Source organism: Nonomuraea sp. NPDC049655, from assembly GCF_044465465.1.
In the GTDB taxonomy this organism is placed as follows: domain Bacteria; phylum Actinomycetota; class Actinomycetes; order Streptosporangiales; family Streptosporangiaceae; genus Nonomuraea.
This window is the reverse complement of record NZ_JBITLS010000002.1, coordinates 720,649-928,884: the sequence shown is the minus strand read 5'-3', so window position 1 is coordinate 928,884 and position 208,236 is coordinate 720,649. Positions and strand designations below refer to the sequence as shown.

At 71.1% G+C, this 208,236-nt stretch carries 193 protein-coding genes, 2 rRNA genes and 1 pseudogene (1 of these 196 only partly in view); 111 read left to right on the top strand and 85 right to left on the bottom strand.

Features of this window, described 5'->3' with window-relative positions; translation table 11 throughout:
* Together ACIBQ6_RS09720 and rrf are read left to right on the top strand one after the other, a co-directional pair.
* Positions 1 to 97: ribosomal RNA gene (locus tag ACIBQ6_RS09720) — 23S ribosomal RNA — on the top strand; the annotation flags it as partial.
* 76 nt (positions 98 to 173) lie between these two features.
* Positions 174 to 290, top strand: a 5S ribosomal RNA gene (gene rrf / locus ACIBQ6_RS09715).
* Between the two features lie 936 nt (positions 291 to 1,226).
* Here the strand turns inward: rrf and ACIBQ6_RS09710 are convergent.
* Together ACIBQ6_RS09710 and ACIBQ6_RS09705 are read right to left on the bottom strand one after the other, a co-directional pair.
* A complete protein-coding gene (locus ACIBQ6_RS09710) occupies positions 1,227 to 2,501 on the bottom strand; it encodes a PQQ-binding-like beta-propeller repeat protein (RefSeq protein ID WP_358289041.1) in 1,275 nt (424 codons plus the stop codon).
* 514 nt (positions 2,502 to 3,015) lie between these two features.
* Positions 3,016 to 4,368 carry a hypothetical protein gene (locus tag ACIBQ6_RS09705; protein ID WP_397210941.1) on the bottom strand — a complete coding sequence of 451 codons (1,353 nt, stop codon included), beginning with the start codon at positions 4,366 to 4,368 and terminating at the stop codon, positions 3,016 to 3,018.
* Positions 4,369 to 4,685: 317 nt separating this feature from the next.
* Between ACIBQ6_RS09705 and ACIBQ6_RS09700 the strand changes: the two genes are divergently transcribed.
* Positions 4,686 to 5,693 (top strand): serine hydrolase, encoded by a 1,008-nt coding sequence (locus ACIBQ6_RS09700; RefSeq protein WP_397210939.1) that lies wholly within the window; start codon positions 4,686 to 4,688, stop codon positions 5,691 to 5,693.
* On the opposite strand, the gene ACIBQ6_RS09695 is transcribed toward ACIBQ6_RS09700, so the two are convergent.
* From ACIBQ6_RS09695 to pstS, 5 genes are read right to left on the bottom strand one after another with little or no spacing between them, the layout of a single operon-like run.
* On the bottom strand, positions 5,662 to 6,387 hold the full coding sequence (locus tag ACIBQ6_RS09695; protein ID WP_358289033.1) for a response regulator transcription factor: 726 nt from the start codon (positions 6,385 to 6,387) through the stop codon (positions 5,662 to 5,664). The two genes, ACIBQ6_RS09700 and ACIBQ6_RS09695, sit on opposite strands and share 32 nt — an antisense overlap.
* On the bottom strand, positions 6,387 to 7,163 hold the full coding sequence (gene pstB, locus ACIBQ6_RS09690; RefSeq protein WP_352322866.1) for a phosphate ABC transporter ATP-binding protein PstB: 777 nt from the start codon (positions 7,161 to 7,163) through the stop codon (positions 6,387 to 6,389). The genes ACIBQ6_RS09695 and pstB overlap by 1 nt, the downstream gene beginning before the upstream one ends.
* Before the next feature lie 15 nt (positions 7,164 to 7,178).
* Positions 7,179 to 8,051: a phosphate ABC transporter permease PstA gene (pstA, locus tag ACIBQ6_RS09685; protein WP_358289030.1), complete on the bottom strand. Its 873-nt coding sequence runs from the start codon at positions 8,049 to 8,051 to the stop codon at positions 7,179 to 7,181.
* Positions 8,048 to 9,028 carry a phosphate ABC transporter permease subunit PstC gene (pstC, locus tag ACIBQ6_RS09680; RefSeq protein ID WP_352322868.1) on the bottom strand — a complete coding sequence of 327 codons (981 nt, stop codon included), beginning with the start codon at positions 9,026 to 9,028 and terminating at the stop codon, positions 8,048 to 8,050. The genes pstA and pstC overlap by 4 nt, the downstream gene beginning before the upstream one ends.
* Positions 9,029 to 9,034: 6 nt before the next feature.
* Positions 9,035 to 10,150: a phosphate ABC transporter substrate-binding protein PstS gene (gene pstS, locus ACIBQ6_RS09675; protein ID WP_397210937.1), complete on the bottom strand. Its 1,116-nt coding sequence runs from the start codon at positions 10,148 to 10,150 to the stop codon at positions 9,035 to 9,037.
* 137 nt (positions 10,151 to 10,287) lie between these two features.
* Between pstS and ACIBQ6_RS09670 the strand changes: the two genes are divergently transcribed.
* From ACIBQ6_RS09670 to ACIBQ6_RS09660, 3 genes are all read left to right on the top strand, one after another.
* A complete protein-coding gene (locus tag ACIBQ6_RS09670; protein ID WP_358289023.1) occupies positions 10,288 to 10,761 on the top strand; it encodes a low molecular weight protein-tyrosine-phosphatase in 474 nt (157 codons plus the stop codon).
* On the top strand, positions 10,748 to 11,533 hold the full coding sequence (locus ACIBQ6_RS09665) for a fructosamine kinase family protein (RefSeq protein ID WP_397210935.1): 786 nt from the start codon (positions 10,748 to 10,750) through the stop codon (positions 11,531 to 11,533). Before ACIBQ6_RS09670 ends, ACIBQ6_RS09665 begins: the two co-directional genes overlap by 14 nt.
* A gap of 167 nt (positions 11,534 to 11,700) precedes the next feature.
* Positions 11,701 to 12,072: an Rv3235 family protein gene (locus ACIBQ6_RS09660; protein WP_352366048.1), complete on the top strand. Its 372-nt coding sequence runs from the start codon at positions 11,701 to 11,703 to the stop codon at positions 12,070 to 12,072.
* A gap of 9 nt (positions 12,073 to 12,081) precedes the next feature.
* On the opposite strand, the gene hisN is transcribed toward ACIBQ6_RS09660, so the two are convergent.
* Positions 12,082 to 12,915 (bottom strand): histidinol-phosphatase, encoded by an 834-nt coding sequence (hisN, locus tag ACIBQ6_RS09655; RefSeq protein ID WP_397210933.1) that lies wholly within the window; start codon positions 12,913 to 12,915, stop codon positions 12,082 to 12,084.
* Between the two features lie 54 nt (positions 12,916 to 12,969).
* On the opposite strand from hisN, the gene ACIBQ6_RS09650 reads away from it, so the two are divergent.
* The gene (locus tag ACIBQ6_RS09650) at positions 12,970 to 13,425 is read left to right on the top strand and encodes a DUF4442 domain-containing protein (protein ID WP_358289017.1); all 456 of its coding nucleotides are present in this window, start codon (positions 12,970 to 12,972) and stop codon (positions 13,423 to 13,425) included.
* A gap of 11 nt (positions 13,426 to 13,436) precedes the next feature.
* Here ACIBQ6_RS09650 and rsgA read toward each other — a convergent pair whose 3' ends face one another.
* Both rsgA and aroA read right to left on the bottom strand, forming a co-directional pair.
* Positions 13,437 to 14,468: a ribosome small subunit-dependent GTPase A gene (gene rsgA / locus ACIBQ6_RS09645; protein ID WP_358289078.1), complete on the bottom strand. Its 1,032-nt coding sequence runs from the start codon at positions 14,466 to 14,468 to the stop codon at positions 13,437 to 13,439.
* Positions 14,469 to 14,559: 91 nt separating this feature from the next.
* Positions 14,560 to 15,834 carry a 3-phosphoshikimate 1-carboxyvinyltransferase gene (aroA, locus tag ACIBQ6_RS09640; RefSeq protein ID WP_358289015.1) on the bottom strand — a complete coding sequence of 425 codons (1,275 nt, stop codon included), beginning with the start codon at positions 15,832 to 15,834 and terminating at the stop codon, positions 14,560 to 14,562.
* Between the two features lie 186 nt (positions 15,835 to 16,020).
* On the opposite strand from aroA, the gene ACIBQ6_RS09635 reads away from it, so the two are divergent.
* Complete coding sequence (locus ACIBQ6_RS09635; RefSeq protein ID WP_358289013.1) at positions 16,021 to 16,764, top strand: SOS response-associated peptidase; 744 nt, start codon at positions 16,021 to 16,023, stop codon at positions 16,762 to 16,764.
* Positions 16,765 to 16,920: 156 nt separating this feature from the next.
* Positions 16,921 to 17,253 carry a TraR/DksA C4-type zinc finger protein gene (locus ACIBQ6_RS09630; RefSeq protein WP_358289010.1) on the top strand — a complete coding sequence of 111 codons (333 nt, stop codon included), beginning with the start codon at positions 16,921 to 16,923 and terminating at the stop codon, positions 17,251 to 17,253.
* A gap of 134 nt (positions 17,254 to 17,387) precedes the next feature.
* Here the strand turns inward: ACIBQ6_RS09630 and ACIBQ6_RS09625 are convergent, their stop codons facing one another.
* Entirely contained in the window at positions 17,388 to 18,128 is a 741-nt protein-coding gene (locus ACIBQ6_RS09625; protein ID WP_352322877.1) for a methyltransferase domain-containing protein, read from the bottom strand.
* Between the two features lie 123 nt (positions 18,129 to 18,251).
* On the opposite strand from ACIBQ6_RS09625, the gene ACIBQ6_RS09620 reads away from it, so the two are divergent.
* The 8 genes and pseudogenes from ACIBQ6_RS09620 to ACIBQ6_RS09585 all read left to right on the top strand — a co-directional run bounded on the left by ACIBQ6_RS09620 (position 18,252) and on the right by ACIBQ6_RS09585 (position 24,587).
* Entirely contained in the window at positions 18,252 to 18,968 is a 717-nt protein-coding gene (locus ACIBQ6_RS09620; RefSeq protein WP_387654924.1) for a sigma-70 family RNA polymerase sigma factor, read from the top strand.
* On the top strand, positions 18,965 to 19,231 hold the full coding sequence (gene rsrA, locus ACIBQ6_RS09615) for a mycothiol system anti-sigma-R factor (protein ID WP_352322878.1): 267 nt from the start codon (positions 18,965 to 18,967) through the stop codon (positions 19,229 to 19,231). The genes ACIBQ6_RS09620 and rsrA overlap by 4 nt, the downstream gene beginning before the upstream one ends.
* Before the next feature lie 10 nt (positions 19,232 to 19,241).
* Complete coding sequence (locus ACIBQ6_RS09610; RefSeq protein ID WP_358289007.1) at positions 19,242 to 20,180, top strand: NAD-dependent epimerase/dehydratase family protein; 939 nt, start codon at positions 19,242 to 19,244, stop codon at positions 20,178 to 20,180.
* A gap of 225 nt (positions 20,181 to 20,405) precedes the next feature.
* Positions 20,406 to 21,761, top strand: coding sequence for an HD-GYP domain-containing protein (locus ACIBQ6_RS09605; RefSeq protein ID WP_358289004.1), 1,356 nt, complete (start codon positions 20,406 to 20,408; stop codon positions 21,759 to 21,761).
* Positions 21,758 to 23,056: an HD-GYP domain-containing protein gene (locus ACIBQ6_RS09600; protein ID WP_397210930.1), complete on the top strand. Its 1,299-nt coding sequence runs from the start codon at positions 21,758 to 21,760 to the stop codon at positions 23,054 to 23,056. Before ACIBQ6_RS09605 ends, ACIBQ6_RS09600 begins: the two co-directional genes overlap by 4 nt.
* Positions 23,057 to 23,235: 179 nt before the next feature.
* A pseudogene (locus tag ACIBQ6_RS09595) lies at positions 23,236 to 23,436 on the top strand (biotin carboxylase N-terminal domain-containing protein); the annotation flags it as partial.
* 32 nt (positions 23,437 to 23,468) lie between these two features.
* Positions 23,469 to 24,332: a hypothetical protein gene (locus tag ACIBQ6_RS09590; protein WP_397210929.1), complete on the top strand. Its 864-nt coding sequence runs from the start codon at positions 23,469 to 23,471 to the stop codon at positions 24,330 to 24,332.
* Positions 24,333 to 24,374: 42 nt separating this feature from the next.
* Complete coding sequence (locus ACIBQ6_RS09585) at positions 24,375 to 24,587, top strand: biotin/lipoyl-binding carrier protein (protein ID WP_358289001.1); 213 nt, start codon at positions 24,375 to 24,377, stop codon at positions 24,585 to 24,587.
* On the opposite strand, the gene ACIBQ6_RS09580 is transcribed toward ACIBQ6_RS09585, so the two are convergent.
* The gene (locus tag ACIBQ6_RS09580) at positions 24,577 to 24,960 is read right to left on the bottom strand and encodes a thioesterase family protein (protein ID WP_358288998.1); all 384 of its coding nucleotides are present in this window, start codon (positions 24,958 to 24,960) and stop codon (positions 24,577 to 24,579) included. The two genes, ACIBQ6_RS09585 and ACIBQ6_RS09580, sit on opposite strands and share 11 nt — an antisense overlap.
* A gap of 239 nt (positions 24,961 to 25,199) precedes the next feature.
* On the opposite strand from ACIBQ6_RS09580, the gene ACIBQ6_RS09575 reads away from it, so the two are divergent.
* Entirely contained in the window at positions 25,200 to 26,897 is a 1,698-nt protein-coding gene (locus ACIBQ6_RS09575) for a serine/threonine protein kinase (RefSeq protein ID WP_397210927.1), read from the top strand.
* Positions 26,898 to 26,901: 4 nt separating this feature from the next.
* Here ACIBQ6_RS09575 and ACIBQ6_RS09570 read toward each other — a convergent pair whose 3' ends face one another.
* The 4 genes from ACIBQ6_RS09570 to ACIBQ6_RS09555 form a co-directional block, all read right to left on the bottom strand.
* Positions 26,902 to 28,548, bottom strand: coding sequence for an acetolactate synthase (locus ACIBQ6_RS09570; protein WP_397210925.1), 1,647 nt, complete (start codon positions 28,546 to 28,548; stop codon positions 26,902 to 26,904).
* Positions 28,549 to 28,611: 63 nt separating this feature from the next.
* Positions 28,612 to 29,391 (bottom strand): DUF4097 family beta strand repeat-containing protein, encoded by a 780-nt coding sequence (locus ACIBQ6_RS09565; protein WP_397210923.1) that lies wholly within the window; start codon positions 29,389 to 29,391, stop codon positions 28,612 to 28,614.
* The gene (locus ACIBQ6_RS09560) at positions 29,388 to 30,041 is read right to left on the bottom strand and encodes a response regulator transcription factor (protein WP_352366075.1); all 654 of its coding nucleotides are present in this window, start codon (positions 30,039 to 30,041) and stop codon (positions 29,388 to 29,390) included. Before ACIBQ6_RS09560 ends, ACIBQ6_RS09565 begins: the two co-directional genes overlap by 4 nt.
* Entirely contained in the window at positions 30,032 to 31,192 is a 1,161-nt protein-coding gene (locus tag ACIBQ6_RS09555; protein WP_397210921.1) for a histidine kinase, read from the bottom strand. The genes ACIBQ6_RS09560 and ACIBQ6_RS09555 overlap by 10 nt, the downstream gene beginning before the upstream one ends.
* A 135-nt stretch (positions 31,193 to 31,327) precedes the next feature.
* Here ACIBQ6_RS09555 and ACIBQ6_RS09550 point away from each other — a divergent pair, with 135 nt between their 5' ends.
* Complete coding sequence (locus tag ACIBQ6_RS09550; RefSeq protein ID WP_397210919.1) at positions 31,328 to 31,903, top strand: hypothetical protein; 576 nt, start codon at positions 31,328 to 31,330, stop codon at positions 31,901 to 31,903.
* Here the strand turns inward: ACIBQ6_RS09550 and bioD are convergent.
* Complete coding sequence (bioD, locus tag ACIBQ6_RS09545; protein ID WP_397210917.1) at positions 31,900 to 32,607, bottom strand: dethiobiotin synthase; 708 nt, start codon at positions 32,605 to 32,607, stop codon at positions 31,900 to 31,902. The genes ACIBQ6_RS09550 and bioD overlap by 4 nt on opposite strands.
* 35 nt (positions 32,608 to 32,642) lie before the next feature.
* Positions 32,643 to 33,362, bottom strand: a complete 720-nt coding sequence (locus ACIBQ6_RS09540) for a GntR family transcriptional regulator (protein WP_125648113.1) — start codon at positions 33,360 to 33,362, stop codon at positions 32,643 to 32,645.
* Between the two features lie 463 nt (positions 33,363 to 33,825).
* Here ACIBQ6_RS09540 and ACIBQ6_RS09535 point away from each other — a divergent pair, with 463 nt between their 5' ends.
* On the top strand, positions 33,826 to 35,295 hold the full coding sequence (locus tag ACIBQ6_RS09535) for a histidine kinase N-terminal domain-containing protein (RefSeq protein ID WP_357985039.1): 1,470 nt from the start codon (positions 33,826 to 33,828) through the stop codon (positions 35,293 to 35,295).
* A gap of 192 nt (positions 35,296 to 35,487) precedes the next feature.
* Here the strand turns inward: ACIBQ6_RS09535 and ACIBQ6_RS09530 are convergent, their stop codons facing one another.
* Positions 35,488 to 35,742: a WhiB family transcriptional regulator gene (locus ACIBQ6_RS09530; RefSeq protein ID WP_113705541.1), complete on the bottom strand. Its 255-nt coding sequence runs from the start codon at positions 35,740 to 35,742 to the stop codon at positions 35,488 to 35,490.
* 275 nt (positions 35,743 to 36,017) lie between these two features.
* The gene (locus ACIBQ6_RS09525; RefSeq protein WP_397210915.1) at positions 36,018 to 36,983 is read right to left on the bottom strand and encodes a diacylglycerol/lipid kinase family protein; all 966 of its coding nucleotides are present in this window, start codon (positions 36,981 to 36,983) and stop codon (positions 36,018 to 36,020) included.
* A gap of 89 nt (positions 36,984 to 37,072) precedes the next feature.
* On the opposite strand from ACIBQ6_RS09525, the gene ACIBQ6_RS09520 reads away from it, so the two are divergent.
* On the top strand, positions 37,073 to 37,456 hold the full coding sequence (locus ACIBQ6_RS09520; RefSeq protein WP_364330865.1) for a hypothetical protein: 384 nt from the start codon (positions 37,073 to 37,075) through the stop codon (positions 37,454 to 37,456).
* Here ACIBQ6_RS09520 and ACIBQ6_RS09515 read toward each other — a convergent pair.
* From ACIBQ6_RS09515 to sodN, 3 genes are all read right to left on the bottom strand, one after another.
* Positions 37,453 to 38,232 (bottom strand): RNA polymerase sigma factor SigF, encoded by a 780-nt coding sequence (locus ACIBQ6_RS09515; protein ID WP_352352343.1) that lies wholly within the window; start codon positions 38,230 to 38,232, stop codon positions 37,453 to 37,455. The genes ACIBQ6_RS09520 and ACIBQ6_RS09515 overlap by 4 nt on opposite strands.
* 17 nt (positions 38,233 to 38,249) lie before the next feature.
* A complete protein-coding gene (locus tag ACIBQ6_RS09510) occupies positions 38,250 to 38,675 on the bottom strand; it encodes an anti-sigma factor (protein WP_352352342.1) in 426 nt (141 codons plus the stop codon).
* A gap of 126 nt (positions 38,676 to 38,801) precedes the next feature.
* Positions 38,802 to 39,203, bottom strand: coding sequence for a superoxide dismutase, Ni (gene sodN, locus ACIBQ6_RS09505; protein ID WP_352331376.1), 402 nt, complete (start codon positions 39,201 to 39,203; stop codon positions 38,802 to 38,804).
* Between the two features lie 89 nt (positions 39,204 to 39,292).
* Between sodN and ACIBQ6_RS09500 the strand changes: the two genes are divergently transcribed.
* Complete coding sequence (locus tag ACIBQ6_RS09500) at positions 39,293 to 39,586, top strand: S24 family peptidase (RefSeq protein ID WP_397210913.1); 294 nt, start codon at positions 39,293 to 39,295, stop codon at positions 39,584 to 39,586.
* A 16-nt stretch (positions 39,587 to 39,602) separates the two neighbouring features.
* Here the strand turns inward: ACIBQ6_RS09500 and ACIBQ6_RS09495 are convergent, their stop codons facing one another.
* The 4 genes from ACIBQ6_RS09495 to ACIBQ6_RS09480 are packed head-to-tail and all read right to left on the bottom strand — an operon-like array spanning position 39,603 to position 42,515.
* Positions 39,603 to 40,031, bottom strand: coding sequence for a CGNR zinc finger domain-containing protein (locus ACIBQ6_RS09495; protein WP_397164400.1), 429 nt, complete (start codon positions 40,029 to 40,031; stop codon positions 39,603 to 39,605).
* A 55-nt stretch (positions 40,032 to 40,086) separates the two neighbouring features.
* Positions 40,087 to 40,830, bottom strand: coding sequence for an amino acid ABC transporter ATP-binding protein (locus ACIBQ6_RS09490; RefSeq protein ID WP_352352340.1), 744 nt, complete (start codon positions 40,828 to 40,830; stop codon positions 40,087 to 40,089).
* Complete coding sequence (locus ACIBQ6_RS09485) at positions 40,827 to 41,654, bottom strand: amino acid ABC transporter permease (protein ID WP_358288969.1); 828 nt, start codon at positions 41,652 to 41,654, stop codon at positions 40,827 to 40,829. The genes ACIBQ6_RS09490 and ACIBQ6_RS09485 overlap by 4 nt, the downstream gene beginning before the upstream one ends.
* Before the next feature lie 3 nt (positions 41,655 to 41,657).
* On the bottom strand, positions 41,658 to 42,515 hold the full coding sequence (locus ACIBQ6_RS09480) for an ABC transporter substrate-binding protein (protein WP_397164402.1): 858 nt from the start codon (positions 42,513 to 42,515) through the stop codon (positions 41,658 to 41,660).
* Positions 42,516 to 42,778: 263 nt separating this feature from the next.
* Between ACIBQ6_RS09480 and ACIBQ6_RS09475 the strand changes: the two genes are divergently transcribed.
* Together ACIBQ6_RS09475 and ACIBQ6_RS09470 are read left to right on the top strand one after the other, a co-directional pair.
* On the top strand, positions 42,779 to 43,987 hold the full coding sequence (locus ACIBQ6_RS09475) for an NADP-dependent malic enzyme (protein WP_397210911.1): 1,209 nt from the start codon (positions 42,779 to 42,781) through the stop codon (positions 43,985 to 43,987).
* A gap of 277 nt (positions 43,988 to 44,264) precedes the next feature.
* Entirely contained in the window at positions 44,265 to 45,623 is a 1,359-nt protein-coding gene (locus ACIBQ6_RS09470) for a hypothetical protein (RefSeq protein ID WP_358288963.1), read from the top strand.
* Positions 45,624 to 45,717: 94 nt separating this feature from the next.
* Here the strand turns inward: ACIBQ6_RS09470 and ACIBQ6_RS09465 are convergent, their stop codons facing one another.
* The 5 genes from ACIBQ6_RS09465 to ACIBQ6_RS09445 form a co-directional block, all read right to left on the bottom strand.
* A complete protein-coding gene (locus ACIBQ6_RS09465; RefSeq protein WP_397210909.1) occupies positions 45,718 to 47,301 on the bottom strand; it encodes a trypsin-like serine peptidase in 1,584 nt (527 codons plus the stop codon).
* 181 nt (positions 47,302 to 47,482) lie between these two features.
* On the bottom strand, positions 47,483 to 49,078 hold the full coding sequence (locus ACIBQ6_RS09460; RefSeq protein WP_397164406.1) for a hypothetical protein: 1,596 nt from the start codon (positions 49,076 to 49,078) through the stop codon (positions 47,483 to 47,485).
* A gap of 439 nt (positions 49,079 to 49,517) precedes the next feature.
* Positions 49,518 to 51,101 carry a hypothetical protein gene (locus tag ACIBQ6_RS09455; RefSeq protein ID WP_358288955.1) on the bottom strand — a complete coding sequence of 528 codons (1,584 nt, stop codon included), beginning with the start codon at positions 51,099 to 51,101 and terminating at the stop codon, positions 49,518 to 49,520.
* Between the two features lie 496 nt (positions 51,102 to 51,597).
* Entirely contained in the window at positions 51,598 to 52,392 is a 795-nt protein-coding gene (locus ACIBQ6_RS09450) for an inositol monophosphatase family protein (protein ID WP_358288953.1), read from the bottom strand.
* A gap of 184 nt (positions 52,393 to 52,576) precedes the next feature.
* Complete coding sequence (locus ACIBQ6_RS09445; protein ID WP_358288950.1) at positions 52,577 to 52,792, bottom strand: DUF397 domain-containing protein; 216 nt, start codon at positions 52,790 to 52,792, stop codon at positions 52,577 to 52,579.
* Positions 52,793 to 52,932: 140 nt separating this feature from the next.
* Here ACIBQ6_RS09445 and ACIBQ6_RS09440 point away from each other — a divergent pair, with 140 nt between their 5' ends.
* Complete coding sequence (locus tag ACIBQ6_RS09440; protein WP_364330826.1) at positions 52,933 to 53,193, top strand: GntR family transcriptional regulator; 261 nt, start codon at positions 52,933 to 52,935, stop codon at positions 53,191 to 53,193.
* A 194-nt stretch (positions 53,194 to 53,387) separates the two neighbouring features.
* Here ACIBQ6_RS09440 and ACIBQ6_RS09435 read toward each other — a convergent pair whose 3' ends face one another.
* The 3 genes from ACIBQ6_RS09435 to ACIBQ6_RS09425 form a co-directional block, all read right to left on the bottom strand.
* Positions 53,388 to 53,582: a hypothetical protein gene (locus ACIBQ6_RS09435; RefSeq protein WP_397210907.1), complete on the bottom strand. Its 195-nt coding sequence runs from the start codon at positions 53,580 to 53,582 to the stop codon at positions 53,388 to 53,390.
* 313 nt (positions 53,583 to 53,895) lie between these two features.
* Positions 53,896 to 55,056 carry a trypsin-like serine peptidase gene (locus ACIBQ6_RS09430; RefSeq protein WP_397210905.1) on the bottom strand — a complete coding sequence of 387 codons (1,161 nt, stop codon included), beginning with the start codon at positions 55,054 to 55,056 and terminating at the stop codon, positions 53,896 to 53,898.
* 198 nt (positions 55,057 to 55,254) lie between these two features.
* Positions 55,255 to 56,352 (bottom strand): trypsin-like serine peptidase, encoded by a 1,098-nt coding sequence (locus ACIBQ6_RS09425; RefSeq protein WP_397210903.1) that lies wholly within the window; start codon positions 56,350 to 56,352, stop codon positions 55,255 to 55,257.
* Positions 56,353 to 56,698: 346 nt separating this feature from the next.
* Between ACIBQ6_RS09425 and ACIBQ6_RS09420 the strand changes: the two genes are divergently transcribed.
* Complete coding sequence (locus ACIBQ6_RS09420) at positions 56,699 to 56,941, top strand: SSI family serine proteinase inhibitor (protein WP_397210902.1); 243 nt, start codon at positions 56,699 to 56,701, stop codon at positions 56,939 to 56,941.
* Positions 56,942 to 57,036: 95 nt separating this feature from the next.
* On the opposite strand, the gene ACIBQ6_RS09415 is transcribed toward ACIBQ6_RS09420, so the two are convergent.
* Positions 57,037 to 58,167 carry a trypsin-like serine peptidase gene (locus ACIBQ6_RS09415; RefSeq protein WP_397210900.1) on the bottom strand — a complete coding sequence of 377 codons (1,131 nt, stop codon included), beginning with the start codon at positions 58,165 to 58,167 and terminating at the stop codon, positions 57,037 to 57,039.
* A gap of 283 nt (positions 58,168 to 58,450) precedes the next feature.
* On the opposite strand from ACIBQ6_RS09415, the gene ACIBQ6_RS09410 reads away from it, so the two are divergent.
* From ACIBQ6_RS09410 to ACIBQ6_RS09395, 4 genes are all read left to right on the top strand, one after another.
* A complete protein-coding gene (locus ACIBQ6_RS09410) occupies positions 58,451 to 59,890 on the top strand; it encodes an acetyl-CoA synthetase (protein WP_397210898.1) in 1,440 nt (479 codons plus the stop codon).
* Positions 59,891 to 60,020: 130 nt separating this feature from the next.
* Positions 60,021 to 60,899, top strand: coding sequence for a hypothetical protein (locus ACIBQ6_RS09405; RefSeq protein ID WP_358288929.1), 879 nt, complete (start codon positions 60,021 to 60,023; stop codon positions 60,897 to 60,899).
* 71 nt (positions 60,900 to 60,970) lie between these two features.
* The gene (locus ACIBQ6_RS09400) at positions 60,971 to 61,927 is read left to right on the top strand and encodes a zinc-binding dehydrogenase (protein WP_397210896.1); all 957 of its coding nucleotides are present in this window, start codon (positions 60,971 to 60,973) and stop codon (positions 61,925 to 61,927) included.
* Positions 61,928 to 62,003: 76 nt separating this feature from the next.
* Complete coding sequence (locus ACIBQ6_RS09395; protein ID WP_397210894.1) at positions 62,004 to 62,870, top strand: oxygenase MpaB family protein; 867 nt, start codon at positions 62,004 to 62,006, stop codon at positions 62,868 to 62,870.
* Between the two features lie 18 nt (positions 62,871 to 62,888).
* Here the strand turns inward: ACIBQ6_RS09395 and ACIBQ6_RS09390 are convergent, their stop codons facing one another.
* The 5 genes from ACIBQ6_RS09390 to ACIBQ6_RS09370 all read right to left on the bottom strand — a co-directional run bounded on the left by ACIBQ6_RS09390 (position 62,889) and on the right by ACIBQ6_RS09370 (position 69,275).
* The gene (locus ACIBQ6_RS09390; protein WP_358288920.1) at positions 62,889 to 63,617 is read right to left on the bottom strand and encodes a helix-turn-helix transcriptional regulator; all 729 of its coding nucleotides are present in this window, start codon (positions 63,615 to 63,617) and stop codon (positions 62,889 to 62,891) included.
* Positions 63,614 to 64,417 carry a DUF4097 family beta strand repeat-containing protein gene (locus ACIBQ6_RS09385; protein ID WP_364330797.1) on the bottom strand — a complete coding sequence of 268 codons (804 nt, stop codon included), beginning with the start codon at positions 64,415 to 64,417 and terminating at the stop codon, positions 63,614 to 63,616. The genes ACIBQ6_RS09390 and ACIBQ6_RS09385 overlap by 4 nt, the downstream gene beginning before the upstream one ends.
* A gap of 99 nt (positions 64,418 to 64,516) precedes the next feature.
* Positions 64,517 to 64,696: a DUF6104 family protein gene (locus ACIBQ6_RS09380; protein WP_352323532.1), complete on the bottom strand. Its 180-nt coding sequence runs from the start codon at positions 64,694 to 64,696 to the stop codon at positions 64,517 to 64,519.
* A gap of 91 nt (positions 64,697 to 64,787) precedes the next feature.
* Positions 64,788 to 68,426, bottom strand: coding sequence for a multifunctional oxoglutarate decarboxylase/oxoglutarate dehydrogenase thiamine pyrophosphate-binding subunit/dihydrolipoyllysine-residue succinyltransferase subunit (locus tag ACIBQ6_RS09375; protein ID WP_358288914.1), 3,639 nt, complete (start codon positions 68,424 to 68,426; stop codon positions 64,788 to 64,790).
* 204 nt (positions 68,427 to 68,630) lie between these two features.
* Positions 68,631 to 69,275, bottom strand: coding sequence for a phenylalanine--tRNA ligase beta subunit-related protein (locus ACIBQ6_RS09370; RefSeq protein ID WP_352323530.1), 645 nt, complete (start codon positions 69,273 to 69,275; stop codon positions 68,631 to 68,633).
* A 75-nt stretch (positions 69,276 to 69,350) separates the two neighbouring features.
* Here ACIBQ6_RS09370 and ACIBQ6_RS09365 point away from each other — a divergent pair, with 75 nt between their 5' ends.
* On the top strand, positions 69,351 to 70,007 hold the full coding sequence (locus tag ACIBQ6_RS09365) for a winged helix-turn-helix domain-containing protein (RefSeq protein WP_397210891.1): 657 nt from the start codon (positions 69,351 to 69,353) through the stop codon (positions 70,005 to 70,007).
* Positions 70,004 to 71,293 (top strand): MFS transporter, encoded by a 1,290-nt coding sequence (locus tag ACIBQ6_RS09360; RefSeq protein ID WP_397210889.1) that lies wholly within the window; start codon positions 70,004 to 70,006, stop codon positions 71,291 to 71,293. Before ACIBQ6_RS09365 ends, ACIBQ6_RS09360 begins: the two co-directional genes overlap by 4 nt.
* Here the strand turns inward: ACIBQ6_RS09360 and ACIBQ6_RS09355 are convergent.
* Positions 71,241 to 72,086 (bottom strand): glutathione S-transferase C-terminal domain-containing protein, encoded by an 846-nt coding sequence (locus tag ACIBQ6_RS09355; RefSeq protein WP_358288903.1) that lies wholly within the window; start codon positions 72,084 to 72,086, stop codon positions 71,241 to 71,243. The genes ACIBQ6_RS09360 and ACIBQ6_RS09355 overlap by 53 nt on opposite strands.
* Before the next feature lie 46 nt (positions 72,087 to 72,132).
* On the opposite strand from ACIBQ6_RS09355, the gene ACIBQ6_RS09350 reads away from it, so the two are divergent.
* From ACIBQ6_RS09350 to ACIBQ6_RS09315, 8 genes are all read left to right on the top strand, one after another.
* Positions 72,133 to 73,191 carry an MBL fold metallo-hydrolase gene (locus ACIBQ6_RS09350; protein WP_397210887.1) on the top strand — a complete coding sequence of 353 codons (1,059 nt, stop codon included), beginning with the start codon at positions 72,133 to 72,135 and terminating at the stop codon, positions 73,189 to 73,191.
* A 55-nt stretch (positions 73,192 to 73,246) separates the two neighbouring features.
* Entirely contained in the window at positions 73,247 to 74,119 is an 873-nt protein-coding gene (locus ACIBQ6_RS09345; RefSeq protein ID WP_397210885.1) for an SDR family oxidoreductase, read from the top strand.
* A gap of 178 nt (positions 74,120 to 74,297) precedes the next feature.
* The gene (locus tag ACIBQ6_RS09340; protein WP_397210883.1) at positions 74,298 to 75,455 is read left to right on the top strand and encodes an ROK family transcriptional regulator; all 1,158 of its coding nucleotides are present in this window, start codon (positions 74,298 to 74,300) and stop codon (positions 75,453 to 75,455) included.
* Positions 75,456 to 75,466: 11 nt separating this feature from the next.
* Positions 75,467 to 76,951 (top strand): sugar ABC transporter ATP-binding protein, encoded by a 1,485-nt coding sequence (locus tag ACIBQ6_RS09335; RefSeq protein ID WP_358288894.1) that lies wholly within the window; start codon positions 75,467 to 75,469, stop codon positions 76,949 to 76,951.
* Positions 76,951 to 77,958, top strand: a complete 1,008-nt coding sequence (locus ACIBQ6_RS09330) for an ABC transporter permease (RefSeq protein ID WP_358288891.1) — start codon at positions 76,951 to 76,953, stop codon at positions 77,956 to 77,958. The genes ACIBQ6_RS09335 and ACIBQ6_RS09330 overlap by 1 nt, the downstream gene beginning before the upstream one ends.
* Positions 77,955 to 79,001 carry an ABC transporter substrate-binding protein gene (locus ACIBQ6_RS09325; RefSeq protein WP_358288888.1) on the top strand — a complete coding sequence of 349 codons (1,047 nt, stop codon included), beginning with the start codon at positions 77,955 to 77,957 and terminating at the stop codon, positions 78,999 to 79,001. The genes ACIBQ6_RS09330 and ACIBQ6_RS09325 overlap by 4 nt, the downstream gene beginning before the upstream one ends.
* Before the next feature lie 11 nt (positions 79,002 to 79,012).
* Entirely contained in the window at positions 79,013 to 80,164 is a 1,152-nt protein-coding gene (locus ACIBQ6_RS09320) for a Gfo/Idh/MocA family oxidoreductase (RefSeq protein WP_358288885.1), read from the top strand.
* Positions 80,161 to 81,168: a sugar phosphate isomerase/epimerase family protein gene (locus ACIBQ6_RS09315; RefSeq protein ID WP_352323548.1), complete on the top strand. Its 1,008-nt coding sequence runs from the start codon at positions 80,161 to 80,163 to the stop codon at positions 81,166 to 81,168. Before ACIBQ6_RS09320 ends, ACIBQ6_RS09315 begins: the two co-directional genes overlap by 4 nt.
* Before the next feature lie 90 nt (positions 81,169 to 81,258).
* Here ACIBQ6_RS09315 and ACIBQ6_RS09310 read toward each other — a convergent pair whose 3' ends face one another.
* Both ACIBQ6_RS09310 and ACIBQ6_RS09305 read right to left on the bottom strand, forming a co-directional pair.
* Positions 81,259 to 81,747, bottom strand: coding sequence for a hypothetical protein (locus ACIBQ6_RS09310; RefSeq protein ID WP_397210880.1), 489 nt, complete (start codon positions 81,745 to 81,747; stop codon positions 81,259 to 81,261).
* A gap of 98 nt (positions 81,748 to 81,845) precedes the next feature.
* The gene (locus tag ACIBQ6_RS09305) at positions 81,846 to 82,631 is read right to left on the bottom strand and encodes a helix-turn-helix transcriptional regulator (protein WP_397210878.1); all 786 of its coding nucleotides are present in this window, start codon (positions 82,629 to 82,631) and stop codon (positions 81,846 to 81,848) included.
* A 118-nt stretch (positions 82,632 to 82,749) separates the two neighbouring features.
* On the opposite strand from ACIBQ6_RS09305, the gene ACIBQ6_RS09300 reads away from it, so the two are divergent.
* The 3 genes from ACIBQ6_RS09300 (at position 82,750) to ACIBQ6_RS09290 (ending at position 85,063) form a co-directional block, all read left to right on the top strand.
* Positions 82,750 to 83,268, top strand: coding sequence for a DUF2231 domain-containing protein (locus tag ACIBQ6_RS09300; RefSeq protein WP_397210876.1), 519 nt, complete (start codon positions 82,750 to 82,752; stop codon positions 83,266 to 83,268).
* 64 nt (positions 83,269 to 83,332) lie between these two features.
* On the top strand, positions 83,333 to 83,779 hold the full coding sequence (locus tag ACIBQ6_RS09295; protein ID WP_397210874.1) for a hypothetical protein: 447 nt from the start codon (positions 83,333 to 83,335) through the stop codon (positions 83,777 to 83,779).
* Positions 83,780 to 83,839: 60 nt separating this feature from the next.
* Positions 83,840 to 85,063 carry an FAD-dependent oxidoreductase gene (locus ACIBQ6_RS09290; RefSeq protein WP_358288870.1) on the top strand — a complete coding sequence of 408 codons (1,224 nt, stop codon included), beginning with the start codon at positions 83,840 to 83,842 and terminating at the stop codon, positions 85,061 to 85,063.
* 49 nt (positions 85,064 to 85,112) lie between these two features.
* On the opposite strand, the gene ACIBQ6_RS09285 is transcribed toward ACIBQ6_RS09290, so the two are convergent.
* The 4 genes from ACIBQ6_RS09285 to ACIBQ6_RS09270 form a co-directional block, all read right to left on the bottom strand.
* Positions 85,113 to 85,433, bottom strand: coding sequence for a hypothetical protein (locus tag ACIBQ6_RS09285; protein ID WP_358288867.1), 321 nt, complete (start codon positions 85,431 to 85,433; stop codon positions 85,113 to 85,115).
* Positions 85,434 to 85,594: 161 nt separating this feature from the next.
* Positions 85,595 to 86,683, bottom strand: coding sequence for a Zn-dependent alcohol dehydrogenase (locus ACIBQ6_RS09280; protein WP_358288864.1), 1,089 nt, complete (start codon positions 86,681 to 86,683; stop codon positions 85,595 to 85,597).
* A 21-nt stretch (positions 86,684 to 86,704) separates the two neighbouring features.
* A complete protein-coding gene (locus tag ACIBQ6_RS09275; protein ID WP_352324009.1) occupies positions 86,705 to 86,896 on the bottom strand; it encodes a ferredoxin in 192 nt (63 codons plus the stop codon).
* A complete protein-coding gene (locus ACIBQ6_RS09270) occupies positions 86,893 to 87,345 on the bottom strand; it encodes a pyridoxamine 5'-phosphate oxidase family protein (protein WP_352324010.1) in 453 nt (150 codons plus the stop codon). The genes ACIBQ6_RS09275 and ACIBQ6_RS09270 overlap by 4 nt, the downstream gene beginning before the upstream one ends.
* Before the next feature lie 85 nt (positions 87,346 to 87,430).
* On the opposite strand from ACIBQ6_RS09270, the gene ACIBQ6_RS09265 reads away from it, so the two are divergent.
* Positions 87,431 to 88,060, top strand: a complete 630-nt coding sequence (locus ACIBQ6_RS09265; protein ID WP_358289072.1) for a class I SAM-dependent methyltransferase — start codon at positions 87,431 to 87,433, stop codon at positions 88,058 to 88,060.
* Here ACIBQ6_RS09265 and ACIBQ6_RS09260 read toward each other — a convergent pair.
* The 4 genes from ACIBQ6_RS09260 to ACIBQ6_RS09245 all read right to left on the bottom strand — a co-directional run bounded on the left by ACIBQ6_RS09260 (position 88,057) and on the right by ACIBQ6_RS09245 (position 92,261).
* Complete coding sequence (locus ACIBQ6_RS09260; RefSeq protein WP_364330745.1) at positions 88,057 to 89,025, bottom strand: DUF1702 family protein; 969 nt, start codon at positions 89,023 to 89,025, stop codon at positions 88,057 to 88,059. The genes ACIBQ6_RS09265 and ACIBQ6_RS09260 overlap by 4 nt on opposite strands.
* A 155-nt stretch (positions 89,026 to 89,180) precedes the next feature.
* Positions 89,181 to 90,236: a prenyltransferase gene (locus ACIBQ6_RS09255; RefSeq protein ID WP_397210871.1), complete on the bottom strand. Its 1,056-nt coding sequence runs from the start codon at positions 90,234 to 90,236 to the stop codon at positions 89,181 to 89,183.
* The gene (locus tag ACIBQ6_RS09250; RefSeq protein WP_352324013.1) at positions 90,233 to 90,943 is read right to left on the bottom strand and encodes a methyltransferase domain-containing protein; all 711 of its coding nucleotides are present in this window, start codon (positions 90,941 to 90,943) and stop codon (positions 90,233 to 90,235) included. Before ACIBQ6_RS09250 ends, ACIBQ6_RS09255 begins: the two co-directional genes overlap by 4 nt.
* 46 nt (positions 90,944 to 90,989) lie before the next feature.
* Positions 90,990 to 92,261, bottom strand: a complete 1,272-nt coding sequence (locus ACIBQ6_RS09245; protein ID WP_352352296.1) for a glycosyltransferase family 4 protein — start codon at positions 92,259 to 92,261, stop codon at positions 90,990 to 90,992.
* 266 nt (positions 92,262 to 92,527) lie between these two features.
* On the opposite strand from ACIBQ6_RS09245, the gene ACIBQ6_RS09240 reads away from it, so the two are divergent.
* The 3 genes from ACIBQ6_RS09240 to ACIBQ6_RS09230 all read left to right on the top strand — a co-directional run bounded on the left by ACIBQ6_RS09240 (position 92,528) and on the right by ACIBQ6_RS09230 (position 95,060).
* The gene (locus ACIBQ6_RS09240) at positions 92,528 to 93,556 is read left to right on the top strand and encodes a GDP-mannose 4,6-dehydratase (protein ID WP_358288852.1); all 1,029 of its coding nucleotides are present in this window, start codon (positions 92,528 to 92,530) and stop codon (positions 93,554 to 93,556) included.
* A gap of 117 nt (positions 93,557 to 93,673) precedes the next feature.
* On the top strand, positions 93,674 to 94,231 hold the full coding sequence (locus ACIBQ6_RS09235; protein WP_352324016.1) for a helix-turn-helix domain-containing protein: 558 nt from the start codon (positions 93,674 to 93,676) through the stop codon (positions 94,229 to 94,231).
* Entirely contained in the window at positions 94,224 to 95,060 is an 837-nt protein-coding gene (locus tag ACIBQ6_RS09230) for an SRPBCC family protein (protein ID WP_358288849.1), read from the top strand. The genes ACIBQ6_RS09235 and ACIBQ6_RS09230 overlap by 8 nt, the downstream gene beginning before the upstream one ends.
* Before the next feature lie 10 nt (positions 95,061 to 95,070).
* Here ACIBQ6_RS09230 and ACIBQ6_RS09225 read toward each other — a convergent pair whose 3' ends face one another.
* Positions 95,071 to 95,553 carry a MarR family winged helix-turn-helix transcriptional regulator gene (locus ACIBQ6_RS09225; protein ID WP_397210869.1) on the bottom strand — a complete coding sequence of 161 codons (483 nt, stop codon included), beginning with the start codon at positions 95,551 to 95,553 and terminating at the stop codon, positions 95,071 to 95,073.
* 76 nt (positions 95,554 to 95,629) lie between these two features.
* On the opposite strand from ACIBQ6_RS09225, the gene ACIBQ6_RS09220 reads away from it, so the two are divergent.
* The 4 genes from ACIBQ6_RS09220 (at position 95,630) to ACIBQ6_RS09205 (ending at position 98,967) form a co-directional block, all read left to right on the top strand.
* A complete protein-coding gene (locus ACIBQ6_RS09220; protein WP_397210867.1) occupies positions 95,630 to 96,469 on the top strand; it encodes an LLM class flavin-dependent oxidoreductase in 840 nt (279 codons plus the stop codon).
* A gap of 98 nt (positions 96,470 to 96,567) precedes the next feature.
* Positions 96,568 to 97,140: an RNA polymerase sigma factor gene (locus ACIBQ6_RS09215; protein ID WP_397210865.1), complete on the top strand. Its 573-nt coding sequence runs from the start codon at positions 96,568 to 96,570 to the stop codon at positions 97,138 to 97,140.
* Positions 97,133 to 97,981 carry a CU044_5270 family protein gene (locus tag ACIBQ6_RS09210; RefSeq protein WP_397210863.1) on the top strand — a complete coding sequence of 283 codons (849 nt, stop codon included), beginning with the start codon at positions 97,133 to 97,135 and terminating at the stop codon, positions 97,979 to 97,981. The genes ACIBQ6_RS09215 and ACIBQ6_RS09210 overlap by 8 nt, the downstream gene beginning before the upstream one ends.
* A gap of 164 nt (positions 97,982 to 98,145) precedes the next feature.
* Entirely contained in the window at positions 98,146 to 98,967 is an 822-nt protein-coding gene (locus tag ACIBQ6_RS09205) for a DUF559 domain-containing protein (protein WP_397210861.1), read from the top strand.
* 35 nt (positions 98,968 to 99,002) lie between these two features.
* Here the strand turns inward: ACIBQ6_RS09205 and ACIBQ6_RS09200 are convergent, their stop codons facing one another.
* Positions 99,003 to 100,187 (bottom strand): cytochrome P450, encoded by a 1,185-nt coding sequence (locus tag ACIBQ6_RS09200; RefSeq protein ID WP_397210859.1) that lies wholly within the window; start codon positions 100,185 to 100,187, stop codon positions 99,003 to 99,005.
* Positions 100,188 to 100,833: 646 nt separating this feature from the next.
* Here ACIBQ6_RS09200 and ACIBQ6_RS09195 point away from each other — a divergent pair.
* Genes ACIBQ6_RS09195 through ACIBQ6_RS09160 form a run of 8 tightly spaced genes read left to right on the top strand, consistent with a single transcriptional unit; the run spans position 100,834 to position 108,450 of the window.
* Entirely contained in the window at positions 100,834 to 101,679 is an 846-nt protein-coding gene (locus tag ACIBQ6_RS09195; protein ID WP_352324024.1) for a fumarylacetoacetate hydrolase family protein, read from the top strand.
* Positions 101,679 to 102,968, top strand: a complete 1,290-nt coding sequence (locus ACIBQ6_RS09190) for an L-fuconate dehydratase (RefSeq protein ID WP_397210857.1) — start codon at positions 101,679 to 101,681, stop codon at positions 102,966 to 102,968. The genes ACIBQ6_RS09195 and ACIBQ6_RS09190 overlap by 1 nt, the downstream gene beginning before the upstream one ends.
* Entirely contained in the window at positions 102,965 to 103,708 is a 744-nt protein-coding gene (locus ACIBQ6_RS09185) for an SDR family oxidoreductase (RefSeq protein ID WP_358288826.1), read from the top strand. The genes ACIBQ6_RS09190 and ACIBQ6_RS09185 overlap by 4 nt, the downstream gene beginning before the upstream one ends.
* Positions 103,709 to 103,714: 6 nt before the next feature.
* Positions 103,715 to 104,764 carry a sugar ABC transporter substrate-binding protein gene (locus ACIBQ6_RS09180; protein ID WP_387671174.1) on the top strand — a complete coding sequence of 350 codons (1,050 nt, stop codon included), beginning with the start codon at positions 103,715 to 103,717 and terminating at the stop codon, positions 104,762 to 104,764.
* Positions 104,764 to 106,245, top strand: a complete 1,482-nt coding sequence (locus ACIBQ6_RS09175) for a sugar ABC transporter ATP-binding protein (RefSeq protein ID WP_387671172.1) — start codon at positions 104,764 to 104,766, stop codon at positions 106,243 to 106,245. Before ACIBQ6_RS09180 ends, ACIBQ6_RS09175 begins: the two co-directional genes overlap by 1 nt.
* Entirely contained in the window at positions 106,242 to 107,231 is a 990-nt protein-coding gene (locus ACIBQ6_RS09170) for an ABC transporter permease (RefSeq protein WP_352352283.1), read from the top strand. The genes ACIBQ6_RS09175 and ACIBQ6_RS09170 overlap by 4 nt, the downstream gene beginning before the upstream one ends.
* On the top strand, positions 107,231 to 107,536 hold the full coding sequence (locus ACIBQ6_RS09165; protein ID WP_358288817.1) for an L-rhamnose mutarotase: 306 nt from the start codon (positions 107,231 to 107,233) through the stop codon (positions 107,534 to 107,536). The genes ACIBQ6_RS09170 and ACIBQ6_RS09165 overlap by 1 nt, the downstream gene beginning before the upstream one ends.
* Entirely contained in the window at positions 107,533 to 108,450 is a 918-nt protein-coding gene (locus tag ACIBQ6_RS09160; RefSeq protein WP_397210854.1) for an aldo/keto reductase, read from the top strand. Before ACIBQ6_RS09165 ends, ACIBQ6_RS09160 begins: the two co-directional genes overlap by 4 nt.
* Before the next feature lie 35 nt (positions 108,451 to 108,485).
* Here the strand turns inward: ACIBQ6_RS09160 and ACIBQ6_RS09155 are convergent, their stop codons facing one another.
* From ACIBQ6_RS09155 to ACIBQ6_RS09125, 7 genes are all read right to left on the bottom strand, one after another.
* Positions 108,486 to 109,757 (bottom strand): S1 family peptidase, encoded by a 1,272-nt coding sequence (locus ACIBQ6_RS09155; protein WP_397210853.1) that lies wholly within the window; start codon positions 109,755 to 109,757, stop codon positions 108,486 to 108,488.
* A gap of 101 nt (positions 109,758 to 109,858) precedes the next feature.
* The gene (locus ACIBQ6_RS09150; RefSeq protein ID WP_397210852.1) at positions 109,859 to 110,806 is read right to left on the bottom strand and encodes a DNA polymerase ligase N-terminal domain-containing protein; all 948 of its coding nucleotides are present in this window, start codon (positions 110,804 to 110,806) and stop codon (positions 109,859 to 109,861) included.
* Between the two features lie 32 nt (positions 110,807 to 110,838).
* Entirely contained in the window at positions 110,839 to 111,513 is a 675-nt protein-coding gene (locus tag ACIBQ6_RS09145; RefSeq protein WP_352322012.1) for a FadR/GntR family transcriptional regulator, read from the bottom strand.
* A 25-nt stretch (positions 111,514 to 111,538) separates the two neighbouring features.
* Positions 111,539 to 112,564: an MBL fold metallo-hydrolase gene (locus ACIBQ6_RS09140; protein WP_358288807.1), complete on the bottom strand. Its 1,026-nt coding sequence runs from the start codon at positions 112,562 to 112,564 to the stop codon at positions 111,539 to 111,541.
* A gap of 38 nt (positions 112,565 to 112,602) precedes the next feature.
* Positions 112,603 to 113,718 carry a steroid 3-ketoacyl-CoA thiolase gene (locus ACIBQ6_RS09135; RefSeq protein ID WP_358288804.1) on the bottom strand — a complete coding sequence of 372 codons (1,116 nt, stop codon included), beginning with the start codon at positions 113,716 to 113,718 and terminating at the stop codon, positions 112,603 to 112,605.
* A gap of 43 nt (positions 113,719 to 113,761) precedes the next feature.
* Positions 113,762 to 114,766: a sigma-70 family RNA polymerase sigma factor gene (locus tag ACIBQ6_RS09130; RefSeq protein WP_358288801.1), complete on the bottom strand. Its 1,005-nt coding sequence runs from the start codon at positions 114,764 to 114,766 to the stop codon at positions 113,762 to 113,764.
* Between the two features lie 67 nt (positions 114,767 to 114,833).
* Entirely contained in the window at positions 114,834 to 115,484 is a 651-nt protein-coding gene (locus tag ACIBQ6_RS09125) for a TetR family transcriptional regulator (protein WP_358288798.1), read from the bottom strand.
* Positions 115,485 to 115,671: 187 nt separating this feature from the next.
* Here ACIBQ6_RS09125 and ACIBQ6_RS09120 point away from each other — a divergent pair, with 187 nt between their 5' ends.
* The 7 genes from ACIBQ6_RS09120 to ACIBQ6_RS09090 are packed head-to-tail and all read left to right on the top strand — an operon-like array spanning position 115,672 to position 122,738.
* Complete coding sequence (locus tag ACIBQ6_RS09120) at positions 115,672 to 117,276, top strand: AMP-binding protein (RefSeq protein ID WP_397210851.1); 1,605 nt, start codon at positions 115,672 to 115,674, stop codon at positions 117,274 to 117,276.
* Positions 117,276 to 118,289, top strand: a complete 1,014-nt coding sequence (locus ACIBQ6_RS09115) for an acyl-CoA dehydrogenase family protein (RefSeq protein WP_397210850.1) — start codon at positions 117,276 to 117,278, stop codon at positions 118,287 to 118,289. Before ACIBQ6_RS09120 ends, ACIBQ6_RS09115 begins: the two co-directional genes overlap by 1 nt.
* Positions 118,289 to 119,443: an acyl-CoA dehydrogenase family protein gene (locus ACIBQ6_RS09110; protein ID WP_358288789.1), complete on the top strand. Its 1,155-nt coding sequence runs from the start codon at positions 118,289 to 118,291 to the stop codon at positions 119,441 to 119,443. Before ACIBQ6_RS09115 ends, ACIBQ6_RS09110 begins: the two co-directional genes overlap by 1 nt.
* Positions 119,440 to 120,414 (top strand): bifunctional MaoC family dehydratase N-terminal/OB-fold nucleic acid binding domain-containing protein, encoded by a 975-nt coding sequence (locus ACIBQ6_RS09105; protein WP_397210849.1) that lies wholly within the window; start codon positions 119,440 to 119,442, stop codon positions 120,412 to 120,414. Before ACIBQ6_RS09110 ends, ACIBQ6_RS09105 begins: the two co-directional genes overlap by 4 nt.
* On the top strand, positions 120,411 to 120,806 hold the full coding sequence (locus tag ACIBQ6_RS09100; RefSeq protein WP_358288785.1) for a MaoC/PaaZ C-terminal domain-containing protein: 396 nt from the start codon (positions 120,411 to 120,413) through the stop codon (positions 120,804 to 120,806). Before ACIBQ6_RS09105 ends, ACIBQ6_RS09100 begins: the two co-directional genes overlap by 4 nt.
* A complete protein-coding gene (locus tag ACIBQ6_RS09095) occupies positions 120,806 to 121,972 on the top strand; it encodes a lipid-transfer protein (protein WP_357973396.1) in 1,167 nt (388 codons plus the stop codon). The genes ACIBQ6_RS09100 and ACIBQ6_RS09095 overlap by 1 nt, the downstream gene beginning before the upstream one ends.
* A gap of 40 nt (positions 121,973 to 122,012) precedes the next feature.
* A complete protein-coding gene (locus ACIBQ6_RS09090; RefSeq protein ID WP_358288782.1) occupies positions 122,013 to 122,738 on the top strand; it encodes a DUF981 family protein in 726 nt (241 codons plus the stop codon).
* A 4-nt stretch (positions 122,739 to 122,742) separates the two neighbouring features.
* Here the strand turns inward: ACIBQ6_RS09090 and ACIBQ6_RS09085 are convergent, their stop codons facing one another.
* Positions 122,743 to 124,437 carry a sigma factor-like helix-turn-helix DNA-binding protein gene (locus ACIBQ6_RS09085; protein WP_397210848.1) on the bottom strand — a complete coding sequence of 565 codons (1,695 nt, stop codon included), beginning with the start codon at positions 124,435 to 124,437 and terminating at the stop codon, positions 122,743 to 122,745.
* 263 nt (positions 124,438 to 124,700) lie between these two features.
* On the opposite strand from ACIBQ6_RS09085, the gene ACIBQ6_RS09080 reads away from it, so the two are divergent.
* The 6 genes from ACIBQ6_RS09080 to ACIBQ6_RS09055 are packed head-to-tail and all read left to right on the top strand — an operon-like array spanning position 124,701 to position 129,187.
* Entirely contained in the window at positions 124,701 to 125,753 is a 1,053-nt protein-coding gene (locus ACIBQ6_RS09080) for an ABC transporter ATP-binding protein (RefSeq protein ID WP_397210847.1), read from the top strand.
* The gene (locus tag ACIBQ6_RS09075) at positions 125,746 to 126,423 is read left to right on the top strand and encodes an ABC transporter permease subunit (protein ID WP_352322038.1); all 678 of its coding nucleotides are present in this window, start codon (positions 125,746 to 125,748) and stop codon (positions 126,421 to 126,423) included. The genes ACIBQ6_RS09080 and ACIBQ6_RS09075 overlap by 8 nt, the downstream gene beginning before the upstream one ends.
* Positions 126,420 to 127,112: an ABC transporter permease subunit gene (locus tag ACIBQ6_RS09070; RefSeq protein ID WP_352352265.1), complete on the top strand. Its 693-nt coding sequence runs from the start codon at positions 126,420 to 126,422 to the stop codon at positions 127,110 to 127,112. Before ACIBQ6_RS09075 ends, ACIBQ6_RS09070 begins: the two co-directional genes overlap by 4 nt.
* 40 nt (positions 127,113 to 127,152) lie before the next feature.
* Positions 127,153 to 128,079, top strand: coding sequence for an ABC transporter substrate-binding protein (locus tag ACIBQ6_RS09065; RefSeq protein ID WP_357973381.1), 927 nt, complete (start codon positions 127,153 to 127,155; stop codon positions 128,077 to 128,079).
* Between the two features lie 37 nt (positions 128,080 to 128,116).
* Positions 128,117 to 128,599, top strand: coding sequence for a flavin reductase family protein (locus tag ACIBQ6_RS09060; protein ID WP_352352263.1), 483 nt, complete (start codon positions 128,117 to 128,119; stop codon positions 128,597 to 128,599).
* Entirely contained in the window at positions 128,600 to 129,187 is a 588-nt protein-coding gene (locus ACIBQ6_RS09055) for an NAD(P)H-dependent oxidoreductase (protein WP_358288775.1), read from the top strand.
* Here ACIBQ6_RS09055 and ACIBQ6_RS09050 read toward each other — a convergent pair.
* From ACIBQ6_RS09050 to ACIBQ6_RS09020, 7 genes are all read right to left on the bottom strand, one after another.
* Entirely contained in the window at positions 129,135 to 129,410 is a 276-nt protein-coding gene (locus ACIBQ6_RS09050; protein WP_397210846.1) for a hypothetical protein, read from the bottom strand. The two genes, ACIBQ6_RS09055 and ACIBQ6_RS09050, sit on opposite strands and share 53 nt — an antisense overlap.
* A 243-nt stretch (positions 129,411 to 129,653) precedes the next feature.
* Positions 129,654 to 131,351 carry a signal peptide peptidase SppA gene (sppA, locus tag ACIBQ6_RS09045; protein ID WP_397210845.1) on the bottom strand — a complete coding sequence of 566 codons (1,698 nt, stop codon included), beginning with the start codon at positions 131,349 to 131,351 and terminating at the stop codon, positions 129,654 to 129,656.
* A 98-nt stretch (positions 131,352 to 131,449) separates the two neighbouring features.
* A complete protein-coding gene (locus ACIBQ6_RS09040) occupies positions 131,450 to 132,799 on the bottom strand; it encodes a S8 family serine peptidase (protein WP_358289069.1) in 1,350 nt (449 codons plus the stop codon).
* A gap of 162 nt (positions 132,800 to 132,961) precedes the next feature.
* Positions 132,962 to 134,341 (bottom strand): S8 family serine peptidase, encoded by a 1,380-nt coding sequence (locus tag ACIBQ6_RS09035; RefSeq protein WP_358288766.1) that lies wholly within the window; start codon positions 134,339 to 134,341, stop codon positions 132,962 to 132,964.
* Positions 134,342 to 134,504: 163 nt separating this feature from the next.
* Positions 134,505 to 136,394 (bottom strand): S8 family peptidase, encoded by a 1,890-nt coding sequence (locus tag ACIBQ6_RS09030; protein ID WP_397210844.1) that lies wholly within the window; start codon positions 136,392 to 136,394, stop codon positions 134,505 to 134,507.
* Between the two features lie 97 nt (positions 136,395 to 136,491).
* Positions 136,492 to 138,687, bottom strand: a complete 2,196-nt coding sequence (glgB, locus tag ACIBQ6_RS09025; protein WP_397210843.1) for a 1,4-alpha-glucan branching protein GlgB — start codon at positions 138,685 to 138,687, stop codon at positions 136,492 to 136,494.
* A 169-nt stretch (positions 138,688 to 138,856) separates the two neighbouring features.
* Positions 138,857 to 141,964 (bottom strand): BTAD domain-containing putative transcriptional regulator, encoded by a 3,108-nt coding sequence (locus tag ACIBQ6_RS09020; protein ID WP_397210841.1) that lies wholly within the window; start codon positions 141,962 to 141,964, stop codon positions 138,857 to 138,859.
* Between the two features lie 74 nt (positions 141,965 to 142,038).
* Here ACIBQ6_RS09020 and ACIBQ6_RS09015 point away from each other — a divergent pair, with 74 nt between their 5' ends.
* Positions 142,039 to 142,893 carry an NAD(P)-dependent oxidoreductase gene (locus ACIBQ6_RS09015; RefSeq protein ID WP_397210839.1) on the top strand — a complete coding sequence of 285 codons (855 nt, stop codon included), beginning with the start codon at positions 142,039 to 142,041 and terminating at the stop codon, positions 142,891 to 142,893.
* 79 nt (positions 142,894 to 142,972) lie between these two features.
* On the opposite strand, the gene ACIBQ6_RS09010 is transcribed toward ACIBQ6_RS09015, so the two are convergent.
* The 3 genes from ACIBQ6_RS09010 to ACIBQ6_RS09000 form a co-directional block, all read right to left on the bottom strand.
* Positions 142,973 to 144,304 (bottom strand): aminoglycoside phosphotransferase, encoded by a 1,332-nt coding sequence (locus ACIBQ6_RS09010; protein WP_358288751.1) that lies wholly within the window; start codon positions 144,302 to 144,304, stop codon positions 142,973 to 142,975.
* Positions 144,305 to 144,307: 3 nt separating this feature from the next.
* Positions 144,308 to 146,008, bottom strand: coding sequence for a maltose alpha-D-glucosyltransferase (gene treS, locus ACIBQ6_RS09005; RefSeq protein WP_352322061.1), 1,701 nt, complete (start codon positions 146,006 to 146,008; stop codon positions 144,308 to 144,310).
* Between the two features lie 71 nt (positions 146,009 to 146,079).
* Positions 146,080 to 148,182, bottom strand: coding sequence for an alpha-1,4-glucan--maltose-1-phosphate maltosyltransferase (locus ACIBQ6_RS09000; protein WP_397210837.1), 2,103 nt, complete (start codon positions 148,180 to 148,182; stop codon positions 146,080 to 146,082).
* Between the two features lie 293 nt (positions 148,183 to 148,475).
* On the opposite strand from ACIBQ6_RS09000, the gene glgP reads away from it, so the two are divergent.
* Both glgP and ACIBQ6_RS08990 read left to right on the top strand, forming a co-directional pair.
* Complete coding sequence (gene glgP, locus ACIBQ6_RS08995; protein ID WP_358288744.1) at positions 148,476 to 151,055, top strand: alpha-glucan family phosphorylase; 2,580 nt, start codon at positions 148,476 to 148,478, stop codon at positions 151,053 to 151,055.
* Positions 151,056 to 151,105: 50 nt separating this feature from the next.
* Complete coding sequence (locus ACIBQ6_RS08990) at positions 151,106 to 152,002, top strand: MurR/RpiR family transcriptional regulator (RefSeq protein WP_352352251.1); 897 nt, start codon at positions 151,106 to 151,108, stop codon at positions 152,000 to 152,002.
* Here ACIBQ6_RS08990 and ACIBQ6_RS08985 read toward each other — a convergent pair.
* Positions 151,965 to 153,875, bottom strand: coding sequence for an N-acetylmuramoyl-L-alanine amidase (locus ACIBQ6_RS08985; protein WP_397210835.1), 1,911 nt, complete (start codon positions 153,873 to 153,875; stop codon positions 151,965 to 151,967). The genes ACIBQ6_RS08990 and ACIBQ6_RS08985 overlap by 38 nt on opposite strands.
* Positions 153,876 to 154,062: 187 nt before the next feature.
* Here ACIBQ6_RS08985 and ACIBQ6_RS08980 point away from each other — a divergent pair, with 187 nt between their 5' ends.
* The 3 genes from ACIBQ6_RS08980 to ACIBQ6_RS08970 all read left to right on the top strand — a co-directional run bounded on the left by ACIBQ6_RS08980 (position 154,063) and on the right by ACIBQ6_RS08970 (position 156,274).
* A complete protein-coding gene (locus ACIBQ6_RS08980) occupies positions 154,063 to 154,266 on the top strand; it encodes a hypothetical protein (protein ID WP_352322071.1) in 204 nt (67 codons plus the stop codon).
* A 7-nt stretch (positions 154,267 to 154,273) separates the two neighbouring features.
* A complete protein-coding gene (locus ACIBQ6_RS08975) occupies positions 154,274 to 154,966 on the top strand; it encodes a CBS domain-containing protein (RefSeq protein ID WP_358288738.1) in 693 nt (230 codons plus the stop codon).
* 249 nt (positions 154,967 to 155,215) lie between these two features.
* Positions 155,216 to 156,274, top strand: a complete 1,059-nt coding sequence (locus tag ACIBQ6_RS08970) for a 3-deoxy-7-phosphoheptulonate synthase (RefSeq protein ID WP_358288735.1) — start codon at positions 155,216 to 155,218, stop codon at positions 156,272 to 156,274.
* A 57-nt stretch (positions 156,275 to 156,331) separates the two neighbouring features.
* Here ACIBQ6_RS08970 and ACIBQ6_RS08965 read toward each other — a convergent pair whose 3' ends face one another.
* On the bottom strand, positions 156,332 to 156,616 hold the full coding sequence (locus ACIBQ6_RS08965) for a Fe-S cluster assembly protein HesB (protein WP_352328823.1): 285 nt from the start codon (positions 156,614 to 156,616) through the stop codon (positions 156,332 to 156,334).
* A gap of 101 nt (positions 156,617 to 156,717) precedes the next feature.
* On the opposite strand from ACIBQ6_RS08965, the gene ACIBQ6_RS08960 reads away from it, so the two are divergent.
* The 12 genes from ACIBQ6_RS08960 (at position 156,718) to ACIBQ6_RS08905 (ending at position 170,214) form a co-directional block, all read left to right on the top strand.
* Positions 156,718 to 157,398 (top strand): endonuclease, encoded by a 681-nt coding sequence (locus ACIBQ6_RS08960; RefSeq protein ID WP_397210832.1) that lies wholly within the window; start codon positions 156,718 to 156,720, stop codon positions 157,396 to 157,398.
* Between the two features lie 64 nt (positions 157,399 to 157,462).
* A complete protein-coding gene (locus tag ACIBQ6_RS08955) occupies positions 157,463 to 158,236 on the top strand; it encodes an enoyl-CoA hydratase-related protein (protein ID WP_358003064.1) in 774 nt (257 codons plus the stop codon).
* Between the two features lie 80 nt (positions 158,237 to 158,316).
* Positions 158,317 to 158,664, top strand: coding sequence for a hypothetical protein (locus tag ACIBQ6_RS08950; RefSeq protein ID WP_352352245.1), 348 nt, complete (start codon positions 158,317 to 158,319; stop codon positions 158,662 to 158,664).
* Positions 158,655 to 159,860 (top strand): DUF6395 domain-containing protein, encoded by a 1,206-nt coding sequence (locus tag ACIBQ6_RS08945; protein WP_397210830.1) that lies wholly within the window; start codon positions 158,655 to 158,657, stop codon positions 159,858 to 159,860. The genes ACIBQ6_RS08950 and ACIBQ6_RS08945 overlap by 10 nt, the downstream gene beginning before the upstream one ends.
* Before the next feature lie 43 nt (positions 159,861 to 159,903).
* Positions 159,904 to 160,746: a M55 family metallopeptidase gene (locus tag ACIBQ6_RS08940; protein WP_358288724.1), complete on the top strand. Its 843-nt coding sequence runs from the start codon at positions 159,904 to 159,906 to the stop codon at positions 160,744 to 160,746.
* Positions 160,747 to 160,776: 30 nt separating this feature from the next.
* Entirely contained in the window at positions 160,777 to 162,333 is a 1,557-nt protein-coding gene (locus ACIBQ6_RS08935; protein WP_397210828.1) for a flavin monoamine oxidase family protein, read from the top strand.
* A 64-nt stretch (positions 162,334 to 162,397) separates the two neighbouring features.
* On the top strand, positions 162,398 to 162,910 hold the full coding sequence (locus ACIBQ6_RS08930; protein WP_397210826.1) for a YbaK/EbsC family protein: 513 nt from the start codon (positions 162,398 to 162,400) through the stop codon (positions 162,908 to 162,910).
* A 126-nt stretch (positions 162,911 to 163,036) separates the two neighbouring features.
* The gene (locus ACIBQ6_RS08925) at positions 163,037 to 165,172 is read left to right on the top strand and encodes a protein kinase (protein ID WP_397210824.1); all 2,136 of its coding nucleotides are present in this window, start codon (positions 163,037 to 163,039) and stop codon (positions 165,170 to 165,172) included.
* Positions 165,173 to 165,188: 16 nt separating this feature from the next.
* A complete protein-coding gene (locus ACIBQ6_RS08920; protein WP_358288713.1) occupies positions 165,189 to 166,952 on the top strand; it encodes a serine/threonine-protein kinase in 1,764 nt (587 codons plus the stop codon).
* A gap of 35 nt (positions 166,953 to 166,987) precedes the next feature.
* A complete protein-coding gene (locus ACIBQ6_RS08915) occupies positions 166,988 to 168,208 on the top strand; it encodes a serine/threonine-protein kinase (RefSeq protein ID WP_387671109.1) in 1,221 nt (406 codons plus the stop codon).
* 253 nt (positions 168,209 to 168,461) lie between these two features.
* Positions 168,462 to 169,241 (top strand): electron transfer flavoprotein subunit beta/FixA family protein, encoded by a 780-nt coding sequence (locus ACIBQ6_RS08910; RefSeq protein WP_352329623.1) that lies wholly within the window; start codon positions 168,462 to 168,464, stop codon positions 169,239 to 169,241.
* Positions 169,242 to 169,260: 19 nt separating this feature from the next.
* Complete coding sequence (locus ACIBQ6_RS08905; protein ID WP_358288707.1) at positions 169,261 to 170,214, top strand: electron transfer flavoprotein subunit alpha/FixB family protein; 954 nt, start codon at positions 169,261 to 169,263, stop codon at positions 170,212 to 170,214.
* A gap of 74 nt (positions 170,215 to 170,288) precedes the next feature.
* Here the strand turns inward: ACIBQ6_RS08905 and ACIBQ6_RS08900 are convergent, their stop codons facing one another.
* From ACIBQ6_RS08900 to ACIBQ6_RS08890, 3 genes are all read right to left on the bottom strand, one after another.
* Positions 170,289 to 170,957, bottom strand: coding sequence for a rhomboid family intramembrane serine protease (locus ACIBQ6_RS08900; RefSeq protein ID WP_397210821.1), 669 nt, complete (start codon positions 170,955 to 170,957; stop codon positions 170,289 to 170,291).
* Between the two features lie 70 nt (positions 170,958 to 171,027).
* The gene (locus ACIBQ6_RS08895; protein WP_358288701.1) at positions 171,028 to 172,215 is read right to left on the bottom strand and encodes an MFS transporter; all 1,188 of its coding nucleotides are present in this window, start codon (positions 172,213 to 172,215) and stop codon (positions 171,028 to 171,030) included.
* 706 nt (positions 172,216 to 172,921) lie between these two features.
* Positions 172,922 to 173,431, bottom strand: coding sequence for a TetR/AcrR family transcriptional regulator (locus ACIBQ6_RS08890; RefSeq protein WP_352318933.1), 510 nt, complete (start codon positions 173,429 to 173,431; stop codon positions 172,922 to 172,924).
* A 53-nt stretch (positions 173,432 to 173,484) separates the two neighbouring features.
* Here ACIBQ6_RS08890 and ACIBQ6_RS08885 point away from each other — a divergent pair, with 53 nt between their 5' ends.
* Positions 173,485 to 174,648, top strand: a complete 1,164-nt coding sequence (locus ACIBQ6_RS08885; RefSeq protein WP_352318935.1) for a cysteine desulfurase family protein — start codon at positions 173,485 to 173,487, stop codon at positions 174,646 to 174,648.
* On the opposite strand, the gene ACIBQ6_RS08880 is transcribed toward ACIBQ6_RS08885, so the two are convergent.
* Positions 174,641 to 175,693 (bottom strand): DUF695 domain-containing protein, encoded by a 1,053-nt coding sequence (locus ACIBQ6_RS08880; RefSeq protein ID WP_397210818.1) that lies wholly within the window; start codon positions 175,691 to 175,693, stop codon positions 174,641 to 174,643. The two genes, ACIBQ6_RS08885 and ACIBQ6_RS08880, sit on opposite strands and share 8 nt — an antisense overlap.
* Before the next feature lie 67 nt (positions 175,694 to 175,760).
* On the opposite strand from ACIBQ6_RS08880, the gene mnmA reads away from it, so the two are divergent.
* On the top strand, positions 175,761 to 176,822 hold the full coding sequence (mnmA, locus tag ACIBQ6_RS08875) for a tRNA 2-thiouridine(34) synthase MnmA (protein ID WP_352318938.1): 1,062 nt from the start codon (positions 175,761 to 175,763) through the stop codon (positions 176,820 to 176,822).
* On the opposite strand, the gene ACIBQ6_RS08870 is transcribed toward mnmA, so the two are convergent.
* Positions 176,819 to 177,451, bottom strand: a complete 633-nt coding sequence (locus tag ACIBQ6_RS08870) for an MBL fold metallo-hydrolase (RefSeq protein WP_397210816.1) — start codon at positions 177,449 to 177,451, stop codon at positions 176,819 to 176,821. The genes mnmA and ACIBQ6_RS08870 overlap by 4 nt on opposite strands.
* A gap of 24 nt (positions 177,452 to 177,475) precedes the next feature.
* Here ACIBQ6_RS08870 and ACIBQ6_RS08865 point away from each other — a divergent pair, with 24 nt between their 5' ends.
* From ACIBQ6_RS08865 to gatB, 8 genes are all read left to right on the top strand, one after another.
* Positions 177,476 to 178,468, top strand: a complete 993-nt coding sequence (locus tag ACIBQ6_RS08865; RefSeq protein WP_358288690.1) for a methionine synthase — start codon at positions 177,476 to 177,478, stop codon at positions 178,466 to 178,468.
* Positions 178,469 to 178,482: 14 nt separating this feature from the next.
* A complete protein-coding gene (locus tag ACIBQ6_RS08860; protein ID WP_397210814.1) occupies positions 178,483 to 178,902 on the top strand; it encodes a hypothetical protein in 420 nt (139 codons plus the stop codon).
* Between the two features lie 73 nt (positions 178,903 to 178,975).
* Positions 178,976 to 181,168 (top strand): NAD-dependent DNA ligase LigA, encoded by a 2,193-nt coding sequence (gene ligA, locus ACIBQ6_RS08855; RefSeq protein WP_397210812.1) that lies wholly within the window; start codon positions 178,976 to 178,978, stop codon positions 181,166 to 181,168.
* Positions 181,169 to 181,399: 231 nt separating this feature from the next.
* Positions 181,400 to 183,472 (top strand): EAL domain-containing protein, encoded by a 2,073-nt coding sequence (locus tag ACIBQ6_RS08850; protein ID WP_358288681.1) that lies wholly within the window; start codon positions 181,400 to 181,402, stop codon positions 183,470 to 183,472.
* 69 nt (positions 183,473 to 183,541) lie between these two features.
* Positions 183,542 to 184,987, top strand: a complete 1,446-nt coding sequence (locus ACIBQ6_RS08845) for an ATP-binding protein (protein WP_397210810.1) — start codon at positions 183,542 to 183,544, stop codon at positions 184,985 to 184,987.
* Positions 184,988 to 185,084: 97 nt separating this feature from the next.
* Entirely contained in the window at positions 185,085 to 185,384 is a 300-nt protein-coding gene (gene gatC, locus ACIBQ6_RS08840; RefSeq protein WP_101787882.1) for an Asp-tRNA(Asn)/Glu-tRNA(Gln) amidotransferase subunit GatC, read from the top strand.
* The gene (gene gatA / locus ACIBQ6_RS08835; protein WP_352318951.1) at positions 185,381 to 186,871 is read left to right on the top strand and encodes an Asp-tRNA(Asn)/Glu-tRNA(Gln) amidotransferase subunit GatA; all 1,491 of its coding nucleotides are present in this window, start codon (positions 185,381 to 185,383) and stop codon (positions 186,869 to 186,871) included. Before gatC ends, gatA begins: the two co-directional genes overlap by 4 nt.
* Before the next feature lie 2 nt (positions 186,872 to 186,873).
* Positions 186,874 to 188,361, top strand: a complete 1,488-nt coding sequence (gene gatB / locus ACIBQ6_RS08830; RefSeq protein ID WP_364330953.1) for an Asp-tRNA(Asn)/Glu-tRNA(Gln) amidotransferase subunit GatB — start codon at positions 186,874 to 186,876, stop codon at positions 188,359 to 188,361.
* Between the two features lie 197 nt (positions 188,362 to 188,558).
* Here the strand turns inward: gatB and ACIBQ6_RS08825 are convergent, their stop codons facing one another.
* Genes ACIBQ6_RS08825 through ACIBQ6_RS08815 form a run of 3 tightly spaced genes read right to left on the bottom strand, consistent with a single transcriptional unit; the run spans position 188,559 to position 191,540 of the window.
* Positions 188,559 to 190,082, bottom strand: a complete 1,524-nt coding sequence (locus ACIBQ6_RS08825) for a tripartite tricarboxylate transporter permease (protein ID WP_358288675.1) — start codon at positions 190,080 to 190,082, stop codon at positions 188,559 to 188,561.
* 1 nt (position 190,083) lies between these two features.
* Entirely contained in the window at positions 190,084 to 190,569 is a 486-nt protein-coding gene (locus ACIBQ6_RS08820) for a tripartite tricarboxylate transporter TctB family protein (RefSeq protein WP_397210808.1), read from the bottom strand.
* Positions 190,569 to 191,540 (bottom strand): tripartite tricarboxylate transporter substrate binding protein, encoded by a 972-nt coding sequence (locus ACIBQ6_RS08815; RefSeq protein WP_397210806.1) that lies wholly within the window; start codon positions 191,538 to 191,540, stop codon positions 190,569 to 190,571. The genes ACIBQ6_RS08820 and ACIBQ6_RS08815 overlap by 1 nt, the downstream gene beginning before the upstream one ends.
* Before the next feature lie 144 nt (positions 191,541 to 191,684).
* Between ACIBQ6_RS08815 and ACIBQ6_RS08810 the strand changes: the two genes are divergently transcribed.
* The 3 genes from ACIBQ6_RS08810 to ACIBQ6_RS08800 all read left to right on the top strand — a co-directional run bounded on the left by ACIBQ6_RS08810 (position 191,685) and on the right by ACIBQ6_RS08800 (position 195,993).
* Entirely contained in the window at positions 191,685 to 193,250 is a 1,566-nt protein-coding gene (locus ACIBQ6_RS08810; protein ID WP_397210804.1) for an ATP-binding protein, read from the top strand.
* Entirely contained in the window at positions 193,247 to 193,909 is a 663-nt protein-coding gene (locus ACIBQ6_RS08805) for a response regulator (RefSeq protein ID WP_358288670.1), read from the top strand. Before ACIBQ6_RS08810 ends, ACIBQ6_RS08805 begins: the two co-directional genes overlap by 4 nt.
* Positions 193,910 to 194,109: 200 nt before the next feature.
* Positions 194,110 to 195,993, top strand: a complete 1,884-nt coding sequence (locus ACIBQ6_RS08800; RefSeq protein ID WP_397210802.1) for a VanW family protein — start codon at positions 194,110 to 194,112, stop codon at positions 195,991 to 195,993.
* Here ACIBQ6_RS08800 and ACIBQ6_RS08795 read toward each other — a convergent pair.
* A complete protein-coding gene (locus tag ACIBQ6_RS08795; RefSeq protein ID WP_397210800.1) occupies positions 195,990 to 197,117 on the bottom strand; it encodes a PQQ-dependent sugar dehydrogenase in 1,128 nt (375 codons plus the stop codon). The two genes, ACIBQ6_RS08800 and ACIBQ6_RS08795, sit on opposite strands and share 4 nt — an antisense overlap.
* A 116-nt stretch (positions 197,118 to 197,233) precedes the next feature.
* Here ACIBQ6_RS08795 and ACIBQ6_RS08790 point away from each other — a divergent pair, with 116 nt between their 5' ends.
* The 6 genes from ACIBQ6_RS08790 (at position 197,234) to ACIBQ6_RS08765 (ending at position 205,085) form a co-directional block, all read left to right on the top strand.
* On the top strand, positions 197,234 to 198,052 hold the full coding sequence (locus ACIBQ6_RS08790) for a 2-hydroxyacid dehydrogenase (RefSeq protein ID WP_397210798.1): 819 nt from the start codon (positions 197,234 to 197,236) through the stop codon (positions 198,050 to 198,052).
* 235 nt (positions 198,053 to 198,287) lie between these two features.
* A complete protein-coding gene (locus ACIBQ6_RS08785) occupies positions 198,288 to 200,903 on the top strand; it encodes a putative bifunctional diguanylate cyclase/phosphodiesterase (protein WP_397210796.1) in 2,616 nt (871 codons plus the stop codon).
* A 207-nt stretch (positions 200,904 to 201,110) separates the two neighbouring features.
* A complete protein-coding gene (locus ACIBQ6_RS08780) occupies positions 201,111 to 202,850 on the top strand; it encodes an acetolactate synthase large subunit (protein WP_358288656.1) in 1,740 nt (579 codons plus the stop codon).
* The gene (gene ilvN, locus ACIBQ6_RS08775) at positions 202,843 to 203,367 is read left to right on the top strand and encodes an acetolactate synthase small subunit (protein WP_352318972.1); all 525 of its coding nucleotides are present in this window, start codon (positions 202,843 to 202,845) and stop codon (positions 203,365 to 203,367) included. Before ACIBQ6_RS08780 ends, ilvN begins: the two co-directional genes overlap by 8 nt.
* 23 nt (positions 203,368 to 203,390) lie before the next feature.
* Entirely contained in the window at positions 203,391 to 204,374 is a 984-nt protein-coding gene (gene ilvC, locus ACIBQ6_RS08770; RefSeq protein WP_352319077.1) for a ketol-acid reductoisomerase, read from the top strand.
* Positions 204,375 to 204,476: 102 nt separating this feature from the next.
* Positions 204,477 to 205,085 (top strand): class I SAM-dependent methyltransferase, encoded by a 609-nt coding sequence (locus ACIBQ6_RS08765; protein ID WP_358288652.1) that lies wholly within the window; start codon positions 204,477 to 204,479, stop codon positions 205,083 to 205,085.
* Between the two features lie 156 nt (positions 205,086 to 205,241).
* Here the strand turns inward: ACIBQ6_RS08765 and ACIBQ6_RS08760 are convergent, their stop codons facing one another.
* Positions 205,242 to 206,069, bottom strand: coding sequence for a DUF1275 family protein (locus ACIBQ6_RS08760; RefSeq protein ID WP_397210794.1), 828 nt, complete (start codon positions 206,067 to 206,069; stop codon positions 205,242 to 205,244).
* Positions 206,070 to 206,193: 124 nt separating this feature from the next.
* Between ACIBQ6_RS08760 and map the strand changes: the two genes are divergently transcribed.
* Both map and ACIBQ6_RS08750 read left to right on the top strand, forming a co-directional pair.
* A complete protein-coding gene (gene map, locus ACIBQ6_RS08755) occupies positions 206,194 to 206,961 on the top strand; it encodes a type I methionyl aminopeptidase (RefSeq protein WP_364330509.1) in 768 nt (255 codons plus the stop codon).
* Between the two features lie 214 nt (positions 206,962 to 207,175).
* Positions 207,176 to 207,445 carry a hypothetical protein gene (locus ACIBQ6_RS08750; RefSeq protein WP_352318980.1) on the top strand — a complete coding sequence of 90 codons (270 nt, stop codon included), beginning with the start codon at positions 207,176 to 207,178 and terminating at the stop codon, positions 207,443 to 207,445.
* A 557-nt stretch (positions 207,446 to 208,002) separates the two neighbouring features.
* Here ACIBQ6_RS08750 and dacB read toward each other — a convergent pair.
* Positions 208,003 to 208,236, bottom strand: partial view of a D-alanyl-D-alanine carboxypeptidase/D-alanyl-D-alanine-endopeptidase gene (dacB, locus tag ACIBQ6_RS08745; protein ID WP_397210792.1) — the end only. Its footprint extends 1,311 nt past the window's final position; 234 of the gene's 1,545 nt are visible here — the last part of the coding sequence; its start codon lies off the right edge, out of view — the gene reads right to left on this strand; the stop codon is at positions 208,003 to 208,005.

Genomic DNA, 208,236 nt, shown 5'->3' with positions numbered 1-208,236 from the left:
GTAAGGCTCCCGGTAGACGACCGGGTTGATAGGCCGGAGGTGGAAGCACGGTAACGTGTGGAGCTGACCGGTACTAATAGGCCGAGGACTTGACCTCAAAGCTTTTTTGCTCGCGTCCACTAGGCAATTCTGAGACAGCAAACGGCGTTGTTCGTTTGATAGTTTCATAGGGTTACGGCGGTTATGGCGGGAAGGAAACACCCGGTTACATTCCGAACCCGGAAGTTAAGCTTCTCTGCGCCGATGGTACTGCACTCGGGAGGGTGTGGGAGAGTAGGTCACCGCCGGACAATCTTTGGGAAGGGCTCCGACTTCGGTCGGGGCCCTTTCTGCATTTCCGGGGGTATTTCCTTGTGCCGGGTGCTGGGGGCGCCGGCTCAGGGGACAGGCTGGTGGCGGGCCTCGGTGGACCGGTGGGTCGGTAAATCGGCTTGCGGCTGGAGGGTGCGCTGTTCTGAGGAGCGGTACGGCTTTGGGCGGGGCCTAGTGGGTTCTGCTTCTGGTCAGTCCGAGCCCGGCCCACTTCGAAGACTGAGGGCTCGTGTCCCGCCCCGCTTCGAAGGAGGCTGGGGGGCGTATCCGGCGCCGCCTCGCAGGAGACCCGTGGGGCTCGTTTCCGGCTCCTGAGCTGACGTTCCTCAAACGCCGTCCTTGGGGGCGGCCCTACGCCTCCGCTGAGTGCCGGCCGTCAACCGCCTGCGCGCGGTGGCGCCGGTCCCGCGACCATAGACAGACTTCAGGTGTCATCCGCCCGCAGGCCCCGCACATCTCCGCGTTCAGACCGGTCCCCGCCTACGTAGAGCCGATGGGGAATGGGCGGAGGTACTGAGGCGAGTGTGGGGCGTCATGCCCTCCGGCACCTGATGTATCTCCGGCATACGCCAGGCATGCCCCGGACTGTCACCGCGCCCCAGGCTTCCCCGGGCTCTCGGGATCTCTCAGCCTCCTGGTCAGGCGCCCGGCCAGGAGGCTGGCTGGCCTCGATGCGCCGTCGATTCATGGAGCGGCGCTGGGTGGCCCTGCTGGTGGGAGCAGTGGGTTGGGGCGCCCCGGATCGTTCTCCCCAGCAGAGTCACTCACAGGCCCACCAACCGCCTCACACACGCAACCCGCCACCTGACGCGGTGCAGGGCGGGGGGTGTGGTTGTGAAGGTGGGGAGACGGGAGAAGGGCCTCACGCCGGGTGCGTGGGGCCCTTCTGTTGTTGGGGTCAGGATTTTTGGGGGTCAGGATTTGGTGTTGACGTAGGTGACGGCGTATCTGGTGGCTACGGAGGTCCAGGGGACGGTGATCACTACGCCGTTGCGTTCGAAGACGCGGGCCTTTTCGGCCTCGGTGCCGTACTTCTGGGGGAGGGTGGCTAGTTCGGTGGCTTTGCCGGTGGCGGCGTCCAGGCGGATGAGGCGGGGGGCCAGGTCGCGGCGGTCGCCGGTTTCGACGGCCAGCAGGCCCTGGTCGTCGGCGCGGACGTAGGTGAGGATCGTGTCATGGGTGCCGGACGATTCCCACAGCTGCTTGCCGGTCTTCAGGTCGTAGGCGAGGGCCTTGTTGCGGGAGCGCATGCTCTGCGGGACGTTCTCCGGGAACGTGGCCAGGTAGAGGCGGTCGCCGTGGATGGTGTAGCGGTGTTGTTCGAACAGGCCGTTGACCATGGCCACGGTGTTCATGGCGAGCATGTCCACCTCGGGGGTCTTGAACTCGGTCACCTTGGTGGCGGCGTCGGAGTAGACCGTGAAGTTGTTCTGGCCGCCGGACTCGCTGCGGATGATGGCGGGAGAGGCTGACAGAAGGCTGGTCATGAGGCTGAGCTCGCCCAGTGTGGCCTGCTTGGTGATCTTGCCGGTCTTGGGGTCGAGGTACTGGAGGCGGGTGCCGCCTCTGAAGGTGCAGTCGAGGATGACGGCGACCCGGGTGGGGGCGGTGTTGATGTCCTTGATGTGGCAGCCGTCGTCGGGGGACGCGGCGGCGCTCCACAGTTTGTGGCCGTCGGAGAGGCGGTAGGCGACCACCGCGTCGTCCAGCTCGGTGACGGCCACGCCGTCGGCGCTCATGATGCGGGGGACGTTGATGGAGTTCGCGAGGGTGGACTTTTCGGCCGGGATCTTGATCTTCCAGGTGAGCTTGCCCGTGGTGGCGTCGATGCCGGCCAGGTGGTCGCACGAGTTGCTGCTGCCGTACGCGATGGCGGCCTTGCCGCCGGACAGGTCCGGGGTGGCGCCGCAGAGCTGGGCGCCCGGCGAGGGGATGCCCCAGGAACGCTTTCCGGACGCCAGGTCGTAGGCGAGGACGCCGTCCTTCTGGGCGCGGATGACGACCTTGTCGGTCAGCCAGCTGCCGAAGGCCAGGGCGGTGGTGAAGTCCCAGCTTCCGGCGTTGGGGAGGGGGACGTCCCATTCTGCCCCGTCGCCGCCCCCGTCGCCGAATGCGGTGATGCCGCCGCCGGTCGTTCCGGTGGTGGCGACGAACCAGGCGGTGCCCGTGCTGACGGAGAGGAGGACCACGGCCGCGCCGGTGGCCAGCAGGGCGGTCTTCCACTTGGGCCGGGGGCGCTGCTGCGGGGGTGCGGGCTGGCCGCCGTACGGTGTGCCGCTGCCGGGTGCGGGGGGCTGCGGGGGTTGGCCGTAGGGCGAGGGTGCGCCGGGGGAGGGAGGGTTCGGCGGGTAGGTGGGCTGGTTGCCTGCGGGTGGTGGGTATGGGGGCTGGTCGCCCGTGGGGGGTGGGTAGGTGGGCTGGTTGCCTGGTGGCGGTGGGTATGCGGCTGGGTTGCCCGTTGGCGGGGCATACGCGCCGGGAGAAGGAGCGTAAGGATTGGCGGGCGGTTGCGGGTAGCCCGCGGGTGGGTAGGCGGCCGGGGCCGTGCCCTGTGGGGGGTACGCGGCCGGGCTCTGGGGCCATGGCTGCGCGGGCGGAGGGTAGGAGCCGGCGTTGGGAGCCGGCTGGCCGTACGGGTTGGGGGGTGGGGAGCCGTACGGGCCGGGTGGGGTGTTGGAGTGGTCGGTCATGGTTGCTCCCCGTTCAGGCCAGCTGCCCGCGGACGTACGACGCCCACTGCCGTTCGAAGTCCGCCTTGCTCACGCCCAGCACCTTGAACAGTGCCGCCTCGCTGTCGTCGCCCTTGGCCCGGTAGGCCGCGATCACCGCGCTGGTCAGCTTCTGCTCGCCGTACCGCTGGGCGATGTAGCGCATGGCCAGGTGTCCCATCAGGTAGTGCACGTTCGTCATCCCGTTGGCGTCCCACGACGGGTTGTCGGGGAGCTGGCCAGAGAAGCGGGTGCTGAGGCGGCCGGCCAGGTACGCGCGGCCTTCCTGGAAGCGGATGTTCTGGTTGATGGGGTGGCCGCGGTTGGCGGAGTACTCGGCGAAGCCCTCGATGACCCAGTTGGGCTTGCCGAAGAGGGAGAAGTCGGCGCTGTCCAGCCCGGCCAGCAGGGAGTGGGCCAGCTCGTGCGTGCTGATCTCCAGGATGCCCTCGGACGACCGGAAGAAGGACGTGGTGGTGTCCATGACCACCCGGGTGCCGCCGACCTTGACGTCGTCGCCCAGGGAGGCCCAGGCGAGCATGGGGATGGACACGCCCGCTTCGTGCGCCTTCTCCTTGCGGAACAGGTTGCCGAGCTGGTTCTGCCCCTCGACCAGCGCGACCGCGAACCCGGCCGGCACGGGCGCGGTGGCGTCGCCGTTGCGTTTCCAGAAGTCCAGGTTCTTCTTCGCCGCGCTGGCGACCACCGGGGCGACGCGCCTGGCCATGGCCGCGTCCTGGGGACGGGCCAGGACGATGCTGGCGCCCGCGCGGACCACGGTGATGTCGGGCCAGATGTCCCACGGGCCCGGGTAGTAGACGGACTTGCTGCCCTCGCTCACCATGGGTGGCGGCGCGCCGTCCACCTTGGTGACGACCAGTGGCGCGTCCTTGGACGCCTTCTCCAGCGTCCAGCGGTACCACTCCGAGACCGGCCGCAGGTCGATGCCGGCGAACCGGTGGACGAACGCGACGTCCTGGGTGAACTTCAGGGCCCGCCCGAAGCTGTCCTCGGCGCGGCCCTCGCGACGCATCACCTTGTACGACGCCTCACTGAGCGGCACCTTGCGCAGGTTGGTGAACACCTTGCGCTGGTCGCGGACGAGCGCCGCGTTGCCCTTGTCGAAGATCGAGGTGAACGCGTCTGCGTTCCCGCTGCTCAGCGCCTTGCCGTGCTCGTAGACCAGCTTCTCGATCTCCTGGTCGGTGACGATCACGGCGTTCGGGTCGCTCTTGCCCGACGCCTCCTGGCGGCGTAACGGGTCCTGGACGCCGTTGATGCGGCCGCGCAGGACGAGGCCGACGCCGGCGCCCACGGCGATCGCCACCACGAGCGAGACGATGCCCATGGTGACCCAGAAGCCGGTCCGGCGCCTGGGCGGAGAAGGAGGATTGGATGGAGGTGGTGGCGGCGGCGGCTGCATGGCCGGCCACTGTTGCTGTTGCTGTTGCCCCTGATACTGCGGAAAACTCGGCCCCGTTGTCACTTTTGCCCCGAGAGTGCTGACAAACCCCGAAAGAGGGGAATCGTACCAGTGGCCACATCGCGAGTCTTCGGGGTGGTCGGGTTCTTTGTGGAGTGGTGAGTAGGTGAAGATGTTTTCCGGCGACTCGTAGCGCGGTGTTGTCATTTTTCGTGATAATTCACCGCATGATCGCGGGCAGCGTGAGGACGCTTCCACGGCTGGCCATCGCGCTCGCCCTCCTGCCGCCGCTACTCGCCCCAGGCACAGCCGCGGGGACGGCACTGCCGACGCACGCGGCGCCGGGGACGGTGAGCGCACACGTGGCGGCGCCAGGGCAGGGGAGCGCGCACCCGGCCCCGGAGCCGGTGACCGTGCGCGCCGCGCCCGGGCCGGTACGCATGCCGCACCACCTCGGCCCCCCGGCGATCGTCGTAACGGTCCCGGGCAAGAAGGCGACGGCCGTGAAGCCCGTCCCGGCCAAGAAGATCACCGAGCGGCTCGACCGCTTCCTGGCGAGCCGGCCGGGCCCGGTCACGGCCATGGTCAAGGATCTGACGACCGGCCGCGTCTACCGCTACCACCCGGGCGAACGGCTGATCACCGCCAGCACGGCCAAAGTCCAGATCCTGATGGCGCTGCTGCTCGGGAAACCGTGGCGCAGGCTGCCCGAGCCCGTCAGGCGCGACGCCGAGCTCATGATCCGCTACAGCGACAACCACGCGGCCGACCGCCTGTGGTTGCGCATCGGCGGCGCGGCGGGCTTCACCGAGGCCGGCAGGAGGTTCGGGCTCAGGCACACCAGGGGCGTCCCGGGGGACTGCGTCGACCTCTACTGCTGGGGCATCACCGAGACGTCGGTGGACGACCAGGTCCGCCTGATGAAGGCGCTGGTGTCCGGGAAGAGCCCGCTCAAGGCGAAGGAGCGCGCGCAGGTGCTCAAACTGATGGGCGCGGTCGTCCGCGGCCAGGACTGGGGCGTCTCCGCCGCGGCCTGCGCGGGCGAGCGCGTGCGTCTGAAGAACGGCTGGCTGAAGCGCGTCTCCAACGGGCGCTGGGCCACGGTCAGCGTGGGGCTGATCCGGGGCCGCGGCCACGACTACGCGGTCGCCGTCCTCACCGAGGGCAGCGCCGAGGTGGGGGACGGCATCGCGACCGTCGAGGGCGTCGCCGCGCGGATCATGCGGGACTTCCGGAGGTGCCGGGCGTGACCAGCCGGTAGCCGACGCCGCGCACGGTCTGGATGAGCTGGTCGTCGTTGTCGCCGAGGCGCGCGCGCAGCCGTTTGACGTGCACCGCGATCGTGTTCGTGGACGTGGTCGCGGCGGCGTGCCACACGTGCCGCATGATCTGCTCGCGGGTGACCGTGCGGTCGGCGTTGCGCATCAGGTACTGCAGCAGCTCGAACTCGCGCAGCGGGAGGTGCACGGCGCGGCCCTCGACGCGTACCTGGTAGGCCTGGACGTCCAGTTCGACGCCGCCGACGGCCAGGACCTTGCGGGACTCGGGGGAGGACGCCTGGATGAACGGCAGCAGTTCCGGCACCCGGTACGGCCGGGCCACGCAGGCCGCCGCCCCCGCCGCGAGCGCGCGTACGGCCTGCTCGGCGTTCCCCTCGCCGACGCCGAGCAGGACGGGCACGGCTCGCGCGAGCCGTACCGCGCGGACGAAGTCGACCGCGTCGATGACCGGGAGCGTGGCCGACACGAGCACCACGTCCGGCTGCAGCGCTCCCGCCTGGAGCAGCCCTTGGGCGCCGTCCGGCGCGCCGGTGACGGCCACGCCCTCGCGTTCCAGCGCCGTGGCCAGGTCGTCGACCACGGCGTCGTCGGGGTCGGCGATGAGCAGTACGGGCTTGGTCCGCGTGTCCCCGTTCATCGTGGATGCCGCCTGCTGTGGGGTCATCAGCCGAAGCGTCCCGTGATGTAGTCCTCTGTTGCCTTCTCCGAAGGGTTGGTGAACATGCGGGAGGTCTCGTCCATCTCGATGACCTTGCCGGGCTTGCCCTGGGCGGCCAGGTTGAAGAACGCGGTCCGGTCGCTGACCCGGGCGGCCTGCTGCATGTTATGGGTCACGATCACGATCGTGAACTCTTCCTTGAGCTGGGCCATCAGGTCCTCGATGGCCAGCGTCGAGATCGGGTCGAGCGCCGAGCACGGCTCGTCCATGAGCAGGACCTGCGGCTTGACCGCGATCGCGCGGGCGATGCACAGACGCTGCTGCTGACCGCCGGACAGGCCGGCGCCGGGCTTGTTCAGCCGGTCCTTGACCTCGTTCCAGAGGTTGGCGCCCTTCAGCGACTCCTCCACGATGCCGTCGAGGGTGGACTTGCCGACCCGGCCGTTGAGGCGGAGCCCGGCGGCCACGTTCTCGTAGATCGACATCGTGGGGAACGGGTTGGGGCGCTGGAAGACCATGCCCACCATGCGCCGGACCGAGACGGGTTCGACGGTGGGGGCGTACAGGTCTTCGCCGTCGAGCATGACCTTGCCCTCGACGCGGGCGCCGGGGATCACCTCGTGCATGCGGTTGAGCGTGCGCAGGAACGTCGACTTGCCGCATCCGGACGGGCCGATGAACGCGGTGATCGAGCGCGGCTCGATGGTCATCGACACGTCCTCGATCGCCTTGTGCGACCCGTAGTACGCGTCGAGGCCCGAGACCTGGATCTGCTTGGACATTGTGGCGGTTACCCCCTATCGGCCCCTGGCGGGCCTGCGCCACCAGGCGATCAGGCGCGCCACCAGGTTGAGCAGCATGACGATCAGGATCAGCGTGAGGGCTCCGGCCCAGGCGCGGTCGATGGCGGTGTCGTTGGGACGGGCCGCCTGGTCGAAGACGAAGAGCGGAAGGCCCATCTGCGGCCCGCTGAACGGATCGTTGTTGATGGAGTCGGTGAAGAACACCGTGAGCAGCAGCGGCGCGGTCTCGCCGGCCACGCGGGCGACGGCCAGCATGACGCCGGTGACGATGCCGGTGAACGCGGTCGGCAGCACGACCTTCAGGATGGTGCGCCACTTGGCCACGCCCAGCGCGTACGAGGCTTCGCGCAGGTCGTTGGGCACCAGCCGGAGCATTTCCTCGGCCGATCTGACCACGGTCGGCATCATCAGGATCGACAGCGCCAGCGCGCCGGCGAAGCCGGAGAACGGGTTGCCCAGGAAGAGCACCCAGAAGGCGAGGATGAACAGGCCGGAAACGACTGAAGGGACGCCGGTCATGACGTCCACGAAGAAGCTGATGGCCCGGCTCAGGCGGCCGCCTTGGCCGTACTCGACCAGGTAGATGGCGGTGAACAGGCCGATCGGGACCGAGATGAGCGAGGCCAGCAGGACCTGCTCCAAGGTGCCGACGATGGCGTGGTAGGCGCCGCCGCCGACGTCGCGGGCGCCGATGTTCCGCATCGAGTGGGTGAGGAACTCCAGGTCGAAGCGGGCCAGGCCGTTCGAGATCACCAGCCAGAGGACCGAGATGAGCGGCACCACGGCCAGCGCGAACGCCAGGTAGACCAGCCCCTGGACGAACCTGTCCTTGATCCGGCGGCCGGTCGAGATGTGCTGGATGGTCATGCCCCCACCGCCCTGAACTCCTTGCGCCGGTTGATCACCATGCGTGCGCCCATGTTGACCAGCAGCGTGATGACGAACAGCACCAGACCGGAGGCGATCAGCGCGCCCCGGCCGACCTGCGTGGCCTCGCCGAAGCCGTTGGCGATGTTGGCCGCGATGCTGTTGGCGTGCGGGGTGAGGATCTCGAAGCTGATGTCGAAGGTGGCGGGGAAGATCAGCGCGACCGCGATGGTCTCGCCCATCGCGCGGCCGAGGCCGAGCATGGCGGCGCTGATGACGCCAGGCCGGCCGAACGGCAGCACGGCCATTCTGATCATCTCCCAGCGGGTGGCGCCGAGCGCCAGGGCCGCCTCCTCGTTCATCTTCGGGGCCTGGAGGAAGACCTCGCGCGAGATGGCCGCGATGATCGGCAGGATCATGATCGCCAGGACGATGCCGCCGGCGAGCATGGTCTTGCCGCCGATGGCCCCCTCGCCGGAGAACAGCGGGAACCAGCCGAGGTGCTCGTTGAGCCACTGCGACGGCGTGCGCAGCAGCGGCACCAGGAACGTCACGCCCCACAGGCCGTAGACGACGCTGGGCACGGCGGCCAGCAGGTCGACCAGGTAGCCGAGCGGCCCGGCCAGGCGGCGGGGCGCGTAGTGGGAGATGAACAGCGCCACGCCCACCGCGATGGGGGTGGCGATGACCAGCGCGATCGCCGAGCTGAGGACGGTGCCGAAGGCCAGCGCGCCGATGCCGAAGACCTGGCTGCCGTTGGGCTCCCAGATCAGGTCGGTGAAGAAGTTGCCCTTGTTCGCCTGCAGGGCCGGGACTGCCTCGCTGATGAGGAACACGGCGATGGCCGCCATGATCCCCAGCAGCAGGACGCCGGCGCCGGTGGAGACGAACTTGAAGGGGCCTTCACCATGGCTGCGCCGCGAGGCGGACCGGCGCGTGGCCGGCCCGCCCCCACGGGTACGAACGTTGGTCGTCATGCTGTGCTAGGAGATCGCGCCGACGGCGGTGCGGACCTTGGTGAGCAGCTCGCCCGCGAGCGGGGCGTAGCCGAGGTCCTTCAGCGCGGCCTGGCCCTCGTCGCTGGAGGTGTAGGTGAGGAACTCCTTGACGATCTTGGCCTGCTCGGGCGCGAGGCCCTTCTCGCAGGTGATCTCGTACGTCACCAGCACGATCGGGTACGCGCCCGCCGTCTTGGTGGCGTAGTCGATGCTCAGCTTCAGGTCGTTGCCGGTGCCGGTGATCTCGGCGGTCTCGACCGTCTTGGCCGCGCTGTCGGCGGTCAGCTCGACGAACTCGCCGGAGCCGTTGGCCACCTTGGCCTTGCTGAGCTGGGAGTTCTCGGCGAAGGAGAGCTCGACGTAGCCGATGGAGCCCTCGGTGCTCTTGACGCTGGCCGCGACCTGGTCCGAGCCCTTGGCGCCCTGGCCCTTGGCCTCGGCGGGCCACGCCTTGGCGGGCTCGTACGGCCAGCCGGCGGTCGCCTTGAGGAACTTGGTGAAGTTGTCGCTGGTGCCCGACTCGTCCGAGCGGTGGAAGGCCGAGATCGGCGTGGACGGGAGCTTGGCGTCGGGGTTGTCGGCCTTGATGGCCGCGTCGTCCCACTTGGTGATCTTGCTGTCGAAGATGCCGCCGATGGTCTTGGGCGACAGCTGCAGGCCGTCCACGCCGGGGAGGTTGTAGACCACCGCGACCGGGCCGGTCACCATCGGGATGTTGATGGCCTTGCCGGTCTTGCACCGGGCGTCGGCCTGGGCGGGCTCGCCCTTGTCGTCCTTGAGAGCGGAGTCCGAACCCGCGAAGTCGACCGTGCCCGCGATGAACGACTGCACACCGGCACCCGAACCGCTCGGCTGGTAGTTCAGGCTCACGCCCGAGTTCTTGGCCTGGAAGTCCTTCTTCCACTGGTCGATCGCGTTGGCCTGGGCCGACGAGCCGGCGGCGTTGATGGTGCCGCTCAGGCCGTTGTCGTTGCCCGCGGCGGGAGCGGCGGCGGAGCTGGTGCCGGTCGTGCTCCCGGAGCTGTTGTTGTCTGTGCCGCACGCAGCGAGCGAGAGCGCGCCGACGACGGCGACGGCGGCGAGCCGGCCTGCATACTTCACGGTTGGGTTCCCCTCACTTGGTCCTTAGTCGTCCATGAAGCTATGCAGGCAAAGTGACTCAGACCCCCCAACAAGGGTGAACGTTCGGTGAACGCGCCTGGTCGTCTCCATCAATGTGACCAGCGAAGATGGGATACATGAGCTATCGCGTGTGTCTCGTGTGCATGGGCAACATCTGCCGTTCCCCGATGGCGGAGGCGGTGCTCCGCCGGACCCTGGAGGAGCGCGGGCTCGGCGGCCGGGTCGTCGTCGAGAGCGCGGGCACCGGCGGCTGGCACGCCGGCGATCCGATGGACGAGCGGGCGCTGGGCATCCTGGCCGAGCACGGCTACGACGGCGCCGCCCATCGCGCCAGGCAGTTCACGCGGGACTGGTTCGACCGCTACGACCTGGTGCTGGCGATGGACCGCGACAACGCGGCCAACCTGCGCCGCCTGGCGCCCGCCGGCGTCGAGGTGCGCCTGTTCCGCTCGTTCGACCCCGGCGCGCCGGACGGCGCCGAGGTGCCCGACCCCTACTACGGTGGCCGCGAGGGTTTCGAGGAGGTGCTGACCATGCTGGAGACGGCCTCCAAGGGCGTGGCCGCGCACATCGCCGATGAGATCGACTGAGGACCTCGGCTCCTCCCACGGCCGGCGGTTGCAGCGCGGCGTGCTGGAGGACGGGCGGCAGGTGTTCGCCAAGATCGGTCCCGCCTCCGACATGTTCGCCTCCGAGGCCGCCGGGTTGCGCTGGCTGGGCGAGGCGATCACCGTGCCCGAGGTCGTGGAGGCCGGACCCGACCGGCTGGTGTTGTCGTGGGTGCCGCAGGAGGCGCCCACCGCCGAGGCGGCCCTGCGGTTCGGCCGTGACCTGGCCCGTCTGCACCGCGCCGGGGCAGCCGGGTTCGGCGCGCCCTGGCCGGGGTTCATCGCCGAGCTGCCCATGGACAACTCGCCCGACGGCGACTGGCCGTCCTTCTACGCCTCCCGGCGGGTGTTGCCGTTCCTGCGCCGGGCGCGGCTGCCGGCCGCGGACGTGACGCTGGTCGAGCGGGCCGTGGCACGGTTCGCCGAGGTGGCCGGGCCGCCGGAGCCGCCCGCCCGCGTCCATGGTGATCTGTGGAGCGGGAACGTGTTGTGGTCCGGCGGCACCGGGGTGCTCGTCGATCCGGCGGCCCACGGCGGGCACCGGGAGACGGATCTGGCCATGCTGGCCCTGTTCGGGCTGCCGTACCTGGATCGGGTGATGGGGGCGTACCAGGAGGAGTTCCCGCTCGCGCCGGGGTGGCGGGCGCGGGTGCCGCTGCACCAGCTCCATCCGCTGCTGGTGCACGTGGTGCTGTACGGAGCCTCCTACCGCGACTCGTTGATGAATGCGGTCGCCCGGGTGTTGTCGCTCTGAACAACCGATAAAGAAATAGGGGATCCAGCCCCGCGATGCATTTCTCCGCCCAAGGGGAGGAAAGAGGACGGCGGCCGGGTAAAGTTGGCGGATTTCGTATCCGGCGGCCCCGGCCGAAAACTCATTAAGGCGTTTCCTTCTTCCCCCTGAGTCAATTGGAGGAGCGCATGGCGGACGACTCCACGCACGGCGCACTGGCCCTGACCCCGCTGGTCTGGGGCCCGCCCGGAGCCCGGCCCGACGAACGCAGGCTGCGTCAGCTCGGGCAGGCGCTGGCCGAGGTGCTGACGGGCCGCCGCCCGCCGGAGTCGGTGGCCGACCGGCTCACCGGCGGGGCCTACCGCGACCTCGTCAGGGCCGGCCGGATGATCTCCGCCGATCGGCCGCCGTTCGTCGGGAGCCCGCACGTCAAGGAGCCGAGGGACGGGGCCGTCGAGATGTGCGTGCTGGTGCACTGCGGCGAGCGCAGCCACGTCCTGGCCGTACGGCTGGAGCGGCACGGCCACCGATGGTTGTGCACCGACTTCGAGACGGCCTGAAGCGGGCCGTCAGGAGGTGATCGTGGTGCCGTTGAGCCGGTTCAGGACCTCGTCGTGGAGGGCGCCGTTCGTGCAGACCAGGCTGCCGCCCTCCAGGCCGCGCACGCCGGCGAGGTCGGTCCAGACGCCGCCGGCCTCCTCGACGATCACGGTCAGGGCAGCCATGTCCCAGGGCGACAGCTCCGGCTCGGCGGAGACGTCGGCCGAGCCCTCGGCGACCATCATGTGCGACCAGAAGTCGCCGTACGCGCGGGTGCGCCAGCAGGCGCGGCCGAGGTCGAGGAAGTTGTCCAGCTTGCCGAGCTCCTCCCAGCCGCCGAAGCTGGAGTAGGAGAAGGAGGCGTCCTCCAGCGCGGTGACCGAGGAGACGCTCATCCTGGTGGCCTTCGCCAGGCTCTTGCCGGTCCAGGCGCCGCCGCCGGTGGCCGCCCACCAGCGACGGCCGAGCGCGGGGGCCGACACCAGGCCGACGACGACCTTGCCGTACTCCATGAGCGCGATCAGCGTGGCCCAGACGGGCACGCCGCGCACGTAGTTCTTGGTGCCGTCGATGGGGTCGATGATCCACGACCGGGCTCCCCACCCGGTCTTGCCGAACTCCTCGCCCACCACTGCGTCGCGCGGCCGGGCCCGGCGCAGCGTGCCGCGGATGGCCTCCTCGACGGCGCGGTCGGCGTCGCTGACCGGCGTCAGGTCGGGCTTGGTCTCGACCTTGAGGTCGACCGCCTTGAAGCGCCGCATGGTCAGGTCGTCGGCGGCGTCCGCCATGACGTGAGCGAGGCGTAGATCGTCGTTGTAACCCTGCACGGTCAGCCACGCTATCGCGTCGGTCGTGCCGGACATCAGTCACCGGCGACCCTTTTCTGGTAACTCCCTTTTCACCTACTGACCAGTAACATGTCTCCTATGTCCACTGATGTAGGTGCCTTCCTTCTCGAAACCGTTCCCTTCGCCCGGACGTTGGGGATCGTGTTCGACTCGGTCGAGGACGGCCGGGCGGAATGCCGGCTGCCCGACCGGCCCGAACTGCACAACCACGTGGCCGGGCCGCACGCGGGCACGCTGTTCACCCTGGCCGAGTCGGCGTCGGGCGCGGCGGTGCTGTCCAGGTTCGGCGACCAGCTCAGCCGCAGCGTGCCGCTGCCCACGACGGCGACCATCGAGTTCCGGAAGGTGGCCCTGGGGGAGGTGCGGGCCGAGGCGCGCGTGGCCGCATCGAGGGAGGAGGTCGTCGGCAAGCTGGACGCCGGCGAGCGGCCCGTCTTCGACGTGCTGGTCGACGTGCGCGACGCGGCCGGCACCCTGGTCTCCAGCCTCACCGTCACCTGGACACTGCGCCCCAACCGCCGCTGAACCGCCGGTGATCAGGCGGCGGGCTCGTCGGGGGCGCCCTCGCGGCTGGACAGCAGGCGGCGCAGCGACTCCAGGCGGGCCGGGTCGGCGTTGCCCGCGGCCGCCCAGGCGTCGAGCGCGCAGCCGTCGCCGAGGTGGGTGCAGCCCTTCGGGCAGGTGACCGTGCCCTCCACCAGGTCGGGGAAGGCGGCCAGCACGGTCTCGACCGACACGTGGGCCAGGCCGAAGCTGCGCACCCCCGGCGTGTCGATGATCCAGCCGCCCTCGGGCAGCTCCAGCGCGACGGCCGAGGTGGAGGTGTGCCGGCCGCGGCCGGTGACCGCGTTGACGTGCGAGACCGCGCGGTTGGCATCGGGCACCAGGGCGTTGACCAGGGTGGACTTGCCCACGCCCGAATGGCCCACCAGCACGCTGATGCGGCCGGCCAGGTGGTCGCGCAGCTCGTCGAGGGAGCCGCCCTTGTGGACCACGATGTGCGGCACGCCCAGCGGCTCGTAGAGGGCGACCAGCTCGTCGGGTGGGGCGAGGTCGGACTTGGTCAGGCAGAGCAGGGCGTCGATCTCGGCGTCGAACGCCGCCACCAGGATCCGGTCGATCATCCGGGGCCGGGGCGGCGGGTCGGCCAGCGCCGTGACGATCACGAGCTGGTCGGCGTTGGCCACGACCGGGCGCTCGATGCCGTCGGTGTCGTCGGTGTCGTCGGCCGAGCGGCGCAACATCGAGGTGCGCGGCTCCACCCGGACCACCCTGGCCAGCGTGTCGGGGAGGCCCGACACGTCGCCGACCAGGGCCACCCGGTCGCCGACCACGATGCCCTTGCGGCCCAGCTCGCGGGCCTTCATGGCGACCACGAGCCGGCGCTGCTGCTGCTTGCGCTTGTGGCCGCGGTCGGGCTCGACCAGGGTGGTGTAGCGGCCCCGGTCGACGGCGACCACGAAGCCCTCCACGGCGTCCTCGTGCGCGGGACGGATACGGGTGCGCGGGCGCGAGCCCTTGCCCGGCCTGACCCGTACGTCGTCCTCGTCGTATTCCCGCTTTCTCAGCGGTCCGCTCCCATGCGCTCGCTTCCTCTCACGCCGGACCCTCCTGCGAAGTGCCCCCGCCGCCTGCCGCGAAACGCGCGATCATCGCCGCTCATCGGGCCTCCAGCATCGCCGCCCACATCTGGACGAACTCGGGCAACGTCTTGGCGGTCGTCGCGATGTTCTCCACCTCCACACCCGGCACGGCGAGGCCGATCACGGCCCCGGCCGTGGCCATGCGGTGGTCGTCGTAGCTGTGGAACACGCCGCCGTGCAGCGGGCGCGGACGGATGAGCAGGCCGTCGGCCGTCTCCTCCGCGTCGCCGCCGAGGGCGTTGATCTCGGTGGCCAGCGCGGCCAGCCGGTCGGTCTCGTGGCCGCGCAGGTGGCCGACCCCGCGGATGCGGCTCGGCGTGGTGGCCAGGGCGGCCAGCGCGGCGATCGTGGGGGTCAGCTCGCCCACCTCATGGAGGTCGGCGTCGAGGCCCTTGACCTCGCCCGTGCCGGTGACGACCAGGTCGTCGCCGTCGCGGGTCACCGTGGCGCCCATGGTGGTGAGCAGGCCGCGCAGCGCGTCGCCCGGCTGGGTGGTCTCCGCCGGCCAGCCGGGGACCGTGACCGTGCCGCCCGTGACCAGCGCGGCGGCCAGGAACGGCGCCGCGTTGGACAGGTCGGGCTCGACCGTCATGTCCCTGGCCGCGATCGGGCCAGGCTCGACCCGCCACACGTCGCGCTCGGTGTCGTCGACCTTGACCCCGGCCTCCCGCAGCATGTGGACGGTCATCTCGATGTGCGGCTGGGAGGGCACCGGCGGGCCGACGTGCCGGATCGTCACGCCCTTCGCGAACCGCGCCGCCGTCAGCATCAGCCCCGAGACGAACTGCGAGGAGCCGGAGGCGTCGATCGTGACCTCGCCGCCGGTCAGCGGCCCGGTGATGGTGAACGGGAGCGCGTCGTTGTCGATGCGCGCCCCGAGCGCGCGCAGGGCGTCGAGGATCGGGCCCATCGGACGCCTGCGGGCGTAGGGGTCGCCGTCGAAGAAGACCGGGCCGTCGGCCAGCGCCGCCATCGGCGGGACGAACCGCATGACCGTGCCCGCCAGCCCCGCGTCGATGCGCGCGCCGCCGCGCACCGGGCCCGGCGTCACCTCCCAGTCGACCGCGTCGGTGGTCTCGCGCACGGCCGTCAGCGTGGCGCCGAGCGCGCGCAGGGCCGACACCATGAGGTCGGCGTCGCGGCTGCGCAGCGCCTGGCGGACGACGCCCGGACCGTCGGCCAGCGCGGCGAGCAGCAGCGCCCGGTTGGTGACGGACTTGGAGCCGGGCAGGCGGACGGAGGCGTTGACGGGCGTGTCGGCCGTCGGCGCGGGCCAGTGCTGAGCGGGCATGTCCAAAGCCTACTGGCCCTGGTACGGCCCGTTCACGGCCTGTGGACGACGCGTCGCCCTTCTACCGGGCCGAGACGCCCCAGCCGGACGCGTCGCCCTTCCGCCGAGCCGAGCCGGGCCGAGCCGAGCCGTCCTGGCCGGAGGCGAAGCCGCGAGCGACACCCCGGCGTATGGCAATGTGGGGACATGTGCGGTAGATACGCCTCGGCGCGCAAGAAGCACGAGCTGCTGGAGGAGTTCCAGGTCGAGCTCGACGGCGAGCCCGACAAGGAGCTGGGAGCCGACTTCAACGTCGCCCCCACCAAGAACGTCTACGCGGTCATGAGCCGGTCCTCCAAGGAGGACGAGCACGCGGTCCGGCAGCTCAGGATCGTCAGGTGGGGTCTCGTGCCCGTCTGGGCCAAGGATCCGTCGATCGGCTCCCGGCTGATCAACGCCAGGGCCGAGACGCTGGCCGAGAAGCCGTCGTTCCGGCAGGCGTTCGCCAAGCGCAGATGCCTGATCCCGGCCGACGGCTACTTCGAGTGGATGGCCGTCGAGGGCGAGAAGAAGAAGCAGCCGTACTTCATCCACCCGGCCGACGGCGGCGTGCTGGCCATGGCGGGCCTGTACGAGTTCTGGAAGGACCGCACCCGCGACGACGACGACCCGCTCAAGTGGCTGGTGACCTGCACGGTCATCACCACGGACGCCGAGGACCAGCTCGGCCGCATCCACGACAGGATGCCCATGATGATCGAGCGCGACCGCTGGGCCGACTGGCTCGACCCGGCCCTCACCGACACCGAGCGCGCCTCACGACTCCTGGTGCCCGCGGAGGCCGGGAGGCTGGCGGCATATCCCGTTTCTACTGATGTCAATAATGTCCGGAACAATGGGCCGGATCTCATCAAACCGCTCCCCGACGAGGAGGAAGCCGGCCTTTTCTAAAGGTGTAAGAAGCATGGTAAGTGGGCATTCGGTGAGGAAAGCGATGCGACCGTTCACTCGGTGTCACCGCCACGACATGCCCCTGATTGCGCCGGGCGGGACAACCGGGGAGTCCTAGCCGCGGGCTTCCCCCTTTTCACCCGGAGGTGCGGATTCGTGGACGTCACGACCGCTCGTCAGCGGCTCGAAGACATGCTCGCGGAGCTGGACCGCTCGATCGGGGTCCTCCAGGGCGACCCCGTCGCGATCCGTGAGCACTCGGCGGCCGACGCGGGCTCCGACCTCACCGACGCCGACCGCGCGCAGGCCATGCTCACCGTGGCGACCGCGCAACGCCGCGCGGTGACCGAGGCGATCAGACGCCTGGACGAAGGCGCGTACGGCAGGTGCGTCGACTGCGACCAGCCGGTGCCCGAGGGCCGGCTGGAGGCTCGCCCGGAGGCCGCCCGCTGCGTGCCGTGCCAGGGAAGACGCGAACGCCGCCGCTGACCGCGGAAGAACCGGAGGCCGCCGGACGAGGAGAACGGCGGCCCTGGGAACGGCCGGCGGCCCCCGGAAACCGACCCGCGGCCCGCGCCCCCGGACACCGACCCGCGGCCCCCGGACACCGGCCGGCGGGTCAGTCAGCTCTTGCGGGCGCTGGCCACCAGGTGGATGCCCACCGTGTCGTCGTCGTCGGGATGGGCGTCGAGCTCGGTGCGCACGAGCCAGGTCAGGGCCCGCCCGTCGGACCCGAGCACGTGGTCCACCGTGGACGGCGACAACACCGTGCGCGGCCGCATCCACTCCACCTCCAGCCCGGCCCCCATCAGCAGCTCGCGGAGCTGGCCGCTGCTGAAGCAGCGCGTGATGCTGCCGTCGGGCCAGGGCACCAGCATGACCTCGCCGGTCTGCCGCAGGTGCTGCCACTGCTCCTGCTCGGCCAGGATCGCCATGCCGAGCACCAGCGAGTCGACGCACACCAGCGCCCGCCCGCCCGGACGCAGCACCCTGGCCACGTCGCTCATCGCCGACTCGGCCATGAGCTCGATCGACATCGCGCGTTCCTCGGCGACCACCGCGTCGACGCTCTCATCGGGAAGGAACGCCAGATCATCGGCGCGCACGTGCCGAACCCGGTCGGCGTCCCGCAAACGGGACTGCGCGTCCACGGTCCGGCGGAAGTCGAGCACCTCGATCACCCGGTGTCCCGCCCTCGCGGCCTGGCCGGACCAGCGTCCGCGGCCGCCGGACAGATCGAGGATCACCGACGGTTCGCCGGGGAGCCAGCGGTTCAGTTGCTCGGCGGCGACGGCGCGGTAGAAGGTCCAGTACGGCCCGAGCGTCCCAGAGCCGTTCAGTTCCTCGGCCGGAATGGGCAGCACACGCGACTCCTGAGTTCCGGAAAAAGGGCTACCAGCCGGTACGTATGGACGTTCCCCGCACCGGGTCCTCTGTACCTTCTATCTTGCGGGAACAGACAAGGGCGCGGGCGTGTTGCGACGAGCATGCTCACATTGGAAAGACCGCGCCCCGATGACCAGGAGGTCATCGGCCAGCGGGTATTCTCCCCTGAGTACGGTGTACCGCCACAGCCGGCCACCGGTGATCTTAGGGGGGTGGGTCCGGTGCCCGCGACAGGCGCGGAGACTCTGGAGCAGCGCAGCGAGCGGTTCGAGCGCGACGTCATGCCGTATCTCGAACAGCTCTACTCCGCCGCGCTCCGGATGACCCGGAATCCAGCGGACGCGGAGGACCTGCTTCAGGAGACCTTCGCCAAGGCGTTCGCGTCGTTCCACCAGTTCCAGGAGGGCACGAACCTCAAGGCGTGGCTCTACCGGATCCTGACGAACACGTTCATCAACAGCTACCGCAAGAAGCAGCGTGAGCCCAAGCAGTCCGGCACCGAGGAGATCGAGGACTGGCAGCTCGCGCGCGCCGAGTCCCACACCTCGAGCGGGCTGAAGTCGGCCGAGGTCGAGGCGCTGGAGCACCTCCCCGACGGCGACATCAAGCAGGCGCTCGCGGCGCTGCCGGAAGAGTTCAGGATCGCCGTCTACCTCGCCGACGTCGAAGGCTTCCCCTACAAGGAGATCGCCGACATCATGGGCACTCCCATCGGCACCGTGATGTCCAGGCTGCATCGGGGACGCAGGCAGCTCCGGGGCCTCCTTGAGGACTACGCCCGCGAGCGCGGCCTGGTCCCCTCGGAGGGATCGAAATGAGCTGTGGCAACCCGCACGACACCGACTGTCGCGAGGTGCTGGACAAGGTCTACGCCTATCTCGACGGCGAGCTGACCGACGGTGACGTCTCCGACATCCGCGTGCATCTCGACGAGTGCAGCCCGTGCCTGAAGGAGTACGACCTCGACAAGGCGGTCAAGGCGCTCGTGGCCAAGCACTGCGGCTGCGACCCCGTCCCCGCCGATCTGCGTTCCAAGGTGCTGGCGCGGATCGAGCAGGTGAGGTCGGAGCTGGCCGACTAGGATTCACGCCATGCGCGTCCTAGTCACCGGTGGTGCCGGTTTCATCGGGTCGAATCTCGTCGACCGCCTGCTCGCGGACGGACACGAGGTCGTCGCCGTAGACGACCTGTCCTCCGGCAGCAGGGACAACCTGGTCAACGCCGCCGAGAGCGACCGTTTCAGCCTGCACGTCCTCGACGTGCGCGACCCGGCGATCATCGGGCTGGCGGCCGAGCTGCGGCCCGAGGTCATCTGCCACCTGGCCGCCCAGATCAGCGTACGCAGGAGCGTCGCCGACCCCGTCCACGACGCCCGGCTCAACGTCGAGGGCACCGCGTCGGTGCTGACGGCGGCCAAGGAGGGCACCACGCGCAAGGTGGTGTTCGCCTCGTCGGTCGCGGTCTACGGCCGGCCCGCCACGATCCCCGTGCCCGGCGACGCGCCCACCGACCCACGCTCGCCGTACGCGGCCTCCAAGCTGAGCGCCGAGATCTACCTGGCGACCTTCCGCGCCCTGTACGGCCTGGAGTACACCACGCTGGTGCTCTCCAACGTCTACGGCCCGCGCCAGTCGCCCGACGGCGAGGCCGGCGTCGTGTCGATCTTCACCGACGCCCTGCTCAACGGCACCCCCACCGTCCTCTACGGCGACGGCACCCAGACCCGCGACTACGTCTACGTCGACGACGTGGTCGACGGCTTCGTCCGGGCCTGCGGCAGCGAGGGCAACGGCCGCCGCTTCAACCTCGGCACCGGCATCCAGACCACCGACAGGCGCCTGCACTCGCTGATCGCCGACGCGGCCGGGGCCCAGGACAAGCCGGGCTTCGCGCAGCCGCGCGTCGGCGACCTGCCGGCGATGGCCGTCGATCCGGTGCCCGCCCACGAAGGGTTGCGCTGGGAGCCGCGCACCGACCTGCCGACCGGCGTGAAGAGCACCGTGGCCTGGGCGCGGAGTCGCGCCAGGTAGTTGCTTGATTACACTTTGCTTGCGATTTCCCGCTCGGCCCGTACGGTGACGTCCTGTTCTGTAGCGTGAGCTCCAGAAGTCGACGTGGAGGCATGTGGGATGTTGAAGGACAGGTTCACCCGGTCGCTCGCCGCCGTCATCGTGCTCACCTCGATGGTGGCCCTGGCCGGCATCGGCGCGCTTCCGCCAGGGGTTTCCTGGACCTGACCGCCGTAGGGGGCCGCAATGCGTGACCTGCCCTGGCCCGCGAGGGTCTACCTGGTCGCCGTGATCGCGGCGGCGGCCGCGCTCATCGGGCACAGCGCGATCGTCTCCGGCCCGCTCGTGGCGCCGGAGAAACTCGACATCCTGCTGGTGCTCGGGCTGCTCTTCCTGGTGTGCGAGTCGATGCCGACGCTGCTCAACGTGGAGCAGTTCGCGGTGTCGGTGAGCTTCTCGGCGTCGCTGGCCGCGGTGGTGCTGATCGGGCCGGAGGGCGCGGCGCTGGTGGGGCTCACCGCCGCGGTCAGCGTGCGCCCGGGGCTGCCGCTGATCAAGCGGCTGTTCAACGGCGCGCAGTTCGCCGTCTGCGGCTACGCCTCCGGCTGGGTCTACGAGTGGCTGCACGGCGCGGTCGGGGTGCCGCGGGTCAACGAGTTCGACAGCCTCATCGGCCCCTACGCCGCCGCGACCGCCGTGTTCGTGCCGCTCAACATCGTGCTCACGCTGACCATGATCAGCCTGGCGACCAGCGTGCGGGCCACGGAGGTGCCGCTGCGCGGCATGGTCCAGTTCCTGCTGTCCTATCTCGGTTACGGCACGTTCGGGCTGCTGGTGGCCGGGTTGTGGGCGACCGTGCAGTCGATCTCGGCGGTGCTGGTGCTGATGCCGCTGTTCGTGGCCCGGTGGGCGTTCGGCCAGTACCACGCCCAGCAGCGCTCCTACGACGCCACCATCGCCGCGCTGTGCCAGGCCGTCGAGACCAAGGACTACTACACCCGGGGCCACTGCACGCGCGTCTCGCTCGCCTCCAGCATGATCGCCGAGGAGATCGGCATGCGGCTCGAACGCCTGCGCGCCATCCGCTACGCCGGCATGCTCCACGACGTCGGAAAGCTGGGCGTGCCCACGAAGGTGCTGCAGAAGGACGGCCCGCTCACCGAGGGGGAGCTCGCCGCGATCCAGCTCCATCCGATGCGCGGGCTGGAGATCGTCCGCGGCATCGGCTTCCTCGACGAGGCCTACGCCGGGATCATGCACCACCACGAGCGTCACGACGGCACCGGCTACCCGATGGGCCTGGCCGGCGACGAGATCCCCGAGTTCGCCAAGGTGATCGCGGTGGCCGACGCGTTCGACTCGATGACCTCCGACCGTTCCTACCGGGGGGCGCGCCCGGTCGAGGTGGCCGTGGAGGAGCTGCGCAAGTGCTCCGGCACGCACTTCGACCCGGTCATGGTGGCCGCGTTCATCCGGGCGCTGGAACGCAATCCCTGGCAGCCGCCGCGCCGGGTCGAGGCGCCCCCGCCCGACGCCGCCGAGGCGACGATCAAGGACCACGACGATCCGACGATGCCGATCCAGGTCGTGAGCGGGCCATGACCACCACAGAGCGCGTCCGGCGCGCCGACCGGGCACCGGCCACCGTCCTGCGCCGGCTCGACTCCGGCCAGTTGCTGCTGATCTGCGCGGCCGGGCTGGTCGCCGTCGCGGGCGTGGCGCACACGGCGGCTGTCGGGCTCGACCGTCCCGAGATCGCCATCGGGTTCGGCGCGTTGATCGCGGTCGGCGAGCTGGCCCGGCTGACCATGCCGGGCAACAGGGAGGTCGCGCCCATCGGCGCCGCCGCGGCGCTCGGCTACACCCTGCTGCTCGACCTCAGCCAGAACCAGTTGCGCCACTCCGCGCTGCAGGTCGTCGCCGTGATCGCGGTCGGGATGATCGCGGGCGCGCTGCCCCACCTGGCCGTCGGCCGGCCGCCGCGGCTCGACGCGATGGCCCGCCGCCTGCTCACCGGCGCGCTGCTGGCCTTCGCCTTCCGCCCGCTGGCCGACCCGCTCTACCAGCTCACCAAGCCGCCGCCGGGCGCCCACACCTGGTGGCCGGCGCTCGTGGTGATGGTCTCGCTGATCACGGTGACGCTGCTGGTCGACGTGCTGATCGCGGCGCTGCTGCGGGCCGAGCGGCTGCGCACGGCGTTCCGGGTGGCGGTGCGCGACGAGATCAACATGGCGTTCCCGCTGGGCGCCGCGGTGGCCGCCTCCGGCGTGCTGCTCGCGCTCGCCACGCACAGCATGGATCTGGTGGCGTTGCTGGTGTTCGCCGCGCCGCTGCTGGTCACGCAGGTGGCCTTCCGCAAGTACGCCGGCATCCGCGCCACCTACCTGCAGACCGTCCGCGCCCTGTCGCGGGTCACCGAGGTCGGCGGCTACGTCGAGCCAGGCCACTCGCGCCGGGTGTCCCGGCTGGCCGTGGCGGTCGGCCGGGAGCTGGGCATGGCCGAGCCCGAGCTGCTGGAGCTGGAGTACGCGGCCCTCATGCACGACATCGGCCAGCTCTCGCTGCGCGACCCCATCCCGGGCGGCGCCACCGTGCTGGCCGATCCGGAGCAGGCGCGGCGCATCGCCGAGCTGGGGGCCGAGGTGATCAGGCAGACGGGCGTGCTCGACCGGGTGGCCGAGGTGGTCCGGAGGCAGTGCGACGAGATCGCCGACGACCCGCCGCTGTCCAGCCGCATCATCAGGGTCGCCAACGCCTACGACGACCTGGTGGGTCCGTCCACCGATCGCGACCGGTCGGGGGCGGCGCTGGAGCGCATCGGGCTCACGGCGGGCAGCGCGTACGACGCCGCCGCGCTCGACGCCCTGACCCGGGTGGTCGGCAGAGGCCGCGTGTAGCCGATGCCCGCCTTTGTGGGGTTCCTACAGATCATTCTCCGCTGATCGGTACTTCACGAGAAAAGGGACGAGCCGACGCCGGTCATAGGGTTGTCCGCGTGACTGCTGAGACGCTCGGACCCGTTCTGATCGCCAACCGGGGGGAGATCGCCCGGCGGATCATCCGTACGGTCAGGCGCATGGGCCTGCGTGCCGTCGCCGTGCACTCCGAGGCCGACGCCGGGCTGCCGTTCGTGCGCGAGGCCGACGAGGCGGTGCTGATCGGCCCGGCCGACCCCGCGCAGAGCTATCTCGACCCCGCCAGGGTGCTGGACGCGGCCCGCGCCACGGGAGCGGGAGCGGTTCATCCCGGTTACGGCTTCCTGTCGGAGAACGCCGCCTTCGCGCGGGCGGTGATCGAGGCCGGGCTCGTGTGGATCGGGCCGTCGCCGGAGTCCATCGACCGCATGGGCGACAAGATCAACGCCAGGAACCTCATGGAGCAGGCGGGCGTGCCCGTCGCCGCGGGGGCGACGCGCTGGCCGGGCCCGCGGTCCTGCTGGAGCGCTACGTCGAACGTGCCCGCCACGTCGAGGTGCAGATCCTCGGCCTGCCCGACGGCCGGGTGCTGGCCCTGGGCGAGCGCGACTGCTCGGTGCAGCGCCGCCACCAGAAGGTCGTCGAGGAGTCGCCGTCCCCCGGCATCGGGCCCGAGCTGCGCGAACGCATGCTGGCCGCGGCCGTGCGGGCCGGCGAGGCCGTCGGCTATCTCGGCGCGGGCACGGTCGAGTGCCTGGTCGACGCCGACGCCCAGGACTTCGTGTTCCTGGAGATGAACACCAGGCTGCAGGTCGAGCACCCGGTCACCGAGCTGGTCACCGGCCTCGACCTGGTGGAACTGCAGATCCGCGTGGCCGCCGGGGAGAGCCCGGAGATCACGGTGGCGCCGCAGGGGCACGCGATCGAGTTCTGGGTCTACGCCGAGGACCCCAAGCGTTTCCTGCCCGGTCCCGGCCGGATCACCACCTGGGACGAGCCCACCGGCGCCGGCATCCGCGTCGACTCCGGCTACACGGCGGGCGACACGGTGACCATGTTCTACGACCCGCTGATGGCCAAGCTGTGCGTGCTCGGGACCGGCCGGACCGAGGCGCTGGAGCTGGGCCGCAAGGCGATCGCGGAGTTCACCGTCGAGGGGCCGAGGAGCAATCTGCCCTTCTGCGCCGAGCTGCTGGAGAACCCGGCATTCGTCGCGGGAGACTACGACACGGGTCTGGTCGGGCGAATGCGGGCCTGACCCGGTCGACATTGTCAATGACGTCGGAAGAGGAGAGCGCCGGTGGCCGAGGTACGCGCCGAGATGGTGGCGAACGTGTGGAAAGTGGTCGTCCGGGAGGGCGAGGCGGTCTCCGAGGGGGACACGCTGGTCATCCTTGAGTCGATGAAGATGGAGATCCCCGTGCTCGCCGAGGACGCGGGCGTGGTGTCGCAGCTCAAGGTGGCCGAGGGCGACGTGATCCAGGAGGGCGACCTGATCGCCGTCATCGACTGAGGCGGGCCAGGAACCTGGCGCGGTCGACGACCGTCCGCTCGACCGTGCCGCGGCCCACGAGTGTGCCCTGCCGGTCGCGGGCCTCGAAGGCGAAGACCAGGCGCCGGCCGTCGACGGCGGTGAGCTCGGCGGTGAGCTGGACGTGGTCGCCGACGGCGCTGGCGGCCAGGTGTTCGAGCTCGACCCGGGTGCCGACGGACGTCTCGCCCTCGGCCAGGTGCGGGCGCACGGCCTCGACGGTGGCCCGTTCGGCCAGCGCGAGCAGCCTGGGCGTGGCCAGCACGGGCACGTCGCCGCTGCCGGCTCGCTCGGCTGTGTCGGATCTCTCGACCATGGTGAGCAGTTGCGAGCGGAGGCCAGGTGAGAGCGTCATGGGGGTCAGCCTACCGAGGGCGGTTCTGATCTCCTGGAAACGCGGACAACACCGCCCATAAGGCTCCAGGATAGGGTTTGTACGGCTTGCGGCATATGAGTGGCATATGGGGCTCCTGAGACAGGTACACTCTCGGAGTTTCCGTGACCACTGTGTTACCTCACCGCGACAAAAGTTCGCTTTGTTGGAGAACCGCGGGGTGGGCGAGGTTACCGATGTAGGGGGGTAGCGGGGGAGTCATGGTGGCCCAAGGCACGACGCTGGCGGGGCGGTATCGACTGGATACCCGCATCGGCGCCGGCGGCATGGGCGAGGTGTGGCGAGGCGAGGACATCGTGCTCGCCCGCACCGTCGCCGTCAAGGTGCTGCTCCCAGGCCGCATGGATGATCGGGGGTTCGTCGCCAGGTTCCAGGGGGAAGCCAGGGCGATGGCCACGATCAACCATTCCGGCGTGGTCGACGTCTACGACTACGGGGTGAGCGGCGACACCGTCTACCTCGTGATGAAGTTCGTGGACGGGGAGCCGCTCGACCGGCTGCTGGCCCGGCTCGGCCGGATCCCGCCGCAGGCCGCCATGGAGCTCATCGCGCAGGCCGCCTCGGCCCTGCAGGCGGTGCACGACCAGGGAATCGTGCACCGCGACGTGAAACCGGGCAACCTGCTCGTCCAGCGCGACGGCACGCTGGTGCTCACCGACTTCGGCATCGCCCGTTCCGACCTGGCCAACCGGCTGACCGACGCCGGCATGGTGCTCGGCACGGCCGCCTACTGCGCGCCCGAGCAGGCCGAGGGCGCGCCCGTCACCCCGGCCGTGGACATCTACGCGCTCGGCGTGGTCGCCTACGAATGCCTGGTGGGACAGCGGCCGTTCGACGGTGACAGCGCGGTCACGATCGCGCTCAAGCACATCCGCGAGGCCCCGCCGCCGCTGCCCGCCGACATCCCGCCGCAGATCCGGACGCTGGTGGAGGTGGCGCTGTCGAAGGACCCCGCCCGGCGTTTCCCGACGGCGAAGGCCATGAGCGAGGCGGCCCGCGCGGCCGGTCAGGGCCAGGCGATCACGCCGGTGGCCGAGATCGCGCCGCCGGCCACGGGCGCCACGATGGCCGCGCCGCCCGAGTCGTACCAGACCGGCGCCTACCAGGCGGGCCACTCGCAGCCGACGGGCGCCCACCAGCCGGGCCAGCCGCCCGCCTACCCGGGAGGGCAGCCGCCGGCCGGAGCCGGCGGGTTCCAGACGGGGGCGCACCTGCCCGCGTCGTCGGAGGAGACCACCGCCGCCGTCGGCGAGCGCCGGCCGGGCGGCCGCCGCGCCGCCAAGGCGCCGCGCAGGACCGGCCTGGTCGTCGGCCTCGCGGTCGCGGTGGTGCTCGGCGTGGGGGCGGGGGCGGTCGCGCTGACGGGCATGGTGCCCGGCGCGCCGACGCCGACCGTCACGGCTACCCACGACGGCAACAGCGACGACATCCCCGGCCCGACGAAGACCGGTTCCAAGAAGCCCAAGCCTTCGACGACGCCTCCCACGAAGCCGCCCACGACGCCCACCACCAAGCCGCCCACGCGCGTCGAGACCGAGGAGCCGACGGAGACCGAGGAGCCGACGACCACGCCCACCACCACCCCGACCACCACGAAGGGACCGACCAAGTCGCCGTCGAGCACGCCGACGCCGACGGTCAAGAACATCACGGTGCCCAAGGTCGCCGGGCAGCCCTTCCTCAAGGGGCAGGAGATGGTCGAGGCTGCGGGGCTGCAGGTGCGCGTCCGCGACTCGTCCGTGACCACCGACGACCCCGCCTGCCGCAGGATCACCAAGACGGTGCCGGCCGGCGGCACGGTCGTCCCGGAGACGAAGGTGGTCACGCTCTACGTCATCGACGGCATCTGCACGACGCCGTCGCCGTCGCCGTCCCCCACGGCGACGCCGAAGTCGTAGGGGGTCAGATCCCCGTGGTGTTGCGGGGATAGGCGATCTGCGGGTCGGTGGCGATGTTCACCATGTACGGGATGCCGGAGTCGAACGCCCTGCGCAGCGCCGGCCCGATCTCCGACGGCTTGGTGACCAGCTCGCCGCCGCCGCCCAGCGCGGTCACGACCTGGTCGTAGCGGCACTGCGGCTGGAGGTCGGCGGCCACGTCGTAGCCGTACAGGAACCGCATGGGGTGCTTCTCCAGGCCCCACATGCCGTTGTTGCCGCAGATCATGACGACCGGCAGCCGGTGGCGGACGAGGGTGTCGACGTCCATCAGGGAGAAGCCGGCGGCGCCGTCGCCGAGCAGGAGCACGACCTGCGAGGACGGGCGGGCCAGGCGGGCGGCGATGGAGTAGCCGAGCCCGGTGCCGAGGCACCCGTACGGGCCGGGGTCGAGCCAGTTGCCCGGCTGCTTCGGCTCGACGTACTTGCCGGCGTAGGAGACGAAGTCGCCGCCGTCGCCGATCACCACGGCGTCGTCGGCCAGGACCTTGCCCAGCTCGCCGTAGATGCGCATGGGGTGGATCGGGTCGGTGTCGGCGGCCAGCAGCTCGGCGTCGTCCTCGATCGCCGCGGCGGCGGCCTCGGCCAGCGTGGAGGCCCAGGAGGCGTACGAGCTGGGCTTGACGCCCGCGTCGCCGCAGGCCGTGCCGAGGCTCCACAACACCACCGACAGGTCGCCCGCGGCCTTGGCGGCGGGCTGCATGTGGGTGGCGAGCTGCGAGGGCGCGTCGGCGATGTGCACGACGCGGGCCAGGGGCGCGCCGTCCTTGCCGCCGAACCCGCCGTAGCCGAGCCGGAAGTCGAGCGGGGCGCCGATCACGATGACCAGGTCGGCCTGGGAGAAGGCCACGCCGCGGGCGCGGGTGACGAGCAGCTCGTGCCCGGCGGGCAGGATGCCGCGGCCCTGGCCGTTGGGGATGACCGGCAGCCGCCAGGTCTCGGCGAAGTCGCGCGCGGCCTCCTCGGCCCGGTCCATCCACACGTCGGAGCCGTAGACCAGCACCGGGCGCTCGGCCTCGGACAGCAGCCGGGCGATGGCGGCCAGGTCGGCGGGGTCGGGCTCCAGCGGCGAGGGCGACTGCGTGTGCACCTCGTGGGCGGGCGAGGGGGCGAACAGGTGGTCCATGTAGAAGTCGAGGAAGACCGGGCCGCGCTGGGGCGCGACGGCGGTGCGGAAGGCCGACTCGACGTCCTGGCCGATCGAGTCGGCGCCGGAGGCGGTGAACGACAGCTTGGTGATCGGGCCGAGCAGCGGCGGGTGGTCCATCTCCTGGAGGGCGCCGCTGCCCCAGCGCGACTGCGGCGCGCGGCCGCCCATGACGACCACCGGAGAGCCGTTGAAGTGCGCGGTCGCGATGCCGCTGACGCCGTTGGTGATGCCGGGCCCGGCGGTCAGCACGGCCAGGCCGGGCTTCCTGGTCAGCCGGGCCGTCGCCTCGGCGGCGAAGACCGCGCTCTGTTCGTGGCGCACGTCGAGGATGCGCATGCCCTCGTGGACCGCGCCGTCGTACAGCGGGAAGACGTGGCCTCCCGAGAGGGTGAACATGGTCTCGACGCCGTAGGCCTTGGACACGGCGACGGCGACGTCACCGGCGTGCTTCGCAGACTCCATGCCGGGAACTTACCAACCAGTGATAAGAGTAAACAGATCTCAAGAGTTGTGTCCGGCCGCGTCCTAGCCCTGTCCACAGCAGACGCGGACCGAGCCCAGCGGCGCCCGCGCCTCGATCTTCCGCGGCGCGCCCTTCACCGCGTCGACCTCCACCTCGGTACGGCGGCCCTCGGTCGTCACGTCGTAGGTCTCCGGCGGCAGCCGCAGCTCGACGTCGCCGGTGGCCCGCGCGACGGCCCTGACCGTGAGCGGCGGGTTGGCGAAGTCGAGCCGTACGTCGCCCGAGCCGGTCTCGACGTCGGCCTGGCCGCCGAGCATCGCGTCGCCGGAGACGGACCCGGAACCGGACCTGGCCCAGACCTCGCCGGTGACCCCCGCGGCCCGGACGTTCCCCGACACGGTCGTCAGCCGCACGGCGCCGACCACGCTGTGGACCCCGAGGTCGCCGACGGTCGTCCGGGCCTCGACCCCGGTCTCGAAGGGCACCAGCAGCGTGTAGTCCGCCCGGCACACCGGACCGTCCGGCCGGGGTGCGGTGCCGCACCGGATGTCCAGCCGCAGGGTGTCGCCGTTCCAGTCCTCGGTGATCACCGGCCGGTCGATCGAGGTCCAGTTCACGGACCGGGAGATCGTCAGCTCTCCCGCGGGGCCGGGCACGATCTCGACGTTCACCTCGCCGCTGCCCGTGGTGACCTTCAGCGTGTCCAGCGCGAACGGGACCGTCCTGGCCCGCGTCTCCTGCGGCGCGGTGGCGCGGGCGAACCCGTTCCAGACCAGCAGCACGGACAGCAGCAGGGCGGTCACCGTCGCCACGGTTCCCGCCGTCAGCCAGATGGCCCTCACGGCATGCTCCTGATCTTGAGGAACTGCAGGACGGCGAGGACCCGGCGGTGATCGCCCTCCGCGGGGGACAGGTCGAGCTTGGTGAAGATGTTGCCGATGTGCTTGCCCACGGCCCCCTCGCTGAGCACGAGGGCCTGGCCGATGCCGGCGTTCGAGCGGCCCTCGGCCATGAGCTTGAGCACCTCGTGCTCGCGGGGTGTCAGCCGTTCCAGCGGGTCGCTGTCGCCGCGCAGCAGGAGCTGGGCGACGACCTCGGGGTCGAGGGCGGTGCCGCCGCCGGCGACCCGGCGCAGGGCGTCGATGAACTCGGCCACGTCGGCCACCCGGTCCTTGAGCAGGTAGCCGACGCCGCCGGCCGCCGTGGACAGCAGGCGGGCGGCGTAACGTTCCTCGACGTACTGGGAGAGCACCAGCACGGCCAGGCCGGGATGCTGGCGGCGCAGCACGAGAGCGGCGCGCAGCCCCTCGTCGGTGTGCGTGGGCGGCATCCGGACGTCGGTGATCACCAGCTCCGGCCGGTGCTCCTCGACGGCCCGCAGCAGGCCCTCGGCCTCGTCCACGGCCGCCACCACCCGCATGCCGGACGCGTCGAGCAGCCTGATCAGCCCCTCGCGCAGCAGGACGGAGTCCTCGGCCAGCACTACTCGCACGGCAGCTCCACCTCGATCGTGGTCGGCCCGCCGAACGGGCTGGACAGGCGCAGCGTCCCGTCCACGGAGTCGATGCGCTGGGCCAGGCCGCGCAGGCCGGTGCCGCCGTCCAGCCGGGCGCCGCCGCAGCCGTCGTCGTGGACGAGCACGCGCAGGCGGTCGCGCTCGCGCCGGACGGTCACCTCGGCCCTGGTCGCGGCGGCGTGTTTGGCGATGTTGGTCAGTGCTTCGGACACGATGAAGAAGGCCACCGCCTCGATGGTCGGGGAGGCGCGCCGGTCGATGTCGACGCGCAGGCGTACGGGGAGAGGGGCGCGGGCCGCGACGCCGGACAGCGCCGCGTCGAGCCCCTGGTCGTTGAGCACGGCCGGATGCAGGCCGCGGACGAAGTCGCGCAGCTCCTTGAGCGCCTGCTTGGCCTCCTCGTGGGCCCGCTCGATCGCCTCACGGGCGGGCTCGGGCAGGTCGGTGAGGGTGGCCCTGGCCAGGCCGAGGTTCATGGCGAGCGAGACCAGGCGCTGCTGGGCGCCGTCGTGCAGGTCGCGCTCGATCCTGCGGCGCTCGGCGTCGGCGGCGTCGATCACGCCGGCCCGGCTCTCGGTCAGCGTCTCGATGCGCTGCCCCAGCTCGGTGCGGCTGGGCCCGAGCAGCGTGCGCGCCACCGACAGGTCGAGCGCCGCCATGCCCCTGGCCAGGACCGGAGCGAGCAGCAGCAGCGCCAGGCCGGTCGCCGTGGAGATCCCCACGATGACCGGATCGCGCAGATCGACGAGGAACACCAGCGGCGGCGCCTGCACCCGCGGCGGCACGAACGACAGCAGCCCCACCACGGCCCCGCCCCACGCCAGCGCGACGAGGAAGGCCGCCGCCGCGCCCACGAAGGGCGACAGCAGGTGGTAGGCGATCTGCCGCCAGGTGGCCGCCCTGCGCCAGCCGGCCGGCGCCACCGGCGGCGGGATGCGGACGTCGAGGAAGGCCGCGAACCTGGACCGCTGCACCCGGGTGAACACCGGGACGCCGTGCCGCAGCAGCGGCGGGGCCACGGCCAGCAGCAGCGTGAGCCCACCGAGCACCACGGCGACCGGCAGCCCGGTCATCACGTGGGACGTGTCGAGCCAGGCACGCGCCGACCAGGGACGGGGGACTTTCATGCGTCAAAGGTATTGACCCACCAGACCCCTACGAAATGGGCCTGGTGTGCCGGTGGACGGTAGAGCTAACCCCACCCTCGAACAATTGCCGCGCACCGAACATCTCACTCCCCAACAGACCAAGGGGAGGTTCGGATGTTCGCAGCAGGGGTCGCCGCGCTGGCGGCCGCGTCCACGGTCCTGGGCGGGTTACCGCACGGCATGTTGTTCCTGGAGAAGCACCCGCCCGCCAAGCAGTGGGAGACCTACACCGTCAAGAACTCCGCCACGCTGCCGCTCCAGCTCGACCCGTGCCTGTCGCACCGGCGGCGGGACGGCGGCCGGCTGATGGCGCGGGCCGTCCTGTACTCCAGCGAGGACGAGATGAAGTACGAGCAGCTCGTCGTCTACCGGAGCGTCCGGCACGCCAAGGCCGCCATGCGCGTCCTGCGCGCGGACCTGCGGCGCTGCGCCGACGTGGGTAAGGGCGTCAACCGCCACCGCTACTTCACCAAGCCCCTGGAGGTGGGCGACGACGGCCTGCGCGCCGGCGGCCGGTTCTTCGAGAGCGGCGAGCACGCGGTCGCGGTCAGGCGCGGCGCGGCCCTCTACATCGCCGGCGAGTCGGCCTGGCCCACGAAGAGCCTGCCGCTCAAGGGATTCCGGGGTCTGATCGACCAGGCGCGCCGGATGACCGTCAAGGTCTGCCGCCTGCCCGAGGCCGCCTGCTAGAGCACCCCCACCCGCCGCTTGAAGGCGGACGGGTCGAAGGAACCGCCCAGCGTGGCACCCAGCCCCTCGCGCGCCAATCGGGCGAACGCCTCGCGGCCGAGTCGCCCGGCCCCTTCGGGCAGCACTCCCGCCAGCGGCCGCGCGGCCAGCATCTCCAGGTCGGCGACGTTGCTCCGCTCGATGATCCCGGTCTCCGGCGGCCAGCGCCCGATCACCACGCCCGCCGGGTCGAGCCCCCGGTGTGCCAGCGCCTCCAGGGTCAGCGCCGTGTGGTTGAGCGCCCCGATCCCGGCCCCCGCCACGACCAGCACCTGCGCGCCCACCAGCCGGGCCAGGTCGGCGATCGTCGCGCCGTCCTCGTCGAAGCGCACGAGCAGGCCGCCGGTGCCCTCCACGACGACCAGCCGGTTGCTCTCGGCCAGCTCCTCGACGAACCGGGCGGCGGCCGGCAGCGACACCGGCGGCACCCCGGCCACCCGCGCGGCGGCGGCCGGCGAGAGCGGCTCGCCGAAGCGCGCCAGCTCGAACGTGGTGCTCACCCCGGAGAGCCGGATCACCTCGTCGAGGTCGCGCCCGCCGCCGGTCTGCGCCGGCTTCACCACGGCGACGGACGACCCCCGCTCCCTGGCCAGGGCGGCCACCGCGGCCGTCACGACGGTCTTGCCCACGCCGAAGTCGGTGCCGGACACGACGAGAACGCTCATCGTCCCAGCCTAGAAGCCGCCGCCCGCCATCCCGGTCAGGGACGCCGCAGGCGCGTGACGAACTTGTACCGGTCGCCGCGGTAGAGGGACTGCGCCCACTCCACCGGGTGGCCGTCGGCGTCGAAGGCGTGGCGGGTCAGCAGCAGCATCGGCAGGCCGACGTCCACGCCCAGGGCCTTGGCGTCGTACGGGGTGGCGAGCACGGTCTCGATGATCTCCTCGGCGTCCGTGAGCCGTACGTTGTAGGCGTTGTGCAGCGTCTCGTACAGGGAGGCGTGCACCTCCAGCTCCCGCCGCAGGCGGGGGAAGCGCCGCGCGGACAGGTGGGTGGTGTCGATCGAGACCGGCTCGCCGTTGGCCAGCCGGAGCCGGTGGATGCGCAGCACCCGGCCGCCGGGGTTGATGGCCAGCCGCCGCGCCAGGGCCTCGTCCGCGGTGATGTAGCCGATCTCCAGGATCTTCGTGTCCGGCTCCAGGCCGGCCGTGCGCAGGTCGCCGATGTAGGAGGTGAGCTGGAGCACCTGCGCCACCTTCGGCTGGGCCACGAACGTGCCCTTGCCCTGGATGCGCAGCAGCCTGCCCTCCACGACCAGCTCGGTCAGCGCCTGGCGGACGGTGGTGCGCGAGGTCTCGAACCGCACGGCCAGCGTGCGCTCGGGAGGCAGGGCGGTGCCCGCGGGCAGGCTCTTGGTGAGCTCCAGAAGACTGCGTTTCACGTCGTAGTACTTGGGAACGCGGGGGCCGTCGTCGGTCACGCTCTCACCTTCACTTCTGGCACGGCGGTGAGGGCGTGTCTGATCACCGCGAGATCATCGGAACTCATATCGGCCCGAGCGGTCAACCACCTGGGAGGACGGCATATCCGCACGGAGCGCGCACACCGCCAAGTACGCGCGAATCCGGGCAGCTCAGACTGATTGTGAAGGATATCCACAGCTGCGTGCGCGATCGCAACCGAGGCCGGTGTCAGGCCCGCGTCGTCGAGGAGCCACCCGCCCGTGTCGATCACCTCCGGCAATGCCCGTGAAGCCCCGTCATGGGGATCGGGCGATCCCGCCGTGTGACGGTTCTCACAGTACGAGATTCCCCGAAAGTCGCGCCGGGTGCACGGCGACGCACCCGTGCCGCCCGCCCGTGGCGTCTTCACCGGGCAGGAGCTGCGCATTCGATCAGGGGGTCGGTTTGGCTGTTGGCGGCGAAAGCACGCATGATGCACTCGTGCCGACTCTCAGCGACCTCGTCGCCCGCCACACCGCACTCGACGAGGCGGACCTCGACTGGCTGCACTCGCTGGTCTCCGACTGGCAGCTGCTGGCCGACCTGTCCTTCGCCGACCTCATCCTGTGGGCGCCGCTGCTCGGTGAGAACGGCTGGATCGCCATCGCCCAGATGCGCCCCACCACCGGCCCCACCGTCTACCACGACGACATCGTCGGCAGCGTGGCCGCCAAGGGCGAGCGCCACCTCATCGACACCGCCTGGAACGAGCGCCGCATCTGCCGCGAGGGCGATCCCGACTGGTCCACGGGCGTCCCGGTGCGCGAGGAGACGATCCCGGTGCGCCGGGCGGTCGACAACGGCGAGGGCCGCTTCCTCGGGGTGATCCAGCGCTCCACGAACCTGTCCTCGGCGCGCACCCCGTCCCGGCTGGAGCTGACCTACCTGCAGAGCGCGTCGGACCTGGCGCAGATGGTGGCCGAGGGGCGTTTCCCGTTCTCGGGGGAGGAGCCCATCCTGGTGCGCTCGCCGCGCGTCGGCGACGGCCTGCTGCGGCTCGACCGGGCCGGGCGGGTCACGTACGCCTCGCCCAACGCGTTGTCGGCCTACCGGCGGCTGGGCCTGCACGCCGACCTGGTCGGCGCCGAGCTGGGCCGGGTGACGGCGACGCTGTGCTACTCCGACGAGCCGATCAACGAAGACCTGATGATCGTGGCCAGCGGGCGGGCGGCCAAGGAGACCGAGGTCGAGTCGGGCGGCACGATCGTGCAGCTCAGAGCCATCCCGCTGATCGTCGGCGGCGGTCGCATCGGCGCGCTCGTCCTCATAAGGGACGTCACCGAGCTGCGGCGGCGCGAGCGCGAGCTGATGACCAAGGACGCCACGATCCGCGAGATCCACCACCGCGTGAAGAACAACCTCCAGACGGTCGCCGCGCTGCTGCGGCTCCAGGCGCGGCGCCTGCAGGTGCCCGAGGGCCGCGAGGCGCTGGAGGAGGCCGTGCGCCGCGTCGGCTCGATCGCCATCGTGCACGAGACGCTGTCGCACGCGCCGGAGGAGTTCGTCGACTTCGACGAGATCGCCGACCGGGTGATCGCGATGGCGGGCGAGGTGTCGGCGGCCGAGGCGGCGGTCACGCCGCGCCGGGTGGGCGCGTTCGGCGTGCTGCCCTCGCTCATCGCCACGCCGCTGGCCATGGCGCTGACCGAGCTGCTGCAGAACGCGTTGCAGCACGGGCGTCCCAAGCGGATGGAGGTGCTGGTCGAGCCCGCCCCCGACCGGCTGAACGTCACCGTCTGGGACGACGGGCGCGGCCTTCCCGCGGACTTCGACCTCGACAAGTCCACCAGTCTGGGGCTGCAGATCGTCCGCACGCTGGTGGAGGGGGAGCTGTCGGGCAAGCTGACGATCGAGCCGCGGGAGGGCGGCGGCACGCACGTCGGGTTGTCGATCCCGTTGCCGTCCGCCTGAAGAGCCTGAAGAGTCCGCCGGGCCGGGCGACCGTCGTCGAGGGCGGCGCCCGGTCCGTGCGAGCCTGGCCGCCGCGTGCGCGACGCGACGGGGTCTTGGCGGAAACGTCGATCACGCCAAGCTGGGCGGCTCCTGCGGGGAAAGCAGGGTCGATCGGAGGTGGATCAGACGGGGCAGATCAGGTGAGGCAGATCAGGCCGAGGCGCGGGCGCGGGCGCGGGCGGTGCGGCGCTTGAGGGCGCGGCGCTCGTCCTCGCTCAGACCGCCCCAGACGCCGGCGTCCTGTCCGGACTCCAGCGCCCACTTCAGGCAGGCGTCGACGGCCGGGCAGGACCGGCAGACCTGCTTGGCCTCTTCGATCTGCATCAGGGCAGGGCCGGTGTTGCCGATCGGGAAGAACAGCTCGGGGTCCACGTCACGGCAGGCAGCTCGGTGGCGCCAGTCCATGCGTCCACTCCTTAGTAGATGGAACCTTTGGTCGGCTCCGTGCGGCTACTACTTTGTGAAGAGTTTCACTAACTCGCGCGAACAATTACCCGGATCCAGGTGTTGGACCGGGGTTGTCCGCCTGACGGCCGGAGGGCCTTGGGGTTGTTAAAGGTCCTACGTTCCGACGTCAGTCTTGAGCCTTCCAGCCACGCAGAGTGCACGCAAGGGGGTTGGGGCGAAGTTTTGGCGGTTATGGATGTCGGATGCGTCACACAATGACCGAATGTAACCAGCTAGACCAGAACTTGTAACGCGTTCGGGGTAGACCGGAACGTTACGGATTCGCGTTCGCCCAGGTAGTCCCCGTCCAGCTGGAAGGCCACGGGACGGTCGGCGGCGAGGGTGAACTCGGCCTCGTCGTGCAGCTGGACGAGGTGTTTGCCGGACGGGACGGCGTCACTCTCCGTGAGGATCTGCCGGATCAGCCCGGCGATCTGGACGGGCCCCATCCGCCTCAGCCCGAGCAGGTCGAGCCCGGTCTCGAAGCTCGCCCACGGCGTCGGCGTCACCGGCTTGGCTCCCAGGTACGTCCACGGCGAGGTGTTGGAGATGATCGCCATGAACACGCCGTCGGCCGCGGGGATGCCCGGCCCGGTCAGGTTCATCGGAGCGTGCCGTTTGTCCGTGGCCAGATAGTGCCGCAGAGCGGTGTTCACATACCGGGCGGGAGTGGCCTTCCTCCCGGTGCCGCGCAGGCCCTCCACGGCCCGTACGACCTCGGCGTCGTACCCCATGCCCGCGCAGAACGTGAAGTACCGGCTCTCTCCCTCCCAGAGCGCGTGGCCCAGGCCCACGGTCCGGCGCCGGCCCTCTCTCAGCGCCTCCAGGACCGCGCCGGTGGCCTCGACCGGGTCGTTCGGCAGCCCGAGGGAACGGGCGAACACGTTCGCGCTGCCGCCGGGGATCACGATGAGGCCGGGACGGCCGGAGCTCGGATCGTCGGCCGGCGGGACGTCGTGGCCGTCGACCGGGTTGAGCAGGCCGTTGACGGTTTCGTTGATCGTGCCGTCGCCGCCGAGCACCGCGACCACGTCGAAGCCCTTGGCGCGGGCCGTGGCCGCCAGCGTCGCGGCGTGCCCCCGGTAGCCGGTCTCCTCCACCGACAGCTCCACGGCCGCGCCCAGCGCGCGGATCAACACGTCCCTCGTGCGGGCGTTGGTGGTGGTGGCCTTGGGATTGACCAGCAACATTGCGCGCATATCGCCAGCGTAGTCGCTGATCGCCCACTCGCTCGGGGTGGGGGAACATCCCCGGCGGGACCGGACCCGGGGGCGGATAGGGTTTGGCTGTGTCGAAGCGTCCGTGGAGTTTGCTCGTCGCCGCCGTCGTCGTGGCCCTGGAGGGGCTCATCGCGCTCGGGCTCGGGATCTACGTCGCGGTGGAGACGGTGGTGAGCACCCCTGACAGTCTCACCACGGCCATCGCGGAGTCGGCCTTCGGGCTGCTGATCGGGGCCGGGCTGCTCTGGGTCGCCTGGGGCGGCCTGCTGCGGGCGGAGCGGTGGGGGAGGTCGCCCGGCGTGGTGACGCAGATCTTCCTGCTGCCCGTCGGGGGCACGCTCATCCAGTCAGGTCAGCCGCTGATCGGCGTGCCGCTGATCGTGCTGGCCCTGACCGGGCTGGGAGCGCTGTTCGCGCCCCCCACCACCCATGCGCTCTACGGGGACGGTTAGTCCTCCGCGGTCAGCCCCTCGCGCAACTGGGCGAGGGTACGGGCCAGCAACCGGGACACGTGCATCTGCGAGATGCCGAGCTCGGTCGCGATCTGCGACTGCGTCATGTTCCCGAAGAACCGCAGCAGCAGGATGCGCTTCTCGCGCGGCGGCAGCCGTTCGAGCAGCGGCTTGAGCGACTCGCGATACTCGACGCCCTCCAGCGACTCGTCCACGATGCCCAGCGAGTCGGACACCGCCGGGGCGTCGTCGTCGCCGGAATCGGGCGCGTCGAGGGACACCGTGGAGTAGGCGTTGGCCGACTCCAGGCCCTCCAGCACCTCCTCCTCGGTCATCTTGAGGTAGGCGGCCAGCTCGGCGACCGTGGGCGCGCGGCCCTCGCGCTGCGACAGGTCGCTGATCGCCTTGGTCAGCGAGAGCTTCAGCTCCTGCAGGCGGCGCGGCACCCGGACCGCCCAGCCCTTGTCGCGGAAGTGCCGCTTGATCTCGCCGACGATGGTGGGCGTGGCGTAGGTGGAGAACTCCACCCCGCGCTTGAGATCGAACCGGTCGATCGACTTGATCAGGCCGATCGTGGCGACCTGGGTGAGGTCGTCGAGCCACTCGCCGCGGTTGCGGAAGCGGCGGGCCAGGTATTCGACCAGCGGAAGGTGAAGCTCGACCAGCTCGTCCCTGATGCGCTGGCGTCGCGGTTCCTCGGGACCCAGCTCGGCCAGCTCGGCGAAGAGCAAGCGGGCGCGAACCCTGTCGGGCACGGCGTGTTCGCTGGTGGCCATGGCTCCAGTCCTTTCCGTCACGCCGGCCTCGCTGCGCCTCGGCGCTTACGCAGGACGATCGCCATGCGGTCGGGGGAGTCGGTCACGGCGTCGACGTCGTCGGCCAGGGCGGTCAGCACCATCCAGGCGAAGTCGTCGCGCTTGGGGGCGGAGCTGCCGACGGTGGCCACCTCGACGCTGACCTTCATCACGTCGCCGGTCAGCTCGAACTCGGCGGTCAGGTCGGTGCCCGGAACCGCCTCGCTCAGCAACATGGCGCACGCCTCGTCGACCGCGATGCGCAGATCTTCGATCTCGTCCAGGGTGAAGTCAAGCCGGGCGGCCAGGCCGGCGGTGGCCGTGCGCAGCACCGACAGGTAAGCACTCGCGGCGGGGAGCCTGATGCTCACCACGTCGCGGATGCCCGCTACACCCTCCGCACGCGTCTCGGTTTCCTCGGTCACGTTCCTCCTCGCGTTTCCGACGCCAACTGCAACTTACCGCCCCCGGGAGGTCCTTGGCGGATTCAGACTCGCCATCAACGGAAAAGGCTCTGTGCGGTCTGGACCGCACAGAGCCTTTTATGCCGTTTAGGCGGCCTTGGTCTCCCAGAAGATCTTGGAGATCTCGTCGATCTTGGCCAGGAGCTCGTCGGCCTTGCCGCCGTCGACGGTGCCCTTGGCGGCCGCGGCGCCCGCCAGCTTGGTGGCCTCCCAGAAGAGCTGGTGCAGCTGCGGGTACTGCTCCAGGTGCGGCGGCTTGAAGTAGTCGGTCCAGAGCACCCACAGGTGGTGCTTGACCAGCTCGGCCCGCTGCTCCTTGATGATGAGCGCGCGGGTGCGGAAGACCGGGTCGTCGCTGGCCTCGTACTTCTCCATGATCGCCTTGACCGACTCGGCCTCGATCCGGGCCTGGGCGGGGTCGTAGACCCCACAGGGCAGGTCGCAGTGGGCGGAAGCGACATGCTTGGGTCGTAGCAGTCGTGCGAGCATCAGAAAGTCCTTCCTTGATGCTGAATCAGCTTGGTCCACAACCGACCTTACTCGGGTCCCAACGCCTGTGGAGTAGGGGGTCTCTGCCCATGAGAGTGCGTGTCGAGGGCGATTCGATGCGTCCGGCGCTGGTCCCCGGCGACTGGCTCCTCGTCCGCCGGGGGGCCGCCGTCCATCCGGGCGACCTCGTCGTGGCCCGGCTGCCCGGCGACCCCGATCAGCTCATCGTGAAACGCGCCCAGTGGCACGGCGAGGGCGGCTGGTGGCTGGAGAGCGACAACCAGCGCGCCGGCGGGCGCCGCGACAGCTGGGACTTCGGGCCGGTCGAGGAGATCGTCGGGCGCGTCGTGCTGCGCTACTGGCCGCTGGTGCGCCGCGGATGACCCCTCAGAGGCCCCCTCAGCCCTCCTGGGCGTTCCTGCGGCGCCGGTAGGCCGCCACGTTGGCGCGCGTGGCGCAGCGGGGGGAGCAGTAGCGGCGGGAGCGGTTGGAGGAGGTGTCGAGGAAGGCGCGGGCGCAGCGCGGCTCGTGGCAGCGGCCCAGCCGGTCGGCGCCCACCTCGGCGACGACGGCCGCCAGGCCCATCACCGCGCTGGCGGCGGAGTCCTCGGCCAGGTGGAGGTGCCAGCCCTGGCCGTCGTGGTCCGACAGCCGCGGGTGCACCGGATAGCGCACGAGCAGGGCGTTGAGACGCTCGGCCACCGCGCGCGCGTCGCCCGCGACGTCGAACACGGCGGCCAGCTCGGCGCGCAGGGCGGTCAGCTCCGGGGGAGGGGCGGGATCGTTGATCAGTCGGACCGCCCACTCTGCGTAAGAGGTCAGGTCCATGCGGGAGTATTACACGAGTCGCCGGGCCCCCGGCACCTCCGGGGGCCCGGACGGCTCACTCCTCCGGGTGCAGCACCCGGTGCAGGAACGCGCGGGTGCGCTCGTGCCGCGGGTCGCCGATCACCTGGGCGGGGTCGCCGTCCTCGACGACGACGCCGCCGTCCATGAAGACCACCCGGTCGGCCACCTGGCGGGCGAAGCCCATCTCGTGGGTGACCACGAGCATGGTCATGCCCTCCTCGGCCAGCTTGCGCATGACCGTGAGCACGTCGCCGACCAGCTCGGGGTCGAGCGCCGAGGTGGGCTCGTCGAACAGCATCAGGTCGGGGTTCATGGCCAGCGCCCTGGCGATGGCCACCCGCTGCTGCTGCCCGCCGGACAGCTGGGTCGGGTAGGAGTCGCACTTGGCGCCGACGCCCACCTTCTCCAGGTTCTCCCGGGCCACGACCTCGGCCTCCCGCCTGCCGCGCTTGAGCACGCGCTGCTGGGCGATCATGACGTTCTGCAGCGCGGTCATGTGCGGGAACAGGTTGAACTGCTGGAAGACCATCCCGATGCGGCGTCGTACGGCGTCGATGTCCACGTCGGGGTCGGTCACCTCCACGCCCTGCACGAACACCTTGCCCTTGGTGGGCTCCTCCAGCAGGTTCACGCAGCGCAGCAGCGTGGACTTGCCCGAGCCGGACGGCCCGATGACGCACACCACCTGGCCCGGCTCGACCGTCATGTCGATGCCCTTGAGCACTTCGTTCTGGCCGAAGTACTTGTGCAGCTCTCGTAGCTCGATGGCGTGCGTCATTGGCTCCTCCGCTTACGCCCCTCAAGCCGGGACGCGAGGTAGCCCAGCGGGATCGTGACGATCAGGTACGTCACGCCGGCGACCATGATGGGCGTGGCGTTGGCGTACTGGGAGGCCAGGTCGTTGCCGAACTTGGCCAGCTCGACGTACTCGCCGGAGACGCCCAGGAACAGCACCAGCGAGGAGTCCTTGAGCAGGGACACGAACTGGTTGGTGGTCGGCGGGATCACCATGCGGATGGCCTGCGGGATGACCACCGTCACCTGCGCCCGGGTCGCCGACATGCCGAGCGACCTGGCGGCCTCCGTCTGGCCCTTGGGGACCGCCTGCAGGCCCGCCCGGAAGACCTCCGCCTGGTAGGCGGCGCCGACCAGGCCGAGGCCCAGGATGCCCTGTCCGTACGTGCCGAACGGCACCTCGAACCCGGGCAGCGCGAGCGGCAGGAAGGTGATCATCAGGAAGATGAGCAGCGCCGGCAGGCCGCGGAAGATCTCGATGTAGACGGTCGCGATCCACCGGTACGGCCGCACCTGCGACAACCGCATGAGCGCGAGCAGCAGCCCGAGCACGAACGCGAAGACGAAACCGCCCACCGTGTAGATGATCGTGTTGCGCAGCGCGATCGTGAACAGGTCGGGCAGCGCCTGCTTGGCCACGTCGACCTTGGCGAAGTTCTGGGCGAGGCTGGCCCAGTCGGCGTACAGGACGACAGCGACGAGCACGGCGGCCAGCACGACGTACTGGACGGCCCGCGTGATCCGCTGTTTCTTCCGAGGGCTGAGCCCGGCCCGGCCGGGCTCAGCGGTCTTCGGCTGGTCGGCCATGGATCAGCCCAGCTCGCCGGGCTTCTTGCCGAACCACTTCACGTAGATCTTCTCGTAGTTCCCGTCCTGCTTGGCCTTGGTGATCTCTTCGTTGATCGTCTTGAGCAGGGTCGGGTCGGCGCCCTTCTTCAGGCCGATGCCGTACTGCTCGCCGGTGTCCAGGCTGGCGATCAGCTCGAACTTCTCGGCGATCTCGGGCTTCTTCAGCCAGGTCAGCACCACGGGAAGGTCCTGGACGATCACGTCGGCCTGCCCGGCCTGCAGGGCCAGCAGCTCCTTGGCCGAGTCGGCGTACTCGGTGGGGTTGAGGCCCTGCTTCTTGACGTAGTCGAGGCCGGTCGTGCTGGCCTGCGCGCCCAGCTTGAGGTTCTTGGCCTTGACGTCCTCGAGGGACTTGGCGCCCGACCCCTTCTTGGCCAGCAGCGCCTGGGTGGCGTCGAAGTAGGGCTCGGAGAAGTCGATGTTCTGCTTGCGCTCGTCGGTGATCGTCATGCCGGCGGCGGCCACGTCGCACTTGCCCGCGGCCATGGCGGCGCCACTCTTGATCACCGCGAAGTCGATGTCCACGATGTTCTGGGTCACGCCGAGCTTCTTCGCGGCGAGGTCGACGATGTCCACGTCGAACCCGACGATCTTGCCGCTGTCGTCCTTGAACTGGAACGGCTCGTACGGGATGTTCGTGCAGACCGTGAGCTTGCCGGGCTGGACGAGCTTCACGCCGCCGGCCGCGGAGGCGCTCGCGCCGGTCGTGCTGCCGGAGGAGCCTCCGGTGTCGCTGCCACAGGCGCTGAGGGCGAGAGCGGCGGTCAGGGCGAGCGCGCCGACAGCGTAGCCACGGCGGCCCTTGGGGCTGAGGGCCATGTACGGCCTCCTCGAAAGAGTTATGCCACGTAACTTGCGTTTTGTGCAGTTTAAATGGGGTTTAGCTGCGGTCCGTCATCCCGCGTTTAACGATGCGTCAACGGAACGGCGTCGGCTCCGACACCATCGACCATCTCACCATGTGGCACTATGGGGAGACGGGTGACCCCCGTAACCCCTCAGAGACGACCGACGAGGGGGAGCTTGGCAGCTACCGAAGCCAGCCCACTCGCGCTCGTACGCCGAAGGTCTCTTCCGCTCCGATGAATACAGGGGTCGCTGTGTCTGCCACGCCCGCTTCTGCTTCCGTCGAACCGCTCGACCTCGATCCGGCCTTCGCGCTCCACCGCGGGGGCAAGCTGGAGGTCCGCTCGACCATTCCCGTCCGCGACGCCGACGACCTGTCGCTCGCCTACACGCCCGGCGTCGCGCGGGTCTGCACCGCCATCGCCGAGACGCCTTCGCTGGTCAACGACTACACCTGGGTCTCCAACGTGGTCGCCGTCGTCACCGACGGCACCGCCGTGCTCGGCCTGGGCGACATCGGGCCGTCGGCCGCCATGCCCGTCATGGAGGGCAAGGCGTTGCTGTTCAAGGAGTTCGGAAACGTCGACGCCGTCCCGATCTGCCTCGACTGCACCGACGTCGACGCGCTGGTCGAGACCGTCGTGCGCCTCGCGCCGTCGTTCGGCGGCGTCAACCTGGAGGACATCAGCGCCCCGCGCTGCTTCGAGGTCGAGGACCGGCTGCGCGACCTGCTCGACATCCCGGTCTTCCACGACGACCAGCACGGCACCGCCATCGTCGCCCTGGCCGCCCTGCGCAACGCCGCCCGCCTGACCGGCCGCGCGCTCGGCGACCTGCGCGCCGTCGTGGCCGGCGCGGGCGCGTCCGGCGTCGCCGTCACCCGCATCCTGCTGGGCGCCGGCATCGGCGACATCGCGGTCGCCGACTCCAAGGGCATGATCTACGAGGGCCGCGAAGGGCTCAACCCGGTCAAGGAGGCCCTGGCCCGCGAGACCAACCGGACCGGCCACACCGGCTCCACCGAGGAGGCCCTGGCCGGCGCCGACGTCTTCCTCGGGCTGTCCGGCTCGACCGTCTCCGAGGCGGCCATCGCGTCCATGGCGCCCGACGCCATCGTCTTCGCGCTGTCCAACCCGACCCCGGAGGTCCATCCCGAGGTGGCCGCCAGGCACGCCAGGGTGGTCGCCACCGGGCGCTCCGACTTCCCCAACCAGATCAACAACGTCCTGGCCTTCCCGGGGGTCTTCCGCGGCGCCCTCGACGTGCGGGCCACGACGATCACCGAGAACATGAAGGTGGCCGCCGCCGAGGCGCTGGCCGCCGTCGTCGGCGACGACCTGTCGGCCACGTACGTCATCCCGAGCCCGTTCGACCGGCGGGTGGCCCCCGCGGTGACCGCCGCCGTGGCCGCCCAGGCCCGCGCCGACGGCGTCGCGCGCCTCTGATCCACCGTCACGAGCGGGGGCTGATCGGCCCCCGCTCGCTCGTTCTCCCGCTTCCGCCCAGGTCAGCAGGCATTGCGGTTTCCCGCCCCCGGCATGGGTAGGTGAGTTCCCCGTCCAGGTGAGCCGGATCCAGATCCTGATCCCGAGCAGGACTGGCGAAGGGATTGCGATGGAGTTCGCGTGACCTTTGGGAACTGCCGAAAAGCCTTTACGCAACGTGCTATAAAAATAGCTCTCTGTAAGGATGTGGGCGCCGACTCCTGTGACGAGGAGAGCGATGGAACGCGAGCCTAACCGACTGCTCCAGCAGCTCATCGCCGAGGCGGGTTTCTCCCACAAGGGATTGGCCAGGCGCCTCAACGATCTGGGAGCCGCGCGCGGCACCCCGGGCCTGAAGTACGACCACAGCTCTGTGCTGCGGTGGATCGGGGGTCAGAAGCCACGGGATCCCGTCCCGTGCCTGCTCACGGAGATATTCGCGCTGCGGCTCGGCCGCCCGGTGAGCTCGGAGGACCTGGGCATGCCGACCAACATCACGCCCCTCGATCTCGGTCAGGAGTTCACCCACACGTGGCAGGAGGGGGTCGCGACCGTGACGGCGTTGTGGCGGGCCGACGTGGAGAGACGGAGGTTTCTGATCGACTCCACCTTCGCGATCGGAGCAGGCTCCGTCGGAGCCATACGCTGGCTGACGGCGCCTCCGGAAGGGCGTCCCAGCGGCACCGGGGCGCGCCGGGTGGGCAGGGCCGACATCGCCGCGATCCACGAGGTGACCCGGTCCTTCGGCGAGCTCGACAACCGCTTCGGCAGCGGCCGGGTGCGCTCGTCCGTCGTGAAGTACCTCGACACCGCCGTCTCCCCCCTGCTCAAGGACGGCAGCTACGGTGAGTCCACCGGCAAGCAGCTGGCCGCCGCGGCCGCCGAGCTGACCCGCCTGGCCGGCTGGATGGCCTACGACATGGAGCAGCACGGCCTGGCCCAGCGCTACCTCATCCAGGCCCTCCGCCTGGCCAGGGGCGCCGACGACCACACCCTGGGCGGCGAGATCCTGGCCGGCATGGCCCACCAGGCCATCTACATGGGCCAGCCGGCCCACGCCCTCGACCTGGCCAGGGCGGCCCAGCTCGCCGCCCGGCGGGCCGGCGTCCAGACCCTGCTGTCCTCCGCGCAGGTGCTGGAGGCCCACGCGCACGCGGGTCTCGGCGACCCCAGGTCCTGCGGGGCCTCCCTGCACCAGGCCGAGCTGGCCTTCGACGCCCGCAGGCCCACCGAGGAGCCGCGCTGGCTCAGCTACTTCGACGAGGCCTACCTGTCGGCCAAGTTCGCCCACTGCTTCCGCGACCTGGGGGAGGGCGAGCGCACGGTGCGGCTGGCGCGGCGCTCCCTCGACATGGACACCCGGTACGTGCGGGGGCGCATGTTCAACCTGTCCCTGCTGGCGGCCGGGCTGCTGGAGTGCGGCGAGCTGGAGGAGGCGTGCCAGGCGGCGGGCAACGCGCTGGCGCTGGCGGGCGAGCTGCAGTCGGCGCGGTCGCGGTCGTACGCGGCGGACCTGCGGCGGCGGCTGGAGCCCTACAAGAACGAGCGGGCCGTGATGGCGCTGCGGGAGCGTACGCGCGAGCTCACGTCCGTGTGACGGCTCCGGGACGGCTCCCGGAGCGGCTTCGCGACGCTTCGGGACGGGCGAAGCCCCGGGCCGTCTCTTCGGCGGTCCCGGGGCTTCGGCGTCGCTAGTCGAGCAGTTCGCCGTTCGGGCCGACGATGCTCTTGGTCTCGGCGTAGTTGGCCTTGTTGTAGACGTCGGCCACCTCGCCGTCGAAGTAGGCGGAGCTGATGAAGTCGATCCGGTCGTTGCCGTCCTGGTCGTGGAACATGCTCGTCACGCCGTTGACGTAACCGGTGCGCTTGCCGTTGTCGTACTTCATGAGCCAGGGGCCGCCGTCGGCGCCGGGGGTCATGGAGCACTTGAGCACCTGGTGCTCCTCGACCCGGAAGGTGTTGACCTGGTACGTCTTGGTGCCGGTCGTGCCGGAGCACCACTTGGGGGTCACGCCGGTGTAGGGCTTGTCGCCGTCGGGGTGGGGGGCGGCGGGGTAGCCGAAGACGGTGACCTTCTGGCCGCGCGGCTGGTTCCACGCGAAGCCCTGCCCGCCGACGACGTCCCCGAGCCGGCCCATGTCCTTGGCCTTGGCGTTGTCCGGGAAGATGAAGTACGCGTCGTGGAAGTACTTGGTCGAGCTGCTGACCTTGTACCACTGGACGACGTAGTACTGGGTCAGCCAGTAGTCGCCCAGGTTGTCCTTCCAGACCTTGCCGAGCACCTTGCCCTGAGCCTTCTCGTCAAGCTTCTGCTTGTACTGGGCCTCAGTGAGGGCGGTGTTCTTGGTGGCGCCCTTGTCGCCGTTCTTCCACAGGGCGGGGTTCTCGTTGGCGGCGGGGGCGGCAGCGTACTGGCCCTCCGTCACCTCGACCTCGTCCACGGTGGGGACGGAGTCCTCGAAGTTGCCGCCGGCCGCGTCCTTGGAGGTCACGTTGTCGGCGCGGAAGCCACCGTTGGGGCCGTACTTGTCCAGGCCCTCCTTGTACTGCTGCTCGGCGGTCTTCCCACCCGGGATGTCCTTGAGCTCGGTGGACTTGACGTCCTTCTTGCCGTCGAACTTGTCGAACTCCGACTTCAGCACCTGCTTGCCCTCGGCCTGTTCGGCGACCAGGGAGAAGCCGTTGTGGACCGCGACGAAGGCGAAGTCGCCGTCGTAGTCGTCGTAGGTGTCGAGGTCGTAGGACGTGAAGGCGTAGGCGCCGACGTAGACGCCCCAGGGAGCCTTGCCCTGGTAGTAGCCGGGCACGAAGATCCACTTGGCGTAGACGTCCTTGCCGGTCTCGTACACACAGTGGCCGGCGGTCGCCACGAGGTTGCGGTTGCGAGCCTGGATGGAGGTGGCCGAGCACCAGCGGTAGCGGCCCGCGTGGTCGACGAAGAACACCTTGCCGATGGTCTTGGGCAGGTTGACGTTCTTGCTGGCCGTGGGCTTCGGCGTGCCGGTGGGAGCGGTCAGGCCGGGCTTGCCGTCGGGGGCGCCGTCCTTGCTCTGCGTGGCGACCAGCTTGGAGACGTTCTTGGCGTCCCAGTTGTACTGCGTCGCCTTGCGCAGGGCCGCGCCGTTCGCGCCCAGCCAGAACTTGGCGGTGCTGTACGCGTCGGCGGGCTTGGGCATCAGGTTGTCGGTGACCCAGTCAGGGGCGGCACTGGACGGCTGGGCAAGGAGTGCGGCGCTCAAGCCGGCGGCGGCGAGGGGGATGAGCAGGCGCTTCAAGGGAGGCTCCACGAAGTTGTCAAGAAGGGCGTCAAAACCCTATCGACCCTCTTGTCGCTCTGGTAAGGGATCGTCTCAGTTTTCGCCAGAAAAGGCCGAAGGGCCCGGCAAGTGCCGAGCCCTTCGGGTGAAGCTAGGTTGAGCGGAGGTTTGGACCCTCAGCCCGGTATCCGTCCGAAGATCAGCTGTCGGCCTTCGGAAGGATGGTGCCCGACCACACGTTCGCCGCGGCGGCGTAGACCGAGTTGGTCTCACCGTCGAAGTACGGCGAGGACATGTAGTCCCAGCGGTCGTTGTTGTCCGTGTCGTACAGAACGCTGGTCACGCCGTTGACGTAGCCCATGCGCTTGGCGTTGCTGTACTTGAGGAGCCACGGGGCGCCGTTGTAGCCGCCGGTGACGGCGCACTTCAGCGAGATGTGCTCTTCGATCTTCAGGCTCGGGACCTTGGTCGCCTTCGCGCCGGTCTTGCCGTAGCACCACTTCGGCGTAACGCCGGAGTAGGGCTTCGAGCCGTCGGGGTGCTTGGCGTAGGGGTAGCCGAAGGTACGGACGTACTTACCGGTGGGCTGGTTCCACGCGAAGCCCTGGCCACCGACGTTGTCGCCGAGGCGACCCGTGTCGGTCAGGGACAGGTCCCCACCCGGGTAGATGAAGAACGAGTCGTGGAAGTACTTGGTCGCGCTGCTGACCTTGTACCACTGGATGACGTAGTACTGGGTCAGCCAGTAGTCGCCCAGGTTGTCCTTCCAGACCTTGCCGAGCACCTTGCCCTGAGCCTTCTCGTCAAGCTTCTGCTTGTACTGAGCCTCGGTGAGCGGGGTGTTCTTGGTGGCGCCCTTGTCGCCGTTCTTCCACAGGCCGGGGTTCTCGTTGGCGGCGGGGGCGGCAGCGTACTGGCCCTCCGTCACCTCGACCTCGTCCACGGTGGGAACGGAGTCCTCGAAGTTGCCGCCAGCCGGCTCCTTGGAGGTCACGTTCTCGGCGCGGAAGCCACCGTTGGGGCCGTACTTGTCCAGGCCCTCCTTGTACTGCTGCTCAGCGGTCTTCCCACCGGGGATGTCCTTGAGCTCGGTGGACTTGACTTCCTTCTTGCCCTCGAACTTGTCGTACTCGGCCTTGGTGACCTGGTGCGACTCAACCTTGCTGTAGTTGAGGTTGACACCGTTGTAAACGGTGACGAACGCGTAGTCGCGGTCGAAGTCCTCGTAGTTCGAGAAGTCGTAGTGCGTGAAGGCCTGCTTGCCCACGTAGATGCCCCACGGGGTCTTGCCCTGGTAGTAACCCGGGACGAACACCCAGCGGGAGACGACCTCGTCGTTGGCGGCGATGTCGTACACGCAGTGACCAGCCGTCGCAACCAGGTTGCGGTAGTTCGACTGGATGGAGGTGCCGGAGCACCAGTACAGCTTGCCGTCGCGACCCTCGAAGAAGACCTTGCCGATGGACTTCGGCAGGTTCACGTTCTGGGACTTGACCGTGACGGTCTTCTCGGCGCCGATCGGCGGGGTGGAGCCGGGCTTGCCGTCAGCGACGTACCCGCCCTTCTGCACGATCTTCTTGACGTCCTTGTTGTCCCAGTAGTAGGCCGTGGCCTGCCGCAGGGCAGCGTTGTCGGACTTGGTCCAGAAGTTGATGATCTCAGCAGCCTTCTGCTGGCTGGCAGCCAGAGCGGCGGCGTCGACGTCCGGGTCGGCCTGAGCGGCACCGGCGAGGCCGGCGGCCAGCAGACCAGTGGCCAGAATGGCGCCACCGGCGGGGAGGAGGATGCGCTTCAAGGTAACTCCTTGCGCTGTCGTGGAACGCCTCTTGCGTCCCATGCGTCAGTAAAGGGATAGCCAGGAACATACAGTGTCGATCTTGAAGTCGGGTAGCCGCTTTGAGAGGAAAAGATGCGACAAGCCGGGCGTTATCGTTCTGTGATGTTTAGGGCGTTGTGGCGCAGGAGTCGGGGGAAGTCGGGCTTGAGGGCGTTTGCCCTGATCAACATGAACGAGGGGCGGGTGCCGGTTGCGGGGTCGCCGCTCGGCCTTGATCGGGTCCGCGAGAGCAGTGTGACGCAGATCACATCGGCCTGATGGCACCGTTTCGGCGTCGCATGCGTCCAAACGCCTTCACTTTCCGGCCCGGAAAGGCCGAAGGGCCCGGCGGATGCCGGGCCCTTCGGTTGCTGACGGTTCGTACGGGCGGTCAGGACCGCCCGTCGGAAGCCGTCAATCAGACGATCTTGCCGGACCAAACGTTGGCAGCGGCCTTGTAGACGACGTTCGTCTCACCGTCGAAGTACGGCGAGGAGATGTAGTCCACGCGGTTGTTGCCGTCCTGGTCGTTGAAGGTGCTGGTGACACCGTTCACGTAACCGAGGCGCTTGGAGTTGCTGTAGTTGAGGAGCCAAGGGCCACCGTCGGCGCCCTCGGTCATGGCGCACTTGAGCGCCACGTGCTCCTCGATCTTCTTGGCGGCCGAACCGACCAGCTTCTTGGTGGTCTTGCCGTAGCACCACTTCGGCGTGATGCCGGTGTAGTTCTTGTGGCCGTCGGGGTGCGGCGCGGCCGGGTAGCCGAACACGCGGACGTACTTGCCCGTGGGCTGGTTCCAGGCGAAGCCCTGGCCGCCGACGTTGTCGCCGAGGCGACCGGCGTCCTTGGCCGCGACGTCTCCACCGGTGTAGATGAAGAACGAGTCGTGGTAGTACCGGGTCGTCTTGGTGACCTTGTACCACTGGACGACGTAGTACTGGGTCAGCCAGTAGTCGCCCTGGCTGTCCTTGTAGACCTTGCCGAGAACCTTGCCCGCAGCCTTCTCGTCAAGCTTCTGCTTGTACTGAGCCTCGGTGAGCGGGGTGTTCTTGATGGCACCCTTGTCGCCGTTCTTCCACAGGCGGGGGTTCTCGTTGGCGGCGGGGGCGGCGTTGTACTGGCCCTCGGTCACCTCGACCTTGTCGACCGTGGGGATCGCGTCGGTGAAGTTACCGCCGGAGGCCTCCTCGGTCGTGGTGGTCTCGGCGCGGAAGCCACCGTTGGGGCCGTACTTGTCCAGGCCCTCCTTGTACTGCTGCTCGGCGGTCTTGCCGCCGGGGATGTCCTTGAGCTCGGTGGACTTGACGTCCTTCTTGCCCTCGAACTTGTCGAACTCCGACTTGAGGACCTGCTTCTCCTGGACCGCGCTGGTCGAGAGGGAGACGCCGTTGTACACGGTCACGAACGCGTAGTCGCGGTCGTAGTCCTCGTACACGTCGAAGTCGTAGTGGGTGAAGGCCTGCTTGCCCACGTAGATGCCCCAGGGAGCCTTGCCCTGGTAGTAACCGGGGACGAAGACCCACTTGGACATGACATCGGCGTTGGCGCCGGTGTCGTAGACGCAGTGACCGGCCGTGGCGACCAGGTTGCGGTACTTCGACTGGAGCGAGGTGGCGGAGCACCACTTCTTCTCGCCCTTGCCGTTGACGAAGAACACCTTGCCGATGGTCTTCGGCATGTTGACGTTCTGCGTCTTGGCGGTGGTCTTCTTCTCCTCACCAATCGGGGCAGTGGTGCCCGGCTTGGTGTCGGCGCTGTAGCCGCCCTTGCTCTGCAGCTTGGCGACGTCCGCCTTGTCCCAGACGTTGGACTCGGTGGCGGCCCGGAGGGCGGCACCGTTGTTCTCGGCCCAGAAACCGGCGATCGCCTTCGCGTTGGCCGCGCTCGCCGCCATCGCGTCGGTGGAGATGTCGCTGTCGGCCGAGGCCGTACCGGCGAGGCCGGCGGCCAGGAGGCCGGTAGCCAGGATGGCGCCACCGGCGGGGATGAGGATGCGCTTCAAGGGAACTGCTCCTTGGTCTGTCGTGGGTCGCAACATGCGTCCCATGCGTCAGTAAAGGGATAGCAAGGAACATAGCCAGTGATCTCCGCAGGTGAAAGCCGTTCTGAGGGGATCGGTAAGGGGCGTTTTCGCCGTTATCGTGCTGTTATCTGTCAGAGGCTTTGGCGTGACGTTACCGGAAGGTGATGTTTTCGCTGGACCTGTAGGGGATTCGGCGGTCGGGACGAAAGTTCCGTTAGGGGCTCGTTGCGCTGTGTGACTGGATGAATGTGATCCAGATCACAGGAACCAGATTGGGGCCCCATCCGTCTAAATCGGCCCGTCACTCACAGGTGATCTTCAGGTTCGGCTCAGGATCCCTCAGGTTTCGACAATCTGCCCGTTTTTGTAGGGGGTCCGGACCCAACAAGCCATGCGTGCTATGCAGCTATTTGGGGTGTTTGTCGCTTTTGGGTATGGCGAAGCGAGGGGCGGCGGCAGCCGCGACCCTGAAGCGTCAGGGGAGAAGGATGGTGCGGACCGTCCGCCAGGAGGCTGTGTCGGCTGCGTTGAGCAGGCCCAGTCTGGGGACGGACGGGCTGTACGGGGTGGCGTCGAGGTGGCGGGCGGCGCCGCCGGCCTCCGTCAGCAGCAGGACGCCCGGCGCGTGGTCCCAGGGGAGCGTCCGGTGGAACAGCAGGAAGTCCTGGTCGCCGTTCAGGAGGCGGGGATAGTCCACGCCGGCGCACTTCGTGCCAGGGGTGAGGGCGGCGAAGCGGGGTTCGGCCGCCGCCACGTGGGCCTTGGCGTCGTCGTCCAGGAAGCGGGTGAGGACGGCGCCGCGCAGCCGGGCGGGGTCGGCGGGAGGCGCGGCGCGGTGGACGGGGATGCCGTTCCGCCAGGCTCCGGAGCCGAGCTCGGCGACGTAGACGTCGTCCTCGGCCGGCCGCACGATCCAGGACGCGACCGTCTGGCCCGACCGGACCAGGGCTGCCATCACCGCGTACTCGGGGCGGCCCGCGACGAAGTTGGCCGTGCCGTCCAGGGGGTCGACCAGCCAGGCGGTGGGGGCGTCGTGCAGGGCGGACAGGAGCGCGGGGTCCGCGGAGGCCGCCTCCTCGCCGACTACGGGGGCGTCCAGGAGGTCGCGGAGGCGGCGGCTGATCAGCTCCTCGGCCTCGCGGTCGGCCACGGTGACCACTTCGCCCGGTGTCTTCTCCGAGACGTCACCGGCGGCGAGGGCGCGGAACCGGGGGAGGATCGCGATCTCGGCGGTCTCGCGAAGGATCTCGGTCACCGCGTCGATCAGCATGGGGCCCATGCTAGACATCGGGTGCTATGGGGTTGAAGGGGGCCTTCGTCCGTGGGTGCGGTTGATCGGGCATGGATGGGAGACGTGCCGGTTCTGGTGCTCCCCTGTGCGTCGGCGGGGCCGCCCCTGCTCGTTTCGGTCCTTGGGCCTTGATTTCGGGCAGGGGCGGCTGTCGCGGTCTCTGCTAGATGGTGGCGATTCCCGCGGCGCGCAGCTCGGTGCCGGTGAAGCGGAGCGTTCCGGCGTCGGGGTTCTTGGAGTCGCGGAGTGCGTAGGCGTCGTCGATGCCGGGGATCTGCGCGATCAGGACGCAGGTCTCCACGTGGTCGCCCGGTGGGCCGCCGCCGCGAAGTTGGGTGAAGGGCACGTCATCGAGGTTGCCGCGGTACAGGTCTGTCATGAGTGCTTCCTTTCGTCTCGTCAGCGGCCCGCGGGGGGATCGCTTGGAAGATACAAGCACTAGACATGATAGGACCTCTCCATACCTTGAATGAGGTAGTCATTTGTCCTCGTAGGTTCTGCGTCCCTTAGCGTTCTTCTATGGCCTTGGTGGACAAAAGCGACCGCATCGACCATGTCGGGCCGAACCTGGTGTGGCGGCAACTGGCCGAGGACGTCGAGGCCGACATCGCCTCCGGCCTGCTGGCCCCCGGCGCCAAGCTGCCCGCCGAGCTGGAGCTGGCGAGCCAGTACGGCGTCTCCCGGGTGACGGTCCGGCGTGCGGTCAAGGATCTGGCGGAGCGCGGCCTGCTGGTCGTCGTCCATGGGCGGGGGACGTTCGTGTCGCGCGGGTCCGCGTAGGTGGGCTTGGCGCAGGGGTGCTCGCTCCGGGGGCGCGGGCAGCCGCCTCGTCGGCGCCGGGAGGTCGTGCCCGTCAAGCGTCTGGGCCATCTGGCCGCTCATTCGCCGGTGACGGCGCCGGCGGGCGATCGCGTCGCCGTCCGGTAGTCAGCGGGCCGGCCGTGCGTCCGGCCCGCTCGTTCTACCTTGCCTGGTCACCAGCTGCGGACGCGGGGGCGGCGGCGCATGCGTTCCAGCATCGCCTCGTTGAAGGCCGCGGACACGGATGCGAACTCGCCGTCCCCGACCGCTCGGTCGACGTACGCCTTGACGTGGGGGTCGAGGGTGATCGTGACCTCCGGGGCCGTCGTGGCGGGAGCGGTCGCGGGCTCGTCCTGATCCTCGGTCATACCGACATCTTGCGCCACAAGGGCTGGCGAATCACGCCCCGAAACGCTGCAGATTCGACGGATGCCCAGCGAGCTTCCAGTGGGAGTGTCGGGAACGCGGGTGGGCATGCCGTCCGCGGTCGGGTGGGCGGTGACGGCGGGAGGTCCATGGCGCCGCAGGCGCGTGGGGTGCGCCGGTAGGCGCCTGATCGGGAAGGGGCTGAGCCCTTGTGGGCGCGGAGCGCCTTTGCTGGGGAGTCGATTCGGGGGGCGGACAGGTGAGGGCCCCGGCGGCAAGGAGCAACGCCGGGGCCCTCTCTCCCCTGGTGAGGGCTTACTTGTAGAGCTCCCCGTTAGGCCCCACGATCTTCCCCGACGGGAAGTTGGTGGCCGCCTTGTACACGGCCGCCGTCTCGCCGTCGAAGTAGGGCGAGGTGATGTAGTCGATGCGGTCGTTGCCGTCCTGGTCGGCGAAGGTGCTGGTGACACCGTTCACGTAGCCGAGGCGCTTGGCGTTGCTGTAGTTCAGCAGCCACGGCCCGCCGTCGTAGCCGGGGGTGACGGCGCACTTCAGGCCGACGTGCTCCTCGATCTTGAGCCAGGACGCGCCCACGGTCTTGGCCGTCGTCTTGCCGTAGCAGTGCTTCGGCGTGACACCGCTGTACGGCTTGTTGCCGTCGGGGTGCGGGGCCGCCGGGTAGCCGAAGGTGCGGACGAACTTGCCCGTCGGCTGGTTCCAGGCGAAGCCCTGGCCGCCCACGGCGTCGCCGAGCCGGCCGGCGTCCTTGGACAGCAGGATGTAGTAGTGGCCGCCCCAGGCGCGCTTCGGGCCGCTGAAGCGCTCGAAGTCCTTGCGGTCCACCTGCTTCACGCCGTCGAACTGGATGCCGTTGTAGACGGTGACGAACGCGTAGTCGCGGTCGTAGTCCTCGTAGTTGTCGAAGTCGTAGTGGGTGAAGGCCTGCTTGCCCACGTAGATGCCCCAGGGGGCCTTGCCCTGGTAGTAGCCCGGGACGAAGACCCAGTTGGACAGCGTGTCGCTGTTGCTGTCCGTGTCGTACACGCAGTGGCCGGCGGTGGCGACCAGGTTGCGGTTGCCCGACTGGATCGAGGTGGCCGAGCACCAGCGGAACTTGCCGGAGCCGTCGACGAAGAAGACCTTGCCGATGCTCTTGGGCAGGTTCACGTTCTGGGACGCGCCGCCCTTCTGCGCGCCGGTGGGCGCGGTCATGCCGGGACGGCCGTCGGGGTCGTAGCCGCCCTTGGAGACGACCTTCCGCACTTCCTTGGAGTCCCAGGTGTACTGCGTGGCCTGGCGGAGGGCGGCGCCGTTGGAGGCGATCCAGAAGGAGGCGATCGAGGCGGCCTGGGAGTTGCTGCCGGCCATCGGGTCGTTGGAGACACCGCCGTCGGCCTGTGCGGTGGCGGAGAGCCCGGCGGCCAGAAGGCCGGTCGCCATGACCGCGCCGCCGACGGGGAGGAGGATTCGCTTCAAGGTAACTCCAGGTTGCGCTGACAGGAGGCGCCTCTTGCACCCCGAAATTCAGCAAACGGACGACCCGGAACCTATAACGCTGACAGGGCGAATGGAAATTTTCGGTAGATCATGTCAGTGCTCCCAGCCAGCGCCGTTACCGTACCGAGATCAAAGGATCGGCTGATCACATCCCGTGATCACCTGGTTGCATGTGACTTACGTCACATTTCCCGGCGTGGTGAGTGCGGCGGCGCGTCGGTAGACCTCCGCCGTGGTCGTGTCGAAGTACGGCGACGACACCGCGTCGTAGGTGCCCTTGGCGTCCCTGTTCCAGGTCAGGCTGTTGACGCCGTTCAGGTCGCCGAGTCCGCGGGCCGCGTCGTAGTCGATCAGCCAGGGGCCGCCGCTGGCGCCGGGGCTGAAGGCGCACGGCTGGAGCCGGACGCCCTTCTGCAGGTCGAGCGCGGGAGCCACGGTCCAGTACGTGACGCTGCCCTGGCACGTCCGCAGCGTCTTGCCGTCGAACGGACGGGTGCCGTCGGGCTGCACGCCGGCCGGGAAGCCGAACGCCGTCATGGTGGCGGCCGCCGGCTTCCTGTTGATCTCCAGCCCCTGACCGCCCACGTTGTCCTGGAGGCGGCCGACGTCCTTCATCGTGTACGTGCCGTCCTTGGCCTGCTCCCAGACGAACCCGCGGTGCACGGTCACGAACGCGTAGTCGAAGTCGTAGTCGCCCTTGCCGGACCAGTCCTCGTGCATGCTGAGCGCGGCCCCCACGTAGATCCCGTCGGGCGTCTCGCCGTTGGGGCCGGGGTTGGGAACGAAGATCCAGTATTCGGCGGCCTTGGCCTGGCGGGAGTCGTACGCGCAGTGGCCGGCCGTGGCCACGACGCTGCGGTTGCGGGCGGCGACCGCGCTGGCCGAGCACCAGTACTGCTTGGCGCCGAACTTGAAGAAGACCTTGCCCATGGTCTTGCCGGCGCCCCCCTGCTTGGGCGGCACGGGCGCGATGCCCTGCGTCGCGGACGTCCGCCGCACCGCCGTCACGGGCGAGGCGGGCCCGGAGGCGGCGCCGGCCGAGGACGTCGGGGCGGCCTGCGCGCCCGGCGTGGCGGGGCTGTAGCTGTCGGCCTGCTTGAGCTGGTCGGGACGCCAGTAGTCGGCGACCTTCCTCATGTCGGCGGCGGTCTTGGCCAGCGTGACGCCGAAGACCCGGCTCGCCGGCGCGGCGTTCGCGATCCCCGTGAAGGCAGGCAGCAACAGCAGCGCGCCGCCCAGGGCGGCCGCCGCCAGTTGCCTGGCCCGGGAGATCATGAAATGCCTTTCTTAGGGTCGTAAGGGTGGATTTTTCCAGATCAACTGCCTGTATTGCAGCCCGGATAGAGATTCGTTACCTGATCAAGAGTGCACCGTGTGCGATAAGGACACCATCAGCCGATCCCTCCCGATACGCGTAAATGATCACGCGTGTCGGTCGTTGCCCCAGGTCAGAGGGCTGATAGAGGCTGCGCCTATGCACCGAATTCTCTGCATCATCGCGCTTTCCTGCGCCGCATTCGCCGCCGCTCCAGTGGCGAACGCCACGACCGGACCGCCCGATGTCCGGACGTCGCACAAGGGCCAAAGGCTTTTCCGGATCAGCGTCGGAGATCGGCAGGGCGTGCTGGAGTGCACCCCCGGCCGGGTCGCGCCGGGGCAGGTCGCGGCCTGTTCCGCTCTCGAACAGGTGGGCGGGAACCCGGCCCGTCTGAGCGGTCGTACGGGGGTCTCCTGCACCGCCGACTACGAGCCGGTGGACGTACGGGCGGAGGGCGTCTGGGACGGCGACCGCTACCGCTACTCGCAGACCTTCCCCAACGCCTGCGCCCTCGCCGTCGCCACGGGCCCGGTCTTCCGCATCTGAGGCGCGGGTCTGAGGCGTACGCCCGAGAGATCGATGACCGGGGAAGGCCCCGGATCCCGCCGAGGAGGATCCGGGGCCTCGACTGCCGGGCCGGATCACGGCGTGTCGCCGGTCCAGCGGTTGGCGGCGGCCTTGTAGACGTCGTAGGTGTCGGTGTTGAAGTACGGCGACGAGATGTGGTCGTAGCGGTCGTTGCCGTCGGTGTCCCACGCGACGCTGTTCACGCCCACCAGGTAGCCGGTGCGTGTGGAGTTCCGGTAGTCGTAGATGAACGGGCCGCCGCCGGCGCCGGCGGTGAAGGAGCACCTGAAGCCGATCTGCTCCTGCAGGTCGTACTTCTTGGCCTCGGGCATCGGAGCCGTCCTGCCGTAGCACCACTTCATGGTGCGGCCGGTGTACGGCTTGTCGCCGTCGGGGTGCCCGCCGGCCGGGTAGCCGAAGGAGAACACGTTCAGCTTCGTGCCGCGGTTCCAGGTGAAGCCCTGGCCGCCGACGTTGTCACCGAGGCGGCCGGCGTTCTTGACGGTCCAGTGCCACCGGTTGCCGGTCTTCTCCCAGCTCACCTTGATGCCGTTGTAGACGTTGACGAACGCGTAGTCGAAGTCGTAGTCCTCCTTCACCACGAAGTCGTCGTGCGCGTTGAACGTCCTGGCGGCGTAGATGCCGTACGGCGCCTTGCCCTTCCACACGTTGTCGCCGTCCCAGTACGACGGGATGAAGATCCAGTTGTCGTAGAAGGTGTTCTTCTGGGGGTCGTAGACACAGTGGGCGGAGGTCGCCACCAGATTGCGGTACTTGCCCTGTACGGAGCTGGCCGAGCAGTACCGCCAGTTCTTCGGGTTGCGCGGGTCGGTCCGGGGCAGCGTGAAGAACACACGGCCGACCGTGTCGGGCAGGTTGACCTGCCGGCTCTTGCCCGCCTTAGCCTTCTCCCCGCCGATCGGCGGGACCGATCCGGGCGGCCCGTCGGGGGTCTGGTCGCCGCCCCTGCCGCCCCTGACACCCCTGGACGACACGTCGAGCGCGCCGTCGTGGTCGGTGGCGAGCTTGATGCGGTCCGGCGTCCAGAACTGCACGGCCTGCTCGGCGGGGGTCGCCGCGTTCCTGGACACGACGTCGGGGGCCGAGGTCGCCTCCGCCGTGGCGCCGGTGGTCGTGCCGGCGGCCAGGGCGGCGGCCACCAGCGAGGCGAGGGGGATCGCGATGCGCCTTGCTCGGGAATACATGGAACTCCTCTCGGTTCTCGGCGGCCCAGAGCGGGGTGCTGCGCCCTGGTGGGCCAGGAAAACGTTGAGCACGCTAATGAATGGCGCAACCCGTCAGCCAGAAAGCGGCGCGAAAAGGTCGGTTCCGGCCCCGTTTTGTTATGGAAATAGCGAAATCACATGTATTCAAAAAAGGCATCTTCGCAGGTCAAGTACACAGTGAAGAGTCTGCGACACCAGCGGTAACGCTGATTATCAAACGCCACTGCTTATCAACCGAATGTTGTTCTGGTTAGATGTCGGTATGGATCCACGCACCCCCTGTCTCATCGGCATCGCCCAACGCACCGTGCGCGAACAGCCCGGCCCGGAACCGCTCGATCTGTGGGAATCGGTCGCCCGCGAGGCGGCCGAAGACGCCCGGCTGCCCGCCGGGCGGCTCGACTCGATCCAGATCGTCCACACCGACTCCTGGCAGTACGACTCGCCCACCGGGCGGCTGGCCGAGCGCCTGGGCGCCACGCCGCGCCACACCGCCTACTCCAAGGTCAGCGGCACCGCTCCGCAGCTCCTCATCGGCGCGGCCGCGGCCCGGATCGCGGCGGGCGACCTGGACTGCGCGCTGATCACCGGGGCCGAGGCGCTGGCCACCCGGCGGGCCTACCGGCGGGCGGGCGAGCACGTGCCGTGGAGCCACGCCGCCGATCCCAAGCCGCCCTACGGCTGGGAACGGCCCCCGCACCCCGCCGAGCTGGCGCACGACCTGTTCCTGCCCGTGCACACGTACGCGATCATGGAGACCGCGCGGCGGGCGGCGGCCGGGATGACGGTCGAGGAGGAGATGCTCGACCGGGGCCGGATGATGGCGCCGATGACCGAGGTGGCCGCGGCCAACCCGTACGCGTGGCGGCGGGCCGTGCGCACGCCCGAGGAGCTGGTGAAGGGCAACCGGTTCGTCGGCTGGCCGTACACCAGGAACACCGTGGCGGTCATGGAGGTCGACCAGGCGGCGGCCGTCGTCCTGGCCTGCGCGGAGCTGGCCGACCGGTTGGGGGTGCCGGACGAGCGGCGGGTCTACCTGCGCGGCTGGGCGTACGCCGAGGACACCTGGGAGGTGGCGGCGCGGCCCGCGCTCGGCTCGTCGCAGGCGATCGGGGCCGCCGCCGAGGCCGCCTTCCGGCGCGCCGGGCTCGGCCTCGCCGACATGGACGCGCTCGACCTGTACAGCTGCTTCGCCGTCGCGTTGCGGCAGGCGTGCGACGCGATCGGGCTCGACCCGTACGACCGGCGCGGCCTGACGGTCACCGGCGGCCTGCCGTACGCCGGCGGCCCGGCCAGCGACTACGTGCTGCACTCGACGGCCACGATGGCCGGGCTGCTGCGCACGCAGTCGGGCCACGGGCTGGTGACCGGCGTGGGGATGCACCTGACGAAGCACACGTACGCGGTGTGGTCCAGCGAGCCCGGCGGGCCGCCCGGGGACGCCGTCCCGGTGTTCACGGCGGCCGGGGTGCCCGTCGTGGGCTCGTACGCCGGGCCCGCCACCGTGGCCGGCTACACGGTCGCGCACGGCCCGGACGGCGAGCCGGACAAGGGCATCCTCGTCGTCGACCTGCCGACCGGCGGGCGGGCGCACGCGCACGTGCTGGAGCCGGAGCTGCTGGCCGACGCCATGTCCCGGGAGCTCGTGGGGCAGCGGGTCGACTTGGTCGCGGGCGACGGGCCCAACGTGGCCACCTGGTGATCCCGCCGAGGTTGTGAAGTTGTGACCTCATGCGGCGACTTCGCCGGGTTCGAGGGCTTGCGCGGGCGGATGTCGCTCAACTGAACTGGGGGTGAAGCGCGCAACCCGCACTAACCCGGCGAGGCACGTCGTGTCCGACCAGTTCGACGTCATCGAGGCAGGGGGGCGCGGCCGCCGCCGGTGGATCGGGCTCGCGGTGGTGCTGGCTCTGCTGGTGATCCCGGCCGTCAGCCTGCTGCTCAGCCGCGACCCGCGGCAGGAGCCGCCCCCGCCGTCCGCCACCACGCCCATCCGCTCGCTCACCACGATCGAGAACGGCCCCAACGCCCTGCGGATCCCGGCCAGGACCAAGGGCCACGACGAGATCATCGACGTCGTCTTCCCCGACGGGCTGAAGGCCGAGGTGCGCTACCCGGCCGACCTCGACCTCAACGAGCTGGGGGTGCGGCCGTTCCAGGGCGCGTGGATCGACGGGCGGTTCCGGCAGTTCAGCGTGCCGTACAACGGGGTCGCCGAGGTGACCGGCGGCGGCCGGCCGATCAGGAGCTACGGCCCCGGCGTCACCTTGTGGCCGCGCCAGCCGGGCGGGGGCAGCGGGCAGGTGCTGCTCTTCGCGTTCGGACGCTGGCGGCTGGCGATGCAGGACAGGGGTGAGGGGCTGACCTTCGACCAGCGCGCGGCCCTGGCGCGGGATCTGCACGGCAAGGTGACCCGGGACGGCTACCTGGTGCTGTCGGGCGAGGGATCGGTGCGGCTGGCCCGTCCGGGGGCCGTGACCCAGGAGGGGCCGGCCGGGCCGCAGCTCTGGTTCGGCGGGGGAGTGCGGGAGATGGTCGTGCTGGCGCCCACGCCCGACTGCGTCAGGAAGGCCCGGCTGCCGAAGGTGATCGAGGGACGCGGGCGTCCGGCGGAGTGGACGTGCCGGGGGGACGTGGAGGTCGCCGTCGCCGGACCCGAGGAGTTCCGGCGCCGCGCCCTCGCCGGAATCCGGGTGACGGTCAGGCGCTGAGTCACGGCCGGCGGCTCGCTCGGGCGGGGCGGTGTCGTGGGTGGCGGCGGGTCGGTTAGTAGGGTGCGGCCATGTTCGCCGTAACCGCCACACAGACCGATCCCGACAATCCACTCGCCGGGCTGACGCTCGGTGAGCACCCCGACCCGAAGGCGCCCGACGGCTGGACGACCGTCTCGGTACGTGCCGCCGCCCTCAACCACCACGACCTGTGGACGCTCAAGGGCGTGGGCATCAGGCAGGACCGGCTGCCGATCGTGCTCGGCTGCGACGCCTCCGGCGTGGACGAGGACGGCAACGAGGTCATCGTGCACGCCGTCATCGGCACGGGCGCGGACGAGACGCTCGACCCCAGGCGCTCCCTGCTGTCGGAGGTGCACGACGGGACGTTCGCCGAGCGGGTGGCCGTGCCGCGGCGCAACCTCGTGCCCAAGCCGGCCGCGCTCAGCTTCGAGGAGGCCGCCTGCCTGCCCACGGCGTGGCTGACCGCGTACCGCATGCTGTTCGACAAGGCCGGGCTCGAACCGGGCTCGACCGTGCTGGTGCAGGGCGCCGGCGGCGGCGTCGCGACCGCGCTGATCGCGCTCGGCCGCGCGGGCGGCTTCCGGGTCTGGGCGACCAGCCGGTCGGAGGACAAGCGCGAGCGGGCCCGCGAGCTCGGCGCCGACCAGGTCTTCGAGACGGGCGCGCGGCTGCCCGAGCGGGTGGACGCGGTCATGGAGACGGTCGGCCAGGCCACCTGGGACCATTCGCTCAAGTCGCTCAGGCCGGGCGGCCGCATCGTGGTCTCCGGCGCCACCAGCGGCGCGGTCCCGTCCGCCGACCTCAACCGCGTCTTCTTCCTGCAGCTGTCCGTGGTCGGCACCACCATGGGCACCCGCGACCAGCTCCAGCGGCTGGCGGTGTTCCTGGAGCAGACGGGCGTGCGGCCGATGATCGACCGGACGCTGCCGATCACCGAGGCCCGGGACGGCTTCGCGGCCATGGCCGAAGGCGAGATCTTCGGAAAAATCGTCTTTACCAGCTGAATAAGTGAAGGGTTACTTGTCCGCCTTCCGGGTGATACAGGAAGAATGACGTCGTATCACCCTGGAGGCGTTCACCATGAACGTTGAGCCGTTCGGCCCGGGTTCGATGCACTGGGACACCGCGGGCGAATACCGCAACCTGCTCGTGGCCGGCAGCGCGCTGGTCCTCCAGACCATGCATCCGGCGGTCGGCGCGGCCGTGGCGGAGCACTCGACGTACAAGGACGACCCGTGGGGGCGGCTCAACCGCACGCTCGCCTCCGTCCAGAAGTGGGTCTACGGCGGTGAGGGCGGTCTGGCCGAGGGGCGGCGGCTGCGCGAGCTGCACCGCTCCATCAGCGGCGTGGACGAGCACGGCCGCGCCTACCACGCCCTGAACGGCGAGGCGTGGGCCTGGGTGCACCTGTCACTGTTCGAGCGGTTCATCACGCTCAACCGCTACTTCGGCACCCCGTACACCGAGGAGCAGCAGCGCCGCATGTACGCCGAGTCGCGGCAGCTCGGCGCGATCCTGCAGGTGCCGGAGCGGGAGATGCCGGCGGACCTGGAGGCGTTCTGGCGCTACTTCGACACGATGATCGCCGAACGGCTGGAGCCGCACCCGACGGCGCTGGAGGTGCTCGCCGTCATGCGCGGCACGCCCGCCCCGCCCGGCCTGCCGAGGCCGCTGCGCCGGCTGTGGACGCCGGTGGGGCTGGGGTCGGGGGAGTTCAACCACTTCGTCACTGTCGGGACCCTGCCGCCGGCCGCGCGCAGGAAGCTCGGCCTGCGCTGGACGGCCCGGGACGAGCGGCGGCTGCGGCACCTCGGGCGCGCCGTGGCGATGCTGACCGCGCGCCTGCCCGAACGCCTGCGCTACATGCCGGTCGCCTACCACGCCCGCAGAGCGGCCCGCGGCCACGGACGCCCGCAACCCTCGCAACGCCCGCTGCGCTCGGCCTAGCGCCGGCTCAGCGGCGGCTCAGCGGCGGAGGATGTCGCGGATGCGGGCGGACGCCTCGTCGAGCACGGTGTGCAGCTCGTGCAGCTTCTGCGTGGTCAGGGCGGCGTCGGCGGCCTCCGTGCGGGCCTGGGCCACGAAGTCGGCCAGCAGCTCGCCCAGCTCGCTGTCGAGCTCGGTCCGGCGCACGGTGTCGCCGCCGAGCGTGGTCCAGATGTCCGACCAGATCCGGCGCCACTCGCCGGCCAGCCGGTCGCTCTCCACCTGCCACTGGTTGGCGTGCGCCATCCACTGCCGCTTCTGCTGCTCCTTGAGCCGTTTGAGCTCCTCGGCCCGCGCCTTGGCGTCGTCGCGGGCGCCGGTGCGCACGTCCTTGGCCATTCGGGTGAGCTCGTCGCGCAGCGACTTCACCGTGTCGCGGACGTCCTCCTTGACCTCGCGGGCGATGTCCCGCACCGAGGCGGAGATCTCCTGCTCCAGGTCGTCGAGTTCGTCGAGCCGGGCGTTGAGCTCCTCGCGGCCCTTGTCGGTGATGGAGAACACCTTCTTGCCCTCGATCACCTCGTGCGTGACCAGGCCCTCCTCCTCCAGGCGGGCCAGTCGCGGGTAGATCGTGCCGGGCGAGGGCGAGTAGACGCCGAGGAAGCGGTCCTGGAGCAGCCGGATGACCTCGTATCCGTGCCGCGGGCTCTCCTCCAGCAGCTTGAGCAGGTACAGCCGGAGCCGGCCGTGACCGAAGACAGGGCTCATTCCTTCTCTCCCTTGAGCAGCGCGACCTCGCCCGAGACGGTGTACGCCGACAGTGAGGCCATGCCGCCCCCCAGCCGTCCGGACAGCGCCTTGGAGCCGGGGCTGTTGTTCGCCGACAGTCCGTCGAACGTGGAGCTCAGCCTGCCGGAGGTGGACCTCATGCTGACGTCGGACTCGACGTTCTCCGGCACCCGCACCAGGATGGCACCCGAGACGCTGTTGAGCGTCACATGACTCGTGGGCCGGAGCGTCAGGTCGGCGGTGATGCGGCCGGACACCGTGCTGGCCTTGAGCCGGCGCGGGCTGCCGTCGGCGAGGGTCAGCTCGCCCGAGACGGTCTTCAGCGCCAGGTCGCCCTCCATGGCGCGGCTCTCGATCGAGCCGGAGACCGTGGTGGCGCTCACCTCGCCGCTCACGCCGTCGAGGACGACCTCGGAGGACACGCTCTTGACCCGGGTGGACCGCTCGAACCCGGCCAGCACCGTGGACGCCGAGACCACCTCCGTGTTCACCCGGCAGCCCTTGGGCACGGTGAGCGTGAGGTTGGTCCTGCGCTTGTCGCGCCGCAGCCAGCCGAGCAGCCCGTCCAGGGTCAGGCCCTCGTAGGTGACGACCAGCTCCTTGGTCAGCGGGTCGTAGCTGACCAGCAGCGGCGCGGCCGACTCGATCTCCGTCAGCTCCAGCGTGGGCGGCCCCTCGCTGGCCAGGACGGCCAGCCTGCCGGCGACGATCCGCACGTCAAGTGACTCAACCGGCCCGAACGTGAGCTGCTCGGGAGCGTCCAGCGTCCACTTCTCCATGAACGTATGCCTCCTTGACGAGTACGTCTCCTACGAGAACACGATATGTCGCGTTACTCGAAAACTCAAGATGTATCGCGTCTCGGCGGCGGAATCCCGTCAGTCGTCGTCCTCGTCGTCGAGGCGGGCCAGCCAGGTGGCCAGCCGCTCGATCGGGGTCTCGAACTCGGGGTTGAGATCGACGAACTCGCGCAGCCGCTCGCCCAGCCAGAGCACGCTGACCTCTTCCTCGCCCCGCCGATCGACCAGCTCCTCGATCCCTCGATCGGTGAAGTACATGGGTTCTCTCCTTCGTGCAGGCAGGGGCCTCACCCTGCCGGTCAACGCAGAAGCCCCCGGCCGGACGGCCGGGGGCTCACTGGCGGCCTGCTCAGCCGAAGAGCTGGTGGAGGATCTCCTCCAGCTCGGTGTCGTGCGAGTTGTGCGAACCCGTCGCGGGCGAGCTGTTCGGGGTCCGCGAGACGCGGCGCAGCGACCGGCCGCCGAGCGTCTGCGGGTCTTCGGCCAGCTTCAGCGTCAGGTAGGGCCACGGGCCCATGTTCACCGGCTCGTCCTGGGCCCACACCAGCTCGGCCTGCTGCCCGTAGCGGGCCAGCTCGGCGGTGAGCTCCTCGGTGGGGAACGGGTAGAGCCGCTCAAGACGGACGATCGCGACGTCGTCGCGGCCCGTCTTGTCGCGCTGCGCGGCCAGGTCGTAGTAGAGCTTGCCCGAGACCAGGACGATCCGGGTGACCTTGGCCGGGTCGACCGTGGTGTCGCCGATGACCGGCTGGAAGGTGCCGGTGGTGAAGTCGGACGCCTTCGACGTGGCCGCCTTGTGCCGCAGCAGCGACTTGGGCGTGAAGACCACCATCGGCTTGCGCCGGTTGGACTCCACCTGCCAGCGCAGCAGGTGGAAGTAGTTGGCCGGCGTGGACGGCTGCGCGACCGTCATGTTGTCGAGCGCGCAGACCTGCAGGAACCGTTCGATCCTGGCCGAGGAGTGGTCGGGGCCCTGGCCCTCGTAGCCGTGCGGCAGCAGCAGCACGACGGAGGAGCGCTGGCCCCACTTCTGCTCACCGGACGAGATGAACTCGTCGATGATCGTCTGGGCGCCGTTGACGAAGTCGCCGAACTGCGCCTCCCAGGCCACCAGGGCATCGGGACGCACGACGCTGTAGCCGTACTCGAAGCCGAGCGCCGCGAACTCGCTGAGCAGCGAGTCGTAGACGTAGAACTTCGTGGTGCCCTCGTTGAACTGCTTCAGCGGCGTGTGGTCGGCGCCGGTCATCCGGTCGACCAGCACCGCGTGCCGCTGGGTGAACGTGCCGCGCCGGGAGTCCTGGCCGACCAGGCGCACCGGGTGGCCGTCGATCAGCAGCGAGCCGAACGCCAGCGTCTCGCCCATCGCCCAGTCGATCGAGTCGGTCTCGACCATCTGGCCGCGGCGCTGCAGCACCGGCGCCAGGCGCGGGTGCGGCGTGAAGCCCTCGGGCAGGTTGAGCTGGGTGTCGACGATGCGCTTGAGCGTCTCGTCGCTGATCGCCGTCGGCGTGTCGGCGTGGGACCACTTGACGACCTCGGCCGGGGGCACCCGCATGGCGGCCGCCTCCTTGGGCTTCTTGGCCGCCTCGCGCGTCTCGGTGAACGCCTGCTCCAGCTTGGCCTGGTAGTCGCGCAGCGCCGACTCGGCCTCCTCGACCGTGATGTCGCCCCGGCCGATCAGCGCCTCGGTGTAGAGCTTGCGGGTGGAGCGCTTGGCGTCGATCAGGTCGTACATCAGCGGCTGGGTGAAGGCGGGGTTGTCGCCCTCGTTGTGGCCGCGGCGGCGGTAGCAGATGAGGTCGATGACGACGTCCTTGCGGAACGCCTGGCGGTATTCGTAGGCCAGCTGGCCCACGCGCACCACGGCCTCGGGGTCGTCGCCGTTGACGTGGAAGATCGGCGCCTGGATCATCCGCGCGACGTCGGTCGCGTAGACCGACGAGCGGGAGGAGGCCGGCGAGGTGGTGAAGCCCACCTGGTTGTTGACCACCACGTGCACGGTGCCGCCGGTGCGGTAGCCGCGCAGCTGCGACAGGTTGAGCGTCTCGGCCACCACGCCCTGGCCGGCGAAGGCCGCGTCGCCGTGGACGAGGACGGGAAGGACGGTGAAGCCCTCCTCGCCACGCTCCAGAAGGTCCTGCTTGGCGCGGACGACGCCCTCCAGCACCGGGTCGACCGCCTCCAGGTGGGAGGGGTTGGCCACCACGGACGCCGTGATCATCTTGCCGCTCGGGGCGGTGAACTCGCCGCTCGCGCCCAGGTGGTACTTGACGTCGCCGGAGCCGTGGGCGGTGCGCGGGTCGATGTTGCCCTCGAACTCGCCGAAGATCTGCGCGTAGGACTTGCCCACGATGTTGGCCAGCACGTTGAGCCGGCCGCGGTGGGCCATGCCGATGACGACCTCGTCGAGGCCCTCGTCGGCGGCGTCGCTGATCACCGAGTCGAGCAGCGGGATCAGGGACTCGCCGCCCTCCAGCGAGAAGCGCTTCTGGCCGACGAACTTCGTCTGCAGGAACGTCTCGAACGCCTCGGCGGTGTTGAGCCGGGACAGGATGTTGAGCTGCTCGTCGCGCTCGGGCGAGGCGTGCGGCTTCTCCACCCGCGCCTGGATCCAGGCCCGCTCCTCGGGGTTCTGGATGTGCATGTACTCGATGCCGACCGTGCGGCAGTAGGAGTCGCGCAGCACGCCCAGGATCTCGCGGAGCTTCATCAGCGGACGGCCGCCGAAACCGCCCGTGGCGAACTCGCGCTCGAGGTCCCACAGGGTCAGCCCGTGGGACTGGATGTCGAGGTCGGGGTGCTTGCGCTGCTTGTACTCCAGCGGGTCGGTCTCGGCCATCAGGTGGCCGCGCACGCGGTAGGCGTGGATCAGCTCGATGACCCGGGCCGACTTGGCCACGTCGTCGTCGTGCGAGGCCGAGATGTCCTGGACCCAGCGCACCGGCTCGTACGGGATGCGCAGCGCCTCGAAGATCTCGTCGTAGAAGCCGTCCTCGCCGAGCAGCAGCCGGTGGATCTGGCGCAGGAAGTCGCCCGACTGGGCGCCCTGGATGATCCGGTGGTCGTAGGTGCTGGTCAGCGTCATGACCTTGGAGACGGCCAGACGCGACAGCGTGTCGGGCGAGGCGCCCTGGTACTCGGCCGGGTATTCCATCGCGCCGACGCCGATGATCGTGCCCTGGCCGGGCATCAGGCGCGGAACGGAGTGGACGGTGCCGATCGTGCCGGGGTTGGTCAGCGAGATCGTGGTGCCGGAGAAGTCGTCGACGCCCAGCTTGCCCGCGCGGGCCTTGCGGACGACCTCTTCGTAGGCCACCCAGAACTGGCGGAAGTCCATCTCCTCGGCGCCCTTGATCGAGGGCACGAGGAGCTGGCGCTCACCGTTGCTCTTCTGGACGTCGATCGCCAGGCCGAACCCGACGTGCTCGGGCTTGACCAGCGTGGGCTTGCCGTCGACCTCCGTGTAGGAGTAGTTCATCTCCGGCATCGCCTTCAGCGCCTTGACGATCGCGAAGCCGATCAGGTGGGTGAAGGAGATCTTGCCGCCACGCCCCCGCTTGAGGTGATTGTTGATCACGATGCGGTTGTCGATGAGCAGCTTGGCCGGGATGGCCCGGACGCTGGTCGCCGTCGGGACCGTCAGGGACAGGTCCATGTTGGCGGCCGTGCGTGCGGCGGCGCCGCGCAGCTTCACCTCCTCGGCGCCCTTGGGCACCGGGGTGGCCGGCTGCTTCGGCTTCTCGGCTGCCGGAGGCGCCTTCGGGGGCGCCTTGGGAGGTGCGGGCGCGGTCGCAGTGCCGTTCGCCGCCTCCCTGACCGGGGTCCGGCCCGGTCCGTAATCAGGGTTGTAGTCAGCGAAGAAGTTCCACCAGGCCTTGTCGACAGACTCTGGATCTTGAAGGTACTTCTGGTACAGCTCGTCGACAAGCCACTCGTTCTGACCAAAGCTTGCCAGCGGGTTTGTCCGCGACGACTCAGACGACACGGCGGAAATCGCCCTCTTCCGCAGATCGGCGTTGATGTTAGAGAACCTGTCCAAGGCTACTCGCCCGGACCGGCAGCGCGCGCCGAAGAGCGCGCGCCGCCTCGAACGATCCTCTCAGGACACGCCGAAGAGGTCACGCCCGCCTAGTCAATCCAGGGAGAGCCGCCATTGTTACTGTTTGGTATCAACGTATGGCCGGCAGGTTTATTTCCCTCCGGGCACGATTCTGCTGGTGATCCGCACCCCGGGTGACAGCTCCTCCAGCAGCTCCGCCAGCTCCTTGCCGGCCTGCTGGAGCTCCTCCATCGACATGGGCTCCAGCCGTTCGAGGAGGAAGATCGCGTTGGTCGTCTCCTCGGTGAGCCGGGTGCGCGCCACCTGACGCCAGTTCCACCGGCGGCAGGTCACGCCGGCGTCGTCGCGCCAGATCACCTCGCCGGGCTCGGGCTGCCCGAGCGCCTCCTCGGAGTGCTCGTCGCCGGTCGCCCGCACCAGCCGGGCCGGGCCCTGGTAGCGGTCGAGGTCCTCGCCGCCGATGGGCAGCGCGTGCTTGACGCTGATCGTGTTGTACGCGTCGACCACCCGGTTGATCTCGGGCAGCGGCATGCGCCGGGTCAGGGCGTCGACCGAGGGCCTGGTGCGCTGCGGCTTGGCGCCGAAGGCGCGGTAGGCGTCCTTCCAGGCGTCGATCTTGTCGGCCTGGACCTCGCACGCCGACGCCTCGGCCAGCCAGGCGCGGGTGCGGTCGTCGGTGGGGCCGTTCCGCAGGCCGTGGGCCAGCATCACCAGCACGGCGAAGTCGGGGCGCAGGGCGAGGACGGCGTCGTCCACGCGGATGTCGTCGAGCATCCGCCCAGTTTAGAAGGCCGGCGAATTCGCAAAAATCACTTTGCAAAAAAGCCTTTGCGGTCTAGGGTCGTGCTCATGGAGGAGCAGTACAGGATCAGTGACCCGCAGGTGCTCAAAGTGGTCGCCCACCCCTTGCGGGTGCGGCTGCTCGGGCTGCTGCGCAGCGACGGCCCGGCCACCGCCAGCGAGCTGGGCCGCAAGGTCGGCGAGAGCTCCGGCTCGACCAGCTACCACCTGCGGGAGCTGTTCAAGTACGGCTTCATCGAGGAGGACCCCGACCGGCGCGACGGCCGCGAGCGCCGCTGGCGGGCCCGCCACCGCTACACCTCCTGGGACAACCAGGAGCTGTCCGGCACCCCCGAGGGCCGGGAGGCGGTCCGGATCATGCGCATGCGCCAGGTCGAGGTGCTCGCCCGCGTTAACCAGGACTACGACGAGCGCGAGTGGGCCCCCGAGTGGGTGCGGGCGGCCGGGCTGAGCGACGACATCGTCGAGCTGCCCGCGGCCGGGCTGAGGGAGTTCAACGACCGGGCCATGGAGCTGCTGCGCGACCTCGCCGCCCGCTACTCAGGCGACCCCGACGCCCGCCAGGTCAACATCTGGATGGGCGGCTTCCCCCGCGACGATTCCCCCCGCGACGATTCCCCCCGCGACCGTTCCCCCCGCGACCGTTCCTCCCGCGACGGTTCTCCCGCCGACGGTTTTCCCAGCGACAAGGAGCAGGACCGATGACCGCTCGTTCCGCGTTACGGCGCTACATGCTCGTCAGCTTCCTGACCTGGCTGCCGCTGGGCCTGATGGCCGCCGTCATGGTGCTGCTGATGACCGACAGAGGGCTCGGCCTGACCCAGATCGGCCTGGCGGTGACCGTGTTCTCGGTCGTCACCGTCAGCCTGGAGCTGCCCACGGGCGGCCTGGCCGACGTCATCGGACGGCGGATGGTGCTGGCCGCCTCGGCGGTGTTCACCGCGGCGGCGCTCGCGCTGATGAGCGTCTCGACGACGTTCGGGATGTTCCTCGTCACCTGCGTGATCAAGGGCGTGGCCAGGGCGCTGTCCAGCGGCCCGGCCACCTCCTGGTACGTCGACACCCTGCACGGGCTCGAAGGCGAGGACGCCGACCTCAAGCCGGGCCTGGCGCGCGGCGGCGCACTGGAGTCGGTGGCCCTGTGCGCCGGGGTGCTGGTCGGCGGCGCCGTGCCGCTGCTGGTGCCGCCCGGGACGATCACGCCGCTGGCCGTGCCGCCGCTGCTGGGGGCCGTCGCGGCCGTCGTCCTGCTGGTCGTGGTGGTGTTCGCGCTGCCCGAGCCGGCCCACGCGCGGCGGTCGCTGGGGAGCGTGCTGCGCGAGGTGCCCTCGACGGTGGTCGGCGGGATCCGGCTGGCCGCCGGGGGAGCGGTGCTGCGCCGCCTGATGCTCGCCGCCGCCGCGTCCGGCGTGCTGCTGATGACGATCGAGCTGCTGACCCCCGGCCGCCTGGCCGAGCTGGCCGGCACGTCCGAGCGCGGCAGCCTGGCCTACGCCGTCGTGGCGGCTCTGGGATACGCCGCCAGCGCCACGGGCAGCGCGATCGCGCCCCGCGTGGCGCGCCTGGCGGGCGGCTCGGCCCGCGGCGCGGCCATGGGGGCGGTGCTCTGCGCGCTCTCGGTCGGCTCGCTGGCCGCCACCGCCGGGCTGGACGGCGTGCCCGGCCTGGTGACGGCCGGGCTGGCCTACCTGGTCATGTTCGCCGGGCTGTCGGTGACCGGGCTGCTCTGCCTGGAGATGCAGCACAACGCGGTCTCCGCCGCCGAGCGCACCACGGTCACCTCGACGTCCTCGCTCTCGCTCCAGGCGGGCGGGGTGCTGGCCAACTCCACGCTCGGCGTCCTGGCCGGGCAGGCGGGCGCGTCGGCCGCCTGGTGGGTGGCCTCGGGGGTGGTGCTGGCCTCGGCGCTGCTGTTCGTCGCGATGCCGAGGCCGGGGGTCACAGGCTCCAGTCGAGTTCCGGTCCTACCGGAACGATCCTGCTCGGGTTGATGTTCGTCTGGGTCATGTAGTAGTGGCGTCTGATGTGGTCGAAGTCCGTGGTGTCGCGGAATGCGGGGATCGCGTAGAGCCTGCGGGTGTACGCCCACAACGCCGGATAGTCGGTCAGCCGCCTGATCGAGCACTTGAAGTGGCCGTGGTAGACCGTGTCGAACCTGACCAGCGTGGTGAACAGCCGCACATCGCTGTCGGTGAGCGTGCCGAAGAGGAACTCCGACTCGGCCAGGCGCACCTCCAGCAGGTCGAGCGTGGTGAACACGCGGGCGACCGCCTCCTCGTACGCCTGCTGCCCGCGGGCGAAGCCGGCCTCGTAGACCGCGTTGTTGAGGCCGTGGTAGAGGCGGTCGTTCATGATGTCGATGTCCGGGCGCAGGCGTTCGGGGTACAGGTCGGGCGCGCTGCCCCACGACGTCTCCAGATCGAGGGTGATCTGCGGGAAGTCGTTGGTGACCAGGCGTTCCTCCCGGCTGTCCCAGATGCACGGCACGGTGTAGCGGCCCGTGTAGCCCGGTTCGGTCGCGTGGTAGAGCTCCGACAGGTACGGCGGGTCGCCGTCGGGGATCCGCCAGCCCTTCTCGTCGCGGATGGGGTCGACGATCGTGACGTCCAGCAGGTCCTCCAGGCGGAGCAGGGCGCGGACGATCAGCACGCGCTGTGCCCACGGGCAGGCGTAGGAGGCGTAGAGCCGGTAGCGGCCGGGCTCGGGCGGCCCGAGCCGTTCGGTGAAGCGGTTCGGCTGCCGGACGAAGCGGCCATCGTCTGAGATCTCGCGGCTCAGCTTCATGACCCCTAGTAGAACATGATTCGGGACCAGAACTATATTCGGGGCCATGGCAAAGTTCGTGGTGACTCCTTCCAGCGTGGCCCAGCGTGAGGCATGGATGAGCGGGGCGGTTCCCGAGGTCGAGCGGGTCCGGCCGGGGCTGTGGTCGATCCCGGTGCCCATCCCGGTCAACCCGCTGCGGTACGTGCTGGTCTACGCCCTCGAACTGCCCGACGGTGTGGCCATCGTGGACGCCGGATGGAACACCGACGAGGCCTACGACGCCCTGGCCGCCGGGCTGGCCGTGGCCGGCTACGGGATCGCCGACGTCAGGGCCGTCCTGGTCACCCACCTGCACCCCGACCATTACGGCCTGGCCGGACGCGTCCGCGAGGCGTCGGGCGCCTGGATCGGGCTGCACCCGGCCGACGCGAACCTCGTGCGCGAGCGGTACGACGACGACGCCATCGACTCGCTCGTCCAGCGGGAGCGGGCCCTGCTCCGGCGCTCCGGCGTGCCCGACCTGAGCCTGGACGAGCTGGCCGGGGCCTCCATGATGATCAGGCACATGGTCACGATGGCCCGTCCCGACCGGCTGATCGAGGACGGCGAGGACCTCGGCCTGCCCGGCTGGGACCTGCGGGCCGTCTGGACCCCCGGCCACACGCCCGGCCACCTGTGCTTCGTCTCGCCGGAGCGCAGGCTGCTGCTCTCCGGCGACCACGTGCTGGCGAAGATCACCCCGATCGTGGCCGTGCACCCCCAGTCGGGTCCCGACCCGCTGGCCGACTACCTCGGCTCGCTGGCCGCCGTCCGCGAGCTGGAGGTGGACGAGGTGCTGCCCGGCCACGAGTACCGCTTCCTGGAACTGGCCGGACGCGTCGACCACGTGCTGGCCCACCACGACGAGCGGCTGGCCGAGATCGAACGGGTCGTCGGCGAGGACGACGGCGTGACCTGCTGGGACGTCGCCACCCGGCTGAGCTGGTCGCGCCCCTGGGAGACGATCCCGCCGTTCATGCGCCGGGCGGCCAACAACGAGACGCTGGCCCACCTGGTATGGCTGGCCGGACGGGGCAGGGTACGCAGGGAGGAGGGCGAGCCCGAGCTCTGGAGACGCGCCTGAGCCGGTCGGTTATCGTACTCCTACCAGAATGTTGTTCTCTTGCTCTGGAGGTTCGATGCTTCGGTTCGATGACAGGGTCGCGATCATCACGGGCGCCGGGCACGGCCTCGGCAGGGCGCACGCGCTCCTGCTCGCCGAGCGGGGCGCCAAGGTCGTGGTCAACGACCTCGGCGGCGCGCTCGACGGCACCGGCGCCTCCACCGGCCCCGCCGCCGAGGTGGTCGAGCTCATCACCAAGAACGGCGGCCAGGCCGTCGCCAACGCCGACAACGTCGCCACCCCCGAGGGCACCAGGGCGCTCGTGCAGACGGCCGTCGACGCGTTCGGCCGGGTCGACATCGTCGTCAACAACGCGGGCATCCTGCGGGACAAGTCGTTCGGGAAGATGACCGTCGAGGACTTCGACGGCGTGCTGGCCGTGCACGTACGCGGGTCGTACCTGGTCAGCCAGGCCGCCTACCCGCTGATGAAGGAGGCCGGGTACGGCCGCATCGTCAACACCTCCAGCCCGGCCGGCCTGTTCGGCAACTTCGGCCAGGCCAACTACTCCACCGCCAAGATGGGCCTGGTCGGGCTGACCAAGACGCTGGCCATCGAGGGCGCGCGCAACGGCATCAAGGCCAACGCCATCGCCCCCATCGCCTGGACCAGGATGACCGAGGCGCTGCTGCCGGCCGAGTTCGAGGCCAAGTTCACGCCCGAGCGGGTGAGCGCGCTGGTCGCCTACCTCGTGCACGACTCGTGCGAGTCGAGCGGGGAGGTGTTCACCGTCGGCGGCGGGCGGGTGGCCCGCGTGTTCGTGGCCGAGGGGCCCGGCTGGAAGGCCGACGACCTCACCCCCGAGGCGATCGCCGACAACTGGGGCTCGGTGATGGCCGAGCAGCCGTACGTGCTGACGGCCGGCGACTCGATGAAGGCCATGCTCTAGCGCCGGAGCCTGCCGGAAGCCGGTCATCGCCCGCCGGGGCGGTGGCCGGCTTCCGCGCGTTCGGGAGGGTTCCGGCGAACGTCTCATGCCAGGCTTTGTTCGATCTTCGGCATAAGTCCGCGAGGTTCGGTCGAATCAGACTCTTGATTTGCCGCATGAGTGATCTTATTGTTCCCGCATGACCCCCCAGCCGGGCTCGGCTGCCGACGTCCTGACGCTCATCAGCGCCGGATCGGCGACCACCCGATCCGATCTCGCGCGCCTCACCGGACTGGCCAGATCCACGATCTCCCAGCGGGTCGACGCGCTCATCGAGCGCGGCCTCGTCGAGGAGACCGAGAGCGGCGAGTCCACCGGCGGCCGTCCCCCGCGCCAGCTCCGCCTGCACACCGAGGAGCACGCCTTCGCCGGCGTCGACCTCGGCGCCACCCACTGCCGGGTCGCGCTCATGGACCTGACCGGCGGCCTGCTGGCCGAGTGCGAGGACCCGCTGGAGATCGGCGAGGGCCCCGACAAAGTGCTCGCCCACGTCGACCAGCGGCTCGACCGGCTGCTCGGCGAGGCAGGACGGCCCCGCGCCGCGCTGCGCGCCATGGGCATCGGCGTGCCCGGCCCGGTGGAGTTCGCCACCGGCCGCCCCAACAACCCCCCGATCATGCCCGGCTGGAACGACTACCCCGTCCCCGAATACTTCGACGGCATCCAGGTGCTGGTCGACAACGACGTCAACGTCATGGCGCTCGGCGAGCACCGCAACGCCTTCGCCGGCACCAGCCACCTGCTGTTCGTCAAGGTCGGCACCGGCATCGGCTGCGGCATCGTGGCCGACGGCAAGCTCCACAGAGGAGCCCAGGGCTCGGCCGGCGACATCGGGCACATCCGCGTCAGCGGCCACGACGACGCCGGCTGCCGCTGCGGCAACAGCGCCTGCCTGGAGGCCGTGGCCGGCGGCGCCGCCATCGCCCGCCGGCTCGCCGAGCTCGGGCTGGCCGCCGAGACCGGCGCCGACGTCGTCGCGCTCGTCCAGGCGGGCAACACCCAGGCGCTGCGGCTGGTCAGGGAGGCCGGCCGGCTCATCGGCGAGGTGCTGGCCGGCCTGGTCAACTTCTTCAACCCCGAGGTCATCGTCATCGGCGGCGCGCTGTCCCGCGTCCACGAGCACCTCCTGGCCGGCATCAGGGAGACCATCTACCGCCGGTCGCTGCCGCTGGCCACCCACCACCTGTCCATCACCCCGAGCCGCACCGGGATCAACGCCGCCGCTCTCGGCGCGGGCCTGCTCGCCATCGAGCACTACCTGTCACCGGACAACATCAACCGCATCGTCAACGCCTGAAGGGGACCCCGATGCTGGTCATGAAGGGCATCGTCAAGCAGTTCCCCGGCGTGCGCGCGCTCGACGGGGTCGATCTCGACGTACGGGCGGGCGAGGTCCACTGCCTGCTCGGCCAGAACGGCGCGGGCAAATCCACCCTGATCAAGGTGCTGGCCGGCGTCCACCAGCCCGACGAGGGCACGATCGTCTTCAACGACGCGCCCGTCCGGCCCACCAGCCCCAACGACGCCATCCGGCTCGGCTTCGCCACCATCTACCAGGAACTCGACCTGGTCGACGGCCTCAGCGTCGCCGAGAACATCTTCCTCGGCCACGAGCACGCCCGTTTCGGGTTCGTCAACCGCCAGGCCGGCCGCCGGGCCGCCCGCGAGGTGCTGGAACGCCTCGGCCACGGCGAGATCCGCCCCGCCACCGAGGTCGGACGGCTCTCACCGGCCGCCAAACAGGTCGTCTCGATGGCCCGCGCCCTCTCCCACGACGCCCGCCTGATCATCATGGACGAGCCGTCGGCCGCCCTGGCCCACGACGAGGTCGCCAACCTGTTCCGCATCATCCGCGAGCTCACCGCCCAGGGCGTGGCCGTCGTCTACATCTCCCACCGGCTGGAGGAGATCCGCGAGATCGGCGACCGCGTCACCGTGCTCAAGGACGGGCGCACCGTCGCCGTCGGCCTGCCCGCCCGCGACACGCCCACCGCCCGCATCGTCTCCCTCATGACCGGCCGCAACGTCGAGTACGTCTTCCCGCCCCGCCCCACCCGGCCGCCCGGCGAGGAGGTGCTGCGCGTGGAGAACCTGACCGCGCCCGGCGTCTTCGCCGACGTCTCCTTCTCCGTGCGCGCCGGGGAGATCGTCGGACTGGCCGGGCTCGTCGGCAGCGGACGCTCAGAGATCCTGGAGGCCGTCTACGGAGCCCGGCCCGCCTCCGGCCGCGTCACGCTCGCCGGCCGCCCGGCCCGCCGCCGCGTGACCGGCGCCGTCCGGCAGGGCATGGGCCTGGCCCCCGAGGAACGCAAGGCCCAGGCCCTGCTGCTCGACCAGAGCGTCACCGCCAACATCACGCTCGGCACCCTGCCGCAGTTCGCCAGGTTCGGCTGGATCGACCGCGGCCGCGAACGGGCCGAGGCCGCCCGCCTGGCCCAGCTCCTCGACATCCGCCCGCCCGACCCCGAACGCCCGATCAGGACCCTGTCGGGCGGCAACCAGCAGAAGGCCGTGCTCGCCCGCTGGCTGCTCGGCGGACGCAGACTGCTGCTGCTCGACGAGCCCACCCGCGGCGTCGACGTCGGCGCCCGCGCCGAGCTGTACGCCGTCATCCGCGACCTGGCCGACCAGGGCATCGGCGTGCTGCTGGTCTCCAGCGAGGTGCCCGAGGTGCTGGGGCTCGCCGACCGGGTGCTCGTGCTGCGCGAGGGCGCCGTCATCCACGAGGGCGAGGCGGCCGGCCTGGACGAGCACCGCGTACTGGACATGATCATGGATGGGAGGGCCGCGTGATGAGCGAGCCCATAGAGGCGCCCGAACGACCCGCCGCCGGGGTCGCCCGGCCGAGACCGTCCCTGCTGAACGGGGTCGCCGAGATCCGCCACCTCGGCCTGCTGGGCGCGCTGGCGCTGCTCGTGGTCGTCGGCCTGGTCACCCGGTTCGACAACTTCGCCACCACCTCCAACCTGGTCAGCATCCTGGCCCTGGCCGCCACGATCGGCGTGATCACCGTCGGGGCCACGTTCGTGATCATCGGCGGCGGCATCGATCTGTCCGTCGGCGCCGTCATGGCCCTCGCCTCCGTCTGGGCGACCACGCTGGCCACCCAGTCGTACGGGCCGGTGGTGATGGCCGTCTGCGCGATCCTCGTCGGCACCGGGGCCGGGCTGGTCAACGGGCTGCTGATCGCCTACGGGCGGATGGTGCCGTTCATCGCCACCCTGGCCATGCTGGTGGCCGCCCGCGGCCTGGCCCAGCGCATGTCCGACAGGAAGACCCAGCTCATCCACGTCGAGGGCATCGTGCAGCTGTCCACCACGCGGTTGCTCGGCATCCCGCTGCTGGTCTACGTGTTCGCCCTGGTCGTGGTGCTGGGGTGGATCGTCCTGAACCGCACCACGTTCGGCCGCCGCACGTACGCGGTCGGGGGCAACCCCGAGGCGGCCAGGCTGGCCGGCATCGACGTACGCAGGCACACGATGCTCCTGTACGCCCTGTCCGGCTTCTGCTGCGGCGTCGCCGCGATCCTCATCATGGCCCGTACGACGACAGGCTCGTCCACCCACGGCGACCTGTACGAGCTCGACGCCATCGCCGCCGTCATCATCGGCGGCACCCTGCTCACCGGAGGCCGGGGCACGATCATCGGCTCGATCCTGGGCCTGCTGATCTTCACCCTCATCACGAACCTGTTCATCCTCAACGGGCTCAACACCAGCGACCAGCTGATCGCCAAGGGCCTGATCATCGTCGTCGCCGTCCTTCTCCAGCGGCGGAACCTGAAAGCGAGAGCATCATGAGTGAGAACGTCGCGCGCAGGGGATTCCTCGTCGGCGGGGCTGTGCTGTTAGCGGCGGGTTGCACCAGCAACGAGCCGGCGGCCGCTCCCTCGTCGGCGGCGCCCGCGCCCGCCCCCGCCGCGAGCGGCAACGACGAACCCGGCCAGAAGGTGACGATCGGCTTCTCCGCGCCGGCCGCCGACCACGGCTGGATCGCGGCCATCGCCAAGAACGCCGAGAGCGCGGCCAAGCAGTACGGCGACGTCGACTTCAAGGCCGTCGAGCCGACCAACGACATCAACCAGCAGATCTCCGCTGTCGAGTCGCTGATCGCGGCCAAGGTGAACGCCCTGGTCATCCTGCCGAACGACGGCCAGCAGCTGAACCAGGTCGCGCTGCAGGCGACGCAGGCGGGCATCCCGGTCATCAACCTCGACCGGGTGTTCCCCGACAAGCTGGCCTACCGGACGTGGATCGGCGGCGACAACTACGGCATGGGCGTCGCGGCCGGGCACTACATCGGCAAGCAGCTCAAGGACAAGGGCGTCGCGAACCCGGTGATCGTCGAGATCCAGGGCATCGCCACGCTGCCGCTGACCCAGGACCGCAGCAAGGGCTTCGCCGACGCGCTGAAGACGTACGGGTTCAGCGTCACGGCCAAGCAGGACGCCAAGTTCACCGTCGAGACCGGCAACCAGGTGGCGACCTCGCTGCTGCAGGCGCACAAGAAGATCGACGCCCTGTGGAACCACGACGACGACCAGGGCGTCGGCGTGCTGGCCGCCATCAAGGAGGCCAACCGCGACGAGTTCGTCATGGTGGGCGGCGCGGGCTCGCTGAACGCCATGAAGGAGATCCAGGCCGGCACGTCGGTGCTCAAGGCCACCGTCACCTACAGCCCGACGATGGCCTCCTCGGCCATCAGGCTCGCCAGGTTGATCGCGCAGGGCAAGGGCATGAGTGACCTCGTGGAGAATCAGGTTCCCCAGTCGATCACCCTCGCGTCGGAGACGATCACCAAGGAGAACGTCGAGAAGTATCTGGCGCTCGGATTCGAATCCTGATCGGGGGTTGCATGTCAGACAAGACCACCATCGGCGTGGGCATGATCGGCTACGCGTTCATGGGCCGCGTCCACTCCCAGGCCTGGCGGAGCGTCGGCGCGTTCTTCGACCTGCCGCTCGCGCCGCGCATGGCGGTGCTGGCGGGCCGGTCGAAGGAGCAGACCGCCGCCGCGGCCGCCCGGCTCGGCTGGGCCGACGTCGAGACGGACTGGCGGGAGCTGGTCCGGCGGGACGACGTGCAGATCGTCGACATCTGCACGCCGGGCGACTCGCACGCCGAGATCGCGATCGCCGCGTTGCGCGCCGGCAAGCACGTGATCTGTGAGAAACCGCTGGCCAACACCGTCGCCGAGGCCGAGGCCATGGTCGCGGCGGCGGCCGCGGCGCCGGGCAGGAGCATGGTGGCCTTCAACTACCGGCGGGTCCCGGCGGTCGCCCTGGCCCGCCGGTACGTCGAGGAGGGCAGGCTCGGCGAGATCCGGCACGTACGCGCCCAGTACCTCCAGGACTGGATCGTGGACCCGGAGTTCCCGCTGGTGTGGCGGTTGCAGAAGGACAAGGCGGGCGCGGGGGCGCTCGGCGACATCGGCTCGCACATCGTGGACGCCGCCGAGTTCGTCACCGGCCAGCGCGTGGCGGGCGTGTCGGGGCTGACGGAGACGTTCGTCAAGGAGCGTCCGCTGGCGGGGGAGTCGGCGGGGCTGGGCGGGTCCCGTACGGAGGAGAGGGGGACGGTCACCGTCGACGACGCCGCGCTGTTCATCGGCCGGATGTCGGGCGGCGCGCTGGCCTCCTTCGAGGCCACCAGGTTCGCGACCGGGCGCAAGAACGCGATGCGCATCGAGGTCAACGGGCAGCTCGGCAGCCTGGCGTTCGACTTCGAGTCCATGAACGAGCTGTGGTTCAGCGAGGGCGGGGGCGGGTTCGAGCGGATCCTGGTGACCGAGCCCGACCATCCCTACGTGGGGGCGTGGTGGCCGCCGGGGCACGGGCTCGGCTACGAGCACACCTTCACCCACGAGATCAGAGACTTCCTGGAGGCCGTCGCGACCGGCGCCGACCCTTCGCCGTCGTTCGCCGACGGGCTGCGGGTGCAGCGCGTGCTGGCGGCGGTGGAGGCGAGCGCGGCCGACGGCGGCCGGTACACCCCTGTGGAGGACTGATGAGACCAGTGACGCTGTTCACCGGGCAGTGGGCGGACCTGCCGTTCGAGGAGGTGTGCAGGCTGGCGGCCGAATGGGGCTACGACGGCCTGGAGATCGCCTGCTCGGGGGACCACTTCGACGTGGCGCAGGCGGTGGCGGACCCGTCGTACGTGGAGCAGAAGCGCGCCCAGCTCGACAAGCACGGCCTGAAGGTGTGGACGATCTCCAACCACCTCGTCGGCCAGGCCGTCTGCGACCATCCGATCGACGAGCGGCACAAGGCGATCCTGCCGGCGCGCATCTGGGGCTCGGGCGACCCGGAGTCGGTGCGGCGGGCCGCGGCCGAGGACATGAAGGACACCGCGCGGGCGGCGGCGGCGCTCGGCGTGGACACGGTGGTGGGGTTCACCGGGTCGTCGATCTGGCACACCGTGGCCATGTTCCCGCCGGTGCCGGCGTCGATGGTGGAGGCCGGCTACCAGGACTTCGCCGACCGCTGGAACCCGATCCTCGACGTGTTCGACGAGGTCGGGGTGCGCTTCGCGCACGAGATCCACCCGAGCGAGATCGCCTACGACTACTACACGACGCAGCGGACGCTGGAGGCGATCGGGCATCGTCCGGCGTTCGGGCTGAACTGGGACCCGTCGCACATGGTGTGGCAGGACCTCGATCCGGTGGCGTTCATCCTCGACTTCAAGGACCGGATCTACCACGTCGACTGCAAGGACACCCGGGTCCGGATCGGCGACGGGCGCAAGGGGCGGCTGTCGTCGCACCTGCCGTGGGCGGACATGCGGCGGGGATGGGACTTCGTCTCCACCGGGCGCGGTGACGTGCCGTGGGAGGACTGCTTCCGGGCGCTCAACTCGATCGGGTACGACGGGCCGATCTCGATCGAGTGGGAGGACGCGGGGATGGACCGGCTGGACGGCGCCCGCGAGGCGCTGGGGTACATCCGGCGGCTGAACTCCATCACGCCGCCCGCCACGGCCTTCGACGCGGCCTTCTCCACCACGTAGGACCGCGTAGGACCACGTAGGACCACGTAGGACCACGTAGGACCACGTAGGACCACGTAGGACCACGTAGGACCACGTAGGGCCTGCTGGTCACGGGCCGGGCGACCGCGCGTCCGGCCCGTGCCGCGCGTCCGGGGCGGGCCGGCGGGCGGTCATCAGCCCGACGATCATGATCAACCCGCAGACGAGGAACGGCCAGCCGTAGGGCCGTCGTGGCGCCCAGCCGTCGAAGGTGGTCGCCACCCCCACCAGCGTGACGGCCGCCGCCGCGAGCCACCCGAGTGCCCGCCCGGCCACGCGGGCGCGCAGCGACGCCAGCAGGACCGCCAGGACGATCCCCGGCCAGGCCATCAGGACGAAGTCCCAGACGTGGGCGGGCCCCGGCGCGTGGGCGCGGAGCGCGCCGTTCAGCGGGCCGGCGGCGAGGTAGAGCGGGAAGGCCATGACGGTCATGGCCAGGTCGCCGTACAGGCCGTCGCCCAGGCGGCCGTCCTGGGTCAGCCAGGTCAGCGTGAGCACCGCGGCGGCGTACGCGAACGCCGCCGACAGTTTCTGGCCCCTGGCGATGGCTGCGATCATCGGACGCCTTCCCCTGCCCCGTCACCGCTCCGGCGGTCCCACGGTAGAGCGCCCGGCGGGCCGTGGCCGGGCCCATGGGAAACCCTTGCCGGAACCGGTCAGGACCCTGGCGGAGCGGGTGGCGGGCCGTCCCCGTCCTTGGCGCACGCCGGCGCGTCCGCCTCCGCGCCCCCGGAGGCGCTGTCGGTGCCCTGCGGGACGCCCAGCTCGACGCAGCAGTGGCCCGGCCGCGGGATCAGGGTGGCCTGGACGGCCGGGGCGTCGAGGCCGTCGAGGAACCCGGTCAGGAACGCGTGGTTGATGCCGCAGACCAGCTCGGGGGCCTTGGCGGCCAGGGGGTGGAAGGGGCAGTTGCGCAGCCGGACCAGGGTCGGCGTGTCGCGGCTGGGCTCGAAACCGTGGCGTTCCAGGACCTGCTGGGCGCAGGTCAGGGCGCGCTCGGGGCCGAGCCGGGCGCCGCGCAGCCCGCCGCGTTCGGTGTTGCCGAGGTCGTGGCCGCGCTCGCGGGCCAGGCGGCGGGCCGCCTGACCGGCGCTCTCGCCGGGCGTCTCGGCCAGCACGGCGTCGAGCAGGATGTCGGCGAGCAGGACGGGTTCGCGCTGGGGGATGCTGACCTGGACGTCGAGGTCGGAGGGTTCGTACACCTTGGGGGCGCGGCCGACGCGGCGCAGCCCGCCCGGCTGTTCGTAGCGGGTGGCGAGCAGGCCGGCGTCCACCAGTTTGTCCAGGTGGAAGGCGGCGAGCTTGCGGGAGATCCCGACGCTTCGGGCCGCCTCGTCGCGGGTGACGGCCCGCCCGGCGCGGCGGATGAACTCGTACATGCTGCGGCGCAGGTCGTCGCTGAGCGCGGCGACCGCCGCGAGGCTCGTGGAGTCGGACGTCACGCATCCACCTTAACGCCTAGAAAACTTGTGAATCATCTGAAGCCATGCCTTTGTGCTGGGGAGGTTGACGCCACCGTCGAATATGTCCAAGACTTGTTGGTGAAATAGGAGGTGGGTCATGGACGAGCTGACCGGCCGGGCCAAGCGGCCGGTGACGGCGCTGGCGGGCCCGTACGGGCATCCGGCGCACCCGATCCTGGTCACGGTGCCGATCGGGGCATGGGTGGCCAGCCTGGTCTTCGACGTCGCCTCCCACGTGGTGTCGCCGGGCGGCTTCCTGGCGCAGGGGTCGGTCTGGCTGATCGCCCTCGGCGGCCTCGGCGCGCTGGCCGCCGCCTGCGTCGGGTTCCTGGACCTGTTCGCCATCCCGCCCCGCACGCCCGCCTTCCGCACCGGTCTGGTGCACATGGCGCTCAACCTGGCGGTCACCGCCGGGTACGCGGCCGGGTTCGCCTGGCGGCTGGGCGACGGACCGCCGGGGCCCGTGCCGGTGGGGCGGATCGTGCTGTCGGCGGTGTGCCTGGCCGTGCTCGGGGTGTCCGGCTACCTGGGCGGCAAGCTCGCCTTCCGCTACGGCGTCCGGGTCGCCGGCGAGGACACCCAGGCCGAGGGGTTCACCACCGGCCCGCCACGGTGAGGCGCCGCCTTCGGACACCCGCCATCTGACATACGAACGGCTCATCCTGGAAAGAAGGAAGATCGTGGAGATCGCGGCACTGATCACCTGGCTCGTCACCGCCGTCGGCGGCTTCTACATGCTCGGCACCTGGATCGCCCGCGGCGGCGTGGCCCAGTGGAAGGCCGGCGAGTCCCGGCTGCCCGCGCCGGTGCTCTTCGGGCACTTCCTGCTCGCCGCGGCGGGCCTGGTCGTGTGGATCATCTACCTGTTCGCCGACGCCCATGGGCTGGCCTGGCTCGCGTTCGGGCTGCTCGTGCCCGTCGCGCTGCTCGGGTTCGTCATGCTGGCGCGGTGGATCCCGGTCCATCGGGCGCGCGTCGCCCGGCTCGGCTCCGGCCCGGCGGCGGCCGGCTCGCCGGTTCCGGCCGAACGGCACTTCCCCGTCGCGGTGGTGGCGGGTCATGGGCTGTTCGCGGTCGTGACCGTCGTCCTGGTGCTGCTCACCGCGCTCGGCGTGGGCGGGAGCTGACGTGCGTCGCGATCACCACGCCCTTCGCCCAGGAACAGGACAGAAAGAGGAGATCCGACCATGCCTGCACCCGCGACCATCGTGATCGCCGGCGGCGGCCTCGCCGCCGCCAAGGCCGCAGAGGCCCTGCGCGGCGAGGGCTTCGACGGCCGACTCGTGCTGGTCGGCAGGGAGACGCACCTGCCGTACGAGCGGCCGCCGCTGTCCAAGGACTACCTCCAGGGCGCCGGCGAACGCGACAAGATTTTCGTCCACGACCGTTCCTGGTACGACGAGCACGACGTCGAGCTGCGGCTGGGCGTCGAGGTCACCGGCATCGACCCGGCCGGTCACCGGGTCACCCTGAGCGACGGCGAGCAGCTCGGCTACGACCGGCTGCTGCTGGCCACCGGCTCCCGGCCGCGCCGCCCGGACCTCCCCGGGGCCGACCGGCCCGAGGTGCTGTACCTGCGCACCGTCGACGACAGCGAACGCCTGCGCGCCACCCTGGCCGGCGCGGGCCGCGTCGCGATCCTCGGGGCCGGCTGGATCGGCCTGGAGGTGGCCGCCGCCGCCCGCGCCGCGGGGGCCGAGGTCACCGTGATCGAGACGGCGTCCGCGCCGCTGCTGCGCGTGCTGGGGCCGCACGTCGCCCAGGTGTTCACCGCGCTGCACCGCGAGCACGGCGTGAACTTCCTCTTCGACGCCCGTCCCGCCGAGATCACCGGCTCCGGGGTCCTGCTCGCCGACGGCGCCCACGTCGAGGCGGACGTCGTCGTGGCCGGCGTCGGCGCCGAACCGGACACCGATCTCGCGCGGGCCGCCGGGCTGACCGTCGAGGACGGCGTCAAGGTGGGGGCCGACCTGCGCACCTCCGACCCCGACATCTTCGCGGCCGGCGACATCGCCAACGCCTACCACCCGCTGCTGGGCCACCACGTCCGGGTCGAGCACTGGGCGAACGCGCTCAACCAGCCGGCCACCGCCGCCCGCGCGATGCTCGGCCGGGCCGGCGACTACGACAACCTGCCCTACTTCTTTACCGACCAGTACGACCTGGGCATGGAGTACGTCGGCCACGTCCCGCCCGGCCGCACGCCCGACGTCGTGGTCCGCGGCGACCTGGACGCCCGCGAGTTCATCGCCTTCTGGCTGGACGAGCAGGACAGGGTGCTGGCCGCGATGAACGTCAACATCTGGGACGTCACCGACCACACCCAGGCACTCATCCGGTCCCGCAAGCCCGTGGACCGGGCCGCGCTCGCCGACCCCGGCACCCCTCTCGACCAGCTCCTGCCCTCCTGACGCCGGATGCGGCACGGGACGGTCCGTCCCGTGCCGCACCGGAGGAGGGTCAGCGCACGACGCGGCAGACCAGGGCGTCGGAGGTGCCGCGCAGCGCGGACATCACCACGTCCGTGGTGAGGAACTTGCAGGCCAGGTACGGGTCACCGGAGCCCGCGTACGTCATCGGGCCGGGGCCGCCGGTGTAGCAGCGCAGGCCGCCGGACTCGTAGAAGCCGATCCACGAGGACGAGCTGACCTTGGCGTGACAGTAGTCGCCGATCGAGAGCGGCCCGAAGGTCACGTCCACGACGGCCGCCTGGGCGGGCGCGGCGAGGGCGAGCAGGCCGGCGGCGGCGAGGGAGAGCAGGGCGAGGCCGCGACGAAGCATGGATACTCCTTGGGGGGTGGTGGGCACTCAACCCGGAGTATCCGTTAGGAAACTTTCCTTAGCAATGCCTTGGCGGCGGGTGTGCGACCGGTTCGGCCGATCGCGGCCCGACCTGCCCGGGGCCGGAGAGCGGAAGCCCGTTCTCCGGCCCGGGGGCGGGGTCAGTCCATGATGACGATCTGGCGGAGCACCTCGCCGCCGCGCAGGGCCGCGACGGCGTCGTTCAGGTCGCCGAGCCGGATGCGGGCGCTGATCAGCGATTCCAGGTCGAGCTGTCCCGCCTTGTGGAGCTTGGCGAAGTAGGGGAAGTCGTGCCGCACGTCGGCCTCGCCGTACAGGCTGGACAGCAGTCTCTTGCCCTCGAACAGCAGGCTGAAGGCGGAGATGGAGACCATGTCGTCCACCGCGCCGGCGCCCACCACGATGACGTCGCCACCCGCCCGGGTGAGCTGCCAGGCGCTCTGGATGGTCGCCGACTTGCCGACGACCTCGAAGCCGTAGTCGAAGCCGCTGCCGCCGGTCAGCTCGTTCAGGGCCTCGGGGACCTGCTCGGGCGTGATCGCGTGCGTCGCGCCGACCTTCTTGGCCAGGGCGTGCTTGGACTCCAGCGGGTCGACGGCGAGGATCGTCCTGGCGCCGGAGACGCGGGCGCCCTGGATGACCGACAGGCCGACGCCACCGCAGCCGATCACCACGACCGTGGAGCCGGGACGCACCTTGGCGGTGTTGATCGCGGCGCCCACGCCGGTCGTGATGCCGCAGCCGATCAGCGCCGCCGCCTCCCACGACACGTCGTCGTCGATCTTGATCGCGCCCTGCCAGGGCACGATGACCTCCTCGGCCCAGGTGCCGCAGCCCGCCATGCCGAACGCCGTCGCGTTGTCGCCGCCGAAGCGGAAGTTGCCCTTGCTGAAGGACTCGATGACGTACTTCATGCACATGTACGGCTGCCCGCCCACGCACAGGTCGCAGGACTGGCAGGCCGGCCGCCAGCTGATCACGACGTGGTCGCCCGGCGCGACCGAGGTGACGTGCTCGCCCACCTCGACCACCTCGCCCGCGCCCTCGTGGCCCGGGATCAGCGGCACCGGCTGCGGAAGCACGCCGGACATGGCCGACAGGTCCGAGTGGCACACGCCCGTGGCTCTGATCCGTACGCGGACATCGGTCGGCCCGACGGGGGCCAGGGTGATGTCGTCGCGGATGTCCAGCTTGTCGTTGCCTACGGCGTGCAGGATCGCGGCGCGCATGGGGTTCCTCCTCGGCTACGGCTAGTCCTCTAGCGACAGGGCGGCTTTCGGGCAGGACCTGACCGCGCTGCGGACGCGGTCCTGCATCTCGGGGGGTGGTTCGGGGAGCAGGATGTGCAGCTGGTCGTCGTCGTCCACCTCGAAGACCTCGGGGGCGAGCCCCATGCACACGGCGTTGGCCTCGCAGACCAGTTCATCGACCTTGACCTTCATGTGAGCCTCCTGTGATCCCATGAGACCACTTTGGTGCGCTCGACGACGTAGGCGATCCGTTTTCTGCCGGTCTGCTCGACGTAGGGGGTGAGCAGGTCGTCCGGCACGCCCGGCGTCATCCTGCGCGCGATCATCATGCCGATGGCGAGCACCCGGTCCCGGTCGTCCACCTGCTCGGCCACGCCGTACACCAGGACGCCGCGGAGCTGGTCGTAGTCGTCGCCCGCCTCGACCAGGCAGCTCACCCGCGGGTCGCGGGCCAGGTTGCGGGCCTTCTGCGCCTTGCCGTACGTCCAGAAGGCGATGCGGCCCTCGTCCAGCCCGTAGAACATGGTCACCAGATGCGGTGTCCCGTCGGGATTGATGGTCGCGAGCTGGACCTTGCGCGAACCCTCCAGGAACGCCGTGACCTCGTCGTCGGACATCGCGATGCGAGCGCGCTGATTCACGTGCCAAGTAGAACAGGTTGCAAAGAAGCACGGCAAGAGGTCCCTGGAATGTTGTTCGGTTCGGCTAGGGTGCATGCCTATGACGATGCCGCCGGAGCTGCTGCAGGCAGCGGAGCACGCCAAGGGATTCATGCCGCCGAAGGAGGGTCTGGCCCTGTTCGAGGCCGCCTGCCGGTACGGCGGCCTGGGGCCGCTCTGCGAGATCGGCACCTACTGCGGCAAGTCGGCGATCTACCTCGGCGCGGCGGCCCGGCACGCCGGCTCGGTGGTCGTCACCGTCGACCACCACCGGGGCTCGGAGGAGATCCAGCCCGGCTGGGCCCACCACGACCCGGCCCTGATGGACCCGCGCTTCGGGCGGATGGACTCCCTGCCCTTCTTCCGCGCCGCCATCGCCGCCGCCGGGCTGGAGGAGGAGGTGATCGCCGTCGTCGGGCGGTCCGACCGGGTGGCCGCGTTGTGGAACACGCCGCTCGGCCTGCTCTTCATCGACGGCGGCCACTCCGAGGAGCCGGTGACCCGCGACTACGAGGGCTGGGCGCCGCACGTCATGGAGGGCGGCGCGCTGGTCTTCCACGACATCTATCCCGACCCGGCCGACGGCGGGCAGGCCCCCTACCGGGTCTACCTGCGGGCCCTTGAGTCGGGCGCCTTCCGCGAGGTGTCGGCCGAGGGCTCGCTGCGCGTGCTCGAACGCGTCGGCCGGGGCGTCTAGCGCCGGTGGCGGCGGTTCCACGACCGGCGGGTGTGGGCCTGCCAGCGCTGGAAGTCCTCGTGGGTGTGGGCGTCGTGGCCGAGGGCCAGCAGCGCCTGGTCGGTCCAGGCGGCCGCCTCGTCGGGCGCGGCGTCGGCCAGGATCGGCACGGCCAGCCGCGCGTGGTCCGGCAGCGCCCCCGACCGCAGCCGCGCCGTGACCGCGAAGGCGCAGCCCTGGGCCAGGTGGGCGCGGAAGCCGTCGGCGCCGGCGTGCTCGGTCAGCCACCACAGCTCGTCGCTGTCGGCGCCGCCCGTGTACGTGGCCGCGAACCCCACGCCGCTCCACAGGTCGGCCCGCCGGCTCGCCGGGAAGCCCGCGATGCGCGCGCCGACGTCGTCCGGCGAGGCGCAGTCGTGGTACCACAGCAGCCGGCCGAGGCCCTGGTCGAAGACCGCGCAGTGGGCGCGGGTGAGCAGGTCCGGCATGCTCCTGCGGCCCACCATGCGGTCCGCGCGCGACAGGCTCCACTGGAAGCCGAACCCGTCCACGGCCAGCCAGCGCATCAGCGGGTGCGCCCGCCGCGCGCCCCAGACCGGACGCAGCCGCAGCAGCGCGTAGCCGCGTCCGGCGCCGACGTACGCGGCGTGGCGGTGATGCTGGGCGGGGCCGGCCAGTAGCTCGTGAAGGCGCCGGCCCCGGGTCAAGGTGAGCAGGTCGAGCACGGTGCAGGCGGCCGCCGCGCCCTCGTGGCCGAACGGCCGCTGCTCGGGTGAGAGGTCTTCGATCTTCTCGACTTCCCGCGACATGACCGCGTTGAAGCCGAACACGTACGACTGCTCGGAATCCGTGAAGACCGTCCGGGGAGCCCCGGGGCGCAGCCGGAACCTGCGCCGGCCCAGATCGGACTCCGAAGGATCCTTGGCCAGAAACCTCCGCAGCCCCCTCGCCGGGGACAGTGTCGGCTCGATCCTGACCTGGTCCAAGAACGCTGTTGTGCCCGTGTCGCCCACGCTTCCCCCGAAGACGCCTCCTACGGCCAGACACGAAGCTAGTAACCCCATTGCGCCGTTCACCGGCGGCGCACCGGATGTCCCCGGCAAAGAACCCGCAAAAGCCCTTGCGCCGACGCCGCGCCGAATCAGCCGGGGGGCGCCGACCTGAACGACTGGCGCTCCACGCACCCGCACGCCTCCGGATCCGACACCGACGTGCCCGCGATGTCGCGGAACAGCCCGGAACCGGGGGACAGGCGCTGCAACGCGTCCGCGGCGAGGATGGCCGCGGCCGCGGTGTAACCGGAGCGCTCGTGCGGGAAGTGCTTGCGGTTGACGAACTGCCAGCCGGTCCAGTACGAGCCGTCCTCGTGGCGCAGGTGCTGCACGTCGGCGAAGAGCGCGGCGGCCCGCGTACGGTCGCCCATGGCGTCCAGGGCCAGCACCAGCTCGCACGTCTCGGCCCCGGTCACCCACGGCTGGTCGGACACGCACCGGATGCCGAGCCCCGGCACCACGAACGTGGACCACTCGCGCTCCAGCAGCTCGAACGCCTGCCGCCCGCGCACCGCGCCGCCCAGCACCGGGTAGTACCAGTCCATCGAGAACCGGCTCTTGTCGGCGAACGCCTCCGGGTGCGCCGACAACACGTGGGCCAGCCGGTCGGCGGCCAGCTCCCAGTGCGGCTGCGGGTCGCCCAGGTGGTCGGCGAGCAGCACGCCGCAGCGCAGGCCCTGGTGGATCGAGGAGCACCCGGTCAGCAGCGCGTACGCCGCCGCCCGGCCGTGGGCGTCCCGCTCCCAGACGATCTCGCCCCGCTCGGTCTGCAGGCCCACCACGTAGTCGAGCGCGGCCTTGACCATGGGCCAGTGGCGCTCGGCGTGCTCGCGGTCGCCGGTGACGAGAAGGTGGTGCCAGACGCCGGCGGCGACGTAGGCGGCGTGGTTGGACTCGCCGCCCGCCTCGGTGGCCACGCCGTCCAGCAGCTTCATCGGCCAGGAGCCGTCGGGGCGCTGGTGGCGGGCCAGCCACTCCCAGCCGCGCCGCACCGGCTCGGTCAGCCCGGCCACGGACATGCCCATCAGGCACTCGACGTGGTTCCACGCGTCCACGTGCCCCTCGGGCCAGGGCACGCCGCCGTCGTCCTGCTGGATGGCCGCGATGCTGAGGGCCGTGCGGACGACCTCCTCGCGGGAGATCATGGCTTCTTGACGTAGAGGACCACGCTCTTGCCGATGAGCGGGTTGAGCAGCGCCTCGGCGATTCTGGTGGCGGCCGGGCGCTTCATGATGTCCCACACCAGCAGCTCGTGGTACGCCTTGGCGACCGGGTGGTCGTCGTTGTTGACGCCCACCGCGCACTTGATCCACCAGTAGGGCGCGTGCAGGCCGTGGGCGTGGTGGTGCGGGCCGATCTCGAAGCCGACGGACTTGAGCTTGGCCGACAGCTCGGCCAGCGTGTAGATCCGCACGTGGCCGCCGGGGGCGGTGTGGTAGTCCTCGTCCAGGGCCCAGCAGATGCGCTCGGGCAGGAAGCTCGGCACGGTGATCGCCGCGGTGCCGCCCGGCTTGAGCACGCGGAAGATCTCCCGCATGGCGGTCATGTCGTCGGGGATGTGCTCCAGCACCTCGGCCGCGATGACCCGGTCGAAGCCGCCGTCCTCGAACGGCATGTCCAGCGCCGTGCCCTGGACGGTCTCGCCGGTCGCGCCCAGCGGCACCTCGCCCGCCTTGTCCATCGCCACGAACATGGCCGCCACGTTGTCCAGCTCGGCCTGGTCCATGTCGAAGGCGACGACGTCGGCGCCCTGGCGCAGCACCTCGAAGGCGTGCCTGCCGCCGCCGCAGCCCAGGTCGAGCACGCGCACGCCGGGGCCCACGGGGAGCCGGTCGAAGTCCACGGTCAGCACTTTGTCGCTTCTCCTTGATCAGCTCTTGGGGCTTTGCGTTCGGGGGTCAGCGGCGGGCCTTGTGCGCCGCCATCGCCTCGCGGTACGCCTCGACCGTCCGCTTGGCGACGACGTGCCAGGTGTAGCGCTCCATGACCCGGTCGTAGCCGGCCTTGCCCACCCGCTCGCGCTCCTCGGGGGAGTCGTGCAGGCGGCGCAGCACGGCCGCCAGCTCCTCGGCGTCGCCCGGCGGGACCTGGACGGCCGCGTCGCCCACGACCTCGGGCAGCGCGCCCGTACGGCTGGCCACCAGGGGCGTACCGCAGGCCATGTGCTCGACGGCGGGCAGCGAGAAGCCCTCGTACAGCGAGGGGACCACGGAGATCTCCGAGGTGGCGATCAGCTCGCCCAGCTCGTCGTCGGAGATGCCGTGCACGAAGCGCACCCGGTCCTGCAGCGACAGTTCCTGGACCAGCCGCTCGGTCGGGCCGCCGGGGGTGGGCTTGCTGACCACGGTGAGGTTCACGTCGCGTTCGGTGGCGAGCTTGGCGACCGCGCGCAGCAGCGTGGCCACGCCCTTCATCGGCGAGTCCGCGCTGGCCACCGCGACGATCGAGCCCTTGCGGCGGGGCTTGTCCGGGCGCGGGTGGAAGTAGCGGGTGTCCACGCCGAGCGGGATCAGCCGCATGTTGGCCTGCGGGACGTTGAAGTCCCGGTGGATGTCGGCCAGCGACGACTCGCTGACGGTGAGGATCGGGCTGAGCCTGGGGGCGACGCGCGACTGCATCTTCACGAACCCGTACCAGCGGCGCATGGTGAGCTTCTTGTAGCCCGTGGCGGCCTCCAGCTCGATCCGCCGGTCGACGCTGATCGGGTGGTGGATCGTCCCGACCACGGGGAACAGCTTCTGGATGCCGAGCAGGCCGTAGCCGAGGGTCTGGTTGTCCTGGACGACGTCGAAGTCGCCGACGCGCTTCTTCAGCTCGCGGTAGGCGCGCAGGGTGAAGGTGAGCGGCTCGGGGAAGCCGGCCGTCCACATGGTGCCGACCTCCAGGAGATCGATCCAGTCGCGGTACTCGGCCAGCTTCGGGGTCCTGAACGGGTCCTCGTCCCGGTAGAGGTCGAGGCTGGGCACCTCGCGCAGGACGACGCCCTCGTCCAGCTCGGGGTAGGGCGGTCCGGAGAACACCTCGACGTGGTGGCCGAGCGCGACCAGCTCACGGCTCAGGTGCCGGAGGTAGACGCCCTGCCCGCCGCAGGTGGGCTTGCTGCGATAGGACAGCAGCGCGATCCGCAGCGCCTCGCTCACGGACACCCCTTTCTCCGCCGGTAGGCCCATGTTTTCTGCGGTAAGGCCCCAAGAGGCGGGCGTGTACCGTGAAAGATGACCTTAGTCCGAGAAGGCTACCATTCGGTAGGTCACCTGGAATTGTTCACAACAGTCTCCACAGGCCGTGCGAACTGCGACATTAAGGTAACCGAGCGTGGTTCGGTGGAACAGGTTCTAGTGGGCTTTGGTGCTGCGTCCAGGCGCTTAGCTGTACATTCCCGTCCCAAAGGGACGCGGTGCGGGCCACCGTACCTACGTGATAGTTGGAGGACCCCTTGGCCAGGCGCGCTCTGATCACCGGCATCACCGGCCAGGACGGTTCCTACTTGGCCGAGCACCTGCTCGACCAGGGGTACGAGGTGTGGGGGCTGGCCCGCGGGCAGGCGAACCCGCGCGTCTCGCGCATGCGCAAGCTGCTGGCCGACGTCCAGGTGGTGCGGGGCGACCTGCTGGACCAGGGGTCCTTGATCTCCGCGGTGGAACGCGTTCAGCCCGACGAGGTGTACAACCTGGGGGCGATCTCGTTCGTGCCCATGTCGTGGGAGCAGGCCGAGCTGACCGCCGAGGTGACCGGTATGGGCGTCCTGCGGATGCTTGAGGCGATCCGGGTGTGTTCGGGCGTGTCGCGGGGCGGGGGATCGTCGTCCCCGGGGCAGATCCGCTTCTACCAGGCCTCGTCCTCGGAGATGTTCGGGCAGGTCACCGAGACGCCGCAGAACGAGCGCACAGCCTTCCATCCGCGCTCGCCGTACGGGGTGGCCAAGGCGTACGGGCACTTCCTCACGCAGAACTACCGCGAGTCGTACGGGATGTTCGCGGTGTCGGGCATCCTGTTCAACCACGAGTCGCCGCGGCGCGGCGCGGAGTTCGTGACCAGGAAGGTCACCCTCGGGGTGGCCCGGATCAAGCTCGGCCTGGCCACGGAGCTGCGGCTGGGCAACCTGGAGGCGCGTCGCGACTGGGGCTACGCGGGCGACTACGTCAAGGCGATGCACCTGATGCTCCAGGCCGCCAATCCCGAGGACTACGTGATCGGCACCGGGCGGATGAAGTCGGTGCGGGAGCTGGTGGAGGCCGCCTTCACGGCCGCCGGGCTGGACTGGGAGCGGCACGTGGTGGTCGACCAGGGGCTGCACCGCCCGGCGGAGGTGGACCTGCTGTGCGCCGACCCGAAGAAGGCGCGGGCGCAGCTGGGGTGGGAGCCGCGGGTGTCGTTCGACGAGCTGGTCGCGATGATGGTCGAGAGCGACCTGCGCCTGCTGTCCGCCGGCGGCGACCCCGACCAGGACAGCTCCTGGCCCTAGAGGCGGTTCCGCCCTCCTTGGCCCGCCCGGTCCGGTGCGGGCCTTTTTGCTGCTCACGACTGCTCTCGGTCTGGCCCATTGACAAAGAGGATTTTTACGTAAAAGATTGTTTTTGCGATGAGAGATGTCCTGTATCTGGAACAGATCGAGCAGGCCGAGGCGCTGCTCAAGCCGCAACGGGTCGAGGTGCTCAGGCAGCTGGCCGAGCCGCGTACGTGCTCGGAGGTCGCCGAACGCCTCGGGCAGACGCCGCAGCGGGTCTACTACCACGTCAAGCGGCTGGTCGAGGCCGGTCTCGTGGAGCTGGTGTCCGAGCGCAAGGTGCGCGGCGTCCACGAGGGCATCTACCAGGCCGGCGCGCGGTCGTACTGGTTGTCGCCGCGGCTGGTCGGCCGGATCGGGCTGCGCAAGGCGCGCGACGAGCTGAGCCTGGGCTACCTGCTCGACCTCATGGAGGAGGTCCAGGCCGACATCGCCGCGCTCGACCGGGACGCGCCCGAGCTGCCGTCCATCGGACTGTCCGGAGAGATCCACGTGCGTCCGGAGAGCCGCCAGCAGTTCCTGAACGACCTGCAGGGCATGCTGCAGGAGCTTTTCACTCGTTACGGCGGCGCTGAGGGAGACGCCTTCAAGCTCGCCGTCGCCTGTTACCCCAAGGGAGAAGAGCATGAGTGAGCCGATGATCGCGAAGGTCCGCGTCCAGGCGCCGGTCAAGGAGGTGTGGCACGCGCTCACCGATCCGGCCGCGGCCCGGGTCTGGCTGGCCGAGCACGTCGAGGTGGACCTGCCGGACCGGTTCGCGTTCTGGGGCCGTACGACGCCGGAGGGCGACGCGCCGCACCAGCGGGTCCTGTCGGCCGACGAGCGCGGCGTGCGGTTCGCCTGGCTCCTGGACGGCGTCGAGACGACCGCCGAACTCGCGGTCGAGGAGGACGGCGACTCGGCGACGATCGTCTCGGTGACGCAGTCGCACTTCGACTTCCAGGACGTCGTCACCGGCGCCAGCATCCGGGGCGTGCTGCAGACGTACTGGTTCCAGGTGCTGGCCAGCCTGGCCGAGCACGTCGAGGGCCGCCCGCTCACGCCGCGCGCCGACTTCACCGCGCGCGAGCTGCGCGCCGAGGTCACCATCGACGCGACGCCCGCCCAGGTCTTCGAGTCGCTGGTCGACTCGGAGACGGTGAGCGAGTGGTTCGGGATGCCGATCGACATCGAGCCGTACGTCGGCGGCCGGTTCGCCATGGGCGGGTTCGCGAACGACCCGTCGCCGGCCAAGGTGCTGGAGCTGGAGCCGGAGCGGCGGTTCTCCGTCGACTGGGGCGGCGCCGGGGTGAGCTCCTGGGAGCTCGCCGGGTCCGCCGGCCGGACGCGGCTGACGCTCGTGCAGAGCGGCTTCGACGCCGAGCGGCCGCCGTACGCGGCCTGGGGCGGGATGCTGTCCGGGGTGGCGGAGCTGCGGCGTTACCACGAGGTGCCGGACTGGCGCCCGATGTGGGTCGCCTGACCGCGCCGGGTCAGCCGGGTCGGCCCGGTGTGTCCTGACCGCCGTCCGGCAGGTGGTCGAGGACGGTCTCGGCGATCGTGGCGAGCACCTCGACCTGCTCCCGCGAGAGCAGGTCGATGAAGTGCCTGCGCACCGACGCCACATGGGCGGGCGCCGCCTCCTGGATGGCCCGCAACCCTCCGTCGGTCAGCACGACCACGGCCCCGCGCGCGTCCCCCTCGAACCCCTCGCGGGTGACCAGCCCTCGCTGCTCCATCCGTGAGATGTGCCGGGAGAGGCGGCTCTTCGACCAGAGCATGCGGTCGGCCAGCGCGGTGAGCCGCCACCGGTGGCCGGGCGTGGAGGTCAGCGCCGACAGGACGTCGTAGTCGGGTGCCGACAGCCCCGAGTCGCTCGCGAGGTCGCGGCTGACCTGGGCGTCCAGCAGCAGGCGCATCCTGCGGTAGCCGATCCAGGCCCGGAACTCGGCGTCGTCCAGCCAGTTGGGCTCCATGACCCGGCAGTTTAGTTGACGTGTAACCGACCTCCGCTCTAGGTTTACATGTAAACCAAAGTGGAGGAGGCGGGTCGTGTTCGGACTGGGCATATCGACGTCGGCGGCGTCGGGGGCCGATCCCGTGGGCGACGCCCGCGCGGCGGAGGAGCTGGGCTTCGACTTCGTCTCGGCGTCGGACCACCCGTGCGGCGTCGAGCCCACGTACGAGCTGTGGACGATGCTGACCTGGGTGGCCGCCGCCACCTCGCGGATCAGGGTGGCGACGCGGGTGCTGGGGGTGCCGTACCGGCCGCCCGCGATGGTCGCCAAGATGGCCGAGACGCTGCACCGGCTCTCCGGCGGCCGGCTGATCCTCGGCCTCGGCGGCGGCTACTCCGACGAGGAGTTCCGCGCGTTCGGGCTCGGGGTGCCGACGCCCCGCGAGAAGGTGGACGGCATGGTGGAGGCCGTCCACATCATCCGCGGCCTGTGGTCCGAGTCGGACTTCACCTACGAGGGCTCCCGTTACCGCACCGATCGGGCCACCATCGAGCCCAAGCCCCTCAGCCCCATCCCGATCTGGCTGGGCACGTACGGGCCACGCGCCCTCGACGCCACCGGCCGGCTGGCGGACGGCTGGATCCCGTCCCTGGGGTTCGCGCCGCCGGAGCGGGCGGCGGCCATGCGCGACCGGATCCTGTCGGCCGGTCGCGCCGTCGAGTGCGTCTACAACGTCACCTTCCGCATCGGGTCCCCCGCAGAGGACGACGGCGTGGTCGCCGGCTCGGCGGCGGAGGTGACCGACCGCCTGGCGGCGTTCGTGGACCTGGGGTTCACGTCGATGAACTTCACGCCCCTCGGCCCCGACCCGCGCGCCCAGGCCGAACGCCTGGCCGAGGACGTCCTGCCCGCGCTGCGCGCGGCGGCCTCCTGACCGGCGGCGGCCTGCCGGGAAGGCGATCCGGGCCTGCGGCGAAGCATGGGTGACCGTCCACCACTTCGTGAAGGCAGCCTGATGACGGAGACGAGAACGTGATCGCCGAAGCGGGCGAACAGCTGACCGACGCCGAGCTGGCCGCCCGGTACCGGCGGGACCCCGAGCTGTTCACCCTCGTGCACGATCGCCATTTCCGCGACATCTACCTGTACGTGGCCGGCCGGCTGGACACGCAGATCGCCGAGGACATCACGGCCGAGACGTTCCTGCTGGCCTTCGACCGCCGCGACCGGTTCGACCCGGAGCGCGGCGGATTGCGGCCCTGGCTGTTCGGCCTGGCCACCAACCTGATCGCCAGGCACCGGCGCAAGGAGATCCGCCACTACCGGGCGCTGGCCCGGCTGGGCCCCGAACCCGTCATGGAAGGCCATGAGAACCGGGTCGTGGCCTCCGTCACGGCCCAGGGCATGCAGCCCTACCTGGCCAGGGCGCTCGCCGCGCTGTCGCCGGGCGAGCGTGACGTCCTGCTGCTCGTGGCCCTCGGCCAGCTCGGCTACGACGAGGTGGCCCAGGCGCTCGGCATCGCCCCCGGCACGGTCGGCTCCAGGCTCAGCCGGGCGCGCGCGAAGATCCAGGCCCTCGTCGACAAGGAGACAGCTCGTGGATGACCTGAAGGAGCTCGCCACCCTGCTGGCCAAGCCGGAACCGGCCGCCGGGGCGATGGCGCGCAGCAGGAGCCGCCTCCTGGACAGGGCGCGCGGCCGTACCCACCGCCGGCGGACCGGATGGCTCGCGCCCGCGCTCGCCCTGGCCGCCGCCGCGGCGGCCGTCACCGTGCTCGCGACGGGCGCGATCGCGCCCGCCGGCACGCCGGCCTCGGGCAAGGAGGTGCTGCTCATGGCCGCGGCGAGCGCCGAGCGCACGCCCGAGGGCGCCGGACGCTACTGGCACGTCAGACGCGAGTACCGGGGCGTGGACATCCCCGCCCATGAGAGCTGGACCACGCGGGACGGCCGGCGCTGGTCCAGGGGCCGGCCGGACGCCCCCGCCGGGGTCGTCGTGCCCGACCCGAACCCCCTCAGGCTCAAGGGGGCCGAGGTGAGCATCGAGGAGCTCGAAGAGCTGCCGACGGAGCCGGCGGCGCTGACGTCCCGGATCGCCGCGCTGCCCGGGCTCGCCAGTGCCATGACCTCCTCCGAGCAGCGCGGCGATCCGCTGTTCTCGCTGGTCGCGCTCATCTCGGAGCTGCCCGCGCCGCCGGAGGTCCGGTCGGCGGCGTTCCGGGCGCTCGCCGCGACACCCGGGGTCGAGAACGCCGGCGAGGTCGAGGACGGGCAGGAGCTGCGCTTCCCCAACCCCGACGGCGGGCCGGAGATCAGGATGGTGGTCGATCCCGAGAGCGCCCGGGTGATCCGGACGAACTACCTCTACGGCGGCGACGGGGGCCTGTCGTGGGGCAGAGACTTCGTTTGGGTGACGGCCGGCTGGACCGACCAGCCGCCGCGATGACGCGGACCGGCGGTCGTTCACCTCGCGCCGCACCGACACCGGCGGGTCGCAATGATCAGCCTCCGCGACGACGCGGTGAACCGCTGAGTGAGTAGCCGGACGGTTGTCCACAGAACGCGGTTCGGCTCTGCGGGGGCCGGGGTGAGGGCGTCAGCCTGGACCCCGTGAACGCCGCACTCTCGTTGCTCGGCCGCGCCGAGCGCATCACCCGGTCCTGCCGGCAGGCCGTCGTCTGCCGGCAGACGGCCGCACACGTCTGGGGCCTGAGCGTGCTCTCCGTCCCCGAGGCCGACTGGCCGGTGGAGGTGATCGCCCCCGCTCACGTGGCGATCCCCGGCTGCGTCACGTACGTGGGCGAACCGCCCGCCGACGACGTCACCGACCACCGGGGCGTCCGGCTCACCACCATGGCGCGCACGGCCCTCGACTGCGCCCGGTCGTTGCCGCGTCCCGAGGCGGTGGCGGCGCTCGACCAGTTCGCGCGGCGGGGCGTCGACATGGAGGCGCTGTGGCGTCGTCCGCTCAACTCCTGGCGGCTGCGCGACACGCTGAGCCTGGCCGACGGCGGCGCCGCCTCGCCCCGGGAGAGCTGGCTGCGGGTCGTCCTCGTCGACGGCGGCCTCCCCAGGCCCGCCACGCAGCTCGCCGTGCCCCTGGGCGGCGGCCGACACGCCTACCTCGACCTGGGGTGGGAGCCGTACCGGGTGGGGGTGGAGTACGACGGCCAGGAGCACCACACCTCCCCGGCGGACCGGCGGCGTGACGCGGCCCGCCGCGAGGAGCTGCGGCGGCTGGGCTGGCGGGTGATCGCCGTACGCCGCGACGTCATCCCCGGCCAGATCGCCGGCCTTCTCCGGCACGTCGCCGACGCGTTGATCGAGCGCGGCTGGCAACCCGGCCCGGAGGGCACCGTCCGCGTCCTCCGCCAGATCCGCGCGGCCCGCCGCGGAACCGCTCGCCATCCCCGGCGCCGGCGGTTCTCGTGAGAGCGTCCCCGGTGGCTCGGAGGGCGTCGGCAAGGTCAGGCGATCGTGACCGGGAGTTCCTTGATGCCGTTGATGAAGTTCGAGCGCAGGCGGCGGGCCGGGCCGGCCTGGCGGATGCGCGGCCGGCGCCTGGCCAGCTGCTCGAACAGGACACGCAGTTCCAGCTTGGCGAGGTGGTTGCCGAGGCAGAAGTGCGCGCCGCCGCCGCCGAACCCGATGTGCGTGTTGGGGGTGCGTCCGATGTCGAAGACCTCGGGGTCCGGGAAGACGGAGGCGTCCCGGTTGGCGGAGGAGTAGAAGACCACGACCTTGTCGCCGTCCTTGATGGGCTGCCCGCCGAGCACCTGGTCCGCCATCGACGTGCGCCGGAACAGGTTGACCGGCGAGACCCACCGGACGATCTCGTCGGCCGCCGTCCTGGCCAGCATGGGGTCGGCCACCAGGCGGTCCCACTGGTCGGGGTGCTCGAAGAGGGCCAGCATGCCGCCGGAGGCCGCGTTGCGGGTGGTCTCGTTGCCCGCGACGATCAGCAGCAGGACGAACAGGTCGAACTCGTCCTCGCCGAGGGTTTCCCCCTTGTCGTCGGGCTGGAGGAGCTTGGTGATGATGTCGTCCTTGGGGGCGGCTCTGCGCTGCGCCGCGAGCTCGTTGGCGTAGGCGTACACCTCCATGGCGGCGCCGGAGCCCTCCTCGGGGGTCGCCGCGTAGTCGGGGTCCTGGGCGCCGATCATGCGGTTCGACCAGGAGAACAACTTGTCGCGGTCGGTCGCGGGGGCACCGAGCAGCTCGCAGATCACGTACAGGGGGAGCGGGGCGGAGACCTCGGTGACGAAGTCCACCTCGCCGGAGCACTTGTCGAGCAGGTCGTCGCAGATGTCGCGGATGTGCTGTTCGAGGGCGCCGATCGTCCGGGGGGTGAAGCCGCGGTTGACCAGGGAACGCCGCCTGGTGTGCTCGGGCGGGTCCTGGTTGAGCATCATCAGCCGCTGGAGGGCGATCTGGTCCTCGGGCATCTCGTCGAAGAGGGCGAGCTTCTTGGCCGAGGAGAACAGGTCGGAGTGGCGGGACACGTGCACGACGTCCTCGTAGCGGGTGACCGCCCAGAACCCGGGCTCGCCGTCGTGCCAATGGACGGGGGAGTTGGCGCGGAGCCAGGCGAGCTGTTCGTGGGGTGGGCCGGAAGTCGCGTAACGGTCCCTGTCTACGAGGTCGATATGCACGCGCGGTCACCTCTTGATCAAGCGCTTGGTTTATTCGTACTGAAACGTGTTCTATTACGCCACTGTACGCCCGTCAAGTAGCCCCACCCCGCCACCCTCCCCACCCTCCAGACACGCCCGCCATAACCCCGGAGCAGACACCCGCCCGCCATAACCCGACAGCAGCCACCCCCCTCCCCGCCGACGCTTCCTCACCCATGCCCCAGCCCAGCCCCACAGCGGTGCCGCCCCCCCCGTGCTCACCACCGCTAACCGACTTCGCCCCACCTCCAAGCCCACTCCCAAGCCCGGCCCTCAAGCCCGGCATCAGCACGGCTCTTGGCGGCGACCGTGCCGACGTCCAGATTGGCGAGGATTGTCTGGGGCGGCGCCAAGGACGTCACTTCGAACGGGCGGAGCCGTCAGGAGTGGGCGAGTGGTGAGGGAGAAAGGGCGAGGTACCTCCGATGTTTTTGGAGGTGGTGCGGATCGGCGAGGGAGGGGAATCTTCGGAGCCGTAGGGGCTGGGAGAGGTGGTTGGTTGGGGTTCGAGGTGTCGTTCTGGGTCACGGATCGGATGTATCCCGCTGGACGCCCTTGACATGCGCCGCCATGTCGCAGCAGCATCTGAGGCACAGACATCCGATGAATAAGTGAAGGGTGCGGTGTGAAGCTGCTGCGAGTGGGACCTGTCGGACAGGAGCGGCCGGTGGTGATGGACGCCTCCGGCACCCTGCGCGACATCGGGGAGCCCGAGATCGACGGGGCTTTTCTCGCCTCCGGGGGAGTGGCGCGCGTGCGTGACGCGCTGGAGCGCGGCGACCTGCCCGTCGTCGACGCCGCCGGGCTGCGGGTGGGCGCGCCGATCGCCCGGCCGGGCAAGGTGGTCTGCATCGGGCTGAACTACCGCGACCACGCCGCCGAGTCCGGCGCGGAGCCGCCCGCCGAGCCCGTGGTGTTCATGAAGGCCGCCAACACCGTGATCGGCCCGTACGACGAGGTGCTGGTGCCGCGTGGCAGCGTGAAGACCGACTGGGAGGTGGAGCTGGCGGTCGTGATCGGCCGGCGGGCCCGCTATCTCGACAGCCGGGACGAGGCCCTCGACGTGATCGCCGGGTACGCGATCTCCAACGACGTCTCCGAGCGGGAGTTCCAGCTCGAACGCGGCGGCCAGTGGGACAAGGGCAAGTCGTGCGAGACGTTCAACCCGCTGGGTCCCTGGCTGGTGACGGCCGACGAGGTCGGCGACCCGCAGAGCCTGGGGCTGCGCCTCTGGGTGAACGGCGAGCCGCGCCAGGACGGCGGCACCAAGGACATGATCTTCGACGTGGCCGAGATCGTGCGGTACCTGAGCCGGTTCATGGTGCTCGAACCCGGTGACGTGATCAACACCGGCACTCCGGCCGGGGTCGCGATGGGCATGCCCGGCCAGCCGTACCTGCGGGCGGGCGACGTGATGGAGCTGGAGATCGACGGGCTCGGCCGCCAGCGGCAGACGGTGGGGCAGGCCTGATGGCGTACAGAATCGTCGCGCTGGAGACGCACGACGTGCGTTTCCCCACGTCGCGGGAGCTGGACGGCTCGGACGCGATGAACCCCGACCCCGACTACTCCGCCGCCTACGTGGTGCTGAAGACCGACGACGGGGTCGAGGGGCACGGGTTCGCGTTCACCATCGGACGCGGCAACGACGTGCAGACCGGAGCGATCCGGGCGCTTGAGCCCTATGTGCTCGGCCGGGACGTCGAAGACCTCGGCGCGCTGTACAAGGAGCTGGTCGGCGACTCGCAACTGCGCTGGCTGGGCCCGGAGAAGGGCGTCATGCACATGGCGATCTCCGCCGTGGTCAACGCCCTGTGGGACCTGAAGGCCAGGCGGGCGGGCAAGCCGGTGTGGCGGCTGCTGTCGGAGATGTCGCCCGAGGAGATCGTCGGACTGATCGACTTCCGCTACCTGAGTGACGCGCTCACCCAGGACGAAGCCCTCCAGATCCTGAAAAATGCGGAAGAAGGGAAGGAAGAGCGGATCCAGCGGCTCATCGAGACCGGCTACCCCGCCTACACCACCTCTCCCGGCTGGCTCGGCTACGACGACGACAAGCTGCGACGCCTCTGCAAGGAGGCCCTCGACCAGGGCTTCGGCCAGATCAAGCTCAAGGTCGGCGCCGACCTCGACGACGACCTGCGCCGCTTCCGCGTGGCCCGCGAGGTCTGCGGCCCCGACTACCCGATCGCGATCGACGCCAACCAGCGCTGGGACGTCGCCTCGGCCATCGAATGGGTGCGCGCGCTGAGCCCGTACCGGCCGCACTGGGTGGAGGAGCCGACCAGCCCCGACGACGTGCTCGGCCACGCCGCCATCGCCGAGGGCATCAGGCCGGTCCCGGTCGCCACCGGCGAGCACGTCCAGAACCGCATCGTCTTCAAGCAGCTTCTCCAGGCCGGCGCGATCTCCTACCTGCAGATCGACGCGGCCAGGGTCGGCGGGGTCAACGAGAACCTGGCGATCCTGCTGCTCGCGGCCAAGTTCGGCGTGCCGGTCTGCCCGCACGCGGGCGGCGTCGGGCTGTGCGAGCTGGTGCAGCACCTGTCGATGTTCGACTACGTGGCGATCACCGGCACGATGGACGGCCGCGTGATCGAGTACGTCGACCACCTGCACGAGCACTTCGTGCACCCGGTCGTCATCGACCACGGCCGCTACACCGCCCCCATGGCCCCCGGCTTCAGCGCCGAGATGCACGCGGCGTCGATCGCCGCCCACAGCTTCCCCGACGGCCAGGTATGGAGGGCCACGTCATGACGCTCAAGGCCATCGTGACCGGCGGCGGTTCAGGCATCGGCCTGGCCACCGCCACCCTGCTCGCGGCGCGCGGCATGCAGGTCGCCTGCCTCGACCTCGCCCCGCCCGGCGACCCCTTCGTGGGGATCAAGGCGGACGTGGCCGACGACGCGTCCGTGCGCGCGGCGGTGGCCGAGGCCGCGGAACGGCTCGGCGGCATCGACATCGTGATCAACAACGCGGGCGTCGGCGCCCAGGGCACGGTCGAGGACAACCCGGACGAGGAGTGGCGGAAGGTCTTCGAGGTCAACGTGTTCGGCATCGTCCGGGTGAGCCGGGCGGCGCTGCCGTACCTGCGCAGGTCGGAGCACCCGGCCATCGTCAACACCTGCTCGATCGCGGCCACCGCGGGGCTGCCGCACCGGGCGCTCTACAGCGCGACCAAGGGCGCGGTGTTGTCGCTGACCCTGGCCATGGCCGCCGACCACGTCCGCGAGGGCATCCGCGTCAACTGCGTCAACCCGGGCACCGCCGACACCCCGTGGGTGGGGCGGCTGCTCGACTCGGCCGACGATCCCGAGGCCGAACGAGCGGCGCTGAACGCCAGGCAGCCCATGGGCCGCCTGGTCAGCGCCGAGGAGGTCGCCGCCGCGATCGCCTATCTGGCAGGTCCCGAGTCCGCCGCGACCACCGGCACCGCGCTCGCGGTCGACGGCGGCATGCAGGGGCTACGGCTCCGGCCAACCAACCAAGGAAGGTAACCCCCCATGAAGATCGGTCCGGTGGTCGCGAGCGCGGCCCTGCTGGCGGTCGTCGCCGCCTGCGGCTCCAGCGGCACGAACGGCTCCAGCGGCTCCAGCGGCTCCACGGCGGAAGGGGGAGGCGGCGGCAAGGTGGGCATCGACCACCCGCGCGCCGACTCCGACTTCTGGAACTCCTACATGAAGTACGTCCCGCAGATGGCGACCGAGCTCAAGGCCGACCTGATGCCCGCCACGAACTCCCAGAACGACGTCTCCAAGCTGGTCAACAACGTGCAGGCGCTGGTCGGCCAGGGCGCCAAGGCGATCGTCATGGCCCCCCAGGACACCGGCGCCATCGCCAACACGCTGCAGCAGCTGGAGAACAAGAAGATCCCCGTGGTCACCGTGGACACCCGGCCCGACAAGGGCAAGGTCTACATGGTCGTACGCGCCGACAACCGCGCGTACGGCACCAAGGCGTGCGAGTTCCTCGGCGAGAAGCTCGGCGGCAAGGGCAAGGTCGTGCAGCTGGAGGGCGCGCTCAGCTCGATCAACGGCCGCGACCGGTCCGAGGCGTTCAACGAGTGCATGAAGAGCAAGTTCCCCGGCATCACGGTGTTCAGCGAGCCGACCGAGTGGGAGGGCAGCAAGGCGGCGTCCATGCTGCAGACCCGCCTGGAGCAGAACCCGGACATCAAGGGCATCTACATGCACGCCGGCGGCGTGCACCTGGCTCCGACGCTGCAGGTGCTCAAGCAGAAGAACCTGCTGGTCCCGCCGACCGACCCCAAGCACGTCTTCGTGGTCTCCAACGACGGCATCCCGCAGGAGTTCGAGGAGATCCGCAAGGGCAACATCGACGCCACGGTGTCGCAGCCGGCCGACCTCTACGCCCGGTACGCGATCTTCTACGCCAAGGCGGCGGTCGACGGCAAGACGTTCCAGCCGGGCCCGACCGACCACGGCAGCAACATCATCCAGCTGCCCAACGGCTTCGAGGACCAGCTCCCGGCGCCGCTGGTGACGAAGGACAACGTGGACGACCAGAACCTCTGGGGTAACCAGGTCAAGTGATGAAATATCACGTTGAAGCCCGAAATGTCGTCAAGCGTTTCGGTCCGACCACCGCGCTGAACGGCGCGGAGATCGCCATCGCCGAGGGCCAGACCCACGCCCTCGTCGGCCGGAACGGCGCGGGGAAGTCCACCCTCGTGTCGATCCTCACCGGGCTCCAGCGGCCGGACGAGGGCGAGGTGCTGTTCTCGGGAGAGGCGGCGCCCGCCCTGGCCGACCGCGACGCCTGGCGGCAGCGCGTCGCGTGCGTGTACCAGAAGTCCACGATCATCCCGGCGCTGACGGTCGCGGAGAACCTGTTCGTCAACCGCCAGACCGGCCGCGGCCGGATGATCAACTGGCGGGCGCTGCGGGCCAAGGCGCGCGAGCTGCTGGACACCTACGAGGTGGACGTCGACCCGCAGGCGCTGGCCGGCGAGCTGGGCGTCGAGCAGCGGCAGCTCGTGGAGATCGCGCGGGCGCTGTCGTTCGGCGCCCGGTTCATCATCCTCGACGAGCCCACCGCCCGGCTCGACGGCCCGGCCATCGAGCGGCTGTTCACCCGCATGCGCTCACTGCGCGAGCAGGGCGTCACGATGATGTACATCTCCCACCACCTGGACGAGGTGTACGAGATCTGCCAGAGCGTCACGGTCTTCCGCGACGCCCGGCACATCGTGACCCGGCCGGTCGCCGGGTTCCCCCAGGACGAGCTGGTGGACGCGATGACCGGCGAGGCCACGGCCGCCTACGAGTCCCGGCAGCGCGTGCCGGGCGAGGCGGTCGTGCTGTCGGGCGCGGGCCTGTCGCTGACCGGCCGCTACCAGGACGTGGACATCTCGGTCAGGTCCGGCGAGGTCGTGGGCCTGGCGGGCTCGGCGAGCAGTGGCAAGGTCGGCCTGGCCGAGACCCTGGTCGGGCTGCGCAAGCCGGACACGGGCGTGGTCACGATCGACGGCACCCGGGTCAGACCGGGCGACGTGCCCGCCGCCATGCGCGCCGGGCTCGGGTTCGTGCCCGAGGACCGGCACCACGAGGGTTTCGTGCCGATGTTGTCGGTGGGGGAGAACGCGACCCTGCCGATCGCCCACAAGCTGGGCGCCTACGGCATCGTCTCGCCCGCGCGACGCCGGGCCAGGGCCGTCCAGATGATCGAGAGCCTGGACATCAAGACCGAGGGGCCCGACCAGCCCGTCGGCGACCTGTCCGGCGGGAACGCGCAGAAGGTCGTGTTCGCGCGGGCGCTCGTGGACGACCCGAGGGCGCTGGTCGTGATCAACCCGACCGCGGGCGTCGACGTCAAGGCCAAGCAGGCCCTGCTCGGCGCGGTCGAGGACGCGGTCGGCCGGGGCGCGGGGGCCGTCGTGGTCTCCGACGAGCTCGACGACCTGCGCATCTGCGACCGGGTGCTGGTGATGTTCCACGGCAGGGTCGTCAAGGACGTGCCGCGTGGCTGGACCGACCACGAGCTCGTGGCCGTGATGGAAGGCATACAAGAGTGACCACTTTGACTGCTCCGGCCCCCCGGCTGAGGCTGGCCAGGTTCCGCGACCTGACCCTGGTGCCGGTGATCCTGCTCCTGCTGGTCGTGGGCGCGTTCCTCGACCCGACCTTCCTGACGGCGGGCAACCTGACGAACGTCCTGCAGCAGCAGGCGGCGATCTCGCTGCTCGTGCTGGCCGAGGCGATGATCCTGATCGCCGGGAAGTTCGACCTGTCGCTGGAGTCGACGGTCGGCACCGCGCCCGGCATCGCCGTGATGCTGGTCGTACCGGCCTCGGCGGGCGGGTTCGGCCTCGGGCTGCCCGGCTGGCTGGTGATCCCGCTGGCCCTGCTCGTGGGCGCGGCCATCGGCGCGTTCAACGGGTTCCTGATCATCAGGTTCCAGCTCTCGGCGTTCATCGTCACGCTGGCCATGCTGATCATCGTGGACGGCCTCCAGCAGGGGCTCACCCAGGGCAAGACGCTGTTCCAGCTCCCCGACTCGATGCTCTACCTCGGCAGCGCCACCTGGCTCGGCCTGCCCGCCGCCATCTGGATCGCCGCGCTGCTGTTCGCCGCCGGCGTCTTCGGCCTGACCTACCTCAGGCTCGGCCGCTCCCTGTACGCCATCGGCGGCAACGCCGACGCCGCCCGCGCCGCCGGCATCCGGGTGGACCGCGTGCTGTTCGGCGTGTTCGTCCTCGGCGGCATCCTGGCCGCCACGGCCGGCATCCTGGAGACCGGACGCCTCGGCGCGATCGGCAACGAGATGGGCGACGGCTGGATCTTCATGGTCTTCGCCGCGGCCGTCATCGGCGGCGTCAGCATGGACGGCGGCAAGGGCACCGTCCTCGGCGCGCTGACCGGTGTGCTGGTGATCGGCCTGGTCCAGAACATCCTCACCCTCATCGGGGTCTCCGGTTTCTGGCAACCGGTCATCTACGGTGGCATCATTCTCATCGCACTGATCATCAGCAGGATCGCCGGCGGAAAGGCGCAGGACTGATGGAACGCCTCGCCCTGCGCACCAGGCTCCGGCCCGGGTGCGAGGAGACCTACGAGCGGGAGCACGCCACGATCCCGGCCGCCCTGGAGTCCGCGCTGCGCGCCCACGGCGTGATCTCGTGGCGCATCTTCCGCGACGGCCTCGACCTGTTCCACTTCGTGGAGGTCGAGGACTACGCCGCGCTGCAGGCCGCGCTCAAGGACGACCCCGCCGACCAGGCCTGGCAGCGCCAGATGAACCGCCTGCTCGACGGCGACTTCGACCAGTCGGCGGGCGGCCTGCGCCAGGTCTGGGAGCTGACGTGATCGACCTGCCCCGCGTCGGCCTCGGCGGCGCCCCGCTCGGCAACCTCTACCAGGCGGTCTCCGGCGAGCAGGCGCGGGCCACGGTCGACGCGGCCTGGGACAGCGGCGTGCGGCTCTTCGACACCGCGCCCCACTACGGGCTGGGGCTGTCCGAGCGCCGCCTGGGCGCCGCGCTCGCGCAGCGGTCGGGTTACGTCCTGTCCACGAAGGTGGGCCGGCTGGTGGTGCCCTCGCGGGTGCGCGACGACGACGAGATGTTCGACGTCCCGGTCGGGCTGGGCCGCGAATGGGACTTCTCGGCCGACGGCGTGCGCGACTCCCTGGAGGACTCCCTGGCCCGGCTCGGCCTGCCGGAGATCGACATCGCGCTCATCCACGACCCCGACGACCACCTGGAGCAGGCGCTGGCCGAGGCGTACCCGGCGCTGGCCGAGCTGCGGGAGCAGGGCGTGGTCAAGGCGATCGGCGTCGGGATGAACCAGTGGCAGGCGCCGTTGCGCTTCGTCCGGGAGACCGGCGTCGACGTCGTCATGCTCGCCGGGCGCTACACGCTGCTCGACCAGTCGGGGCTGCCGCTGCTGGACGAATGCGCCGAACGCGGCGTCCGGGTGCTGGCCGCGGGGGTCTTCAACAGCGGCCTGCTGGCCACGCCGGCCCCGTCGGGCACCTTCGACTACGCGCCCGCGCCGGCGCCGCTGCTGGACCGGGCCACCCGGATCGCCGCCGTCTGCGAGCGCCACGGCGTCTCGCTGCCGCAGGCGGCCATGGCCTTCCCGCTGCGCCATCCGGCGGTCGCCTCGATCGTGCTGGGCGCCCGCGCGCCCGAGGAGGTCCTGGCCAACGCCGCCCTGTGGGCCCGCCCGGTCCCCGAGGAGCTGTGGCTGGAACTGGCCGGCGAGGGCCTGCTGGGCTGACCGCGGCCGGGCCCCCGCCCGGCCGCCGGCCTCGTTCAGTGCACCTGTACGTACGCGCCGAAGGCCAGCGCCACGTCCCACACCCGGGAGAAGACGATCACCCGGCCGCCGTCCAGCCCGCCGCAGGCGACCGGCTTGCTGATGGCCGACGTGATGCCCTGTGCCGCGACGTCGTCGAACCAGTTGGTGTAGGAGTAGACCGGGCCGCCGCTGTCGCCGTGGGCCACGGCGCAGCCGCCGACGACGCTCTTGGCCCTGACCATGTGCTTGACGTACTGCCCGTTCGTGTACGTGCCGCTCCACCCGGTCTCGGTCACCTTGATCAGGCAGTACTCGCCCAGCGACGCCCCCGAGTTGCACACGAAGTTGCCGACGTACGCCTTCCACAACGCGACCACCCGGTTGCTGGTGGCGGCCGCCGGACCGCCGTCGAAGACGTCGGCCGTGGCGTCGGACAGGACGATCGCGGCGTCCCGCTTGGGCAGCCGCCACTGCAGGTCGCCCATGCGGTTCGCCGGGCTGCCCGAGCCGCCGCCGTCGTAGAAGGAGTCCCAGAACTCGCCGCAGTGCGCGGCGGTCAGGAAGCCGGGATTGCCGTTCTTGTCGTAGACGGCGAACCCCGAGGTGCAGCCGGAGCCGGTCCTGGCGTTCCAGGTCCGGCCGCCCGCGTAGTAGCTCGGGACGTCGTCCTGCCTGCTGTAGGCCGGGTCGAAGCGCTCGCCGCGCTCCAACGTGATCGGCGCGGTGGCGCCGCTCGGCCGTTGGAGCTGGTCGGGGGCGGTGTCGTCGTCCGGGACCGAGAGCCGCACGCCGCTCCCGTCGGCCTGCGGGGCGGCGCCCGTCACCTGTCCGGACTCGCTCCACTTGTCGGCCTCGGCGAGGAGGTCGGCGTAGGAGAAGGCGGACGGGAGCACGGAGACCGGGGCGGTCAGCCGTCCCTCGTCGACCACGGCCCGCACGGGCGCGGGCACCTGGCCCTTCCAGTACAGGCGCACCTCGTGGTTCTCGGGCGCGACGACCACGCCGCCGTACCCGTCGGAGGTCTCGGCCACGGCCGTGACGCGGTCGGCGACGGCGTTCAGCCGGGTCTGCTCGGCGAAGAGCGCGTCCCAGCTCGCGAAGCCGCCGGGAACCTGGCCGCGCGGGCCGGTCGAGTCCCTGGCCGGCGGCTTGCCCCCGGCGTCGGCGGACTGCCGGGTGAGGTCGGGGCCGGAGACGGTGACCGCCGAGGCGGCTCCGGCGCCCAGGAAGGGCACGACGGCGCACGCCAGGATCAGCACCGTACGGCGTAAGCGGATGTTCTGCATGGATCCCCCCATGTCTGGATGAGGGGCCAGCACAACAGACGATCCGGCACGCCTACCGCGTCCAAGTACCGCTCCGCGCTGTGCTTTGCGGGCTTGCGGCCTCAGGAGGGGATGAACAACCACAACGCGGACGTGCCGGACTCGTAGCGGGAGTCCAGGCGTTTGGCCACCACGCCGGGCAGGCCCTGCTCGCGCGCCGCCTGCCGGACCGCGCCGGCCTCGCCGGGCCACGAGGGCGCGGTCTGCCAGCGGGGGCCGGCCAGCCCGAGCGACTCCAGGGCGGCCCGCCGGTCGGCGAACGGCTCGTCCACCAGGGAGCGGCCCTCGTCGTACAGCAGGTCCTGGACGACCAGGATCTCGGTCCCGGCCAGCGTGACCACCTCGCCGTCCAGCACCGCCGTCCGGCTGCCGAACGACTCGGCCAGCGGGCGCAGCCAGGGATGCTCGCGGGCGGCCGTCGTGCGCCCGCCGTCGACGGGGACCAGGAGCCGGCGTCCGCCCCAGGCGAACTCGAAGGCGTAGGCGGCGGCGTCCCTGGGCGGCCGGGCGCGCTCGGTGGGCAGCATGGGCGCCACGTCGGGGAACGGGTCGCGGACGGGGGCGTCCATGCGGTGGATCATCCAGTTCTTGCCCCGCGTCCGGAACAGCACGAACCGCCCGGAGGCCCGCCGGCCGTGCAGGACGAACTTGACCTCGCGCTCGGACCACTTCTCGGTCTCGTACGTGCCGGTGTCCCAGACGGTCATGGTGCCGCCGCCGTACTCGCCCTTGGGGATCTCGCCGTGGAAGGTGAGGTACTCCATCGGGTGGTCCTCGGTGTGCACCGCCAGGTGGTTGGTGCCGGGGTCGGCGGGCAGGCCCTTGGGGACCGCCCAGGAGGCCAGCACGCCGTCGCGTTCCAGCCGCAGGTCCCAGTGCAGGGACCGGGCGTGGTGCTCCTGGATGACGAACGCGGCGCCGCCACCGTCCTCGGGAGGGGTGGCGGGCACGGGCTCGGGGGTCCGGCTGGGGTCGCGTTTGCTGCGGTATCGCTCCAGTTTGTCGGCCACGACACGGTTACTACCCGGGGAACGGGCGCCGATCAGTCGAGGGCCTTGCGCAGCCACGCCTCCACGCCCGCCACGTGCACGGTGGCCCACGACCGCGCCACGTCCGGCTGGCGGGCGGCGATGGCCTCGTAGATCGCGGTGTGCTGCTCGCGGGTCTTCTCCATCGCGCCCTCCTGGGTGAGGCCGCGCCACACCCGGGCCCGAGTGGTCGGACCTGACAGGCTCTCGATGAACGAGCAGAGCACGCTGTTGCCCGACCCGCGCGCGATGCGCTGATGGAACTCCAGGTCGTTGGCGACCAGTTCCTCGACCGTCGGCTGCGCGGGCAGCGAGTCGAGGATGCGCCGCAGCTCCTCGATGTCCTCGTCGCGCATCAGCTCGGTGGCCAGGGCCGTCGCGGCCGGTTCGAGGATGCGCCGCACCTCGAAGAACTGGATCACCGTGTCGTCGCGGTGCAGGTCGAGCACGAACGACATGGTGTCGAGCAGCAGGTGCGGCTCCAGGCTGGTGACGTACGTGCCGTCGCCCTGGCGCACGTCGAGGACGTTGATCAGGGCGAGCGCGCGCACGGCCTCGCGCAGCGAGTTGCGCGACAGGCCGAGCCGCTCGGCGAGGTCGGCCTCCTTCGGCAGACGGTCGCCCGGGGTGAGCTCCCCGGAGAGGATCATCTGCTTGATCTTGTCGATGGCCGCGTCGGTGACCGCCACACTCTTCTCCCTAGACATCGGATGTCTAGGAGTCTAGAGCCTGAAAGCGGACGGGATCGACGTCCGGGACGCGGCGGACCATGCCCCGGGTCTCCAGGGTGCGCAGATGGGCCGCGGCCTCGCCGGCCGCCATGCTGCGCAGCACGGGGGCCAGGTCGTCCCAGGGCCGGTTCCAGGTCATCATCGAGGCGACCTCCCAGATGGTCAGCGGTCGCGACCGCTCGGCCATGAGGGTGCGCAACCGGATCAGCTTCTCCTCGTGATGGTGGCGGATCTCGGCGGCGCGCGCGGCAACATCGGGAAATATCCACTCGTGTGCCGGCAGGGCGTCCAGAGGGCCCAGCTCGCCGACCCGGTCGAGCGAGTCCAGGAAGTCGCCCAGCGGATCGATGTCGTCGCGGTCGTAGGGATAGATCCCGATGTGCGGTGTGATGTCGGGAAGGACGTGGTCGCCGGTGAACAGCCGGTCGGCGTCCTCCAGGTGCAGGCAGATGTGGCCTGGCGTATGGCCGGGGGTGTGCACGGCGCGCAGCTTGCGGCCGGGCAGCTCCACCAGGTCGCCGTCGCGCAGCTCGCGGTCGGGCAGCGCGGGCGGCGTCGGCCGGGCGCCCATCGCCTCGCGCACCTCGCCGGGGTCGGCGCCGGCCCGCCTGAGCATGTCGGACTGGAAGCTCGCGTGCTCCTCCGCGGCGAACCGGTGCATGAGCCGCACCAGCGCGGCGTCCTCCTCGTGCATGGCGATCCAGGCCCCGGACGCCTCCTTGACCTGCCCGGCCAGCCCGGCGTGGTCGGGATGGAAGTGGGTGACGACCACGCCGCTCACGGTCGCGACGTCGAGCCCGAGCGCGGCCAGGCCGCCGCTGAGCGCCTGCCAGGCGTCGGGATGGTTCCACCCGGCGTCCACCAGCACCGGCCCGCGCGGCGACTCGACGGCGTAGACCAGCGTGTAGCCGAGCGGGTTGCCCGGGATGGGCACCGGGACGCTCCACACCCCGCCGCCGAGCTCCTGCGGCCGCTGTTCCGAGTACGGCCTGCGCCTGGTCTTCCCCACCGGTTCCCCCGATCGAGCACGTGCGTGTGAATGGTGGATCAGGTCAGGCGTTCGAGGATCGTCGCCGTGGCCAGAGCGCCGCCCGCGCACATCGTGACCAGCGCGGTGGTGGTGTCGGAGCGTTCGAGCTCGTGCAGGGCGGTGGTGATGAGCCGGGCGCCGGTGGCCCCGACGGGATGGCCGAGCGCGATGGCCCCGCCGTTGACGTTGACCCGGTCGAGGTCGGGCTCGTGCACCGCGGCCCAGGAGAGCACCACGGACGCGAACGCCTCGTTCACCTCGAACCTGTCGATGTCGCCCATGGTCATCCCGGCCGCCGTCAGCACCTTCGCGGTCGCCTCCACGGGACCGTCGAGATGATAGTAGGGCTCGGCGCCGACGAGCGCCTGCGCCAGGATGCGCGCCCTGGGCCGCAGCCCCTGCCGGCGGGCCTCCTGCTCGCTCATCACCAGCACGGCGGCCGCGCCGTCGGAGATCTGCGACGACGTGCCGGCGGTGTGCAGGGCGCCCTCGGCGACCGGCTTGAGCCCGGCCAGGCTCTCGACCGTGGTCTCGCGTAACCCCTGATCCCTGCGGACGGATCCGACGGGCACGATCTCCCGCTCGAACCGCCCGTCGGCCCACGCCTTGGCCGCCAGGCGCTGCGACCGCGCGCCGAACCAGTCGAGCCGCTCCCTGGTCAGCCCGCGCCGCCGGGCGATGCGTTCGGCCGCGGTGAACTGGTCGGGCAGGTCGATGCTCCAGTCGTCGGGACGCGGCCGCGCGGGGCGCACGTTGCTGCCGAGCGGCGCCCTGCTCATCATCTCGACCCCGCATCCGACGCCGGCCTCGATGACGCCCGCCCTGATCATCGCCGCCGCCAGGTGCACGGCCTGCTGCGAGGAGCCGCACTGGGCGTCGAGCGTGGTGACGCCCGTCTGGTAGGGGAGCCCGGCGTAGAGCCACGAGTGGCGGCCGACGTGGCCGCCCTGCTCGCCGGCCTGCGTGACGCATCCGGCGAACATCTGGCCGACCGTGGCCGGATCGACGCCGGCGCGCTGGACCAGGCCGTTCAGCGCCGCGGCCAGCACCTGCTGCGGCTTGAGCTCCGACAACCATCCCGCCCGCTTGCCGATGGGCGTGCGAACGGCCTCGACGATCACAGGTGTGCCCACAGTCGCCTCCAGAACGTTGCTCTGGCCGCGACTGTAACGCGTTCTACTTTGTGGTGGAAGCCTCGCTTCCGGCGGGGAACTCGGCACGCAACCCGAATGTGTCGAAAAGCCGCAGGTCAAAGAACATGGCGACGTGGTTGACGCCTTCTTCGCGCAAGGCCAGCACCATGATGGCGAAGCGGCGGTAGACGTCGTGCTCGCGGAAGTAGACGGCGAACGCGGGCTGGCCGTTGGCGGCCACGGGGAGCAGCCTGAGGTCGTGCGGCCGGCTGGCGGGGCACTGCGTGGAGACGAGCTCGCCGATCGCGTCGGGGCCTTCGTACCAGCCCACGTAGGGGGGCATCTCCCAGATCGCGTCTTTGGTGAACAGCGAGACCAGCTCGTCGACGTCGTAGTTCTCGAAGGCGGCGACGTAGCGGTCGAGCAGGTGGCGCTGCTCGGCGGAGAGCGGCTCGACCTGGTCGTCGAGGCTCGGCGAGACCTCGCTGAGCTGCGCGCGGGCCCGCTGCAGGATGCTGTTGACGGCCGCCGTGGACAGGCCGACCGCCTCGGCGACCTCGGCCGCCCGCCACCTGAGCACGTCGCGCAGGATCAGCACGGCGCGCTGCCGGGGCGGCAGGTGCTGGAGCGCGGCGACGAGCGCGAGCCGGATGCTCTCGCGCGAGGTCACGATCGAGGCCGGGTCGCCGGCCGCCTCGACCCCGGCCAGCGTGTCGGGCACCGGCTCCAGCCAGGGCACCTCGCCGTCCTGGACCAGCGGCGCGGCCGCCTCGGTGCTCGGGGCGCCGAGGCCGGTCGGCAGGGGGCGCCGGGTGCGGCTGTCGAGCGCGGTCAGGCAGGCGGTGGTGGCGATGCGGTAGAGCCACGTGCGCAGCGACGACCGCCCCTCGAACCCGTCGTAGCCGCGCCAGGCCCGCAGATAGGTCTCCTGCACGAGATCTTCGGCGTCGTGCACCGACCCCAGCATGCGGTAGCAGTGTGCGAACAGCTCGCGCCGCATCGGATCGGCCAGCCGGAGGAAGTCTTCGCTCGTCGGCTTGTCGCTCATGCCCCCTGTATAGCTTCCGCCACCGACAAAAAGCCGATTAGGGCATGGCGGACATGTCCGGAAGGGGTTAGATGTCGGCCAGGAGGCGGGTCGCGGCGGTCTCGATGCGCCGCTGGATCTGGTCGTACGTGCGTCGCCCGCGCAACATCTCCAGCAGCTCCTGCACCCACACGCTGGCCAGCGAGCCCGCGAGGTCGAGCTGCTCCTCGCCGGCCTGGTCGATGGTCAGCCCGTCGGCGGACACCCGCAGCAGCAGCCCCGTCATGCGGTCGCCGAACGGTGTCTGGACCTCGGCCATGATCAACGAGCGGATCAGCGCGTCGGCCAGCTCCGGCTCGCGCATCAGCCCCCGCGTGGCGCGCATGAGCACGTCGACGGCCCGGCTGGCCGGTGTGGACGCCCCGGGCGGGCGGCGCTCGATGCTGCTCTCCAGCAGGTCGATCTCCTCGCCCACGACCGCGACGACCAGGTCCATCTTGGACGGGAAGTAGCGGTAGAGCGTGCCCAGCGCCACGCCGGCGCGCTCGGCGACCGTGCGCATCTGCATCGCCTCGACGCCGCCGCGCGAGGCCAGCGCGGCGGCGGCCTGGACGATGCGCTTGCGGCGTTGGTGCTGGCTGCGGGTGCGGACGCTGCGACCGCCCGCCGCCGCGCGGCCCTCGGCGGCCCCCTCGGTGTCGCTGGGGGGCGCGGAGAATGACCCGGGCGAGGTACGCATAAGAACACGTTATCTGATTTCTCGGCAACGCGGCTTGTTACTCGCGAGTCACAAACAGGCCGTATCGGCGCATGTCTACGGCGTTACAGGACTATGTCGGAACATTGTGCGGAGGGCCGGTACTGGACAGATATTAGAATCTGTTCTAGTTTGCCATTCGGCTTACCTAGCGCTTGCTGGAGGCTCGATGATCGCGCAGACGCTGGCGGCCCTGCTCCTCGACCGGGCGCAGGACGACCGACCTGGGCTGATGTTCGAGGGCGCGGTGTGGTCGTGGCGCGAGCACGTGGCCCGCTGCCGGGCGGCGGGGGCCTGGCTGAGCGGGCGCGGCGCGGGTCTGCACGTGGGCGTGCTGGCGGAGAACGTCCCGGAGCTGCTCCTCGTGCTCGGCGGGGCGGCGCTCGACGGGCACGTGCTGGTCGCGCTGAACCCGACGCGCCCGGCCGCGGAGCTGGTCCGCGACGCCCGCGCCACCGACGTGGACCTCCTGCTCTGGGACGCCCCCTTAGCCGCCCTCGCCGCGTCGGTCGCCGAGGAGCTGGGCGTGGAGAGCATGCCGCTGTCCCTGGTGTCGTCCCTGGGGGAAGGCGGTGGGCCGCCCGGTGAGGCGGCTCCCGGCGACCTGGTGATGCTGATCTTCACGTCGGGGACCTCGGGGCGGCCCAGGGCCGTCCGGATCACGCAGCGCAAGCTGGCACTGCCGGGGCTGAGCCTGGCCGCGCTGCTCACGCCCGAGGACGTCGTCTACTGCTCGATGCCGCTGTTCCACTCCGGAGCCCTGATGGCCGCCTACGCCCCGGCCGTGGCCTCGGGGGCGGCGCTGGCCGTGCGCAGGCGGTTCTCGGCCTCCGGCCTGCTGCCGGACGTGCGGCGCCACGGCTGCACCTACCTGCACTACGTCGGCAAGGCGCTCTCCTACGTCCTAGCCACCCCCGAACGCCCGGACGACGCCGACAACCCCCTCAGGATCGCCTTCGGCAACGAGGGCAGCGCGGTCGCGACCAGACGGTTCGGCGAGCGGTTCGGCTGCCGGGTGATCGACGCGTTCGGCTCCACCGAGACGGCCATCTCCTTCAGCCCCGACCCCGGCGCCCCGCCCGGCAGCCTGGGCAGGCTGGGCGCGGGCGTGCAGATCCTCGACCCCGCCACCGGACGCCCGTGCCCGCCCGCCCGCATCGAGGGCGGCCGCCTGCTCAACCCGGACGAGGCCGTCGGCGAGCTGGTCAACACCGCCGGCCCCGGCCTGTTCGAGGGCTACTACAACGACCCGGACGCGGACGCCGAACGCGTCAGGAACGGCGCGTTCTGGTCCGGCGACCTGGCCTACGCCGACCCCGCCGGCCACGTCTTCTTCGCCGGACGCGGCACCGAACGGCTGCGCGTGGACGGCGAGAACCTGGCCGTCGCCCCCGTGGAGGCCGCCCTCCGGGAGTTCGGCGGCGTGGTGGAGGCGGCCGTCTATCCGGTGCCGGACGCGGCGGCCGGCGACCAGGTGATGGCGGCGCTGGTCATGGACGTCCCCTTCGACGCGGAGCAGTTCGCGGCGTTCCTGGCCGGGCGCACCGACCTGGGCCCCAAGTCCTTACCCCGCTATATCCGGATTTGTCCGGAACTTCCGCTGACCCCCTCCCACAAGGTCATCAAGCGGATCCTGGCCAAGGAGGCGTGGCGGACCGGCGACCCCGTCTGGTGGCGCTCCCCGTCCGGATTGCGCCCCCTGACCGGCGTGGACGTCAAGGCGATCGAGGACGAGTTCGTCGAGCACGGCAGGCACCATCTCTTGGAGAGCTGATGGATTTCAACCTGGACGAGACCCAGCAGGACCTGAAGAAGCTGACCGCCGAAGTGCTGGCCAAGCAGGGAGAGGGCGGCCCGGCGGCCAAGCAGGGAGAGGGCGGCCCGGCGGCCGAGGAGGGGCTGTGGCAGGCCGGGCTCATGGGCGTGTGCGCGTCCGAGGAGGCGGGCGGCGCCGGGCTCGGCCCCGTCGAGATGGCCGTCGTGCTGCGCGAGGTGGGTGCGCGGGCGGTGGCCGTGCCGGCGCTGCCCGTCCTGGTGAGCACGCTGGCCCTGGCCCGGCACGGCAGCCCCGACCAGCGACGGCGCGTCACGCGCGGCACCCTGGCCCGGCGCGAGCCCGGCCGGGCCCCGGCCGATCCGCCGACGACGGCCGCCCGCCGCGAGGGCGACGGCTGGTCGCTGACCGGGCGCAAGGTCGCGGTGCCCTACCCGGCGGACGACGTCCTGGTCACCGCGGACGAGGGGCTGTTCCTGGTGGCGTCGCCGCCCGCGAGCCCCGAGTTCACCTCCACCGGCGAGCCGGCCGCCACGATCCCGCTGGACGGCACGCCCGCCGAGGCGGTGGCCGGGCCCGAGGCGGCCGCCGACGCCGGACGCCTGTTCACCGTGGCCGTCGCCGCGCAGGCGAGCGGCGTCCTGGCCGGGGCGCTCGACCTGACCACCGCCTACATCAGGACGAGACGGCAGTTCGGCCGGGCGCTGGCCGAGTTCCAGGCCGTGACCATGCAGATCGCCGACGTCTACATCGCCGGACGGGCCCTCGACGTGGCCATGTGGTCGGCGGCCTGGCGGCTGGCCGAGGGCCTGCCCGCCGACGAGGACGTGGCGCTGGCCGCGTTCCACGTCTGCGAGGCCGTCAAGGCGCTCTACACCTGCCAGCACCTGCACGGCGGCCTCGGGCTCGACGTCACCTACCCGCTGCACCGCCACTTCGCGCAGGCCAAGCACCTGTCCCACCTGCTCGGCGGCGCCGACGCCCAGCTCGACCTGATCGGAGCCCTCGTCTGATGCTGATCGACCTGACCCGGGAGCAGCGCGCGCTCCGCGACGAGCTGCGCGAGTACTTCCGCGGCTGCCTGACCGCCGAGGACCGCGCGAAGATCGCCGACGACCCGTTCGGCGAGGCGTACATGGAGCACTGCCGCCGGCTCGGCCGCGACGGCAAGCTCGGGCTGGGCTGGCCCAAGGAGTACGGCGGGGGCGGCTACGGTCCCCTGGAGCAGCAGATCTTCGCCAACGAGATCGCCCGCGCCGGGGTGCCGTACCCGATCATCACCGTGCAGACGGTGGGCCCGACGCTGATGCAGTACGGCACCCAGGAGCAGAAGGACCGGTTCCTGCCGCGCATCCTGGCCGGCGAGTGCCACTTCGCGATCGGCTACAGCGAGCCCGAGGCCGGCACCGACCTGGCCTCCCTGCGCACCACGGCGGTGCTGGACGGCGACCACTACGTCGTCAACGGCCAGAAGATCTTCACCAGCGGCGCGCACTACGCCCAGTACATCTGGCTGGCCGCCCGGACGAACCCCGAGGCCAAGAAGCACAAGGGCATCACGATGATGATCGCCGCCACCGACGACCCCGGCTTCTCCTGGACGCCGATCGTCACCATGGACGGCCGCCACCACACGAACTCCACCTACTACTCCGACGTGCGCGTCCCGGTGGACATGGTGGTGGGCGAGGTGGACAAGGGCTGGGACCTGATCGTCAACCAGCTCAACCACGAACGCGTCACCCTCGGCCCGGCCGGCAACCTCGGCCAGACCTACGACCGCTTCCTCGCCTGGGCCAGGCACGCCGGGCTGACCGACAATCCGGACGTACGCCGCGCCCTCGCCCGGGTGTGGGCCGCCTTCCGCACGAACGAGCTGCTCAACTGGCAGGTCGCGGCGAACATGGACCTCGGCTGGCTGGGCGCGCCCGACGCCTCGGCCACCAAGATCTACGGCTCCGAGCGCATGCAGGAGATCGGCCGGCTGGTCTGCGACGTCGTGTCCCGCTACGGCGACCCCTCCGACCCGGAGACGGCCGAGCTGGCCGAGCGGATGGACCACGGCGTCAAGGGCGCGGTGGTGCTGACGTTCGGCGGCGGGGTCAACGAGGTGCAGCGCGAGCTGATCGCGATGCTCGGCCTGAACCTGCCGAGGCCGCCGCGATGACCGACACGACGACCGACGCGACGACCGACACGACGACCGACACGACGTCCGGCACGACAACTGGCGCGATGACCGACGCGGAGCTGCACGAGCTGGCCGGCAAGCAGATGGCGATGGGGGAGCTGCGCGGCGCCCCGGCCGCCGACCCGGTGAACGCGCCCATGATCCGCCACTGGCTGGCGGCCATGGGCGACGCCAACCCGCGCTACCTGGAGGAAGGCGTGGCGCCGCCCGCGATGGCCCAGGTGTGGACCATGCAGGGGCCGGGCTCGCAGGCCAAGGACCGCTCGCCGGTGGACGACCTGCTGGCCGCGCTCGACGCCGCGGGCTTCACCGGGGTCGTGGCGACCAACTGCGAGCAGACCTACCACCGGTACGCCAGGATCGGCGAGCTGCTGACCCCCGCGACCCGCTTCACGTCGCTGGCCGGGCCGAAGCGCACCGCCCTGGGCGAGGGCTACTTCGCCACCTGGAACGTCACCTGGTACGGCGACGACGACCAGCCGGTCGCCGAGATGCTCTTCCGGGTGCTGAAGTTCCGGCCGAAGGCGCCCGCCCCGCGCGCGCGGGAGCCGTACCCGCTGCGACCGGCGGTCAACGCGGACACCGCGTTCTTCTGGGAGGGGGCGCGGAACGGCGAGCTGCGCGTCCAGAGCTGCGCGGACTGCGGAGAGCTGCGCCATCCGCCCGGTCCGATGTGCCCGAACTGCCGCTCGGGGAACCGGTCGCACGTCGTGGTGAGCGGCCGCGGCACCCTCTACAGCTACGTCGTCCACCACCATCCGCCGGTGCCGGGGCGCGAGGTCCCGTTCGTGGTGGGCGTGGTGGAACTGCCGGAAGGAGTACGGATCGTGGGCAACGTCGTGGACTGCCCGGTCGAGAAGGTGGAGGTCGGGATGGCCCTGCGGGTGACGTACCGGTCGATGGACGACGAGCTCGTCCTGCCGATGTGGACGCCGGAGGAGCCGTGACCCCCGCCGCCGGAACGGCCCTGCCCGAGCTGGAGGTGGACCTGACGCCCACGACGGTGATCGCCACCGCCCTGGCCACCAGGGACTTCACCCCCGTGCACCACGACACCGCCAAGGCCCGCGCCCAGGGCTCGAAGGACATCTTCCTCAACATCCTCACCACCATGGGCCTGGTGGAACGCTACGTCACCGACTGGACGGGCCCGGAGGCGGTCATCACCAGCATCAACGTCAAACTGGGCGTCCCGGCGTACGCGGGGGACCGGCTGAGCTTCAGCGGCGTGATCGTCGAGCGCGACGGCGACCGGTACACCGCGCAGGTGCGCGGCAGGGTGAGCCTGGGCGACCACGCCACCGGAACCGTCACCTTCGTCCTGCCCGGGAGCGCGTGATGCCGGGCGGGCGGGCCGCGATCGCGGGCATCGGGGCCACTGAGTTCAGCAAGGACTCCGGCCGGTCGGAGCTGCGGCTGGCGGCCGAGGCCGTGCTAGCCGCCCTGGACGACGCGGGGGTGCCGCCGTCCGACGTGGACGGCATGGTCACCTACACCCAGGATGCCAACCAGGAGATCGCCGTCGCCCGGGAGACCGGCGTCGGCGACCTGACCTTCTTCTCCCGCGTCGAGTACGGCGGCGGCGCGGCCTGTGGCACGGTCGCGCACGCGGCGATGGCCGTGGCCACCGGCATGGCCAGGACGGTGGTCTGCTACCGGGCCTTCAACGAGCGCTCGGGCCGCCGCTTCGGCCAGCCGAACGCCCGGCTGACCGGGGAGCCCACCTCCCAGGGCCTGGAGATGAGCTGGCACGTGCCGTACGGGCTGATGACCCCGGCCGCGTGGGTCGCCATGTTCGCGCGGCGGTACATGCACGAGTTCGGGGCGACGTCGGAGGACTTCGGGCGGGTGGCGGTGGCCATGCGCCGGCACGCCGCCACCAACCCGGCCGCCTGGTTCCACGGGCGGCCGATCACGCTGGCGGAGCACCAGGCGTCCCGGTGGATCGTGGAGCCGCTGCACCTGCTCGACTGCTGCCAGGAGAGCGACGGCGCGGTGGCCCTGGTCGTGACGTCCGCCGAACGCGCCCACGACCTGCGCAGGTCGCCCGCGGTGATCACGGCGGCGGCGCAGGGCGCGGGCGCGGGCCAGATGATGATGACGAGCTACTACCGGGACGACATGAGCGGCCTTCCGGAGATGTCCGTCGTCGGCCGGCAACTGTGGAAGATGTCCGGGCTGTCCCCGGCGGACATCCAGACGGCCATCCTGTACGACCACTTCACCCCGTTCGTCCTGGCCCAGCTTGAGGAACTGGGCTTCTGCGGACGCGGCGAGGCTCCTGACTACCTGCGGGACGGCGGCATCGAGCTGGACGGTCGCCTGCCCGTCAACCCGCACGGCGGCCAGCTGGGCGAGGCGTACATCCACGGCATGAACGGCATCGCCGAGGCCGTCCGGCAGATCAGGGGGACGGCCGCCAACCAGGTGGCCGGGGCGCGGAACGTCCTGGTCACGGCGGGAACCGGCGTGCCGACGAGCGGCCTGATCCTGTCGGCGTCGTGACGATCAGTTAACAAGGAGCACTCAGGGTAATCATCCCTGTATGAGTGGATTCTGGGGGATCCTGGCACAGCCGGAGTTGAAGATCGACTGGGCCAGGATGCCCACCTACAACACGATCATGGCGGTCGCCGCCGGCGTCGGGTTGCTGCTCGTGGTCTCCTTCGGCCGCCGGCTGCTCAGGGGCGACCCGCTGGAGCACGTGGACGGCTGGGCGCTGGCGTTCGGCGCGGTCGGGGCCGTCCTGGCGGTCACCGGGCTGCACATGACGCTCACCTGGCCGCTGGCCGGGCAGGGCTTCCCGTTCGACAACATCATCTTCGGGGAGCCCTCGCTGGCGTTCGGCGTGCTGCTGCTGGCCGCCGCGCTCTACCTGTGGAAACGCTGGGGCGTGATCACCGTGGCGCCCGACCGGCGCAAGCTCGTGGCGCGCACGGCCGGGCCGATCTCGCTGTTCGTCTTCGGCATGGGGCTGGCCTGCTTCGGCATCGCGGCGGCGGGGTGGACGTACACGCTGTTCGCCGCGCCGCCGCAGGAGCCGATCTCGGGGGCCTTCGCCGGCCTGCCGCTGCTGGAGGCCACCTTCATCTCCGGCCTGTACGTGCTGGTCGGGGTGGGCGCGGTGCTGTTCCCGTTCGCGCTGCGGGCCAGGGGCGGCCCGGTCACGACCGTGACCGGGGTGTGCTGGGGGATCGCGGGGGCGGCGTTCCTGCTGTTCGGCGCGCTGAACTACTTCACCCACATCGGGCTGATCGTCAACACCATGTAGGCGCTCACGGGCCCATGAACATCGGCACGGAGAAGAACACGATCATCGCGATGGCCACGCAGATCAGGAACCCGATCAACTCCCAGGCCCAGTCGTAGTGCCGCTCGCGGCGCCGCTTGAGCGCCTTCTTCCTGGCCGCGGCCTTCTTCTTGCCCGCCGGCTGCTTGCGGGCGCCGGGCTTGGCGCCGCCTCTCCCCGGCGAGCGGGCCGGTTCGGCGCCGGGCTTGCGGCGGGACGGGCCCTGGAGGTCGCGCGCGGGGTCCGGGTAGCGCGCGCGGTCGGCTTCCAGCTCGCGGGCGAGCTCGACGGCGAAGTCCGCCGCGCGGCTGCGCCCGGACGGCGCCGCATCGGACACGGCAGGGTCGGACAGGGCGGAGGCGGACCGGCCCGGGTGGGACAGGGCCGGGTCGGGCAGGGCCGGGTCGGACGGGGCCGGGTCGGACGGGGCCGGGTCGGACAGGCCGGGAGCGCGGGCCGGGTCGGGGGCGGGCATGCGGTAGACCGGTTCGGCGGCGGCCCTGGACCTCGGGGTGAACAGCGGTGCCGCCTCCTTGACCGGCTGCTCCGCCGCCAGGGGACGCCGGGCGGCGCGGCCCGGGTCCTGATGCGCCGGGACGTCCCTGATCGCGGGCATCTCCTGGGTGATGGGCTCGTCGTCCAGCACGTCCGCGGGGATGGGCGCGGCCAGGAAGAAGGCCCGCTCCCCGGGCGGGGGAACGGCGGCCCCCGCCACCCGGCCCTCGGCCGGTGCGGCGGGCGGCGCGGTGAAGTCACCCGTGCTAAACGGCCGTACGGACTCAGGCAGCGGCTGCGGGGGCTGCGCAGGTTGTGGGGGCTTGGGCAGGAACGGTCGTACGGCCGCCGCCCGCGCGGCCGGGTCCCGCAGCGGGCCCATCGAGTCCAGCGCCCCGAGCGGGTCGCGCAGCTTGGGCATCGGCGCGGTCGTCGCCTCGTGCACGGACGGCCGTCCGGCGGGCGGCGGCGTGAGCAGGTCCGCCGGGAAGATCCCGGTGCTGGTCGCCGGGTCGGACTCGGCGAGCGGCAGCGGCCACTGCGGCGGCGCGGGCCAGAGCGGCTTGACGAACAGCGGCCCCGGCTCGGCCGGCACCGATCCGGCGAAGTGCACCCGCAGGATCGCGGGCGGCTCCGGCCAGGGCAGGCGTCCCAGGACGTCCCGCAGCGGCGCGACCGCGAGCGCGCCGTACACGTCGGCGACCGGCTTCGGCGCCCGCCCGCCGGCCAGCGCGGTCAGGGCCATGTCCAGGACCTCGCGGAAGCGGTGGCCCGCCCCGAAGGCGAGCTCGTCGGCGGTGTCGGGGGCGACGTCGAGCACCCAGGCCAGCTCGGCCCGGCTCAGCCCGCACACCGCGCACAGCACCAGCACCTCGCGCTGCTGCGGGCGAAGCTCGCGCAGCACGCGCTCGACCAGCGCCGAGGCCGGGTCGATGAGCGGGTCCACGACGGGCGGGGCGTAGACGACGTCCCGCCGGCGGATCTGGCGGCGGGCGTAGGCGTACAGGGCGGCACGGGGCGGGGCGACGTCGGGGACGCCGGACAACACGGACGCCAGGACGTCGGACGCGGTGCCCGGATCGCCGAGCTGGTCGGCGCAGTACGCGAACAGCCCGGCGGCATGGCGGTCGTAGAGCTCTGCGATCAGTTCTGTGCGGGGGCGCTGACCGGTGAGCGGCTGGGACACGGGGCCGATCCTCTTGCTAAATGTGCGGACGCTGAGGTGAGGGGTACGCGTCTGGAGTTTGTGGAGGTAATCATGCCAACTCACCCAGGCCCGGCGCACCACTTGATCGGAAATTCCGGTAAATCTCCCTGGTCAGTGAAACGTTTAAGCCGTCCCCCGTGGGGACACAGGGGTGAGGGTCGCCGTAGTCTTGTGGGCCACCGAGATCATGCGGCGGTCGTGGCAGGGGGGCCGCGGCCCTGCCATCGAGCGAGAGGTCACGCGTGATCACATTCGACGCTGTCACCAAACGCTATCCAGACGGCACCACCGCCGTGGACGCCCTCTCCCTTGAGGCGCCCACCGGCGAGATCACCGTGCTGGTGGGCCCTTCGGGCTGCGGGAAGACGACGTCCCTCCGGATGATCAATCGCATGATCGACGCTTCCGAGGGACAGATCCTCCTCGACGGGGTGCCCGTGAGCGGCATCGACCCGCCCACGCTGCGCCGCGGCATCGGGTACGTCATCCAGCAGGCCGGCCTCTTCCCGCACCGGAAGATCGTCGACAACATCGCGACGGTCCCGTACCTGCTGGGCTGGGACAAGAAGAAGGCCCGCGCGCGGGCGATGGAGCTGCTCGAACGCGTCGGCCTCGACCCGGCCTTCGCCAGCCGCTACCCCTTCCAGCTCTCCGGCGGGCAGCAGCAGCGCGTGGGCGTGGCCAGGGCGCTGGCCGCCGACCCGCCCGTGCTGCTCATGGACGAGCCGTTCAGCGCGGTCGACCCGATCGTCCGCACCAGCCTCCAGGACGAGCTGCTGCGGCTGCAGGCCGAGCTGAACAAGACCATCGTGTTCGTCACCCACGACATCGACGAGGCGATCAAGCTCGGCGACCGGGTGGCCGTGCTGCGCGTCGGCGGGCGGCTGGCCCAGCTCGCCGACCCCAAGACGCTGCTGTCGGAGCCGGCCGACGACTTCGTCCGCGAGTTCCTGGGCCACGACCGGGGGATCCGGCGGCTGCAGTTCATCTCCACGAAGGGGCTGCGGCTGCGTACCGACCTGACCGTGCGCGAACGGGCGGCCAGCGACGAGCCGTGGCTGCTGGTCGTGACCGACGACGACCGGCCCGTGGGCTGGTTCGCCGGGTCGCGGCCCGAGGAGCTGGAGCCGTACGGGACGTTCGTGCTCGGCCGCGACTCGATGCGCTCGGCCCTGGACGCGGCGCTGCTGTCGCCCTCCGGCTGCTCGGTCGCCGTGGACGAGGACGGCAGGGTCGTCGGCGTGGCCACCAGGGAGGCCCTGGACGAGGCGCTGGCGGAGGCCGCCGATGCGTGAGGGTCCGCCCAGCATCTGGGAGTGGATCGCCCGCAACTGGGACACCGGCCGCGCCGACAGCATCAGGAACCTGCTGACCGACCACCTGACCATGTCCCTGGTGCCGATCCTGGCCGCGCTGGTGCTGGCGTTGCCGCTCGGGCTGGCCTGCGTGCGCTGGCGCTGGCTCTACCAGCCCACCTCGGGCCTGATGAACGTCGTCTACGCGCTGCCGTCGCTGCCGGTGTTCATGCTGCTGATCTCGGTGACCGGGCTGTCGCAGACCACCGTGATCATCCCGCTGACCTTCTACGGCATGGCCGTGCTCATCCCGGCCGTGGTCGACGGGCTGAACTCGGTGCCCGACCACGTGCGCCAGTCGGCCGTCGCGATGGGGTTCACGCCCATGCGCCGCCTGCTGCAGGTCGAGCTGCCCATCGCCACACCGGTGGTGCTGGCCGGGCTGCGCGTGGTCGCGGTCTCCAGCATCAGCCTGGTCAGCGTGGGCGCGCTGATCGGCCAGGGCGGGCTCGGCGGGCTGTTCACCCGGGCCTACCAGAACCCGTTCATGCCGCCGGTGGTCACCGGCATCGTGCTGATCGTCGCGCTGGCGCTGGTCGCCGACGGCCTGCTGGTCCTGGCCCAGCGCCTGCTCACCCCCTGGGTGCGCGCGCGGAAGGGGACGTCGTGAGCTGGTTGGGCTCGTTCTTCGGCTGGCTGGCCGACTTCTTCGGCACCGGGGCGAACTGGGCCGGCCCCGACGGCATCCCGGCGCGGCTGCTGGAGCACCTGGAGTTCTCGGCCCTGGCGCTGGTGCTGGCGATGCTGATCGCGGTGCCGCTGGGGCTGGCCATCGGCCACACCGGCAGGGGCGAGGTCGTGGTCGTCATCTCGGCGAACCTGGCCAGGGCGCTGCCGACGCTCGGCCTGCTGGTGCTGTTCGTGCTGCTGCTCGGCACGTCCTCGATCTGGCCGGTGATCATCCCGCTGGTGCTGCTGTCGGTGCCGCCGATCCTGGTCAACACCTACGAGGGGATCAAGGGCGTCGATCCGGAGCTGCGCGACGCGGCGTACGGGATGGGGCTGCGCGGCGGGCAGGTGCTCGGCCGGGTGCTGGTCCCGGTGGCGCTGCCGCTGATCCTGCTCGGGCTCAGGCTGTCGGCGATCCAGGTGGTCTCCACCACGACGGTCGCGGCGTACACGGGGCTCGGCGGGCTCGGCCGGTTCGTGATCGACGGTTTCGCGACCAAGGATTATGCGAGCGTTGTGGGGGGTTCAGTACTGATTGTGCTGTTCGCGCTTGTCGTGCAGATCGTGTTCGCCCTCATCCAGAGGGTGACCGTTTCGCCGGGGGTGAGCCAGAGACTGAAGGTTCGATAGTCTCCGGTATTACCTGCCGCTTTAGAAGGGAAATTGACAGATGAGACGCATGATCGGCACCGCGGCGGTGCTCGTGTCGGCGACGCTGGCGCTGGCCGCCTGCGGTGGCGGGAGCGGCGGTGGGGGCAACCCGCTCGACACCACGAGCGCGGCGCCCAGCGGGTCGGCCGCGGCGGCCGGGGGCAAGGCCGTCATCGGCTCCTTCGACTTCGACGAGAGCGTGCTGCTCGCGTCGATCTACGCCCAGGCCCTTGAGGCCAAGGGCGTGCAGGTCGAGGAGAAGCCGCGCATCGGCAGCCGCGAGGCGGTCTACGACCAGGTCAAGAACGGCGGCCTGACCATCGTTCCGGAGTACAACGGCAATTTGCTGGCCTTCGTCGACCTGAAGAACACCGCCTCGACGACCGACGAGGTCAACGCGGCGCTGAAGGAGAAGCTCCCGGCCGAGCTCGAAGTGCTCGACTCCTCCCCGGCCGAGGACAAGGACAGCCTCTCGGTCACCAAGGACACCCAGACCAAGCAGTCGCTGAACACCATCGAGGACCTGGCCAAGGTCTCCAAGAACATGGTCGTCGGCGGCCCGCCCGAGTTCAAGAAGCGGTGGGAGGCGCGCTTCAAGGAGGTCTACGGGCTGGAGTTCAAGCAGTGGGAGCCGAAGGGCCCGGCCACGGCCGACGCCCTGAAGGACGGCTCGATCCAGGTCGGCAACGTGTTCACCACGGACCCCAAGATGCTGGCCAACAACCTGGTGCCGCTCCAGGACACCAAGAACATCTTCCCCGCCCAGAACGTCACGCCGCTGCTGTTCAAGTCCGGCGCGAACGACACGATCCGCACCACGCTCAACGGCATCTCGGCCAAGCTGAGCACCCAGTCCCTGCTCGACATGATGCAGAAGATCTCCGTCAACAAGGACGAGCCCGCCACGGTGGCCAAGGAATGGCTGACCTCCAACGGCCTCGCCTGACGCCCGCGGCGGGGGCCTCCGGCCGGAGGTCTCCGCTGTGAGCGAGTTCACGGAGGCGATGGCGCAACTGGCCGCGGGCGTCGCGGTGATCACCGTCCGGGACGGGCGTGACGACCTGGGCGTGACCGTGTCGGCGCTGATGTCGGTCTCGGCCGAGCCGCCGCTCGTGCTGATCAGCCTGGCCTCCCGCGGCTACCTCTGCGAGGTGCTGCTCCGGCAGGACCGGTGGGCGGCCTCGCTGCTGTCCTCCGGCCAGGCCGCGATCGCCAGCCGCTTCGCCACCGCCGGCCGCCCCAGCGCCCGCCTCCTGCTGGCGGGCACCCCCCACCACCGGGGGGCGCACACCGAGGCGCTGGTGGTCGAGGGCGGTGTGGCGGCCCTGGAGGCCGAGACGACCCAGGTCGTCCCGGCCGGCGACCACACGCTCTTCGTCGCCCAGGTGCTCGCCGTCCCCTATGTCACCCCCGCGCTCCAGCCGCTGGTACGGCTGCGCGCCCGCTACCGGCCGATGGGATGCTGAATGCGCAGTTTCCTCTTCCTCCTGGGCGGCAACCGCCGTGACGGCAACACCGAGACCCTGGCCAGGCACGCCGCCGCCGCGCTGCCGCCGGACGCCGGGCAACGCTGGCTGCGCCTCGACGACCACCCGCTGCCGCCCTTCCGGGACATCCGCCACACCGGCGACGGCCTCTACCCCGTCCCCGAGGGCGCGGAGAAGCTGCTCGCCGAGGCCACGCTCGACGCCACCGACCTGGTGATCGTCTCCCCGCTCTACTGGTACAGCGTCTCGGCCACCACCAAGCTCTACCTCGACCACTGGTCGGCCTGGATGCGCGTCCCCGGCTACGACTTCAAGGCGCGCATGGCGGGCAAGACCGTCTGGGCGGTCACCACGATCAGCGAGGAGGACGAGTCGGTGGCCGATCCGCTGATCGGCACGCTGCGCCTGTCGGCGGAGTACTTCGGGTCGTGGGGCGGCGCGCTCATCGGCTACGCCAACCGCCCCGGCGACATCCTGCGCGACACCGGCGCCCTGGAGCGGGCCGCGGCCTTCTTCAGCCCCGGCGCTCGAAGTGCGGATACAGGGTCGCCTTCGTCCCGGCCTTGACCAGCGTCTCGACGACCCGGCCCGTGAGGTCGACGACGCCCACGCCGTCCTTGACCGGGGCGAGCAGGTGCCGCTCGTCGTACCAGCCGAGCGTCGGGCCCCACACCGGGCGCGGCTCGCCGCCCGGCTCGAACACGTTGAGCGGCAGGCGGCGGCCGTCCGGCGACCACGTGGGCCAGAGCGTCCGCAGGTACTGGCCGTCCCGCTCGGGGTCCTCCGGCACGGGCAGCTCGACCTCGCTCTCCTGCCCGACCGGCGGTCCAGGAAGGTCACCTTCGGCGCGCCGCCCGCGTGGTGGGCCGGCTTCACCTGCCGGCGCTCGTCCGGGGAGACGCTGACCGCGCCGTCCACCCGGGTCCAGGCGCCCTCGGCCGGGTTCCACGCCCACTGGCCGTCCGGGGCGGCGAGGTTGACGATCATGTGTACTCCTCCGATCCCCGTGGATCAGGGAGCATACAAGATCAAATTATCTGATGACGTACCAACCGGGCAAAGAGAGCGGACCGGCGGCGGGCAGGCCCAGCTCGGCCGACAGGCGGGCCAGCGGCCCCCAGGCGTCGAGCCGCATCCTGGCCAGGGCGGCGGACTTGTCCTCGCTGGACTCCGGCCCCCGCAGCCGCTCCAGCGGGTTGATCCTGGGATACACGCGCACGGGGGCGTCGTCGGCGAGCCCCGCGCGCTCGCGGGCCAGGCCGAGGGCGTGCTCAAGGCCGCCCAGCTCGTCGACCAGGCCGTTGGCGTGGGCGTCCGCGCCGGTCCAGACCCGGCCTCTGGCCAGCTCGTGGGCGCGCTCGCGGGTCAGGCCGCGGCTCTCGGCGACCTTGCCCACGAAGTCGTCGTAGATGCGGTCGAGCCACCCGTTCACCCGGTCCCACTGCTCGGAGGAGAAGCCGCGGGCGGTGGAGAACATGCCGGCGTTGACCCCGTCGGCGACCAGTTCAGTATTTATCCCGATTTTTTGGAGCAAGTCAGTCATGACGGGCTTGCCGCCATAAACGCCGATCGAGCCGGTCAGGGTGCCGGGCTGGGCCACGATCACGTCGGCGCCCATGGACACGAAGTATCCGCCGGACGCGGCCAGGTCGCCCATGGAGACGATCACCGGCTTCACCCGGCGGGTCAGCGTCACCTCCCGCCACACCGTGTCGGAGGCCACGTACGAGCCGCCGGGGCTGTCCACGCGGAAGACCACGGCCTTGACGTGCTCGTCCCGGCGGGCCGCGCGCAGCGCCGCGCTGATCGTGTCGGAGCCCATCGCGCCGCCCCCGCCTAGCGGGCTGCGGCCGCTGCGGCCGCTCCTGATCTGCCCGCTGCCGTGCACGAGCGCGATGCCGTCGGCCATGGGGTGCGGCAGCTTCCGCACCGCCGCGCTCCTGGCGTACCGGGAGACGAACAGCAGGTGGGCCTCGCCGCCCGTGGCCCGTCGGACCTCGTCGTACACCTCGTCGCGGTAGGCGAGGGCGTCCACCAGGCCGGTCGCCTGCGCCTCGGAGGCGGTGAAGGGGCCGCGGTCGATCAGTTCGCGCACCTTGGCCGGGTCGAGCCTGCGGCCCTCGGCGATGCCGTGGACGAGCTGCTCGGCGACCGACTCCACGATGCGGGTCATCGACTCGCGGTGGGGCTCGGTCATGTGGTCCTGGGTGAAGGTGTTGACCGCGGTCTTGTACTCGTGCCGCTGCCCGGCCTCGACCGCCACGCCCAGCTTGGTCAGCGCGCCTTTGAGGAAACGCTGCTCCATCGCCACCCCCGTGAGCCCGACGTCGCCGCTGGGCTGGAGGTAGACCCGCTCGAACGCGGTGGCCAGGTAGTAGGGCACCGTGCCGCCGCTGAACTCCCCGAACGTCTCGGCGTAGGCCACCGTCAGCTTGCCGGAGGCGCGGAAGCGGGTGACGGCCTCGCGCAGCTCCTGGACCATGGCCAGGCCCATGGGGTTGCCGCCGAGCTTGACCACCAGCGCCTTGACCCTGGAGTCCCGGCCGGCCCGCCGGAGGCCGGACAGCACGTCCGACAGACGGGTCTTGCGCATGGACAACACCGCGGCGACCGGGTCGGACGGCGGTCCTTCCGTGAGGCCCTCGGTGAGATCGAGCTCCAGGACCAGCGGGCCGGTGCGCCGCTGGCGAAGCTTGTCGACGGTTTCGAAGATCGCCCTGCCTGCGTCCATATAGCCACCCTAAGCGACACATTTCGTGTCGGGCCCGGAACAGGGCCAGGCGGCCGCCCGGGTAGGGGCGTCCGCCTGGAACCTGGGCCGATGCCGGGTCAGCGGTGGTGGTGCAGGGCGGCGTAGACGTTGATGCGGGGGGTGGTGAGCTGGGTTCCCGCGCTGGCGTACGTGATCGGCTTGCCGGTGCGCCGCAACGCGTCGAGGAGCTGGTCGGAGGTGGCGTGCGCGCGCTTCTGCCGCAGCAGCGCGAACGAGCCGGCGACGTGCGGGGCGGCCATCGAGGTGCCGTTCAGCGTGGCGTAGGCGTTGCCGCTGATGGCGGCCGTGATCGAGACGCCGGGCGCGAACAGGTCGAGCATGGCGCCCCGGTTGGAGAAGGAGGCCACGGCGTCCTGCTTGTCGGTGGCGCCCACGGTCACGACGTTGGAGACGCAGGCGGGCCAGGAGACGGAGGCGTCGAAGCCGTTGTTGCCCGCGGCCACGACGGTGGCCACGCCCTTGGCCTGGAGCTGGTCCACCTCGGCCTTGAAGTCGGCGCCGTCGCCCTCGTCGCAGTAGGCGTCGTACTTGCCGCCGCCCAGGCTCAGGTTGACCGCGGCGATGTCGTACTGGTCGGCCAGCACGTTCGCGTACGCCATGCCGGTCAGGACCGAGGAGTCGTAGGCGAGCACGCAGGACGCCGCGGCGCCGCAGTAGGGGGAGTTGTCGAAGCGGCTGAAGACCTGGATCGCGATGATCTTGGCCTTGGGGGCGACGCCGGGGTTCGGGAACTCCTTGGTGGCCTGGCCCGCGGTGATGCCCGCGACGTGGGTGCCGTGGTAGCACAGGCCGTACTCGGGCCGGGGGGCGTTGCGCAGGCACGCCTCGGTCTCGGAGCTGGCCGCGCCGTCGCCGATCTGGAACTGGCTGCCGTTGGGGCACAGCGGCGTCGAGCCGTCGGCCGGGTCGGTGGCGGAGAAGCACGCCTGCGCCGCGATGCGGCGGCCGAAGGCCGGGTGGTCGTTGTCGATGCCGGAGTCGATGATCGCGACGGCGGTGCCCTTGCCGGTGAAGCCCTGCCGGTGCGCCCGGTCGGCGCCGATCAGCGGCACGCTCTGCGCCAGCGAGGGCTCGTTGAGCCGGTCCTTGCGGATCGAGACGACGTCCGCCTGCTCGGCGACCTTCTCCAGCTCGGCGCGGGTGCCGCGGTAGACGAAGAAGTCGAGCTTGCCGGCCAGCTCGGCGGGCGGCGTGGCCACGACGTTGCGCCTGTCCTGCCTGACCCCTTCCGCGCCGGCCAGGGCCGACTGCACCTGGGCGGGCTGGCGGACGCGGACGATGACGCGGTGCTCGCCCGTCGAGGTGACGGCCGGGTCGATCTTGGACTCGGGGTCGGCCAGGGCGGGGGTGGCGACCAGCGACGCAGCGGTGGCGGCGAGGGTGATCGCACCGGCCAGCAGAGACATGAGTCTCAACTGATCCTCCGGGGGGTCAGGGGGCGTTTGTGTAAAGAAGTGTAGATATTGGACAAGAGATGTCAGAGAGGCGCTTGTGTTCTGTTATCGCTTCTTGTCTTGGTAAGCGAAAGGGCCGGATCGTCGGATCAGGCCCTCTCCTGGACGCTGTTGTCAGGCTTTGGGAGTGCTCGGGGCCGTGGCGCTGAACACGTCGATGCGGGCCGTGCGCGCCTGGGCGCCGCCGGCGGCGTAGCCGATGCTGCGGCCCGTGGCCTGCAACCGCTGCAGGCTCTGCGCCACCGTGAAGTCCGGGTACGCCTGCCGCATCAGCGCGAACGCCCCCGCCACGTGCGGCGCGGCCATCGACGTGCCGCTCTTGTCGGCGTAGCTGTCGTCCGGCACCGACGACCTGATGCCCACGCCCGGCGCGAGCAGGTCGAGCAGCGGGCCCCGGTTGGAGAAGTCGGCCAGCGCGTCCCGGTCGTCGGTGGCCCCCACCGCGACGGCGGAGGAGATGCAGGCGGGCGCCGAGACGCCGTCGGGGAAGCCGTTGTTGCCGGCCGCGACCACGGGCGCGACCCCGAGGGAGAGCAGCGTGTCGAAGTCCGGCTTGAGGCTCGCCGCGCTCGGGTCGGAGTCGCAGTTCTCGCGGTACGGCCCGCCGCCGCCCAGGCTCAGGTTCGCCGCCGCGACGCGCCGGGCCGCGGCCACCCGCGCGACGTACTCCAGCGCCAGCTTCTGGTCGGAGGTGTAGCTGAGGAAGCAGGGCGCCTGGGTGCCGATGACCGCGCACGTCATCGCGCTGTCGATGCGGCTGAACACCTGGATCGGCAGGATGCCCGCGGCGGGCGCGACGCCGTCGGAGGGCGCGCCGGTCGTCATCCGGCCCGCGGCGATGCCCGCGACGTGCGTGCCGTGCGAGCAGGCGTTGACGCCGTTCACGACGCACTGGGCGGTCTCGGCGTCCGCGGACCCCGGGCCGGTCTGGCTCGGCTGGTTGTTCGGGCAGAGCGAGACCGAGCCGTCACTGGCGTCGGAGGAGGAGAAGCACGCCTCGTCCACGATCCGGCCGGCGAAGAACGGGTGGTCGCGGTCGATGCCCGTGTCCAGGACGGCCACCGTGAAGCCCCTGCCCGTCCAGCCGGCCGCGTTGGCCCGGTCGGAGCCGATGATCCGGGTGCTCCTGTCCAGGACGGCCGGGCGCAGCTCGTCCTTGTAGACGGCCTGGACGCGGTCGTCCTTCCTGAGCTGGGCCAGCGTCTTGCCGTCCAGCTCGGCGACGAAGAAGTGGGGCGACTGCGCCGCCTCCAGCACCCGGCTGCCCTCGGAGGCCTGTTCGAGATCCTTGGCCACGGCCTGCACGTTCTGTCCCGGCTTGAGCTGGATGATCGACCGGACCTTGCTCTTGGCCTGGACCTCCGCGACGAGGGCGGGGCTGATGACCGGGTCGCCGGTGTCACGCGCGTCGGCGCTCAGCGGTGGCGCCGCGCAGAGCACGGCGGATGTCGTGGCCAGCGCGGCAGCGCAGGCGAGCAGGGACCGTAGCCTCACTTAGTCCTCCGAGGATCAGACCGTCCGGTGTGAGGTGTCCATCCCCTGGTGTGACAAGTGTGATGTCGGTGGCCTATGTGAAAGCAGTGAAAGCTGAGCGGGTTTTTGCCATGCGGCGGGGAAGACGGAAGGGCCGGCCGGCCCTTCCGTCGGTGAAGCCGCCTCAGAGCGACTTGAGCACGTTCTTCGCCGCCTTCCTCAGCGCCGCCTTCGACGCCGCGCCGCTCAGCCGCACCTTCTCGGCGGCGGTCAGCACGGTGGTGCCGTTCCTGCCGTGCGCCCAGTTGAGCCAGGCCGTCAGCAGCGCGCTGTCCAGCTTGTCGCGGGACGTCTTCGTGCCCTTCAGCACCCGGTACGCCTTGCCCAGCGACGACGCCTTGGTCAGCTCGGGGAACACCTTGCTGGCCTTGCCGATCAGCTTCAGGTAGCAGTTCAGCGTGTTGTCGGGGATCGTCCCGCTGCTGCGGTGGATCTCCACGGCCCACTTGCCGGCCGTCATCCTGGCGCCGGCCGTGCCGCGCGTGCAGACGGCGGCGGCCGACGGGGCCGGGGTCGGCGTGACGGTCACCGTCACCGTGACCGTGGGCAGCGGGACCGGCGTGACCGAGGACGTCGGGGCCGGCGCGGGCTGCCCGTCGTCGGGGTCGGGCTGGGGCGTCGGGCCGCTGCCGTCCGTGGGGTCGGGCTCGGGGTCGTCCGTGGGGCCGGTCGTCGGCGACTGCGTGATCGGCGGCTGGGTGCCGGTGCCGGCCAGGGCGGCGCCCACGTCCAGGCGGGGGGTGGTGACCTGGGCGCCGTTGGCCTCGTACTGGTAGGGCCGGCCCGTGGTCTTCAGCGTGTTGATCAGGTCGGCGACGGGCGTCTGCGGCGCGGCGGCCTTCATCAACGCCAGCGCGCCGGCGACGTGCGGCGTCGCCATCGAGGTGCCGCTGTGCGTGGCCATCTGGTTGTCCGGCACCGAGGACTGGATGTCCACGCCGGGGGCGAAGAAGTCGACCAGCGAGCCCCGGTTGGAGAAGTCGGCGATGGCGTCGGCGCCGTCGTTCGCGCCGACCGCGACCGCCGAGGAGACGCACGCGGGGTAGGAGGCGCCCTCGAAGAACTCGTTCCCGGCGGCGACCACGGTCGCGATGCCCTTGGCCAGCAGGGCGTCGATCTTCGGCTTGAAGACCGCGCCCTCCTCGGTGGCGTCGCAGTCGGTCTCCGACAACGCGCCGCCCAGGCTCAGGTTCACCGCCGCGACGGGCTGGGTGAGCGTGGCCACGTAGTCCATGGCCAGCCGCAGCGACGACTCGAAGGCCAGCAGGCACGACGACTCGCCCGTGCAGATGTCCTCGTCGTTCACCCGGCTGAACACCTGCACCGCGATGATCCCGGCGCCCGGGGCCACGCCGCCGCTGCCCGCCGCGATGCCGGCGACGTGCGTGCCGTGCTCGCACAGGTTCACGCCGCCGGACAGGCACTTGGCGGTGGTGGCGTCGGCCGCGCCCTCGCCGGTCTGCTGGGGCTGCCCGTTCGGGCACAGCGACTCCACGCCGCTCTCCACGGCCGAGAAGCACGCCTCGCCCACGAGCCTGCCCCCGAAGTACGGGTGGTCGCGGTCGATCCCGGTGTCCAGGACGACGATGTTCTGGCCCGCTCCGGTGAGGTTCTTCTCGTGGGCCTTGTCCGCGCCGATCTGGGTGATGTTGGACCCCACCTCGGCCGGCGCGTACGTCCGGTCGCGGTGGATGGAGGTGACGCGCGGGTCCTCGGCCAGCTTCGCCAGCTCCTCGGCGGTGCCCTCCACCACCATGAACGACTGGCTCTGCGGCTGCAGCAGCACGTCCACGCTCTGGGCCGCCGCCACGCCGGCCACCGGCTCGTGCTGCGCGGCGTCGGTCAGCTCCACGATGGCGCGGGTGGTGTCGCCGTCGAGCGCGAGGCCCTCCTCCAGCTTGCTCTGGGAGGGCGCCGGCGTCGGCGTCGCCGCGGGGTCGTCGGCGAACGCCGGGACGGAGGCCGATGACAGGGCCAGCACGATCGAGCACACGATCAGGGGGCGAAATCGCACGCGTCCTCCGAGGGGGATGATCTCGGAGTTTAGGGCGATTTATCCCGCCAGCACAGAGCCTGGCCCTGTTTCTCACCGAACTTTCAGCGCACGCACCTCAAACGTTCAACGACCCCGCCGGCCCCGCGGACTCCGAAGGCTCCGTCGGCGCCTCCTTGGTCAGCCACACCGCGCCGAGCGGCGGCACCCGCAACGTCGTGGAGAACGGCAGCCCGTGCCACGGCTCGGCCTCAGCCTCGACCCCGCCCATGTTGCCCACGCCGCTGCCCCAGTAGTCGTAGGCGTCGGTGTTGACGACCTCCGCCCAGTGGCCGCCGTAGGGCAGTCCGAGCCGGTAGCTCTCGTGCGCCCCGCCGCTGAAGTTGACCACGCAGGCCGCCGCCGACCCGTCGGCCGCGTACCGGACGAACGAGAACGTGTTCCCCGACGCGTCGTCGGCGTCGATCCAGCGGAACCCCTCCGGCCTGGCGTCCTGCTCCCACAGCGCCGGGGTCTCCTTATAGAGCCTGTTGAGGTCGCGGACGAGCCGCTGCACGCCCTTGTGCCCGTCGAATTCCAGCACCCACCAGTCGAGCCCGCGCTCCTCCGACCACTCCGAGCCCTGGCCGAACTCGCCGCCCATGAACAGCAACTGCTTGCCCGGATGCGCCCACATGAACGCCAGCAACGCCCTGAGCTGGGCGAACCGCTGCCATTCGTCCCCCGGCATCTTGCCGAGCAGCGAGCCCTTGCCGTGCACCACCTCGTCATGGGACAGCGGCAGCACGTAGTTCTCGGAATAGGCGTAGATGAGGGAGAACGTCATCTGATGGTGGTGGTACTGGCGGAAGATCGGCTCGCGGCGCAGGTATTCGAGCGTGTCGTGCATCCAGCCCATGTTCCACTTGAACCCGAAGCCGAGCCCGCCCAGGTGCACCGGCCGCGAGACGCCCGGCCAGGCCGTCGACTCCTCGGCGATGGTCGAGATGCCCGGAGCCTCCCGGTAGCAGACGGAGTTCATCTCCTTGAGGAACTCGACCGCGTCGAGGTTCTCCCGGCCGCCGTAGACGTTGGGGGTCCACTCGCCCTCGCGGCGCGAGTAGTCGAGGTAGAGCATCGAGGCGACCGCGTCCACGCGCAGGCCGTCCACGTGGAACTCCTTCAGCCAGTAGAGGGCGTTCGCGACCAGGAAGTTCTTGACCTCCCTGCGGCCGAAGTCGAAGACGTAGGTGCCCCAGTCGGGGTGCTCGCCCCTGGCCGGGTCGGCGTGCTCGTACAGCGGGGTGCCGTCGAAGCGGGCCAGGGCCCACTCGTCCATGGGGAAGTGCGCCGGCACCCAGTCCAGCAGCACGCCGATGCCGCGCTGGTGCATGCGGTCCACGAAGTGCCGGAACTCGTCGGGCGTGCCGAACCTGGCCGTCGGCGCGTAGTAGGAGGTCACCTGGTAGCCCCACGAGCCGCCGAACGGGTGCTCGGCCACCGGCAGCAGCTCGACGTGCGTGAACCCCATGTCGGCCGCGTACTCGGAGAGCTGGTCGGCCAGCTCCAGGTAGGACAGCCCCGGCCGCCACGAGCCCAGGTGCACCTCGTAGACGCTCATCGGCCCGAGCTGCGCCGGCCGGTCGCGCCGCGCGGCCATCCAGTCGTCGTCGTCCCAGGTGTAGGCGGACTCGTCGATCACGGACGCGGTCATCGGGGGCACCTCGGTGCGCCGGGCCATGGGGTCGGCCTTGTCGCGCCAGAGCCCGTCGGCGCCGAGGATCTGGAACTTGTACCGCTCACCGGCCTCCAGCCCCGGGACGAACAGCTCCCACACGCCCGACCGGCCGAGCGAGCGCATCGGGTAGGCGGTGCCGTCCCAGTGGTTGAAGTCGCCGACGACTCTGATGCCGCGCGCGTTCGGCGCCCAGACGGCGAACGCGGTGCCCCGCACGTCCTGGTGCTCCATCACGCGGGCGCCCAGGACCTCCCACAGCCGCTCGTGCCGCCCCTCGCCGATGAGGTGCAGGTCCACCTCGCCCAGCGTGGGCCAATGCCGGTACGGGTCCTTGACCTCGTACGGCTCCCCACCGGCGTACCGGACGCGCAGGGTGTAGTCGGGCACCTTGTCCAGCCCGGCGACCGTGGCCTCGAACACGCCGTGGGCCTGGTGTCTCATGTCGTGGGCCGTGCCGTCGTCGAGCACCACCTGCACCCGCTCGGCCAGCGGGCGCAGCGCGCGGAACACCACGCCGCCCGGGACCGGGTGTGCTCCGAGCACGGAGTGCGGATCGTGGTGCGCCCCGCCAGCGAGGCGGTCGAGCTCTGTCCTCATGGGCATGCTCCCAACCCTGCCTTATGATGACCGTCCATCTCAGGCACTGCCCGCTTTCACGGCGACAATCACCGAATGTGCAAAATCCCGGGATGATCGCAGAAGTATGCGGGATCGTCATGGATGATCCTTGGCCGTGTCGTGGCCGGATCCGCCCTGTACAAGGCGATCAGGCGCCCGATGTCTCCGGCAGCAGGTCGTCCACCGGCAGGCCGGCCCCTTCGGCCAGGCCGGCCGCCAGCCCCGCCGCCCCCAGCCCCGCCGTCACGACCGCCGTGATCCGGTCCACGTCGCCCCGCTCGCCCGCCGGCAGCGGCGCGCCGACGGACGCCCTGAGCGCGGCGGCCTTCCCGAGCAGCCGCGCCGCGTCCGCGTATCGGCCGCCGAGCGCCCGCGCCCCCGCCAGCCCCTCCAGCCCGAGTGCGGTCGCGCGCGGGTCGCCCACGTTGCGGGCGGCGGCCAGCCCGCGAAGCTGGAACTCCAGCGCGCCCGCCGCGTCCCCGCGCAGCTCGGCCACGAACCCCAGCTCCGCCAGGATCAGCGCCGCGCCCGGCTCGCCGGAGACGTCCAGCACCCAGTCCAGCCAGCTCAGCAGCAGCCGCTCGGCCTCGTCGAGCCGTCCCTGGCGGCGCGCGCCGAGGGCCAGCCCGATCTCGGCGAACTCCTCGGCCGGACGGTTCGACTGCGACACCGCCAGCCGCCTGGCCCGCTCGTGGTGGTCGTCGGCCGCCGCGTGGTCGCCCCGCAGCATGGCGATCCGGCCCAGGCGGGACAGCGCGTCGGAGACCGAGCTCCACAGGCCCAGCTCCTCGGCCATGCGCAGGCCCTCCGCGCGCAGCTCCGCGGCGCGGTCGTAGTCGCCGATGATCTCGGCGTGGCTGCCCAGGCACTCCGCCGCCCGCAGCTCGCCCCAGCGGTCGCCGGTCCGCCGGAACAGCGCCAGGCCGCGCTCGCCGTCGCGCCGCATGCCCGCCAGGTCGCCGCGCATCCCCGCCCATCTGGCCCGGACGGTCAGGGTGGCGGCCATGCCCCACTCGTCGTCCAGTTCGGCGAACTCCGACAACGCCGTCTCGATCATTCCGGCGCTGATCGACAGATCGTCGTACCCGAACAGGGCGAAGCCGACGAACCACCGCGCCCTGGCCCGCTCCCTGGCGTCCTCGACCGCGGTGAACAGTTCCGTCACGTCAGGGCCCGGCGGCCGGCCCACCAGCAGCCGCATACCCGCCAGCCACGCCCTGGCCCGCGGGGCGCCCGGATCGTCGTCCGCCGCGATCGACAGCGCCGCCTCCAGCGCCCGCTTGCCCTCGCCCAGCCGGCCGCGCAGCACCCAGTACCAGGCCAGGGCGTTCACCAGCCGCAGCGCCTCGGCCGCCGCGCCGAGCCGCACCGCCGTCTCCAGCGCCGCGCGCAGGTTGCCGCCCTCGGCGTCGAGCCGGGCGAGCGCGCGCCGCTGCCCGTGCCCCCGCAGGTGCGGCTCCGCCCGCTCGGCCAGGTCCGTGTAGTGGCGCACGTGCCGGAGCCGCACTTCCGCCGGCTCGCCGGCCGCCTCCAGCCGCTCCACACAGTACGCCGCCACCGACTCCAGCAGCCGGAACCGCGGCTCCCCGTCACCCCACGCCCGCACCACCAGCGAGCGGTCCACCAGCCTGGCCACCGCGTCCAGGACGTCCACGCCCGGCTCGGCGCAGACCTCCTCGGCCGCCTCCAGCGTGCACCCGTCGGCGTGCACGGCCAGCCGCCGCAGCACGACGCGCTCGTCCTCGCCCAGCAGCTCCCAGCTCCAGTCGATCACCGCGCGCAACGTCTGCTGCCGGGCGGGCGCGCCGCGGCGGCCGGAGGCGAGCACCCGGAACCGGTCGTCCAGCCGGTCGGCGAGCTGGCGCGGGGTGAGCGTGCGCATCCGCGTCGCGGCCAGCTCCAGGGCCAGCGGGATGCCGTCCAGGCGGGCGCAGATCTCGGCGACGTCGGCGTCCGGCTCGATGCCCGCGCGCGCGGCGAACAGCTCCGCCGCCGCCTGCGGTCCCAGCGGCGGCACGCTCCACAGCGCCTCGCCCTCGACGCGCAGCGACTCCTGGCTGGTGGCCAGGACGCGCAGCCCGGGCGCGGCCCGCAGCAGCCGTCCGGCCAGCGCGGCGACCTGCTCGACGACGTGTTCGCAGTTGTCCAGGACGAGCAGCGTCCGGGTGCCCTCCAGGACGTCGGCCAGCCGGGCGGTCAGGTCCTGGGCCGCGCCGCCCACGTCGTCGCGCAGGCCGAGCACCGCCGCGACCGCCTCGGCCACCTCGATCGCCGGCGCCCCGGCGCGCAGCCCCGCCAGCTCCACCAGCCACACCCCGCCGCCGAAGCCGGGCGGGCCGGGGGAGTCGGCCGCGGCGAGCGCGAGGCGGGTCTTGCCGACCCCGCCAGGGCCCGTCAGCGTGACCAGCCGGTTCGCGCGCAGCAGGGCGCGCACCTCCGCCACCGCCTCCTCCCGGCCCACGAGGCCGGTGAGCGGCGCGGGCAGGTTCGTCCGCCGCCGCTCCGGCCCGTCGAGCGCCGGGTCCTGCTCAAGGATCGCCTGGTGCAGCGCGACCAGCTCGGGACCGGGGTCGAGCCCGAGCTCGTCGGCCAGCCGCGTCCGCAGGCCGGCGTAGCTGGCCAGCGCCTCGCCCTGCCGTCCGGCCCGGTACAGGGCCCGTACGTGCGCGGCCCGCAGCCGCTCGCGGAACGGGTGCTCGGCCACCAGGTCGGTCAGCTCGGCCGCCAGCAGCCCGTGCTCGCCCAGCCCGAGCCGCGCCTCGGCCAGCTCCTCCAGCGCCACCAGCCGCTGCTCGTCGAGCCTGGCCACGGCCGCCCTGGCGAACTCCTCGTCGGCGAACTCCGCGAAGGCGGCCCCTCGCCAGAGGTCGAGGGCCTGCCGCAGCAGCCCGGCGCGGGTCCGCGGGTCGGCGCTGCGCTGCGCCTGCCCGACGAGGGCGGCGAACCGTCCGGCGTCCACGTCCTCGGGCTCGACCCGCAGCACGTACCCGGGCGCCCGGTACGCCACCAGCTCGCGGTCGCCCAGCACCCGGCGCAGCTGCGACACCTTCACCCGGAGCGCGGCCAGGGCGTTCGCCGGCGGCCTGCCGCCCCACAGGTCCTCGATCAGCCGGTCGGCGGAGACCGGCCGCCCGGCGTGGATCAGCAGGTCGGCCAGCAGCGCCCGGACCTTGACCTCCAGCACCTGGACGGGCTCGCCGCCGGGCCCCCACACGGCGAGCGCCCCCAGCACCCCGAACCGCACTCCACCCCCCATAAGCAACTCCGAATCAGACCATAACCCCCTGCGGGCAGGGTGAAGACATCCGTCAGAACCTAAGGAATCCCGAAATGTCAGAAGAAATTTCCATCATCGGTCTCGGCCTCATGGGCGCGGCGCTCGCCGGCAGCCTGCTGGACGCCGGTCACCGCGTCACCGTGTGGAACCGTTCGGCGGACAAGGCCGAACCCCTGGTCGCCAGGGGCGCCACCCGCGCCGGGACGGTGGCGGAGGCGGTCGCGGCCGGCCCGCTGGTGATCGTCTGCGTGCTCGACTACCCGGCCGTGTACGAGCTGCTGGCCGACGTCCCGCTGACGGGCCGCGTCGTGGCGAACCTGACCACGGGCCGGCCCGTCGAGGCCCGCGAGGCGGCCGAATGGGTGGCCGCACGCGGCGGCGACTACGTGGACGGCGGCATCATGGCCGTGCCCCAGATGATCGGCCGGCCCGGCGCGCTCGTGCTCTACAGCGGTTCGCAGGCGGCCTTCGAGCGCTTCGAGGACGCGTTCCGCGCGATGGCCGAGCCGCGTTTCGTCGGCTCCGACCCCGGGATGGCCCCGCTCCTCGACCTGGCCATGCTCACCGGCATGTACGGCCAGATCGCCGGCTTCCTGGAGGCGGCCGCGCTCGTCGACTCGGCCGGCTACTCGTTGACCGACTTCACCAGCACCCTCCTGGTCCCGTGGCTCAACGCGATGGCCGCCCTGCAACCGGAGTGGGTCAAGTCCGTCGAGTCGCGCGACTACACGACCTCGGTGTCGAACCTGGAGATCAACAGGTCCGGCCTGGAGAACCTGGTGCGCGCCTTCCGGGAGCAGCAGGTCAAGCCCGATCTCCTGCTGCCGCTGAAGGCGATCATCGACCAGCGCACCGCCCGCGGCCACGGCGCCGAGGGCCTGCCCGGCCTGGTCGAAGAGCTGCGCTGACCCCCGGGCCGCCCACGGTGGGCCCGGCCAGGTCAGGCGGGGGCGGGGTCCGCCGGTCAGGCGCGGCGGGGTCCGCCGGTCAGGCGGGGCGGGGGTGGAAGGCGGCCAGCGGGATGGAGACCCACGACGGGCGGTTGCGGGCCTCGTAGACCACCTCGTACACCGCCTTGGACAGCTCGAACGCCCGCAGCAGCGCCGCGTCCCCGACCGTGATCATGCCGCCGCCCTCGCGGTAGCCGTCCAGGAAGGCGGTGCGGTTGCGGTCGGCCCAGGCCTCGGCCCGGGGCTGGAGTTCGGCGGCCTGCGGGTGGTCGGCCAGCAGGTGCCTGGCCGCGTAGTCGAACGAGCGCAGCATCCCGGCCACGTCCCGCAGCGGCGACGACAGCGCCCGGCGCTCGGCCAGCGGCTGCCCCGGCTCGCCCTCGAAGTCGAGCACCACCCAGTCGGTGGGCGTGCGCATCACCTGGCCCAGGTGGTAATCCCCGTGAACACGCTGCACGGGCACTTCCCTGGTGAGCAGTTCCACCTGGTGGTAGGCGTCCTCCAGGGCCGCCATGTGCCGCCGCAGCTCGGGCACCTCGGCCATGGCCCGTCCGAGCTGTCGCCGGAACCCCTCGGCCATGCGTTTGACCTCGGGAATCTCGACCAGGTCCGTGGGGAACGCCGCGGCCAGCTCGTGGTGGACACGGGCGGTGGCGACGCCCAGCCGTACGGACTCGGCCGCGAAGTCGCCGCCCGCCTCGGCGGCGGTGACCCCCGGCAGCGAGGCGTACAGGTCGCGGACGCTGGTCAGCGCGAGGTCCCAGCCGTCGTTGGCGTTGGACAGGTACTCCTGCATGAAGGCGAGCGTGGTGTCCGTGCCGTCCACGTCGGCCTCGATCCACCCGTACGGCTGGGCGATGTTCGGCGCGCTCCGGACGGCCAGGGCGCTGATGATCTCCAGCTCCGGATTGACGCCCGGGACGAGCCGGCGGAACAGCTTGCAGATGTAGGAGTCGCCGTACACGAGCGAGGTGTTCGACTGCTCGGCCCCCAGCACCAGGCTGCGCTGGGAGGTGTCGATGACGACGCCGGGCGCGTGCCGCATGCGCAGCCCGCTGCGGGTCTCGTCGCCCGCCATGCCCTCCAGCAGCCAGCTCATGGCGTCGGCGTCATGGACGGCGTCATAGAAGTAGGCGTCGCCGAGGCTGCCGACGAGGGCGTGGTTGAGCCGGTCGGGCAGGTCGTGCCGCTCGCCCAGGAAGACCTGGTACCGGTCCCGCGCGCCCTCCTGCCAGACGGCCACGATCAGGTGCCGGAGCCCTGGCCTCAGCAGGACGTCCGACTCGATCGACAGATCGTCGATCGGGCGCCCCTTGCCGCCGAACCATCGTTGGCGGCCGATCCATGCGGCAAGGAGCTCCTCTATCACGCCCTACTCCTCCTGGGTGTGTGCCGGTGGGAGTGTGAACCAATAGAACCCATGCCCGGGAAGCGTCAAAAGATACGGTAGTTCGCCAATTGCCGGGAATGGGACCCCTCCCATGGTTTCCACGGGGGAGACGCCGACGAATCTGCGCAGGTCAAGCTCGACCGGTTGCGGGAAGCGCGACAGGTTGTTGACGCACAACATCCGGTCGTCGCCCAGCTCCCGGACGAACGCGAGCACGCTGGGGTTGGAGGAGTTGAGCTCGGCGAACTCGCCGAGCCCGAAGACGGGGTGACGTTTGCGGATCTCGATCATCCGCTTGGTCCAGTGGAGCAGCGAGCCCGCGTTCTTCTGGTGGGCCTCGACGTTGATCGCCTGGTAGCCGTAGATCGGGTCCATGATCACGGGCAGGTAGAGCCGCCCGGGGTCGCAGTCGGAGAACCCGGCGTTGCGGTCGGGGTCCCACTGCATCGGGGTACGGACGCCGTCGCGGTCGCCGAGCCAGATGTTGTCGCCCATGCCGATCTCGTCGCCGTAGTAGAGCACGGGAGAGCCCGGCAGCGACAGGAGCAGCGCGGTGAACAGCTCGATCTGGTTGCGGTCGTTCTCCAGCAGGGGAGCCAGCCGCCGGCGGATGCCGACATTCGCCCGCATACGCGGATCTTTGGCGTACTCCGTGTACATGTAGTCGCGTTCTTCGTCGGTCACCATTTCGAGCGTCAGCTCATCATGGTTCCGCAGGAAAATCCCCCACTGGCAATGTTCCGGAATTTTCGGCGTTTGTGCCAAAATTTCGGAAATTGGGTAGCGGGACTCTCGGCGGACCGCCATGAAAATGCGGGGCATGAGCGGGAAATGGAAGGCCATGTGGCATTCGTCCCCGCCGCCTACCGGATCGCCGAAATATTCCACCACGTCCGAAGGCCACTGATTCGCCTCGGCGAGCAGCACCCGGTCCGGGAAGAGCCGGTCGACCTCGCGCCTGATGCTCTTGAGGTATTCGTGCGTCCTGGGCAGGTTCTCGCAGTTGGTGCCCTCCTCCTCGAAGAGGTAGGGCACCGCGTCCAGGCGGAAGCCGTCGATGCCGAGGTCCAGCCAGAACCGCAGCACCTCCAGCATGGCCTCCTGCACGTCCGGGTTCTCGTAGTTGAGGTCGGGCTGGTGGTGGAAGAAGCGGTGCCAGTAGTACTGGCCGCGCACCGGGTCGTAGGTCCAGTTGGACGTCTCGGTGTCGATGAAGATGATCCGGGCGTCCTGGTACTTCTCATCGGTGTCCGACCAGACGTAGAAGTCGCCGAACGGGCCTTCCGGGTCGTGCCTGGAGGCCTGGAACCAGGGATGGGCGTCGCTGGTGTGGTTCATGACGAGGTCGGCGATCACCCGCATGCCGCGTTTGTGCGCCTCGTCGACCAGCTTCACGAAGTCTCCCAGATCCCCGAACTCGGGCAGGATCTTCATGAAGTCGGCGATGTCGTAGCCGCCGTCACGCAGCGGCGACTCGTACAGGGGCAGCAGCCAGAGGCAGTCGACGCCCAGCCACTGCAGGTAGTCGAGCTTGCTGATCAGGCCTTTGATGTCCCCGGTCCCGTCGCCGTTGGAGTCGGCGAATCCCCTGATCAGAACCTCGTAGAAGACGGCGCGCTTGTACCAGTAAGGATCGCGCGGCTTCTCCTCGTCGAAGGTGTTGGGAATGGGTGTGGAGCTCATGGGCTCCCCCAGAGGGGGCTCATGAGGAGGGCGCTTTCACACACGTTGAAGACTCCCCGCTGAATTCTGTTCTACCGTGGCGCGGCTCGTACGGTGAGAATGTGGGCAGGCTGGATGTGAGGGTCGAGACGCACATAGTTGCTCTGCCTCCAGCGGTAGGACTCGCCCGACAGCTCGTCGTCCACGACGAACTCGGCGTTCCAGTCGAGACCGATGGCGGGCAGGTCGAGATCTACCGTCGCCTCGTGGGTGTGGTGAGGATCCAGATTGACAACCGCCAGAACGACGTCGCCCAGCCCGTGCCTTCGTGTGGCCGTGTCATAGGCGCCCGGAAGCCGTTTGGAGAAGCAGACGATGTCCGGATGGTCGACCCTGTGGAACCGTAGGTTACGCAATTCCTGCAGCGCCGGATGCGCTCTTCGGAACAAATTCAGATGGGTGATGAGCGGGGCGAGGGTCCTTCCTTCGCGTTCGGCTGCCGCCCAGTCGCGTGGCTTGTACTGATATTTCTCACTATCAAGGTATTCCTCACTACCTGGGCGCACCGGAACGTTCTCGGCGAGCTCGTACCCGGAGTACACCCCCCAGGTAGGCGACGTGAGAGCCGCCAGCACGGCCCTGATCCGGAACGCCGGCACGCCGCCGTGCTGCAGGTACTCGTGCAGGATGTCCGGGGTGTTGACGAACAGGTTCGGCCGCAGGAACGCGGACGTCTCGTGCGCGAGCTCGGAGAGGTAGGTCTCGACGTCGAACTTGGAGTTCTTCCACGTGTAATACGTGTACGACTGGTGGAACCCGGCCTTGGCGAGCGTCTGGAGCATCGCGGGCCGGGTGAACGCCTCGGCCAGGAACACCACGTCCGGGTCGGTCGCGTGGATGTCGGCCAGCAGGCGCTCCCAGAACGCCACCGGCTTGGTGTGCGGGTTGTCCACCCGGAAGATCCGCACGCCGTGGTCCATCCAGTGCCGCAGCACCCGCCGGACCTCGGCGAAGATGCCCTCGGGGTCCCTGTCGAAGTTGATCGGGTAGATGTCCTGGTACTTCTTCGGCGGGTTCTCGGCGTAGGCGATCGTGCCGTCCGCTCGGATGGTGAACCACTCCGGGTGCTCCTTGACCCACGGGTGGTCGGGGGAGCACTGCAGGGCGAAGTCGAGCGCGACCTCCATGCCCAGAGCGCGGGTGCGGCTGACGAACTCGTCGAAGTCCTCAAGGGTGCCCAGGTCGGGATGGACGGCGTCGTGGCCGCCGTCCTCCGAGCCGATGGCCCACGGCGAGCCGGGCTCGTCGGGCTCGGGGCTCAGCGTGTTGTTGCGGCCCTTGCGGAAGGTCTGGCCGATGGGATGGATCGGCGGCAGGTAGACGACGTCGAAGCCCATCTTGGCGACGGCAGGCAGCCGCTTGGCCGCGGTCTCGAAGGTGCCCGACCTGGAGACGCCGGACTCGGTGACGACCGCGCCCTCGGACCTGGGGAAGAACTCGTACCAGGAGCCGTAGAGCGCCCTGCGCCGGTCGACCCTGACCTTGTACGGCTTGGCCCTGGTCACCAGCTCGCGGAACGGATGCGCCGCCAGCAGCGCGGCCGTCTCGGGGAGCTGGGCGATGGACAGCCGGGCGCGCGGGTCGAGATCCTCGTCCCGCAGCGTGGCCGCCACCGACAGCAGCGCCGCCCGGTGCCCGCACGCGCTGTCGCCGTTGCCGTTGCCCTTGCTGTTGCCCATGCCGTTCCTGGAGTGCCCGTTGCCGGGGCCGCCCTGGCCGCCGGGCGCGGGACACTCGGCCGTGCGAACGGCCTTGGCGGCCCGCTCGAACAGCCGGGCCCCCTCCTCGCACATGAGGTCGGTGTCGAGCCCACGCGGGATCTTGATCTCGGCGTCGTGCAGCCAGGTCGCGATAGGATCGCTCCACGCCTCCACGCGGAACATCCAGTCGCCCTCGGCCGGCAGGCACACGTCGACGCCCCAGCGGTCGGTGCCGGGGGCCAGCTCGCGCATGGGTTTCAGGCGGCCACGCTGTCCGTCGGGCGAGGTGAGCACCACGCCCGCGGCCACGGCGTCGTGGCCCTCTCGGAAGACGGTCGCCGAGACCTGGAAGGTCTCGCCGGCGACCGCCTTGGCGGGCCACTGCCCGCAGTCGACGACGGGGGAGATGTCCGTGATGGGAATTCGTCCGATCATCGCATTCGCAGGGTTTGCGACGGCGCGCTCGGCGCCGCCGGAGGCTTTCCGTATGTGCAAGATTTCGCAACCGCGTGGGACCGCTGGATACGGCCTACCCCGGCAGTAACGATCCTTGCACGTAAATACTGGACAGCAGCGGATAGACCTCCCGAGTGTGTTCCCGGGAGAGCCAACAAAGAGGAAAGTTGCCCCAATCGTCCGGCTTCATGCTTGTTCCGGGCTGGGGTTTGAAGGGGCTTCTTGGGGGTGAAGGACTGAGAGGTCCCTCCTAGCCCGTAGGGTGCAGAAACGTGAGAGCTATCCGCCGGTTTACCGTCCGCACCGTCCTGCCCACGGAGCTGGTCGCCCTGGGCGAGCTCGTGCACAATCTCCGCTGGTCCTGGCACCCGGAGACGCTCGACCTCTTCGCCGAGGTCGACGCGGCCCTGTGGGAACAGGTCGGGCACGATCCCGTGGCCCTGCTCGGCGCCGTCACACCGGCCCGGCTCAACGAGCTGGCCGCCGACCGCCGTTTCCTCCGCCGCCTGGCCGACGCAGCTGACGACCTGCGCGAATACATGACATCGCCGCGCTGGTACCAGACGCTGCCCGACGTCGCACGCGCCATCGCCTACTTCTCCCCCGAGTACGGCATCGCCGCCGCGATGCCCCAGTACTCGGGCGGTCTCGGCATCCTCGCCGGCGACCACCTCAAGGCGGCCAGCGACCTGGGCGTGCCGATCCTCGCGGTCGGCCTGCTCTATCGCCACGGCTACTTCACCCAGTCGCTGTCGCCCGAGGGCTGGCAGCTTGAGCACTATCCGGCGCTCGACGCCGGCGGGCTGCCGCTGACCCTGCTGAAGGACGGCGACGAACCCGTCAAGATCCGTCTCGGCCTGCCCGAGGGCCGCGTCCTGCACGCCCAGGTCTGGGTGGCGCAGGTGGGCCGGGTGCCGCTGCTGCTGCTCGACTCCGACGTGGCCGACAACGACACCGCCGCCCGCGACGTCACCGACCGCCTCTACGGCGGCGGCACCGACCACCGGCTCATGCAGGAGCTGCTGCTGGGCGTGGGCGGCGTACGCGCCATCAGGGCCTACTGCCGCATCACCGGCCACGCCGAGCCCGAGGTCTTCCACACCAACGAGGGCCACGCCGGCTTCCTCGGCCTGGAGCGCATCCGCGAGCTGACCGAGTCGCGCATGTCGTTCGACGAGGCCCTGGAGGCCGTCCGCGCCGGCACGGTGTTCACCACGCACACGCCGGTGCCCGCCGGCATCGACCGTTTCCCCTGCGACCTGATCGAACGCCACTTCGGCGGCGACTCCGCCTGGCCGACCGTGCCCGTCGAGCGCATCCTGGCCCTGGGCGCCGAGGCCGAGCCCGGCCGCTTCAACATGGCCGTCATGGGCATGCGCCTGGCCCAGCGCGTCAACGGCGTCTCCGAGCTGCACGGCGCGGTCAGCCGGGAGATGTTCAAGGACCTGTGGCCCGGCTTCGACCTCGACGAGGTGCCGATCGGCTCGATCACCAACGGCGTGCACGCGCCCACGTGGGTCGGGCGCGAGTTCATGGAGCTGGCGGGCCGCGAGCTGCCCTCGCTGATCGAGCGAGCCCGCGGCTGGGAGGGCATCCAGAAGATCTCCGACCGGGAGATCTGGGAGATCCGCGGCAAGCTGCGCAGGCGGCTGGTCGAGGGCGCGCGCGAGCGGCTGCGCAGGTCGTGGCGCGAGCGCGGCGCCTCGGTCGCCGAGCTGGGCTGGATCGACGAGGCGCTCGACCCCGACGTGCTGACGATCGGCTTCGCCCGGCGGGTGCCGTCGTACAAGCGGCTCACGCTCATGCTGCGCGACCCCAGGCGGCTGGCCCGGCTGCTGCTCGACCCGGACAAGCCGGTGCAGATCGTGATCGCCGGGAAGGCGCATCCGGCCGACGAGGGCGGCAAGAAGCTGATCCAGCAGATCGTCAAGTTCGCCGACCAGCACAACGTGCGCCACCGCATCGTCTTCCTGCCCGACTACGACATGACGCTCGGCCAGCTCATGGTCCAGGGCTGCGACGTGTGGCTGAACAACCCGCTGCGGCCGCTGGAGGCGTCCGGCACCTCGGGCATGAAGTCGGCGCTGAACGGCGGGCTCAACCTGTCGATCCGCGACGGCTGGTGGGACGAGTGGTACGACGGCACCAACGGCTGGGCCATCCCCACCGCCGACGGCGTCAGCGACCCCGACCGGCGCGACGAGCTGGAGGCCGGCGCCCTGTACGACCTGATCGAGCACGAGGTGTCCGACCGCTTCTACGACCGGCCGTTCGACGAGCTGCCGCGCAGGTGGATGGAGATGGTCAAGCACACCCTGGCCTCGCTCGGGCCCAAGGTGCTGGCCGGACGCATGCTCCGCGACTACGTCGTCGACCTCTACACCCCGGCCGCCAAGTCGGCCCGCGCGCTGTCGGCCGACAACTACGCCGCGGCCAAGGCGTTCGCGGCCTGGCGGGTGCGCGTCACGCGGGCCTGGCCGGGCGTGCGGGTCGAGCACGTCGAGGCGTCCGGCGTGGGCGACGCCCCCGAGGTGGGCGCCTCGGTCGAGCTGCGGGCCACGATCGCGCTCGGCGACCTGGAGCCGGGAGACGTGCTGGTCGAGGCCGCGTACGGCAAGGTCGGGCCGCACGACGAGCTGGTCCGGCCGCGGTACGCGCGGCTGGCCCTGGAGTCGCTGGAGGACGACGGCCACGCCCACTTCACGGGCCGGGTGCCGCTCGATCGTACGGGGGCCTTCGGATACACCGTCCGGGTTGTCCCGCATCACCCGTTCGCTGCCACTCCGGCGGAACTGGGGCTGATCGCCGTCCCGGAGGAGCCGGTGGGAATGACGAACGGTACCTTGCGCTGATATATCCGGACGAGGTCGGCCCGGTGGTCGGGCGGTGCATAATCAGGACCGTGGACGACAGCGGGAACGGCCTGCGGGCCGACAATCTGGTGGCCACGGTCCGCGGTGTCCTGCCGTCCCTGACGCCTGCCGCGCAGACCGTCGCCCGGCTCATCCTGGAGAATCCGGCGACGGTCGCGCGCAGCACCATCACGGAGCTGTCGGCCGCCTCCGGCACCAGCGAGGCCACCATCGTGCGCACCGCGCGGCTGCTCGGCTTCGCCGGATATCCCCAGCTCAGGCTGGCTCTGGCGGCGGCGGCCGCGCAGCCCGACCGGCTCGTGCCCGGCGACCTGGCGCCCGACGACCCGCTGTCGGAGGTCATCCAGAAGGTGGCCAGGGCCGAGTCGGAGGCCATCAACGACACCGTCGCCCAGCTCACCAGCGAGCGCCTGGGCCTGGTCGTCGACGCGATCGTGGGGGCCAGGCGCATCGACGCCTACGGCGTGGGCGCCTCGGGATTAGTCGCCGAGGACGTCGCCCAGAAGCTGCTGCGCATCGGCCTGTCCAGCCATGCCTTCCAGGACGCCCACCTGGCCCTGACCAGCGCCGTCCTGCTGAAGGCGGGCGACGTGGCGATCGGCATCAGCACGTCGGGGGAGACCCCCGACGTGATCGAGCCGCTGCGCCGGGCGGGCGAGGCGGGGGCCACCACGGTGGCCGTCACCAACAACCCGCGCTCGACGATCGCGGAGCTGGCCGAGCACGTGCTGATCTCGGCCGGGCGCGAGACGGAGTTCCGTCCCGGCGCCCTGGCCAGCAGGATCAGCCAGCTCCTCGTCGTCGACTGCGTGTTCGTCGGCGTCGCCCAGCGCACGTTCGACTCCTCTCAGGAGGCGCTCGCGAGCACCAGGCGCGCCGTCAAGGAGTTCACCCGGAGAACGACACCTGCACGTCGTCAGCCTTGACGTACATCACGCGGTGCCCGAACTGGATCTCCAGGTACTTCGTCTTGCCCTTGACCACCGTGTGGTCGGCCAGGTCGAACGTGACCGCCCGGTAGTACTCGGTGGCGGCCGGCCCGGCCAGCGTGTACTTCTCGCCCGCCGAGAACGTGTACTGCAGCGGCGTCACCGCCTGGTACGGAATGCCGGCCGGGTACGCCTCCTGCTCGGGGTAGGCCCGCCCGAACACCGGCACGGTCGCCCTGCCCGGCTTCGGCGTGACGACGAGCCCCATCGACGGGATCGCGGTCGGGGCGCTCGCCGGGTTGTGGAACCACGCCTTCTGGCCGAGGTACCAGATCGCCGTCCACTCGCCCTGGCGGTCGGCGACGGCGAAGCGCTGGCCGGTGCTGGCCCTGGCGCTGTGGTCGTACACGCTGTAGAGCGAGCCGCCGGTCGGGTGCTTGCCGATGTCCTTGATCAGCGGGGCGTCGTCGCGCGGCTCGGTGCGCAGCCACACGGTGCCGGCGCTGAGCGGCGGGCAGGCCGCCTCGGGGTTCTTGCGGTCGCAGCCGTAGAAGTAGGGCTTGTTGGTGGCGAAGTCCGGCTTGATCATGACCGAGCCGGCCTGCGGCCCGCCGAACTGGTGCAGCGGCGCGCCCATGAGCTGGAAGTAGTGCGCCCAGTCCCAGAACGGCCCCGGGTCCTCGTGCATGCCGCGGACCGTGCTCGGGATCGTGCCGGGGACGTTGTCGTGGCCCAGGATGTGGGCGCGGTCGAGCGGCACGCCGTGCTTGAGCGCCAGGTAGCGGACGAGCCGGGCCGACGAGCGGTACATCGCCTCGGTGTACCAGGTGCTGCCCTCGGCCAGGAAGCCTTCGTGCTCGATGCCGATGGACTTGGCGTTGATGTACCAGTTGCCGGCCTGCCAGCCGACGTCCTTGGTCTTGATGTGCTGGGCGATGTGCCCGTCACTGGAACGGACCGAGTAGTGCCAGCTCGCGCCGTAGTTCGGGTCCTGGTTGAGCTTGATCGACGGGAGGAAGTAGCCCTCCATGTCGTGGATGATGATGTAGTCGACCTTCTGGCTGACCGGCCGGTTGGCCAGGTCGTAGTGGCCGTAGTCGTCCGGCGGGAGCTCCTGGTAGGCCGAGGGGATCCACTCGCAGGAGATCGAGGCCGGGCACTCGACGCCGTCGCGCCGCGCGGGCCGCAGGCCGAGCTTCTCCAGCCACTTCTCGATCTTCTCCAGGTCCGGGACCTTGGGCAGGGTGACCTTCTGCCCGTCGTCCGTGGTGCGCTCGGCGCCCTCCTGGATGGTGGCGTAGACCTCGTCGGCGAAGAACTTGGCCGCGTCGGCCTCGTCGGCGCCGGAGTACTTGGCGACGGCGCCGTACCATTCGCCGGGGTTGGCGCTCAGGGGCGCGCCGAGGCTCTTCTGGTAGTCGGCGAGCAGCGCCGCGCCGCCGCGGATGTTGGCCGCGTCGTCGGTGCGCAGCCGCTCGTGGCTCTCGCCGGTGAGCTGCGCGGCGCGTTCCATCGTGCGCAGCGAGGCGGGGATCTCCGCCGGGGCGGGCGTCGCCGTGGGCGCGAGCGGCCTGCTCTCGTCGCCGCGGGCGTCCTCCTCGCCCTCTCCGTGGTGGTTCGAGCCGGTGTACGCGGCCGCGTCGGTCAGGTGCATCGGGCCGAACCCGGCGTCGCTCGACGGCTGGCCCGCGTGGGCGTCCCAGCGCGACTCCAGGTACGAGACGCCGAGCAGCACGCTCTGGGGGACCTTGAACTCGTCGGCCGCCGCGGCGAACGCCTGCTGCCGGTCGGCGGGCTCTTCGGCGTTGGCCGAGGGCACTTGGGTTAAGGGCAAGAAGGCGACGACGGCGATCGCCAGCGCTCTGCGCATGAACCGCTCCTTGACTGGGGGGCGTGGTGCGCGTTCAGCGTCTCAACATTTTCCTTCTCTGGCGAGAACTTTGCGAAGATATTTTTCATCCCTTAACGGACCGCCGGGCCGGCTCCGGCGGCCTGTTCCCGAGGACTAGCAGGTGACGGGCTGGGTAGGCGGGCCTGCGAGGAGAGGGGGAGTTGTCATGCCTCGACCCGGAAGTCACTCCTACGACAACGAGCGCCGCCGGCTGCGCAAGCAACTGGACCGGCAGGGGATGAGCGAGCAGGAGCTCAAGAAGCGCGTGGCCAGGAAACTCCAGTCGGACCCGGACAAGAGCCCGCGCAAGGTGGGCGGCGACCGCGCCGAAGGACCCAAGTCCGAACGGCCCCGCCGGGGGGAGCGCTGAGGCCCTGATGATCGGCATCATCGACCGCGTCGGCGTCCAGGACCTGCTCGCGACGCGCGACGCCCAGCTCGCCGAGGTGCTGCCCGAGCGCGAGTACGCCTGGGCGCACCTGCCCGGCGCCGTGCACCTGCCGCTCGGCTCGCTCGACCGGCTGGCCGACGACCTGCTGGACCGGTCGCGCCCGGTCGTCGTCTACTGCCACGACTGGCTCTGCGACCTGAGCCCGCGCGCCGCCCACCGGCTGGCCCGGCTGGGCTTCGCCGACGTGCACGACTACGGCCTGGGCAAGATGGACTGGCTGTCGGCCGACCTGCCGTACGAGGGGGAGGCCGTCCTGGTGGGCTCGGGCGCCCGGCGCGACCCGGTCACGGCCGACCTGGAGGACCCGCTGGAGGAGCTCAGCGAACGCATCGTCGCCGACCCGGCCGGGCTCGCTGTCGTGGTGGACCGGGACGAGGTGGTGCAGGGCGTCATCGGGTCGCGCGAGCTCAAGGGCGCCGACCTGACCGGCACCGCCGAGGCCGCCATGAACACCGGCGTCACCACCGTACGGCCCAGCGAGCAGCTCGACGCCCTGGCCACCCGCATGGAGGGCGCGAACGTCGACCACGTCGTCGTCACCCGTGCCGACGGCACCCTGGTCGGCCTCTACGGGCTCGGCGACCTGCGCGAACCCGGCTGGGAATCCGATCTCGGATAGCGGACGGGATTTGGAGCCGTCACCCGGCGTCTGCTAGCGTCAACAGCATGTCAGTGATCAGCCGATTTTGGCGCTATGTGGCGGCTCCGGGTGGAGCCGAAGGTCACATGCGCTGACTTACTGATCACCCGGAGCCCAAAGGCAGAGACGTCCCGTCTCTGCCTTTCGTCGTTCAGGCGGACGGCTCCGGGGGCCACGGATGTGGGCCGTACCGCCTTCGAACTTCCATCGAAAGCGGAGGACCAGCCCATGACCACGACCAGCGACCTGCGCATCACCTCGTTCGAACCCCTGCCCACGCCCCGCGAGCTCATCGGTGAACAGCCGCTCGGCCCGGAGCGCGAGGCGCTGGTGGCGGCGAGCAGGAACGCCGTGCGCGACGTGCTCGCCGGCGACGACGACCGCCTGCTGCTCATCGTCGGCCCGTGCTCGGTGCACGACCCGGAGGCCGCGCTCGACTACGCCCGCCGCCTGGCCGCCGCCACCCGCGACCTCGGCGACGCCCTGTGCGTGGTCATGCGGGTGTACTTCGAGAAGCCGCGTACCACCATCGGCTGGAAGGGCCTGATCAACGACCCGGACATCGACGGCGGCCACGACGTCCAGCGCGGGCTGCGCCTGGCCAGGACGGTGCTGCTCGACGTGCTCGACACCGGGCTCCCGGTGGGCTGCGAGTTCCTTGAGCCCACCAGCCCGCAGTACATCGCCGACGCCGTCACCTGGGGCGCGATCGGCGCCCGCACGCCCGAGAGCCAGGTGCACCGCCAGCTCACCTCCGGCCTGTCCATGCCGGTCGGCTTCAAGAACGCCACCGACGGCGACGTGCAGGTGGCCATCGACGGCGTGAACGCCGCCGCGCACCCGCAGGTGTTCTTCGGCATCGACGACGAGGGCCGGGCCGCGGTCGTCTCGACCACCGGCAACCCCGACTGCCACGTCATCCTGCGCGGCGGGCGCACCGGCCCCAACTACGACCCCCAGTCCATCGGCGACGCGCTCGCGCTGCTGGCGAAGGCCGGGCTGCCGGAGCGGCTGATCATCGACGCCAGCCACGGCAACAGCGGCAAGGACCACGTACGGCAGGCGGCCGTGGTGCGCGAGGTGGCCGGACGCCTGGCGGCGGGCGAGAAGGGCATCGCGGGGCTGATGGTGGAGAGCTTCCTGGTGCCTGGACGGCAGGAGCCCGGCCCGGCCGAGGGCCTGACGTACGGGCAGAGCATCACCGACGCCTGCGTGGGCTGGGAGGAGACCGAGCGCCTGCTGGCCGAGCTGGCCGACGCCGTGCGCGCCGGCCGCGCCGCCGGCTGACGGCCTCCCGGCGGCCCCGAGGTGACGGGCGGGCCGCCGGAGGCCCGGCAGGGCCGGTCAGGTGCGGCGGTCCAGCCGGAACGTCGGATGCCCCGGCGTGCCCGGCTGGGCGTCCAGCGACTTGTCGTCGAGGATGGGCGCGGCGTCCTCGGCCACGAAGACACGCACGTCCCCCTGCTCGATGACCTGGTCCCCGGCGTACGGCGTGCTCGCCAGCGACACCTCCAAGGCGCCCGCCTCGTCCGGCTTGGCGGCGATCCGCAGGCCGGCGTGCGCGGGCACGTCCTCGCCGACCATCAGGTCACGGATCGCGACCACGGCGTTGTCAGTCAAAGTCAGCACGATGCGCTCCTTCTCGCTGGAGACCCCCCGCCTCCCCCGCGACCAGGGCGGCAAACGCGCCGGGCCGGGATGAGCGCCCGCCATGGGGGTAGCGGAGCGTCATGGCTGAGAAGGACGCTGACAAGGACGCCGACAAGGACAGGGGCGTGCTGGACGCCCTGCTCGAACAGTGCGGCCAGACGTTCGCCGCGGAGGCGGGAATCCGGCTCGCCGACCGGCCGCGGCCGCTGTACCAGCTCCTCGTGCTGGCCACGCTGCTCAGCGCGCGCATCTCGTCCGGGGTGGCGGTGGCGGCGGCGCGCGAGCTGTTCGCCGCCGGGTGCCGCACGCCGCGGGACATGGCGCGGGCGAGCTGGCAGGACCGCGTGGACGCCCTCGGCCGCGGCCACTACCGGCGTTACGACGAACGCACCTCGACCATGCTCGGCAGGGGCGCCGAGCTGCTGCTCGACCGCTGGAAGGGCGACCTGCGCAGGTTGCGCGACGAGGCCGGGGGCGACCCCGGGCGCATCGGCGAGCTGCTGCGGGAGTTCCCCGGCATCGGCCCGACCGGCGCCGACATCTTCCTGCGCGAGGTCCAGGGCGTGTGGCCGCAGGTCGCGCCGCACCTGGACGGCCGGGTCCTGGACGGCGCGGCCCGGCTCGGCCTGCCCCGCCAGGAACGCGGCCTGGCCCGCCTGGCCGGCTCCGGCGACGAGCTGGCCCGCCTGTCGGCGGCGCTGGTTCGCGTGTCGACCAGCAAGAAGGCCGCCGACGAGGTGAAGTCGGCCGCGGCGGGGTGAACGACAAGGCGGGCGACGAGGTGGGCCGCGGAGGTGAGCGGGAGCGCTCTGTTAGGTTCGGCTCATGGGTGAGTTTGTGAGCGTCGAGGTGGCCGACCAGATCGCCACGATCCGTCTTGACCGTCCGAAGATGAACGCGCTCAACGTTCAGACGCAGCGGGAGCTCGTCGAGGCGGCGCTTCAGGTCGATGCCGACGACCAGGTGCAGGCGGTGATCCTCTACGGCGGCGAGCGCGTCTTCGCCGCCGGCGTGGACGTCAAGGAGATGGCCGACATGTCCTATGCCGACATGTCCACCCACTCCCGCACGCTCCAGGCGTGCTTCACCACGGTGGCCCGCATCGGCAAGCCGGTCATCGCCGCCGTCACCGGCTACGCCCTGGGCGGCGGCTGCGAGCTGGCCCTGTGCGCCGACTTCCGGGTGGCCGGCGAGTCGGCCCGGCTCGGCCAGCCGGAGATCCTGCTCGGGCTCATCCCGGGCGCGGGCGGCACGCAGCGCCTGCCCCGGCTCGTCGGCCCGTCCCGCGCCAAGGATCTGATCTTCACCGGCCGGCACGTCCCCGCCGCCGAGGCCCTGGCCATCGGGCTGGTCGACCGGGTGGTGCCGGACGAGCAGGTCTACACGGCGGCCCTGGAGTGGGCGGCCACGTTCGTCGGCGGCCCGGCCGTGGCGCTGCGCGCCGCCAAGCAGGCCGTCGACCAGGGCGCCGAGGTCGACCTCGACTCCGGCCTGGAGATCGAGCGCCTGCACTTCTCCGGCCTGTTCGCCACCGACGACGCCAGGATCGGCATGCGGGCCTTCGCGGAGAAGGCCAAGGCCAAGTTCACCGGACGGTGACCGCCCGGCCGCCATACGAATGCGACCCTTTGGAATAGGCCGTCCAAGGGGAAGCGGGTTTGCCAGTATGGTGGCGTTTCATGATGCGCGTCCCGGTCCCCGCCCGGCTGCGTAAAGCCGTGCGTTCGTGGTTCGACTCCCGTTACATCTCCGTCGCCGACCACCGGCAGGACATCCGGGACGCGCTCTGGGAGGTCCAGACCCTGCGCAGGGAGATGGCCACGTTGCAGGGCGAGGTCGAGCGGCTGCGGAACGCCCGCCCGCCGGCCGGACCGGTGATCGACAAGGCCAGGGTCGACGACACGTACCGGCTGGCGCAGGAGACCGCGCAGGCCCTCGACGGCGTGCTCCAGAACGAGGTGCTCGTCTGGCAGGCCATCGACGACCTGCGGGCCCGCGTCCCGGAGGGGGGCCGGCCGTGCGCGTGACCTGGTCCGGCACCGAGCTGACCTTCCGTCTCGACCCCGAGGACGAGATCACCGGCAGGGCGGCCGACGACCATCCCGTCAAGCTGGCCACCAACTCCTGCTCGATCGGCGGCGTGCCCGCCGACGCCCACCCCGACCTGTTCGCCGTGGCCGCCTGGACGATCGTGGCGCCCTGGACCAGGCGGCGGATCACGTTCGACCGGGCCGTCTCCGCCGAGGTGGCCGCGGCCCTGCACGACGGGTGGGGCATCGAGGCCGGGCCGGTCGGGGCCGAGCCGCGCCGGGCCGGGGACCGGCTCGCCCTCTCCTACAGCGGCGGCGCGGACTCCGTGGCCGCGGCGGCCATCCATCCGTCGGCGCCGTTCGTGCACTTCCGGCGGGTGCCGCATCCGCGGGTGCCCAACCGGTGGCCGCACTACCGCTCCGACGTGCTGGCCAAGCTGGCCGAGCGGACCGGCCGCGAGCTCACCACCGTCACCTCCGACCTGGAGTTCACGCTCGCCGAGCCGCGTCCCGGTTATCCGGAGCACCACGCCGTCGCGGTGGGGGCGCTCCTGCTGGCCGACCGGATGAACCTCGGTGGCCTGGGCTTCGGCTATGAACTCGGTTCACGCTGGCTCGGCGGTGACCGTTACTTGTTGCGGTTCACGCCTGACAACCCCATGTGGGCGCCGCACGGCGCGTGGGGCCGGTTGTTCGCCGCCGCGGGCGTGCACATCGTGCTCCCGGTCGGCGGGGTGAGTGAGGCCGTCACCATGCGGCTGGCCCTGAACTCCGAGCTCAAGGACCAGGTGCGCTGGTGCCTGCGCGGCACCGACGGCCCCTGCCGCACCTGCGGCAAGTGCCTGTACAAGGAGCTCATCCAGGCCGCCGTCGAGCGCCGTCCCCTGGACACGCCCCTCACCGCCGACCGTCCCGTGGCCCGCAAGTGGCTGCGGCCGCCCCCCTTCGGGGGCCAGGAGATGATCGAGTACGGCCTCGCCCGGATCCCCGGCGTCGAACGGTCCCTGTTCGCCAAGGCCCTCGACCACTTCGAGGCCACCGAGGAGTCCACGAGCTGGCTCGACCACTGCTACCCGCCGGCGATCGAGGAGATCCCCGAGCCGTGGCGGGCGGAGGCGGCCGCCTTCCTGACCTCCCAGGTCGGCCTCATGACCGAGGCCGAGGTACGGCGGGTGGAGACGTGGGGCGCGTGACCGTCCGCGGGACGGATCCGGCGAAGTGCGAGGAGTTGACTGCGTGAAGGTTTACCTGTCGGTGGACATGGAGGGCGTGACGGGGCTGACCGACCCCGAGGAGATGCACGCAGGCAAACGCGGCTACGACCGCGGCTGCGAGCTGATGACCGCCGACGCCAATGCCGCCGTCGAGGGCGCGTTCGCCGCGGGGGCCGGCTCGGTGCTGGTCAACGACGCCCACGGGTCCACCAAGAACCTGCGGATCGACCTCCTGGACCCGCGGGCGACCCTGATCCGGGGGCCGGGCAAGGCACAGCGCATGGCCCAGGGGCTCGACGGCACGTTCCAGGCCGCGTGTTTCGTGGGCTACCACGCCAGGGCCGGCGTCCAGCACGGCGTGCTCAACCACACGTGGATGGGCAAGGAGATCCAGAACGTCTACCTCAACGGCGAGCTGTGCGGCGAGACCCGGCTGGTCGCGGCGTGCGCGGGCTTCCACGGCGTGCCGGTCGTGCTGGTGACCGGGGACGAGGCCGTCGGCGAGGAGGCGCGCGAGCTGCTCGGCGACGTCGAGACGGTCGCGGTGAAGAAGGGCATCGACAAGTTCTCGGCCGAGTTGCTGCCGCCGAGCGTCGCCCAGGCGAAGATCCGTGAGGCCGCCGCTCGCGCGCTGTCCCGGTTGAGCGACTTCACGCCTTATCGGGTGGAGGCGCCGTACACGCTGGGGGTGGAGTGGAACTCGACCGCCATCGCGGCGGCGGTGGCGCTGGTGCCCGGCGTGAAGACGGCCGGCTCACGGCACACCGAGTTCACCACCGACGACTTCCGCCAGATCATGGCGCTGCTCGGGATCTTCGCCACCATCGGCGGCCAGGTGGCCTGCGGCAGCGGGCCGTACGGCTGAGATGTCGGTAACTGCTGACTCAGGGAGCGGGTGACGGTGGAAGGCGCGGCGCTGACCCGGCGGGGGCTGCTCGTCGGGATCGGAGCGGTGGGTGGCGCGGGCGCCATGTACGCCGCCATGGGCGCGCTCGGGCTCGCCCCCTCGGAGCAGGACAAGGAGTTCGCCGCGCCGCGCCCCGGCGACTTCTCCCTGCGCGGCAAGGGCGCGGCCAAGGTGGTGATCCTCGGCGCGGGCGTGGCGGGGCTGACCGCCGCGTACGAGCTGGGCAAGGCCGGCTACGACTGCACCCTGCTCGAAGCCAGGGGCAGGGCCGGCGGCCGGAACCTGACGCTGCGCGGCGGCGACCGCCTGACCGAGCTGAACGGCCCGGCCCAGGACGTCAGGCTGGGCGAGGGCGTCTACTTCAACGCCGGGCCCGGCCGCATCGCCCCCTGGATGGTCACTCTCGACTACTGCAGGGAGCTGGGCGTCCCGATCGAGACGTTCGTCAACAACAACGCCGCGGCGTACGTCCACACCAACGGTAGGACCGTGCGGGCCCGCACGGCCCGAGCCGACATGTACGGATATGTCGCGGAATTGCTGGCCAAGGCCACAAATATCGGCGCGCTCGACAAGGCGATCACCGCCGACGACCGGCAGCGCCTGCTGGAGTTCCTCCGCCGGTTCGGCGACCTGGGCCCCAAGCTCGACTACGAGGGCTCGCCCCGGCGCGGCTTCACCAAGTACCCGGCGCTCGACGGCGGCACCCCCATCCCGCCCCCCGGCACCCTCCACGACGTGCTGGCCGCCGCCACCGGCCGCGCCATCACCAACGACTTCGGCTACGACATGGCCACCCCCATGTTCCAGCCGGTCGGCGGCATGGACGCGATCGTCACGAAGCTGACCGAGGCCGTAGGGGCCGACCGGATCAGGACCGGCGCCAAGGTCACCGGGATCACCACCCTGGACGACGGCGTCGAGGTGACGTACGACGGCGGCAGCGTCAAGGCCGACTACTGCATCGCCACCCTCCCCCCGCACCTCCTCGCCAAGATCCCGCACAACCTCGGAGCGCAGGTCACCAGCGCCCTGAGCACCCCCATCCCGGTCGCCGCCGGCAAGATCGGCCTGGAGTACGGCAGGCGCTGGTGGGAGCTGGAGGACCGCATCTACGGCGGCGTCACCGAGACCGACCTGGACATCACCCACATCTGGTACCCCTCCCACGGCTACCACTCCGAACGCGGCCTGATCGTCGGCTACTACAACACCGAGCAGAACGCCGAGCTGTACGGCTCCCTCACCCCCGAGGACAGAAGGCGGAAGGCCCTCACCCAGGGCAGGAAGATCCACGGCGACAAGTACCGCCAGAACCTGCTGTCCAGCGTCTCGATCGCCTGGCACCGCCAGGAGCACATCCAGGGAGGCTGGATGTACTGGCCGTCCTTTGATTCGTCCTTCACTCTTCTGCAACGCCCCGCCGGAAGGGTCTACTTCGCGGGTGACTGGCTCACCCACTTGATCGCCTGGCAGGCAGGCGCCATGGAGTCGGCCCGCAGCGCCGTCACCCTGCTGCACCGGCGGGTGCTGCAGTCCACGTGACGTCGCACGCCACTTCCTCGACCGGCATAGGGTCGGTCAAGGAAGAGCGATCGAGGAGACGAGGATGACGTTGCACTGGGTGCCCGCGACCGGCCGCGCCGACCTGCTGGCCGATCCGGTGGCGTTCGCCGTGCCGGGCGTCGAGGGCGCCGAGGTGACGGAGATCGACCCCGACCTGGCCGACACGGCCGCGTTCTGCGAGCGCTACGGCGTACGGCTCGACGAGTCGGCCAACTGCGTGGTCGTGGCCGCCAAGCGGGGCGGCGAGACGCGTTACGCCGCCTGCATGGTGCTCGCGACGATGCGCGTCGACGTCAACGGCGTGGTGCGCAAACACCTCGACGCCCGCAAGGCCAGCTTCGCGCCGATGGCCGACGCGGTCGAGCTGACCGGCATGGAGTACGGCGGCATCACCCCGCTCGGGCTGCCCGGCGACTGGCCCGTCCTGGTCGACGTGCACGTCGCCGAACATCCCAGAGTGGTGATCGGCAGCGGCCTGCGCAGGTCGAAGCTCGCCGTGCCGGGCGCCGCGCTGGCCGGGCTGAAGGGCGCCGAGGTCCTGTCCCTGACGACCTGAAGGCCCCGAAGCCGAACTGAAGCCAATTCGAGACCGTTGGATGGGAAACCGATGAGGCCGTATCGGACGTTGTACGAGTGGGAATGTGGCCTCATGGTTCATCTCGTGGGCGGGGATTAAGCCGGTATGGTGCTTCATGCCATGAACGATGACCGACTAGGCCCTTACCGGCTGCTCAGGCGGCTCGGTGAAGGCGGGATGGGCGTTGTCCACCTCGCTGTCGACCCCCAGGGGCGACAGGTGGCGGTCAAGGTCCTGCGCGGAGAGGTCGCCGGTGACGAGGTCGCCAGGCGACGGCTTTCGCGTGAGGTCGAGACCATGCGCCGGGTCCGCAGCAAATTCATCGCAGAAGTGGTCGATGCGGATGTAACCGGTCATCGTCCCTACATCGTCACGCGTTACGTGCCCGGCCGTCCCCTCGACGAGATCGTCAAGGACGACGGGCCGCTCGACCTGCCCGCGCTGGTCCGGCTCGCCCACGGGGTGGCCTCCGCGCTGGCCGTCGTCCACTCCGTCGGCGTGATCCACCGCGACCTCAAGCCGGGCAACGTGCTGATCCTCGACGGCGAGCCCGTCCTGATCGACTTCGGCATCGCCCAGGCGGTCGACGCGACCAGGCTGACCCAGACCGGCATGTTCATCGGCACGCCCGGCTACCTCGCGCCCGAGATCATCGAAGGCCAGGAGGCCGGCCCCGAGGTCGACATCCACGCCTGGGCGGGCACGCTGCTCTACGCCGCCACCGGCCAGCCGCCCTTCGGCAAGGGCACGCTGGAGATGATCTTCTACAACATCACCGCCGGCAAGGCCGACATCAGCGGCGTGCCGGCCGAGCTGCAGCCGCTGCTCAAGGCGGGCTTCCAGCGCAACCCGGCCAAGCGGCCCAAGGCCGCCGACCTGGCCGAGCAGACGGCCCGGATGTTGCCGAGGCCGCCGCACGGCGTGCCCGACGAGATCTCCACCGTCCCCCGGCCCGACGCGCCCGACGACTACCCGACCAGGCGGCCGCCGTTCGTGGGGGAGAAGCCGTCCTACGACGTCTCCACGCCGCCGATGACGCCGCGCCGGCTGATCGACGGCCAGGAGCAGCCGGTCGCGCCGCCCGCCGACCCGCACTTCGTCTCGCTGCTGCCCAACCAGGCGGCCGGGCTGCCCAACCAGGCGGCTCCGCTGCCTGGCGCCGTGCTGCCCGAACAGGGCGCGGCGCCGGCCGACCAGGGCGCGGGCGACCCGTGGCCGACCCGCCGGGTCTCGCCGGAGGAGCTGCGCCAGATCCAGCGCGAGGCCGGGCCCAGCCAGCCCTGGCCGCAGCAGCAGCCCCCGCTCCACCCCCAGCCGCAGTCACAGCCCCAGCCACAGTCGCTGCCGCAGTCGCTGCCGCAGGTCAACCCGCACGAGGCCGACGTGCCCACCCGGCGCGTGCGCCCGGACTCGGCGGAGTTCGGCCGGCTCAGCTCCGGCCCCCAGCCGGTCGACCACGGCCGGCTCGGGTCCGGCGCGCAGCCGGTGGACCACGGCCGGTTCAACTCCGGCCAGGAAGCGGCCAACTACGGCCCGGTGCCCGTGCAGCCGCCGCCCTACATCCCGGCGCAGCAGCAATACCCGCCCCAAGACCCGCAGGCCGCTCGCGAGCCGTACCACCAGGGCGGGCGTCCGGCGCAGCCGCTGCAGCGCTCGAAGGCGTACGGGGTGGCCAGCGCCATGCTGCTCATCCTCATGATCGTGGCGGCGGTGACGGCCCCCGTCCTGGTGGCGGTGGTGGCGATCCCGATCGCCGTGCTGCTGCGCGCCGCCGACCTCGCCCAGCCGGCGCTCAGCGGGCGCAGGCCCGCCGGGTCCGCCGCCCTCGACGTTCTCAGGGTCCTCGCCCGGCCGCAGGCGCTGGCCAAGTCCGTGGGCATCACGGTCGCGCTCGTCCTGTACGCCCTGATCCTCGGCCTGCCGGTGACGCTGCTGCTCAGCGTGGTGGTCAAGATGAACTCGGCCAACGCCCTCGCGTGGGGGGCCGCGGTCGCGCTCTGGACCCTCTGCGCGGGGCCGGGCGTCGAGGGCCCGGGGCGGCAGATGCGCAGAACGCTCTCATCGCTCGTACCCTCTAGAACAGCGGCCATGGCGATGGCGGCAGTGCTGGCGGCGGGCGCCGCGCTCTCGCTGATCCTCGCCTACGGCACGTTCGGGGACACGCCAAGGGGGAGTGTATGGAGTCCACTGGACGTCACACCCGTGACAGAGCAACTCAGCAGCCTGAAGGGCGGCGGCTGAGCCGAGGAAGGTGGCGATGAGCATCCAAGCGCCGGAACGCCTCGGCCCCTACCGCATCGTCAGGAAGATCGGCGAGGGCGGCATGGGGGTCGTCCACCTGGGTCTCGACGGTGAGGGCCGCGAGGTCGCCATCAAGGTGCTCCACCCGCACGTGGCCGCCGACCTCAAGGCCCGCGACCGGCTCACCCGCGAGGTCGAGACCATGCGCCGGGTGCGCAGCCCGTACGTCGCCGAGGTCATCGACGCCGAGCTGGTGGGGGGCCAGCCCTACGTCGTGACCCGCTTCGCCCCGGGGCGCACGCTGGAGGAGACCGTGCTGACCGAGGGCGCCCTGGAGGCGCGGCAGGTCATCCGGCTGGCCCAGGGGCTGTGCCAGGCGCTGGTCGCCATCCACGCGGCCGACGTGATCCACCGCGACTTCAAGCCGTCCAACGTCATGCTGGTCGACGGCGAGCCGCTGGTCATCGACTTCGGCATCGCCCACCTGGTGAACGCGACCCGGCTGACCCAGACCGGCATGTTCGTCGGCACGCCCGGCTACCTGGCGCCCGAGATCATCCGCGACTCCGACATCACCCAGGCGGCCGACGTGCACGCGCTGGCCTCGACGGTGTTCTTCGCCGCCACGGGCGCGCCGCCGTTCGGCACCGGGACGTTCGAGGCCGTCTGCTTCAACATCATGGAGGGGCGGGCCCAGCTCGACCGGGCGCCCGCGTGGCTGCGCGGCTGGTTGTCGCGCGCGCTGCGGGTCGATCCCGCCGCCCGGCCGGGCGCGCAGGAGCTGCTGCGGATGGCCAGGGAGCTCGACCCGTCGGTGACGTCGTTCAACGAGATCGAGGGGCCGACCGGCACCAAGCGCATCGGCAGCGGCACGCGCGCCATGGACACGTTCTCCGACCTGCTGCCGCCGGTCGAGTACCGCAAGGCCGCGCCGCCGCCCCCGCCGCCGCCCGCGCGGCGGGAGGAGCGGCCGCCGCCCTACGTGCCCGCGCCGACCTCGGCGCGCCCGGTGCCGCGCACCGACCAGCGGGTGGCCGGCTACCCGGCGCCGCCGCCGCAACCACGCCCCTACACGCCGCCGCCCCAGCCGCGCGGCCACGTGCCGCCGGCGGAGCGGAAGAGGTACCTGTTCGGCGCCCAGGTGACCGGGTTGCTGCTGCTGGTCACGCTGGTGGCGCTGACCGTCATGATGCCCGTCGTCATGGGGGCGGTGGCCGTCGCGCTCGCGGTGGTGCTGCGCGTGGGCGAGTACCTCTTCGGCGACATGGTCAAGCGGCGCCAGATCCGCGGCAGCAGCTCGGCCGACCCGCTGCTCGCGCTGGTCGGCACGCCGTGGGCGCTGGTCAAGGCCGCGCTGGTGACGCTGGTGCACGTGCCGCTCGCGCTGCTGTTCGGCGCGTGCGTGTGGGGGGCGCTCCACTGGGCCGGCGGCATGGGCACCAACCAGGCCGCCGCCTTCGCGGCCGGCGCGTTCGCCGGGGGCCTGTTCGTGCTGCCGGGCGGCGGCGCGCCGCGCAAGGCCGTGACCCGGACGCTCACCGGCGTGCTGCGCAGTCCCGGAGCCGCGCTGGTCGCGGTCGTCGCGGTGGGCACGGCGGCGCTGTTCGCGGCGATGTTCGCGCTCGGCCAGGACCCGGTCTGGACGCCCTGGCGGGCCCCGCAGAGCGTGATCGACGACCTGGCGAGCGACGCCAGGCAGAGCACCATCGGGCTGATCACCGGCCTGATCGAGAGTCTGCTCGACGGGCTGGGGTTGGGCTTCCTGACTCCGTGGTCGTGAGTGTCCCCCTCGGTCCGGCGGGGGAGAGATGAGGTATGAGCGAGCGCCTCGGCCCCTATGAGCTTCTCTCCAGGCTCGGCGCGGGCGGCTTCGGCGAGGTCCATCTGGCGCTCGACGTCCAGGGGCGCACGGTCGCGGTCAAGGTGCTGCATCCGCACGTCGCGGCCGACGCCCTCGCGCTCGGCAGGCTCGACCGCGAGGTGGAGACGATGCGCCGGGTCGGCGGGCCGCACGTCGCCGAGGTGCTCGACGCCTCGCTGGAGGGCCCCAGACCCTATCTGGTGACCCGCTACGTCCAGGGCCGCCCGCTCAGCGCCGTGCCCGTGCCCGTCGCCGAGCTGGGCCCCCTGGCCTCGGGGCTGGCCGACGCGCTGCTGGCCATGCACGAGTCCGGGGTGGTCCACCGCGACCTCAAGCCGGCCAACGTGATGATGAGCGAGGACGGCCCGGTCGTCATCGACTTCGGCATCGCCAGCGCGCTCGACTCGTTGTCGGTCACCGCGTCGGGCGCGGTGGTCGGCACGCCCGGCTACCTGGCTCCGGAGATCCTCGAAGGCGGGAGCGCGGGCGTCGAGGCCGACGTGTTCTCCTTCGGCGCGACGCTCGCCTACGCCGCGACCGGGCGGCAGCCGTACGGGCAGGGGCCGGCCTCGGCGGTGGCCTACCGGGTCGTGCACCACCCGCCCGACCTGGAGGGCGTGCCGGACTGGCTGGCGCCGCTGTTACGCGAGTGCCTGTCCACCGACCCCGCCGCGCGTCCCACGGCTGCGCAGATCTGCGCCCGGCTGGGCGTCGCCCCCGTCCCGCACGTACGGCAGACCGGTCCCCGTCCCTCGGCCCCGGTGGCGCGTCCCCGGCCGGCCGACGACATGAGCACGAGAGAGTGGCGGCCGGGCGACGGCCGACGCAGGCCGGTCGAGGAGTCCAGGGCGCGGCACCGGGAGAAGGTGCGCAGGCGGTGGCTGATCGGCTCGGGCCTGTTCGTGTCGCTGCTGGCGGCGGCCGCCCGCGAGCCGCTGCCCGAGGTGGCGCTGTTCCTGCTGGCCGCCTACGTGCTGGCGGTGGTGAGCGACGCGGGGGTGGCGCTGCTCTCGCGCGGGCCGTACCGGCGCGGCCGGATGGTGGCCGACCTGGTGAGCGTGGCGGGGGCGGTGGGGCTGTGCTTCGGGCTCGCCGCGGTGTTCAGCACGTTCACCCTGGCCCTGTTCGCGGGTACGGCCCTGGTGGTGGGCATCGTGTTCCTGTTGTCCGCCTGATTTCCCTCGGGGGGCGATCGGAACGTACCGAATAAAGTTCGGTATGGTGGGAAGGGTAGGGGCTTGACGCGGGAACCGCCGGTTTGCGCGTAAGCTACCCACGGGTAACATGACCGCGGGAGCCAGGGCACGACTCTGACCCACCCCGTGTCAGGAGCCCGTCGGGAACCTGGCAGTCTGGTCAGCATTGCATTCGGCGCCTATCGCAGCGACGCGGTGGGCGCACGCGAACACGGGAGGTCGGCCACCGGCCATGAACATCGTCGTCTGCGTGAAGCAGGTCCCCGATACGGCGACCGAGCGCAAGCTGCGGTCCGATGACAACACGCTCGATCGTGACGCCGTCGACGGCGTGGTCAACGAGCTTGACGAGTACGCGGTCGAGGAGGCGCTGAAGCTCAAGGAGGCGCATGGTGGCGAGGTCACCGTGCTCACCATGGGCCCGGGCAAGGCCACCGAGACCATCCGCAAGGCCCTGGCGATGGGCGCCGACAAGGCGGTCCACCTGAGCGACGACGCGCTGCACGGCTCCGACGCGCTGTCCACCTCGTACGCGATGGCCCAGGTGCTCAAGAAGATCGGGTTCGACCTGGTCGTCCTGGGCTCGGAGTCGACCGACGCCCGCACCGGCGTGCTGGCCGCGATGCTGGCCGAGCGCCTGGGCACGGCCCAGCTCACCCTGGCCAACAAGGTCGAGATCGAGGGCTCCTCGATCAGCGTCCAGCGCATCACCGACTACGGCTTCGACAAGGTCCAGGCCTCGCTGCCGGCCGTCGTGTCCGTGGTCGAGAAGATCAACGAGCCGCGTTACCCGTCCTTCAAGGGCATCATGGCGGCCAAGAAGAAGCCGGTCGAGACGCTGGCCATCGCCGACGCCGAGATCGACGCCGCCCAGGTCGGCCTGGGCGCCGCCTGGTCCGAGGTGGTCGACTTCGCCGCCGCGCCGCCGCGCGCCGCCGGCACGATCGTCAAGGACGAGGGCGACGGAGGCTCGAAGGCCGCCGACTTCCTCGCCTCCAAGAAGTTCATCTGAGAACGGGGGTTTTACTGATATGTCGGAGATTCTCGTTCTCGTGGAGCAGGTCGACGGCGAGGTCAAGAAGGTCACGCTCGAACTGCTGACCCTGGCCCGCTCGCTCGGCACGCCCGCCGCCGTCTGGGCCGGCCCCGGCCTCGGCGACGCCGCCAAGGCCAAGCTGGCCGAGTACGGCGCCGAGACGATCTACAACGCCGGCTCCGCCGACATCGTCGACCACGTGGTGGCGCCCAAGGCCGAGCTGCTGGCCCAGCTCGTCGCCGAGAAGTCGCCCGCCGCGGTGCTCGTGGCCGCCACGGCCGAGGGCAAGGAGGTCGCCGGTCGGCTGGCCGTCAAGACCGACTCCGGCGTCATCACCGACGCCGTGGGGCTGTCCGAGGGCTTCGTGGCCGACCAGTCGATCTTCGGCGGCGGCGTCAACGTGCACTCCAAGGTGCGCAGGGGCACCCCGATCGTCGCCGTACGCCCGAACTCGACGGCCCCGCAGGCCGCCGCGGGCGCCGGCGCCGTCGAGGAGGTGTCGGTCGCGCTGAGCGAGGCGGCCAAGGCCGCCCGCATCGTCGAGCGCGTCAAGCAGGAGAAGGGCGCCAGGCCCGAGCTGACCGAGGCCGCGATCGTGGTCTCCGGCGGCCGGGGCGTGGGCTCCGCCGAGAACTTCTCCGTCATCGAGGGCCTGGCCGACACGCTGGGCGCGGCCGTCGGCGCCTCGCGCGCCGCCACGGACGCCGGCTGGTACCCCCACCAGTTCCAGGTGGGCCAGACGGGCAAGACGGTCTCGCCGCAGCTCTACATCGCGGCCGGGATCTCCGGCGCCATCCAGCACCGGGCCGGCATGCAGACCGCGAAGACCATCGTCGCGATCAACAAGGACCCCGAGGCGCCGATCTTCGAGCTCGCCGACTACGGGGTCGTGGGTGACCTGCACCAGGTCGTCCCGCAGCTCACCGAAGAGATCAGCAAGCGCAAGTAGCGTCAGGGATCATCGGCGCGCACAGCGCCGGTCGGAGGCGGCGCCGCACGACGTGCGGCGCCGCCTCCGCCGTCTCAGGCGGACGCGGCGGGCGCGGTCCGGGCGCCGGCCGCCTTCAGCGCCCATCCGGTCAGGACACCGGCCAGCAGGGCGAAGCCGTGCAGGTCCAGCAGCGCGCACAGGACGACGGCGGCCGCCGCGGCGACCGCGGGGAACAGCGGGGCGGGGACCCGGTCGCGGTGCGCCACGAGCTGGAAGCCGGCCCCGGCCAGGACGACCATGAGCACCACGCCGACCGTCCCGGACGCCGACAGGGTCCAGGCGCCCGACAGGACCGCGTAGAACGCGCCCAGCGAGCGTTCCAGGGGGCCGGCGGCGGCCACGGCGAGGCCGCCGGCCAGGCCGCAGAGGGCGACCGAGTTGCCGGCGCCGGGGTCGTTCATGAGGTAGCCGGCGGCCTCGCCCGCGACCGCGCCCGCGGCGTACAGCAGGAGCCAGCGCCCGGGGCCGAGCGCGCGCTCGGCGACGTAGCCGAGCACCGCGAGGAACGCCAGGTTGAACAGGGTGCCGAACACGCCGCCGTCCTGGACGACGAGCGCCGTCCCCAGCCGCCACCATTCGCCGCCGGAGATCGCGGCCGGATCGCGCATCCACCCCGCCTCCAGCCCCGGGACGGCGAACTGCAGCAGGCTCGGAACCGCCGTGCCGACGAGGACGACGGCGGTGACATATGGCTTGAACACCGCCTAAGCCTCGCACGCCCTCCACGAATCGGACATGGATGGATGTACGAGGCTTGGCATGACAAATGTCCTACGCGGCGACCTTCACCGGCTCCCGCACCGGAACGGCTCCGAACACCGGCGCCTCCCGCCTGGGCAGGAACCGCGACGCCACGGCGATCAGCACGCCCAGGAGGACCGCGATGCCGAGCGCGCCGCGCAGCGAGGTGGCGTCCGACAGGAAGCCGATCACCACCGGGCCGAGCAGCAGGCCCGCGTAGCCCATGGCGCCCGCCTGGGCGATGGCCGGTCCGGGTGCGTCGGTCGCGGTGCCCGCCAGGGACAGCGTCAGCGGCGCGATCGTCGCCACGCCGAGCCCGACGAAGAACATCGCCAGCACCGCCACCAGCGCCGCCGGAGCCATCAGCACGACCGTGAAGAACCCGGCCGTGGCCACGCCGGACACGCCCAGCATGCCGCGCACCCCGAACCGGGAGCGCAGCCGGTCACCGGTGAGCCTGGCCAGCAGCATGCCGGCCTCGAACACCGGGTAGCCGAGCGCGGCCAGCGCCTCGGGCGCGCCGAGCTCGTTGCGCATGTACAGGCCGTTCCAGTCGGCGACCACGCCCTCGACCATGAAGGCGAAGAACATGATCGCGCCGAGCAGGTAGACGATCGCCGGCATGCGGTGCCGGGCCGTGCGCGCCGCCTCCGTCGCCGGGGCCTCCGGCAGGTACGTACGGCCGATCAGCAGCGCGACCGGCAACGAGACCAGGGCGACCAGCGCCAGGTTGGCGGTGAACGACAGGCCGGCGGCGATCGACAGGCTGCCCAGCGCGCCCGCCGAGATGGCGCCCACGCACCAGCCGGCGTGCATGCCGTTCATCAGCGGGCGGCCGTACGCCTGCTCGACGGTGGAGCCCTGGGCGTTCATGGCGACGTCCACGGTGCCGAAGGCCATGCCGAAGAACGTGGCGGCCACGATCAGGAGGGGCAGGTTCGGGGCGAAGGCGACGGCCAGCAGGCCGACCGCGGTGAGTGGGGCGCCGATCCGCAGAACCGCCCTGCTGCCCGCGCGGGCCATGATCCGTCGCATGGACTGCATGGTCACGAGGGCCCCGAGGCCCCATGCGAGGAGCACCGCGCCGACCGTGGACTCGGACAGGCCGAGTTTGTCGGTCAGGGCGGGGATGCGCACGGTCATCGTGCCCACCATCAGGCCGCCGAGGACGAAGGTGAGGATCGCCCCGTAGCGGGCCGTCCTCAGGTCGCGGGTCATAAGGCACACCTCTCAGAAACTCGTTATTTCGCCACAAATCAGGCGCTCCCATGGGGGAGCGCCCAGAAAAACCGGGGGGATGAACACTCGAAGGGACAGAACCGCCAACCGCCACGTGTCCGGCCCGCCGCCCCGGCTCATCCGGCGTTCGGCCGACGCGCCTGCCGAGTGCCCGGCTGTGCGGGTGCAGGGCGACTCAAGCTGTTGATGGGCTGCTGGGCGGGCATTGGCGGACCGGGCTCAGCCCTTGGGCGGGTTGAGGCGGTCGGGGCCCTTGGACGGGCCGAGGCGCGGTTGAGGGCGCGGGCGGGTGTCGAGCGGGTGGTGCCGGTGAGCGGGTGGCCGGACGGCGCCGGTCGGGGTCAGCTCGTGCTGCTCGGTGAGCGACCCGGGCGCTCGCTCGTGGCCCGCGTCATGACCGGACGGCCGGCCCCGCCGGGCTGACGGCCAGGCCGGTCGGCTCCGGCCGCTGGACCGCCGCCGGGGCGCTCGGTCTGGACGGGAAGCGGGCGAAGGCCGCGGGACAGGGGTCGTGGGAGCACGGGATCGTCATCGCGAGACCGCCCTCCCATCCGTTCCGGTCCAGCACAGGAACCGCGGAGAACCGCGGAAAGCTCCGTGATCGAAGCTCCGACACCTGAACCACGAGTGACCCCGGCGCATTCCCGGGGCCATGGTGACTCCCGACACACCGGAGCCAGACGGTTCAGCCGGGTTTGAGCAGCGCTCTCAGCCGGGCTTCGAGGGCACGCAGGTCCGCCTCCGAGTTGAGCTGCGGATCATGGCTGGCCACGTCCCACAACCCTTCGCACGCCAGGCGCACGATCTGCGCGGCCAGCGGATCGGGCTCGTCGCCCAGCCCCTCCCGGTGCCATCGCGACATCGCCTCTCGCAGCGGCGCGAGCAGGAAGAGGTTCCCCGACGCGCCCGTCACGACCGCCCATCGTCGCAGCCGCCCCGAGCGCACGGCGATCAGCGTGGCGCCGAGGTACCGCTCGGTGTACGTGCCGTCCGGCTGCGCGGCCATCAGGTCGTCGAACTCTTCGATCAGCCGTTCGACCATGCCCTTGATCAGGGCCTCTTTGGTGCCGAAGTGGTAAAGAAGACCGCCCTTGCTCACCCCGGCCCGGTCGGCCACGGCGGACAGCGTCAGCGCGGCCGACCCCTGGTCGCACAGGAGGTCTTCCGCCGCGTCCAACAGCTCGTCCCTACGCATGGCTCAACTGTACCGTCCGGACGGTACAGTGGCAAACGAGATACCCTGATCTGGTGACACGACCGTCGGCCTATCTTGATCATGCGGCGACCACGCCCATGCTGCCCGAAGCGATCGAGGCCATGACGGAGCAACTCAAACGCGTCGGCAACGCCTCGTCGCTGCACGCCGCGGGCCGTCAGGTGCGCAGGGTCGTCGAGGAGTCCCGCGAGAGCATCGCCGACGCCCTGGGGGCCCGGCCGAGCGAGGTCGTGTTCACCTCGGGCGGCACCGAGGCCGACAACCTCGCCATCAAGGGCCTCTACTGGGCGCGCAGGCCCCGGCGGCGCATCCTGCTCAGCTCCGTCGAGCACCACGCCGCGCTCGACCCGGCCGCGTGGCTGGCCGAGAGCCAGGGCGCCGAGGTCGAGCTGCTCGACGTCGACGAATACGGCCGGGTCCATCCCGACACGCTGCGCGCCGCCATCGAGCGCGACCCCGACGACGTCGCCATGATCAGCGTCATGTGGGCCAACAACGAGGTGGGCACGGTCCAGCCGGTCCACGTGCTGGCGGCCGTCGCCCACGATCACGGCGTCCCGTTCCACACCGACGCGGTGCAGGCGATCGGGCAGCTCCCGGTGTCGTTCGCCGACTCCGGCGCCGACGCCCTCACACTGACCGGCCACAAGGTCGGCGGCCCGATGGGCGTGGGCGCGCTGCTGCTGACCAGGGGGCTGACCCCGGTGTCGGTGCAGCACGGCGGAGGTCAGGAGCGCGACGTGCGCTCCGGCACCCTCGACGCGCCCGCCATCGCGGGCCTGGCCGCCGCCGTGCGGACCGCCGTGAAGGAGCAGGAGGCCCTGGGCCGCCGCCTGACGGCGCTGCGCGACGAGCTCATCCAGCGCGTCCGCCAGGCCGTCCCCGACGTCGTGCTCAACGGCGACCCGACCGGCCGGCTGCCCGGCAACGCCCACTTCTCCTTCCCCGGCTGCGAGGGCGACGCGCTGCTCATGCTGCTCGACGCCAAGGGCGTGGAGTGCTCGACCGGCTCGGCCTGCTCGGCGGGCGTGGCGCAGCCCTCGCACGTGCTGCTCGCGATGGGCGCCGACGCGGCGGCCGCGCGTGGCTCGCTCAGGTTCACCCTGGGCCACACCTCGACCGCCGCCGACGTCGACCGCCTGATCGAGGTGCTGCCCGCGGCCGTCGAGCGGGCCCGCAGGGCCGGGCTCAGCTGAGGAAGGGGGAGACCGCGGCCCAGGCGGGGTCGTGGCCCACGTCGACCCGCGGCTCGCCCTCCTGCCAGCTCGCGATCAGCTCCTTGGCGTGGATCGCCGCGTCGGAGGCCGGGTCGGCGTAGACGTGGACGACCCGATGGCCGGCGGCGCTCAGGTGCGCGGCCAGCAGGGCGTCGTCGCGCAGTTGGAGCAGGCGGGCGGCCAGGCGCTCCTCGAAGTCGCTCAACGCCTTCAGCGAATCGCCGGCGGGCAGGCCGTCGGCGTCGCGGTGGGCGTACGGAAGCGTGATCTCGATGTGCTGGTCGAGCAGCGGATGGTCGACCGGCCGCAGCGGGAAGCGCGCGGTGGCCACCAGCGGCGCGCCCTCGCCGGTCTGCCCTTCGAGCAGCAGCCACTCCTCGCCCTCATAGCCCGAGGCCAGGTCGGCGACCACGGCGGGCAGGTGGACGGCGGCGACCGCGTCGATCGGCTGGAACGTGGCGGGTGTGATCTCGCCCACCCACCTGGCGACGTCGTCCTCGCCCAGCAGCCAGTCGAGGGCGAGCAGCGTCGCCTCCAGACGGGTCTCCTCGTCGAGCTCGCCGAAGATCGGGTGGTGGGCGGTCACGTCGACGCGCGGCTGGTTGCGCGGCACGCGCAGCCCGAAGACCAGCTTGTCGAGCGCGAACTCGAACCCGCCCACGTCGAGCGTCAGCTCCAGCGCCTGCGGGTTGGCCTGCCGGGACGGATGGAACTCCCACAGCAGGTCGGCCGGCGGCGCGGCCCTGGCCCAGCGGTGGGCGAGCGAGCGCAGCTCGGCGTCGCCGGCCGCGGTCACCACCAGGGCGTGCGCGGCGTTCCTGCCGGGCGCCACCTCCCAGACCAGGCCGGGGTCGATCGCGGCCACGGCGGGGGCGACCAGCTCCTCGACGCCGTCGGCGGTGCCCGCCGCCACCAGCGAGTCGAGCCGCGGCCTGGCCTCCTGCCACCACGCCCAGAACGCGGCCACGCCGTCGCCGGGCCGGCCGGCCTCTTCCTCTTCGTCCTTGCGCCCGAACAGTCGCATGCGCTGAATCCTCCCAGACGGAGCCGATGGCCGCGCACTCCCCGCCGGACAGTACGCTGGAACGGTCATGGGACTGCGTGTGCTTGCCGCCATGTCGGGCGGCGTCGATTCCGCCGTGGCCGCCGCCCGGATCGCCGAGGCCGGTCACGACGTCACTGGTGTGCATCTGGCCCTGTCGGCCAACCCTCAATCCCACCGCACGGGCGCGCGGGGTTGCTGCACGATCGAGGACTCCCGCGACGCGCGGCGGGCCGCCGACGTGATCGGCATCCCGTTCTACATCTGGGACATGGCCGAGAGGTTCCAGCGCGACGTGGTGGAGGACTTCGTGGCCGAGTACGCCGCGGGCCGCACCCCCAATCCGTGCCTGCGGTGCAACGAGAAGATCAAGTTCGAGGCGGTGCTCGACCGGGCGCTCGCCCTCGGCTTCGACGCCGTCGCCACCGGCCACCACGCCAAGCTGTCCGACGGCGTGCTGTCCAGGAGCGTCGACCAGGGCAAGGACCAGTCGTACGTGCTGGGGGTGCTCACCCGTGAGCAGCTCAGCCACGCGATCTTCCCGCTCGGCGGCTCCACCAAGGCCGAGGTGCGCGAGGAGGCCGCCCGGCGCGGCCTGACCGTCGCCGACAAGCCCGACAGCCACGACATCTGCTTCATCGCCGACGGAGACACCCGCGGCTTCCTGGCCGGCCGCCTCGGCGCCGAGGAAGGCCCGATCGTCGACCAGGAGGGCGCGGTGGTGGGCACCCACCAGGGCGCCCACGGCTTCACGGTCGGCCAGCGCAAGGGCCTGCGCATCGACCGTCCGGCCGCCGACGGCAGGCCGCGCTACGTGTTGTCGATCGAGCCGGTCTCCAACACGGTCACGGTCGGCCCGCGCTCGGCGCTGGAGGTCACCTCGATCTCGTGCGTCCGCCCGGTCTGGAACGGCCCGTCCCGCCTCGACGACCTGACCGTGCAGCTCAGGGCCCACGGCGAGGTCTACGGCTGCCGCTTCGAGGAGGAGGCGGGCGGCGGCCTGCGCATCGACCTCGACCGCCCGGCCACCGGCGTCGCGGCGGGCCAGGCGGCCGTGCTCTACTCCGGCGACACGGTCATCGGCTCGGCCACCATCGTCTCGGCCGCCTAGGGAAGCGTCACCGACTCGCCGACCTTGAGCCGGCGCATGTCGGCGCCCTGCTTGTCCGACTCCAGCTCCAGGTAGGTGTCCACCAGCGACAGCCCGATGTCGTTGAGCAGGCCGTCGTGCGTGGAGAACGCGCGGGCCGGGCGCACCGTGCGCAGGTACTCGACCATCTCGCTGAGCTTCATCCAAGGGGCGTTGGTCGGCGCGAGGAGGGTGGGCACCTCGACGCCGGGCAAGGTGAGCGCGTCGCCGGGGTAGAACACCTCGTCGTCGAGCATGAAACCGACATTCTGCACGATGGGCGCATCGGGGTGGTTCTTGCTGTGCCACTCGCCGAACGCCTTCACCCGGAAACCCGCCGCGTCGAAGGCGTCGCCGTGCCGGACCACCTGGACCTTGACCGGCACGTCGGTCAGCTGGGCCGCGACGCCCTCGCACGTCCAGACCTCGACCCCGGCGGGAGCGGCCTTCAGCTTCTCGATGTCGAAGTGGTCGAAGTGCTGGTGGGTGATCAGGACCGCGTCGACCCCGTCGAGCACCGGCTCCTGCGAGAAGGTGCCCGGATCGATGACCAGGACCTTGCCGTTCTTCTCAAGGCGTACGCAGGCGTGCGTGAGTTTGGTGAGCTCCATTCGGCAGAGCCTACGCTTGTGCCCATGTCTACGTGGGAAGCCACCGGGGTCGGGTCACATCCGGGTGAGGATCATCTTGAGGCGATCCGTGTCGTGTTCGGCGAGTTGCCCGGACTGCCGTACCTGCCGGAGCTGCCGGCCCGCGGGGTCGGCGCCGACATGGTCGGCAGGACGGCCGGTCTGCTGATCGACCTGCCGGTCGAGGTGCAGCCGTCCGGGTGGCGGCTGGCCGACCGGCCGGGCCGCGACCATCAGCGGGCCGTCGATCACCTGCGCCGCGACCTCGACGGGCTGGAGGAGGTCGCGCACGACTACTCCGGGCCGCTCAAGCTCCAGGTGTGCGGGCCGTGGACGCTGGCCGGGTCCCTTGAGCTGAAGTACGGCGACAAGATGCTCTCCGACGCGGGCGCCGTGCGCGACCTTGTCGCGTCGCTGGCCCAGGGGGTCGCCGACCACTGCGCCGAGGTGCGGCGGCGGCTGCCGGGGGTCACCGAGATCGTGCTGCAGCTCGACGAGCCGGGGCTGCCGGGCGTGCTGGCGGGCACGGTCCCGACCGCGTCCGGGTTCGGGCGGCTGGCGGCGGTCGAGGAGTGGCGGGTGGAGGAGTCGCTGCGGCTGTTCCCCGGCGCGGTGGTCCACTGCTGCGCGCCCGGGGTGCCCTACGCGCTGCTGCGGCGGGCCGGCGCGCGCGCGGTGTCGGTCGACGCGTCGCTGCTGCGCCGCAGGGACGACGACCAGCTCGGCGAGCTCTTCGAGGCCGGGGCGGGCCTGCTGCTCGGCGTCGTGCCGGGCAGGGACGTCGCGCTGCCGGACACCGGGGTGGTCGCCAGGCCCGCGGTGGAGCTGTGGCGGCGGCTCGGGTTCGCCCCCGACGGGCTGGCCGCCAAGGTCACGCTGACGCCCGCCTGCGGCCTGGCCGGAGCCTCGCCCCGCTACGCGCGGGCGGCCCTGGCGGCGTGCAGGAAGGCCGCCCAGGTGCTCAAGGACGATCCGGCAAGCGGGATGCAAGGCGGCTGAGTAGCGTCCTTGCCATGATTGCTCGCGCTCTGGCCGTCGGTGCCGCCATGCTGATCGCGTCCGCCTCGATCGCCGTCCCCGCCGGGGCCTCGGCCAACCCGGAGATCTGGAGCTGGGGGCCGATCTACTCCGCCGACCGGGCAGGGAAGGCCAAGGGCAAGGTCCTGCTCGACCGGCCGGGGTTCGTGGTCAGCGGCGGACTGTACGACTTCCCCGGCCGTACCGGGTGCTCGTGGCTGCAGCTGCGCTGGGTCAAGGACGGCGGCGGCGAGGGGCGCAGGACGTACCGCAACTGCTCGGGCACCAAGCCGCTGGAGTTCTCGCTCAAGACCGGCTACATGCTCTCCGTCGAGGGCAGGGTCTGCCGGGGCACGGCAAGGAAGATCACCGGTAACTGCTCGGTCTGGGAAGGCGTCTGGGCCCAGGGCGGATGACCGGGGGAGTCGTTCCTGTCGGGGCCCGGCGGTAGCGTTTCCTCAGCGTGTCCGACGTGGAAGGAGACCCAGCGTGAGCGAGCGTGACACCGAGGTCGGGGGCGTGCCCGTGGCCGCGCTCAAGCGGCATGCGGAGCTGAGCGAGCTGGTCGAGGACGCGCGCTGGCGCTACTACGTGCTCGACCAGCCCACGGCCAGCGACGCGCAGTTCGACGAGTGGTTCCGCGAGCTGCTCACGCTGGAGCAGGCCCATCCCGAGCTGCAGACGCCCGACTCGCCCACCCAGAAGGTGGGCGCGCCGGTCTCGGGCGACTTCGCCAAGGTCAGCCACCTCAACCGCATGGAGAGCCTCGACAACGCCTTCAACCAGGCCGACATGGCCGCCTGGATGGCCCGCGTCGAGCGGCTGGCCGAGCGCGACCCGGGGCCCTACCTGTGCGAGCTGAAGATCGACGGGCTGGCCATCGCGCTCGTCTACCGCGACGGCAAGCTGGAGCGCGGCGCGACCCGGGGCGACGGCCGGGTCGGCGACGACGTCACGGCCAACGTGCGCACGATCAAGGGGGTGCCCCACCGGCTCACGGGCGAGGGCGTCCCGAGCCTGGTCGAGGTGCGCGGCGAGGTCTACATCCCGGTCGAGGGCTTCAAGCAGCTCAACGAGCAGCTCGTGGAGCAGGGCAAGCCGCCGTTCGCCAACCCGCGCAACTCGGCGGCGGGCACGCTGCGGCAGAAGGACGCGCGCGTCACCGCCCAGCGGCCGCTGCGCATGCTCGTCCACGGCATCGGCGTCTGGGAGGGCTCGGCCGTGCCGCGCGCCCAGTCGGAGGTCTACGAGCGGCTGCGGGAGTTCGGGCTGCCGGTCAGCGACCTGTTCCAGGTGGTGCCCGGCCTCACCGAGGTCGACGAGTTCATCGAGCATTACCGGGTGCACCGGCACGATCCGGCTTATGAGATCGACGGGGTCGTGGTCAAGGTCGACGACTTCCGCACGCAGCGGGAGCTCGGGTCCACCTCGCGGGCCCCGCGCTGGGCGATCGCCTACAAATACCCGCCGGAGGAGGTCAACACCAAGCTGCTCGACATCCAGGTGGGGGTGGGCCGCACCGGCCGGGTCACGCCGTACGCGGTGATGGAGCCCATCGTGGTCGCGGGCTCGACCGTCGAGCGGGCCACCCTGCACAACGCGGCCACGGTGATCAAGAAGGGCGTGCTGATCGGCGACACCGTGGTGCTGCGCAAGGCGGGCGACGTCATCCCCGAGATCGTCGGGGCGGTCACGGCGTTGCGCGACGGCTCCGAGCGGGAGTTCGTCATGCCGACCCACTGCCCCGAGTGCGGCACCGAGCTGGCCTACGAGAAGGAGGGCGACGCCGACCTGCGCTGCCCCAACGCCCGCAGCTGCCCCGCCCAGATCCGCGAGCGCCTCTACTTCGCGGCCGGCCGGCGCGCGCTCGACATCGACGGGCTGGGTTACGTGGCGGCGACCGCGCTCACCCAGCCGGTGCCGCCGCAGGAGCCCGTCCTGCGCACCGAGGCCGACCTGTTCGACCTGACGATCGAGCAGCTCATGCCCATCCGGTCGGTCGTCCGCGACCAGGACACCGGCCTGCCCAAGCTCGACCCCGAGACCGGCGAGCAGAAGGTCGTCTCCCTGTTCTCCAACCTCGACGGCGGGCCCAGCCAGGCCGCCCGCACGCTGGTCGACGAGCTCGCCCGCGCCAGGTCGGCGCCGCTCGCCCAGGTGCTGGTCGCGCTGTCGATCCGGCACGTCGGGCCGCCGACGGCGCGCGACCTCGCCGACTCCATGCGGTCGATCGACGCCATCATGAACGCCTCTGAGGAGGAGCTGGCCTCGGTCAAGGGCATCGGGCCGCGGGTGGCGGCGACGATCCGGGAGTGGTTCGAGGTCGACTGGCACCGGGAGATCGTCGAGCGGTGGCGGCGGGCCGGGGTGCGGATGGACGACGGCCCCGCTCCGGAGAAGACGGAGCCCCAGATCCTGGAGGGGCTGACGTTCGTGGTCACCGGGACGCTGGAGGCGTACACGCGTGACACCGCGTCCGAGGCGCTGACCAGCCGGGGCGGGAAGGTGGCCGGATCGGTGTCGAAGAAGACGTCGTTCCTGGTGGCGGGGGAGAACGCCGGGTCGAAGTATGACAAGGCGGTCAGCCTGAAGGTGCCGATCCTCGATGAGCAGGGGTTCGAGCTGCTGCTGAAGGAGGGCCCGGAGGCCGCGGCGCGCGTGGCGGTCGTCGAGGAGACGTAGCGAAAGCCCCGGCTCGCCCTTGCGGCGGGGCTGGTGTTCGGTGGCCCCGCGGATGCGCACCCGGCGAGCTGGGGATCAGAGTCGTGTACGGACTGTCGATGACCGCGCTACCCATAGTGGTTTTTGGGTATATGTCGGAAAGGAGAAGTGACGGAACGTACGCGCTTGGTTTCGCGAAGTGGGGTGAAGGTCGTACCCTCCCATAGTGACCTAATGGGGGTTCTGTTACCGATGACTGACCCAACCGACACCCGTGACACCGGTCCACGCGTCGGCACGCCGCTCTGGGCGTTCCTCGCGGGCATCACCGTGATCGGCTTCACCGCGCTGGTCGTGGCCATGCTCAGGCTGGATCCGGTCGCGCTGGCGGAGCTCGCCCGTACCCCGCTGTTCTGGGTGCTGGCGGTGCTGGTGATGCTGGGCGAGCTGCGGCCCGTCATGGTGTCCTCGGCGACCGCGGTCGGCGGCACGTATCCGTCGACCATGTTCACCTTCGCGGTGCTGCTGCACTTCGGGCTGTCCACCGCCGTGCTCATGCAGGCCGTCGCGATCGCCATGAACGGCGTCGTGACGCGCAAGGCGTGGCACCGGGTCATGTTCAACGTCGCCCAGTCCACCCTCGCGCTCACCGCCGCGGCCGTGGTGCTCGGGCTGTTCGGCGTCGTGCCGGGCCCGGCCGTGCCGTGGACGCCCAGCGGGGCCGACCTTCCGGCGATCGCGCTGGCCGGGGTGGCCTACTTCGCCACCAGGGCCGCGCTCGTGTCCGGGGCGGTCGCCCTGCACGAGCGGCGTTCGATCGTCCGCGTGCTGCGGGTCACCGCCGGGCCGCAGGGGCTCGTCTACACCGCGCTGCTGGGCCTCGCGCCGCTGGTCGTCGTGGTGATGGACCATTCGCCCGGCCTCGTGCCGCTCTTCGTCGCCCCCCTCGCCGCCGTCTACTTCACCGCCACGCTGTCCATGCGCCGCGACCACCAGGCCCTGCACGACGAGCTGACCGGCCTGCCCAACCGCAAGATGCTCATCGTCAGCACGGAGGAGGCGCTGGCCGAGTCCCGCCAGGACGAGCGGGTCGGGCTGTTCCTCCTCGACCTCGACCGGTTCAAGGAGGTCAACGACACGATGGGCCATCCGGTGGGCGACCGCCTGCTGCAGATGGTGGCCCACCGGCTGACCCACTCCGTGCGGCCGGGCGACGTGGTGGCCAGGCTCGGCGGCGACGAGTTCGCCGTCCTGCTGCCCTCGATCCGGGACGCCAACGCCGCCAGGGAGGTGGCCGCCAGGCTGCGGGCCGCCCTGACCGAGCCCGTACGCCTGGAGGGCATGAGCTTCGACCTCGACGGCTCGGTCGGCATCGCGCTCTTCCCCGACCACGCCCCCGACTTCGAGCTGCTGCTGCAACGCGCCGACGTGGCCATGTACCTGGCCAAGGAAGGGCGTACCGGGGTAGAGCTCTACCAGCCCGACAAAGACCGCAACTCGCCTGAACGGCTCAACCTGCTGGGCGATCTGCGCCGCGCCATCGACAACCGCGAGCTGCAGCTGCACTACCAGCCCAAGGTCAGCCTGGCCGGCGGCGCGGTGACCGGGGTGGAGGCCCTGCTGCGCTGGTGCCATCCGGTGCACGGGCCGATCCCGCCGTCCGACTTCGTCCCGCTGGCCGAGCAGACGTACCTGATGCGCCAGCTCACCGAATACGTCATCGAGGCCGCGCTGGAACAGGCCGCCCGCTGGTGGCACACCGGCCTGCAGGTGCAGATCTCGGTCAACATCTCCGCCCGCGACCTGCTCGACGCGGCGCTGCCCGAGCAACTGGAGGTCGGCCTGACCCGGTACGGCCTGCCGCCCGCCGCCATCCAGCTGGAGGTCACCGAGCGCATCCTGACCGGCGACCAGGCCTACACCCAGGAGACCATCAAGGCGCTGGCCACGCTCGGCGTCCCGCTGTCCCTCGACGACTTCGGCACCGGCTACTCCTCGCTGATCAGGCTCCAGCGCCTGGCGGTCTCCGAGGTCAAGATCGACGCCTCGTTCGTCCGCCGCATCGCCGAGTCCGAGGACGACGACCGCATCGTCCGCTCGATCGTCGATCTGGTGCGCTCGCTCGGCCTGCGCTCGGTCGCCGAGGGCGTGGAGTCCGACGACGTCGCGCTGCGGCTGGCCGAGATGGGCTGCGACCTGGGCCAGGGCTGGCTGTTCTGCCAGCCCATGCCGGCCGCCGAGGCCACCGCCTGGCTCAGGGGCCGCTGCGAGGTGGCGCCGGCCATCGAGTTCGGCTACCAGCCCGAGGTCACCCAGACGGCCTGACCGATTACAGGACTGTACTTCGTCGAAGTACACTTCGACGAAGTACACTTCGATGTCTCTGGGGGCGTCTTGATCCCGAAGCCTGAACGGATCTTCGCGCGCGACTTCGAGTGGGAGGCTCTGACCGCCTTCGTCGAGCGTTCCGGTCCCCGGCCCCGGCCCCGGCTCGGCGTCGTCAGCGGCAGGCGCCGCCAGGGCAAGACGTTCCTGGTCGAGTCGCTCGCGCGCAAGACGGGCGGCTTCTATTTCGGCGCGACGGAGGGCACCCCGACGGAGTCGCTCAACCTCTTCGCCGCCGCTCTGGCCCGGTACGTGGGGGCTTCGGCGCCGTTCCGCTTCACGACCTGGGACGAGGCGATCGGCCAGCTCTTCGCCGTCAGCGCCGAGCGCCGCGCTCTCATGGTGATCGACGAGTTCCCCTACCTCAGCAAGGCGTCGCCGGCCCTGCCCTCGATCATCCAGCAGGCCGTCGACCGGGCCGTCTTCGATGAAGTGCCGGCGTCCCTGCTGTTGTGCGGCTCGGCGATGTCCGTGATGGGCCGGCTCCTGGCAGGCAACGCGCCGTTGAGGGGGCGGGCTTCCATGGAACTCGCGGTCCGGCCGTTCGACTACCGCCTCGCCGCGCGGTACTGGGGGATCACCGATCCGCAGTTGGCCGTGAAGGTGCACGCGATCGTCGGCGGGACCCCCGCGTACCTGCCCCTGGCCAACGACGACAGGCCGGACGGCCTGGAGGACTTCGACGCCTGGGTGCGGCGCACGGTGCTCTCGCCCTCGACCCCGCTCTTCAAGGAGGCCCGCTATCTTCTCGAGGAGGAGGCGGAGGTGCGGGACTCCGCCATGTACAAGTCCGTGCTGGCGGCCGTGGCCACCGGGAACGGCACCCGGGGCGGCATCGCGAGCTACGTGGGGCGCAAGGCGTCCGACATCGGCCATCACCTCAACGTGCTGGAGGACAGCAACCTGCTTCGCAGGGAGGTGGACGTCTTCCGCTCCTCGCGGTCGGTCTACCGCGTGTGCGAGCCGCTCATCCACTTCTACGAGGTCGTGATGCGACCCCAGTGGGGGCCGCTGGAGAGCGGCCGGGCCGAGTTCGTGTGGCAGGACGGCCGGGCCGGCTTCAGCGACCAGGTGCTCGGCCCGCACTTCGAGGAGATGTGCCGTCAGTTCCACCTGCTGGAACCCGAGGTGCTGGGAGACTCGCCGGGCGAGATCGGCGCGGGGATCGTCGTCGATCCCGTACGGCACGAGCAGATCCAGATCGACGTCGCGGTCTTCGCGCCCGCCATGCGCGGCGAGCGCAAGCGGGTGTTGTCGCTGGGCGAGGTGAAATGGGGCAAGGTCATGGGGGCTCGGCACGTCGCCCGGCTCAGGAGGGCACGAGACCTGCTCGACGCCAAGGGATTCGACGTGCGGGACGCCAAACTGGTCTGCTACGGAGGAGCCGGATTCGAGGCCGGGCTGGCCCAGGAGAGCGACGTGCTGGCGATCGGCCTGGACCAGCTCTACGGATGAGTGTGTTTCCGCCGGGTTAAGGGTTCGGGCCTGCGGCGTCAAGCCCCCTAGGATGGCAGTGTCCCAAACTCCATCCACGAAACGGGTTCAACGACTCATGTCCGCCATAACCCGCGACGAGGTCGCGCACCTGGCCCGGTTGTCCAGGCTGGCGCTCACCGACGACGAGCTCGACCACTACGCCACCCAGCTCGATGCCATCATCGAGTCGGTCGCGAAGGTGGCCGAGGTCGCCGCCGAGGACGTGCCGCCTTCGTCGCACGCGCTTCCGCTGACCAATGTCTTCCGTGCCGACGAGGTGCGACAGTCCCTGACGCCGGAGCAGGCCCTTTCCGGCGCTCCCGCCGTCGAGGACGACCGCTTCCGTGTGCCGCGCATCCTCGGGGAGGAGGCATGAGTCTGATCCGCAAGACCGCCGCCGAGCTGGGCGCGATGATCGCCGCGGGCGAGGTGTCGGCCGCCGAGGTGGCCGAGGCGCACCTCGACCGCATGGCCGAGGTGGAGCCCAAGGTCCAGGCGTTCCTGCACGTCGACCGGGAGACCACCCTTGAGCAGGCGCGGGCGGTCGACGCCCGGCTGCGTGCGGGCGAGAAGCTCGGGCCGCTGGCCGGGGTGCCGGTCGCGCACAAGGACATCTTCGCCACCCGCGACATGCCGACCACGGCCGGGTCCAAGATCCTCGAAGGGTGGCGGCCGCCGTACGACGCGACCGTGACCGCGCGCCTGCGCGAGGCCGGGCTGGTCATCCTCGGCAAGACGAACCTCGACGAGTTCGCCATGGGCTCCTCCACGGAGAACTCCGCCTACCACCCCACCCGCAACCCGTGGGACCTGGACAGGATCCCGGGCGGCTCGTCCGGCGGGTCCAGCGCGGCCGTCGCCGCGTACGAGGCTCCGCTGTCCACGGGCACCGACACCGGCGGCTCGATCCGGCAGCCCGCCGCCGTCACCGGCATCGTGGGCATGAAGCCCACCTATGGCGGTTCGTCCCGGTACGGGCTGATCGCGTTCGCGAGCTCGCTCGACACGCCGGGGCCGTTCGCGCGGAACGTGCTCGACGCGGCGCTGCTGCAGGAGGCGTTCTCCGGGCACGACCCGATGGACTCCACGTCGGTCGACGCGCCGGTCCCGAGCGTCGTCGAGGCGGCCAGGAATCCCGACGTGTCCGGCATGCGCATCGGCGTGGTCAAGGAGTTCGCCGGCGAGGGCTACCAGCCGGGCGTGCTGGCGCGCTACCACGAGGTCGTCAAGCTGCTGGAGTCGCTGGGCGCCACGGTCGTCGAGGTGTCCTGCCCGTCGTTCACGACCGCGCTGCCGGCGTACTACCTGATCGCGCCGTCGGAGTGCTCGTCCAACCTGGCCCGCTTCGACGCCATGCGTTACGGCCTGCGCGTCGGCGACGACGGCACCCGCAGCGCCGAGGAGGTCATGGCGCTGACCAGGGCGGCCGGGTTCGGCCCCGAGGTCAAGCGGCGCATCATGCTGGGCACGTACGCGCTGTCCAGCGGCTACTACGACGCCTACTACGGCCAGGCGCAGAAGGTGCGCACGGTCATCTCGCGCGAGTTCGAGGCGGCCTACGAGCAGGTCGACGTGCTGGTCTCGCCGACCACGCCGACCACGGCGTTCCGGCTGGGCGAGCGCACCGACGACCCGATGGCGATGTACCTCGCCGACCTGTGCACCATCCCGTCCAACCTCGCGGGCAACGCGGCCATCTCGGTGCCGTGCGGCCTGGCCGACGAGGACAACCTGCCGGTCGGCCTGCAGATCATGGCCCCGGTTCTGGCCGACGACCGTTGTTACCGCGTCGGCGCCGCCGTCGAGAAGGCCCTGGAGAGCCGCTGGGGCGGCCCGCTGCTGAAGGAGGCCCCGTCGCTATGACCATGGTCTATGACGAAGCGCTCGACAGGTTCGAGCCGGTGCTCGGGCTGGAGACGCACGTCGAGCTCGGCACCAAGTCGAAGATGTTCTGCGGCTGCAAGACCGCCTTCGGCGCCCCGGCCAACACCCAGGTCTGCCCGACCTGCCTGGCGCTGCCCGGCTCGCTGCCCGTGGCCAACGCCATGGCCATCGAGTCGACGATCCGCATCGGCCTGGCGCTGAACTGCTCGATCGCCGAATGGTGCCGCTTCGCCCGGAAGAACTACTTCTATCCGGACATGCCGAAGAACTACCAGATCTCCCAGTACGACGAGCCGCTCTGCTTCGACGGCTACGTCGACGTCGAGGTCAACGGCGAGACCGTGCGCATCGAGATCGAGCGCGTGCACCTGGAGGAGGACACCGGCAAGTCCACCCACGTGGGCGGCGCGACCGGCCGCATCCACGGGGCCGACTACTCGATCGTCGACTACAACCGCGCGGGCATCCCGCTGGTGGAGATCGTCACCAAGCCCATCCCGGGCACCGACCGGCTCGCGCCGGAGGTGGCCAAGGCGTACGTCACCGAGCTGCGCGAGATCATGCGCTCGCTCGGCGTGTCCGACGTGCGCATGGAGGAGGGCTCGCTGCGCTGCGACGTCAACGTCTCGCTCATGCCGCGCGGGTCGTCGGAGTGGGGCACCCGCACCGAGACCAAGAACGTCAACTCGCTGCGCAGCGTCGAGCGGGCGGTGCGCAGCGAGATCGAGCGCCAGGCGGGGGTCCTCGCCGAGGGCGGCAAGATCATCCAGGAGACGCGGCACTTCCACGAGGACACCGGCACCACCACGTCCGGGCGGTCCAAGGAGGAGGCCCAGGACTACCGGTACTTCCCGGAGCCCGACCTGGTGCCGATCGAGCCCGACCCGGCGTGGGTGGCCGAGCTGAAGGCGGCGCTGCCCGAGCTGCCGTCGGTCAAGCGCAAGCGGCTGCAGGCCGAGTGGGGTCTGTCCGACCTCGACATGCAGGCCATGCACAACGCCGACGCGATCGACCTGGTCGAGGCCACGGTCGCGGCCGGCGCCCCGGCGGCCGACGCACGCAAGTGGTGGATGGGCGAGCTGGCGCGGCGCGCCAACGAGAGCGGCGTCGCGCTGGCCGAGCTGCCCATCACGCCGGCCCAGATCGCCAGGGTCACCGAGCTGGTGGCCTCGGGCGCGCTCAACGACAAGCTCGCCCGGGAGGTGCTCGAAGGCGTGCTGGCCGGTGAGGGCACGCCCGACGAGGTGGTCGAGGCGCGCGGCCTGCAGATCGTCAACGACGAGGGCGAGCTGTCGGCGATCATCGACCAGGTGCTGGCCGACAACGCGGACGCGGCCGAGAAGGTGCGGTCCGGGAAGGTCGCCGCCGCCGGTGCGCTGGTGGGCGGCGTGATGAAGGCCAGCCGCGGCAAGGCCGACGCGGCCCGCGCCCGGCAGCTCATCCTGGAGAAGCTGGGCGTCTCGGAGTAGGTCCGGCACATCCGCGGGGCCCTCGCCGGTCCCGCGGATCCGTTCACAGCGGCGGGGCCCTTGGTGGTCCCGCCGATCCGGACATATCGGCGGGGCCACCGAGGGGCGCGCTCGCGGGCGCAGTGCCTTCCGCGCGTGCAGCCGTCGGAAGGCGGGTCCCAAGAACCACCGGGCGACGTTCCCGGCGGGCGGGCCGGTCAGTCCTCGCGTGACACGGGTGTGACCGCATCGACGCCCCGGCGTGCCATCAGCCGCCGAAACACCGGTGTGAGCAGCGCGAGCAGGGCCAGCGCGAGGAGCACGGCCGCGATCGGGCTGCGTACCAGCACGCTGACGTCGCCCGCGCCGATGGCGAGCGCGCGGCGGAGCTGGATCTCGGCCATCGGCCCGAGGATCATGCCGATCACCGCGGGCGCGACGGGCAGGCCGAAGCGGCGCATGGAGAACCCGAGCAGGCCGAGGACGTACAGGACGAACAGGTCCACGACGGTGCCGTTCAGGGCGTAGACGCCGAGCGCGGCGAACAGCACGATCCCGGCGTACAGGTACGGCCGGGGGATGCGCAGGACGCGGGCCCACAGGGGAGCCAGCGGCAGGTTCAGCACCAGCAGCATCGTGTTGCCGACGAACAGCGAGGCGATCATCGCCCACACCAGGGCCGGGTTGTGGTCGAAGAGCTGCGGGCCGGGCTGCAGGCCGTACTGCTGGAAGGCGGCCAGCAGGATGGCGGCCGTGGCCGACGTGGGCAGGCCCAGCGTGAGCAGCGGGACCAGGGTCCCGGCGGCCGAGGCGTTGTTGGCCGCCTCCGGGCCCGCGACGCCCTCGATGGCGCCCTTGCCGTACTCCTCCTTGGCCACGCCCTTGGCCAGGCGCTTCTCGGCCGCGTACGACAGGAACGTGGGGATCTCCGCGCCCCCGCCGGGCAGCGCGCCGAACGGGAACCCGAGCGCGGTCCCGCGCAGCCACGGCAACCACGAGCGCCGCCAGTCGGCGCGGCCCATCCACGCCCGGCCCACGGGCACCACCTCGGGCGCGGCGTGCCGCAGCCGGGAGGCCACGTAGAGGGCCTCGCCGACCGCGAACAGGCCGACCGCGACGATCACCACGTCGATGCCGTCGAGCAGCTGCGGGACGCCCAGCGTGAGCCGCGCCTGACCGGTCTGCTGGTCGATGCCGATCAGCCCGATCACCAGCCCCAGCCCCAGGGAGGCCAGCCCGCGCACGACCGAGCGGGACAACACCGACGACACGGCGGTGAAGGCCAGGATCGCCAGCGCGAAGTAGTCCTCGGGGCCGAACGAGATCGCGAAGCTCACCACGGCGGGCGCGGCCACCACCAGCAGCGCGGTGGCGATCGTGCCCGCCACGAACGACCCGACGGCCGCCGTGGCCAGGGCCTGCGCCGCCCGTCCGCGCCTGGCCATCTTGTTGCCCTCCAGGGCGGTGATCATGGAGGACGACTCGCCGGGCGTGTTGAGCAGGATGGAGGTGGTCGAGCCGCCGTACATGCCGCCGTAGTAGATGCCGGCGAACATGATGAACGCGCTGGCCGGCGGCACGGTGAAGGTGATCGGCAGCAGCAGCGCCACGGTCATCGCGGGCCCGATGCCGGGCAGCACGCCGACCAGGGTGCCGAGGGTGACGCCGATCAGGGCGTACAGCAGGTTGACGGGGGTGAGAGCGGCGGCGAAGCCGTCCATGAGGAGCTGGAGCGAGCCCATCTCAGATCACCCCGCCGAGCGGGCCGGTCGGCAGCGAGACGCCGAGGCCCTTGACGAACAGCAGGTACGTCGTCACGCCGAGCACCACGGCCACCACGGCGGCCCGCACCTTGTGCTCGGCCCCGAGCACGACCGACAGGCCGAAGAACAGCAGGCTCGCGCCGATGACCCAGCCGAGCACGTCGAGGAGCGCGGCGAAGGCCAGGAAGACGCCGCTGACCAGGCCGACGCTGCGCCAGTCGGTGGGCGCGTCCGCGTCCACGTCCTCGCTCTCCTCAGGGTCGCCGGCGCCGCCGCGCAGCACGTCGATCACGTAGAACAGGCCGATCAGCACCATGGCCGCGCCGACCAGCATGGGGAAGAAGCGCGGCCCGAGGCCGAGCTGGGAGGCCGCGGCCGAGACGTCGAGCGTGCCGACCATCACGAACACGCCCAGCCCGAGCACCACGACCGCCAGCCCGAGTTCGGGCCGCCACCGGCGAGCCATCAGGACACGAGCCCCATTTCGGCAATGATGCCCTTGACCTTGGTCTCCTCGGACTTCAGGTAGTCGGCGAACTGCTGCCCGGTCTGGAAGGAGTCGATCCAGCCGTTCTTGGCGACGGCGTCCTTCCAGGGCTGGGAGTCGTGCATCTTGGTGACCAGGTCGGTGAGGGACTTCTCGGCGGCGTCGTCCAGGCCGCCGGGGGCGACGAAGCCGCGCCAGTTGGCCAGCTCGACGTCCAGGCCGCCCTCCTTCAGCGTCGGCGCGTCGAGACCGGCGACGCGCGAGCCGCTGCTGACGGCCAGCGCCCGCAGCTTGCCGGACTTCACGTGCTCGGCGAACTCGCCGACGCCCGAGATGCCCGCGCTGACCTTGCTGCCCAGCAGCGCGTTGAGCGCCTCGCCGCCGCCGGAGTGGGCGATGTAGTTGACCTGCTTGGGGTCCACGCCCGCAGCCTTGGCCATCAGCCCGGCCACGATGTGGTCGGTGCCGCCCGCCGAGCCGCCCGCGACGGAGACCTTCGCCGGGTCGGCCTTCCACGCGGCGACCATGTCGGCCAGCGTCTTGAACGGGGAGTCGGCCGGGACCACGACGATCTCGTACTCCTCGGTCAGCTTGGCGATGGGGGTGGTCTCGGCCAGGGTGACCTTCGACTTGTTCTGCTCGATCGCGCCCACCATGACCAGGCCCATGGTCATCAGCAGGTTGCCGTTGCCCTTCTCGCCGGCGAGCTGGGCCAGGCCGATCGTGCCGCCCGCGCCCGGCACGTTGTAGACCTCGACCTTGCGCTTGGGGTCGGCCGTCTTGAGCGCCTGCTCGGCCGTGCGGGCGGTCTGGTCCCAGCCGCCGCCGGCCGCCGCGGGGGCCATGATCCGCAGAGAGCCGTCGCCGCCGGAGGCGCCGGTCTCGCCGCAGCCGGACAGGGCGGCGACGGAGAGTGCCGCCAGGGCGGCGGCGAATACGCGCAAGCGCATGATCACTCCAAGGGGGATTCGCACAGTCGTTGGCCTGCGATGGTGATGCCCGTTCCCTGCCCGGTCGAGGCTTTGGGCGGTTGCCGTCATAGTGGTCGTATTGGTCGCGACCTGGCCGTGACCTGGCTTTGTTTCCATGTGGGCGTGCGCAGGGTTACCGACGCCCCCCTCGGCACCCAGTTGTTCGTGCTCCAGATGGTGATCGTGCTGCTCGCCGTCGGCGGCACGGCAGGCGTGTGGGCGGGGCACACGAGGGAGCAGCTCGACGCGCTGCACCAGCAGCGCGCCCTGGCCATCGCCCAGTCGGTGGCCGCCCTTCCGCAGGTGCGCGACGCCTTCAGGCTGGAGAACCCGGAGTCGGTGCTGCAACCGCTGGCGCTCAGCGTCCAGCACGAGACCGGAGCCGACTACGTGGCCATCGCCAACGCCGAGCAGAAGCGCTACGCCCATCCCAACGCCGCCCTGATCGGCAAGCGGCTGTCCACCGACGCCACCGCGGTCCTGCGTACGGGCCGCAGCTGGGTCGGCACCGAGACGGGCACGATCGGCACCACGGTCCGCGGCAAGACCCCCATCCGCGACGAATACGGCAACGTCATCGGCCTGGTGTCGGTCGGCGTGCTCCAGACCACGGTCACCGGCCAGCTCGGCGGCGCGCTGCCGCCGCTGATCTGGACCGCGCTGGCCGTGCTGCTGGCCGGCCTGGCGCTGGCCGCGCTGATCACCGCCCGGGTGCGCAGGCAGACGTTCGGGCTGGAGCCGCGCGAGATCGCCGCGCTGCTGGAGCAGCGCGAGGGCGTGCTGCACGGCGTGAAGGAGGGCGTGCTGGCCCTCGACCTGGCCGGGCGGGTCACGCTGGTCAACGACGCCGCCCGCGACCTGCTCGGAGACCTCGGGACCGACGTGACCCGCATGCCGGTCTCCGAGCGCATGCGCGACGTGCTGACCGGCGCCGACCCGGGCGAGGACCGCGTGGTGCTGCACGGCGAGCGCGTGCTGGTGCTCAACAGGACCCCGGTCGCGGTACGCGGCCGGCACCGCGGCTGGGTCGTCACCCTGCGCGACCGCACCGAGCTGGTCCGCCTGGCCCGCGAGCTGGACGACACCAGCAGCGCGACCGAGGCCCTGCGCGCCCAGGCCCACGAGTTCGCCAACCGCATGCACACCGTCGTCGGCCTGCTGGAGCTCGGCGAGCACGAGGCCGCGATCGGCTTCATCACCCGCACCACGGCCGGCGCGTACGCCACCGGCCTGCGCGAACGCGTCCAGGACCCCACGCTGGCCGCGCTGCTGCTGGCCAAGTCGGCGGAGGCGGCCGAGCGCGGGGCGCGGCTGGTGCTGGCCGAGGACTCCGCCGTGCCGGAGGGCGCGCTCGGCGACCCGCAGGACGCCGTCCTGGTGGTCGGGAACCTGGTCGCCAACGCGATCGACGCGCTCGACGGCGCGGGCGGCACGATCGAGGTCTCCGTCGTGGCCGACGCCGAGGGGCTGCACGTCCGCGTCGGCGACTCAGGGCCCGGCATCACCCCCGAGCTGGTGGAGGAGGTCTTCAGGGAGGGGTTCACGACGAAGGCCGCCCTGTCGGGGCCGCGCGGCCTGGGCCTGGCGCTGACCCGGCAGGCGTGCCTGCGCCGCGGCGGCTGGGTGCGGGTGCGCAACGCCGGCGGCGCCGTCTTCACCGCCCTGCTGCCCGCCGAGGCCCACGCGTGAACGACGTACGGGTCCTGGTGGTGGACGACGACTTCATGGTCGCCCGGATCCACGGCGGCTACGTCTCGCGCGTGCCCGGCTTCGAGGTCGTCGCCGTGGCGCACACCGGGGCCGACGCGCTCGCCGCCGTGGCCGAGCTCCGGCCCGACCTGGTCCTGCTCGACATCTACCTGCCCGACATGTCCGGCCTGGAGGTGCTCAAGGCCATCGACGACGTGGACGTCCTGATGATCAGCGCGGCCCGCGACGTCGCCACGGTCAGGGAGGCCATGCGCGGCGGGGCGGTCAACTACCTGATCAAGCCGTTCACCGCCGCCGCGCTCACCGAACGCCTGCGCCAGTACGCCGACACCCGCAGGCGGCTCACCGCCATCGGCCCCCAGGCCCGCCAGGACGACGTGGACCGGCTGTTCGGCGCGCCCAAGCAGCCCGTCCCGGTGCCCAAGGGCCTGTCGGCGGCCACCTGCGCGCTGGTGGCGCAGGCGCTGCGCGAGGCCGGGCGCGACCTGTCGGCGGCCGAGACGGCCGAGCTCACGGGCCTGTCGAGGGTGAGCGCGCGGCGGTACCTGGAGCACCTGTGCGCGTCCGGCCGGGCCGAGCTCCACCCCAGGTACGGCACCGCCGGACGGCCGGAACATCGCTACCGGTGGCTAGGTTGACACACTTCCGTATTCGTTTCTGGTGACATAGTCGGATACTCGTGCCTTACTGTTGCCTGAGACTTGGCTGCGGACCGGGAGGAGATTGAGGCGTGCGAAACGCCGGACCGATCGAATCACCGACGGACCCGTTCGCCTCGGTGCCGATGCCCACGTCGGGTGTCTCCAAGAAGCCGCGGATCGAAGGATTACCTCCGGGCGTGTCCCGTGACATCTTCGGCCCGCAGGACCAGCAGGAGCCCCGGCCGGCCCCAGGACCGAGCGCGCCCGGCGGCCAGACCGGCGGCGCGCTGCCACCGAAGGCGCCGCCCGCGCAGCCGTGGCCCATGAAGGACAAGGACCCCGCCGGGCCAGCCCCCGTGTTCGGGGGGAGCGGCGACCGGCCGCCCGCCTTCGAGCCGGAGCCCGTCCGCCGGCGTCGCCTGCTGCCCGGGGTGCTGGTGCTGGTGCTCGTCCTGGCCACGCTGGCGTACGTGGTGCCGGCCGTGATGATGTCGGGGGCCGTGCTGCGCGGCACCCGGGTGGGCGGCGTGGAGATCGGCGGCCTGACCGTCACCCAGGCGGCCGACAAGCTGCGCACCGAGCTGGGCCCCAGGCTCAGCCGGCCGGTCACGGTGAACATCAACGGCAAGAAGGACACCGTCCAGCCCGACGAGGCCGGTCTCGAACTCGACGTGGTCGGCACCATCGGGCAGGCCCCCAGCGGCTTCCCTGGCCCGGTCGAGGTCTGGCGCGGCCTGACCGGCACCACCGACGTCCCGCCGAAGATCACCATCGACTCCTCCCAGCTCACCAGGACCGTCGAGGGCCTGGCCGAAGGCGTGGACAAGCAGGCCCGCGAGGGCAGGGTGACCTTCTCGGGGCTGGAGCCCAAGGCCCGCATGCCCGAGGACGGCGTGCTCCTCGACCGCGACGACGCCGTGCGCCGGATCGGCGAGGCGTTCCTGCGCGGCGGCGGCGCCGTGGTGCTCTCCATGCGCCCGGCCAAGTCCGCCACTTCGGCCGAGAGCGTCGAGTCGGCCCTGGCCGCGGCCAGGAAGGCCGTCTCCGCGCCCGTCACGCTGACCCTCGCCGGCAAGCAGGCCCAGCTCACCCCCGCCATGATCGCCGCCCACCTGACCTACGTGCCGGGCGGCGACGGCGCGCTCGTCCCCCAGTTCGACGCGGAGGCCGCGCTCGCGCCGGTGGAGAACAGCCTCGTGGACGCCGCCCAGCAGCCGCGCGACGCGACGTACCAGATCGTCGGTGACAAGCCGGTGCTGGTGCCCGCGCGCAAGGGCCGGGGCGTGAACGCCAAGCTGCTGGCCCGCGACGTCGAGAAGCTGCTCGCCTCCGCGGGCCCGCGGACCGTGGAGGTCAAGCTGGGCGTGGTCACCCCGGAGGTCACCACGAGCCAGATCCGCGGCCTCGGCATCAAGGAGAACGTCGGCACGTTCAGCACGTCCTTCGACTGCTGCCCGCCGCGCGTCACCAACATCCGCCGCATGGCCCAGGAACTGGACGGCAGGCTGGTCAAGCCGGGCGAGACGCTCTCGCTCAACGAGGCGACCGGCGAGCGCACGGTCGAGGACGGCTACGTCCGGGCCGGCCAGATCGTCGGCGGCCGGATGGTCGACATCGTCGGCGGCGGCGTCTCCCAGTTCGCCACCACCATGTACAACGCGGCCTTCCTCGGCGGCTTCGACCTGGTCGAGCACGAGCCCATGGACTACTACGCGCCCTCCTACCCGGCCGGGCGCGACGTGGCGCTGCTCTACCCCGACCGCGACCTCAAGTGGCGCAACGACTCCGAGTACGGCGTGCTGATCAAGACCGCCACCACCGCCACGACGGTCAGCGTCACCCTGTGGAGCACCAAGCGGTACGACAAGGTCGAGGCGGTCGAGTCCGAGCGGCGCGACTTCAAGCCGTTCGGCCGGGCGACCAGCAGCGAGCCGGGCTGCGTGCCGGCCACCGGCCAGCAGGGCTTCACGATCGACGTCACCCGCGTCTTCCACAAGGACGGCGAGATCGTGAAGAAGGACAAGAAGCTGGTCACCAAGTACCGGCCGCAGACCGCGCTCACCTGCGGCGCGGCCGGCTAGGACGTGGCGACCGCCAGGATGCGGTCGTCGCCCGGACGCGGTGAGCCCCGGCCGTCCTTGTTGCTGGTGCTCACCCACAGGCCGCCGCCGGGCACCGCGGTGACCGCGCGCAGCCTGCCGTAGCGGCCGGTGTAGTGGGCCACGGGCGCGCCCGGCGAGCCGTCCCGGGCCAGCGGCACCTGCCACAGCCGCTGGCCGCGCAGCGTGCCCACCCACAGCGCGCCGTCCGCGTACGCCATGCCGGACGGCGACGCCTCGCCGGTGGACCAGGTGACGATGGGGTTGACGAACCGGGCGTCCTTCCCCTTGCCCTCGACCACCGGCCAGCCGTAGTTGGCGCCCGGCCGGACCAGGTTGATCTCGTCGTAGGTGTCGGCGCCGAACTCGGAGGCGTACAGGCGGCCCGCGGTGTCCCAGGCCAGGCCCTGGACGTTGCGGTGGCCGTAGCTGTAGACGAGCGTGCCGAACGGGTTGCCGGGGGCGGGGGCGCCGTCCACGGTCATGCGCAGGATCTTGCCGCCGAGCGAGTCGCGCCGCTGGGCCAGGCCACGGTCGCCGGTCTCGCCGGTGGTGGCGTACAGGTAGCCGTCGGGGCCGAAGGCGAGCCGGCCGCCGTTGTGGATGCCGCCCTTGGGGATGCCCTGGACGAGGAGCCGCTCGTCGCCGAGACCGTCGTCGCCGAGCCGGTAGCGGACGATCCGGTTGTCCTGCTCGGCGGTGTAGTAGAGGAAGACCTGCCGGTCCTTGACCGCCACGCCCAGCAGGCCGCCCTCGCCGCCGGGCCGCGCGTCGCCGATCCGGGCGACCTCGGTGACCTTGCCCGCGGGGGTGACGCGCAGCAGCCTGGCCGTGTCCCGCTCGGTGACCAGGGCGTCCCCGCCGGGCAGGAACGCGATCGCCCACGGCACCGCCAGACCGGTCGCCACGTCCTTGGGAGCGCGGGGCGCCCTGGCCGTCGGAGCCTTGGCCGTCGGGGCCCCGGTCGTCGGGGTGGAGGCCGTCGGGGTGGAGGCCGCCGGGACCGAGGCCGCCGGGTCCTCGGCCGTCGGCGCCTCGCCGCCGGCCGAGCAGGCGGGGAGCGTGGCCAGGAGCACGATCGTCCAGAGCTTCCTCATGTGTTCCATACTTCCCCGCGGGTCGTAAGGTTCTCGGCATGAAGATCTGGGTTCCGTCCGAAGCGGCGGCGGATGTCCTTTCTGACATGCCAGGCGTTGAATGCGCTGTTTACGATGGTTCGGCCATGCCGGACGGCATCGAGGACGTCGAGGTCTGGATCCCGCCGCTGGTCGTGGTGCCCGACGTGCCGGGGACGCTGGCGCGGATGGACTCGCTGCGGCTGGTGCAGACCGTCACCGCGGGGGTGGAGCCGTACCGGCCGCACCTGCCCGAAGGGGTGGTGCTGTGCAACGCCCGCGGCGTGCACGACGCCGGCACCGCCGAGTGGGCGGTCGGCGCGATGATCGCGGTGCTCAGGGAGTTCCCCGGATTCACCGACGCCCAGCGCCGCGGCGAGTGGACCTACCACCACACCGGCGTGCTGGCCGACTCCACCGTGCTCATCGTCGGCCACGGGTCCATCGGCGCGGCGGTCGAGCGGCGGCTGAGCGGCTTCGAGGTCGAGGTCGTCCGGGTGGCCAGGAGCGCGCGCGAGGGCGTGCACGCGATGGAGGAGCTGCCCGCGCTGCTGCCGTCGGCCGACGTCGTGGTCCTGCTCGTGCCCGCCACGCCCGACACCGCCGGCATGGCCGACGCCGCCTTCCTGGCCCGCATGAAGGACGGCGCCGTCCTGGTCAACGCGGCCAGGGGCGGCGTGGTCGACACCGAAGCCCTGATCGCCGAGCTCAAAACCGGTAGGCTACGCGCCGCGCTCGACGTCACCGCGCCCGAGCCGCTGCCGGAGGGCCACCCCCTTTGGAGCGCTCCGGGCGTGCTGATCACGCCGCACATCGCGGGCAGCACCCCCGCCTCCGTGCGGCGCACGCTCCGGCTGATCCGCGAGCAGCTCGGCCGCTACCTCGCAGGTGAAGAGTTGATCAACGTCATTACCGACTCGTATTGAGAGGATCCCGGAACGTGGCTGGTCCGTGACCTTTCGTGCGTACGGTGGCGTCTGCAGGGAGTTCCTGACTCGCTGTCAAGGAACTCTTGGCGGAAATTGGTCTGTGTGGTTATCAGATCGGTGACGACATCGGCGTTGTCACCACCCGCGCATCCGCGACCGCACACACTGGCGATGTGAGCGCCGGGCTTCGGCGGTCACTGGTGCAGGGTTCAAGACAGGATGGGCAACGACTGTGATCCGCTGGCGTGATCCACGGGCGCCGCTGGCCGCCGCAGGGGCGGCCGGAGTGGTGGCGTTCGCCGCCGCGCTCCTCGCGGGCGGGCCGGCCGTGCTGACCGGCGCCGTGGCGGGAGGCGTGGCGGCACTGGTCGCCGCCGCCTCGCTGCTGGTGGCCTCGGTCAGGTCGGCCGAACACCGCTCGATGGCGATGGCCGCGCGCTGGATGGGCGGCGGCGCCGTCGTGTGGCTCGCCGGCGTGGCGCTCCGCGCGGTCGCCACCAGCTTCGTCGTCAGCTTCGCCGACCTGTTCGTCCTGCTCGGCACCGTGATCATCGCGGGCGGCGCGCTGATCGCCGCCGACCGCCGGTTCCCGGCCAAGGTCGTGTTACGGCATCTCACGGACGCGTACCTGTGCGCGGCCTCGCTCTTCCTCATCGGCTGGGTGGTGGCGCTGCGCCACTACTACGAGGACGCGGGCGACGCGCCCACGTTCACGTTCGCCATGGTGCCGCCGATGATCGCGTTGCTCGTCACCTGCGGGGTGATCCCCTCGGTGCTCACCAGCCGGGCCGGTTCCTGGCTGCTCGGCCTGGCCGGGGTGGGCGTGCTGGCCACCATGACCGTCGGCGGCCTGTCGGCCGCCATGGCCCGCCTGGCCGGCGACCCGCCGCCCATGTGGACCGTCATGCTCGTGCCCGTCGCGCTGCTGCTGCTGGCCGCCCTGCCCTGGGGGCCGCGGGCGCGGCCGGTCGGCGGTCCCGTCGTGCGCAACGTGGTCGCGATGATGCCGCTCGCGCTCGTCGCCGTGGCCGCCTGCACGCTGCTCGCCCACCTGGCCGGAGCCCGGGCCGCGCAGCCGGTGACCGGCGTCGTGGTGGTCGCGGTCTCCGTGGTGCTGCTCCTGCTGGTACGCCTGTTCGTGCTCTCGGCGGCGTCCATCCGGCTGCGCGGCCTGGTCTCGCTGGGCGAGCGGCAGCTCAGGGAGCTGGCCGAGAGCACCGGCGACGTGGTGCTGCTGTGCGACTACGAGGGCGTCGTCCACGAGATCGGCGCCGGCGTCGAGGTCACCTACGGCTACCCGCCCGAGGAGCTGGTCGGCGGCTCGATCTTCGACTACATCCACCCCGAGGACGTCCCGGGCATCCAGGCCGCGATGCGCGCCATGACCACCGACGAGGAGGGCGCCGCGCCGGGCGCCTGCTTGATCGCCTGCCGGGTGCGCGCCGCCGACGGCACCTGGCGGCCCACCGAGTCGGTCGCCACCCGCCACATCGGCGGCGACGACCTCATGCTCGTCACCACCCGCGACGTCAGCGACGAGGAGGCCCTGCGCAACCAGGTCGCCCACCTGACCTTCCACGACGGCGTCACCGGGCTGCCCAACCGCGCCTACTTCGAGGAGCGCACCCGCGAGGTGCTGGCCGGCCGCACGTCCGGCAACGTCGCGGTGATCTTCCTCGACCTCGACGGGTTCACCTCGGTCAACGACTCGGTGGGGCACGCCAGCGGCGACTACCTGCTCGGCCAGGCCGCCCGCCGGCTGCGCGGGGCCGTACGCGCCGACGACACGCTGGCCCGGTGGGGCGGCGACGAGTTCGCCGTGCTCGTGGAGACCGGCGGCGACGCCCAGATGGCCGTGGACATGGCCGAGCGCCTGGTACGCGCGGTCTCCCAGGAGCCGTTCCGGGTCGCCGACCGCGACGTGGCGCTGACCGCGAGCGTGGGCGTGGCCTTCACCGAGGACGGCCTGCCCGCCGGCGACCTCATGCGCAACGCCGATGTGGCGATGGCGCGTTCCAAGGAGCTGGGCGGGCGGCGGGTCGAGGTGTTCGCCGCGCAGATGCACGCCGACGTGGTGCGCCGCCTGGAGCTGGCCGCCGACCTGCAGCGGGCGCTCATCGAGCAGCAGTTCGCCATCGAGTACCAGCCCGTGGTCGACCTGGCCACGTCCCGGGTGACCGCGGTCGAGGCGCTGGTGCGGTGGTGGCGCGGCTCGGTGTTCGTGCCGCCGGAACAGTTCCTCGGCCCGGCCGAGGACACCGGGCTGATCGTGCCGCTGAGCGAGTGGATCCTGCGCGAGGCGTGCCGCGAGGTGGCGTCCTGGCGGGCCTCGTCCTGGGACATCGGGCTGTCGCTCAACCTGTCGGCCCGGCAGATCACCGCGCCCCGCTTCGTCGAGACCGTCGAGCAGGCGCTGGCCGAGAGCGGCCTGCCCGCCTCGGCGCTCACCCTTGAGGTGATCGAGGAGATGCTCGTCGAGGACGCAGAGGAGACCATCAGGCGGCTGTCGGAGCTGCGCGCGCTGGGCGTGCGGCTGGCGATCGACGACTTCGGCACCGGCTACGCCTCGCTGGCCTTCCTCCGGCAGCTCCCGGTCGACATGATCAAGATCGACCCGTCGTTCGTGTCCGGCCTGGGCAGGGACGACACGCTGACCCTGCTCACCCGCACGATCGTGCGGCTCGGCCACGACCTCGGGCTCACCGTGGTGGCCGAGGGCATCGAACGGCCCGAGCAGCTGGAGCTGCTGCGCGAGATGGGCTGCACCAGAGGGCAGGGTTTCCTGGTGGCGCGACCCATGGCGGCCCGCGGCGTGGACAGTCTCATGCGGACGAGTCTCACCGTGTGAGACTCGCGTCCCGCCAAGTTGACATCGGGGCGTTCTGAGCGGCTATGGTGTAAGGCATGCTTCGCAGTGAGATTCTCGTAGTACTTCGCCGGCGCGCAGGCCGATAGCGAAGCACTCCGACCTGCGCGCCGCCCCAGTCCCACCCCCGCCGGTGGGAAGGGGCATTTTTTATGTCCTTAAGTGAGTAGCCACGCAAGGAACGAGCCGATGACCGAACGGATGACAGGTGCACAGGCCCTGGTGAGGGCGCTGGAGCACGTGGGAGTCGACACCGTGTTCGGGATCCCGGGCGGCGCGATTCTGCCCGCCTACGATCCCCTTTACGACTCGACCAAGGTCCGGCACGTGCTTGTACGGCACGAGCAGGGCGCCGGCCACGCGGCCGAGGGTTACGCGCAGGCCACCGGCAAGGTCGGGGTCTGCATGGCGACCAGCGGCCCCGGGGCCACCAACCTGGTGACGCCGATCGCCGACGCCTTCATGGACTCGGTGCCGATCGTGGCGATCACCGGCCAGGTCGCCGCCCCGATGATCGGCACGGACGCTTTCCAGGAAGCCGACATCTCCGGCATCACCATGCCGATCACGAAGCACAACTTCCTGATCACCGATCCCGCGGACATCCCGCGCACGATCATGGAGGCCTTCCACATCGCCTCGACCGGCCGTCCGGGGCCGGTGCTGGTGGACATCTCCAAGGACGCGTTGCAGGCCCAGACCACCTTCAGCTGGCCGCCTGTCATGCAGCTGCCGGGCTACCGCCCGGTCACCAGGCCGCACTCCAAGCAGATCCGCGAGGCCGCCAAGCTGATCGCCGAGTCCCAGCGGCCGGTCCTGTACGTCGGCGGCGGCGTGCACAAGGCCGGCGCGTCGGCCGAGCTGCTGCAGCTCGCCGAGCTGACCGGCATCCCGGTCGTCACCACCCTGATGGCCCGTGGCACGTTCCCGGACAGCCACCCCCAGCACATGGGCATGCCGGGCATGCACGGTAGCGTCTCGGCCGTGGGCGCGCTGCAGAGATCCGACCTGATCATCGGGCTGGGCGTGCGCTTCGACGACCGCGTGACCGGCAACCTGGCCTCGTTCGCGCCGCAGGCCAAGGTCGTGCACGCCGACATCGACCCCGCCGAGATCTCCAAGAACCGGCACGCCGACGTGCCCATCGTGGGCGACTGCAAGGAGGTCATCAGCGACCTCGTCGGCGCGATCCAGGCCTCCGGCCAGAAGGGCGACTACACCGACTGGTGGACCGTCCTGAACGGCTACAAGGAGACCTACCCGCTGGGCTACGAGACCTTCGAGGACGGCACGCTGGCCCCCCAGTACGTGATGGAGCGGCTGAGCGCCATCGCCGGGCCCGACGCCTACTACGTCTCCGGGGTCGGCCAGCACCAGATGTGGGCCGCGCAGTTCATCGACTACGAGAACCCCGGGACGTTCATCAACTCCGGCGGCCTCGGCACGATGGGCTTCGCCGTCCCGGCCGCCATGGGCGCGAAGATGGGCCGGCCGGAGGCCACGGTGTGGGCCATCGACGGCGACGGCTGCTTCCAGATGACCAACCAGGAGCTGGCCACCTGCGCCCTGGAGGGCGTGCCGGTCAAGATCGCCGTCATCAACAACGGCAACCTCGGCATGGTCCGCCAGTGGCAGACGCTCTTCTACGAGGAGCGGTACTCCAACACCAACCTGCAGACCGCGCGTCGCATCCCCGACTTCGTCAAGCTGGCGGAGGCCTATGGTTGTGTGGGCCTCAGGTGCGAGCGCGCCGAGGACGTCGACGCGACCATCAGGAAGGCCATGGAGATCAACGACGTGCCGGTCGTGATCGACTTCGTCGTCCACCAGGACGCCATGGTCTGGCCCATGGTCGCGGCCGGCACCAGCAACGACGACATCAAGATCGCCCGTGACATGGCGCCGAAGTGGGAGAACGAGGATGAGTAGACACACGCTGTCCGTGCTTGTCGAGAACAAGCCGGGTGTTCTCGCTCGGGTCTCCGCGCTGTTCAGCAGGCGGGGGTTCAACATCGACTCGCTCGCCGTCGGGCCCACCGAGCACGACGACATCTCGCGCATCACGATCGTGGTGAGCGTGGAGGAGCTGCCCCTTGAACAGGTCACCAAGCAGCTCAACAAGCTGGTCAACGTCCTGAAGATCGTCGAACTGGACCCGTCACAGTCGGTCCAGCGCGAACTCATGCTGATCAAGGTCAAGGCGGACGCCGAGAACCGGTCGCACGTCCTCGAACTCGTCAACCTCTTCCGTGCCCGCTGCGTGGACGTCGCGGCCGACGCGGTGACCATAGAGGTCACCGGCACTCCCGACAAGCTTGAGGCCTTCGTCAAGGTCCTTGAGCCGTTCGGGATCAAAGAACTCGTTCAGTCGGGCATGGTGGCCATCGGCCGCGGCGCCCGTTCCATCACAGACCGGTCCCTCAGGGCACTGGACCGTACCGCCTGAAAGGTTTTATTCAAGTGACCGAGATCTACTACGACGACCAGGCCGACCTGTCGATCATCCAGGGGCGTCACGTGGCCGTGCTGGGGTACGGCAGCCAGGGCCACGCCCACGCGCTCTCCCTGCGTGACTCCGGCGTCGACGTGCGCGTCGGTCTTCCCGAGGGCTCCAAGAGCCGCGAGAAGGCGGAGAACGACGGGCTGCGGGTCGTCACCCCGGCCGAGGCGGTGGAGGAGGCCAACCTCACCATGATCCTCGCGCCGGACCACATCCAGCGCCACCTGTACGCCGAGCACGTCGCCCCCAACCTCGTCGAGGGCGACGCGCTCTTCTTCGGCCACGGCCTCAACATCCGCTACGGCCTCATCGAGGCGCCCGAGGGCGTCGACGTCTGCATGGTCGCCCCGAAGGGCCCGGGCCACCTGGTCCGCCGCCAGTTCGAGGCCGGCCGCGGCGTCCCGTGTCTCGTCGCGGTCGAGAAGGACGCCTCCGGCAAGGCCCTCGACCTGGCGCTGTCGTACGCCAAGGGCATCGGCGGCACCCGCGCCGGCGCGCTGCGCACCACCTTCACCGAGGAGACCGAGACCGACCTGTTCGGCGAGCAGGCCGTGCTGTGCGGCGGCGTCTCCGAGCTGATCAAGGCGGGCTTCGAGACCCTCATCGAGGCCGGCTACCAGCCCGAGGTCGCCTACTTCGAGTGCCTCCACGAGATGAAGCTCATCGTCGACCTCATGTACGAGGGCGGCATCTCCAAGATGTACTGGTCGGTCTCCGACACCGCCGAGTACGGCGGCTACACCCGCGGCCCGCGCGTCATCACCGACGAGACCCGTCAGGAGATGCGCCGCATCCTCGGCGAGATCCAGGACGGCACCTTCGCCCGGCAGCTCGTCGAGGAGTTCGACGGCGGTCAGAAGGAGTTCACGCGTCACCGCGAGGAGCTGGCCGAGAACCCGATCGAGAAGACGGGCGCGAAGCTGCGTCCGATGATGAGCTGGCTGAAGGGCTGACCCTTCGCCGTACGTCGCCCGCCCGCTGCACGGTCAGCGGGCGGGCGATGCTTTTCGCCCGTTCTCGGGGGTTCTCCGGCGAGGCGATGGCATGATGCCGGGATGCCTTTCGATCACAACGATCACTACCACCCGGCGATGGCACGGCTCGTGCCCGAGGGGGCCCGGACGGCGCTCGACGTCGGCTGCGGCACCGGGCGGTTCGCGCGGCGGCTGGCGGGCCTCGGGATCGAGGTCGACGCGGTGGACCCGGCGCCCGAGGTGATCGAGGCCGCCTCGTCGGCGCCGGTGGGCGGGGTGCGGTTCCTGTGCGCCGACGTCACGCGCATGGAGCTGCCCGCGGGGCGCTACGACTACATCTCCTGCCTGGCCAGCCTGCACCACATGCCGTTCGGGACCGTGGCCGCCTTCCGGGACGCGCTGGCGCCCGGCGGGGTGCTGGCCGTCCTCGGGTGCTACGCGGAGCGGACGGCCGCCGACTTCGCGTGGAGCCTGGCCGCCATACCGGTGAACGCGGCGGCCCGGGTGGTGGTGGCGGCGGGGGAGCGCGTGGGCGGGGCGCGTGCCGGGTCCGTGCCCGCGCCGGTGCGGCCGCCGGACATGTCCTTCGCGGAGGTACGGCGGGAAGCGGCGTCCCTGCTGCCCGGCTTCTCCCTGCGCCGGCTGCTCTTCTGGCGCTACCTCCTGACCTACCACAAACCCGCCACGTAGGGTCATCCGGTCTGACCCACCGCGAACCCGCCCCCTCGGGACTACCGGTCTGACCTGCTCGCAACCTGCCGCCTCGGGACTTCCGGGCTGACCTATCGCCAGGCGCGCCGCCCTCCGGGTACGGCGCTCACCTGTCGCAAAGCGTCCGGCTTCCCGCTACAGGGCTGAACGGCCGCATGGGCGCGGTTTTGCGCGGTGGGTCGCGGTGAGGGCCCAGGCGGCGGTGGCCGCCGCGACCGTGGCCGGGGCGATGAACGGGGTGACGGCGGCGTGCACGCGCAGCGCCGAGGCCGCGACGACGGCGCCCGAGACCACGCAGAGCACCACACCCAGCGGGCGCAGCACCCCCGATCGCGGGCCGACCGCCCGGCCCGCCAGGCTGGTCAGCGTGCCCGTGACGTAGGTCGTGGACAGCCCGGGGCCGCCCGCCCAGCGCGTGACCGCGCTCTGCAGGCCCATCGCCGTCCCCGAGGCGGCGATCAGCGCCGGATGCGGCAGCACGCGGGCCGCCCATCCGGCCGCCACCACCACCAGCAGCGCCAGCTCCGCGAGCAGCACCACCAGCGGCCGCACGGGCACCCCGACAGGCACCCCCACCGGCCCCCGGATCTGCGCCTCCACGCGTTCCCGGTCCAGCCCCTCCGCCGTTTCCCCGTCCGGCGCCGTCGCGGGCTGCTGGGCCTGTGCTTCCGTCGGGGCGCGGGCGGGTGGGGTGGTGGTCCGCGGGGGCGGGGGAGCGCGTCCTGCGGGGGTGGCGCCGCCCAGCAGGGTGAAGCCGATCGCCAAACCCAGGCAGAACGTGGTCAGGGCGATTCCCGAGCGGATGACGTGCGAGGTGTCGCCGGTGCCGAGCGCCAGGCCGAGCAGGACGACGTTGCCGGTCATGTTCGCGGTGAACACCTGTCCGAGCGCGAGAAAGCTCAGCGCGTCGACGGCCCCTGCCGCGAGCGCCAGAGCGAGCATGGAGAACCGTCCGAAACGCATACTCTGAGCACTATAACGATTACTCTGGGTGATTGGTCAACAGGGTGGCGGGACGGCTGCGAGCTTCCGGGAAGCGTGATAATAATACCGGTATAGTTATCGCGCCGAGGGCTGGGAGGCCGCTGTGATCACGCTCAAGACCGCCGGGGAGATCGACGCCATGCGGGAGGCGGGCCGTGTCGTGGCCAACGTGCACGCCGCCGTCAAGGAGCGGGCCGCCGCCGGGGTGTCGCTGCTGCAGCTCGACGAGGTGGCCCGCGAGGTCATGCACGAGGCCGGGGCGCGGTCGTCGTTCCTCGGCTACCACCCGTCGTTCGGGGCCATGCCGTACCCGGGGGTGGTGTGCACGTCCGTGAACGGGGTCATGCTGCACGGGTTGCCCACGCCGTACCGGCTGCGCGAGGGCGACGTGCTGAGCGTGGACTTCGGCGCGCACATCGACGGCTGGCACGCCGACGGCGCGGTCACCTTCACCGTCGGGCCCGGCCGCGCCGAGGACCTCAAGCTCATCCGGGTGGCCGAGGAGACGCTGGCGGCGGGCATCGCGGCCGCCGTGCCGGGCGGCCGGATGGGCGACATCGGGCACGCGATGTCGCTGGTCGGCCGCGGCGCCGGCTATGGCATGCAGAACGACTTCGGCGGCCACGGCATCGGCCGGGCCATGCACGAGTCGCCGTTCGTGCCCAACGAGGCCCGCCCCGGACGCGGCCTGCGGCTGCGCCCCGGACTGGTGATCGCGATCGAGCCGAGCCTGATGGCGGGCGGCGACGACGAGTACGTCATGGCCGAGGACGGGTGGTCGGTGTGCTCCGGCGACGGCAGCAGGAGTGCCCACGTCGAGCACACGGTGGCCATCACCGCGGACGGCCCGGTGGTTCTCACCCTCCCTTGACGCCTCCTGTCAGCGCGTGGTCACGACCGGCCCGGATATTCCTCTGCCGCGTACACCGATCGGTCAAGAAGGGTGAGCTGTGTCACCCCTTCCCCCAAGCCGCGTATTTGCGCAGGTAAAGACAGAAATAGCGGCGTTTGTTGAAAGAGGGCCTAGGGCAAATCTCCTCCCGATAGCTACGGAGAGTAGTCGATAGGTATCAAGGAGAATCGATATGTTCAGACAAGGGCTCATCCTGGCCGGGCTCGTCGGCGGGATGGTCATGGTCGGCGGCTCCGCTCTAGCGGCGACCCCTCACATGGCCTTCGTCCCTCACTCCGACGAGGACCCGGGCCGGGTTCTCTTCGTCTGCGGTGACGAGAACATCTTCGCCCGTGGCGAGGTCGACAACAGCACCAGCGGCGTGCTCGTCCTCGAGACCGGCGACATCCTGAGCCAGATCCTCGGCATCAAGAGCAAAGACACGAAGTGCGCCGTCAGCTGAAGTAATTCCTCAGCGGCTGAACTGCACGACTAAGGGGCCTGTCCACCGGGGCAGGCCCCTTTGTCGTGCCCTTTTCCAGCTCCCGTACGGAAAGCCGAAGGTTCGGGCCGGGCTCTGCCGGAGGGGGCGGGCCCGGCCGCGGTCCGGTGTGCGGGGGGACGTGCGGCGCGGGCCCGCCGGGAGGGGAGCGTGCCGGGCATGCGGTGGGACGACCGGCTTGGGGGTGGGGGCCGGCGACGGCCCGGCGCTCCCGGGGTCAGGGGTTCGCCACGGCGTTGAATCCGCATTCTGGCGCGCCCGTGTCGGCTATGTAGTGAAAATGCGGACTATATCTGGTGCTCCAGGTGATCGGATCGTGATGACCATCCTGTCGAGCCGGGTGAACCGCGGCGGCCCACCGGGCATCCGGAGGCCGCCGCTCGTCGAAGGGTCAGCGCTGCTTGTCTTCCCCGCGTCCGGACGCAGCCGCCGGTCGAAGGGTCAGCGCCGCCGGTCGAAGGGTCAGCGCCGCCGGTCCGCCCCCCGCAGGGAGGTCGCCGGAGGCGTTCACCGGTTCGTCAGCACTGGGCCGGCTTCAGCCACGAGCACTCCAGGTCGCCCGCCGTGCCCTGGTCGGCGGCCTTGAGCTGGGCGGTGACGTCGGTCGCCGTCGCCCGCGAGAACTGCGCGAGCCGTACGGCGATCTTGTCCTCGATGTCCTTCGGCGAGCCGGACAGGTACTGGTTCAGCATGATCGAGAAGATCAGCGGCTCGCCCTCGGCGCTGGTCACGTAGCCGGACAGCGAGGTCAC

Excerpts from the sequence above, each read along its gene's own strand:
- ACIBQ6_RS09705 (WP_397210941.1), bottom strand. The coding sequence starts at position 4,368 with ATGGGCATCGTCTCGCTCGTGGTGGCGATCGCCGTGGGCGCCGGCGTC.
- ACIBQ6_RS09695 (WP_358289033.1), bottom strand. The coding sequence starts at position 6,387 with ATGACCCCACAGCAGGCGGCATCCACGATGAACGGGGACACGCGGACC.
- pstB (WP_352322866.1), bottom strand. The coding sequence starts at position 7,163 with ATGTCCAAGCAGATCCAGGTCTCGGGCCTCGACGCGTACTACGGGTCG.
- pstA (WP_358289030.1), bottom strand. The coding sequence starts at position 8,051 with ATGACCATCCAGCACATCTCGACCGGCCGCCGGATCAAGGACAGGTTC.
- pstC (WP_352322868.1), bottom strand. The coding sequence starts at position 9,028 with ATGACGACCAACGTTCGTACCCGTGGGGGCGGGCCGGCCACGCGCCGG.
- ACIBQ6_RS09670 (WP_358289023.1), top strand. The coding sequence starts at position 10,288 with ATGAGCTATCGCGTGTGTCTCGTGTGCATGGGCAACATCTGCCGTTCC.
- ACIBQ6_RS09665 (WP_397210935.1), top strand. The coding sequence starts at position 10,748 with ATGAGATCGACTGAGGACCTCGGCTCCTCCCACGGCCGGCGGTTGCAG.
- ACIBQ6_RS09660 (WP_352366048.1), top strand. The coding sequence starts at position 11,701 with ATGGCGGACGACTCCACGCACGGCGCACTGGCCCTGACCCCGCTGGTC.
- hisN (WP_397210933.1), bottom strand. The coding sequence starts at position 12,915 with ATGTCCGGCACGACCGACGCGATAGCGTGGCTGACCGTGCAGGGTTAC.
- ACIBQ6_RS09650 (WP_358289017.1), top strand. The coding sequence starts at position 12,970 with ATGTCTCCTATGTCCACTGATGTAGGTGCCTTCCTTCTCGAAACCGTT.
- aroA (WP_358289015.1), bottom strand. The coding sequence starts at position 15,834 with ATGCCCGCTCAGCACTGGCCCGCGCCGACGGCCGACACGCCCGTCAAC.
- ACIBQ6_RS09635 (WP_358289013.1), top strand. The coding sequence starts at position 16,021 with ATGTGCGGTAGATACGCCTCGGCGCGCAAGAAGCACGAGCTGCTGGAG.
- ACIBQ6_RS09620 (WP_387654924.1), top strand. The coding sequence starts at position 18,252 with ATGCTCACATTGGAAAGACCGCGCCCCGATGACCAGGAGGTCATCGGC.
- rsrA (WP_352322878.1), top strand. The coding sequence starts at position 18,965 with ATGAGCTGTGGCAACCCGCACGACACCGACTGTCGCGAGGTGCTGGAC.
- ACIBQ6_RS09610 (WP_358289007.1), top strand. The coding sequence starts at position 19,242 with ATGCGCGTCCTAGTCACCGGTGGTGCCGGTTTCATCGGGTCGAATCTC.
- ACIBQ6_RS09605 (WP_358289004.1), top strand. The coding sequence starts at position 20,406 with ATGCGTGACCTGCCCTGGCCCGCGAGGGTCTACCTGGTCGCCGTGATC.
- ACIBQ6_RS09600 (WP_397210930.1), top strand. The coding sequence starts at position 21,758 with ATGACCACCACAGAGCGCGTCCGGCGCGCCGACCGGGCACCGGCCACC.
- ACIBQ6_RS09580 (WP_358288998.1), bottom strand. The coding sequence starts at position 24,960 with ATGACGCTCTCACCTGGCCTCCGCTCGCAACTGCTCACCATGGTCGAG.
- ACIBQ6_RS09575 (WP_397210927.1), top strand. The coding sequence starts at position 25,200 with ATGGTGGCCCAAGGCACGACGCTGGCGGGGCGGTATCGACTGGATACC.
- ACIBQ6_RS09570 (WP_397210925.1), bottom strand. The coding sequence starts at position 28,548 with ATGGAGTCTGCGAAGCACGCCGGTGACGTCGCCGTCGCCGTGTCCAAG.
- ACIBQ6_RS09555 (WP_397210921.1), bottom strand. The coding sequence starts at position 31,192 with ATGAAAGTCCCCCGTCCCTGGTCGGCGCGTGCCTGGCTCGACACGTCC.
- ACIBQ6_RS09550 (WP_397210919.1), top strand. The coding sequence starts at position 31,328 with ATGTTCGCAGCAGGGGTCGCCGCGCTGGCGGCCGCGTCCACGGTCCTG.
- bioD (WP_397210917.1), bottom strand. The coding sequence starts at position 32,607 with ATGAGCGTTCTCGTCGTGTCCGGCACCGACTTCGGCGTGGGCAAGACC.
- ACIBQ6_RS09530 (WP_113705541.1), bottom strand. The coding sequence starts at position 35,742 with ATGGACTGGCGCCACCGAGCTGCCTGCCGTGACGTGGACCCCGAGCTG.
- ACIBQ6_RS09525 (WP_397210915.1), bottom strand. The coding sequence starts at position 36,983 with ATGCGCGCAATGTTGCTGGTCAATCCCAAGGCCACCACCACCAACGCC.
- ACIBQ6_RS09515 (WP_352352343.1), bottom strand. The coding sequence starts at position 38,232 with ATGGCCACCAGCGAACACGCCGTGCCCGACAGGGTTCGCGCCCGCTTG.
- sodN (WP_352331376.1), bottom strand. The coding sequence starts at position 39,203 with ATGCTCGCACGACTGCTACGACCCAAGCATGTCGCTTCCGCCCACTGC.
- ACIBQ6_RS09500 (WP_397210913.1), top strand. The coding sequence starts at position 39,293 with ATGAGAGTGCGTGTCGAGGGCGATTCGATGCGTCCGGCGCTGGTCCCC.
- ACIBQ6_RS09495 (WP_397164400.1), bottom strand. The coding sequence starts at position 40,031 with ATGGACCTGACCTCTTACGCAGAGTGGGCGGTCCGACTGATCAACGAT.
- ACIBQ6_RS09490 (WP_352352340.1), bottom strand. The coding sequence starts at position 40,830 with ATGACGCACGCCATCGAGCTACGAGAGCTGCACAAGTACTTCGGCCAG.
- ACIBQ6_RS09485 (WP_358288969.1), bottom strand. The coding sequence starts at position 41,654 with ATGGCCGACCAGCCGAAGACCGCTGAGCCCGGCCGGGCCGGGCTCAGC.
- ACIBQ6_RS09480 (WP_397164402.1), bottom strand. The coding sequence starts at position 42,515 with ATGGCCCTCAGCCCCAAGGGCCGCCGTGGCTACGCTGTCGGCGCGCTC.
- ACIBQ6_RS09475 (WP_397210911.1), top strand. The coding sequence starts at position 42,779 with ATGAATACAGGGGTCGCTGTGTCTGCCACGCCCGCTTCTGCTTCCGTC.
- ACIBQ6_RS09470 (WP_358288963.1), top strand. The coding sequence starts at position 44,265 with ATGGAACGCGAGCCTAACCGACTGCTCCAGCAGCTCATCGCCGAGGCG.
- ACIBQ6_RS09450 (WP_358288953.1), bottom strand. The coding sequence starts at position 52,392 with ATGCTGATCGACGCGGTGACCGAGATCCTTCGCGAGACCGCCGAGATC.
- ACIBQ6_RS09445 (WP_358288950.1), bottom strand. The coding sequence starts at position 52,792 with ATGACAGACCTGTACCGCGGCAACCTCGATGACGTGCCCTTCACCCAA.
- ACIBQ6_RS09440 (WP_364330826.1), top strand. The coding sequence starts at position 52,933 with ATGGCCTTGGTGGACAAAAGCGACCGCATCGACCATGTCGGGCCGAAC.
- ACIBQ6_RS09435 (WP_397210907.1), bottom strand. The coding sequence starts at position 53,582 with ATGACCGAGGATCAGGACGAGCCCGCGACCGCTCCCGCCACGACGGCC.
- ACIBQ6_RS09425 (WP_397210903.1), bottom strand. The coding sequence starts at position 56,352 with ATGATCTCCCGGGCCAGGCAACTGGCGGCGGCCGCCCTGGGCGGCGCG.
- ACIBQ6_RS09415 (WP_397210900.1), bottom strand. The coding sequence starts at position 58,167 with ATGTATTCCCGAGCAAGGCGCATCGCGATCCCCCTCGCCTCGCTGGTG.
- ACIBQ6_RS09410 (WP_397210898.1), top strand. The coding sequence starts at position 58,451 with ATGGATCCACGCACCCCCTGTCTCATCGGCATCGCCCAACGCACCGTG.
- ACIBQ6_RS09400 (WP_397210896.1), top strand. The coding sequence starts at position 60,971 with ATGTTCGCCGTAACCGCCACACAGACCGATCCCGACAATCCACTCGCC.
- ACIBQ6_RS09395 (WP_397210894.1), top strand. The coding sequence starts at position 62,004 with ATGAACGTTGAGCCGTTCGGCCCGGGTTCGATGCACTGGGACACCGCG.
- ACIBQ6_RS09390 (WP_358288920.1), bottom strand. The coding sequence starts at position 63,617 with ATGAGCCCTGTCTTCGGTCACGGCCGGCTCCGGCTGTACCTGCTCAAG.
- ACIBQ6_RS09385 (WP_364330797.1), bottom strand. The coding sequence starts at position 64,417 with ATGGAGAAGTGGACGCTGGACGCTCCCGAGCAGCTCACGTTCGGGCCG.
- ACIBQ6_RS09380 (WP_352323532.1), bottom strand. The coding sequence starts at position 64,696 with ATGTACTTCACCGATCGAGGGATCGAGGAGCTGGTCGATCGGCGGGGC.
- ACIBQ6_RS09370 (WP_352323530.1), bottom strand. The coding sequence starts at position 69,275 with ATGCTCGACGACATCCGCGTGGACGACGCCGTCCTCGCCCTGCGCCCC.
- ACIBQ6_RS09365 (WP_397210891.1), top strand. The coding sequence starts at position 69,351 with ATGGAGGAGCAGTACAGGATCAGTGACCCGCAGGTGCTCAAAGTGGTC.
- ACIBQ6_RS09360 (WP_397210889.1), top strand. The coding sequence starts at position 70,004 with ATGACCGCTCGTTCCGCGTTACGGCGCTACATGCTCGTCAGCTTCCTG.
- ACIBQ6_RS09355 (WP_358288903.1), bottom strand. The coding sequence starts at position 72,086 with ATGAAGCTGAGCCGCGAGATCTCAGACGATGGCCGCTTCGTCCGGCAG.
- ACIBQ6_RS09350 (WP_397210887.1), top strand. The coding sequence starts at position 72,133 with ATGGCAAAGTTCGTGGTGACTCCTTCCAGCGTGGCCCAGCGTGAGGCA.
- ACIBQ6_RS09345 (WP_397210885.1), top strand. The coding sequence starts at position 73,247 with ATGCTTCGGTTCGATGACAGGGTCGCGATCATCACGGGCGCCGGGCAC.
- ACIBQ6_RS09340 (WP_397210883.1), top strand. The coding sequence starts at position 74,298 with ATGACCCCCCAGCCGGGCTCGGCTGCCGACGTCCTGACGCTCATCAGC.
- ACIBQ6_RS09335 (WP_358288894.1), top strand. The coding sequence starts at position 75,467 with ATGCTGGTCATGAAGGGCATCGTCAAGCAGTTCCCCGGCGTGCGCGCG.
- ACIBQ6_RS09330 (WP_358288891.1), top strand. The coding sequence starts at position 76,951 with ATGAGCGAGCCCATAGAGGCGCCCGAACGACCCGCCGCCGGGGTCGCC.
- ACIBQ6_RS09325 (WP_358288888.1), top strand. The coding sequence starts at position 77,955 with ATGAGTGAGAACGTCGCGCGCAGGGGATTCCTCGTCGGCGGGGCTGTG.
- ACIBQ6_RS09320 (WP_358288885.1), top strand. The coding sequence starts at position 79,013 with ATGTCAGACAAGACCACCATCGGCGTGGGCATGATCGGCTACGCGTTC.
- ACIBQ6_RS09310 (WP_397210880.1), bottom strand. The coding sequence starts at position 81,747 with ATGATCGCAGCCATCGCCAGGGGCCAGAAACTGTCGGCGGCGTTCGCG.
- ACIBQ6_RS09300 (WP_397210876.1), top strand. The coding sequence starts at position 82,750 with ATGGACGAGCTGACCGGCCGGGCCAAGCGGCCGGTGACGGCGCTGGCG.
- ACIBQ6_RS09290 (WP_358288870.1), top strand. The coding sequence starts at position 83,840 with ATGCCTGCACCCGCGACCATCGTGATCGCCGGCGGCGGCCTCGCCGCC.
- ACIBQ6_RS09285 (WP_358288867.1), bottom strand. The coding sequence starts at position 85,433 with ATGCTTCGTCGCGGCCTCGCCCTGCTCTCCCTCGCCGCCGCCGGCCTG.
- ACIBQ6_RS09280 (WP_358288864.1), bottom strand. The coding sequence starts at position 86,683 with ATGCGCGCCGCGATCCTGCACGCCGTAGGCAACGACAAGCTGGACATC.
- ACIBQ6_RS09275 (WP_352324009.1), bottom strand. The coding sequence starts at position 86,896 with ATGAAGGTCAAGGTCGATGAACTGGTCTGCGAGGCCAACGCCGTGTGC.
- ACIBQ6_RS09265 (WP_358289072.1), top strand. The coding sequence starts at position 87,431 with ATGCCGCCGGAGCTGCTGCAGGCAGCGGAGCACGCCAAGGGATTCATG.
- ACIBQ6_RS09255 (WP_397210871.1), bottom strand. The coding sequence starts at position 90,236 with ATGATCTCCCGCGAGGAGGTCGTCCGCACGGCCCTCAGCATCGCGGCC.
- ACIBQ6_RS09245 (WP_352352296.1), bottom strand. The coding sequence starts at position 92,261 with ATGGGCCTACCGGCGGAGAAAGGGGTGTCCGTGAGCGAGGCGCTGCGG.
- ACIBQ6_RS09235 (WP_352324016.1), top strand. The coding sequence starts at position 93,674 with ATGAGAGATGTCCTGTATCTGGAACAGATCGAGCAGGCCGAGGCGCTG.
- ACIBQ6_RS09230 (WP_358288849.1), top strand. The coding sequence starts at position 94,224 with ATGAGTGAGCCGATGATCGCGAAGGTCCGCGTCCAGGCGCCGGTCAAG.
- ACIBQ6_RS09225 (WP_397210869.1), bottom strand. The coding sequence starts at position 95,553 with ATGGAGCCCAACTGGCTGGACGACGCCGAGTTCCGGGCCTGGATCGGC.
- ACIBQ6_RS09190 (WP_397210857.1), top strand. The coding sequence starts at position 101,679 with ATGGCGTACAGAATCGTCGCGCTGGAGACGCACGACGTGCGTTTCCCC.
- ACIBQ6_RS09185 (WP_358288826.1), top strand. The coding sequence starts at position 102,965 with ATGACGCTCAAGGCCATCGTGACCGGCGGCGGTTCAGGCATCGGCCTG.
- ACIBQ6_RS09180 (WP_387671174.1), top strand. The coding sequence starts at position 103,715 with ATGAAGATCGGTCCGGTGGTCGCGAGCGCGGCCCTGCTGGCGGTCGTC.
- ACIBQ6_RS09175 (WP_387671172.1), top strand. The coding sequence starts at position 104,764 with ATGAAATATCACGTTGAAGCCCGAAATGTCGTCAAGCGTTTCGGTCCG.
- ACIBQ6_RS09165 (WP_358288817.1), top strand. The coding sequence starts at position 107,231 with ATGGAACGCCTCGCCCTGCGCACCAGGCTCCGGCCCGGGTGCGAGGAG.
- ACIBQ6_RS09155 (WP_397210853.1), bottom strand. The coding sequence starts at position 109,757 with ATGCAGAACATCCGCTTACGCCGTACGGTGCTGATCCTGGCGTGCGCC.
- ACIBQ6_RS09130 (WP_358288801.1), bottom strand. The coding sequence starts at position 114,766 with ATGAGCGACAAGCCGACGAGCGAAGACTTCCTCCGGCTGGCCGATCCG.
- ACIBQ6_RS09125 (WP_358288798.1), bottom strand. The coding sequence starts at position 115,484 with ATGCGTACCTCGCCCGGGTCATTCTCCGCGCCCCCCAGCGACACCGAG.
- ACIBQ6_RS09120 (WP_397210851.1), top strand. The coding sequence starts at position 115,672 with ATGATCGCGCAGACGCTGGCGGCCCTGCTCCTCGACCGGGCGCAGGAC.
- ACIBQ6_RS09115 (WP_397210850.1), top strand. The coding sequence starts at position 117,276 with ATGGATTTCAACCTGGACGAGACCCAGCAGGACCTGAAGAAGCTGACC.
- ACIBQ6_RS09110 (WP_358288789.1), top strand. The coding sequence starts at position 118,289 with ATGCTGATCGACCTGACCCGGGAGCAGCGCGCGCTCCGCGACGAGCTG.
- ACIBQ6_RS09105 (WP_397210849.1), top strand. The coding sequence starts at position 119,440 with ATGACCGACACGACGACCGACGCGACGACCGACACGACGACCGACACG.
- ACIBQ6_RS09095 (WP_357973396.1), top strand. The coding sequence starts at position 120,806 with ATGCCGGGCGGGCGGGCCGCGATCGCGGGCATCGGGGCCACTGAGTTC.
- ACIBQ6_RS09090 (WP_358288782.1), top strand. The coding sequence starts at position 122,013 with ATGAGTGGATTCTGGGGGATCCTGGCACAGCCGGAGTTGAAGATCGAC.
- ACIBQ6_RS09075 (WP_352322038.1), top strand. The coding sequence starts at position 125,746 with ATGCGTGAGGGTCCGCCCAGCATCTGGGAGTGGATCGCCCGCAACTGG.
- ACIBQ6_RS09065 (WP_357973381.1), top strand. The coding sequence starts at position 127,153 with ATGAGACGCATGATCGGCACCGCGGCGGTGCTCGTGTCGGCGACGCTG.
- ACIBQ6_RS09055 (WP_358288775.1), top strand. The coding sequence starts at position 128,600 with ATGCGCAGTTTCCTCTTCCTCCTGGGCGGCAACCGCCGTGACGGCAAC.
- sppA (WP_397210845.1), bottom strand. The coding sequence starts at position 131,351 with ATGGACGCAGGCAGGGCGATCTTCGAAACCGTCGACAAGCTTCGCCAG.
- ACIBQ6_RS09040 (WP_358289069.1), bottom strand. The coding sequence starts at position 132,799 with ATGTCTCTGCTGGCCGGTGCGATCACCCTCGCCGCCACCGCTGCGTCG.
- glgB (WP_397210843.1), bottom strand. The coding sequence starts at position 138,687 with ATGAGGACAGAGCTCGACCGCCTCGCTGGCGGGGCGCACCACGATCCG.
- ACIBQ6_RS09020 (WP_397210841.1), bottom strand. The coding sequence starts at position 141,964 with ATGGGGGGTGGAGTGCGGTTCGGGGTGCTGGGGGCGCTCGCCGTGTGG.
- ACIBQ6_RS09015 (WP_397210839.1), top strand. The coding sequence starts at position 142,039 with ATGTCAGAAGAAATTTCCATCATCGGTCTCGGCCTCATGGGCGCGGCG.
- treS (WP_352322061.1), bottom strand. The coding sequence starts at position 146,008 with ATGAGCTCCACACCCATTCCCAACACCTTCGACGAGGAGAAGCCGCGC.
- ACIBQ6_RS09000 (WP_397210837.1), bottom strand. The coding sequence starts at position 148,182 with ATGATCGGACGAATTCCCATCACGGACATCTCCCCCGTCGTCGACTGC.
- ACIBQ6_RS08985 (WP_397210835.1), bottom strand. The coding sequence starts at position 153,875 with ATGCGCAGAGCGCTGGCGATCGCCGTCGTCGCCTTCTTGCCCTTAACC.
- ACIBQ6_RS08980 (WP_352322071.1), top strand. The coding sequence starts at position 154,063 with ATGCCTCGACCCGGAAGTCACTCCTACGACAACGAGCGCCGCCGGCTG.
- ACIBQ6_RS08975 (WP_358288738.1), top strand. The coding sequence starts at position 154,274 with ATGATCGGCATCATCGACCGCGTCGGCGTCCAGGACCTGCTCGCGACG.
- ACIBQ6_RS08970 (WP_358288735.1), top strand. The coding sequence starts at position 155,216 with ATGACCACGACCAGCGACCTGCGCATCACCTCGTTCGAACCCCTGCCC.
- ACIBQ6_RS08960 (WP_397210832.1), top strand. The coding sequence starts at position 156,718 with ATGGCTGAGAAGGACGCTGACAAGGACGCCGACAAGGACAGGGGCGTG.
- ACIBQ6_RS08955 (WP_358003064.1), top strand. The coding sequence starts at position 157,463 with ATGGGTGAGTTTGTGAGCGTCGAGGTGGCCGACCAGATCGCCACGATC.
- ACIBQ6_RS08950 (WP_352352245.1), top strand. The coding sequence starts at position 158,317 with ATGATGCGCGTCCCGGTCCCCGCCCGGCTGCGTAAAGCCGTGCGTTCG.
- ACIBQ6_RS08930 (WP_397210826.1), top strand. The coding sequence starts at position 162,398 with ATGACGTTGCACTGGGTGCCCGCGACCGGCCGCGCCGACCTGCTGGCC.
- ACIBQ6_RS08925 (WP_397210824.1), top strand. The coding sequence starts at position 163,037 with ATGGTGCTTCATGCCATGAACGATGACCGACTAGGCCCTTACCGGCTG.
- ACIBQ6_RS08920 (WP_358288713.1), top strand. The coding sequence starts at position 165,189 with ATGAGCATCCAAGCGCCGGAACGCCTCGGCCCCTACCGCATCGTCAGG.
- ACIBQ6_RS08915 (WP_387671109.1), top strand. The coding sequence starts at position 166,988 with ATGAGCGAGCGCCTCGGCCCCTATGAGCTTCTCTCCAGGCTCGGCGCG.
- ACIBQ6_RS08910 (WP_352329623.1), top strand. The coding sequence starts at position 168,462 with ATGAACATCGTCGTCTGCGTGAAGCAGGTCCCCGATACGGCGACCGAG.
- ACIBQ6_RS08905 (WP_358288707.1), top strand. The coding sequence starts at position 169,261 with ATGTCGGAGATTCTCGTTCTCGTGGAGCAGGTCGACGGCGAGGTCAAG.
- ACIBQ6_RS08895 (WP_358288701.1), bottom strand. The coding sequence starts at position 172,215 with ATGACCCGCGACCTGAGGACGGCCCGCTACGGGGCGATCCTCACCTTC.
- ACIBQ6_RS08890 (WP_352318933.1), bottom strand. The coding sequence starts at position 173,431 with ATGCGTAGGGACGAGCTGTTGGACGCGGCGGAAGACCTCCTGTGCGAC.
- ACIBQ6_RS08880 (WP_397210818.1), bottom strand. The coding sequence starts at position 175,693 with ATGCGACTGTTCGGGCGCAAGGACGAAGAGGAAGAGGCCGGCCGGCCC.
- mnmA (WP_352318938.1), top strand. The coding sequence starts at position 175,761 with ATGGGACTGCGTGTGCTTGCCGCCATGTCGGGCGGCGTCGATTCCGCC.
- ACIBQ6_RS08870 (WP_397210816.1), bottom strand. The coding sequence starts at position 177,451 with ATGGAGCTCACCAAACTCACGCACGCCTGCGTACGCCTTGAGAAGAAC.
- ACIBQ6_RS08865 (WP_358288690.1), top strand. The coding sequence starts at position 177,476 with ATGTCTACGTGGGAAGCCACCGGGGTCGGGTCACATCCGGGTGAGGAT.
- ACIBQ6_RS08860 (WP_397210814.1), top strand. The coding sequence starts at position 178,483 with ATGATTGCTCGCGCTCTGGCCGTCGGTGCCGCCATGCTGATCGCGTCC.
- ACIBQ6_RS08850 (WP_358288681.1), top strand. The coding sequence starts at position 181,400 with ATGACTGACCCAACCGACACCCGTGACACCGGTCCACGCGTCGGCACG.
- gatC (WP_101787882.1), top strand. The coding sequence starts at position 185,085 with ATGTCCGCCATAACCCGCGACGAGGTCGCGCACCTGGCCCGGTTGTCC.
- gatA (WP_352318951.1), top strand. The coding sequence starts at position 185,381 with ATGAGTCTGATCCGCAAGACCGCCGCCGAGCTGGGCGCGATGATCGCC.
- gatB (WP_364330953.1), top strand. The coding sequence starts at position 186,874 with ATGGTCTATGACGAAGCGCTCGACAGGTTCGAGCCGGTGCTCGGGCTG.
- ACIBQ6_RS08825 (WP_358288675.1), bottom strand. The coding sequence starts at position 190,082 with ATGGGCTCGCTCCAGCTCCTCATGGACGGCTTCGCCGCCGCTCTCACC.
- ACIBQ6_RS08820 (WP_397210808.1), bottom strand. The coding sequence starts at position 190,569 with ATGGCTCGCCGGTGGCGGCCCGAACTCGGGCTGGCGGTCGTGGTGCTC.
- ACIBQ6_RS08815 (WP_397210806.1), bottom strand. The coding sequence starts at position 191,540 with ATGCGCTTGCGCGTATTCGCCGCCGCCCTGGCGGCACTCTCCGTCGCC.
- ACIBQ6_RS08795 (WP_397210800.1), bottom strand. The coding sequence starts at position 197,117 with ATGGAACACATGAGGAAGCTCTGGACGATCGTGCTCCTGGCCACGCTC.
- ACIBQ6_RS08790 (WP_397210798.1), top strand. The coding sequence starts at position 197,234 with ATGCCGGACGGCATCGAGGACGTCGAGGTCTGGATCCCGCCGCTGGTC.
- ACIBQ6_RS08780 (WP_358288656.1), top strand. The coding sequence starts at position 201,111 with ATGACCGAACGGATGACAGGTGCACAGGCCCTGGTGAGGGCGCTGGAG.
- ilvN (WP_352318972.1), top strand. The coding sequence starts at position 202,843 with ATGAGTAGACACACGCTGTCCGTGCTTGTCGAGAACAAGCCGGGTGTT.
- ACIBQ6_RS08765 (WP_358288652.1), top strand. The coding sequence starts at position 204,477 with ATGCCTTTCGATCACAACGATCACTACCACCCGGCGATGGCACGGCTC.
- ACIBQ6_RS08760 (WP_397210794.1), bottom strand. The coding sequence starts at position 206,069 with ATGCGTTTCGGACGGTTCTCCATGCTCGCTCTGGCGCTCGCGGCAGGG.
- ACIBQ6_RS08750 (WP_352318980.1), top strand. The coding sequence starts at position 207,176 with ATGTTCAGACAAGGGCTCATCCTGGCCGGGCTCGTCGGCGGGATGGTC.